This is a genomic window from Amycolatopsis thermophila (assembly GCF_030814215.1).
GTDB classification, from domain to species: domain Bacteria; phylum Actinomycetota; class Actinomycetes; order Mycobacteriales; family Pseudonocardiaceae; genus Amycolatopsis_E; species Amycolatopsis_E thermophila.
On sequence record NZ_JAUSUT010000001.1, the window covers coordinates 3,382,685 to 3,608,285 of the forward strand.

208 protein-coding genes, 3 tRNA genes and 2 pseudogenes (2 of these 213 cut by a window edge) are annotated in these 225,601 nt (G+C 71.8%); 102 read left to right on the forward strand and 111 right to left on the reverse strand.

Going from position 1 to position 225,601, the window contains the following annotated elements; all coding sequences use genetic code 11:
- The 3 genes in view from FB470_RS16710 to rdmE are tightly spaced (at most 16 nt apart) and all read right to left on the reverse strand, a layout consistent with a single transcriptional unit that may run on beyond the window.
- A protein-coding gene (locus FB470_RS16710; RefSeq protein WP_306992627.1) for an MOSC domain-containing protein crosses the window boundary here: on the reverse strand, window positions 1-15 show its start. 708 nt of this gene lie to the left of the window's left edge; the window shows 15 of its 723 coding nt (coding positions 1-15); its start codon is at window positions 13-15; the stop codon falls past the left edge of the window.
- Between the two features lie 8 nt (window positions 16-23).
- Window positions 24-1,535 (reverse strand): PucR family transcriptional regulator, encoded by a 1,512-nt coding sequence (locus tag FB470_RS16715; RefSeq protein ID WP_306992629.1) that lies wholly within the window; start codon window positions 1,533-1,535, stop codon window positions 24-26.
- A gap of 16 nt (window positions 1,536-1,551) precedes the next feature.
- Window positions 1,552-3,090 carry an aklavinone 12-hydroxylase RdmE gene (rdmE, locus tag FB470_RS16720; RefSeq protein WP_306992632.1) on the reverse strand — a complete coding sequence of 513 codons (1,539 nt, stop codon included), beginning with the start codon at window positions 3,088-3,090 and terminating at the stop codon, window positions 1,552-1,554.
- A gap of 176 nt (window positions 3,091-3,266) precedes the next feature.
- Between rdmE and FB470_RS16725 the strand changes: the two genes are divergently transcribed.
- Window positions 3,267-4,571: a bifunctional o-acetylhomoserine/o-acetylserine sulfhydrylase gene (locus FB470_RS16725; RefSeq protein ID WP_306992633.1), complete on the forward strand. Its 1,305-nt coding sequence runs from the start codon at window positions 3,267-3,269 to the stop codon at window positions 4,569-4,571.
- Between the two features lie 14 nt (window positions 4,572-4,585).
- Complete coding sequence (metX, locus tag FB470_RS16730; RefSeq protein ID WP_306999307.1) at window positions 4,586-5,707, forward strand: homoserine O-acetyltransferase MetX; 1,122 nt, start codon at window positions 4,586-4,588, stop codon at window positions 5,705-5,707.
- Window positions 5,708-5,975: 268 nt separating this feature from the next.
- Here metX and FB470_RS16735 read toward each other — a convergent pair whose 3' ends face one another.
- The 3 genes from FB470_RS16735 to FB470_RS16745 all read right to left on the reverse strand — a co-directional run bounded on the left by FB470_RS16735 (window position 5,976) and on the right by FB470_RS16745 (window position 7,672).
- Window positions 5,976-6,398: a hypothetical protein gene (locus FB470_RS16735; protein WP_306992635.1), complete on the reverse strand. Its 423-nt coding sequence runs from the start codon at window positions 6,396-6,398 to the stop codon at window positions 5,976-5,978.
- 156 nt (window positions 6,399-6,554) lie between these two features.
- Window positions 6,555-6,965: a hypothetical protein gene (locus FB470_RS16740; RefSeq protein ID WP_370876673.1), complete on the reverse strand. Its 411-nt coding sequence runs from the start codon at window positions 6,963-6,965 to the stop codon at window positions 6,555-6,557.
- A gap of 116 nt (window positions 6,966-7,081) precedes the next feature.
- On the reverse strand, window positions 7,082-7,672 hold the full coding sequence (locus FB470_RS16745; RefSeq protein WP_094008602.1) for an SACE_7040 family transcriptional regulator: 591 nt from the start codon (window positions 7,670-7,672) through the stop codon (window positions 7,082-7,084).
- Between the two features lie 153 nt (window positions 7,673-7,825).
- On the opposite strand from FB470_RS16745, the gene FB470_RS16750 reads away from it, so the two are divergent.
- Complete coding sequence (locus FB470_RS16750; RefSeq protein WP_306992638.1) at window positions 7,826-8,605, forward strand: SGNH/GDSL hydrolase family protein; 780 nt, start codon at window positions 7,826-7,828, stop codon at window positions 8,603-8,605.
- Window positions 8,606-8,651: 46 nt separating this feature from the next.
- On the opposite strand, the gene FB470_RS16755 is transcribed toward FB470_RS16750, so the two are convergent.
- Window positions 8,652-9,230, reverse strand: a complete 579-nt coding sequence (locus FB470_RS16755; RefSeq protein ID WP_306992640.1) for a dihydrofolate reductase family protein — start codon at window positions 9,228-9,230, stop codon at window positions 8,652-8,654.
- Window positions 9,231-9,401: 171 nt separating this feature from the next.
- On the opposite strand from FB470_RS16755, the gene FB470_RS16760 reads away from it, so the two are divergent.
- The 7 genes from FB470_RS16760 (at window position 9,402) to FB470_RS16790 (ending at window position 18,302) form a co-directional block, all read left to right on the forward strand.
- The gene (locus FB470_RS16760) at window positions 9,402-11,015 is read left to right on the forward strand and encodes a carboxyl transferase domain-containing protein (protein WP_306992641.1); all 1,614 of its coding nucleotides are present in this window, start codon (window positions 9,402-9,404) and stop codon (window positions 11,013-11,015) included.
- 5 nt (window positions 11,016-11,020) lie between these two features.
- Window positions 11,021-12,982 carry an acetyl-CoA carboxylase biotin carboxylase subunit gene (locus tag FB470_RS16765; RefSeq protein ID WP_306992644.1) on the forward strand — a complete coding sequence of 654 codons (1,962 nt, stop codon included), beginning with the start codon at window positions 11,021-11,023 and terminating at the stop codon, window positions 12,980-12,982.
- On the forward strand, window positions 12,979-14,133 hold the full coding sequence (locus tag FB470_RS16770) for an acyl-CoA dehydrogenase family protein (protein ID WP_306992645.1): 1,155 nt from the start codon (window positions 12,979-12,981) through the stop codon (window positions 14,131-14,133). The genes FB470_RS16765 and FB470_RS16770 overlap by 4 nt, the downstream gene beginning before the upstream one ends.
- A gap of 76 nt (window positions 14,134-14,209) precedes the next feature.
- Window positions 14,210-14,701, forward strand: coding sequence for a SigE family RNA polymerase sigma factor (locus tag FB470_RS16775; RefSeq protein WP_306992646.1), 492 nt, complete (start codon window positions 14,210-14,212; stop codon window positions 14,699-14,701).
- Window positions 14,698-15,522: a hypothetical protein gene (locus tag FB470_RS16780; RefSeq protein ID WP_306992647.1), complete on the forward strand. Its 825-nt coding sequence runs from the start codon at window positions 14,698-14,700 to the stop codon at window positions 15,520-15,522. The genes FB470_RS16775 and FB470_RS16780 overlap by 4 nt, the downstream gene beginning before the upstream one ends.
- 855 nt (window positions 15,523-16,377) lie before the next feature.
- The gene (locus FB470_RS16785; RefSeq protein ID WP_370876477.1) at window positions 16,378-17,211 is read left to right on the forward strand and encodes an SDR family oxidoreductase; all 834 of its coding nucleotides are present in this window, start codon (window positions 16,378-16,380) and stop codon (window positions 17,209-17,211) included.
- Window positions 17,212-17,264: 53 nt separating this feature from the next.
- The gene (locus FB470_RS16790; protein ID WP_306992649.1) at window positions 17,265-18,302 is read left to right on the forward strand and encodes an alpha/beta fold hydrolase; all 1,038 of its coding nucleotides are present in this window, start codon (window positions 17,265-17,267) and stop codon (window positions 18,300-18,302) included.
- Here the strand turns inward: FB470_RS16790 and FB470_RS16795 are convergent.
- The 5 genes from FB470_RS16795 to FB470_RS16815 form a co-directional block, all read right to left on the reverse strand.
- Window positions 18,299-19,678, reverse strand: coding sequence for an FAD-binding oxidoreductase (locus FB470_RS16795; RefSeq protein ID WP_306999310.1), 1,380 nt, complete (start codon window positions 19,676-19,678; stop codon window positions 18,299-18,301). The genes FB470_RS16790 and FB470_RS16795 overlap by 4 nt on opposite strands.
- A gap of 210 nt (window positions 19,679-19,888) precedes the next feature.
- Window positions 19,889-20,296, reverse strand: a complete 408-nt coding sequence (locus tag FB470_RS16800) for a YybH family protein (protein ID WP_306992650.1) — start codon at window positions 20,294-20,296, stop codon at window positions 19,889-19,891.
- Window positions 20,297-20,505: 209 nt separating this feature from the next.
- Window positions 20,506-21,714 (reverse strand): acyl-CoA dehydrogenase family protein, encoded by a 1,209-nt coding sequence (locus FB470_RS16805; protein ID WP_306992652.1) that lies wholly within the window; start codon window positions 21,712-21,714, stop codon window positions 20,506-20,508.
- Between the two features lie 18 nt (window positions 21,715-21,732).
- Window positions 21,733-23,031, reverse strand: coding sequence for an acyl-CoA dehydrogenase family protein (locus tag FB470_RS16810; RefSeq protein WP_306999312.1), 1,299 nt, complete (start codon window positions 23,029-23,031; stop codon window positions 21,733-21,735).
- Window positions 23,032-23,203: 172 nt separating this feature from the next.
- A complete protein-coding gene (locus tag FB470_RS16815) occupies window positions 23,204-24,385 on the reverse strand; it encodes a TetR/AcrR family transcriptional regulator (RefSeq protein ID WP_306992653.1) in 1,182 nt (393 codons plus the stop codon).
- A gap of 127 nt (window positions 24,386-24,512) precedes the next feature.
- On the opposite strand from FB470_RS16815, the gene FB470_RS16820 reads away from it, so the two are divergent.
- A complete protein-coding gene (locus FB470_RS16820; protein ID WP_306992654.1) occupies window positions 24,513-25,724 on the forward strand; it encodes an acetyl-CoA C-acetyltransferase in 1,212 nt (403 codons plus the stop codon).
- A gap of 2 nt (window positions 25,725-25,726) precedes the next feature.
- Complete coding sequence (locus FB470_RS16825; RefSeq protein ID WP_306992656.1) at window positions 25,727-27,886, forward strand: 3-hydroxyacyl-CoA dehydrogenase NAD-binding domain-containing protein; 2,160 nt, start codon at window positions 25,727-25,729, stop codon at window positions 27,884-27,886.
- Window positions 27,887-28,481: 595 nt separating this feature from the next.
- On the opposite strand, the gene FB470_RS16830 is transcribed toward FB470_RS16825, so the two are convergent.
- Together FB470_RS16830 and FB470_RS16835 are read right to left on the reverse strand one after the other, a co-directional pair.
- Window positions 28,482-30,035 (reverse strand): acetolactate synthase large subunit, encoded by a 1,554-nt coding sequence (locus tag FB470_RS16830; RefSeq protein ID WP_306992658.1) that lies wholly within the window; start codon window positions 30,033-30,035, stop codon window positions 28,482-28,484.
- An 8-nt stretch (window positions 30,036-30,043) separates the two neighbouring features.
- Window positions 30,044-31,417, reverse strand: coding sequence for an FAD-binding oxidoreductase (locus FB470_RS16835; RefSeq protein ID WP_306992659.1), 1,374 nt, complete (start codon window positions 31,415-31,417; stop codon window positions 30,044-30,046).
- Window positions 31,418-31,551: 134 nt separating this feature from the next.
- Here FB470_RS16835 and FB470_RS16840 point away from each other — a divergent pair, with 134 nt between their 5' ends.
- Window positions 31,552-32,070 (forward strand): GNAT family N-acetyltransferase, encoded by a 519-nt coding sequence (locus FB470_RS16840; protein WP_306992661.1) that lies wholly within the window; start codon window positions 31,552-31,554, stop codon window positions 32,068-32,070.
- A gap of 517 nt (window positions 32,071-32,587) precedes the next feature.
- On the opposite strand, the gene FB470_RS16845 is transcribed toward FB470_RS16840, so the two are convergent.
- Together FB470_RS16845 and FB470_RS16850 are read right to left on the reverse strand one after the other, a co-directional pair.
- Entirely contained in the window at window positions 32,588-33,088 is a 501-nt protein-coding gene (locus FB470_RS16845; protein ID WP_306992663.1) for a DUF3830 family protein, read from the reverse strand.
- A 12-nt stretch (window positions 33,089-33,100) separates the two neighbouring features.
- Window positions 33,101-34,360, reverse strand: a complete 1,260-nt coding sequence (locus FB470_RS16850) for an aspartate aminotransferase family protein (RefSeq protein ID WP_306992665.1) — start codon at window positions 34,358-34,360, stop codon at window positions 33,101-33,103.
- A gap of 116 nt (window positions 34,361-34,476) precedes the next feature.
- On the opposite strand from FB470_RS16850, the gene FB470_RS16855 reads away from it, so the two are divergent.
- From FB470_RS16855 to FB470_RS16865, 3 genes are all read left to right on the forward strand, one after another.
- Complete coding sequence (locus FB470_RS16855) at window positions 34,477-35,940, forward strand: NAD-dependent succinate-semialdehyde dehydrogenase (RefSeq protein ID WP_306992666.1); 1,464 nt, start codon at window positions 34,477-34,479, stop codon at window positions 35,938-35,940.
- A complete protein-coding gene (locus FB470_RS16860; RefSeq protein WP_306992668.1) occupies window positions 35,937-36,995 on the forward strand; it encodes a tartrate dehydrogenase in 1,059 nt (352 codons plus the stop codon). The genes FB470_RS16855 and FB470_RS16860 overlap by 4 nt, the downstream gene beginning before the upstream one ends.
- 129 nt (window positions 36,996-37,124) lie before the next feature.
- Window positions 37,125-41,426 (forward strand): cation-translocating P-type ATPase, encoded by a 4,302-nt coding sequence (locus FB470_RS16865; protein WP_306992670.1) that lies wholly within the window; start codon window positions 37,125-37,127, stop codon window positions 41,424-41,426.
- A 9-nt stretch (window positions 41,427-41,435) separates the two neighbouring features.
- On the opposite strand, the gene FB470_RS16870 is transcribed toward FB470_RS16865, so the two are convergent.
- The 4 genes from FB470_RS16870 to FB470_RS16885 all read right to left on the reverse strand — a co-directional run bounded on the left by FB470_RS16870 (window position 41,436) and on the right by FB470_RS16885 (window position 44,370).
- Window positions 41,436-42,110, reverse strand: a complete 675-nt coding sequence (locus FB470_RS16870; protein ID WP_306992673.1) for a hypothetical protein — start codon at window positions 42,108-42,110, stop codon at window positions 41,436-41,438.
- 90 nt (window positions 42,111-42,200) lie between these two features.
- Window positions 42,201-42,866 carry a GntR family transcriptional regulator gene (locus FB470_RS16875; protein WP_306992674.1) on the reverse strand — a complete coding sequence of 222 codons (666 nt, stop codon included), beginning with the start codon at window positions 42,864-42,866 and terminating at the stop codon, window positions 42,201-42,203.
- A gap of 3 nt (window positions 42,867-42,869) precedes the next feature.
- The gene (locus FB470_RS16880) at window positions 42,870-43,586 is read right to left on the reverse strand and encodes a maleate cis-trans isomerase family protein (RefSeq protein WP_306992676.1); all 717 of its coding nucleotides are present in this window, start codon (window positions 43,584-43,586) and stop codon (window positions 42,870-42,872) included.
- 43 nt (window positions 43,587-43,629) lie between these two features.
- Window positions 43,630-44,370, reverse strand: coding sequence for a maleate cis-trans isomerase family protein (locus FB470_RS16885; protein ID WP_306992678.1), 741 nt, complete (start codon window positions 44,368-44,370; stop codon window positions 43,630-43,632).
- A gap of 94 nt (window positions 44,371-44,464) precedes the next feature.
- Here FB470_RS16885 and FB470_RS16890 point away from each other — a divergent pair, with 94 nt between their 5' ends.
- The 3 genes from FB470_RS16890 (at window position 44,465) to FB470_RS16900 (ending at window position 48,310) form a co-directional block, all read left to right on the forward strand.
- Window positions 44,465-45,460 (forward strand): D-2-hydroxyacid dehydrogenase, encoded by a 996-nt coding sequence (locus FB470_RS16890; protein ID WP_306992679.1) that lies wholly within the window; start codon window positions 44,465-44,467, stop codon window positions 45,458-45,460.
- Window positions 45,461-45,469: 9 nt separating this feature from the next.
- Window positions 45,470-46,864 (forward strand): amidase, encoded by a 1,395-nt coding sequence (locus FB470_RS16895; RefSeq protein ID WP_306992680.1) that lies wholly within the window; start codon window positions 45,470-45,472, stop codon window positions 46,862-46,864.
- Window positions 46,865-47,335: 471 nt separating this feature from the next.
- On the forward strand, window positions 47,336-48,310 hold the full coding sequence (locus FB470_RS16900; RefSeq protein WP_306992682.1) for an aldo/keto reductase: 975 nt from the start codon (window positions 47,336-47,338) through the stop codon (window positions 48,308-48,310).
- Window positions 48,311-48,989: 679 nt separating this feature from the next.
- Here the strand turns inward: FB470_RS16900 and FB470_RS16905 are convergent.
- Window positions 48,990-50,354, reverse strand: a complete 1,365-nt coding sequence (locus FB470_RS16905; RefSeq protein WP_306992683.1) for a WS/DGAT/MGAT family O-acyltransferase — start codon at window positions 50,352-50,354, stop codon at window positions 48,990-48,992.
- Between the two features lie 96 nt (window positions 50,355-50,450).
- Here FB470_RS16905 and FB470_RS16910 point away from each other — a divergent pair, with 96 nt between their 5' ends.
- Both FB470_RS16910 and FB470_RS16915 read left to right on the forward strand, forming a co-directional pair.
- Window positions 50,451-51,452 carry a glutathione S-transferase family protein gene (locus tag FB470_RS16910; protein WP_306992685.1) on the forward strand — a complete coding sequence of 334 codons (1,002 nt, stop codon included), beginning with the start codon at window positions 50,451-50,453 and terminating at the stop codon, window positions 51,450-51,452.
- Between the two features lie 22 nt (window positions 51,453-51,474).
- Window positions 51,475-53,115, forward strand: coding sequence for a thiamine pyrophosphate-binding protein (locus FB470_RS16915; RefSeq protein WP_306992687.1), 1,641 nt, complete (start codon window positions 51,475-51,477; stop codon window positions 53,113-53,115).
- Window positions 53,116-54,330: 1,215 nt separating this feature from the next.
- Here the strand turns inward: FB470_RS16915 and FB470_RS16920 are convergent.
- Window positions 54,331-55,332 carry a zinc-binding dehydrogenase gene (locus FB470_RS16920; protein ID WP_306992689.1) on the reverse strand — a complete coding sequence of 334 codons (1,002 nt, stop codon included), beginning with the start codon at window positions 55,330-55,332 and terminating at the stop codon, window positions 54,331-54,333.
- A 470-nt stretch (window positions 55,333-55,802) separates the two neighbouring features.
- Here FB470_RS16920 and FB470_RS16925 point away from each other — a divergent pair, with 470 nt between their 5' ends.
- Window positions 55,803-55,994 (forward strand): DUF2795 domain-containing protein, encoded by a 192-nt coding sequence (locus FB470_RS16925; protein ID WP_306992691.1) that lies wholly within the window; start codon window positions 55,803-55,805, stop codon window positions 55,992-55,994.
- Window positions 55,995-57,187: 1,193 nt separating this feature from the next.
- On the opposite strand, the gene FB470_RS16930 is transcribed toward FB470_RS16925, so the two are convergent.
- The 3 genes from FB470_RS16930 to FB470_RS16940 form a co-directional block, all read right to left on the reverse strand.
- On the reverse strand, window positions 57,188-58,018 hold the full coding sequence (locus FB470_RS16930; protein WP_306992694.1) for an alpha/beta fold hydrolase: 831 nt from the start codon (window positions 58,016-58,018) through the stop codon (window positions 57,188-57,190).
- Window positions 58,019-58,330: 312 nt separating this feature from the next.
- The gene (locus FB470_RS16935) at window positions 58,331-59,224 is read right to left on the reverse strand and encodes a PaaX family transcriptional regulator (protein WP_306992696.1); all 894 of its coding nucleotides are present in this window, start codon (window positions 59,222-59,224) and stop codon (window positions 58,331-58,333) included.
- Window positions 59,225-59,467: 243 nt separating this feature from the next.
- Entirely contained in the window at window positions 59,468-59,893 is a 426-nt protein-coding gene (locus FB470_RS16940) for a winged helix-turn-helix domain-containing protein (RefSeq protein ID WP_306992698.1), read from the reverse strand.
- 46 nt (window positions 59,894-59,939) lie between these two features.
- On the opposite strand from FB470_RS16940, the gene def reads away from it, so the two are divergent.
- On the forward strand, window positions 59,940-60,587 hold the full coding sequence (def, locus tag FB470_RS16945) for a peptide deformylase (RefSeq protein ID WP_306992699.1): 648 nt from the start codon (window positions 59,940-59,942) through the stop codon (window positions 60,585-60,587).
- Here def and pepE read toward each other — a convergent pair.
- Window positions 60,556-61,266, reverse strand: a complete 711-nt coding sequence (gene pepE, locus FB470_RS16950; protein ID WP_306992701.1) for a dipeptidase PepE — start codon at window positions 61,264-61,266, stop codon at window positions 60,556-60,558. The genes def and pepE overlap by 32 nt on opposite strands.
- Window positions 61,267-61,363: 97 nt before the next feature.
- On the opposite strand from pepE, the gene FB470_RS16955 reads away from it, so the two are divergent.
- Window positions 61,364-61,795 carry a TIGR03667 family PPOX class F420-dependent oxidoreductase gene (locus FB470_RS16955; RefSeq protein ID WP_306992702.1) on the forward strand — a complete coding sequence of 144 codons (432 nt, stop codon included), beginning with the start codon at window positions 61,364-61,366 and terminating at the stop codon, window positions 61,793-61,795.
- 80 nt (window positions 61,796-61,875) lie between these two features.
- Here the strand turns inward: FB470_RS16955 and FB470_RS16960 are convergent, their stop codons facing one another.
- The gene (locus FB470_RS16960) at window positions 61,876-62,136 is read right to left on the reverse strand and encodes a helix-turn-helix domain-containing protein (protein ID WP_306992703.1); all 261 of its coding nucleotides are present in this window, start codon (window positions 62,134-62,136) and stop codon (window positions 61,876-61,878) included.
- A 66-nt stretch (window positions 62,137-62,202) separates the two neighbouring features.
- Here FB470_RS16960 and FB470_RS16965 point away from each other — a divergent pair, with 66 nt between their 5' ends.
- Window positions 62,203-62,490 (forward strand): GntR family transcriptional regulator, encoded by a 288-nt coding sequence (locus FB470_RS16965; protein ID WP_306992705.1) that lies wholly within the window; start codon window positions 62,203-62,205, stop codon window positions 62,488-62,490.
- 23 nt (window positions 62,491-62,513) lie between these two features.
- On the opposite strand, the gene FB470_RS16970 is transcribed toward FB470_RS16965, so the two are convergent.
- Entirely contained in the window at window positions 62,514-63,563 is a 1,050-nt protein-coding gene (locus FB470_RS16970) for a J domain-containing protein (RefSeq protein ID WP_306992707.1), read from the reverse strand.
- Between the two features lie 54 nt (window positions 63,564-63,617).
- Here FB470_RS16970 and FB470_RS16975 point away from each other — a divergent pair, with 54 nt between their 5' ends.
- Window positions 63,618-64,199 (forward strand): hypothetical protein, encoded by a 582-nt coding sequence (locus FB470_RS16975; RefSeq protein WP_306992708.1) that lies wholly within the window; start codon window positions 63,618-63,620, stop codon window positions 64,197-64,199.
- On the opposite strand, the gene FB470_RS16980 is transcribed toward FB470_RS16975, so the two are convergent.
- From FB470_RS16980 to FB470_RS16995, 4 genes are all read right to left on the reverse strand, one after another.
- Entirely contained in the window at window positions 64,183-64,575 is a 393-nt protein-coding gene (locus tag FB470_RS16980) for a DUF2237 family protein (protein ID WP_306992709.1), read from the reverse strand. The genes FB470_RS16975 and FB470_RS16980 overlap by 17 nt on opposite strands.
- Before the next feature lie 51 nt (window positions 64,576-64,626).
- Window positions 64,627-64,899: a hypothetical protein gene (locus tag FB470_RS16985; RefSeq protein ID WP_306992711.1), complete on the reverse strand. Its 273-nt coding sequence runs from the start codon at window positions 64,897-64,899 to the stop codon at window positions 64,627-64,629.
- An 80-nt stretch (window positions 64,900-64,979) separates the two neighbouring features.
- On the reverse strand, window positions 64,980-66,317 hold the full coding sequence (locus tag FB470_RS16990) for an MFS transporter (RefSeq protein ID WP_306992713.1): 1,338 nt from the start codon (window positions 66,315-66,317) through the stop codon (window positions 64,980-64,982).
- A 118-nt stretch (window positions 66,318-66,435) separates the two neighbouring features.
- The gene (locus FB470_RS16995; RefSeq protein ID WP_306992714.1) at window positions 66,436-67,074 is read right to left on the reverse strand and encodes a TetR/AcrR family transcriptional regulator; all 639 of its coding nucleotides are present in this window, start codon (window positions 67,072-67,074) and stop codon (window positions 66,436-66,438) included.
- A gap of 65 nt (window positions 67,075-67,139) precedes the next feature.
- Here FB470_RS16995 and FB470_RS17000 point away from each other — a divergent pair, with 65 nt between their 5' ends.
- The 5 genes from FB470_RS17000 to FB470_RS17020 all read left to right on the forward strand — a co-directional run bounded on the left by FB470_RS17000 (window position 67,140) and on the right by FB470_RS17020 (window position 72,013).
- Complete coding sequence (locus tag FB470_RS17000; RefSeq protein WP_306992716.1) at window positions 67,140-68,924, forward strand: bifunctional sugar phosphate isomerase/epimerase/4-hydroxyphenylpyruvate dioxygenase family protein; 1,785 nt, start codon at window positions 67,140-67,142, stop codon at window positions 68,922-68,924.
- A 70-nt stretch (window positions 68,925-68,994) separates the two neighbouring features.
- The gene (locus FB470_RS17005) at window positions 68,995-69,441 is read left to right on the forward strand and encodes an SRPBCC family protein (protein ID WP_306992717.1); all 447 of its coding nucleotides are present in this window, start codon (window positions 68,995-68,997) and stop codon (window positions 69,439-69,441) included.
- Window positions 69,441-69,653 (forward strand): KTSC domain-containing protein, encoded by a 213-nt coding sequence (locus FB470_RS17010; RefSeq protein ID WP_306992718.1) that lies wholly within the window; start codon window positions 69,441-69,443, stop codon window positions 69,651-69,653. The genes FB470_RS17005 and FB470_RS17010 overlap by 1 nt, the downstream gene beginning before the upstream one ends.
- A gap of 102 nt (window positions 69,654-69,755) precedes the next feature.
- On the forward strand, window positions 69,756-71,138 hold the full coding sequence (locus FB470_RS17015) for an alkaline phosphatase PhoX (RefSeq protein WP_306992720.1): 1,383 nt from the start codon (window positions 69,756-69,758) through the stop codon (window positions 71,136-71,138).
- A gap of 80 nt (window positions 71,139-71,218) precedes the next feature.
- Complete coding sequence (locus FB470_RS17020; RefSeq protein ID WP_306992722.1) at window positions 71,219-72,013, forward strand: aminotransferase class IV family protein; 795 nt, start codon at window positions 71,219-71,221, stop codon at window positions 72,011-72,013.
- Between the two features lie 88 nt (window positions 72,014-72,101).
- Here the strand turns inward: FB470_RS17020 and FB470_RS17025 are convergent.
- Window positions 72,102-72,175, reverse strand: a tRNA-Leu gene (locus FB470_RS17025).
- Between the two features lie 98 nt (window positions 72,176-72,273).
- Here FB470_RS17025 and FB470_RS17030 point away from each other — a divergent pair.
- Window positions 72,274-72,495: a DUF3618 domain-containing protein gene (locus tag FB470_RS17030; RefSeq protein WP_306992723.1), complete on the forward strand. Its 222-nt coding sequence runs from the start codon at window positions 72,274-72,276 to the stop codon at window positions 72,493-72,495.
- A gap of 5 nt (window positions 72,496-72,500) precedes the next feature.
- Here the strand turns inward: FB470_RS17030 and FB470_RS17035 are convergent, their stop codons facing one another.
- Both FB470_RS17035 and FB470_RS17040 read right to left on the reverse strand, forming a co-directional pair.
- A complete protein-coding gene (locus FB470_RS17035) occupies window positions 72,501-72,983 on the reverse strand; it encodes a hypothetical protein (RefSeq protein WP_306992725.1) in 483 nt (160 codons plus the stop codon).
- 231 nt (window positions 72,984-73,214) lie between these two features.
- Complete coding sequence (locus FB470_RS17040) at window positions 73,215-73,820, reverse strand: TetR/AcrR family transcriptional regulator (protein WP_370876478.1); 606 nt, start codon at window positions 73,818-73,820, stop codon at window positions 73,215-73,217.
- 82 nt (window positions 73,821-73,902) lie between these two features.
- On the opposite strand from FB470_RS17040, the gene FB470_RS17045 reads away from it, so the two are divergent.
- Window positions 73,903-75,378, forward strand: coding sequence for a flavin-containing monooxygenase (locus tag FB470_RS17045; RefSeq protein WP_306992727.1), 1,476 nt, complete (start codon window positions 73,903-73,905; stop codon window positions 75,376-75,378).
- Window positions 75,379-75,949: 571 nt separating this feature from the next.
- Here FB470_RS17045 and FB470_RS17050 read toward each other — a convergent pair.
- From FB470_RS17050 to FB470_RS17070, 5 genes are all read right to left on the reverse strand, one after another.
- The gene (locus FB470_RS17050) at window positions 75,950-76,423 is read right to left on the reverse strand and encodes a helix-turn-helix domain-containing protein (RefSeq protein ID WP_306992728.1); all 474 of its coding nucleotides are present in this window, start codon (window positions 76,421-76,423) and stop codon (window positions 75,950-75,952) included.
- Window positions 76,424-76,612: 189 nt separating this feature from the next.
- Window positions 76,613-78,349 (reverse strand): LCP family protein, encoded by a 1,737-nt coding sequence (locus tag FB470_RS17055; RefSeq protein WP_306992729.1) that lies wholly within the window; start codon window positions 78,347-78,349, stop codon window positions 76,613-76,615.
- Window positions 78,350-78,434: 85 nt separating this feature from the next.
- A complete protein-coding gene (locus tag FB470_RS17060; RefSeq protein WP_306992731.1) occupies window positions 78,435-80,597 on the reverse strand; it encodes a phospholipase A2 in 2,163 nt (720 codons plus the stop codon).
- Window positions 80,598-82,160: 1,563 nt separating this feature from the next.
- On the reverse strand, window positions 82,161-83,435 hold the full coding sequence (locus tag FB470_RS17065) for a GGDEF domain-containing protein (RefSeq protein WP_370876674.1): 1,275 nt from the start codon (window positions 83,433-83,435) through the stop codon (window positions 82,161-82,163).
- A 566-nt stretch (window positions 83,436-84,001) separates the two neighbouring features.
- Window positions 84,002-85,195, reverse strand: a complete 1,194-nt coding sequence (locus tag FB470_RS17070; protein ID WP_306992733.1) for an MFS transporter — start codon at window positions 85,193-85,195, stop codon at window positions 84,002-84,004.
- A 435-nt stretch (window positions 85,196-85,630) separates the two neighbouring features.
- Here FB470_RS17070 and FB470_RS17075 point away from each other — a divergent pair, with 435 nt between their 5' ends.
- The gene (locus tag FB470_RS17075; protein ID WP_306992735.1) at window positions 85,631-86,524 is read left to right on the forward strand and encodes an SDR family NAD(P)-dependent oxidoreductase; all 894 of its coding nucleotides are present in this window, start codon (window positions 85,631-85,633) and stop codon (window positions 86,522-86,524) included.
- 3 nt (window positions 86,525-86,527) lie between these two features.
- Here the strand turns inward: FB470_RS17075 and FB470_RS17080 are convergent, their stop codons facing one another.
- Window positions 86,528-88,315, reverse strand: coding sequence for an AMP-dependent synthetase/ligase (locus FB470_RS17080; protein ID WP_306999317.1), 1,788 nt, complete (start codon window positions 88,313-88,315; stop codon window positions 86,528-86,530).
- 132 nt (window positions 88,316-88,447) lie between these two features.
- On the opposite strand from FB470_RS17080, the gene kynU reads away from it, so the two are divergent.
- Window positions 88,448-89,614 carry a kynureninase gene (gene kynU / locus FB470_RS17085; RefSeq protein WP_306992737.1) on the forward strand — a complete coding sequence of 389 codons (1,167 nt, stop codon included), beginning with the start codon at window positions 88,448-88,450 and terminating at the stop codon, window positions 89,612-89,614.
- A 974-nt stretch (window positions 89,615-90,588) separates the two neighbouring features.
- On the opposite strand, the gene FB470_RS17090 is transcribed toward kynU, so the two are convergent.
- The 4 genes from FB470_RS17090 to FB470_RS17105 all read right to left on the reverse strand — a co-directional run bounded on the left by FB470_RS17090 (window position 90,589) and on the right by FB470_RS17105 (window position 94,969).
- The gene (locus FB470_RS17090) at window positions 90,589-91,236 is read right to left on the reverse strand and encodes a response regulator (RefSeq protein ID WP_306992739.1); all 648 of its coding nucleotides are present in this window, start codon (window positions 91,234-91,236) and stop codon (window positions 90,589-90,591) included.
- Window positions 91,233-92,735, reverse strand: coding sequence for a GAF domain-containing sensor histidine kinase (locus FB470_RS17095; protein WP_306992741.1), 1,503 nt, complete (start codon window positions 92,733-92,735; stop codon window positions 91,233-91,235). The genes FB470_RS17090 and FB470_RS17095 overlap by 4 nt, the downstream gene beginning before the upstream one ends.
- Before the next feature lie 50 nt (window positions 92,736-92,785).
- Window positions 92,786-93,202 (reverse strand): pyridoxamine 5'-phosphate oxidase family protein, encoded by a 417-nt coding sequence (locus FB470_RS17100; RefSeq protein WP_306992743.1) that lies wholly within the window; start codon window positions 93,200-93,202, stop codon window positions 92,786-92,788.
- A gap of 948 nt (window positions 93,203-94,150) precedes the next feature.
- The gene (locus FB470_RS17105; RefSeq protein WP_306992745.1) at window positions 94,151-94,969 is read right to left on the reverse strand and encodes an inositol monophosphatase family protein; all 819 of its coding nucleotides are present in this window, start codon (window positions 94,967-94,969) and stop codon (window positions 94,151-94,153) included.
- 57 nt (window positions 94,970-95,026) lie between these two features.
- Between FB470_RS17105 and FB470_RS17110 the strand changes: the two genes are divergently transcribed.
- Window positions 95,027-95,530 carry an FBP domain-containing protein gene (locus tag FB470_RS17110; RefSeq protein WP_306992747.1) on the forward strand — a complete coding sequence of 168 codons (504 nt, stop codon included), beginning with the start codon at window positions 95,027-95,029 and terminating at the stop codon, window positions 95,528-95,530.
- Here FB470_RS17110 and FB470_RS17115 read toward each other — a convergent pair.
- Window positions 95,523-98,114 carry a bifunctional FO biosynthesis protein CofGH gene (locus FB470_RS17115; RefSeq protein WP_306992748.1) on the reverse strand — a complete coding sequence of 864 codons (2,592 nt, stop codon included), beginning with the start codon at window positions 98,112-98,114 and terminating at the stop codon, window positions 95,523-95,525. The genes FB470_RS17110 and FB470_RS17115 overlap by 8 nt on opposite strands.
- A gap of 146 nt (window positions 98,115-98,260) precedes the next feature.
- Between FB470_RS17115 and FB470_RS17120 the strand changes: the two genes are divergently transcribed.
- Complete coding sequence (locus tag FB470_RS17120; RefSeq protein WP_306992750.1) at window positions 98,261-99,847, forward strand: IS1634 family transposase; 1,587 nt, start codon at window positions 98,261-98,263, stop codon at window positions 99,845-99,847.
- On the opposite strand, the gene FB470_RS17125 is transcribed toward FB470_RS17120, so the two are convergent.
- Window positions 99,835-101,052: an MFS transporter gene (locus tag FB470_RS17125; protein WP_306992752.1), complete on the reverse strand. Its 1,218-nt coding sequence runs from the start codon at window positions 101,050-101,052 to the stop codon at window positions 99,835-99,837. The two genes, FB470_RS17120 and FB470_RS17125, sit on opposite strands and share 13 nt — an antisense overlap.
- A 280-nt stretch (window positions 101,053-101,332) precedes the next feature.
- Between FB470_RS17125 and FB470_RS17130 the strand changes: the two genes are divergently transcribed.
- On the forward strand, window positions 101,333-101,476 hold the full coding sequence (locus FB470_RS17130) for a hypothetical protein (RefSeq protein WP_306992754.1): 144 nt from the start codon (window positions 101,333-101,335) through the stop codon (window positions 101,474-101,476).
- A 20-nt stretch (window positions 101,477-101,496) separates the two neighbouring features.
- On the opposite strand, the gene FB470_RS17135 is transcribed toward FB470_RS17130, so the two are convergent.
- The 3 genes and pseudogenes from FB470_RS17135 to FB470_RS17145 all read right to left on the reverse strand — a co-directional run bounded on the left by FB470_RS17135 (window position 101,497) and on the right by FB470_RS17145 (window position 103,450).
- The gene (locus FB470_RS17135; protein WP_370876479.1) at window positions 101,497-101,622 is read right to left on the reverse strand and encodes a transposase; all 126 of its coding nucleotides are present in this window, start codon (window positions 101,620-101,622) and stop codon (window positions 101,497-101,499) included.
- Window positions 101,623-101,649: 27 nt separating this feature from the next.
- A pseudogene (locus tag FB470_RS17140) lies at window positions 101,650-101,829 on the reverse strand (transposase); the annotation flags it as partial.
- Between the two features lie 19 nt (window positions 101,830-101,848).
- On the reverse strand, window positions 101,849-103,450 hold the full coding sequence (locus tag FB470_RS17145; protein WP_306992756.1) for a RecQ family ATP-dependent DNA helicase: 1,602 nt from the start codon (window positions 103,448-103,450) through the stop codon (window positions 101,849-101,851).
- 50 nt (window positions 103,451-103,500) lie between these two features.
- Between FB470_RS17145 and FB470_RS17150 the strand changes: the two genes are divergently transcribed.
- Entirely contained in the window at window positions 103,501-104,022 is a 522-nt protein-coding gene (locus FB470_RS17150; protein WP_306992757.1) for an NUDIX hydrolase, read from the forward strand.
- A 22-nt stretch (window positions 104,023-104,044) separates the two neighbouring features.
- Here the strand turns inward: FB470_RS17150 and FB470_RS17155 are convergent, their stop codons facing one another.
- From FB470_RS17155 to FB470_RS17170, 4 genes are read right to left on the reverse strand one after another with little or no spacing between them, the layout of a single operon-like run.
- The gene (locus tag FB470_RS17155; RefSeq protein WP_306992759.1) at window positions 104,045-104,368 is read right to left on the reverse strand and encodes a hypothetical protein; all 324 of its coding nucleotides are present in this window, start codon (window positions 104,366-104,368) and stop codon (window positions 104,045-104,047) included.
- An 18-nt stretch (window positions 104,369-104,386) separates the two neighbouring features.
- Window positions 104,387-105,919 (reverse strand): glycoside hydrolase family 13 protein, encoded by a 1,533-nt coding sequence (locus FB470_RS17160; RefSeq protein WP_306992761.1) that lies wholly within the window; start codon window positions 105,917-105,919, stop codon window positions 104,387-104,389.
- Window positions 105,916-106,356, reverse strand: a complete 441-nt coding sequence (locus tag FB470_RS17165) for a hypothetical protein (RefSeq protein ID WP_306992762.1) — start codon at window positions 106,354-106,356, stop codon at window positions 105,916-105,918. The genes FB470_RS17160 and FB470_RS17165 overlap by 4 nt, the downstream gene beginning before the upstream one ends.
- Window positions 106,357-106,393: 37 nt before the next feature.
- Entirely contained in the window at window positions 106,394-107,599 is a 1,206-nt protein-coding gene (locus FB470_RS17170) for a site-2 protease family protein (RefSeq protein WP_306992763.1), read from the reverse strand.
- Between the two features lie 143 nt (window positions 107,600-107,742).
- On the opposite strand from FB470_RS17170, the gene FB470_RS17175 reads away from it, so the two are divergent.
- Window positions 107,743-108,132 (forward strand): hypothetical protein, encoded by a 390-nt coding sequence (locus tag FB470_RS17175; RefSeq protein ID WP_306992765.1) that lies wholly within the window; start codon window positions 107,743-107,745, stop codon window positions 108,130-108,132.
- Between the two features lie 39 nt (window positions 108,133-108,171).
- Here FB470_RS17175 and FB470_RS17180 read toward each other — a convergent pair whose 3' ends face one another.
- The 3 genes from FB470_RS17180 to FB470_RS17190 all read right to left on the reverse strand — a co-directional run bounded on the left by FB470_RS17180 (window position 108,172) and on the right by FB470_RS17190 (window position 110,058).
- Complete coding sequence (locus tag FB470_RS17180; protein WP_306992766.1) at window positions 108,172-108,381, reverse strand: hypothetical protein; 210 nt, start codon at window positions 108,379-108,381, stop codon at window positions 108,172-108,174.
- Entirely contained in the window at window positions 108,378-109,283 is a 906-nt protein-coding gene (locus FB470_RS17185; RefSeq protein ID WP_306992768.1) for a PfkB family carbohydrate kinase, read from the reverse strand. The genes FB470_RS17180 and FB470_RS17185 overlap by 4 nt, the downstream gene beginning before the upstream one ends.
- Before the next feature lie 301 nt (window positions 109,284-109,584).
- The gene (locus FB470_RS17190) at window positions 109,585-110,058 is read right to left on the reverse strand and encodes a hypothetical protein (protein WP_306999320.1); all 474 of its coding nucleotides are present in this window, start codon (window positions 110,056-110,058) and stop codon (window positions 109,585-109,587) included.
- A 157-nt stretch (window positions 110,059-110,215) separates the two neighbouring features.
- Between FB470_RS17190 and FB470_RS17195 the strand changes: the two genes are divergently transcribed.
- Window positions 110,216-111,241, forward strand: a complete 1,026-nt coding sequence (locus tag FB470_RS17195; RefSeq protein WP_306992770.1) for a glycosyltransferase family 4 protein — start codon at window positions 110,216-110,218, stop codon at window positions 111,239-111,241.
- A 701-nt stretch (window positions 111,242-111,942) separates the two neighbouring features.
- On the opposite strand, the gene FB470_RS17200 is transcribed toward FB470_RS17195, so the two are convergent.
- Window positions 111,943-112,362, reverse strand: a complete 420-nt coding sequence (locus FB470_RS17200; protein WP_306992771.1) for a MarR family winged helix-turn-helix transcriptional regulator — start codon at window positions 112,360-112,362, stop codon at window positions 111,943-111,945.
- A 75-nt stretch (window positions 112,363-112,437) separates the two neighbouring features.
- Here FB470_RS17200 and FB470_RS17205 point away from each other — a divergent pair, with 75 nt between their 5' ends.
- A complete protein-coding gene (locus FB470_RS17205) occupies window positions 112,438-113,043 on the forward strand; it encodes a maleylpyruvate isomerase family mycothiol-dependent enzyme (RefSeq protein ID WP_306992773.1) in 606 nt (201 codons plus the stop codon).
- Here the strand turns inward: FB470_RS17205 and FB470_RS17210 are convergent.
- The 4 genes from FB470_RS17210 to rfaE2 all read right to left on the reverse strand — a co-directional run bounded on the left by FB470_RS17210 (window position 113,040) and on the right by rfaE2 (window position 116,709).
- A complete protein-coding gene (locus FB470_RS17210) occupies window positions 113,040-113,501 on the reverse strand; it encodes a DUF4383 domain-containing protein (RefSeq protein WP_306992775.1) in 462 nt (153 codons plus the stop codon). The two genes, FB470_RS17205 and FB470_RS17210, sit on opposite strands and share 4 nt — an antisense overlap.
- Before the next feature lie 187 nt (window positions 113,502-113,688).
- Window positions 113,689-114,402 carry a BON domain-containing class I SAM-dependent methyltransferase gene (locus FB470_RS17215; RefSeq protein WP_306992777.1) on the reverse strand — a complete coding sequence of 238 codons (714 nt, stop codon included), beginning with the start codon at window positions 114,400-114,402 and terminating at the stop codon, window positions 113,689-113,691.
- A complete protein-coding gene (locus tag FB470_RS17220) occupies window positions 114,395-115,207 on the reverse strand; it encodes a glycosyltransferase family 2 protein (RefSeq protein WP_306992779.1) in 813 nt (270 codons plus the stop codon). The genes FB470_RS17215 and FB470_RS17220 overlap by 8 nt, the downstream gene beginning before the upstream one ends.
- Entirely contained in the window at window positions 115,204-116,709 is a 1,506-nt protein-coding gene (rfaE2, locus tag FB470_RS17225; RefSeq protein ID WP_306992781.1) for a D-glycero-beta-D-manno-heptose 1-phosphate adenylyltransferase, read from the reverse strand. The genes FB470_RS17220 and rfaE2 overlap by 4 nt, the downstream gene beginning before the upstream one ends.
- Window positions 116,710-116,806: 97 nt before the next feature.
- Here rfaE2 and FB470_RS17230 point away from each other — a divergent pair, with 97 nt between their 5' ends.
- Window positions 116,807-117,898 carry a glycosyltransferase family 9 protein gene (locus FB470_RS17230; RefSeq protein ID WP_306992783.1) on the forward strand — a complete coding sequence of 364 codons (1,092 nt, stop codon included), beginning with the start codon at window positions 116,807-116,809 and terminating at the stop codon, window positions 117,896-117,898.
- Window positions 117,899-117,908: 10 nt separating this feature from the next.
- Here FB470_RS17230 and FB470_RS17235 read toward each other — a convergent pair whose 3' ends face one another.
- Entirely contained in the window at window positions 117,909-119,009 is a 1,101-nt protein-coding gene (locus FB470_RS17235) for an FUSC family protein (RefSeq protein ID WP_306992784.1), read from the reverse strand.
- Between the two features lie 32 nt (window positions 119,010-119,041).
- On the opposite strand from FB470_RS17235, the gene FB470_RS17240 reads away from it, so the two are divergent.
- Window positions 119,042-119,527: a GNAT family N-acetyltransferase gene (locus tag FB470_RS17240; protein WP_306992785.1), complete on the forward strand. Its 486-nt coding sequence runs from the start codon at window positions 119,042-119,044 to the stop codon at window positions 119,525-119,527.
- A gap of 64 nt (window positions 119,528-119,591) precedes the next feature.
- Here the strand turns inward: FB470_RS17240 and FB470_RS17245 are convergent, their stop codons facing one another.
- Together FB470_RS17245 and FB470_RS17250 are read right to left on the reverse strand one after the other, a co-directional pair.
- Window positions 119,592-120,335 (reverse strand): ANTAR domain-containing response regulator, encoded by a 744-nt coding sequence (locus tag FB470_RS17245; RefSeq protein WP_306992786.1) that lies wholly within the window; start codon window positions 120,333-120,335, stop codon window positions 119,592-119,594.
- A gap of 317 nt (window positions 120,336-120,652) precedes the next feature.
- Window positions 120,653-121,081: a cupin domain-containing protein gene (locus tag FB470_RS17250; RefSeq protein WP_306992787.1), complete on the reverse strand. Its 429-nt coding sequence runs from the start codon at window positions 121,079-121,081 to the stop codon at window positions 120,653-120,655.
- A gap of 76 nt (window positions 121,082-121,157) precedes the next feature.
- Between FB470_RS17250 and FB470_RS17255 the strand changes: the two genes are divergently transcribed.
- Window positions 121,158-121,955: an SDR family NAD(P)-dependent oxidoreductase gene (locus tag FB470_RS17255; RefSeq protein WP_306992789.1), complete on the forward strand. Its 798-nt coding sequence runs from the start codon at window positions 121,158-121,160 to the stop codon at window positions 121,953-121,955.
- On the opposite strand, the gene FB470_RS17260 is transcribed toward FB470_RS17255, so the two are convergent.
- Window positions 121,952-122,614, reverse strand: a complete 663-nt coding sequence (locus tag FB470_RS17260; RefSeq protein WP_306992791.1) for an alpha/beta fold hydrolase — start codon at window positions 122,612-122,614, stop codon at window positions 121,952-121,954. The genes FB470_RS17255 and FB470_RS17260 overlap by 4 nt on opposite strands.
- Before the next feature lie 96 nt (window positions 122,615-122,710).
- Here FB470_RS17260 and FB470_RS17265 point away from each other — a divergent pair, with 96 nt between their 5' ends.
- Together FB470_RS17265 and FB470_RS17270 are read left to right on the forward strand one after the other, a co-directional pair.
- The gene (locus tag FB470_RS17265; RefSeq protein WP_306992793.1) at window positions 122,711-123,787 is read left to right on the forward strand and encodes an NAD-dependent epimerase/dehydratase family protein; all 1,077 of its coding nucleotides are present in this window, start codon (window positions 122,711-122,713) and stop codon (window positions 123,785-123,787) included.
- Window positions 123,788-123,797: 10 nt separating this feature from the next.
- Window positions 123,798-125,387, forward strand: coding sequence for a phytoene desaturase family protein (locus tag FB470_RS17270; RefSeq protein ID WP_306992795.1), 1,590 nt, complete (start codon window positions 123,798-123,800; stop codon window positions 125,385-125,387).
- 1,012 nt (window positions 125,388-126,399) lie between these two features.
- Here FB470_RS17270 and FB470_RS17275 read toward each other — a convergent pair.
- Window positions 126,400-126,834 carry an SRPBCC family protein gene (locus FB470_RS17275; RefSeq protein ID WP_306992796.1) on the reverse strand — a complete coding sequence of 145 codons (435 nt, stop codon included), beginning with the start codon at window positions 126,832-126,834 and terminating at the stop codon, window positions 126,400-126,402.
- A gap of 56 nt (window positions 126,835-126,890) precedes the next feature.
- On the reverse strand, window positions 126,891-127,256 hold the full coding sequence (locus FB470_RS17280) for an STAS domain-containing protein (protein ID WP_306992798.1): 366 nt from the start codon (window positions 127,254-127,256) through the stop codon (window positions 126,891-126,893).
- Window positions 127,257-127,461: 205 nt separating this feature from the next.
- Between FB470_RS17280 and FB470_RS17285 the strand changes: the two genes are divergently transcribed.
- On the forward strand, window positions 127,462-127,932 hold the full coding sequence (locus tag FB470_RS17285; RefSeq protein ID WP_306992800.1) for an ATP-binding protein: 471 nt from the start codon (window positions 127,462-127,464) through the stop codon (window positions 127,930-127,932).
- Here the strand turns inward: FB470_RS17285 and FB470_RS17290 are convergent.
- From FB470_RS17290 to FB470_RS17310, 5 genes are read right to left on the reverse strand one after another with little or no spacing between them, the layout of a single operon-like run.
- A complete protein-coding gene (locus tag FB470_RS17290; RefSeq protein ID WP_306992802.1) occupies window positions 127,878-129,242 on the reverse strand; it encodes a PP2C family protein-serine/threonine phosphatase in 1,365 nt (454 codons plus the stop codon). The genes FB470_RS17285 and FB470_RS17290 overlap by 55 nt on opposite strands.
- On the reverse strand, window positions 129,239-130,237 hold the full coding sequence (locus FB470_RS17295) for a SpoIIE family protein phosphatase (RefSeq protein WP_306992803.1): 999 nt from the start codon (window positions 130,235-130,237) through the stop codon (window positions 129,239-129,241). Before FB470_RS17295 ends, FB470_RS17290 begins: the two co-directional genes overlap by 4 nt.
- The gene (locus FB470_RS17300) at window positions 130,234-130,659 is read right to left on the reverse strand and encodes an anti-sigma regulatory factor (protein ID WP_306992804.1); all 426 of its coding nucleotides are present in this window, start codon (window positions 130,657-130,659) and stop codon (window positions 130,234-130,236) included. The genes FB470_RS17295 and FB470_RS17300 overlap by 4 nt, the downstream gene beginning before the upstream one ends.
- Window positions 130,656-131,033: an STAS domain-containing protein gene (locus FB470_RS17305; RefSeq protein WP_306992805.1), complete on the reverse strand. Its 378-nt coding sequence runs from the start codon at window positions 131,031-131,033 to the stop codon at window positions 130,656-130,658. Before FB470_RS17305 ends, FB470_RS17300 begins: the two co-directional genes overlap by 4 nt.
- Window positions 131,033-131,905 (reverse strand): STAS domain-containing protein, encoded by an 873-nt coding sequence (locus tag FB470_RS17310; protein WP_306992806.1) that lies wholly within the window; start codon window positions 131,903-131,905, stop codon window positions 131,033-131,035. Before FB470_RS17310 ends, FB470_RS17305 begins: the two co-directional genes overlap by 1 nt.
- Before the next feature lie 149 nt (window positions 131,906-132,054).
- Here FB470_RS17310 and FB470_RS17315 point away from each other — a divergent pair, with 149 nt between their 5' ends.
- The 8 genes from FB470_RS17315 (at window position 132,055) to FB470_RS17350 (ending at window position 141,273) form a co-directional block, all read left to right on the forward strand.
- Entirely contained in the window at window positions 132,055-132,423 is a 369-nt protein-coding gene (locus FB470_RS17315; RefSeq protein ID WP_306992807.1) for an STAS domain-containing protein, read from the forward strand.
- A gap of 149 nt (window positions 132,424-132,572) precedes the next feature.
- The gene (locus tag FB470_RS17320; protein WP_306992808.1) at window positions 132,573-133,007 is read left to right on the forward strand and encodes a DUF6292 family protein; all 435 of its coding nucleotides are present in this window, start codon (window positions 132,573-132,575) and stop codon (window positions 133,005-133,007) included.
- An 86-nt stretch (window positions 133,008-133,093) separates the two neighbouring features.
- Complete coding sequence (locus FB470_RS17325; RefSeq protein ID WP_306992810.1) at window positions 133,094-133,453, forward strand: STAS domain-containing protein; 360 nt, start codon at window positions 133,094-133,096, stop codon at window positions 133,451-133,453.
- Between the two features lie 35 nt (window positions 133,454-133,488).
- Window positions 133,489-137,496, forward strand: coding sequence for a SpoIIE family protein phosphatase (locus FB470_RS17330; protein ID WP_306992813.1), 4,008 nt, complete (start codon window positions 133,489-133,491; stop codon window positions 137,494-137,496).
- A 600-nt stretch (window positions 137,497-138,096) separates the two neighbouring features.
- The gene (locus FB470_RS17335; protein WP_306992815.1) at window positions 138,097-138,900 is read left to right on the forward strand and encodes a helix-turn-helix domain-containing protein; all 804 of its coding nucleotides are present in this window, start codon (window positions 138,097-138,099) and stop codon (window positions 138,898-138,900) included.
- A 123-nt stretch (window positions 138,901-139,023) separates the two neighbouring features.
- Window positions 139,024-139,923, forward strand: coding sequence for a sugar kinase (locus FB470_RS17340; protein ID WP_306992817.1), 900 nt, complete (start codon window positions 139,024-139,026; stop codon window positions 139,921-139,923).
- Entirely contained in the window at window positions 139,923-140,678 is a 756-nt protein-coding gene (locus tag FB470_RS17345; protein ID WP_306992819.1) for an IclR family transcriptional regulator, read from the forward strand. The genes FB470_RS17340 and FB470_RS17345 overlap by 1 nt, the downstream gene beginning before the upstream one ends.
- Window positions 140,665-141,273: a bifunctional 4-hydroxy-2-oxoglutarate aldolase/2-dehydro-3-deoxy-phosphogluconate aldolase gene (locus FB470_RS17350; RefSeq protein WP_306992821.1), complete on the forward strand. Its 609-nt coding sequence runs from the start codon at window positions 140,665-140,667 to the stop codon at window positions 141,271-141,273. The genes FB470_RS17345 and FB470_RS17350 overlap by 14 nt, the downstream gene beginning before the upstream one ends.
- Here the strand turns inward: FB470_RS17350 and FB470_RS17355 are convergent.
- The gene (locus FB470_RS17355; RefSeq protein ID WP_306992823.1) at window positions 141,260-142,336 is read right to left on the reverse strand and encodes a carboxylate-amine ligase; all 1,077 of its coding nucleotides are present in this window, start codon (window positions 142,334-142,336) and stop codon (window positions 141,260-141,262) included. The two genes, FB470_RS17350 and FB470_RS17355, sit on opposite strands and share 14 nt — an antisense overlap.
- A gap of 156 nt (window positions 142,337-142,492) precedes the next feature.
- Here FB470_RS17355 and FB470_RS17360 point away from each other — a divergent pair, with 156 nt between their 5' ends.
- Both FB470_RS17360 and FB470_RS17365 read left to right on the forward strand, forming a co-directional pair.
- Complete coding sequence (locus FB470_RS17360) at window positions 142,493-143,506, forward strand: NAD(P)/FAD-dependent oxidoreductase (RefSeq protein WP_306992825.1); 1,014 nt, start codon at window positions 142,493-142,495, stop codon at window positions 143,504-143,506.
- Complete coding sequence (locus FB470_RS17365; protein ID WP_306992827.1) at window positions 143,496-144,107, forward strand: SAM-dependent methyltransferase; 612 nt, start codon at window positions 143,496-143,498, stop codon at window positions 144,105-144,107. The genes FB470_RS17360 and FB470_RS17365 overlap by 11 nt, the downstream gene beginning before the upstream one ends.
- A gap of 24 nt (window positions 144,108-144,131) precedes the next feature.
- Here the strand turns inward: FB470_RS17365 and FB470_RS17370 are convergent, their stop codons facing one another.
- Window positions 144,132-145,067, reverse strand: coding sequence for a dihydrodipicolinate synthase family protein (locus tag FB470_RS17370; RefSeq protein ID WP_306992829.1), 936 nt, complete (start codon window positions 145,065-145,067; stop codon window positions 144,132-144,134).
- Window positions 145,057-146,502 (reverse strand): sialate:H+ symport family MFS transporter, encoded by a 1,446-nt coding sequence (locus FB470_RS17375; RefSeq protein ID WP_306992831.1) that lies wholly within the window; start codon window positions 146,500-146,502, stop codon window positions 145,057-145,059. Before FB470_RS17375 ends, FB470_RS17370 begins: the two co-directional genes overlap by 11 nt.
- A gap of 71 nt (window positions 146,503-146,573) precedes the next feature.
- Between FB470_RS17375 and FB470_RS17380 the strand changes: the two genes are divergently transcribed.
- The 11 genes from FB470_RS17380 (at window position 146,574) to FB470_RS17430 (ending at window position 156,101) form a co-directional block, all read left to right on the forward strand.
- Window positions 146,574-147,476, forward strand: coding sequence for a dihydrodipicolinate synthase family protein (locus FB470_RS17380; RefSeq protein ID WP_306992832.1), 903 nt, complete (start codon window positions 146,574-146,576; stop codon window positions 147,474-147,476).
- An 81-nt stretch (window positions 147,477-147,557) separates the two neighbouring features.
- Window positions 147,558-148,259 (forward strand): haloacid dehalogenase type II, encoded by a 702-nt coding sequence (locus FB470_RS17385; protein ID WP_306992834.1) that lies wholly within the window; start codon window positions 147,558-147,560, stop codon window positions 148,257-148,259.
- A gap of 90 nt (window positions 148,260-148,349) precedes the next feature.
- On the forward strand, window positions 148,350-148,739 hold the full coding sequence (locus FB470_RS17390) for a VOC family protein (RefSeq protein ID WP_306992835.1): 390 nt from the start codon (window positions 148,350-148,352) through the stop codon (window positions 148,737-148,739).
- 485 nt (window positions 148,740-149,224) lie between these two features.
- The gene (locus FB470_RS17395; RefSeq protein WP_306992837.1) at window positions 149,225-149,962 is read left to right on the forward strand and encodes a FadR/GntR family transcriptional regulator; all 738 of its coding nucleotides are present in this window, start codon (window positions 149,225-149,227) and stop codon (window positions 149,960-149,962) included.
- A gap of 120 nt (window positions 149,963-150,082) precedes the next feature.
- Window positions 150,083-151,408 (forward strand): aromatic ring-hydroxylating oxygenase subunit alpha, encoded by a 1,326-nt coding sequence (locus tag FB470_RS17400; protein ID WP_306992838.1) that lies wholly within the window; start codon window positions 150,083-150,085, stop codon window positions 151,406-151,408.
- Window positions 151,405-152,004: an aromatic-ring-hydroxylating dioxygenase subunit beta gene (locus FB470_RS17405; protein WP_306992840.1), complete on the forward strand. Its 600-nt coding sequence runs from the start codon at window positions 151,405-151,407 to the stop codon at window positions 152,002-152,004. The genes FB470_RS17400 and FB470_RS17405 overlap by 4 nt, the downstream gene beginning before the upstream one ends.
- Window positions 152,005-152,316: a hypothetical protein gene (locus FB470_RS17410; RefSeq protein ID WP_306992842.1), complete on the forward strand. Its 312-nt coding sequence runs from the start codon at window positions 152,005-152,007 to the stop codon at window positions 152,314-152,316.
- Window positions 152,313-152,999 (forward strand): type 1 glutamine amidotransferase, encoded by a 687-nt coding sequence (locus FB470_RS17415; RefSeq protein ID WP_306992844.1) that lies wholly within the window; start codon window positions 152,313-152,315, stop codon window positions 152,997-152,999. Before FB470_RS17410 ends, FB470_RS17415 begins: the two co-directional genes overlap by 4 nt.
- 17 nt (window positions 153,000-153,016) lie before the next feature.
- Window positions 153,017-154,510 carry a glutamine synthetase family protein gene (locus FB470_RS17420; protein ID WP_306992846.1) on the forward strand — a complete coding sequence of 498 codons (1,494 nt, stop codon included), beginning with the start codon at window positions 153,017-153,019 and terminating at the stop codon, window positions 154,508-154,510.
- A 23-nt stretch (window positions 154,511-154,533) separates the two neighbouring features.
- On the forward strand, window positions 154,534-154,854 hold the full coding sequence (locus FB470_RS17425) for a 2Fe-2S iron-sulfur cluster-binding protein (protein WP_306992848.1): 321 nt from the start codon (window positions 154,534-154,536) through the stop codon (window positions 154,852-154,854).
- Window positions 154,854-156,101, forward strand: a complete 1,248-nt coding sequence (locus FB470_RS17430; RefSeq protein WP_306992850.1) for an NAD(P)/FAD-dependent oxidoreductase — start codon at window positions 154,854-154,856, stop codon at window positions 156,099-156,101. Before FB470_RS17425 ends, FB470_RS17430 begins: the two co-directional genes overlap by 1 nt.
- Before the next feature lie 30 nt (window positions 156,102-156,131).
- Here FB470_RS17430 and FB470_RS17435 read toward each other — a convergent pair whose 3' ends face one another.
- From FB470_RS17435 to FB470_RS17445, 3 genes are all read right to left on the reverse strand, one after another.
- Window positions 156,132-156,551 (reverse strand): YbaB/EbfC family nucleoid-associated protein, encoded by a 420-nt coding sequence (locus tag FB470_RS17435; protein WP_306992851.1) that lies wholly within the window; start codon window positions 156,549-156,551, stop codon window positions 156,132-156,134.
- Window positions 156,539-156,964, reverse strand: a complete 426-nt coding sequence (locus FB470_RS17440) for a hypothetical protein (RefSeq protein WP_306992852.1) — start codon at window positions 156,962-156,964, stop codon at window positions 156,539-156,541. The genes FB470_RS17435 and FB470_RS17440 overlap by 13 nt, the downstream gene beginning before the upstream one ends.
- A 120-nt stretch (window positions 156,965-157,084) precedes the next feature.
- Window positions 157,085-158,248, reverse strand: a complete 1,164-nt coding sequence (locus FB470_RS17445; RefSeq protein ID WP_306992854.1) for a PucR family transcriptional regulator — start codon at window positions 158,246-158,248, stop codon at window positions 157,085-157,087.
- 210 nt (window positions 158,249-158,458) lie between these two features.
- Between FB470_RS17445 and FB470_RS17450 the strand changes: the two genes are divergently transcribed.
- From FB470_RS17450 to FB470_RS17475, 6 genes are read left to right on the forward strand one after another with little or no spacing between them, the layout of a single operon-like run.
- Window positions 158,459-159,820, forward strand: a complete 1,362-nt coding sequence (locus tag FB470_RS17450; RefSeq protein WP_306992856.1) for an MFS transporter — start codon at window positions 158,459-158,461, stop codon at window positions 159,818-159,820.
- Window positions 159,817-161,001, forward strand: coding sequence for a CaiB/BaiF CoA transferase family protein (locus tag FB470_RS17455; RefSeq protein WP_306992858.1), 1,185 nt, complete (start codon window positions 159,817-159,819; stop codon window positions 160,999-161,001). Before FB470_RS17450 ends, FB470_RS17455 begins: the two co-directional genes overlap by 4 nt.
- Before the next feature lie 3 nt (window positions 161,002-161,004).
- Window positions 161,005-162,147, forward strand: a complete 1,143-nt coding sequence (locus FB470_RS17460; RefSeq protein ID WP_306992860.1) for an acyl-CoA dehydrogenase family protein — start codon at window positions 161,005-161,007, stop codon at window positions 162,145-162,147.
- Window positions 162,144-163,361, forward strand: a complete 1,218-nt coding sequence (locus FB470_RS17465) for a CaiB/BaiF CoA transferase family protein (RefSeq protein ID WP_306992862.1) — start codon at window positions 162,144-162,146, stop codon at window positions 163,359-163,361. Before FB470_RS17460 ends, FB470_RS17465 begins: the two co-directional genes overlap by 4 nt.
- Window positions 163,358-164,476 (forward strand): glycoside hydrolase family 88 protein, encoded by a 1,119-nt coding sequence (locus tag FB470_RS17470; protein ID WP_306992864.1) that lies wholly within the window; start codon window positions 163,358-163,360, stop codon window positions 164,474-164,476. Before FB470_RS17465 ends, FB470_RS17470 begins: the two co-directional genes overlap by 4 nt.
- Window positions 164,477-164,479: 3 nt before the next feature.
- Window positions 164,480-164,803, forward strand: a complete 324-nt coding sequence (locus FB470_RS17475) for a hypothetical protein (RefSeq protein ID WP_306992866.1) — start codon at window positions 164,480-164,482, stop codon at window positions 164,801-164,803.
- On the opposite strand, the gene FB470_RS17480 is transcribed toward FB470_RS17475, so the two are convergent.
- Complete coding sequence (locus tag FB470_RS17480) at window positions 164,734-165,657, reverse strand: AraC family transcriptional regulator (RefSeq protein ID WP_306992868.1); 924 nt, start codon at window positions 165,655-165,657, stop codon at window positions 164,734-164,736. The two genes, FB470_RS17475 and FB470_RS17480, sit on opposite strands and share 70 nt — an antisense overlap.
- Window positions 165,658-165,751: 94 nt before the next feature.
- On the opposite strand from FB470_RS17480, the gene FB470_RS17485 reads away from it, so the two are divergent.
- On the forward strand, window positions 165,752-166,660 hold the full coding sequence (locus tag FB470_RS17485; protein WP_306992870.1) for an MBL fold metallo-hydrolase: 909 nt from the start codon (window positions 165,752-165,754) through the stop codon (window positions 166,658-166,660).
- Window positions 166,661-166,958: 298 nt separating this feature from the next.
- On the opposite strand, the gene FB470_RS17490 is transcribed toward FB470_RS17485, so the two are convergent.
- A tRNA-Lys gene (locus tag FB470_RS17490) sits at window positions 166,959-167,031 on the reverse strand.
- Window positions 167,032-167,205: 174 nt separating this feature from the next.
- Here FB470_RS17490 and FB470_RS17495 point away from each other — a divergent pair.
- Window positions 167,206-168,387 (forward strand): L,D-transpeptidase, encoded by a 1,182-nt coding sequence (locus tag FB470_RS17495; RefSeq protein WP_306992872.1) that lies wholly within the window; start codon window positions 167,206-167,208, stop codon window positions 168,385-168,387.
- 451 nt (window positions 168,388-168,838) lie between these two features.
- Here the strand turns inward: FB470_RS17495 and FB470_RS17500 are convergent.
- The 4 genes from FB470_RS17500 to FB470_RS17515 form a co-directional block, all read right to left on the reverse strand.
- Window positions 168,839-168,914 (reverse strand) — tRNA-His (locus FB470_RS17500).
- Between the two features lie 72 nt (window positions 168,915-168,986).
- Window positions 168,987-169,595: an oligoribonuclease gene (gene orn, locus FB470_RS17505; protein ID WP_306992874.1), complete on the reverse strand. Its 609-nt coding sequence runs from the start codon at window positions 169,593-169,595 to the stop codon at window positions 168,987-168,989.
- 85 nt (window positions 169,596-169,680) lie between these two features.
- Complete coding sequence (locus FB470_RS17510) at window positions 169,681-170,604, reverse strand: S1C family serine protease (protein ID WP_306992876.1); 924 nt, start codon at window positions 170,602-170,604, stop codon at window positions 169,681-169,683.
- Between the two features lie 81 nt (window positions 170,605-170,685).
- On the reverse strand, window positions 170,686-171,465 hold the full coding sequence (locus tag FB470_RS17515; RefSeq protein ID WP_306992878.1) for a ribosomal RNA small subunit methyltransferase A: 780 nt from the start codon (window positions 171,463-171,465) through the stop codon (window positions 170,686-170,688).
- A gap of 247 nt (window positions 171,466-171,712) precedes the next feature.
- Here FB470_RS17515 and FB470_RS17520 point away from each other — a divergent pair, with 247 nt between their 5' ends.
- The 3 genes from FB470_RS17520 to FB470_RS17530 all read left to right on the forward strand — a co-directional run bounded on the left by FB470_RS17520 (window position 171,713) and on the right by FB470_RS17530 (window position 175,831).
- Window positions 171,713-172,714, forward strand: a complete 1,002-nt coding sequence (locus FB470_RS17520) for a DNA-3-methyladenine glycosylase family protein (protein ID WP_306992879.1) — start codon at window positions 171,713-171,715, stop codon at window positions 172,712-172,714.
- A gap of 1,093 nt (window positions 172,715-173,807) precedes the next feature.
- Window positions 173,808-174,536, forward strand: coding sequence for a M50 family metallopeptidase (locus tag FB470_RS17525; protein WP_370876482.1), 729 nt, complete (start codon window positions 173,808-173,810; stop codon window positions 174,534-174,536).
- A 53-nt stretch (window positions 174,537-174,589) separates the two neighbouring features.
- Window positions 174,590-175,831, forward strand: a complete 1,242-nt coding sequence (locus FB470_RS17530; protein WP_306992881.1) for an aldehyde dehydrogenase family protein — start codon at window positions 174,590-174,592, stop codon at window positions 175,829-175,831.
- A gap of 366 nt (window positions 175,832-176,197) precedes the next feature.
- On the opposite strand, the gene FB470_RS17535 is transcribed toward FB470_RS17530, so the two are convergent.
- The 3 genes from FB470_RS17535 to FB470_RS17545 all read right to left on the reverse strand — a co-directional run bounded on the left by FB470_RS17535 (window position 176,198) and on the right by FB470_RS17545 (window position 179,620).
- The gene (locus FB470_RS17535) at window positions 176,198-177,151 is read right to left on the reverse strand and encodes an adenylate/guanylate cyclase domain-containing protein (RefSeq protein ID WP_306992883.1); all 954 of its coding nucleotides are present in this window, start codon (window positions 177,149-177,151) and stop codon (window positions 176,198-176,200) included.
- A gap of 6 nt (window positions 177,152-177,157) precedes the next feature.
- Window positions 177,158-177,607 (reverse strand): universal stress protein, encoded by a 450-nt coding sequence (locus FB470_RS17540; RefSeq protein WP_306992884.1) that lies wholly within the window; start codon window positions 177,605-177,607, stop codon window positions 177,158-177,160.
- 951 nt (window positions 177,608-178,558) lie between these two features.
- A complete protein-coding gene (locus FB470_RS17545; RefSeq protein ID WP_306992886.1) occupies window positions 178,559-179,620 on the reverse strand; it encodes a coiled-coil domain-containing protein in 1,062 nt (353 codons plus the stop codon).
- A 226-nt stretch (window positions 179,621-179,846) separates the two neighbouring features.
- Here FB470_RS17545 and FB470_RS17550 point away from each other — a divergent pair, with 226 nt between their 5' ends.
- Together FB470_RS17550 and FB470_RS17555 are read left to right on the forward strand one after the other, a co-directional pair.
- Window positions 179,847-180,221 carry an SPW repeat protein gene (locus FB470_RS17550; RefSeq protein WP_306992888.1) on the forward strand — a complete coding sequence of 125 codons (375 nt, stop codon included), beginning with the start codon at window positions 179,847-179,849 and terminating at the stop codon, window positions 180,219-180,221.
- 82 nt (window positions 180,222-180,303) lie between these two features.
- Window positions 180,304-180,891, forward strand: a complete 588-nt coding sequence (locus tag FB470_RS17555; protein ID WP_306992889.1) for a TetR/AcrR family transcriptional regulator — start codon at window positions 180,304-180,306, stop codon at window positions 180,889-180,891.
- Here the strand turns inward: FB470_RS17555 and mce are convergent.
- Entirely contained in the window at window positions 180,888-181,331 is a 444-nt protein-coding gene (gene mce, locus FB470_RS17560) for a methylmalonyl-CoA epimerase (protein ID WP_306992890.1), read from the reverse strand. The two genes, FB470_RS17555 and mce, sit on opposite strands and share 4 nt — an antisense overlap.
- A 117-nt stretch (window positions 181,332-181,448) precedes the next feature.
- Here mce and FB470_RS17565 point away from each other — a divergent pair, with 117 nt between their 5' ends.
- Window positions 181,449-182,636 (forward strand): acetyl-CoA C-acetyltransferase, encoded by a 1,188-nt coding sequence (locus tag FB470_RS17565; protein ID WP_306992892.1) that lies wholly within the window; start codon window positions 181,449-181,451, stop codon window positions 182,634-182,636.
- A complete protein-coding gene (gene meaB, locus FB470_RS17570) occupies window positions 182,636-183,604 on the forward strand; it encodes a methylmalonyl Co-A mutase-associated GTPase MeaB (protein WP_306992894.1) in 969 nt (322 codons plus the stop codon). The genes FB470_RS17565 and meaB overlap by 1 nt, the downstream gene beginning before the upstream one ends.
- Here the strand turns inward: meaB and pdxR are convergent.
- Complete coding sequence (gene pdxR, locus FB470_RS17575; protein ID WP_306992896.1) at window positions 183,584-184,945, reverse strand: MocR-like pyridoxine biosynthesis transcription factor PdxR; 1,362 nt, start codon at window positions 184,943-184,945, stop codon at window positions 183,584-183,586. The genes meaB and pdxR overlap by 21 nt on opposite strands.
- A 46-nt stretch (window positions 184,946-184,991) precedes the next feature.
- Here pdxR and FB470_RS17580 point away from each other — a divergent pair, with 46 nt between their 5' ends.
- Both FB470_RS17580 and FB470_RS17585 read left to right on the forward strand, forming a co-directional pair.
- Window positions 184,992-185,456: a carboxymuconolactone decarboxylase family protein gene (locus tag FB470_RS17580; protein WP_306992898.1), complete on the forward strand. Its 465-nt coding sequence runs from the start codon at window positions 184,992-184,994 to the stop codon at window positions 185,454-185,456.
- Complete coding sequence (locus FB470_RS17585) at window positions 185,453-186,169, forward strand: isocitrate lyase/PEP mutase family protein (RefSeq protein WP_306992900.1); 717 nt, start codon at window positions 185,453-185,455, stop codon at window positions 186,167-186,169. Before FB470_RS17580 ends, FB470_RS17585 begins: the two co-directional genes overlap by 4 nt.
- A 50-nt stretch (window positions 186,170-186,219) precedes the next feature.
- Here the strand turns inward: FB470_RS17585 and FB470_RS17590 are convergent, their stop codons facing one another.
- The 5 genes from FB470_RS17590 to FB470_RS17610 are packed head-to-tail and all read right to left on the reverse strand — an operon-like array spanning window position 186,220 to window position 191,033.
- On the reverse strand, window positions 186,220-187,194 hold the full coding sequence (locus FB470_RS17590; protein ID WP_306992902.1) for an ABC transporter substrate-binding protein: 975 nt from the start codon (window positions 187,192-187,194) through the stop codon (window positions 186,220-186,222).
- 32 nt (window positions 187,195-187,226) lie between these two features.
- Entirely contained in the window at window positions 187,227-188,261 is a 1,035-nt protein-coding gene (locus FB470_RS17595; RefSeq protein ID WP_306992903.1) for an ABC transporter permease, read from the reverse strand.
- Window positions 188,258-189,028: an ATP-binding cassette domain-containing protein gene (locus tag FB470_RS17600; protein ID WP_306992904.1), complete on the reverse strand. Its 771-nt coding sequence runs from the start codon at window positions 189,026-189,028 to the stop codon at window positions 188,258-188,260. Before FB470_RS17600 ends, FB470_RS17595 begins: the two co-directional genes overlap by 4 nt.
- On the reverse strand, window positions 189,028-190,053 hold the full coding sequence (locus FB470_RS17605) for a class I mannose-6-phosphate isomerase (RefSeq protein WP_306992906.1): 1,026 nt from the start codon (window positions 190,051-190,053) through the stop codon (window positions 189,028-189,030). The genes FB470_RS17600 and FB470_RS17605 overlap by 1 nt, the downstream gene beginning before the upstream one ends.
- Window positions 190,050-191,033 carry a LacI family DNA-binding transcriptional regulator gene (locus FB470_RS17610; RefSeq protein WP_306992908.1) on the reverse strand — a complete coding sequence of 328 codons (984 nt, stop codon included), beginning with the start codon at window positions 191,031-191,033 and terminating at the stop codon, window positions 190,050-190,052. Before FB470_RS17610 ends, FB470_RS17605 begins: the two co-directional genes overlap by 4 nt.
- Before the next feature lie 394 nt (window positions 191,034-191,427).
- Between FB470_RS17610 and FB470_RS17615 the strand changes: the two genes are divergently transcribed.
- The gene (locus FB470_RS17615) at window positions 191,428-191,790 is read left to right on the forward strand and encodes a DUF3817 domain-containing protein (RefSeq protein WP_306992910.1); all 363 of its coding nucleotides are present in this window, start codon (window positions 191,428-191,430) and stop codon (window positions 191,788-191,790) included.
- A 54-nt stretch (window positions 191,791-191,844) separates the two neighbouring features.
- On the opposite strand, the gene FB470_RS17620 is transcribed toward FB470_RS17615, so the two are convergent.
- Window positions 191,845-192,345: a MarR family winged helix-turn-helix transcriptional regulator gene (locus tag FB470_RS17620; protein ID WP_306992912.1), complete on the reverse strand. Its 501-nt coding sequence runs from the start codon at window positions 192,343-192,345 to the stop codon at window positions 191,845-191,847.
- A 77-nt stretch (window positions 192,346-192,422) separates the two neighbouring features.
- On the opposite strand from FB470_RS17620, the gene FB470_RS17625 reads away from it, so the two are divergent.
- Both FB470_RS17625 and FB470_RS17630 read left to right on the forward strand, forming a co-directional pair.
- Window positions 192,423-192,722 carry a thiamine-binding protein gene (locus tag FB470_RS17625; protein ID WP_306992913.1) on the forward strand — a complete coding sequence of 100 codons (300 nt, stop codon included), beginning with the start codon at window positions 192,423-192,425 and terminating at the stop codon, window positions 192,720-192,722.
- Between the two features lie 70 nt (window positions 192,723-192,792).
- A complete protein-coding gene (locus FB470_RS17630) occupies window positions 192,793-193,710 on the forward strand; it encodes a tetratricopeptide repeat protein (protein WP_306992915.1) in 918 nt (305 codons plus the stop codon).
- A 91-nt stretch (window positions 193,711-193,801) separates the two neighbouring features.
- Here the strand turns inward: FB470_RS17630 and FB470_RS17635 are convergent, their stop codons facing one another.
- The gene (locus FB470_RS17635; protein WP_306992916.1) at window positions 193,802-195,244 is read right to left on the reverse strand and encodes a neutral zinc metallopeptidase; all 1,443 of its coding nucleotides are present in this window, start codon (window positions 195,242-195,244) and stop codon (window positions 193,802-193,804) included.
- A gap of 38 nt (window positions 195,245-195,282) precedes the next feature.
- Here FB470_RS17635 and glgP point away from each other — a divergent pair, with 38 nt between their 5' ends.
- Window positions 195,283-197,823 (forward strand): alpha-glucan family phosphorylase, encoded by a 2,541-nt coding sequence (gene glgP / locus FB470_RS17640; RefSeq protein ID WP_306992918.1) that lies wholly within the window; start codon window positions 195,283-195,285, stop codon window positions 197,821-197,823.
- 936 nt (window positions 197,824-198,759) lie between these two features.
- On the opposite strand, the gene FB470_RS17645 is transcribed toward glgP, so the two are convergent.
- Entirely contained in the window at window positions 198,760-199,152 is a 393-nt protein-coding gene (locus tag FB470_RS17645; protein ID WP_370876484.1) for a rhodanese-like domain-containing protein, read from the reverse strand.
- Window positions 199,152-199,703, reverse strand: coding sequence for a cysteine dioxygenase (locus tag FB470_RS17650; protein ID WP_370876676.1), 552 nt, complete (start codon window positions 199,701-199,703; stop codon window positions 199,152-199,154). The genes FB470_RS17645 and FB470_RS17650 overlap by 1 nt, the downstream gene beginning before the upstream one ends.
- 285 nt (window positions 199,704-199,988) lie before the next feature.
- On the opposite strand from FB470_RS17650, the gene FB470_RS17655 reads away from it, so the two are divergent.
- From FB470_RS17655 to FB470_RS17675, 5 genes are read left to right on the forward strand one after another with little or no spacing between them, the layout of a single operon-like run.
- A complete protein-coding gene (locus tag FB470_RS17655; RefSeq protein ID WP_370876677.1) occupies window positions 199,989-200,753 on the forward strand; it encodes an ABC transporter ATP-binding protein in 765 nt (254 codons plus the stop codon).
- Window positions 200,754-200,798: 45 nt separating this feature from the next.
- On the forward strand, window positions 200,799-201,578 hold the full coding sequence (locus tag FB470_RS17660) for an enoyl-CoA hydratase/isomerase family protein (RefSeq protein WP_306992923.1): 780 nt from the start codon (window positions 200,799-200,801) through the stop codon (window positions 201,576-201,578).
- 5 nt (window positions 201,579-201,583) lie between these two features.
- Window positions 201,584-202,546, forward strand: coding sequence for a class I SAM-dependent methyltransferase (locus FB470_RS17665; protein WP_306992925.1), 963 nt, complete (start codon window positions 201,584-201,586; stop codon window positions 202,544-202,546).
- The gene (locus tag FB470_RS17670; protein ID WP_306992926.1) at window positions 202,547-203,692 is read left to right on the forward strand and encodes a class I SAM-dependent methyltransferase; all 1,146 of its coding nucleotides are present in this window, start codon (window positions 202,547-202,549) and stop codon (window positions 203,690-203,692) included.
- A 50-nt stretch (window positions 203,693-203,742) separates the two neighbouring features.
- Window positions 203,743-204,483 (forward strand): HAD family acid phosphatase, encoded by a 741-nt coding sequence (locus FB470_RS17675; protein WP_306992928.1) that lies wholly within the window; start codon window positions 203,743-203,745, stop codon window positions 204,481-204,483.
- Window positions 204,484-204,489: 6 nt separating this feature from the next.
- On the opposite strand, the gene FB470_RS17680 is transcribed toward FB470_RS17675, so the two are convergent.
- Window positions 204,490-205,884, reverse strand: a complete 1,395-nt coding sequence (locus tag FB470_RS17680; RefSeq protein WP_306992930.1) for a serine/threonine-protein kinase — start codon at window positions 205,882-205,884, stop codon at window positions 204,490-204,492.
- A gap of 1,114 nt (window positions 205,885-206,998) precedes the next feature.
- Between FB470_RS17680 and FB470_RS17685 the strand changes: the two genes are divergently transcribed.
- Window positions 206,999-209,104, forward strand: a complete 2,106-nt coding sequence (locus tag FB470_RS17685; RefSeq protein WP_306992932.1) for a DivIVA domain-containing protein — start codon at window positions 206,999-207,001, stop codon at window positions 209,102-209,104.
- Window positions 209,105-209,640: 536 nt separating this feature from the next.
- Here FB470_RS17685 and FB470_RS17690 read toward each other — a convergent pair.
- Window positions 209,641-210,249, reverse strand: a complete 609-nt coding sequence (locus tag FB470_RS17690) for a hypothetical protein (protein ID WP_306992934.1) — start codon at window positions 210,247-210,249, stop codon at window positions 209,641-209,643.
- A 110-nt stretch (window positions 210,250-210,359) separates the two neighbouring features.
- On the opposite strand from FB470_RS17690, the gene FB470_RS17695 reads away from it, so the two are divergent.
- The 3 genes from FB470_RS17695 (at window position 210,360) to FB470_RS17705 (ending at window position 213,527) form a co-directional block, all read left to right on the forward strand.
- Entirely contained in the window at window positions 210,360-210,797 is a 438-nt protein-coding gene (locus FB470_RS17695) for an Hsp20/alpha crystallin family protein (RefSeq protein ID WP_306992935.1), read from the forward strand.
- A gap of 98 nt (window positions 210,798-210,895) precedes the next feature.
- Window positions 210,896-212,260, forward strand: coding sequence for an FAD-binding oxidoreductase (locus tag FB470_RS17700; protein ID WP_306992937.1), 1,365 nt, complete (start codon window positions 210,896-210,898; stop codon window positions 212,258-212,260).
- 4 nt (window positions 212,261-212,264) lie between these two features.
- Window positions 212,265-213,527: an aminotransferase family protein gene (locus FB470_RS17705; RefSeq protein WP_306992939.1), complete on the forward strand. Its 1,263-nt coding sequence runs from the start codon at window positions 212,265-212,267 to the stop codon at window positions 213,525-213,527.
- Between the two features lie 715 nt (window positions 213,528-214,242).
- On the opposite strand, the gene FB470_RS17710 is transcribed toward FB470_RS17705, so the two are convergent.
- From FB470_RS17710 to FB470_RS17720, 3 genes and pseudogenes are all read right to left on the reverse strand, one after another.
- Window positions 214,243-214,809, reverse strand: a complete 567-nt coding sequence (locus FB470_RS17710) for an NADPH-dependent FMN reductase (RefSeq protein WP_306992941.1) — start codon at window positions 214,807-214,809, stop codon at window positions 214,243-214,245.
- Window positions 214,810-214,843: 34 nt separating this feature from the next.
- A complete protein-coding gene (locus FB470_RS17715; protein ID WP_306992942.1) occupies window positions 214,844-215,335 on the reverse strand; it encodes an NAD(P)-dependent oxidoreductase in 492 nt (163 codons plus the stop codon).
- Window positions 215,336-215,907: 572 nt separating this feature from the next.
- A pseudogene (locus FB470_RS17720) lies at window positions 215,908-216,006 on the reverse strand (hypothetical protein); the annotation flags it as partial.
- A 36-nt stretch (window positions 216,007-216,042) separates the two neighbouring features.
- On the opposite strand from FB470_RS17720, the gene FB470_RS17725 reads away from it, so the two are divergent.
- Window positions 216,043-216,402 carry a winged helix-turn-helix transcriptional regulator gene (locus FB470_RS17725; RefSeq protein ID WP_306992944.1) on the forward strand — a complete coding sequence of 120 codons (360 nt, stop codon included), beginning with the start codon at window positions 216,043-216,045 and terminating at the stop codon, window positions 216,400-216,402.
- 43 nt (window positions 216,403-216,445) lie between these two features.
- Here the strand turns inward: FB470_RS17725 and FB470_RS17730 are convergent, their stop codons facing one another.
- Complete coding sequence (locus FB470_RS17730) at window positions 216,446-217,462, reverse strand: Glu/Leu/Phe/Val dehydrogenase family protein (RefSeq protein ID WP_306992945.1); 1,017 nt, start codon at window positions 217,460-217,462, stop codon at window positions 216,446-216,448.
- A 79-nt stretch (window positions 217,463-217,541) separates the two neighbouring features.
- On the opposite strand from FB470_RS17730, the gene FB470_RS17735 reads away from it, so the two are divergent.
- A complete protein-coding gene (locus FB470_RS17735; protein WP_306992946.1) occupies window positions 217,542-218,009 on the forward strand; it encodes an Lrp/AsnC family transcriptional regulator in 468 nt (155 codons plus the stop codon).
- A 350-nt stretch (window positions 218,010-218,359) separates the two neighbouring features.
- Here the strand turns inward: FB470_RS17735 and FB470_RS17740 are convergent, their stop codons facing one another.
- The 5 genes from FB470_RS17740 to FB470_RS17755 form a co-directional block, all read right to left on the reverse strand.
- A complete protein-coding gene (locus FB470_RS17740) occupies window positions 218,360-218,971 on the reverse strand; it encodes an SDR family oxidoreductase (RefSeq protein ID WP_306992947.1) in 612 nt (203 codons plus the stop codon).
- On the reverse strand, window positions 218,968-219,669 hold the full coding sequence (locus FB470_RS35980; RefSeq protein ID WP_442320553.1) for a tetratricopeptide repeat protein: 702 nt from the start codon (window positions 219,667-219,669) through the stop codon (window positions 218,968-218,970). Before FB470_RS35980 ends, FB470_RS17740 begins: the two co-directional genes overlap by 4 nt.
- Window positions 219,626-221,821 (reverse strand): AfsR/SARP family transcriptional regulator, encoded by a 2,196-nt coding sequence (locus FB470_RS17745; RefSeq protein WP_442320135.1) that lies wholly within the window; start codon window positions 221,819-221,821, stop codon window positions 219,626-219,628. The genes FB470_RS35980 and FB470_RS17745 overlap by 44 nt, the downstream gene beginning before the upstream one ends.
- Window positions 221,822-221,953: 132 nt before the next feature.
- A complete protein-coding gene (locus FB470_RS17750) occupies window positions 221,954-222,370 on the reverse strand; it encodes a DUF6401 family natural product biosynthesis protein (RefSeq protein WP_306992949.1) in 417 nt (138 codons plus the stop codon).
- Between the two features lie 28 nt (window positions 222,371-222,398).
- A complete protein-coding gene (locus FB470_RS17755) occupies window positions 222,399-224,750 on the reverse strand; it encodes a Tex family protein (RefSeq protein WP_306992951.1) in 2,352 nt (783 codons plus the stop codon).
- 157 nt (window positions 224,751-224,907) lie between these two features.
- Here FB470_RS17755 and FB470_RS17760 point away from each other — a divergent pair, with 157 nt between their 5' ends.
- A complete protein-coding gene (locus tag FB470_RS17760) occupies window positions 224,908-225,165 on the forward strand; it encodes a hypothetical protein (RefSeq protein WP_306992952.1) in 258 nt (85 codons plus the stop codon).
- A gap of 332 nt (window positions 225,166-225,497) precedes the next feature.
- On the opposite strand, the gene FB470_RS17765 is transcribed toward FB470_RS17760, so the two are convergent.
- Window positions 225,498-225,601 carry the 3' portion of a MarR family winged helix-turn-helix transcriptional regulator gene (locus FB470_RS17765; RefSeq protein ID WP_306992954.1) on the reverse strand. 307 nt of this gene lie beyond the right edge of the window, so the window shows 104 of its 411 coding nt (coding positions 308-411); its start codon lies off the right edge, out of view; the stop codon is at window positions 225,498-225,500.

The following is a 225,601-nucleotide window of genomic DNA, read 5'->3' on the forward strand; positions in this document are numbered from 1 at the left end:
CGAACCCTCGAACACGACCCCTCCTACGCCCAGCGCACGGCGACCAGCTGGACCAGCAATGCTAACCGGACGTCCGGGTCGTCCAGGTCGAGCGGCACGAGTTCGAGCACGCGCCGCATCCGGTACCGGAACGTGTTGGGGTGGATCCGCAACGCCTGCGCGGCCGACCGCGGATCGCCGGGGTGCCGCAGCCACTCGTAGAGCGTGCCGGCGTAGTCCGTGCGGTTGGCCCGGTCGTACTCGCGCAACTCCTCCAGCGGCCCGAGCGCGACCACACCCGCGGCCACGGCCGCCGTCGCCGTGCGGTGCAACGCCAGCGCCGTCCACAGCCCGTCGAAACTCCCGGACGGCCCGTCGATCACCCCGGCCCGCAGCAGGCTCAGCGTCTCCTCCGCCTCGGCGCGCGACCGCGGCAGTTCGCCGATCTTCACCGCACTCCCGGCCGCGACCCGGGACGCGCCACGCGAAGCCAGCGCCGGCCAGTCCGCGCCGTCGGGCACGACCGCGTACAGCAGCCCGCCCATCTCCGTCGCGATGGGACGCCGCCCGATGCCCTGCGACATCCGCTCCAGCAAGGCCAGCCGCAGACCCTCGTCGTCGCCGGGGGTGTCGATGACGACGACCCGGTGCGGTTCGTCGGTCAGCTCCAGCTCCGCGATCGCCGTGCGCGGCCCGGTCTTGCCCTCCAGCACCGCGCGCAGCAGCTCGGCCGACGCGCGCCGCTGGGCGTCCGCGTGCGCCCGCCGCCGCAACAGGTGCAGCGCCACGACCGGCGCGGTGTCGGCGAACGCGGCCGCCCGCTCGTCCGACACCGGCCCGCGCACCACCGCCCACATCGAGCCGAGCAGCTCGCCGCCCATGCGGATCGGCACGATGAGCCGCGGCAGCGTGCCATCCCGTTGCGCCGGCACGAAAATCGTCTGCCGTCCGCGGGACAGTTCGCGGAACACGCCGCGGGAGCGGAACTTCGCGAGCACGTCGTCCGGGATGCGCCTGCCCATGATCGTCGACACGCGAGCCGGGTCGGTGATGTCCTGCCGCGCCGAGTACGCCAGCACCCGCGAGTTGGTGTCCTCGATGGTCACCGGCGCGTCGACGACCGCGGCGACCGCGTCGGCGAGCCGGAACAGGTCGCCCGACCCGGGATCGCCCTCCAGCGACTCGGGTTCCTCCGCCGCCGCGTCGAGCACCGTGCGCAGCAGCCACACCAGCTGCGCCCACGCCGTCGCCGCGCGCACCTCGATCAACGCGATGCCCGCCGCTTTCGCCGCCCGCCGCACGGCGGGTTTGCGCGCGACCGGGGGCTTGAACAACACCGCCGCGGCCCCGGCCGCCGCGCTGTGCTTCACCAGGTCCACCGCCGTGTCCACGTCCGCGACGGCGACGCCGAGCACCAGGTCCCCCGCCGCCAGTTGCGCGGGCGTCCCGGGCTCGGCGATCACCACGTCCGCGACCACCGGACCGGGGTCCGGGAGCTGCACGGCGTGCAGCAGGGTCGGGCCCACCCGGTCGACCACACTGCGGACGGACACCATTTCCGCAGGATACGGTCTACCTGCTCAGCACACGGGCCAGGACGTCCCACAGCGTGCCGGCCGGATCCGCCACCTCCCCGGCGCGCCACGCGACGATCCCGTCCGGGCGGACCAGGCTCGCGCCGCCGTCGCCGAGGCCGAACACGTCGCCGGGGTCGTCGAAGTCGGTGCCGCGTTCCCGGTACGCCAGGGCGATCCCCGTCTCCGCGCGCACCGCCTCGGCCGGCTCCCGCCACCCGGCCGTGCCGAACAGCACCCAGCCGTGGCCCAGGAAGTCCCACGTGGAGCCGGTCGCGGTGGGCAGGTGCGGCGCGCGGAAGCCGGGACGCCCGGACGGCTCGACCGGGTTCTCCAGCCGGTCGTCGTCGTCCGCGAGCACCGCGCCCGAGCGGTAGCGGAACCCGAGCGTCAAGGCCACCTGGTCCACCGGCTCGGGCGCCCCGGACAGGTCGAGGTCGGGGAACATCCGCTCCTTCGCGTTGTGCAACGAGGTGCCGACCACCATCTCCGCGATCGGTTTGCGCTCGGCCTCGTAGCTGTCCAGCAGACCGGGGCCGGCGTCACCGCGGACGACGGCGGCGATCTTCCACGCGATGTCGTGCCCGTCGCCGACCGCCGTGTTGCCGCCCATGCCGCCCGTCGGCGGGGTGACCTTCGCCGCGTCGCCGACCAGGAACACGCGGCCCACCGAGAACCGCTCGGCGATGCGTGCCGCCATCTCCCACGCGCCGGTCCACCGGATCTCCGGCTGGAGACCGGGCAGGTCGGTGGCGATCCGGATCAGGCGGACCAGCCGCTCCTGCGGGAAGTCGTCGCGGCTCTCGCCGCGCTCGGGGTGCAGGTCGACCGCGAACACGTAGCGGCCGGGGGTGTCGGTGTTGGTGAGCGCACCGGTGAACTCCTGGTTCTGCAGGTAGTACAGGTCGGTGACGTCGCGCTCGAGGTGGTCGCCGAGGTCGGCGTCGAACACGACCCCGATGGAGTGCGCGATCGCCCCGGGCCCGGTGGTCGGCACGCCGAGCGCCTCCCGGATGCGGCTCCGCCCGCCGTCCGCGGCGACCAGGTAGGACGCCCGCACGGTGGTCTCCTCCCCGCCGCTGCGCACGACTGCCGTCACCCCGTCGTCGTCCTGCTCGAACGACACCAGTTCGGTGGAGAACCGCACGTCCGCGCCGGCCTTGCGGGCGCGCTCGAGCAGGATCGGCTCGACGACGTCCTGCCCGGCCATGCCCCACGGCGCCGCGGTAGCCGGGCTGAGGTCGAACTCACCGAGGTCTTCGACGATCCGGTGGAACACCGGACCCTGCAGGCTCGAACTGACGGTGATGCGCAGGCCCTGCGAGGCGCGCTTGCTGACGCCCAGCACCTCGTGGTCGATCCCGGCGAACCGGTACAGCTCCATCGTGCGCGGCGTCTGACCGGACGCGCGCGGGTGCAGGGCCGTGCCCGGGTGCCGCTCCACGGTCAGCACCCGCACGCCCTCGATGGCCAGGAACATGCTCGCGGACAGGCCGCCGAGACCGGCGCCCACGACCAGAACGTCGACTCTTTCCATGATCTTCTCCCTTGTGGTGGAAATCCCCGTGGCCATGAATCTTAGACACTAAGAGATTTAGTTGACAAGAGAGATTGCTCCCATTGGGTGGGAACTGTTGGGGGCGCTGCGCCGATCTCGCTAGCTTCGGTTGCGGCGCCCGCCGGAAGACCCGCCCAGTACCGAGGAGAACGACGATGACCGAGTCGCAGGCCTGGTCCTTCGAGACCAAGCAGATCCACGCCGGCGCGAGCCCCGACCCGGCCACGGGTGCCCGCGCCACCCCGATCTACCAGACCACGTCGTACGTCTTCCGCGACAGCCAGCACGGCGCCGACCTGTTCAGCCTCGCCGAGCCCGGCAACATCTACACGCGGATCATGAACCCGACGACGGACGTGCTCGAGCAGCGCGTCGCGGCGCTGGAGGGCGGCGTGGCCGCGCTGGCGTTCGCGTCCGGCACGGCCGCCACCAACGCGGCGATCCTGAACGTGGCCAACGCCGGCGACCACATCGTGTCCAGCCCCAAGCTCTACGGCGGAACCTACAACCTGTTCCACTACACCCTGCCGAAGCTGGGCGTGCAGGTGTCCTTCGTCGAGGACCAGAACGACCTGGACGAGTGGCGCGCGGCGATCCGCCCGAACACCAAGGCCTTCTTCGGGGAGTCCCTGGCCAACCCGGGCAGCGACGTGCTCGACATCCGCGCGGTCGCCGATGTCGCGCACGAGGCCGGCCTGCCGTTGATCGTGGACAACACGATCCCGACCCCGTACCTGCTGCGCCCGATCGAGCACGGCGCCGACGTCGTCGTGCACTCGGCGACCAAGTACCTCGGCGGCCACGGCACCACCATCGCCGGTGTGCTGGTCGACGCCGGCACCTTCGACTTCGGCGCGTACCCGCAGCGCTTCCCCGGCTTCACCGAGCCGGACCCGAGCTACCACGGTCTCAAGTACTGGGAGGCGCTCGGCCCCGGCGCGTACGCCGCGAAGGCCCGCGTCCAGCTGCTGCGCGACACCGGCGCGGCGATCGCGCCGCTGAACAGCTTCCTCATCCTGCAGGGCATCGAGACGCTGTCGCTGCGCGTCGAGCGGCACGTGAGCAACGCCAGGGCGCTGGCCGAGTGGCTGGAGCAGCGCGACGAGGTCGAGCGCGTGTACTACGCGAGCCTGCCCTCCAGCCCGCACCACGAGCTGGCGCGCAAGTACCTGCCGCAGGGTGCCGGCGCGGTGCTGTCGTTCGACCTGCGCGGCGGTGTCGAGGCGGGGCGGAAGTTCGTCGACGGCACCGAGCTGCACAGCCAGCTGGTTAACATCGGTGACGTGCGCAGTCTCATCGTCCACCCCGCCAGCACCACCCACAGCCAGCTCACCCCCGAGGAGCAGCTGGCCAGCGGCGTGACGCCGGGCCTCGTGCGGCTCGCCGTCGGGCTCGAGGGCCTGGAGGACCTCAAGGCCGACCTGGAGGCCGGGTTCCGGGCCGCCAAGGCGGACCTGTGACCGATGCGTCCACTGTGGATCCCCCTCCGGCGACCGGTGCGTGGCGGGAGGGTGATCCACCGGGACGGCGGCGGTGGGCCGCCGGCGGGCGGTTGCGGCTGGACGCCGGCGGGACGCTGCCGGAGTACCGGATCGCGTACGAGACGTGGGGGCGGTTGAACTCCGACGCCTCCAACGCGGTCCTGATCGAGCACGCCCTCACCGGTGACAGTCACGCCGCCGGGGAGGCCGGGCCCGGGCACCCCACGCCCGGCTGGTGGGACGGCCTGATCGGGCCGGGGCGCGCGCTGGACACCGACGAGCTGTTCGTCGTGGTGCCCAACGTGCTCGGCGGGTGCCAGGGTTCGACCGGGCCGTCGTCGGCCGACCCGGACGGGCGGACGTGGGGCGGCCGGTTCCCGCGGATCACGATCCGCGACCAGGTCCGGGCCGAGGCCGTGGTCGCCGACGAGCTGGGTGTGTCGCGGTGGGCCGCGGTGCTCGGCGGGTCGATGGGCGGCATGCGGGCACTGGAGTGGGCGGTGACGTTTCCCGCGCGGGTGGCGGGGTTGCTGGTGCTGGCCGCCCCGGCGGCGTCGTCGGCCGACCAGATCGCCTGGGCCGCGCCGCAGCTGCACGCGATCACGTCCGACCCGGGCTGGCGCGGCGGCGACTACCACGACGCTCCGCCGGGCGCGGGGCCGCATCGCGGGCTCGGGGTGGCCCGTCGGATCGCGCACGTGACTTACCGCAGCTCGCTGGAGCTGGACCAGCGGTTCGGCCGGCAGCCGCAGGGTGCGGAGAACCCGCTGGACGGCGGCCGGTACGCGATCGAGTCCTATCTCGACCACCACGCGGACAAGCTGGTGCGCCGCTTCGACGCGGCGTCCTACGTGCTGCTCACGGAGTCGATGAACACGCACGACGTGGGCCGCGACCGCGGCGGGGTCGGCGCGGCGCTGGCGGGCGTGACCGCCCGGAGCATCATCGCGGGCGTGGACAGCGACCGCCTCTACCCGATGCGGCAGGCGCACGAACTGGCGGCGGGGATCCCGGGAGCGGGCGAGGCGGCGGAGATCAGTTCGCCGTACGGGCACGACTCGTTCCTCATCGAGACGGCGCAGGTGGCGGCGCTGGTGAAGGCCCTGCTCCACTAGGCCGCGTCTGGCAAAGCGTTTGTCCAGGTGATGACGTCGTGGAGGAGGACGGCGGCGCGGTAGACGGTGGCGGGTTTGTCGAACCGGGTGGCGATTCCTCGCCGTTGTGGATGGCCGCCCGGACCCCGCCCGTGGAGGTGGGTGCGGCTGGCGCGGGAGGAGTCGGCCTTGTCCCCGCGCACCCGGTCGGGGCCAGTCCGTGCTCGCCCGCCGCCCAGGCGGGGCACCCGCAGGTGGGCCAGTGCGCGGCCGCGCGATGGTGGAGCAGTCAGTACCACTTCTCGGCGCAGGTACGGCCGTCGTTGCCGTTGAAGACGCAGGGCTGCGCGACGAGGTCGTGTGCGGAGACCTGGAACTGCGCGTCGAACTCCTTCACGTAGCCGGACGGCTTGCCCTTCGTGGTGGCGACGTCCTGCGTGTAGGTCTGCTCGTGGCTGGGGATGAAGTCGTCGGGCGTGACGTACTGGATGCGGAACACCGCCTCGTGCTCGTCGGCCGCCGTGTCCTTCACCCAGCCCTTGACGCTGAAGTTGCGCCCCTCGCACAGGGTGCCGCCGATCTCCGCACCGGGGAACGACGCGTGCACCTGGCGGCACTTCGTCACCGCCCACGCCGCGGGGGCGGTCGCCGGCGGGAGCAGCACCGCGGACAGCGACGTCAGCGCGGCGATGGTGAGGACTCGCCACTTCATGGAATCCCCTTCCGATCGCGACGGGGCGGCGTGCTTCTCACGAACAACGTGAGAATCGCGAAAAAGACTAACAGAGCGAGCGGGCGAGAAAACCACTCGAACGAGCGGCAAAACCGGCCCCCGTCGGCCCCCGTCGACCGGGGCCGGCGGCGACCCCTAGGTCAGCGCCTCGGAGATCCAGTCCGTCACAGGCAGGTCCCGTTCGAGGCATTCGGCCGACAGGCGCATCGTCCAGCGCAGCGCCTGCAGCGTCAGGCTGTCCACCTCGTCGCGGTTGGCGCTCGCCAGCGCGATCTCCACCTGCTCCGCCGCGGCCTCCGCGTTGCCGTGGACCTCCGCCAGCAGCGTGCGGACCGCGGTGCGCACCGGCGGGTCGGCCTGGTCGATGGAGACCTCCTCGCCGGTCTCGTCGAACACCTGCACCTTCACCGGGGCACTGCCGCCGTCGCCGAGCGTGGTCACCATCGTGCTGCACTCCTCGAACAGGAGCAGCATCAGCTCGCGCGTCTCGGCGCTGCTCGACGGCGCCACCTCCTCGAGCGCGTCGTCGTCGCGGCCGAGCTGCATCGCGACGAGGGCGCGCTGCGCCCGCGAGATCAGCCGCTCCCGGTCCTGGGTCACGGGATCTATCAAAGCCGGGGAAAGGCGTTCAACGGTAGTGGGAAAAACGAGTGACGTGATGATCACGCCGCGGCCTGCAGCGCCCCCAGCGCGAGACGCCGCAGCAGGACGGCCAGTTCGTCGTCGTCCAGATGGCGGTTGTACGGCGTGGAGTTGATCAACCCGAACACGGCGTGTGCCGCCGAGCGCGCCTGGCGTTCCCCCACTCCGGGGACGGCGTCCCGGATCACCTTGACCCAGATCTCCACGTAACGACGCTGGAGCGCCCGCACCTGCTTGCGGTCGGCGTCGGTGAGGTTGGCCAGGTTGCGCTCCTGCACCGTGATCAGCGACGGGTGGGTGAGGGCGAAGTCGACGTGGAACTCGACCAGCTCGGCCAGCGCCTGCTCCGGGTCCGCGGTGGCGTCGACGCGGGCGGTACCACCGTCGAGGAGGTAGTGGCTGATCGAGTTCAGCATCTCCCCGAGCATCGCGTCCTTGCTGCGGAAATGCCGGTACAGCGCGGGACCGGAGATGCCGACGGCCGCCCCGATGTCGTCGATGCCGACGCCGTGGAAGCCGTGCCGGGCGAACAGTTCCGCGGCCGCGCTCAGGATCTCTTCGCGGCGGGTGGCCTTCTCGCCGGTGACCAGCGGCGTGGGACTCGTCGACACGTGAACATCTTATCGAGTCAGGTTAGCGAGCGCTAACGTCAGCCGGCTGTCACCTGTTGGTAGCGCAAAAGCCTCCGAAAAGGGGCTCCCTCGTGAGCATTGCACCTGGTAATCGTTCAGTGAGTTGATTACTCACGGAAGGTGGTCCCCGCTGTGCTGAGAAGGCTTGCTACCACCGTCGTCGCCGCCCTGGCCACGATCGGCCTGTTCCCCGGGGTGGCGGGTGCCGCCACCCTCGACTACGTCGCGCTCGGTGACTCCTACTCATCCGGGGTGGGCGCCGGCAGCTACCTCGACTCGTCCAGCTGCAAGCGCAGCTCGAACGCCTACCCGGTGCTCTACTCCGGGCAGACCGCGGCTTCGCTGAACTTCCAGGCGTGTTCCGGCGCGAAGACCTCGGACGTGCGGAACAACCAGCTCAGCGCGCTGTCCAGGGAGACCGACCTGGTCACGATCAGCGTCGGCGGCAACGACGCGGGCTTCGCGGGCGTCATGCAGGACTGCATCCTCGGCGGGGACTCCGGCTGCAAGACCGCGATCGACAACGCGAAGGCCTTCGTCAACGGCACACTGCCCGGGCTGCTGGAGAACACCTACGACGAGATCCGGTCGCGCGCCCCGAAGGCCACCGTGATCGCGCTGGGGTACCCGCACTTCTACAAGATCGGCGGCTCGTGTTCGGTCGGGTTGTCCGATACGTCCCGCGGTTACATCAACGGCGGCGCGGACGCGCTGGACTCGGTCATCCAGAAGAAGGCCTCGGAGGCGGGCTTCGCGTTCGCCGACGTGCGCCCGGCCTTCACCGGCCACGAGATCTGCTCCGGCGACGCGTGGCTGCACAGCGTGACGTACCCGATCGACGAGTCCTACCACCCGACGGCGACCGGGCAGGCCCAGGGCTACTACCCGTCACTGGTGGCCGCGCTCGGCTGACGCCATCGAGGGGCGGCCGTCCGGTGCGGCCGCCCCTCGATGGCGCTCAGGTGTGCGGCGTGGGCCGGTAGATCAGCTCCTGCGTGCGGCCGTCGAGCGTCCGGCTCTCCAGAAGCTCCAGGTCGAAGTCGGCGCCGCCCCGGAAGATCGGATCCAGCCCGGTCCGGGCGGTGATCACCGGGAAGAGCGTCACCTGGACGCGGTCGACCAGGCCGGCGGCCATCAGCGTCCGGTTCAGCGACAGGCTGCCGTGTGAGCGCAACGGAACGTCGGACTCCTTCTTGAGCTGGGCGATGATGTCGACGGCGTCGCCGCGCACCACGGTCGCGTCCGGCCAGTCGAGCGGTCCCCGCAGCGTGGACGACACGACGGTCGCCGGCAGGTGCCGCATCCGGGTCACCCACGGGTCGCGGACCGAGTCGTCCTCGGTGCCCGAGGCCAGCATCTGCGTGAACGCCCGGTACGTGTTGGCCCCGAACACCATCCGCTGCTCCTCGTCGTACAAGGCGAGGCGGTGCTCGAGCAGCTCGGGGCCCTGCTTGCCCCAGTAGCCCTGCCAGTCGCCGCCGGCGGCGCCGAAGCCGTCGAGGCTGGTGAAGACGTCGAACGTGTAGGTGGCGGTCATGGTGCCCCTCCTCGGGTGCGGTTTTGCGTGGCTGTCACCTCCACGTCGAACGCGCCCGGCGCCATTCGACACCTTCCCGCCCCCGACCCTGGACAGGGACGTTAGTAGTGGTTAACATCGGTCCATACGTTAACGCCTACTAACCGTGTTCGGCGTCGGACGAGGAGGGGCATGGACTTCCCGGTGCTCGGCACCTCCGCGGACCCGCGAAGCGAGCAGTACGCCCGAAACGCGACTGCCCACGCGGAGCTCACCGAGGATCTGCGCAAGCGTCTGGCGGCCGCCCGCACGGGCGGCCCCGAGAAGGCGCGTGCCCGCCATGTGGAACGCGGCAAGCTCCTGCCGCGCGACCGGGTGGACGCCCTGCTCGACCCGGGCTCGCCGTTCCTGGAGCTCTCGCCGCTGGCCGCGAACGGGCTCTACGACGACGAGGCCCCGGCCGCGGGCATCATCACCGGCATCGGCCGCGTCTCCGGCCGGGAGTGCGTCATCGTCGCCAACGACGCGACCGTCAAGGGCGGCACGTACTACCCGATGACGGTCAAGAAGCACCTCCGCGCGCAGGAGGTCGCCCTGCACAACAACCTCCCGTGCCTCTACCTGGTCGACTCCGGCGGCGCGTTCCTGCCCAAACAGGACGACGTGTTCCCGGACCGCGAGCACTTCGGCCGCATCTTCTACAACCAGGCGACCATGTCCGCCCGCGGCATCCCGCAGATCGCGGCCGTCCTCGGCTCGTGCACGGCGGGCGGCGCGTACGTCCCGGCGATGAGCGACGAGGCGGTCATCGTCCGCAACCAGGGCACGATCTTCCTCGGCGGCCCGCCGCTGGTGAAGGCCGCCACGGGCGAGGTCGTCACGGCCGAGGAACTGGGCGGCGGCGACGTCCACGCCCGCCAGTCCGGCGTCACCGACCACCTGGCCAACGACGACGCGCACGCCCTGTCGATCGTCCGCAACATCGTCGCCACCCTCGGCCCGCGCAGCCCCCGCCCGTGGGAGGTGCGCCAGGCCGAGGCCCCCGTCGTCGACCCGGGCCAGCTCTACGGCGTCGTCCCCACCGACTCGCGCACCCCCTACGACGTGCGCGAGGTGATCGCGCGCATCGTCGACGGCAGCCGCTTCGCCGAGTTCAAGAAGGAGTACGGCGCCACCCTCGTCACCGGTTTCGCGCACATCCACGGGCACCCGGTCGGCATCATCGCCAACAACGGCGTGCTGTTCGCCGAGTCGGCCATGAAGGGTGCCCACTTCATCGAGCTGTGCGACAAGCGCTCCATCCCGCTGGTGTTCCTGCAGAACATCAGCGGGTTCATGGTCGGCCGCGACTACGAGGCGGGCGGCATCGCCAAGCACGGCGCCAAGATGGTGACCGCCGTGGCGTGCGCGCGCGTGCCGAAGCTGACGGTGATCATCGGCGGTTCGTTCGGGGCGGGCAACTACTCGATGTGCGGGCGGGCGTACTCGCCCCGCTTCCTGTGGATGTGGCCCAACGCGCGGATCTCCGTGATGGGCGGCGAGCAGGCCGCGTCGGTGCTGGCGACCGTCCGGCGCGACTCGATCGAGGGCCGCGGCGGCGAGTGGTCCGCCGAGGAGGAAGAGGCGTTCAAGGACCCCATCCGCCGTCAGTACGAGGAGCAGGGCAGCCCCTACTACTCGACCGCGCGGCTGTGGGACGACGGCGTGATCGACCCGGCGGACACCCGCATGGTGCTCGGTCTCGCGCTGTCGGTGGCGGCCAACGCGCCGCTGGAACCGGTCGGCTACGGCGTTTTCCGGATGTGAGGGGCATGTTCGACACCGTCCTCATCGCCAACCGCGGCGAGATCGCCGTCCGCGTCATCAGCACGCTGCGGCGCCTGGGCATCCGCTCGGTCGCCGTCTACAGCGACGCTGACGCGGACGCGCGGCACGTGCACGAGGCCGACACCGCGATCCGCATCGGCCCGGCGGAGGCGACGCGCAGCTATCTGTCCATTCCGGACGTCGTCCGCGCGGCCGTCGAGTCCGGCGCGCAGGCCGTCCACCCCGGATACGGCTTCCTCGCGGAGAACGCCGAGTTCGCGGCGGCGTGCGAGAAGGCCGGGCTGGTCTTCATCGGCCCGCCGGTGAGCGCGATCGACGCGATGGGCGACAAGATCCGCGCCAAGGCGACCGTGTCCGCGGCCGGCGTCCCGGTCGTCCCCGGACTGTCCGATGTGGACGACTTCGCGAAGGCCGCGGACGAGGTCGGCTACCCGTTGCTGCTCAAGCCGTCCGCGGGCGGTGGCGGCAAGGGCATGCGGCTCGTCACCGAACCCGGCGAGCTGGCGGCCGCCGTCGAATCCGCCCAGCGGGAGGCCCGCTCGGCCTTCGGCGACGACCGGCTGCTGCTGGAGCGGTTCGTCACCACGCCCCGGCACATCGAGATCCAGGTGCTCGCCGACGCCCACGGCACGGTGCTGCACCTCGGTGAACGCGAGTGCAGCCTGCAGCGGCGGCACCAGAAGATCGTCGAGGAGGCGCCGTCGGTGCTGCTCGACGAGGAGACCCGCGCACGCATGGGCGCCGCGGCCGCCGAAGCGGCCCGTTCGGTCGGCTACGTCGGCGCGGGTACCGTCGAGTTCATCGTCTCCGCGCGCAAGCCGGACGAGTTCTTCTTCATGGAGATGAACACCCGCCTGCAGGTGGAGCACCCGGTGACCGAGATGGTGACCGGCCTCGACCTGGTCGAGTGGCAGGTTCGGGTCGCGGCCGGTGAACGACTGTCCTTCACCCAGGACGACATCCGGCTCGACGGGCACGCGGTCGAGGCTCGCGTCTACGCGGAGGACCCGGCGCGCGGGTTCGTCCCCACCGGCGGCACCGTGCTGGCTCTCGACGAGCCGCGCGGCCAGGGCGTGCGCGTCGACTCCTCGCTGGCCGAGGGGCTCGTGGTCGGGTCGAACTACGATCCGATGCTGGCCAAGGTGATCGCGTGGGGCCCGGACCGCGCATCGGCCCTGCACCGGCTCGACCGGGCGCTGGCCGGCACGGCCGTGCTGGGTGTGCCCACCAACGTGACCTTCCTGCGCGCGCTGCTCAACGACGCCGACGTGCGGGCCGGGAACCTCGACACCGGCCTCGTCGAGCGGCGCCTCGACGACCTGGTCGAGTCGCAGGTGCCGGAGGAGTTCTTCGTCGCGGCCGCGATGGACCGGCTGCTCGGCCTGGTGCCCGCCGACGGGTCCGACCCGTGGGCGGTGCCCAGCGGCTGGAGGCTCGGCGGTCCGGGCGGCGTCACGTTCCGGCTGCGGGCCGGGGACGCCGAGGCGCTCGTCACCGTCGAGGGCTCGCCGGACGCCGCACGGGTGACTGTGGACGGTGGCGAAGCGATCCCGGTTTCCGCCCAGCGCAAGGGGAACCGGCTCGAGGTGCACTACGGCGGCGAGTTCCGCCGGTACCTGCGCGCCGACGCGCCGCAGGACCGGGTGTGGCTGGGCCGGGACGGGCACGGTGTCGTGGTCGGCGAGCGACCCAACCTGCTCGCCACGCACGGCGAGGCGAACGCGGCCGGTCCGGTGACCAGCCCGATGCCGGGCACGGTGCTGGTGGTCAAGGTCGCGCAGGGCGACGTGGTGAGCGCGGGAGCGCCGCTGCTGGTCGTCGAGGCGATGAAGATGGAACACACGCTGGTCGCCCCGGTAGACGGCGTGGTCGAGGAACTCCGCGTCCAGGTGGGCCAGCAGGTGGCCCTCGACGAGACGCTCGCGGTGGTCAAGGAGCAGAAATGATCGACTTCCGGCTCGGCGAAGAGTACGAGGCGCTGCGCAAGACCGTGCACGACTTCGCGCAGACCGAGGTCGCCCCCGTCATCGGCGGCTTCTACGAGCGCGAGGAGTTCCCGTACGAGATCGTGCGCGGCATGGCCCGGATGGGCCTGTTCGGGCTGCCGTTCCCCGAGGAGTACGGCGGCATGGGCGGCGACTACTTCGCGCTGTGCCTGGCGCTGGAGGAGCTGGCCAGGGTCGACTCGTCGGTGGCGATCACGCTCGAGGCGGGCGTGTCGCTGGGCGCGATGCCCGTCTACCGGTTCGGCTCGGCGGAGCAGAAGGAACGCTGGCTGCCGCAGCTGTGCTCGGGTGAGGCGCTGGGCGCGTTCGGCCTGACCGAACCCGGCGGCGGCTCGGACGCCGGCGCGACCCGCACCACGGCCAAGCTGGACGGTGACGAGTGGGTGATCAACGGCAGCAAGTCGTTCATCACCAACTCCGGCACCGACATCACCCGGCTGGTCACGGTCACCGCCGTGACGGGGGAGAAGCCCGGTGGCGGCAAGGAGATCTCGGCGATCATCGTGCCGTCCGGCACCCCCGGGTTCACGGTCGCGCCGAAGTACTCGAAGGTCGGCTGGAACGCCTCGGACACCCACGAACTGTCCTTCGCGGACTGCCGGGTGCCCGCGGAGAACCTGCTCGGCGAGCGCGGCCGCGGGTACGCCCAGTTCCTGTCCATCCTGGACGAGGGCCGGGTCGCGATCGCGGCGCTGAGCGTCGGGCTCGCGCAGGGGTGCGTCGACGAGTGCCTGCGCTACGCCCGTGAGCGGGAGGCGTTCGGGCACCGCATCGGCGAGTACCAGGCCATCCAGTTCAAGATCGCGGACATGGAGGTCCGCGCCCACACCGCACGCCTGGCCTACTACGCGGCCGCGTCGAAGATGCTGCGCGGCGAGCCGTTCAAGAAGGAGGCCTCGATCGCCAAGCTGGTCTCCTCGAACGCGGCGATGGACAACGCCCGCGACGCGACGCAGATCTTCGGCGGGTACGGGTTCATGAACGAGTTCCCCGTCGGCCGGTTCTACCGGGACGCGAAGATCCTCGAGGTGGGTGAGGGCACCAGCGAGGTGCAGCGCATGCTGATCGCCCGTGAGCTGGGGCTTCGGTGAACCCGGTGCGCTGAGGCAACCTGCCGCGCCTCCCGCGCGTGTACCCCCGGGACGAGCCGGGACGGCGGGGGGCGCGGTGGACGAGGATTTCGCGGAGTTCGTACGGGTGGCGCTACCCGGGCTGCTCCGTTACGGCCATCTCCTGACCGGCAATCCGCACGACGCGGCTGACCTGGTGCAGATCGTGCTGGAGAAGATCGGCGTCCGCTGGTCGTCGTTGCGCGCCGCCGAGAGCCCGCTGCCGTACGTGAAGCGGGCCATGGCGAACACGCACGTCAGCCGGTGGCGCAGCAGGCGGCGGGAGAACCTGGTCGCCGACATCCCGGAGCCTCCGCCGGTCGCCCCGGTCGATCGTCTCGAGAACGAGCCCCTGTGGCTGGCGCTCGCCGATTTGCCGCCGCGGCAACGGACCGTCATCGTGTTGCGTTACTACGAAGGACTGTCCGAGGCCGAGATCGCGGCGGCGATGCGGATCAGCCCGGGGACGGTGAAGAGCCAGGCCAGCAAGGCGCTGGCCGGTCTGCGGGGGAAGTTGGGGAGCCTGGTTTTGGCGGGGGACGAGTCGTGAACCTCGAAGACGAGCTGGACCGGCTGTTCCAGGACGAGCGGGTCGACGTGCCCGTGCGGCCCGGTGCCGAGCTGCTGATCGTGGCCGGCGCGCGCCGGCGGCGACAGCGGCGCCAGGCGGCGACGGTGGTCGGCGGCGCGATGGCGGTCGCCGTGGTGGCCGTGGCGGGCATCGCGCTCGGTGGCGTCGGCGGGGGCACCGACGACACGCTGCCCGCGACCAACCTGCCGCTCACGACGCTTCCGTCGAGCGCCGTGTCCGTGTCCGGCCCGCCCCCGGTGCCGACGGCGGATTCCAGCAGCGTGCCGCCCCCGTCGTCGGCGGTGTCCGCACCGGCGACCGTGCCCGGTTCGAACGTCGCCACCCGGAGCGCCCCGAGGACCACCGGCGCGGCGACGAGCTCCCAGCAGCGGCCGGCTTCGACGGACAAGACGCTCGGGCCGACCGGCTGGGGCCGGCTGGTTCTGGGGATGAGCGAATCGGCGGCCGTGGCCACGGACGAGTTCGACATGTCGGAGGGCGTGTCCGGCAGCCCGTGCCACCGCTACTGGCTGCGTGGCACCAACGATGCGCCGGTGGACATCTCGCCGACGTACGGGGTGGCCCGCATCCCGGCGAAGACGGGCGTGACGACCCCGGAGGGCCTGGGAGCCGGTTCGACGGACGCCGAGGTGATGGCCGCGTACCCGAACGCCACGACGGCCGACTACACCATCACGGCGCCAGTGCCGGGCAACCCCAAGGCGGTGTACGTGTTCCACACCAGTCCGGCGCAGAAGGTCTTCAGCCTGGACCTCGAACTGGCGACGCACAACTGCTGAGGGCCGAGGCGGGACACGCACGATCCGGCGACCGGCAACGCAAGGCGACGTGGGCCCCACGAGACCTCCCGACGCCCGGCAACGCCAGGCGACGCACGGCCTCCCCAGACCTCCCGGCGGCCTGCGACGCAGGCGAGGCGCGGCCTCCCTAGACCTCCCGGCGGCCTGCGACGCAGGCGAGGCGCGGACCCCACGAGACCTCCCGGCGCCCGGCAACGCCAGGCGAGGCAGGCCCCCACCAGCCGAACCGGAACCCGGCAACGCTAGGCGAGGTGTGCCCCTCACGAGGCCTCCCGCCGGCCGGCAACGCAAGCCGGCACACGGACTCCCCAGACCTCCCCCGCCCCCGATCCCCAGCCCGCCTTTGGTCGCCGATCAGGCGTGTCAAGGTACTCTTTCCCGCCTTGACACGCCTGCTCGGCGACCGAAAACACTCCACCCGGAGGGGGCGGGGGAGGTCGGCACCCAAGGCGACCGCTCAGCGCCGTGAGGCGCCCTGCCGCCGCGAAGCGGCGAAAAGAAAAAGATCAAAAGATGTCCTCGCCGGACGGGCAGGCTCCGGGATGGCCGGGGAATGCAGGCCGCGTCACCTCATGCAGTGGGTCGCTGGGTGGTCATCCCGTCGCCTGATTGAGGCCTATCACTGTGAGCCAGGCCCGCACGCTTTGTGTTCTTCGGCTCGCGACCCGGCGCAGGGTGCGGGCCTGGCTCACAGTGATGTGACGGCCTCAGGCGACGGGATGACCACCCAGCTCCTTTTAGGGCAGGGCGCTTCCGCGCGGACGCCTGTTCCTGGCCACTTCGGACGGTCGCCGAGTGTGACACCTCTGGCGCGAGTGTTAGTTACCCGGCAGTATGGTCGCCATGGCAACGTTGCATGGCAAGGTCATCGTGATCACCGGGGGCGCGCAGGGCATCGGCGCCACCACCGCTCGCGCCCTCGTCGGCCGGGGTGCGAAGGTTGCGATCGGCGACCTGGACCCGGTCCTGGCCGACAAGACCGCCGGTGAGCTGGGCGGCGACACGATCGCCCTGCCCCTGGACGTCACCGACCACCGCGGTTTCACCGAGTTCCTGGACGAGGTCGAGCGCCGTCTCGGCCCGATCGACGTGCTGATCAACAACGCCGGCGTGATGCTGCTGTCGCCGCTGGCCGACGAGGACGACGCCGCGACGGCCAAGCAGATCGACGTCAACCTGAGCGCGGTCATCCACGGCACCCGCGAGGCGGTGCGTCGCATGCGCCCGCGTGGCCGCGGCCACATCGTCAACGTGGCGTCGATGGCGGGCAAGGCCGGATTCCCCGGCGCGGCCACCTACTGCGCCACCAAGCACGCGGTGGTGGGGCTGTCCGAGGCGGTGCGGCAGGAGCTGCGCGGGTCGGGTGTGGACGTTTCGTGCGTGATGCCCGCCGTGGTGCGCACCCACCTGGCGGACGGGCTGCCGGAGACGAAGCTGTTCCCGTCGCTGCGGCCGGAGGACGTCGCCAAGGCGATCGTCGAGGCGCTGGAGAAGCCGCGGTTCGACGTGTTCGTCCCGAAGTCCCTGGACGTGACCGGCCGGGTCAGCCGGCTGCTGCCGCGCGCGGTCGCCGAGTGGTTCATGCGGGCGATCGGCGCGGACAAGGTGTTCACGCAAGCGCATGCGGGTGCTCGCGCGGAGTACGAGGCGAGGGTGAGGCGGCCGTGAAGTAGCGTCGATCCGGCGGACAGGATCCAGACGTGAACGGAGTTGCGAGGTAGATGCTGACACCTCCGGTGGCCGCGATGGCGGCGAACGCGCTCGGCGTGCTGCGCGGCGGCCTCGCCGACCTGCGACCGGTGCCGCGCGTCCTGGTCGACCAGGGCCCCAACCGGTCGCTGTACCGGATGACCCCGTCGCCGGACGGTGACCCGGTGCTGCTCGTGCCGCCGCTGGCCGCCCCGGCGTTGTGCTTCGACCTGCGGCGCGGCTGCAGCCTCGCCGAGCACCTCGTCGACCGGGGGCGCCGCACCTACCTCGTCGACTACGGCACGGTCGCGTTCTCCGACCGGCGGCTGGGCATCGAGCACTGGATCGACGAGGTGCTGCCGCGGGCGATCCGCAAGGTCAGCGAGGACTCCGGCGGGCGCGGCGTGCACCTGGTCGCGTGGTGCCTGGGCGGGCTGTTCGCCCTGCTGACCACCGCGGACCGCCCGGATCTGCCGGTGCGGTCGATCACCACGGTGGCCTCGCCGGTCGACTTCACCGCCATCCCGCTGGTCGCGCCGTTCCGTCCGCTGGTCGACCTCACCGGCGGCTACCTGCTGACACCGCTGTACCGGATGTTCGGCGGCGCACCGTCCTATGTGGTCGAGCGGGTGTTCTGGGCGACCGGGATCAACAAGCAGATCACCAAACCGCTGGCGATCCTGCAGAACCTCGGCGACCGCGACTACCTCGCCCAGATCGAGGCGGTCGACCACTTCATGGACAACATGATCGCCTACCCCGGCCGCACGTTCGGCCAGATGTACCACCGGTTCTTCCGGGCCAACGACCTCGTCGAGGGCGGGCTCGACCTGAACGGGCGGATCATCTCGCTGTCCGGTGTGCAGGTGCCGACGCTGGTGGTCGCCGGGCGCAACGACACCATCGCCCCGCGGCGCGCCGTGGAGCGGCTGGTGCCGTTGCTGGAGAACGCGCCGTCGGTGCGGTTCGAGACGGCCCCGGGCGGGCATCTCGGTGTCCTGACCGGACGCCGCGCCCGGGACACGACGTGGCGTTTCCTCGACGAGTTCCTGGACGAGCACCTGACCTAGGCGGGTTCGATGGCGTGCCAGCGGTTGAAGACGTTGTGCGGGTCGAATTCGGCCTTGACGCGTTGCAGGCGCCGGTAGTTCTCCTCGCCGTAGCCCGCCACGATGCGGTCGGTGCCTTCGTTGCCGATGAAGTTCAGGTAGACGTCACCGGTCGCCCACGGTTTCATGTCGGCCCGGAGGTTGCGGGCCCAGGCGATCGCGCGTTCGTCGTCGGCGGGGGCGGCCCACAGGCCGAGCGGGTGCACGGCCCACTGGGAGTCCCGGTTGAAGCCCGGCCATTCCCGGCCCCGCCCGACCGCGCCGCCCCAGGGCAGGAGCACTTGCTGCGACGGTGACGGCGTGACCATGTCGTAGGCGCGTTCGCAGAACCGGTCCAGCGCCTCGTCCGGGAGCTCGCGCAGGTTCTCGTCGGACCAGTAGTTGCGGAAACCGGGCGGGTCGTCGAGCATGCACTGCAGGTCGGCGTAGGGGACGTCGGCGATGACTTGGCCCTGGGGTGCGGTCGCCAGGAGCGGCCCGATGACGTCGTGCAGCGCGGTTTCCGGTCCGAGGTGGGTCACCAGGACGCCGCAGCAGAGCTGGCCGACCAGGTGTCCCGGCACGAACTCCTCGGGCGGGCCGGTCATGAAGAGCAGGGCGCCGCCGACGTCTTCGGGTGCGGTGCGGATGAGGTCGCGGTAGACGCCGGCAACGGCGCGGCCCTGGTCGGCGGGCCACAGCAACAGGGCGATCGAGAACTCGGGCACCTCGTGCAGGCGGAAGGTGAGTTCCGTGGCAACGCCGAAGTTGCCGCCGCCGCCGTGCAGGGCCCAGAACAGGTCGGGGTTCTCCTGCTCGCTGGCGGTGACTTCGCGACCGTCGGCGGTGACGAGGTCGACGGCGAGGAGGTTGTCGCAGGCGAGGCCGAACTTGCGCTCGATCCAGCCGGAGCCGCCGCCGAGTGTGAGGCCGGCGACGCCGGTGGTCGACACGCGGCCGCCGGTGGTGGCGAGGCCGTGCGGCTGGCAGGCCCGGTCGAATTCGCTCCACACCGCGCCGCCACCGACCTTGGCGGTCTGCGTTTCCGGGTCGACGACCACGGCGTTGAGGCGCCGCAGGTCGACGACGAGGCCGCCATCGACGAGGCACGCCCCGGCGACGCTGTGACCACCCCCGCGCACGGCGACCGGCAGGCCGTTTTCGGTGGCGTACCGGAGCGCCGCTTTGACGTCCGCGACTGTGGCGCACTGGGCGACCACGCGCGGACGGGCGGTGAGCATGGAGTTGAAGACGCCGCGGACGTCCTCGTAGTCGTCGTCGAGCTCCGTCACGATCCGGCCGTCGAAGTCCGAGCGCAACCTTTCCACCGCGGCGGGCTCGATCAGGTGATCAGTCATCGTGCCTCCCTTCGGGATCAGTGGGGAAAGTCGCATCCCGCGGGCGGTTGTTACAGATTTCGGCACGTGGACTGAGGATTCGACGAGGAGGAAGATCTTGTGTGGACGGTCGCCCGGTCGCTGGTGGATCTCCCGCGGCACGGCGAGCAGGGTGTCGATCCGGCCGGCGATCCCGTGCTGGACGGCCTGCTCGTCGAGAGCGGCGAGGTGTCAGGCGTTGTCCGCGGCCACTGTGTCGGCGTGGCGGTGGACGACCTTCCACTCCCCGTTCTCGCGGCGGTAGATCTGGGTCGCGCGCAGGGTGTAGTCGCGGGGTTCCCCGTTCACCGACGCGCTCGTGTGCTCGTAGCCGACCGTATACGCCAGGTCGCCCTGCACGTCGGCCGCGACGGGTTCGTAGCGGTAGGACGTGCAGTTCGAGAAGGAGTTTTCGAGCCGCCGGAACACCTTCTCGACCTCCTCCGGCCCGTTCGCGTTCAACCAGGCGCCGAGGATCGTCACCGGGGCCGTCCGGGACCAGATCGCACGCCGGGCCCCGGCGTCACCGTTGTGCAGCGCGATCTCCGCGTCGCGCCATCGGGAGTCCAACCACGCGAGGAAGTCGTCGCGATCGCTCATGGTCCACCTCCAGGGCCTGTGGACCCCTCATTGAACGCCCACGCGGGCCGCGACACCAGCCACGTCGACCGGACCTGGTCGATCAGCGGCAACGGCCGGCTCTCACCGGAGCGCGGCGATCGTCATCACCGTCGATGCGGGCGAGGCCGAGAGCGCACCGCCCGGCTCGCAACATCAGGCGAGCCGGGCGGTTTCCCGTGCCTCACAACCTACTTCAGTTCCGCCGAAGTCTTCCCCAGCAACCGGCGCGCCACGATGAGCTGCTGGATCTGCTGCGTGCCCTCGAAGATGTCCAGGATCTTGGAGTCCCGGGCCCACTTCTCGAGCAGCATCTCTTCCGTGTAGCCGAGCGTGCCGATCAGTTCGACGCACTTCAGGGTGATGTCGACGACCGACCGGCCCGCCTTCGCCTTCGCCATCGAGGCTTGCAACGAGTTCGGCTTGCGGTTGTCGGCCATCCAGGCCGATTCCAGGGTCAGCAGGTACGCCGCTTCGTAGTCGGCTTCCAGCTCCAGGTACGCGGCCGCCGCGGCGTGCTGCTGGTGCGCGGGCCGGTCGTAGTCCACCACGACACCCGCCTCGGCGAGGATGCGCGCCGTCTCCTCGAGCGCGGCCCGCGCCAGGCCGACCGCCATCGCCGCCACCAGGGGCCGCGTGTTGTCGAAGGTCTGCATGACCCCCGCGAAACCCTTGGAGGTGTTGATCTCCGGCGATCCGAGCAGGTTCTCCTTGGGCACTCGGCAGTTGTCGAACCGCAGCACCGCGGTGTCCGACGCGCGGATGCCGAGCTTGTGCTCCAGCCGCACCACCTCGAAACCCGGCGTGCCCTTCTCCACCACGAACGACTTGATCGCGGCCCGCCCGACTGACTTGTCCAAAGTGGCCCACACGACCACGGCGTCCGCGCGGTCGCCCGACGTCACGAAGATCTTCTCGCCGTTGAGTACGTAGCTGTCGCCGTCCTCGGTGGCGGTCGTGGTGATGTTCGCCGAGTCCGAACCGGTGCCGGGCTCGGTGATCGCCATCGCTGCCCACGTCTTCGCGAACCGGGCCAGCTGCTCGTCGTTCGCGACGGACGCGATCGCCGCGTTGCCCAGGCCCTGCCGCGGCATCGACAGCAGCAGGCCGACGTCACCCCAGCACATCTCGATCGTGCCGAGCACGGTCGCCAGGTTGCCGCCGTTGCGGTTCCCGGTCGCCTTCTCCTTCTCGTTGCGCCGCACGCCCGCCGCGCCCGCGCCGCCCTCGCCGGAGGAGTTCAGCCCGTCCAGCACCGCGGCGAACATGTCCAGCTCGACCGGGTACTCGTGCTCGGCGCGGTCGTACTTCCGCGAGATCGGCCGCAGCACTTCCGACGCCGCCTGGTACGCCTGGTTGATCAGCGCCCGGGCCTTCTTCGGGGTTTCCAGATTGATCATGATGACCTTCCCAGGCTGTCAGAGGAGGACGACGCCCTCGAGTACACCGATCGCACGCAGGTCGCGGTACCACCGCTCGACCGGGTGCTCCTTCACGAACCCGTGCCCGCCGAGCAGCTGCACCCCGGCGCTGCCGATGCGCATGCCCTTGTCGGCGGCGAGCCTGCGGGCCAGCGCGACCTCGCGCGCGTACGGCTTCCCCTGCTCGGCCCGCGCCGCGGCGCGCAGCATGACCAGGCGCATGCCCTCGAGTTCGATCGCGATGTCGGCGACCGAGAACGCGACGGCCTGCCGGTGGCTGATCGGCTCACCGAACGCCGTGCGCTCGTTCACGTAGGGGATCACGTAGTCCAGCACGGCCTTCGCGGTGCCGGTGGCCAGCGCGGCCCAGCCCAGGCGGGACAGGCGCACGGCCTCGGTGAAGACCTCCGGCGACCCGCCGCCGAGCAGTGCTCCCGCCGGCAACGACACCTTCTCCAGGTGCAGCTTTCCGGTCGCCGCGCCACGCAGGCCCATCGCGGGCTCGGCCTCGATCGACACTCCGGCGGTCGACGACTCGACGAGGAACAGCGCCGGCCCGCGCCCTTCGAGGTCGGCCGACACGATGAACAGTTCCGCCTGTGCCGCGCGCGGCACCAGCGACTTCACGCCGTCCAGCTGGTAGCCCTTCGGCGTGCGGCGGGCCTTGGTGGCGGGCTTGAAGGGGTCGAACAGCGGCTTGGACTCCAGCAGGGCCAGCGCGGCGGCCGGCACGTTCTCACCCACGAACTCGGGCAGGTAGTCGGCCTGCTGCTGCGCGTCGCCCCACAGGACGAGCGCGTTGCTGACCGCCGACGGCGCGAGCACCGCGACGGCGAGACCCAGGTCGCCGTGCGCGAGGGCCTGGGCGACCAGCGCGTTGGTGACGACGGACCGCTCGGCGCCGGCGCCGCCCAGCTCCTCCGGGATGCCGATGAGCGTCACGCCCAGCTCGGCGGCGCGGGTGAGCAGGCCCTCGGGCGGGGAGAGCTTCTCGTCCGCCTCGGCCGCCGCGGGACGCAGCTGCTCGGCGGCGAACTCGCCCACCGTCTCGACGATCATCTGCTGGTCTTCGGTCGGCGTGAGGTCGAACAGACCCTTGTCCTCGGCCGGGGCCGGGCGCGTCGCGTCACCGCTGCGCTTCCGTGGCCCGGCGAAGGTCCGGCTGGCCGCGCCGGCGACCTTGAAGCCGTTCCTCGTCGCGGCCGAGACCAGGTTCTGCACCGGCTGCCGCAGCCCGGCGCGTTCCAGGGTCCTGCTGCCCGCGAGCCGGGAGAGGGCGGCCAGGCCGAGGCCCATCACGTCCCGCTTCCGGGCACTGTTCTCCCTGAGCGCTGCCACTTCGCACTCCCATCGCCGTTACCTACTCGTGAGTAGGTTAGCGCACGGGGCAGGCGAGCGCCACCCGCCCCGGGGGGCGCTGGGCCACCGTGGGGTCGGCAAGCCGACGGCGGCGAGAGTGATTCCGTGGTCAGTCCAGGCCGAGCACGGCGGCCATCAGGACGCGCAGCTCGCCCGCCAGGCCGGGCCGCTGGTTGACCCGCCGGGTCCGCGACAGGTCGTTCGCGATGGTCAGCGCCGCGTGCACGGTGATCTTCGCTTCGCGCGGGTTCAGCGACGGCTGGGCCGCGCCGAGCAAGGCGACCCACTGTGACACGTAGTCACGCTGGATGCGCAGCAGTTCGGCGCCCTCCTCCTCCGCGTAGTTCACCGCGTCGGCGGAAAACGACACCGCCAGCTCGGCCGAGCCGGTCAGCACCCGGACGTAGGAGTCGATGAGCCCGCGCAGCGCCTCGGTCTCGTCGGCGCTGCTCAGGCGCACGCGCTCGGCGTCCAGCAGCAACCGGTCGGCCGCCCGGCGCGCGATCGCGCTCAGCAGGGCCGCCTTGCTGGCGAAGTGCCGGTACACGCTGGGGCCGGCGATCCCGGCCGCCGCGCCGATGTCCTCCATGCTCACCGCGTGGAAGCCCTTGCGCTGGAACAGCTCCGCGGCCGCCGACAGGATCTGCTCGCGCCGCGACGGCGCCCCGACCCCCGGTGAGACCGCGGGCGCCGGCTCCGGCGCCGGACCGGGCAGTCGCACGTGCAACACGCGCCGGGCCAGTGCGGCCAGCAGTTCGGCGAACCGTTTCCGCGCCACCGCCGTCCGGTGCACCGAAACGCTGCCGAACACGCTCATCGCGGCCCAGCACAGCAGCTCCGCGTCGTCCGGTTCCAGGTCGGGACGCAGGTTCATGAGCTCCTTGGCCCACGACGTGAGCAGCGCGGTCGACCGGCGACCGATCTCGCGCTGGTCCTCCGGCGTGAGGTGCTTGCCCTCCCACCGCCACAGCGCCGCCACGTCCCGACGCTCCACCGACGCCTCGGCGATGCCCCGCAGCAGCCGCTCCACCTGGGCGCCGTCCGGCCGGCGCAGGCTCGACAGCGCGGCCGCGGTCGCGTCCTCCATCTCCTGCACGCCGCCGAGCAGCACGTACGCCAGGATCGCCTGCTTGTCCGCGAAGTGCCGGTACACCGCGGGCCCGGTGATGCCCGCCGCCGCGGCGATGTCGTTGATGCCCACGCCGTGGTAGCCGCGGGCGCGGAACAGCTCGGCCGCAAGGGCGGCCAGCTGGTTCCTGCGGTCCGGACGACGGCTCGATGTGCTCGGCATGGTGATCCCACTCTAGCCGGAGTGAGAACCCACGCAAGCGGTTGACACCAGGGGATTCAGGGGCAGTATGTTAGTGACAATTAGCGTCAGACCCAGACGGATGCAGTAAGCAGGAAGGACCGTCGGTGTGAGCAACGAGGCATACATCTACGAGGCGATCCGGACGCCCCGTGGCAAGAACAAGGGTGGATCCCTGCACGGGGTCAAGCCGATCGATCTCGTGACCGGACTCATCCACGAGCTCCAGGCGCGGCACCCGGGCCTCGACCCGGCCGCGATCAACGACATCGTCCTCGGCGTGGTCTCGCCGGTCGGGGACCAGGGCGCGGACATCGCGCGCGCCGCCGCGATGGCCGCGGGCCTGCCCGACACCGTCGCCGGTGTCCAGCTCAACCGCTTCTGCTCCTCGGGTCTGGAGGCCGTCAACCAGGCCGCCGCCCGGGTGCGCTCCGGCTGGGAGAACCTGATCATCGCCGGTGGCGTCGAGTCGATGTCGCGCGTGCCGATGGGCTCCGACGGCGGTCCGATGTTCACCGACCCGGCCACCAACTACGACACGTACTTCGTGCCGCAGGGCATCGGCGCGGACCTGATCGCCACCGTCGAGGGCTTCAGCCGCGAGGACGTCGACGCCTTCGCGGTGCGCTCGCAGGAGAAGGCCGAGGCGGCCTGGTCCGGCGGCTACTTCGCCAAGTCGGTCGTGCCGGTCAAGGACATCAACGGCGTCACGATCCTCGACCACGACGAGCACCGCCGCCCCGGCACCACGCTGGAGAGCCTGGCCAAGCTCAAGCCGGCCTTCGAGACGATCGGCGAGTTCGGCGGCTTCGACGCGGTGGCGCTGCAGAAGTACCACTCGGTCGAGAAGATCAACCACGTCCACACCGGCGGCAACTCCTCCGGGATCGTCGACGGTGCCGCGCTGGTGCTGATCGGCAACGAGCAGGTCGGCAAGGATCTGGGCCTGACCCCGCGCGCCCGCATCGTGGCGGCCGCGATCACCGGCTCGGACCCGACGATCATGCTGACCGGCCCGACCCCGGCCACCAAGAAGGTCCTCGAGATCGCCGGCATGACCACCGACGACATCGACCTGTTCGAGCTGAACGAGGCGTTCGCGTCGGTCGTGCTCAAGTGGATGAAGGACCTCAAGCTGCCGGACGAGAAGGTCAACGTCAACGGCGGGGCGATCGCGATGGGCCACCCGCTCGGCGCGACCGGTGCCATGATCCTCGGCACCATGGTCGACGAGCTGGAGCGGCGCCAGGCGCGGCGCGCGCTGCTGTCGCTGTGCATCGGCGGCGGAATGGGTATCGCGACGATCATCGAGCGGGTGTGATCATGACCAACACTATTCGCTGGGACCAGGACTCCGACGGCATCGTCGTGCTCACCCTGGACGACCCCAACCAGTCGGCCAACACGATGAACGCCGACTTCCGCGAGTCCTTCAAGAACACGGTCGAGCGTCTGGAGTCCGAAAAGGACTCGATCACCGGAGTCGTGATCACCTCGGCGAAGAAGACGTTCTTCGCGGGTGGTGACCTGCGCGACCTGATCCAGGCCACGCCGGAGCACGCGGCCGAGATCACCGAGAGCACCAACGCCATGAAGGCCCAGCTGCGCAAGCTGGAGACCCTGGGCAAGCCGGTCGTCGCCGCCATCAACGGCGCCGCGCTCGGCGGTGGCCTGGAGATCGCGCTGGCCACGCACCACCGGATCGTGGCGGACGTGCCGGGCACCGTCGTCGGCCTGCCCGAGGCCACGCTGGGCCTGCTGCCCGGCGGTGGCGGCATCGTGCGCACCGTGCGGCTGCTCGGCATCCAGAGCGCCGTGCTGAACGTGCTCGTGCAGGGCCAGCGGCACAAGCCGGCCAAGGCGCTGGAGCTCGGCCTCGTGCACGAGGTCGTGTCCAGTGTGGACGAGCTGCTGCCCAGGGCCAAGGAGTGGATCAAGGCCAACCCCGAGGCCCAGCAGCCGTGGGACGTCAAGGGCTACAAGATGCCCGGCGGTTCCCCGTCGAACCCGAAGTTCGCGGCGAACCTGCCCGCGTTCCCGGCCAACCTGCGCAAGCAGATCAAGGGCGCCCCGATGCCCGCCCCGCGCGCCATCCTGGCCGCGGCGGTCGAGGGTGCGCAGGTCGACGTCGAGACCGCGGCGCAGATCGAGACCCGCTACTTCGTCAGCCTGGTCACCGGCCAGGTCGCGAAGAACATGACGAAGGCGTTCTTCTTCGACCTGCAGCACATCAACTCCGGCGGCTCCCGCCCGGACGGGTACGAGAAGTACCGGGCGCAGAAGGTCGGTGTGCTGGGCGCGGGCATGATGGGTGCCGCGATCGCGTACGTGTCGGCGAGGGCCGGCATCGAGGTCGTGCTCAAGGACGTCTCGCTGGAGGCGGCCGAGAAGGGCAAGGGCTACGCGGTCAAGCTCGAGGAGAAGGCCCTCTCGCGTGGCAAGACCACGAAGGAGAAGTCGGACGCGCTGCTGGCCCGCATCAAGCCGACGGCCGACCCGGCGGACTTCGCCGGTGTCGACTTCGTGATCGAGGCCGTGTTCGAAAGCCAGGAGCTCAAGCACAAGGTCTTCGGCGAGATCGAGAACGTCGTCAACCCGGACGCCGTGCTCGGGTCGAACACCTCCACGCTGCCCATCACCGGCCTCGCGCAGGGCGTGCAGCGGCAGGAGGACTTCATCGGCATCCACTTCTTCTCGCCGGTCGACAAGATGCCGCTGGTGGAGATCATCCGCGGCGAGAAGACCTCGGACGCCACCCTCGCGAAGGTCTTCGACTACACGCTGCAGATCAAGAAGACCCCGATCGTGGTCAACGACAGCCGCGGCTTCTTCACCAGCCGGGTGATCGGCACGTTCATCAACGAGGCCGTCGCGGCGGTCGGCGAGGGCGTCGAACCGGCGACGATCGAGCAGGCCGGTTCGCAGGCCGGGTACCCGGCCCCGCCGCTGCAGCTGATGGACGAGCTGACCCTGACGCTGCCGCGCAAGATCCGCGAAGAGACGAAGGCGGCGATCGAGGCGGCCGGCGGCACCTGGCAGGGGCACGCCTCCGAAGCGGTGATCGACCGGATGATCGACGAGTTCGACCGCAAGGGCCGTTCGTCCGGTGCCGGCTTCTACGAGTACGAGGACGGCAAGCGGGTCCGGATCTGGCCCGGCCTGCGGGAGGCGTTCAACTCCGGCAGCGCCCAGGTCCCGTTCAAGGACCTGCAGGAGCGGATGCTGTTCGCCGAGGCGCTGGAGACCGTCCGGTGCTTCGACGAGGGTGTCTTGACTTCGGTGCAGGACGCCAACATCGGCTCGATCTTCGGCATCGGGTTCCCGGCGTGGACCGGTGGTGTCATCCAGTACATCAACCAGTACGAAGGCGGGCTGCCCGGCTTCGTGGCGCGGGCGCGCGAGCTGGCGGAGAAGTACGGTGAGCACTTCCAGCCGCCGGAGTCGCTGGTGAAGAAGGCCGAGGCGGGCGAGAAGTTCGAGTAAGCCGTTCGACGGAAATGCGCCCTTCCCAGATGGGGGAGGGCGCATTTTCTTTTTTCACGCACCTCCAGGCGCCCGGCAACGCAAGCCGCACACACGGCCTCACGAGGCCTCCCGGCGGCCGGCAACGCGAGGCGAGGTGCGGCGTCACCAGACCTCCCCCGCCCCCGATCCCCAGCCCGCCTTTGGTCGCCGACCAGGCGTGTCAAGGTACTCTTTCCCGCCTTGACACGCCTGCTCGGCGACCGAAACCCTCCTCCCGGAGGGGGCGGGGGAGGTCGGCACCCAAGGCGACCACCCAGCGCCGCAGGCGCCCACCGCCGCGAAGCGGCGGGAAAAGATCAAAAGAATGTCCTCGCCGGACGGGCAGGCTCCGGGATGACCGGGGAGCGTTGTCGGCTCGGCTTGGGTGGGTGGTCGCTGGGTGGTCATCCCGTCGCCTGATTGAGGCCTATCACTGTGAGCCAGGCCCGCAAGCTTGGCATGTCATCTCGCGCGGGTGCCGGGGGTGCGGGCCTGGCTCACAGTGATCGAGACGGCCTCAGGCGACGGGATGACCACCCAGCTCCACTTTGGGAATCTACGGCGCTGAGCGCCGTCAAAGCAGTGGGGGCACCGCTGCATCGATCAGGTGCGGGCCGGGTTCGGTGATGGCCTTGCGGAACTGTTCGGCCAGCTCCTCGGCCGTCGTGGCCCTGGTTGCCGGCACGCCCATGCCCTCCGCGATCTTCACGAAATCGAGGTCCGGCCGGGCCAGGTCGAGCAGGTCCGTCGCCTTCGGGCCGGCCGCCTCGGCGCCGACCCGCTGCAACTCCATGCGCAGGATCGCGTACGCGTGGTTGTTGAGGATCACCGTCGTCACGTTCAGGTTCTCCCGCGCCATCGTCCACAGCGCCGAAATCGTGTACAGCGCGCTGCCGTCCGCCTGCAGCGCGATCACCGGGCGATCCGGCGCCGCGATCGCCGCACCGACCGCGGCCGGCAGTCCCTGTCCGATCGCGCCCCCGGTCAGCGTCAGCACGTCGTGCCGGGGAGCGCCGGCCGTGGCGCCCGGCAGCAACAGCCCCGAAGTGTTGGCCTCGTCGGAGATGATCGCGTTCTCCGGCAGCAGCGCCCCGATCACCTCGACCCAGTTCTGCACCGTCAACGGTCCACTCGGGACAGCGGGGCGGGACGGTTCCTGCAGGACGGGCTCGGTGCCCGGCGCGACCTCGGCGGCGAGCGCTTCCAACGCCGCCACCACGTCCTGATCCAGTTCGGCCAGCGTGTGCACCTGCGCACCTTCCGGGACCAGGTCGCTCGGCTTGCCCGGGTAGGCGAAGAACGACACCGGCGCCTTCGTCCCCGCCACCACGACGTGCCGGATTCCCTCCAGCTGCCACGAAACCTGTTCGGCGAGGTAGGCCAGGCGCTCGATGGTCGGCAGTCCGGCGCCGCGCTCGAGGCGCGCGGGGAAGGTCTCCACGAACGGCTTCGCCCCGGTCGCCGTCGCGATCCGGCTCGCCGCCCGCAGCCCGGCTTCCCGGCACGCGGCCCCGCCGATCAGCAACGCCACCGGCTCACCCGAGCGCAGCACCTCCGCCACCGCCTTCACGGTGGTGTCCGAGACGGTCTGCGGGACGCGCGGCGGCACCGGCTTCACCGCGACACCACCGTCGCCCCACGAGACGTCCGCCGGCAGGATCAGCGTCGCCACCCGGCCCGGCGCCTCCTGCGCCGCGGCCACCGCGAAAGCAGCGTCGGCGCCGACGTCCGCGCTGCTCGCCGACCGGCGCACCCAGCCCTCGAGCGAACCGGCGATCGCCTCGATGTCCGATTCCAGGGGTGCGTCGTACTTCTTGTGGTAGGTCGCGTGGTCGCCGATCACGTTCACCACCGGCACGTGGCCGCGCCGGGCGTTGTGCAGGTTCGCCAGGCCGTTGCCCAGGCCGGGCCCGAGGTGCAGCAGCGTCGCCGCCGGCTTGCCCGCGATCCGCGCGTAGCCGTCGGCGGCACCGGTCACCACCCCCTCGAAGAGGGCGAGCACACCACGCATCTCGGGCACCGAGTCGAGCGCGGCGACGAAGTGCATCTCCGACGTGCCGGGGTTGGAGAAGCACACGTCGACGCCCGCGTCGACGAGCGTGCGGATCAGGGACTGCGCGCCGTTCATCTCACTCCTCAGTCGAACAGGACATCCGGGTTCAGGATGCCCTTCGGGTCGAAGGCCTGCTTGATCCGGCGCAGCAACGCGACCTTGCCCGGGTCCTCGAGCGCGACGAAGTGGTCCTTCTTCGCCTGCCCGATGCCGTGCTCACCGGAAATGGCCCCACCCACCGCGATGCCCGCGGCGAAGATGTCGTGCAACAGCGCGTGCCGCTTCTCCGGATCCTTGCAGAAGATTCCCAAGTGGACGTTCCCGTCACCGGCGTGGCCGCAGCCGATCGCGCCCGCTTCGGCGGCCGCCGCGAGCTCCCGGACCTTCGCGAGGAAACCGGGCATCTCGGCGCGCGGTACGACGACGTCGATCACGTCGTCGGCGCCCGCGGCCTTGGCAGTCCAGAACGCCTTCTCACGCGCCTCGATCAGCTTGCGAGCCGACCCGCCGTCGAGCACGTACACGTCGCTCGCGCCCAGCTCGCCGAGCAGTTCGCCGGCGCGCTGCACGTCGCCGTCGAGCCGGTCGCCGTCCCGGTTCTCCAGGCCCACCACCAGATACGCCTGGGTCGCGTCGCGGACCTCGTCCGGGACGCCCAGCGACAGCTTCTCGTTGTAGCTGATCGCGGCCATCGTCAGGTTGTCGATGTACTCGAGGATGTTCGGGGTCAGGCCGCTCGCGATGATCTCCGGGACCGCGCGCATCACCTGGTCGAGGTCGCCGAACGGGGCGAGCAGTGTCGCCGCGTGGGCCAGGCGCGGGTGGAGCTTGACGCTCACCTCGGTGACCAGCGCGAGGGTGCCCTCGGAGCCGATGATCAGCTGGGTCAGGTCGTAGCCGCTGGAGATCTTGGACGTCTTGCCGCCGGTGCGGATGATCTCGCCGGTGGGCAGGACCGCCTGCAGTCCCACGATGTTGTGCCGGGCGACGCCGTACTTCACGGCGCGCATGCCGCCGGCGTTGGTGCCGACGTTGCCGCCGACGCTCGCGCTCAGCTCGCCCGGGTAGACGGTGTAGGCGAGGCCGGCTTCCGCGGTCGCCTCGTCCAGTTCGGCGAGGGTGACGCCGGGCTGGACGACGGCCACCTGGTTCGCCGTGTCGATCTCCAGCACCGCGTTCATCCGCTCGAACGAGATGAGCAGGCCGTTCTCGCGCGGGCGGGCCGCTCCGGACAGGCCGCTGCCCGAGCCGCGCGCGGTGACGGGGAGGTCGTTTTCGGCGGCGAGGGCCAGCAGCGCCGCGACCTCCTCCGCGGTGGCGGGTTTGGCCACGTGCGCGGGCTTCGCGGCGCCGACCGTCAGGGATTCGTCGTGCGCGTAGTCGTCGGGGACGGCGTCCCCGCTGAGGAGGTTGCGCTCGCCGACGATCTCGGCGAGCCGCCCGGTGACGTCGCCCATGACGTGCCCATCCTTTCCCGCGCCTGCCCGTAGACCCGCAGCGTAGTACGGCGCCGCGCCCGACTGGAAGTGAAATTGATTCACGTTCGGCGGCGCGGTTGATCCGTGGCGGTCGTGCGCGGGAAGATCCGGTCATGGAGATCCGGCCGGCCGCGGCCGGTGACGTTCCGGAGATCGCCGAGGTGCACGTACGCTCCTGGCAGGAGGGGTATCGCGGCCTGCTGCCACCGGATGTGCTCGACGTGCTGGACCCGGCGCAGCGGATCGAGCGGTGGAGCCGGATCGTCGCCGGGAACGCGCTGCCACGTGAGGGCACACTGGTCGCCGTGCGGGCGGGGGCGCTGCTCGGCTTCGTGAACCTGGGGCCGAGCCGGGACGAGGGCGGGGATGGGGATCGGACCGGGGAGATCCGGTCGCTCTACGTCCGGCCGACGGCCTGGCGGGGCGGTGTCGGGCGGCGATTGCTGGCGGAAGCGCTGCGCTCCCTCACCGCTGCGGGGTTTCGAACCGTGTCGTTGTCGGTTCTGGACGGGAATGTCCGCGCGATGCGGTTCTATTCCGCATGCGGTTTCACGCCGGACGGCACCGTCGAGGACGCCCGTCACGCGGGATTGGACGTGCGCACCGTGCGCTACCGGCGAGACCTTCCCTGACGACACGGGTGCGGGGCCGGTCCGCGCCAACGTACCGGCCCCGCTGCTCAGGCGATCAGGTCAGACCAGCCAGCCGAGGGCGTGCGCGAGGCCGGCCAGGATGTTGCTGACGATGTCGTGGCCGTGGTGAAAGTGCGCGGCGAACATTCGGAGGGGCTCCTTACGGAATCAAATCTCGTTGCGAATCCGACTGCTTTCGAAAGCAAGCGAAGATTTTCAGGTCCCCTCGGAACTGTCAAACCGCCCGGGAAAGGCGCGCGCCGGACGGAAAGCGCTTCCGAAAATCTCGACAGCCTAAACATGTAACACTTTCGGGTTTGCGACCGGGGGTGCCACGGCGCCGTCGGTAGCGCGATCGGGCGGGGTCACCTGGGTGAACGTCGATCTTGGTTCAACGCTCCCGGGTGAACGCCCGCCCGATCGGGTGATCATGCTGCCACGTAAGGTGATTCCCCTATTATCACGCTAATGAGTGACGGGGAACCGGGGTTCTGCCCCTAACGACCCCAGGTCGGGGTCACTCCGCGCGGGCGAAGGAGAGCGTTTCGCCCTCGACGCCGCGCAGCCACAGGTCCTGGGCGGCCGCCGCCATTTCGGGCAGGCCTTCCACGATCGTGGCGAACACGTTGCCCGGGACCCAGCCGGCGTCGCCGTTGATGAGCAGGTTGTTCCGGCCGTAGAAGATGGCCAGATCCGTGGCGCCCTGATCGCTGTGCGCCGCACTGCTGTCTTCGTACCCGTACGCGGGATTTCCGATTTCCCACGCCTCGAATCCGAAATAGACGACGTCACCGGGAATGGGCGTGATGGTCGGGTTCTCCCGGCCCGGTTTCGGGTCCGCGAACGGCGGCACCAGCGTGTAGACCTCGTTGCGGGCGTACTTCGCGTGGTAGGCCGAACCGCTCTGCGGCAACGCGTCCCACACCGCCTGGCAGGTCCGCGGCGCCTCCGCGTCCAGCAGCACGGCACGGCAGGACACGCCGCGCTTGTCGAGCGAAATGGTGATGTAGCGGGCCAAAGTGCCTTCTCCCTACTTGGAACCGGTGACGGTCGCGACGGTCTCGGCCCAGATGGCCAGCGCGTCGTCGATCTGGGAAGCGGTGACCACGAGCGGCGGGATCATCCGCACGACGTTGGAGTACGCGCCGCAGGTGAGCAGCAGCAGCCCGCGGCGCGCCGCCTCCTGCTGCGCGGCTGCGGCCGTCGCGGTGTCCGGCGTGCCGTCGGCCTTGGTGAACTCCGACCCGACCAGCAGGCCCAGCCCGCGCACCTCGCCGATCTCCGGCGTCTTGTCGCCGATCAGCCGCGCGCCCTCGAGCAGCTGCTTGCCGCGCGCCGCCGCGTTCTCGACCAGGTTCTCCTCCTCGATCACGTCGAGGGTGGCCAGTGCGGCCGCGCACGACACCGCGTTGCCGCCGTACGTGCCGCCCTGCGAACCCGGGAACGCCTTGGCCATCAGCTCCTGCGATGCGGCGATGCCGGACAGTGGGAACCCGGACGCCAGGCCCTTCGCGATCAGCACGACGTCCGGCCGCACGCCGAAGTGGTCGTGGCCCCAGAACCGGCCGGTGCGCCCGAACCCGGTCTGGATCTCGTCGATCACCAGCAGGATGCCGTGCTTGTCGGCGCGCTCGCGCAGTCCGGCCATGAACTCGGAATTGGCCGGCACGTAGCCGCCCTCGCCGAGCATCGGCTCGATGAAGAACGCGGCGGTCTCGTTCGGGGCGCTGACCGTCTGGAACAGGTAGTCCAGCTCGCGCAGCGCGAACTTCGTCGCGGTTTGCTCGTCCCACCCGTAGTGGTAGGCGTAGGGGAAGGGCGCGACGTGCACGCCGCCCATGAGCGGAGAGATGCCGGCGCTGAACCGCGTGCCGGAGGTGGTCATGGAGGCGGCGGCGACCGTGCGGCCGTGGAACCCGCCCTGGAAGACGATGACGTTCGGCCGGCCGGTGGCCTGCCGGGACAGCCGCAGCGCCGCCTCGACGGCCTCGCTTCCCGAGTTGGCGAAGAACAGCGAGTCCAGGCCGGTGGGCAGCACGTCGCCGAGCCGCTCGACCAGCTTGAGCAGCGGCTGGTGCATGACGGTCGTGTACTGCGCGTGGATGACCTTGCCGATCTGCTCCTGCGCGGCCTTGACCACCTTCGGGTGGCAGTGGCCGGTGCTGGTCACGCCGATGCCGGCGGTGAAGTCGAGGTGACGGTTGCCGTCGACGTCGTAGAGGTAGGCGCCTTCGCCGTGCTCGACGACGACCGGAGTGGCCTGCTTGAGCAGGGGGGAGAGCTGGGCCATGACGGCGGAACTCCTAACGGGGTAGAGGGAATCCGGTCGCGAGCGCGAACTTGTAGATTGTTGACAATCTGTCTAGCATGGCCCGTGGACAGGCGCAAGGTTGATCAGGAGGACGGATGGGCGAGCTGACCGAAACGGGTGTCGTGGACACCGTCGGCAAGGAGCTGTTCATCGGCGGGAAGTGGGTCCCGTCGAGCACCGGCAGGACCTTCGCCGTCGAGGACCCGGCCACCGGGCAGGTCCTCTGCGAGGTGGCCGACGCGTCACCGGAGGACGGGAAGGCGGCCCTCGACGCGGCGGTCGCCGCGCAGGCGGACTGGGCGAAGACGCCGCCGCGCGAGCGCAGCGAGATCCTGCGCCGCGCCTACGAGCTGCTCAACGCGCGGGCCGACGAGCTGGCGTTGTTGATGACCCTGGAGATGGGCAAGCCGCTCGCCGAGGCGAAGGGCGAGGTCGCCTACGCCGGCGAGTTCTTCCGCTGGTTCTCCGAGGAGGCCGTGCGCATCGACGGCGGGTACCAGGTCGCGCCCAACGGCGCGGGCCGGTTCCTGGTCACCAAGCAGCCGGTCGGGCCGTGCCTGCTGATCACGCCGTGGAACTTCCCGATGGCGATGGGCGGGCGCAAGATCGGCCCGGCGATCGCGGCCGGCTGCACGATGGTGATCAAGCCGGCCGAGCAGACGCCGCTGTCGATGCTCGCGCTGGCCGCGATCCTCACCGAGGCCGGGCTGCCGGCGGGTGTGCTCAACGTCGTCACCACGAGCGACCCCGGCGGTGTGATGGAGCCGATGATCAAGGACGGCCGCGCGCGCAAGTTGTCGTTCACCGGGTCCACCGCGGTGGGCCGCAAGCTGCTCGAGCAGTGCGCGGACAAGGTGCTGCGCACGTCCATGGAGCTGGGCGGCAACGCGCCGTTCCTGGTGTTCGACGACGCCGACCTGGACGCGGCGGTCGAGGGCGCGATGCAGGCCAAGATGCGCAACATCGGTGAGGCGTGCACCGCGGCCAACCGGTTCTACGTGCAGCGCGGGGTGGCCGACGAGTTCGCCCGCCGCCTGACCGAGCGGATGTCCGCGCTGCCGCTGGGCCGCGGCACCGAGCCGGGCGTGGTGGTCGGCCCGCTGATCGACAACGACGCCGTCGCGAAGGTGACCGAGCTGGTCGCCGACGCGACGCAGCGCGGTGCCAAGGTCCTCACCGGCGGGGCCACTGTGGACGGTCCGGGCAACTTCTACCAGGCCACGGTCCTCACCGACGTCCCGCGCGACGCGCGGATGGCGAGCGAGGAGATCTTCGGCCCGGTCGCGCCGATCAGCGTGTTCGACGACGAGGACGAGGCGGTCGCGGCCGCGAACGACACCGAGTACGGCCTGGTCAGCTACGTCTACACCAACGACCTCAAGCGCGCGCTGCGCGTGTCGGAGTCGCTGGAGGCCGGGATGATCGGCCTCAACCAGGGCATCGTGTCCAACCCGGCGGCGCCGTTCGGCGGGGTCAAGCAGTCCGGGCTCGGACGCGAGGGCGGCACGGTCGGCATCGACGAGTTCCTGGAGACCAAGTACATCGCGGTGAGCCTGTGAACGACTACCGCATCGCGAGCATCCCCGGTGACGGCATCGGTGTCGACGTCACCGCTGAGGCTCGCAAGGCCCTCGACCGGGCGGGCGAACTGCACGGCTTCGGTCTGGAGTGGACGGAGTTCGACTGGAGCTGCGAGCGCTACCTCGCCACCGGCAGCATGATGCCGGAGGACGGGATCGAGCGGCTGCGGCCGTTCGACGGGATCCTGCTCGGCGCGGTCGGGTTCCCCGGCGTGCCGGACCACGTGTCGCTGTGGGGTCTGCTGATCCCGATCCGGCGCGCGTTCCGGCAGTACGTGAACCTGCGGCCGGTGCGGCTGCTGCCCGGCACCAAGTCGGTGCTCGCCGGGCGCGAGGCCGACGAGCTGGAGATGGTGATCGTCCGGGAGAACACCGAGGGCGAGTACTCGCAGATCGGCGGGCGGCACAACCCGGGGCAGCCGGGCGAGTTCGCGCTGCAGGAGTCGATCTTCACGCGCGTCGGCGTCGAGCGGATCATCCGGTTCGCCTTCGAGCTGGCGAAGACCCGCACCGGACGGGTCACCTCGGCGACGAAGTCGAACGGCATCATCCACACGATGCCGTTCTGGGACGAGGTGTTCGCCGAGGTCGCCGCGGAGTACCCGGACGTCCACAGTGAACAGGCGCACATCGACGCTCTGGCCGCCCGCATGGTGCAGCACCCGGACCGGCTCGACGTCGTGGTCGGCTCGAACCTGTTCGGCGACATCCTCAGCGACCTGGCGGCGGCCGTGACCGGCGGGCTGGGCATGGCGCCCTCGGGCAACGTCAACCCGCCGGGCGAGTTCCCGTCGATGTTCGAGGCGGTGCACGGCAGCGCGCCGGACATCGCGGGGCAGGGCATCGCGAACCCGGTGGCGCAGATCCTGGCGGCGGCGATGATGCTCGACCACCTCGGCGAGAAGCAGGCCGCCGCGGCGGTGCACACCGCGGTCGAGCAGGTGCTGGCCGCGGGCGAGGTGGCCACACCCGATCTGGGCGGCAAGTCCACGACCGCCGAGCTGGGCGCCGCCATCACCGCCGCGCTCGCCTGACCCGCCGTCCCGCGGCCGCGTTTCGCGGCCGCGGGACGGAAATCCGGGTCCGACCTGCGACCGGACGCATATCTTCACCTGGAACGGGCAACCCCAGGCACCGGTGACGTCAAGGTGCGGGAGTGGTTCATGGAGTTGCTGGGTGTGCGCGTGCCCGGTCCGGGGTCGGTGGTCAAGGGGCTGGCGGGGGCCGTGCTGTCTCCGTTGAGCCGTCCCCGGCGTCGCGTCTGGTCGTGTCCCGGGCGGCTGCACATCGAGGCGCACGGGGTGCACGGACCGGGCGGTGAGGCCGTCGCGCAGCGCATCGAACAGGCCGTGCAGACGCACCCGGGGGTCGCCTGGGCGCGGGTGAACGCCCCTTCGTCACGGGTGATCATCGGCGTGTCCGATCCGGCTCCGGACAGCGACGAGCTGATCCGCGTCGTCGAGCGGGCCGAGACCGAACCGGACGGTGTCGGCGAGGAACTCACCGAGGACGAGCTGCACCACCCCGCCGACGGTCTGCGCGGCACGCGCCTGCTGCCCACCCTCGCGGCCGACACCCTGGGCCTGGGCCTGTCGCTGATCACCCGGGTCGCCCCGTGGGCGCCGATCCCGACCGAGATCGCGGCCCTGCCCAACGTCGTCGACCTGCATCCGAAGCTGCGCAGGCTCTTCGCCGAGCGGATCGGCGGCCGGGAGAAGGCCGACACCGCGACGTCGGCGGCCGGCGCGTTCGCGCAGGGACTGGCCTCCGGGGGCGAGGGCACGATCGTCGACATCCTGCAGCGCGCCGAGCAGTGGCGCGAGGCCCGCGCGCACGAGCGGCTGTGGTGCCAGGCCGAGAGCCGGCTGATCCACGGCCCGGAAGACGCCGCGGCCGGCCCGGTCGTCGTCGAACGGCCACGGGAAATCCCGGACGGCCCGGTGGAAAAGTACGAGCAGCGCATCCTGAACCTGGGCGCCGCCGCGGCCGCCGTCTCACTGCCGTTCGCGCGCCCGCGCCGGGCGATCGGCATCGGGCTGGCCGCCCTGCCGAAGGCCGCCGAGGCCGGGCGCACCGCGTTCGGCTCGCGCCTGGGCCGGGTGCTGGCCACCGAGGGCGTGCTGGTGATGGACCGCAGCGTGCTGCGCCGCCTGGACGCGATCGACACGCTGGTCCTCGACGAGCAGGCCTTCGACACCGGCCGGATGGTCCTGGGCGACCTCATCCCGCTCGGCGACGGCGACAACCGCGACCTGGTCGAACGCGCTTGGCAGCTGTTCGACGCGCACACCCCGTCCAAGGTGCACGAAGACGACGGGTGGCGGCTCGGCCCGCTCGACGAACTGGGCGTGGACGAGGGCGCGCACGAACGCGAGCAGCTGGAGAAGCGCGGCGCCGCCGCGGTCCTCGGCCTGGTGCACCACCAGCGGCTCGCCGCGGTCCTCGGACTGGGCAGGCAGGTGCCGCCGGGCGTGGCCGCGGTGATCGCCGCTGCCCGGCGGACCGGCGTCGAGGTCGTCAGCGCCAACGGCGGGCACGCCGCGTTCGAGGCCGACCGGGCGATGCCCGGCGGCGAGCGCCTCGTGTCGACCGTGCGGGAGCTGCAGGGCGAGGACCGCGTCGTGATGCTGGTGTCCGGCAACCGCCGCGCGCTCGGCGCCGCCGACTGCGGCATCGGCACGCAGCGCCCCGGCGACCTGCCGCCGTGGGGAGCGCACCTGCTGATCGGCGAGGAGGTCGGGGTGGCGGCACTGGTCGTCGACGCCATCTCCGCCTCGCGCGAGGTCAACCGCGACAGCATCTGGCTCGCCCAGGGCGCGAGCGGGGTCGGTGCCGTCAGCGCGCTGCAGCCCGGCCGGCGCAGCCCGGCGAACCGCAGCATGCGCGCGGTCAACCTGGGCGCCGCGGTCGCGCTGGCCAACGCGCACCGCCGCGCGAAGCGGCTCGCCGAGCGCGACACGACCCTCGCCGGGGACACCGCGCCCTGGCACCTGATGCCGGTGGACGTCGTGCTCGACCACCTCGACACCGACTCCGACGGCCTGTCCGACGACGCCGCGCAGCGCCGCGCCAAGGTCCGTGGCACCGGCAGCGGCGGCCGGACCAGCCTGATGCAGGCGTTCATCAACGAGCTGTCCAACCCGCTCACCCCGGTCCTGATCGGCGGTGCCGCGCTGTCCGCCTCGGTCGGGTCGCCGGTGGACGCCGCCCTGGTCGCCGGGATCACCGGCGTGTCCGCGCTGGTCGGCAGCTTCCAGCAGGTCCACACCGAGAAGCAGCTGGCCGACCTGCTGAGCCGGTCGGCGATCAGCACGACCGTGGTCCGCGACGGCCGGGAACGCGTGGTCAGCGCGGACGACCTGGTGCCGGGTGACGTCATCAGGGTGACCTCCGGTGACGTGGTGCCCGCCGACTGCCGGCTGCTCGAGGCCGACGGCGTCGAGGCGGACGAGTCGTCGCTGACCGGTGAGTCGCTGCCGGTGGCCAAGGACCCGGCGCCGGTGATCGCCGCCGACATCGCCGAGCGCGCGTCCATGCTCTACGAGGGCACGACGATCGCGGTGGGGGAGGCCCGCGCGATCGTGGTGGCGACCGGTGCGGACACCGAGGCCGGCCGCAGCATGGCGATGGCCAGGGAGAACGCGCCGGTCACCGGTGTCGAGACCCGGCTGGCGGAACTGACGTCGAAGTCGATGCCGCTCGCGATCGGCTCGGCCGCCGCGGTCGCCGGCGCCGGGCTGCTGCGCCGGGTGCCGATCCGGGAGAGCCTGTCCGCGGCGGTGAACCTGGCCGTCGCGTCGGTCCCGGAGGGGCTGCCGTTCCTGGTCAGCGCGGCGCAGCTGGCCGCGGCGCGCCGTCTGGCCGAGCACAACGCACTGGTCCGCAACCCGCGCAGCATCGAGGCGCTGGGCCGCGTCGACGTGCTGTGCTTCGACAAGACCGGGACGCTGACCGAGGGCACGCTGACTGTCCACGAGGTGGACAACGGGCGCACGCGCCGGAAGATCGAGGAACTCGACGACGGCACCGAGCCGGTGCTGCTCGCCGCGCTGCGGGCGACCCCGCAGGCCGACGACCCGTCCGACCTGCCGCACGCCACCGACCGCGCGATCGTCGAGGGTGCGCGCCGGGTCTCCGTCGACACCGACGGCTGGGAGCTGGTCGACGCGGTGCCGTTCGAGCCGTCGCGCGGCTACCACGCTTCGCTGATGCGGGGCGGCGACGGTCTGGTGCTCAGCGTCAAGGGCGCGCCGGAAGCGGTGCTGCCGCGGTGCGACCTGGACGAGGGCCGCCGCCGGAAGCTGGCCGGGCGGATGCACAAGCTGGCCAGGTCCGGGCAGCGCGTGCTCGCGGTCGCGGAGTCCACACCGGACAGTGCGACCCTCGACGAGGATTCCGTGCGGGGCCTGCGGTTCAAGGGTTTCGTCGCGATCGCCGACCCGGTGCGCGGCAGCGCGGCGGCCGCGGCGGCGGACCTGCGGGCGGCCGGCGTGCAGATCGTGATGATCACCGGCGACCACCCCGACACCGGTGAGGCGATCGCGGGCGAGGTCAGCGAGGACGGCGCCGAACTGCACGTCGTGACCGGCGCCGAGCTGGACGCGATGGACGACGAACAGCTCGCGTCGACGCTCGAGACGGTCGACGTGGTGGCCCGCTGCAGTCCGGCGCAGAAGGTGCGGATCATCAAGGCCTACCAGAAGCACGGCCACACGGTCGCGATGACCGGCGACGGTGCGAACGACGCGCCCGCGATCCGGCTCGCGGACGTCGGGATCGCGCTGGGCGGGCACGGCGCCCCGGCCGCGCGGGCCGCGGCCGACCTCGTGGTGACCGACGACCGGCTGGAGACGATCATCGCGGCGCTCGTCGAGGGCCGGGCGATGTGGGCGTCGGTGCGCGAGGCGCTGGCGATCCTGCTCGGCGGGAACCTCGGTGAGATCGGGTTCAGCGTGCTGGGCGCGACGCTGACGGGCCGCTCGCCGTTGGGTGCGCGTCAGTTCCTGCTGGTCAACCTGCTGACCGACCTGGCGCCGGCGCTGGCGATCGCGTTGCGGCGGCCCGAGGACGGGGCGGACCTGCTGCGTGAGGGCCCGGAGAGTTCGCTGGGCAAGCGGCTGCAGAAGGACATCGGTGTGCGGGCCGGGGTGACGACCCTCGGCGCGACCACCGCGTGGACGCTGGCGCGCGCGACGGGCCGCCGGCGCCGGGCGAGCACGGTCGCGCTGGCCGGGCTGGTCGGGACGCAGCTGGGGCAGACGCTCGTGACGGGCGGGCTGAACCGGTCGGTGCTGGCGACGTCGCTCGGGTCGGTGGCCCTGCTCGCGGCCGTGATCCAGACGCCGGGCGTGAGCCAGTTCTTCGGCTGCACACCGCTCGGCCCGGTCGGCTGGGGGATGGCGCTGGGCAGCGCGGGCGCGGCGACGGTGGCCGGCGTGCTGGTGGGGCGGGCCATCGAGGAGTGACAGCCCGGCTCACGACCCGCGCTGGAGGCCGCTCGCCAAGGAGAGTGCGACCAGCTGGACGAGCTGGCCGGTGCTTTCCCGGTCGGACTGGCGAGTGATGACGTGGTGCGTGATCTCCGCGGCCGCGGCCAGGTCGCCGCGGGATTCGAGCACGAAGCAGTGGTAGATGCCGTACTCGCCGACGATGCAGTACGCGGCCGAAGCGTCGACCCCGGGGGCGGGCGGCAGGTCGACCTGGTCGATCTTCCCGGTGCCCACGTCCGCGCGGCAGCCCTGGGCGGACTTCGCGTCGGTCACCGCATCGGCGCCGGTGACCCCGTGGTACTGGACGGTCAGCTCGTCCAGGCTGTAGTCCTCGCTCCGCCAGGTCGCCTGCTCGGCGCGCACGATGTCGGCGTCGGTGCCCAGCGGTTCCGTGCACTGGGTGATGAGGGCGTACTTCCGGTTCTCCGACTCGATGACCGAGATCGGCCCGGTGACGCGGTCGAGGCCGAAGGCGGTGCCCTCGTCCTCGGTCAGGATGGTGGCCGCGAGCCGCTCCTGGTCGGAGGGCTTCGGCAGGGCGGACGTCGCCGCCGGCGCGGGTGCCGGCTCCGGCTCCGGTGCGGCCGCTGTACAGGCCGACAGGGCGAGAACCCCCGCCGCGACGAGCACCAGCGAGCGGCGCGTGGAGTGGTCAGACACGGATGAGGGCCTCTTCCACGATCAGGGGTTCCCGCGCGACACGCGGACAACCCGAGATCGTCTCAACCCGATCTTCCGTTACCGGGCAGATCAGGTGTACAGGCTGGTCCCCGGCGCGAGGCGCTGCACCGCGTCCTCCATGTGCGCCTCCAGCAACGTCACCGCCAGCTCCTCGTCACCGGCGGCGATCGCCTCCGCGATGCGCTTGTGCTCGGTCACGCGCTCCTCGTTGGTCGCGTACGTCCGGTGCAGCGCGGACAGGCACATGCGCGTCTCGATCAGCAGCGTCCGCGCCATGCGGCCGAGCCGTTTGCTGCCGGAGGCGGCCACCAGCTCCTCGTGGAACCGGACGTCGGCCTCGGACACCGCGTCGTCGTCGGCCGCGGTGGCCATGTCCTCGACCGCGGTCATCAGCCGCAGCGCCACCGGCTCGCCCTCACCGCGCCGCAGCACCTGGACCACCGCGGCCCGTTCGACCGCGAACCGCGCCGAGTAGATGTCGTGCACGTCGTCCGGTTCGAGGTCGATGACGAACAGCCCGCGGTGTCGTTCGCTGCGCAGCAGGCCCTCCGACACCAGCCGCTGCATCGCCTCGCGCAGCGGGCCGCGGGACACCTGGAACCGGCCGGCCAGCTCGGTCTCACCGAGCTGCGTGCCCGGCGCGAACGTGCCGTTCATGATCGCCTCGCGGAGCTGCCGCGCGATGATCGACGCCGTCGACTCCCGGCTCACCGGTTCGAGGTCGGTCAGGGCCATGGTTCACCTGCTTTCGCCGAACAGCCTGCCCAGCCGTTCGCACCGGGGCACCTGGCCGGTCAGCCGGAGCCCTTCCCAGATCGTCACCTGGTTCGCGGTGAGCACGGGCTTGCCCAGCCGCTCTTCGATCGCGCCGAGCACGCCGAGCGTGCGCATCGCGGTGTCGGGGACCAGGACGGCGTCCGCCGCCGGGTGATCATGCGCCACGGCCAGCTCGACCACCGCCTCGGGGCTCAGCCTGCCGACCTCGGCGGCGGTGTCGATGTCCTCGCTCGACATGGCCACCACCTCGATGCCGCCCGCGTCGAGGAACTCCACGAACAGCTTCGCCACGTCGTCCGGGTAGCTCGCGGCCACCGACACGCGCTTGAGCCCGAGCGCCTGCGCGGCCCGGACGAACGCGAACGACGTGCTCGAGGCCGGCTTGCCGGCGGCCGCCGACAGCTTCTCCACCTGCTCGTGCGCGCCCTGCCAGCGGTAGACGAAGCTGCCGCTGGTGCAGGCCCACACCACCGCGTCGGGTTCGTGCTCGGCCAGCAGCCGGGCGCCCTCGGCCAGCCGCTGCTCACTGCCCAGGTCGAGCAGTTCGGGCACGGCGTGCAGGTCGGTGCCGTAGATGTGCTCGACCGGCAGCGCGATGCCGCCCCCCAGCAGCTCCTCGGCGAACGGGTAGTCGTCCTCCGCGGCGTGGTCCGGGTAGATGAAGCCGACGGTCGTCATGCACCAACCTCCTCAGATTGTCAACAATCCTACATTATCGGGTTCAGGACACTTCGCGCAGCCATTTGCCGGGTCCGACGATGGGCAGCTCCATGCGTCTCAGGCAAGCCCACATGGTGAGCTGGTTCGCGGTCAGCACGGGCTTGCCCAGGGCCACCTCCAACGGTTCGATCACGTCGTAGGTCGGCAGGTTCGTGCAGCTCACGAAGATCGCTTCGGCGTCCGGGTGGTCGGCGCCGAGGATGCGCTCCGCGATGGTCCGGTAGCTGACCTTCCAGATGCCGCCACCCAGTCCGAGGTGGTCGCTGGACACCGTCTCCACGCCGAGTTCGGCCAGGAACGCGTGCAGGCTCTGCGTCAGGTCCGCGTCGTAGGGGGTGATCACCGCGACCTTGCCGACGTCGAGCAGCTGCAGCACCTCGGCCAGCGCGCCCGACGTGGTGACCGCGTCCGGCGCACCGGCGTCGCAGATCGCCTTGCACAGCGAGCGTTCGTAGTCGAGGCCGTTGACGAAGCTGCCCGACGTGCACAGGTAGGCGACCACCTCCGGCTCGACGTGCAGCACGTCGCGCGTCGCCGCGGCCAGGTGCTGGTGGTTGCTCACCAGCTGGGCCATTTCCATGCTGACCGGCACGGGCTCGTACGGGGTGCGGGCGAGGTGCAGCGACACCTCCATCGGGATCCAGCGCCAGAGCTCGCGCTCCAGCGCGAGGTCGAAGGGGGCGATGACTCCGATGCCTCGCTGTGCCAGTGGCCCGTCGAAGACAGGGAAGTCGAAATCCAAGGCTCAGCCTCCGAAGGACGTACATGAAGGGAAGCCTCCGGGGTGGCTCCTCGGATTGTTGACAATCATACGACCGGCTCCTACCGTGTCAACGGTGATCGGCACGGAGAAACCGGTACTGGCGGTACTGTGCGGTGACGGCCAGGCCCGGGACCTCACCGCATCACCTGCCATGCAGGGCATCGAATCGACCGCGGTCGTGCGTTACACCGGCGAGGCCGGACTCGCGGACGCGCTGCGGGATGCGGATGTCCTTTTTGTCCACGACTTCCTTTCCCGCGCGGTCCCGGACGCCTGGCACGCCGCGAACCGCCTCCGCTGGCTGCACATCGCCAGCGCCGGGGTCGATCCCGTGATGTTCCCGGGCATGCGGGACAGCGACGTCGTGCTCACCAACTCGCGGGGCGTGTTCGACGACTCGATCGCCGAATACGTCCTGGGCGTGATCCTCACCTTCGCCAAGGACCTGCACGGATCACTCGACCTGCAGCGCGAACGCCGCTGGCAGCACCGGGAGAGCGAGCGGATCGCCGGCCGCTCGGTGCTCGTCGTGGGCACCGGGCCGATCGGCCGCGCCATCGCGCGGATGCTGCGTGCGGTCGGGATGACCGTGTCCGGCGCCGGCCGCCGCGCCCGCGAGGGCGACCCCGACTTCGGCACCGTCCACGCCTCGGCCGAGCTGGCCGGCCACCTGCCCGCCTACGACTACGTCGTCGCCGTCGCGCCCCTGACCGAGGAGACCAAGGGCATGTTCGACGCCGCCGCGTTCGCCGCGATGAAGCCGACCGCGCGGTTCGTCAACGTCGGCCGGGGCGAGCTGGTGGTCACCGGCGACCTCATCGAGGCGCTGCGGTCCGGCGCGCTCGCCGGTGCCGCGCTCGACGTGTTCGACACCGAACCGCTGCCGTCGGACAGTCCGTTGTGGACCATGAAGAACGTGCTCGTCTCGCCGCACATGTCGGGTGACTTCGTCGGGTGGCGGGACACGCTGGTCGAGGTGTTCGCGGACAACTTCGCCCGCTGGCAGACTGGCGCCCCGCTTCGTAATGTCGTGGACAAGCAGCTGGGGTACGTGCCGTCGGATCGGTGAGGAGTCACCATGAGCACCCTGTTGACGGCGAGTGAGCTGGTCGCCGCCTATTCCACCGGCGAGATCAGCCCGGTGGAGGCGACCGAGGCGGCGCTGCGCTCCATCGAGGAGCGCGACGGGGAGTGCAACGCGTTCTGCCTGGTCGATCCCGAGGTGGCCCGCGACGGCGCGAAGGCGTCGGAGACCCGGTGGCGCGAGGGCAACCCGATCGGCTCGCTGGACGGGGTGCCGACCTCGATCAAGGACATGTTCCTCACGCAGGGCTGGCCGACCCTGCGCGGGTCGACGTGCATCGACCGCGACCAGCCGTGGGACGTGGACAGCCCGGTCACCGCGCGGCTGCGGGAGAACGGCCTGGTCCTGCTCGGCAAGACCACCACGCCCGAGCTCGCGTGGAAGGGCGTCACGGACAACGCGCTGACCGGCGTCACCCGCAACCCGTGGAACCCGGCGAAGACGCCGGGCGGGTCGAGCGGCGGGAGCGCGGCGGCCGTCGCGGCCGGGATGGGCGAGCTGTCGGTGGGGACGGACGGTGGCGGGTCCGTGCGGATCCCCGCGTCGTTCTGCGGGATCGTCGGGCTGAAGCCGACGTACGGCCGGATTCCGCTGTACCCGGCGAGCCCGTTCGGTGCGCTGTCGCACGCCGGGCCGATGGCGCGGTCGGTGTCGGACGTCGCGTTGATGCTCGACGTGCTGGCCCTGCCCGACCACCGCGACCCGGCCGCGCTGGAGCCGCCGCTGGGCGCCTACCGCGAGGCGGTGCGCCGGGACGTGCGCGGCCTGTACGCGGCGTTCTCGCCGACCCTCGGGTGGGCCACCGTCGACCCGGAGGTGCGGCGGATCGTGACCGAGGCGGTCACGGCGCTGGACGAGGCCGGGCTGCGGGTCGAGGAGGCCGACCCCGGCTTCGGCGACCCGCGGGAGGCCTTCGACGTGCTCTGGTCGGCCGGCGCGGCGCAGTGGCTGAACACCTTTCCACCCGGAGCCGAGGCGAAGATCGACCCGGGGCTGCGGAAGGTGTGGGAGAAGGGCCGGACGTACTCGGCGGCGGACTACCTGGACGCCAACGCCGAGCGCGCGTCGCTGGGCATCCTCATGGGCGAGTTCCACACCCGCTTCGACGTGCTGATCACCCCGACGGTCGCCGTCCCGCCGTTCGAGGCCGGGTTCGACGTGCCACCGGGCAGCGGTATGACCGGCTGGCCGGACTGGACGCCCTTCACGTACCCGTTCAACATGACCCAGCAGCCCGCGATCAGCGTTCCGGCCGGGTTCACCGCCGACGGGCTGCCGGTCGGGTTGCAGATCGTCGGGCCGCGGCACTCGGACGACCTGGTGCTGGCCGTGGCGCGGCTGGTGGAAGAGGTCCGTCCCTGGCCGACCGACCGGCCCGCGGGGCGCTGACGTTCCTCCGGCTTGCGTTGGTGGGGGAGGTCGGTTGTTCGCTGACCGGCGGGTCCGCGGGGTGCTGAGGCTTCTCCGTCTTCCGCTCGCGGGGCCCTGAGGTGTCACCGGCTTGCCTTGGCGAAGGAGGCCGGTTGTTCCCTGACTGCCGGGTCCGCGGGGTGCTGAGGGTCCGGCGTCTTCGGCTCGCGCGGCGCTGAGGTGTCGCCGGCTTGCCTTGGCGGAGGAGGTCGGTTGTTCGCTGACCGGCGGGTCCGCGGGGTGCTGAGGGTTCGCCGTCTTCCGCTCGCGCGGCGATGAATGGTCCCTTCGCGGCCGCGCGAGTGGGATCCTCGCGCCGGTGTGGTCCCCAGGCTTTCGTGGATTCCCCCTGGTTGCGAGCGTTTTTGCTTGTCCACAGAGGACTGACGCGGGTTGTGCCGTCAGCTGTTCCGCGATGCACAGCCCGGTCGCGTGTGCTGTGCTGGAGGCATGCGTACAACGACTTTGGGCAAGAGCGGGCTCGACGTCTCCCGGATCGCGTTCGGCACCTGGCAGCTGGGCGGCGACTGGGGGTCCTTCGACGAGGACGCGGCGGTCCAGGCCATCCGGCACGCGCGCGAGTTGGGCGTCAACTTCTTCGACACCGCGCAGGCCTACGGGTTCGGCAAGTCCGAGGCGCTGCTCGGGCGCGCCCTGCGTGACGAGCTCAGACGTGACCGCGACAGCCTGGTGATCGCCACCAAGGGCGGCATCAACCCGGGCACCGGCCGCCCGCGCGACGCCCGCCGCGAGTGGCTGCGCAAGGGTGTCGAGGAGAGCCTGCGCCACCTGGATCTCGACCACATCGACCTGTACCAGGTGCACTGGCCCGATCCGGACACCCCGGCCGAGGAGACGGCCTCGGCACTGCAGGAGCTGGTCGACGAGGGCAAGATCCGCCACGTCGGGGTGTCCAACTACGACACCGCGCAGCTCGCCGAGTTCGACCGGACCCGCCCGGTGGAGACGCTGCAGCCGCCGTATCACCTGCTGCGCCGCGCCATCGAGGACGACCCGCTGCCGTACTGCCGGGAACACGACATCGGGGTGCTCGTCTACAGCCCGCTCGGCAGCGGCCTGCTCACCGGTTCGCTCACCCCGCGAAGCACGTTCGAGGAGGGCGACTGGCGGGCGCAGTCGAGCGCCTTCCAGGGCGCGAACCTGCAGAAGAACCTCGAGGTCGTGGAGCAGCTGAAGAACTTCGCGGCCGAGAAGGGCGCCACCGTCAGCCGGCTCGCGATCGCGTGGACGCTGCACCAGCCGGGCGTGCACGTCGCCATAGTCGGCGCCCGCCGGGCGAAGAACATCGAGGACAGTGTCGGCGCCGCGGAACTCGACCTCACCGACGATGACCTTGAGCGCATCGAGGAGATCACAGCGCACGGCGTGCAGGTCGAGGGCGCCAGCCCGGAAGGCGTCGCCTAGCCCCCCGCGGCGACGGGCCACGCGGAGTCCCGCGACCTGCCTCGCATCAGGCACGGGACCACACCGCGATTTGCCGGGCACCGTAGTGCGCGCCCGGCACCGTGGTTCAGCGGGCACGATGGCTCGCCCCGCACTGCGGCCTGCGCCGAGCCGTGATGCATCCGGCGCGTGGCCCGCCTCGGGCGGTGGCGACCCGGCGCGGTGGTGCGCCCGGCACCATGGCTCGCCCGGCACCATGGCTCGCTCCGCGCAGCGATCGGCCCCACCGCAGTTTCCCCCGGATCGTGGTTCACCCCGCACTTCGGGTCGCCCCGCACTGAGGTCGGCCCGGGACGGTGGTTCCCCAGCGCCGTGGGCCGCCGCCGTGGCCTACCCCGCGCCGTGGGACCCGCCCCGTGGTTCGCTCAGCACGGTGTATCGCTCCGCAGCCGCCCCGCCCGGTATGCCCCGGCACCGCGGCTGGCCCCGCACCGTGAGACGCCGCACGGTATGCCGCGCACCGCGACTTGCCTCGCACCGAGGGCCGCCCCCCGCCCAGCACCATGTGCCGCCTCGCACCACGGCCCGCCGCTCCCCGGCCGCGCTCCAGCCCTCGCCGGCCAGCTCGCTCCAGCCTTCGACGGCCGGCGCGCTCCTGCCCTCGACGGCTAGCGCGCACCGCCGCTCGCGGCGCGGCCACCTACCGGGCCGCGAACTCCAGCTCCTCGAGCGCGGTGTCCAGGTGCGTCAGGATGCGCTGGAGGTGCGGCACCGAGCGGCGGCAGCCGGTGATGCCGAAGTCGAGGTTGTCGCCGCTGTTGGTCAGCGTGATGTTGAGCGCCTGACCGTCCAGCAGCACCGACGCGGGGTAGATGCCGTCGAGTTTGGCGCCGTTCCAGTACATCTGCGTGCGCGGGCCGGGCACGTTGGAGATCACCAGGTTGAACGGCGGGCGCGTGTTGTTGACGACGCCCGGGATCGGCGACACGCCCAGCTGCGCCACGTTGATGCCGGACAGCAGCAGCGCCTGCAGCGGGGTCAGCTCCTTGAAGATCCGCTTCGCGTCGCGCATGGACTGGTGGATCGTCATCAGTCGCTTCGCCGGGTCGGACTGGTCGGTGCCCAGGTTGCACAGCACCGCGCCGATCTGGTTGCCCGACGTCTCGCCGATGTCGGCCGGCTTGCGCATCGACACCGGCACCATCGCGACCAGCGGCGCGTCGGGCAGGGCGCGCTGCTCGATGAGGTAGTCCCGCAGGGCGCCGGCGCACATCGCGAGCACCACGTCGTTGCGGGAGGTGCCGGTGGCGGTCGCGATCGCGCGCACCCGCTTGAGCGGCCAGGACTGCGCGGCGAACCGGCGTGCACCGCCGATCGGCACGTTGAAGATCGTCCTCGGGGCCTGCATCGGCAGCAGCAGGGTGTGCTCGCGGAACGCCTCGCGGGCCACCTTCGCCGCCGCCGGGGCCATCCCCGCGAGCTGCTTGACCGAGCTGGTGCCCAGACGCAGCAGCGACCGGGCGTTGCGCGGCGGCTTGCCACCCTGCATCTTGCGCGAGCCCCACGGCGGCGGGCAGCTGCGGTCGTCCGGGTCGTCGGACAGCGTGCCCTGCAGGTGCCGCAGCGCCGAGACGCCGTCCATCAGCGCGTGGTGCACCTTGCTATACATCCCGAAGCGGCCGTCCTGCAGCCCTTCGACCAGGTGGATCTCCCACAGCGGGCGGTGGCGGTCGAGCAGCGTGCTGTGCCAGCGGGAGGTGAGTTCCAGCAGTTCCCGGATGCGACCGGGGTAGGGCAGCGCGGAGTGCCGGAAGTGGTAGTCGAGGTCGAGGTCGTCGTCGTGGGCCCAGGCCGCGTAACCGAGCGTGTTCACCGGGCGCGCGACCCGCTGCCGGAACAGCGGGCGGACATCGGTGTTCTTGACCAGGTCTTCACGCAGGCTTCGGAGGTAGGTGTGGTCGGCGCCCTCGGGCGTCTGGAACAGTTGCAGGCCGCCCACGTGCATCGGGTGCTCGCGGCTTTCCACCAGCAGGAACATGGAGTCGGTAAAAGGCATCAACGGCATTCGGTGACCACCTCTCCGGTCCAGGGCGGATCTGCGCCCAGGGTCATTGAGTCTACGCGTACTGCTACCGCCCGGAAGACAATCTACGCTGAGGGAATGACCATTCCGACGGATCCGGAAACGGGCGAGTTCAAGCGATCGCCGAACCGCTTCACGGCGCGGATCACCGCCGACGGAGCGGACGGCTGGCCGGTGGAGGCGGGCCGGTACCGGCTCGTGGTCAGCCGCGCCTGCCCGTGGGCCAGCCGCGGGCTGATCGTGCGGCGGTTGATGGGACTGGAGGAAGCGCTGTCCGTCGCGATCGCCGATCCCATCCAGGACGAGCGCAGCTGGCGGTTCACGCTCGACCCGGACGGCCGCGATCCGGTGCTGGGCATCAGGTTCCTCGGCGAGGCCTACCACGCTGCCGACCCGGACTACGACGGCGGCATCAGCGTGCCGGCGATCGTCGACATCCCCAGCGGCAAGCTCGTCACCAACGACTACCCGCAGATCACGCTCGACCTGGATACCGAGTGGGGCGCGTACTACCGCGACGGCGCGCCGGACCTGTACCCGGAGAAGCTGCGCGACGAGATCGACGAGATCAACCGCGCGGTGTACCGCGACGTGAACGCGGCGGTGTACGAGGCGGGGTTCGCGACGAAGCAGTCCGCCTACGACGACGCGTACCGCCGGCTGTTCGCGCGGCTCGATGCGCTTTCGGATCGGTTGTCGGGGCAGCGTTATCTCGTCGGCGACACGATCACCGAGGCCGATATCCGGTTGTTCACGACGCTCGTCCGGTTCGACCCGGTCTACCACGGGCACTTCAAGTGCAACCGGAACAAGCTGACCGAGATGCCGGTGTTGTGGGCGTACGCGCGGGATCTGTTCCAGACGCCCGGTTTCGGTGACACGGTGGACTTCGACCACATCAAGCGGCACTACTACCAGGTGCACGAGCAGGTCAATCCGACGCGGATCGTGCCGAATGGTCCGGACCTGTCCGGCTGGGCGGAGCCGCACGGCCGCGAGGACCTGGGCGGACGACCCTTCGGGGACGGTTCGCCCCCGGGGCCGCCGCCGGCGAACGAGGTCGTGCCGCCGCAGTGGTGACGCGGTGCCCTACGCTGACGGCGTGACGAAGACCGGCGCCCAGCACCTCGCGGACGCGCTGCTCGAGCTCGGGGCCGAGGTCGTGTTCGGCCTGCCGGGCGTGCACAACCTGCCGATCTGGGAGGCGCTGGCGGACAGTCCGCTGCGGCTGATCGGCGTCCGGCACGAGCAGACCGCGGGGTACGCCGCGGACGGGTTCGCCAGGGCGACGGGGAAGCTCGGGGTCGCGATCGTGACGACCGGCCCCGGCGCGGCGAACACGATCGCCGCGGTCGGGGAGGCGATGGCGTCCGGGTCGCCGGTGCTGGTGATCGCGACGGACATCCCGGCGAGCCTGCGCCGGCCCGGCACCGTGCGCGGTGTGCTGCACGAGACCAGTGACCAGGCGGCGTTGTTCGCGCCCGTGACGAAGGCGACGTTCACGGTCGAGGCGCCGGAGGACCTGGCGCCGACGATCCTGCGCGCGGCGCGGCTCGCGCAGCGGCCGCAGAGCGGGCCGGTGTACGTCGGTGTGCCCACGGATTTCCTGCGGCACAACGGTTTCCGTGGTCCGGACCCGGAGCCGACGGAGACGTTCCCCGCGCTGGCGTTGTCGGATCTCGACGCGGCGCGGCGGATGCTGGCGATGGCGTCGAAGCCGTTGATCTGGGCGGGTGGCGGCGCGGTGCGGGCCGAGGCGGGGCCGGTGATCGGGCAGCTGGCGGAGAAGCTGGCGGCGCCGGTGATCACGACGTTCGCCGCGCGGGGGCTGTTGCCGCTAGCGCACCCGTGTGCCGCGCCGAACCCGGTGCACGCGCCGGAGGTGGGCGCGTTGTGGGACGAGGCCGATGTGGTGCTGGGCATCGGGACCGATTTCGACGGGTTGATGACGCAGAACTGGCTGATGCCGAAGCCGCCGAAGCTGATCGTGATCAACGTGGACCCGAAGGACGCGGCGAAGAACTACCCGCCGGACATCACGCTCGTCGGTGATGCGCGTGATGTGGTGCCGCAGTTGTTGCAGGGGTTGCCGGCGCGGCCGGGGTTGGGTGAGCTGAAAGAGCGGTTGCAGCGGATTTCGGAGCAGGTGCGCCGGCGGGTGCGCAGTGAGGAGCCGCAGGCCGCGGATTTCCTGCGCACGCTGGAGGAAACGCTGCCGGAGAGCGCGATGCTGGTGGCGGACATGTGCATCGCCGGGTATTGGGCGGGCGGGTTCCACCGGGTGCCGGCGCCGCACCGCTTCGCGTACCCGATGGGCTGGGGCACGCTGGGTTTCGGTTTCCCGGCCGCGCTGGGCGCGGCGGCCACCGGGGCCGGCCGGGTGGTCTGCATCAGCGGCGACGGCGGGTTCCTGTACGGCTGCGGTGATCTCGCGACGCTGGCGCAGGAGTCGCTGCCGGTGACGGTGATCATCGTCGACGACGGTGGGTACGGCATGCTGCGGTTCGATCAGGACCGGGAGGGGTTGCCGCACCGCGGGGTCAACCTGCACACGCCCGACTTCGTCGGCCTGGCCCGCTCCTTCGGTGTGGACGCGGGACGCGTGGAAGGCTTCGGCCGCGCCTTCCGGCGCCTCCTGGGCGAGTTCGTCCGCAGCGACGAGCCGAACGTGCTGGTGGTGAGGGCCTCCCTGAAGCCGCCGGTGAACACCTCGCCCCGCTGGTACCGCGCGAAGCGCCGCTGACCGCCGGTCGCCCGCTGGGGGGGTGGGCCGCGGGCGCCGACTGAGCCGGCTGCGGTGGGCACGTTTCGGACGGGGTGGGTCGGGCGTGCGACGGCCCGCTCGGCCGAGGTCGGGACCGTGCGCGGCGTCCGCACGCTTGCGCCCAGCGGGAACCTGCGCGCCGCGGGCGGCGGACCTGCGTATGCCCGCGAGCGGCGGCCACCGGCGAGTGACTGGCGCGCTCCTGGCCGGTGGCGTGCGGGGAGGTGAGTAGTGCAGGCCTGCTGGTGGGGCGACCAGCGGCGGAGCAGCGGGCCCGTAACCGGCGTACGCCCACCAGCGCGCGGCCAGCGGGCGAGTGATTGGCGCGCGCCCGGGCGGCGGCGACCAGTGGGAGGGCCCGTGTCGGGCGGGCAGGCGAGTAGAGCAGGCCTGCTAGTGGGTGACCAGTGGCGGAGCAGCGGGCCTGTGACCGCCGTGCGCCCGCCAGCGGCGGCCAGCGGGCGAGTGCTTGGCGTGCGCTCGCCGGCGGGCGGCCGGGGATGGCCTGCGGCCGCGCAGGCGGGAGGCGGGTAGGGCATTAGTGCGCGGCCGCAGGCGCGCGGCTGGCGGGAGGACTGCCGCCGCACGGATGGGCGGGTAGGGCACTAGTGGGCCCGCCGACGGGCGGCTGGCGGGAGGACTGCCACCGCACGGGCGGGAGGCGGGCAGGCGCCTTGCGCCGAGCGCACGCGGGCAGGCGAACGGCCGGTGCTGCCAGAGCAGTGTTGGTCGCCGCAGCGAGCCACTGCGCGTGGTGTGGTGTTCGCCGCCGGAGGGCGGGTGCTGCCTTGCTGGGGCGACCGTGTCTGCTGGCCTGGTGCTGGCAGAGCTGTGTTGATCGCCGCTGTCAGCCTCGCCCAGGCCGGGGCACTCCCCGCGCCGTGCCGGTGTGCACGGTCGTGCGGCGCCCTGTGTGCAGGCCGGGACGCTCCCCGCGCCGTCCTGGTGCGCACGGTCGCGCGGCGCCCGTGCACAGGCCGGGGCGCTCCCCGTGCCGGGCCGGTCTGCGCCGTCGCGTGCTCGCGGTCCGGGTCAGCCGGTACGTACGGGCGCTCGCCGCGCTGGGTCGGTGGTGGCATTCGGGGCGGGAAGCCGTCGCGTGCCGCCACGGCTGGGTCGGTCGTTGCCTTGTTGGTGGCCTGCGCTCGGCGGGGTTTGGCTCCTCCAGAACCCCGCCGGCGGGCACGCCGGGGGTCAGTCGTTGAGCACCACGACCTTTCCGGCGGCCTGGTTGGCCTCCATGTAGGTGTGCGCGGCGACGATGTCGTCCAGCCGGAAGACCCGGTCCACGTTCGGGTGGTAGACCCCGCGGGCCACGCCGTCGACGATCTGCTGCAGCGCCTCGCCCCCGGCGGTGCCGCGGATGTCGTTGCTCTGGAACGCCGTCAACTTCGTGCCCGAGGGGATCATCGCCACCGGTTCGAAATCGGGCACCACCCACTTCCCGCTCAGCATCCCGGTCATGCACACCGTGCCGCCGCGGGCGACGAGCTGCAGGGAATCCACCACCGTCGGCGCCCCGACCAGGTCCAGCACGTAGTCCGGCCCATCCGGCACCAGGGCCCGCACGTCCGCCGCGATGTCGCCGGAGTCCACCACGACGTGGTCGGCCCCGGCCTTCTCCAGCGACGCGACCTTCTCCCGCTTCCGCGTGGTCGCGATCGTCACCAGCCCGCGCTCCCGCGCCAGCGACAGCGCGGCCATCCCCACCGACGACGTCCCTCCCCGCACCAGCAGGGTCTGCCCTGGCGAGGTCGACCCGAGCACCTCGAGCGACCCCCACGCCGTCAGGTACGTCTCGGGCAGGGCGGCGAAGACGTCCCACGGCAGCTCGGTGCGCACCGGGATCAGCAGGTCGTCCGGCAGCAGCGCGTACTCCGCGTAGCCCCCGTCGAACTCCCGGCCCATCTCGCCCATCACCGCGGCGACCGTGGTGCCTGGCGCGAGCCGTGGGTCCCGCGACTCCACGACCTCACCAACGCACTCGATGCCCAGGACCCGCGGGAACCGGACGTTCGGCGAATGCCCCTGCCGCGTCATCAGCTCCGACCGGTTCAGCCCGAACCCCTTCACCCGGACGAGCGTCCAGCCGTCTCGCACCTCGGGCGTCGGCACCTCGCGGACCTGCAGTACCTCCGGCCCGCCCGGCGCGTCCATCACCACCGCGCGCATCAGTTGCCCCCTTGTTGCAGCCATGTCCGGAGATTAGCCGGGGGGTACGACAATTTTCGGTGGCTCAGTCATCGCCGCGGTCGACTTTGGCGGGGATCGGCCGCTCGCGGAGGGCGGCGGCCACCGAGTGGAGGTTTTAGACCCACGCCAGGCCCGGGATGGTGAAACCGATGTCGCCGAGGGCGCCGTTGATCTCGCTGATCACGTGGTGTGCGCCGTCGTCGGAGGGTCCCCACCCACGTCGGGGAGGCCATGATGAGGACCCCCGAGTTCACGATCTCCTCGCGGATTCAAGGCCAGTCGTCACCTTCGTCCCTGTCACTGCTGACGCCCGGGCTTGACGCGCAGTCCGGCCGCGACGACCTCGCAGTTCACGACCGTCGCGCGCATGGGACCGGCTTCCCGGCCGGTCTGTTCCCGAAACGGGACGAGTGAGGGACGCCGGGCTGGGTAGCCCCACGAACGTCAAGGACAGCAAGGGGAAAGGAGGGACCATGGCGGCCCCGAATCCGATTCAGATGCAGAAGTTCCTGTCGGGCGTGGACTACCCGTGCACGCGGGACAAGCTGGTGGACCACGCGCAGAGCCAGGGTGCCCCCGACGACGTCCTGGACCACCTGCGGAAGCTGCCGGACCGCGAGTACGACGGCCCGAACGCGGTGAGCGCCGAGTTCACGAACACCTGACCCGGCTTGACGTCGCCTCCCGCGGCGCCGTGGCTGCCACGGCGCCGCGAGTGCTGCCGGGCACCGGCATGGGTGAGTTGCCCCTCCGTGACCGGGCTGATGGCGGCGAGACGTGGACAGGGCGGGTGGTGAACGTGGGGCGAGGGGTGGCCCGCAGGGTGCCCGGCGTGGCGAGGACCGCGCCTCGCGGGGCGGACCGGGTCGCTGGCGTGGCGAATCATCTTCCTGGGGTGGCAGGCACGGTTCCTGGCGTGGCGAGGAGGGCGCCTGGAGTGGTGCATCGGCTGGCTGGGGTGGCGGGCCCGCTGCCCGGGGTGGCGAGCCGGATGCCAGGGGTGGTTAGGACAGTGCCACGGCGGCGAGACGGTGTCACGGGTAGCTAGCCCGCTGGTCGATGGCGTGGCGGATGGGGCGAGGACGGTGCCTTCGGTGGTGGACCGCGGGCCAGGGGTGGCGCACCGGCTGCGTGGGATGGCAGGCAGGGTGCCCCCGTGGCGAGGACGACGCCTGGAGTGGCGCACCGGCTGGCTGGGGTGGCGAGCCGGATGCCACGGCGAGGACGCGCCTTTCGTGATGGACCCGCCTGCCTGGGGTGGCGCATCGGCTGGCTGGGAGGCGAGCCGGATGCCTGGCACGGCAAGGACGATGCCTCGGGCGGTGAGCGGGATTTCTGGGGCGGCGAGGTTCGGCTGGGCCGATGCCCGGCCGTCGAGTCGGGAAGGTCGATGTGGCACCAAGCGTGCCGCGCGGAGGGTCGCGTAGGGCGGAACTTGGGCGGGCCGATAGCCGCATAGCGATGCGCACCGGCGAGTGACCCGGTTCGCGGGGGACTCCAAAACCAGTGTCGGGCCGAGTCGACGCCCGGAGACAAGTGTCGAGTGGCACGCACCCTGCGGGGACCGGCAGGGGAGGGGTTGTGAGCGCGTGTGGAACGGCGGAGCGATGTGATCGCGATCGGCTCTCGGCGCCTCGCCCGCCCAGCCCGGGCTCCCTGCGCCCCGCCGGGCGCCCGCCCAGCCGCGGCTTCCGGCGCCGAGCCACGACTCCCTGCACCGAGCCGCGGTTTCCAGCGCTCAGCTCCCGGCGCGCGGCCGCTTGACCCGGCAGTACGCGCACACTCAAAATACTGCCGACACTGCGCCTGCCGCCCGCCCGGCCGCGGCGCTGGGTTTGCTGCCGACCGCTCCGCCGGATCAGTGCGCGCTCAGGTGCTCCAGCAGCAGGGCGGTCAGGACCTCGGGCACCTCCTCGGGGATCCAGTGCGTCACGTCCTCCAGCATCTGGAACGAGTACGCTCCCGCGACCCAGTTCTCGGTGTCCAGGGCGGCCGTCGAGCCGAACGCGACGTCCTCCGTGCTCCACACGTACAGCGTCGGCACCGTGACCTTGCCGATCTCGGCCCGGGGGCGGTTCGCGCGGTACCAGTTCAGCGCGGCGGTCAGCGCGCCCGGCTCGGAGAGCCGCCGGACGTACTCGTCGACCCGGCTGGCGGGCACCTTCCACTCGAACATCCGCCGCAGCGCCTCGCCGTTGTTGGCCAGCATCTGCTTTTCCGTGCCGCTCGATCGCCAGTCCCGCATGTACTGCGACCGCATCTGCTGGTCCTCGTCCGTCCGCAACGCGTTGCCCAACGCGCCGGGATGCGGTGTCGACACCGCGGTCAGCGTGCGCAGCCGGCCGGGGTGCTCGGACGCCGTCCACCACGCGGCCGCCGCGCCCCAGTCGTGACCCACGAGGTCGAACCGGGACCACCCCAGCTCGTCGGCGATGGCCAGGACGTCACCGACGATCGAGTCCATCCCGTACTCCGCGGCGAGCTCCGGCCGCACCCCCGGCGAGTAGCCGCGCTGGTCGGGCGCCACCGCCCGGTACCCGCGATCGCCCAGCACGGCGACCTGGTGCTCCCACGAGACGGCGGCCTCGGGGAAACCGTGCAGCAGCAGGACGGGACGGCCGTCGGCGGGGCCGGCCGCGATCGCGTCGAACGAGCCGGCCGCGGTGGGGATGCTCAGGTACTCCATCACGCCCCGAACCCTACGGCCTGCCACCGACAGTTTTCCCACCATCCCGCGCCGCGCCGGGAACGTCGGCACCCGTTCGGGCGACGCGTGGCGGGAGGGTCGACGGTGCGCCCGAGTCGCGACGATGCCAGCGTCCGAACAGGACGGTGACCGCGTCTCGGGCCAGATGTCCCAACCTTTGGGACGAACGTCCTGAGACTCAGCCCATAGGGCGTGGCGCGGCGAGGCCGGGCGTCTGCGGGCGCGCGGCCCCAACGCGCGAGTCCACCGGCAGGGGCACGAAGGCATCGCCACGGTGGACTCTGCGCCGCACTGTCAAGCGGCTTCCTCCGCGCCGACCAGTTCGTCCCAGTGCCGCTGCGCCACCGGGCGCCATTCGACGTGCCTGCGGTGGAACAGCTCGGCCGCCTTGGCGCCGCTCCAGTTCGGCGGCAGCAACCGTCCGGGCAGGCGCGGGTCGAGGAACGGGAAGCGGCGCCATTCGTGCACCAGGCGGGTCTGGGCGTGCAGCACAGCTTCGCCGGAATCCGGTGCCAGCGCGGCGAATTCGTCGATGAAGTCCTCGTACCGCTCCTCGAGGGCGGTCAGGTCCCACGCGCGCGCGACCATCGCGTCCTCGTCGCCGATCTTGCCGTACGACGCGACGAACGACATCGCCTCGGCGTGCAGCCCGAGGTCGCGCACGATCGTGCACGCCTCGTCCTGGCGACCGGGGTGCGGGCTGATCCACACGCCGGGCGTCGGCGAACCGAAACCCGCCCACGTCAGCCGCGTGCGCAGGCTGTGCCGCAGGTCCCGCTTCGTCTCGGGCACCGACACCAGCAGCATGAGCCAGGTGCCGTCCCACGGCGTGTCCTCGCGGCCGAAGCCGTAGATCCGCTCCGCCCCCTCGGACAGCAGCCGCCGGCCCGGCGCGGTCAGCGACCACCGCACGCGGCGGCCGTGCCGCTCGGACACCAGCCAGCCCTCCGCCGCAGTGCGCGCGAGTGCCTGGCGGGCGGACTTCTCCTCGATGCCGAACGTGCCCAGCACGTCGACGAGCGTGGATGTCCACACCGGCCGGTCACGGGGCAGCACGAACTCGCCGAGCACGGTCATCAGCACCGACCGCGCGCTCGTATGGCTGACCTCGCGCCGCCTGCTCACGGTGGGGCGGGCCGTGGTGTCCGCGATCGCGCTCACCTCCCGCGAAGCTGACCAAGACGCCATTGGCGTTGCTCAGGCTAGCCCACGCGGACCGGATCGCGGAGCGCGGTCGGTCAATGGCGAAAATACGACAGGTCGTGCACCGAATTCATTCGGCCCGGTGCGCTTCCGCTGGTCCGGCCCGCGGTGGGTGAATGATCTGTTCGTCACGGGCGCATTTGCCCGCAGGGGTGCGGAACCAGGCGGCAACCGCAGCAGCTGCCAGCGGGGCGGTGAATGTGCAAACGCCGTCCCGGGTGGTGGAACTCAGTGCCGGGTGGGTGTCGAAAACACGTGGAAATCGACCGTGACGGCCCGGGTTCCCGCGCCTTCCGGGGCCCGTTCCGGATAACGCTCGATCAGTTCCCGCATCGACTCGGCGAGCTCGTTCAGCTCGTCCGGAGTCAGGTGCAGGACCGTGGTGAACCCGGGGTCGGCGAGATCCGGTTCCGGTGAATTCTCCGACGATTCCCAGCGCAGCTGCCAGGGCCTGATCCGCCCGCGGCCGCGCGGCGCTTCCTCGATGAGGCCCTGCCGGGCCAGTTGCCGCAGGTGGAACGAGCACAGGCCGGAGCTGTACCCGAGCCGCCTGCTCGCCTCGTTCGCGGTCACCGTGCCGACCTCGGCCAGCAGGTCCAGCAGGGCGATGCGCACCGGGTGGTCGGGCAACGTCGTCTCGGGTCGGATCTCCACTTTGCAAAGTGTGCTACTTTGCAAAGGACTTGGCAAGGGAGGCGAGATGGCCGTCTACGTGCAGGGCAAGCCGGCCGGGGACTGCCCGCGGGTGCTGCCGGAGGCCGAGCGGGGCACGCCGCGGCGGATCACCGAGATCGGCGAGGTGATCCTGGCGCGCCCGTGCCGTCCCGCCACCGAGTTCGGCACCCCGGAGCTGGCGGCGCTGATCGACGACATGTTCGCGACGCTGTACGTCGCGGAGGGCGCCGGGCTGGCCGCCAACCAGGTGGACGTCGACCTGCGCCTGTTCGTGTGGGACTGCTGGGACGAGTACGGCGACCGGCACATCGGGCACATCCTCAACCCGGTGCTCGACGAGGAGCCGGTGTCCGCGCGCCGGCTGCTCGAAGCGCCCGAGGGCTGCCTGTCCGTGCCCGGCCCGTACGCGAAGCTGCCGCGCGCCGACCACGCCGTGGTGCGCGGCGTCGACCAGGACGGCGAGCCGCTGGTGATCGAGGGGCGGGGTTACTTCGCGCGGTGCCTGCAACACGAGACCGACCACCTCGACGGCGGCCTCTACGTGGACCGCCTGCCGCAGCGCAAGCGCAAGTCGGTGTTGCGGGAGATGGATAAGTCGCGCGACGAGGTGATGGCCCGCCGCGCCGAACTGGCGGAGGAGCTCAGGCGATCTCGTTCGCCAGAAGGTCGCTGAGGTCCGCGCCGGGGGCCAGTTCCACCGGTTCGGTACCGCGCCGGAACAGCCGTGCGCCCGGCTCGCCGCCGCCGAGGGTGAGCGTCTGGCCTTCGCGGCGCAGCCAGGTGCCCTCGCGCAGGCCGAGCACCGGGACGTCGTTCTCCTCGAGGAACTGCTGGATCCGCTCCTCGCGGGTTTCGCCCATGTGGGTGGACGACGGGTCGGGGTCGAGGTAGTGCGGGTTGATCTGGAACGGCACGAACCCGGCGGCGTCGAACGCCGGCGGCTGCACGATCGGCATGTCGTTGGTGGTGCGGATGGTGGGGCAGGCGACGTTGGTGCCCGCGCTCGATCCGATGTAGACGGTTCCGTGCGCCACCCGGTCGCGGATCGGGGCGAGCAGTTCGCGGCGGTAGAGCTGGCGCAGGAGCCGGAAGGTGTTGCCGCCGCCGGTGAACACGGCCTGGGCGGAGTTCAGCAGCTTGATCGGGTCGTCCTGGTGGGCGCCGGCGACCTCGACCCCGAACGGGGCGAGCGCCTTGGCGACGGCCGCGGTGTAGGCGTCGTGGTCGGCGAGGGCGAACGGCACGAACACCAGGCGCCGCACGTCGGCGAGCACTTCGGCCAGCGCGTCGGTCGCGTGCTCCAGGTAGCCGCGCCCGGGCGCGGTCGAGTTCGACAGCAGCAGCAGACGCATCGACGTTCCCTTTCCGGCGCTCGCTTTCCGCATTGCCTATCACGCGGGGCGGCGCGAGTTGCGGCGGAAGTGAGCTCGACCACCTACGCTGGGTGGCATGGCAGGTGACGTGCTTCCCGACCCGTCGAGCCCGTTCGGACGACGCGTGCGCGAGCGGCTGGAGGCCGAACGGGTCATCTGGCTGACGACCACGGGCGCCGATGGCACGCCCCAGCCGAACCCGGTGTGGTTCCTGTGGGCCGACGGCGGGTTCCTGATCTACAACGCCGCCAAGGCGAAACGACTCGACCACATCCGCGACCGGCCGCAGGTCTCCCTCAACTTCGACAGCGACGGGCAGGGCGGGAACATCGTGGTGTTCCGCGGACTGGCCCGGCCCGCTGACACCCAGCCCGCGCCCCACGAGAACGAGGCCTACGTGGAGAAGTACGGCGAGGCGATGCGGCAGATCAGGGGCAGCCACGAGGCGTTCTCGGAGGCCTACCCCCACGCGCTGCGCATCGAGGTCAACGGAGTGCGCGGCTTCTAGCGGCGCCGGCGAGCCGCGCGCTGGGCACGACGAAGGTGACCAGCGCGGCGAAGGGGCCGGTCACCGGTGCCGTCCGTGGCTCACTCCCGGTCATCCAGCAGCTCAGCGGGATGAACCCCGAGCGCCTCCGCCATCCGGAAGAGCGTGTCGAGCGTGATGTTGCGCGCCGGGCGGGGGGCGCCTTGCGCCAGTCGCGACCGTTCCAGCTCCGCGATCACCGAGCGGGAGACCCCGGCGCGGTCGGCGAGGTCGGCTTGGCTCAGGTCGCGGTCCCTGCGCAGTTTGCGCACGCGGATTGCCAGTGCGCGCAGGCGCGCGTCCAAGACGTCCTCGACAGCCACGGTCGCGCAGCCTACCAATGGTCGTTCCTGCCCTACTTTTTGTCGTTTCTATGCTACTGTGAAGGGGTGAGCAGAGAACTCGTCACCTCCGGTCCCGCCTACCTCTACGACCTCGTGGCCGACGACCTCACCCGGCGCATCGAGTCGGGCGAGCTCGCGCCCAACACGCCGCTCCCGGCCGAGCTGGCACTGGCGCGCCAATACGGCGTGTCGCTCGGGACGTGCCGCCACGCGACGAAGATCCTGCGGGACCGCGGGCTGGTGCGCACCGTCCCCTCGAAAGGCACGTTCGTCGCGGAACGGCCGCGGCGCATGCCGGTCTACTGCCTCGAGGCGTTCCGCTCTGTGGCGTGACCAGGCGCCGCCACCGCCCGGCCTCACGCCACCTGGGCGCGCACCTTCCGCAACAGCTCCACGTCCACGTGAGCGGCCTCGGCCGCCAGCCAGTCGCCGATCACCTGCACGAACTGGTCCGGGGTCATCGGCGGGGCCGGGACGTCGAAGTCCTCGTCGGTGGTGATCTCGCCGGTGCGGCTGGGGTACACGATCAGCGCGCCGCGCACCTCGGCTCCGGGCAGGAGTGCGCGGAAGGCGTCGAGGGCTTCCGGGAGCTGCGTCGCGCCGCCCAGGAAACGGCGGTCGTCGCGCCAGAGTTCGCCGTCCTCGTCGGCCGCGTAGTGCCCCGGCAGCCACGTCTTCGACTCGATCAGCACCAGGCGCCGGCCGGCGAGCACGGCGTGGTCGATGTCGGCGAACACCGAGCCCGGGAAGGCGAGGCCGTGGAAGATCCGCGCACACGGCAGGCGGGTCAGATACCGCTCCAGCAGCTCCGCCGTGAGCCGCTCGCCCCACTGGTCCGGCTCGCTCCCGGGCGCGCCGAACACCACGGTGCCACCGAACTCGTCGTCGAACGCGCGCTCGGCCCGCGCCAACTCCAGATGCCGCCGCACCAACCAGATCGCCACGGCCGAGGCGAGAACCAACCACACGGCCACGGCGAGCGCGCCCGCCATGACCGGCAGGACGACCAGCAACAACCACGCCAGCAACAAGGCCGCCGGCGCGTGCCCGGGCGCGTCACCCGGCCGGGCACGTCCACGCGCCGCGTCCCACCACTCCAACGCGTCCGGGTCCAGCACGGGCAGTTCGGCGGTGAAGCTCGGGTCCTCGCCCAGGCGTCGCCCCGGCCGCCGGGCGCGCACCGGGCTCGCGGTCGCGGCCGCCCGGTTCAGCGCCCGGTCGTAGGCCGCGCGCTGCAACGGGTCGACCAGCACCTCGTAGGCCTGCCGCAGCGCCTGGAACTCGTCGGGCGAACCGCCCGCGTCGGGGTGCGCGGTCCGCGCCTTCTGGCGGTAGGCCGACTTGATCTCGGCCGTCGAGGCATGCCGGTCCACCCCGAGAAGGTCGTAGTAGCCCTCGCCGCGCACGCGGTCACTTTATGTGGTCTCCGAAACCGGGACACATGTGGCTAGAGTCAGCCGGTGGTTCTCGACATGGCGGGCAGGCTGGGCATCCGCACCGGCCGGTTCGTCGCGCCCGCGGGGATCGCGTGCGTCCTCGCCGGTGCCGCCCTCTTCGTCCTCCCACCACACAGCACGCTGGCCGCGATGGCGCTCGGCCTGGCCGGTATCGCGGCGTTCGGACTGGGCAGCGCCCGCCGGGCCGGGGGCCGGTGGTGGGCGTTCGTCGCCGGCGTGATCAGCGCGGGTCTGCTGTTCGCGGCACTGTCCGTGGCCGGTCGCGGCCTCGCCCTGCGCGCCTTCGGCCACACCGAGACGTGCACCGTCACCGGCCGCACCATGATCGAAACCGGGGCGCGCTACCACCACTACGGCTTCGTGCACACCCTCGCCTGCGCCGGCGGCACCTTGACCATCCGCACCGACCCGGGCGACCGGCACGAGGTCGGCACCGAGGTGCGGGTCCGCACGGCCCGCCTGCTCGAACCGGACTTCGCGTCCCGGCACCCGCTGCTCCTGGAAGTGCCGGCCGTGCTGGGCGCGATCGCGCTGACCGCGGGCACCACCGTGCTTGTGCGGCGCTCGGTCAGGTCAGCGAGCTAGGGTCCGCGGGCACGTCGACCGCGTGCCGCTGCAGGGCCTCCAACGGGACGATGTCCAGCGCCCGCTCGTGCGTCGACGCGAGGACCACCGGCGCGGCCACCCCCGCTTCGTACGCCTGGCGCCACCGCGCGGCGACCACGCACCACCGGTCGCCTGGCTGCAGCCCCGGGAAGCCGTACTCGGGGCGGGGCGTGGACAGGTCGTTGCCGACCCCGCGCTGGTAGTCGAGGAACTCCTTGGTCACCACGGTGCACACCGTGTGGCTGCCGAGGTCGTCGTCACCGGTGGTGCAGCACCCGTCCCGGTAGTAGCCGGTCACCGGGTCGGTGCCGCAGGGCTCGAGTTCGCCGCCCAGAACATTGCGATCGGTTGTCATGGCAGTCCGTGCTGTCGTATCCAATCGTCCTTGGACAGAGCGTACTCGACGTCACCGTGTTCGGCGCCCGGAAGCGGATCGGGCCATTGCCCGAAGAACGTGCGCACGAACCGCAGACCGGCTGCCCCAGAACTCCCGTCGCAGCCGGTAGCCCAGTTCCACGTCGCCGTTGGCCAGCGGCCGGAACTCGAACCAGCCGGTGAACGCGCCGCTCGCCTTCTCGATCGCGGCGAAGAACCCCGTCCGCTCGACGACGTCACGGGAGGCCGCGGCGTCGCCCAGGTACCGCAGGATCAGCCGCTCGGTCTCCAGGTGGACGCGCATGCCCCGATCATGCCCACGGAGCCCGCCGGAGCGGGAGGACGGGCTGTCCACACCGGACACCCCGTCCTCCCGCCGTGGTCCTAGGCGGTCGCGCCGCCCGCCGAGGTCACGGTCCGGTGGCCGCCGGCCGGGGCTTTGCGGCCCAGGTCGGGAGTCGGGACGCGGTAGTTGTCGCGGCCGGTGAGCACCGCGATCACGTTGAGCACGCACAGCCCGGCGGTGAAGAGGGCGACGCCGACCCAGTTCGCGCTCTTGTCGCCGGCGATCGCGGCGGCGATGGTCGGCGTGAAACCGGCGATCGCGAACCCGATCTGCGTGCCGATCGCCATGCCGGACAGCCGCACCCGCGCCGGGAACATCTCGCCGTAGAACGCCGGCCACACCGCGTTCGTCGCGCTGTAGACGACACCGAACATCAGGATGCCCGTCACGAACACCAGCACGTAGTTGCCCGCCGAGATCGAGCCCAGGTAGGCGAAGATCAGCACCGCGCAGCCCAGCGACCCGCCGATGAACACCGGCTTGCGCCCGACCCGGTCCGCCAGCGCCGCCCACAGCGGGATCGCGGCCAGCGCGACGACGTTGGCGAGCACGCCGACCCACAGCATGGGGGAGCGGGCCAGCCCGGCCGAGTTGACGGCGTAGGACAACGCGTAGACGGTGAAGATCGTGCTCACCGCGGCGATCAGGGCCGCGACGACGACCCGCAGCACGTCGGCCCAGTGGTCCCGGAACAACACCGCCACCGGCAGCTTCGCCTGTTCCCGGCCGGCGACCTCGCGCTCGAACACCGGCGTCTCCTCGAGCTTGCGCCGGATCACGAACGCGACGACGACGACCACCGCGCTGGCCCAGAACGGCAGCCGCCAGCCCCAGCTCTGCAGCGCGGCCGTCGGCATCGCGGCGACCGGCAGGAACACCGCGGTCGCCAGGATCTGCCCGGCCTGCGTGCCGGAGAGCGTGTAGCTCGTGTAGTAGGCGCGGCGGTTCTCGGGCGCGTGCTCGAGCGACATCGAGTTGGCCCCGGCCTGCTCACCGGCCGCGGACAGGCCCTGCAGCAGCCGCAGGACCACGAGCAGCACCGGGGCGAGCACGCCGACCCGCCCGTAGGTCGGCAGGCAGCCGACGAGGAAGGTCGACGCGCCCATCAGCAGCACCGTGAGGACCAGGACCTTCTTGCGGCCGAAGCGGTCACCGACGTGCCCGAGGATGAACGCCCCCACCGGGCGGGCCAGGTAGCCGACGCCGAACGTGGCCAGCGCCAGCAGCGTGCCCGCGGTCGGGTCCGAGCTGGGGAAGAAGATCTTGCCGAAGACCAGTGCCGCGGCGGTGCCGTAGATGAAGAAGTCGTAGTACTCCAGCGCACTGCCTATCCACGCCGCCACCGCGGCCTTGCGGGGCTTGCCGTGCTCGACCACGTCGATGCTCCTGTCGCGTCAGTGCTCCGTTGCGCGCGCGGTTAATGTACCGTTTGGTTACGTACCAAATGGTGAGTTAGCGTTCCGGGGGTTGTCAAGCCGGGGAAGGGCGAAACGGTCAGTGCGCGGTCAGGTAGTCGACCAGCAGGTCGCCGAGCATCGTGCGGTAGTGCTCGCGCCGGCCGGGGTCGAGCATGTCGCGTTCGAAGATCGCCTTGAACGTGTACCGGTTGGCCGTGCGGAACACGCAGAACGCGCTGATCATCATGTGCACGTCCAGTGCGTCGACGTCGTCGCGGAACACCCCGGCGGCGCGGCCGCGCTCGAGGATGCGGGTGAGTACGTCCAGCGCCGGGTTCGCGAGCCGGGACAGCACCTCGGAACGGCCGATGTGCTCGGCGTTGTGGATGTTCTCGATGCTGACCAGCCGGATGAAGTCCGGGTGCGACTCGTGGTGGTCGAAGGTCAGCTCGGCCAGCTGGCGCAGGGCCTGGACCGGGTCGAGGTGGTCGACGTCGAGCTCCTGCTCCCGCGCGCGGATGCCGGCGTAGGCGCGCTCCAGCACCGCGATGTAGAGGCCTTCCTTGCTGCCGAAGTAGTAGTAGAGCATCCGCTTGGTGGTGCGGGTCTTCGCGGCGATCTCGTTGACGCGCGCCCCGGCGTAGCCCTGGTCGGCGAACTCGCGGGTCGCCACGTCCAGGATCTCGGCGCGCGTCCGCTCGGCGTCGCGCAGTCGTTCGGCGCTTCCGGTCGGCATATGCGCACCGTAGAACTCACCGACCGGTTCACCCGACACCGGCCCGTGCGAGAGGAGTCCCGGCCATGAGGCGAGGAATCGCCACCGTGTGCCTGTCCGGCACGCTCGAGGACAAGCTGACCGCCGCGGCCGCCGCGGGGTTCGACGGCGTCGAGATCTTCGAGAACGACCTGATCGTCTCCACCTCGTCGCCCGCCGAGGTGCGGCGACGCTGTGACGACCTCGGCCTGTCGGTCGATCTGTACCAGCCGTTCCGGGACTTCGAAGCGGTCCCGCCGCCGGTGTTCGAGGCGAACCTGCGCCGCGCCGAGCGCAAGTTCGACGTGATGGAGCAGCTCGGCGCCGACACGGTGCTGGTGTGCTCGTCGGTGTCCCCGGACGCGGTCGATGACGACGATCTGGCGGCCGAACAGTTGCACGCACTCGGTGTGCGGGCCGCAGAGCGCGGGATGCGCGTCGCCTACGAGGCCCTGGCGTGGGGCCGGTTCGTCGACACCTACGACCACTCGTGGCGCATCGTCCGGCGCGCCGGCCACCCGGCGGTGGGCCTGTGCCTGGACAGCTTCCACGTCCTGTCGCGGGGGAGCGACCTCGCGCTGATCCGGACCATCCCCGGTGAGAAGATCTTCTTCCTGCAGCTCGCCGACGCGCCCCGGCTGCACATGGACGTCCTGCAGTGGAGCCGGCACCACCGGCTGTTCCCCGGGCAGGGCGCCTTCGACCTGACCGCGTTCGTCGGCCACGTGCTGGCCACCGGTTACGGCGGGCCGTTGTCGCTGGAGGTGTTCAACGACGTCTTCCGCCAGGCCGACCCGGGCCGCGCCGCGGTGGATGCGATGCGCTCGCTGCTCGGGCTGGAGGAGTCGCTGGGCGAGCCGGCGATCGCGGCGCCCGAGCTGACCGGCCACGCGTTCACCGAGCTGGCCGTCGACGGCGAGACCGGGCCGCAGCTGGCCGCCGCGCTGACCGCGATGGGGTTCGCGCACACCGGACAGCACCGCTCCAAGCCGGTGCAGTTGTGGACCCAGGGCGCCGCTCGGGTGCTGCTCAACGAGACCGGCGGGCGGGCCGAGATCAGCGCGCTGGCCGTGGAGAGCGCGGACCCGGCACGCTCGGCGCAGCGGGCCGAGTCGTTCCACGCGCCGGTGCTGCCGCGGGAGCACCGCGCGGACGAGGCGGACCTGTCCGCGGTGGCGGCCCCGGACGGCACCGCCGTGTTCTTCTGCCGCGACGGCTGGCTGGCGGACTTCACGCCGACCGGCGCGCCGGCGACGAGCGCGGGCTTGGCCGGGACCGACCACGTGTCGCTGACCCAGCCGTTCGACAACTTCGACGAGGCCGCGTTGTTCTACCGGACGGTGCTCGGGTTGCACCCGGAGATGCCGACCGAGTTCGCCGCACCGTTCGGGCTGATCCGCAGCCGGGCGGTGACCAACCCGTCCAACACGGTGCGGATCGCGCTGAACGTGGCGCTGCTGCGGCGTGGTGACTGGGCGCCCGGTGTGCCTGACCCGCAGCACATCGCCTTCACCAGCGACGACGTGCTGGCCAGCGCGAAGGCGATGCACGCAGCCGGTGCGCCGCTGCTGGAGATCCCGGCCAACTACTACGACGACCTGGACGCCCGGCTCGCCCCGCCGCCGGATCTGCTGGCCGCGCTGCGCGAGTACTCGGTGCTCTACGACCGCGACGAGGACGGCGAGTTCCTGCACTTCTACACCGAGGTGCTGGGTTCGCGGGTGTTCTTCGAGGTGGTCCAGCGCATCGGCGGCTACCGCGGCTACGGCGCGGCGAACGCCCCGGTGCGAATGGCCGCCCACCGGCGGCTCCGCCTGTCGCGGCAGAGGTAGCGCGGCCGGGGCGTCATCGTGCCGGGGTGAGTTTTTCCGGAATCGGCGGTTGTGCCCTACCCTCGTTCCCGTGCCCGTCGACGTGAGCACCGACATCGTCATCGCAGTGCCGCGGGACAAAGTCGCGGCCTATGCGGGTGATCCGTCGAACGCGCCCCGGTGGTACGTCAACATCCTGGACGTGGACTGGGAAACCCGGCCACCGCTGCGCGAGGGTTCCCGGATCGGTTTCGTGGCGCGTTTTCTCGGCCGGACCCTGCGGTACACCTACGAGGTGATCGAACTCGTGCCGGGGGAACGGCTCGTGATGCGCACCGCGCAGGGACCGTTCCCGATGGAAACCAGCTACACCTGGGAATCCCTGGACGCGTACAGCACCCGAATGGTCCTGCGCAACCGCGGTGAACCGCGCGGATTCGCGAATCTCGCGTCCCGCTTGCTGACCGCGGCGATGCGACGCGCGAACAGCAACGATCTGCGCCGGCTGAAGAACCTGCTCGAAACGGGCCGCCACTAGTGCGTCGCCGTCCGGTTTCCTCGACCGCGCTCGCGTCCGTCGGGTACGACGCGACGCGCCGGGTTCTCGAGGTGGAATTCCGGCACCACGGCATTTACCGGTATCTGGGCGTGGAAAGCGCTATCCACCGCGCGCTGCTCGACGCGGACAGCAAAGGCCAGTACTTCCAGGAGCGCATCCGCGACCGCTACCCGTGCGAGCGCGTCGGCTGAAGGTTTCGCCGGCCGTTCGCCTGCGCGTTGCCTCCGTGCCCCGTTCGGTACCGAATCGCCGGTTTGGCTTCGGACGCACGGTTCCCACCACAGGAGGTCGTCATGGCTTCACTTTCCCGGCGTGATCTGCTGCGCACCGGCGCGGCGAGCGGTCTGGGCATCGTCGTCGCGGGCAGCGTCGACGCGATCGCGGCTCCGTCCGCCGCCGCCCAGGTCAAGCGCCCCACCGGTTACGGCGCGCTCGTCGACGACCCGGCCGGCCTGCTCGCCCTGCCGAAGGGCTTCCGGTACCAGGTCGTCGCGCAGGCCGGCGTGACGAAGCTGGAGACCGGCGAGCCGACGCCGAGTGACGCCGACGGCACGGCCTGCTTCCGCAACGGGCGCGGCTTCGTCCTGGTCAACAACCACGAGATCGGCGGCGGCGAGGAATTCCGGGTGCCCGCGCTGCCCGGCCTCACCTACGACCCGGGCGCGGGCGGCGGCACCACGAACATCGTCGTCGACCGCGACGGCAACCGGCAGATCGAGTACGTCAGCCTGGCCGGCACCCACAACAACTGCGCCGGCGGCGTCACGCCCTGGGGCACGTGGCTGACCTGTGAGGAGACCGAGCAGCGGGCCGGCGGCGTCTACCAGAAGGACCACGGCTACGTGTTCGAAGTGGACGCGTTCGACCGCGACGCCAACCTCGAGCCGATCCCGCTGAAGTTCCTCGGCCGCTACTCGCACGAGGCGGTGGCCGTCGACCCGAGGACGAACGAGATCTACCTGACCGAGGACGCGAGCGGCCCGAACGGCCTGTACTTCCGCTGGGTGCCGCCGAAGGGCTTCCGCGGCGGCAAGGGCGCGCTGCGCAAGCTCGCGCTGTCCGAGGGCGGCGACACGGCGGGCACGCTGCAGGCGATGAGCTGCTTCAAGGGCAGCCGGCACATCGACGACCTCTCGGAGGCGACCACCCCGGGCACGAAGTACAAGGTCCGGTGGGTCGACGTGCCCGACCGCGACGCGAAGGCCGTGTCGGTGCGCAAGCAGTTCGCGGCCGGTCAGGTCACCCACAGCCGCAAGCTGGAGGGCGCGTACTGGGGTGACGGTGGCGCCTACTTCGTCGCCAGCTACGCCCGGATCTCCGACGGCAGCGTCAACGAGCACGACGGCCAGGTGTGGTTCTACGACCCGCACGCCGGGACGATCGAGCTGAAGACGATCTACGGCGTCAACCCCGACCCGGAGGCCGACACGAACTACGACGGCCCGGACAACATCACGGTGTCCCCGCACGGCGGCCTGATCCTCGCCGAGGACGGGGAGGGCCTGAGCCACCTGGTCGGCGTGACGGCGGACGGCCAGTCCTACCCGATGGCGCGCAACGAGCTCAACGACAGCGAGTTCACCGGCCCGACGTTCAGCCAGGACGGGCGGATCCTGTTCGCCAACATCCAGACCCCCGGTTACGTCTTCGCGATCACGGGCCCCTGGGGCCACTGACGCGCGTGGCCTCCCCGTCACGTGGGTCGGGGAGGCCACGTTTGGCATTGACACCGGTGTGAAGCTCTACCTTGGCCGGCATGAGCGTCTTCGTCGTGCAACGCAACGGTCGTCCGGCCACGGTGGAGGATCTGGCGCCGCTCGCGTTCGCCGGGTATGCCCACTTCACCGCGATGCAGGTGCGTGATCGCCGGATCCGCGGACTCGACCTCCACCTCGCGCGGCTGCGGACGGCGTCGGCCGGGATGTTCGGCCGGACGCTGCCGGACGAGACGGTGCTGGCCTACCTGAGGGCGGCGCTGGCGGACGGCCCGGCCGACGTGTCCCTCACCGCCACGGTGTACTCGCCGGCGGAGTTCTCGACGGCGGACCTCCCACCCGAGGTGCTGGTCCGCACCGGGCCGCCGGCGTCACCGCCCACCGGGCCGCTGTCCCTCGCGACGGTCGAGTACGAGCGGGTCCTGCCGGAGTTCAAGCACGTCGGCGAGGTGGCGAAGACCTACTACCCGCGCCAGGCCGCCACGAAGGGCTTCGACGACGCGGCCTTCGTCGACCGTCATGGCCGTCTCGGCGAGGCGTCCATCTGGAACCTGGCGTTCTGGGACGGCTCCGCCGTGGTGTGGCCGGAAGCCCCGATGCTGGGCGGCGTCACGATGGCCGTGGTGCGCCGCCGGCTCGACCGGCTCGGCGTCGCGCAGCGGTCGCGCGTGATCACCGCGGCCGACCTGCCGTCCCTGACCGGTGCGGTGGTGATGAACTCGTGGACGCCGGGCGTGCCGGTCGACCGGATCGACGACGTGGAGTTCGCCACGCCGTGGTCCTTTGTGGAGATCCTGCACCGGGCCCACGAGTCGGAACCGCTCGTCGCGCCGTGACGGCATCCGCTACGGCCGCACCGGACACGCTCATCGACCGCCGCGACCGCGCGTGACTCGCCGCCCCAAGGGGAGCGGCGCGGTGAAGTGCGCCCGGAGAGACTCGAACTCTCACTGGCATGGACCTAAACCATGTGCCTCTGCCAATTGGGCTACGGGCGCGCGGTTCAAGCCTAGCGCCGGGCCTCCTTCGGCGTGGCCGGTGCCGCCCGCCGGGAGCGGTGATCTACGGTTGTGCCCTGCGAAGGTGAGGAGGACCTGTGGCTCGCGACCCGGACACCATCGAGCGGGAGATCGTGAAGGCCCGCGAAGCGCTCGCGTCGACGCTGGATCAGCTCGGCGAGAAGGCCAGCCCCAAGAGGCTGGCCGACAACGCCAAGACGACCGTGCGCGCCAAGCTCGACGACCCCAAGGTCAAGTTTCCGCTGATCGGGGTCGGCGTGCTCGTGGCCGCACTGCTGGTGCGCAAGCTCTTCCGCTGACAGCCTCAGGCTCGTGCGGCCGGCGTGCTCGCGCCCGCGGTCACCGTCACCGACGTGACGGCCGACGGTGTGGGTGACGCCGGCTTCGCGGCCGTCAGCGCGTCCCCGATGTTCGCGGTCAGCTTCGCCTTCGGCTTGTTGTCCGGCTTCGGCGCCGGCTGCTCTGGCACAGCAGCCGGTTCCTTCGCCGCGACCTCGGACTTCTCCGCCGGTTTCGCCGGCTCCGGCACCTCGACCGGTGCGGGTTCCGGCCTGGTCAACCGCGCCGTCATGTAGGCCGCGGTGAACTCCAGCGCGCTCCCGTTGAGCAGGTGGACGACGGTGGCCCCCCGCGCCTCCGCCCCCAGCTCCTCCACGAACTGGTCGACCCGGTCGCGTGCCGCGATGATGCCGGGTGCGCGTGCCGTCAGGCTCCGCCCCTGCGCGGTCACGGTGACCGCCCAGTCGTCGTCCTCCGGCACGTAGATGGCCGTGATCGGTACCGCCATGAGTCTCACACCCCTGCTGCTCTCGGCTGCATACTCCGCAATGAGGGAGCAATCCGAAGCCTCTTCATGACGCCGATCGCGTTCATCCGATCGGGCGTGCTTCGGCGGCCACTTGCCTAACGCTCTGTCAACACCTATGCCTACATCAACAGAACTCTGTGTGACAAGCAATGGGCCGAAATGTGCTGTGCGTGACGACCGGATGGAGCAGCGGCCTGGGGAAACGCCCGGTCACGGAGCGCGAAGGGCGAGCCCGGACCAGAGGACCTCCATCGCCAGCGTGGTCGCCATGTCGGGGGTCACCTCTTCGTGCTGCTCGCACCAGATCGCGAGCCGCTCACACGCGCCCACGACGAGTTCGGCGGTGGCCTCGAGCAGGACGTGGCCGGCCTGGTCGTCGAAGTACTGCGCCATGAGCTTCGCGATGAGGTCGGTCTGCTGGCGCCGGGTGTCCTCCAGCGCCTCGGACGCCGACGTGCCGATGAGGGCCAGTTCGTGGCGCAACAGCGACCACCCTTGCCGCCGCTCGCGCGCGAACACGAAGAACGCCCGCAGCCCGCTCCGCAGCGCCTCCCGCGCGTCCGTCTGGCCCGCCACCGCCCGCTCGGTGACCTCGCGCAGCTCGGCGCGGGCGTGCGCGACGGTCGCGAGCAGCAACCCCTCCTTGGAGTTGAAGTACTCGTACAGCATCGGCTTCGACACGCCGACCCGCTCCGCGATCTCGTCCATCGACGCCGCGGCGAAACCGCGTTCGGCGAACACCGCCTCGGCGACCTCGAGCATCTGCTGTTCGCGCTGAGCTCGCGGCATGCGCTTGCGGCGGGTCGGGCCGGTCATGAAACTGACTCTACCGGAGGTAACCTACTCCGAGTAAGATGGACTCGTGGTAACACCTATTGCTCGGCGTGGAGGAAGGTACATGGCAGAGCACACTCGAACGGGCGTGATCATCGTCGGCACCGGGTTCTCCGGCCTGGGCATGGCGATCCAGCTGCGCAAGGAGGGCCGCGAGGACTTCGTGATCCTGGAGAAGGCCGACGACGTCGGCGGCACCTGGCGCGACAACACCTACCCGGGCTGCGCGTGCGACATCCAGTCGCACATGTACTCGTTCTCCTTCGAGCAGAACCCGAACTGGACCCGCTCGTTCTCGCCGCAGCCGGAGATCTGGGACTACCTGCGTGGCGTCGCCCGCAAGTACGACCTCTACTCCCGGACCCGGTTCGGCCAGGAGATGACCGGCGCCCGCTGGGACCCGGACGAGCACCACTGGCACGTCACCACCAAGAGCGGCGACACGTTCACCGCCCGGTTCCTGGTCAACGGCGTCGGTGCGCTGCACCTGCCGCAGATCCCCGATCTCAAGGGCATCGAGCGGTTCCGCGGGAAGACGTTCCACTCGGCGCAGTGGGACCACGACTACGACCTGCGCGGCAAGCGCGTCGCGGTCGTCGGAACCGGCGCCAGCGCGATCCAGTTCATCCCGGCCATCGCGCCCGAGGTCGAGCGGTTGCACGTCTTCCAGCGCACGCCGGCCTGGGTGATGCCGAAGCCGGACCACGCGATGCCGGACTGGGCCAAGGCGCTGTTCGCGAAGATCCCCGGCACGCAGCGCGCCTACCGCAACCTCCTGTACTGGATGCTGGAGGCTCGCGCGATCGGCTTCAACGGCCACCAGGGGCTGATGAAGGTCGCGCAGAAGCTCGCGAAGTCCAACATCGACAAGCACGTCGACGACCCGGCGCTGCGCGCGAAACTGACGCCCGACTACGTCATGGGCTGCAAGCGCGTGCTGATCTCCAACGACTACTACCCGGCGTTGAACCGGGACAACGTCGACGTCATCACCGACGGCGTCGCCGAGGTCACCGAGACCGGGGTCATCGACACCGCGGGCGTGGAACACGAGGTCGACGCGATCATCTTCGGCACCGGCTTCCACGTCACCGACGCCTTCGACAACCTCGACATCATCGGCCTGGAGGGCCGCAAGCTCAACAAGGAGTGGGCCGCCGAGGGCATGCGGACCCACCTGGGCATCACGGTCAACGGCTTCCCGAACATGTTCTTCCTGCTCGGGCCGAACACCGGGCTGGGGCACAACTCGGTCGTGTTCATGATCGAGTCCCAGATCCGCTACGTCGCCGAGGCGATCCGGCTGGTCGAACGGACCGGTGCGGGCGCGCTGGAGCCGCGCGCGGACGTGCAGGAACGCTTCAACGCCGAGATCCAGCGGAAGCTGGAGAAGGGCGTGTGGACGCAGGGTGGCTGCAAGAGCTGGTACCTCGACGCGAAGGGCGTGAACCGGACGATCTGGCCCGGCTTCACCTGGCGGTACTGGCTGAACACGCGCAAGCTGCGGCCGTCCGACTTCGAGCTGGTCGGCACTCGCTGAGGCCGCTTCCCGGGGAAAGGCGGCGCCGGTGCGGGCGGGGTGGGACGACGTCGCGCCGGGCCGTGCCCTACCGGCACTGCGGCGACGTCCGGCCGGGCGGCGCCGCGGCGCCGTGTCGTCCTCACCCCGGGGTTGAGCAACCGGATCAGCCGGTCGCACATTGCTTGCCCCGGGTGTGACTAGGTGCCTTGGTCCAGGTGATCAGGGCACGCGGGACGACCGCTGGTCGGTAGGCGATGGCGAACTTGTCGTGACCAGTAGCCGGCGCCCGTCAGTGTTTGGGCAGGGCGAACCGTCGTTGGACGATGGTGCGGCCTCGGTGGTCCGCCGCGTCGAAGGCAGGCGGTCGACCGCGGCGTTGGCGGTGCCTGGCCTGGTCAGCTGGCTCGGGGATCACCGCGGGGGTGCTGCGGGCGCGCCGGTGTCCCCGGGTCGCTGGTGATGAGTAGGCCTTGCCGCCGCGGACCCGGTCAGGTCCGACAACCAGCCGAAACTTTTGCCGGACACGCTAGGCCATGTGCGCGACTACCGCCTCCGGTCCGCATCGCGACCGCCCCGACCCGATACGACCTCAGTCGTCCTCCACGCCGGAGATCGCGTGCAGGCGCTCCAGCAGGTCGGGGACCGTCAGACCGCACAGTTGGGCCATCCAGCTCAGCGCCGCGCGGTCCAGGCGCACCTCGCGGGGCGCGGCCGGCTGCCGCAGGCGGTCTTCGGCCCACCGGCGCAGCGGCATCAGTTCGACCCGGTCGTCGGCGACGATGCGGGGCAGGTCGAGCCGGACCTTGCCGGGCTCGTCGGCGAACACGCGGCGGTGCACGCGGGCGAGCAGGTCCTGCGGTAGTTCGTCCATCGCCAGGCACAGCTCCACGAGCCGCACCACGGAGCACTGCCGCGTCCCCAGTTCGTAGGTCGCCAGCGTCTGCAGCGAGATGTCGCTCTGCAGGTGCTGGTTCAGTTCCTTGCGCGTCCAGCCCCGTCGCCGGCGCAGCTTGCGCAGTTCCTCCCCCAGAACTCGCTGGTAGAGGTCATTGTCGATGCGCACTCCTCGTCCCCTGCCCTGACCCTGTGTCGCGCCGCACCCCTGCTCCGGCACGTCCGGTCGAACTCCAGCGGTGTTCACGGGTATGTAAGTCGCTGAGTGGGGGTTCCTTACGCGACTTCGACAGAACCGTGCCGGATGACCGGGGTTATTACGCCGATCGGGCTAACCCGGCTGGGCTGGCCGGGCTGGTCAGTTGACGCAGGTGATGCCGTTGGCGGTGATCGGCTCGTCGCTGCCGGGGGGCGGGGCCTGCGTGGTGGTCGGGGCCGCGGCGGCCTGCTGGACGACCCGCGACGGCGTGGCGCCGTAGTCGCTGCCGACGAGCACGACGACGTGCCCGGAGGTCACCGTCGGGTCGGCCTCGACGGTCGCGCCGGAGCCCAGCGCGTCGGCGACCTGCTGTGCCGCGGCCTGGCCGCCGGCCGGGTAGCGGACGACGGTGGCCTTCCGCGACGTCGTGTTCGACGTCTCACCGCCGGTGAAGCCCTTGCTCGTCAGGCTCTGCAGGACGGTCGAGGCGAGGCCTTCGCGCCCGGTTCCGTTGCGGACGTCCACGGTGGTCGCCGATTTGGCGGGGCCGGCGTCGGCTTGCTGCGCGGCCTGCGCCGGCGCGGACGTGCTCTGCACGAACTGGCGGATCTGGTTCGGGTCGACCTGGATCGCCTGGCCGTCCTCCGGCGTGCTGTAGTCCATGTTGACCACTGGGATCGTGTGGAACTCGAGCTGGCCGCCGGTGAGGCCCTTGAGCTGCTGGGCGAAGGCCAGGATGTCCCAGCCCTGGTTGAGCACGACGGACTTCTTGATCGCGTCGGTCAGGCTGCTGAGCTTGCCGGGGTCGGCGAGGGTGCCGGCGGAGAGCACCTTGCGCGCCATGCCGGCCATGAACACCTGCTGGCGGACGACCCGGTCCAGGTCGCCGCGCGGCAGGCCGTGCCGCTGGCGGACGAACTCCAGCGCCTCGACGCCGGAGATGGTGTGCTGGCCCTTGGTGAACTTGGCGCCCGAGTACGGGTCGTTGACGTCGTCCTTGAGGCACACGTCGACGCCGCCGATGGCCTTGGTGATCTCGGAGAAGCCGAGCAGGTTGACCGACGCGTAGTTGTCGATGTTCGAGCCGGTCAGCTTCTCGACGGTCTGGATGAGGGTCTTGGCACCGGCCTGGTTGCTCTGCACCTCGATGGTCTTGGCGTCGGTTTCGCCCTCGTCCTGCAGTTTCTTGCGCTCGGCCGCCTTCGCCCTCGCGTACGCCGAGTTGATCTTGTGCTGGCCGAAGCCCGGGATGCTGACGTAGGAGTCGCGCGGGAGCGAGATCGCGACGGCTTTGCTGCCGTCGTTGGGGATGTGGACCATGATCAGCGTGTCGGTGTTCTCCTCACCGTCCGCGACACCGGCGCGGAGCTGGGCGAGGAGGTCTTCCGGCAGCGGGTTGCCCTGCGCGTCGGTGCGGCTGTCCATGCCGACCAGCAGGATGTCGCGGGCGCCGTCGGCAGGCTGGTTGGCGTCGATCACGTCGGTGGTGGTGAGCCCGTTGACCAGGCCCTGCATGGCGGCCCACGAGTAGCCGGTGAGGCTCATGACCAGCAGCGAGACCAGGCCGACGGCGATCTTCGCGCCGCGGTGGTTCCGGTGCGGCTTGCGCGGTGGCGGCGGGCGGCGACGGGCCTGGGGCGGCGGCCGGCGTTCGCGGGACGCGGGCGGACGGCCTGCCGAGGTGCGGTTGCCGGGGGTGCGAGCGGCGGCGGTCCGGCCGGCCGCGCGATCCGCGGGGGTGCGGCCCGCGGCGGTCCGGTCACCGGGTATGCGACGGGGGGCGGCGCGGTCGGCCGGTGCGCGGCGCACGGGGCCTTCGTGGCGAGCGTCGACCTGGCGCGGCTGCCGGGGCCGTGCGGGCCGGCCGCTCCCACGTTCGTACCGCGGGTCGTCCACGCCAGGCGCTCCTTTCGCCACCGTCGTTCACCTACTTGGCCGTAGCGTCGCACACGACCAGTGCGAAGTGGTTCACAACACTCGCTTACGTGTTCTGCACCACCGCCTTGGCGGATCCGAGTGTGCTGGCCACTGCCGCGAGCGCGATCAGGGCGGTCACGCCGTGCACCGCGACCGTGACCGGATGGGCCGCCGTCAGCAGCGCCGGAACGCAGGCCACCCCGGTCACGATCCAGGTGCTGCGTGCTCCGCTGAGCCCTGTCCGCACCGTGTGCAGGAGGAATACCCCGATCAGCAGCTGGATAAGGTTCTGGATCGGATCGATCGGCAGGCCGATGATGGTGCCCTTGTCGCCGCCGAACCGCGTCAGCGCGAACCCGAACAGCCCGACGGCCGCGAACCCGGTGCCCAGCACGGTGGCGGCGTGGGCGAGCCAGCCGCCGGAGCTCGGGTGCACGGCGACCGGGACGGCGGTGTCGCGCGGGTGGCGTTCGAACCACCAGAACACCATCAGCGCCGGGACCGCGAGCAGGGCCAGGGCGAACCAGGTGCGCGGGCCGGCGAGCCAGGTGAAGATCGCGGACGGGTGGTCGGGCAGGTAGACCAGGGCGACGACGAGCAGCATCGCGGCGAGGAAGCCCAGGTAGAGGCTCATCGGGGCGCGCATCGCGAGGCGGGCCACCCCGGCGAAACGGGTGGTGAGGCGGGCCAGCGGCTTCGCGGCGAGCCCCAGCAGGCCGATCTGCGCGGCGCCGAGCAGGAGCACCGGCAGGACGGGCGCGGACAGCGCGGGTGGCGCGCCCGGGGCGCCGAGCAGGTCGCGGCTGACTCCGCCGAGGGTGGTGAGCAGGACGAGCCCGGTGATGCCCGCCGCCGTGACCGCGGCCAGGAGCAGGCGGTGGGACGTGCTGATGCGCCTGAAGGCGACCTGCTGGGCGAGCAGGGCCAGGCCGAACGCGGCGAGGTAACGCGGGATCGATGAGCCCAGGATGTGGGCGGCCAGTTCGGCCAGGAGCACGAACGCGCACAGGCCGAGCGCGGACGCCGCGGCGGCGCGCCGGTGCAGGGCGAGCATGAGCGGCGTGGCGACCACCGTGAGCAGGTAGATGCCCAGCAGCCACAGCGGGTGCAGCGCGATGCGCATCATCGCCGCGTTGGTGCCCTCCGGGATGCCCAGCAGTTCGAGCGCGAGGGGGACGACCAGCACCACGACGACGAAGATCAGGGCCGGGCGCAGGAGCCAGCTCGCGCGGTGGGCGAGGTACTGGCGGTACCCGCCGCCGCTGTCCCTGGTCGCGCGCCAGCCCGCGGCGTTGGCCCGGCCACCGGCGAAGAAGAAGACCGGGGCGAGCTGGGCCACCCAGGTGAACGGCCACAGCCACTCGGCGCTCGCGCCGGCCCACCGGGCCAGCGCGATGGCCGATTCGCCCAGGATGAGCAGGACAAGGCTGGCGGCCCCGAGCGTGACCCACGGGGACAGCGGCGCGGGCTCGACGGGCGCGCGTTCCGGCGTCGGTGACGCGATGCGGGCGTGCCGGTGCTGGAGCCAGCCGCGGAGGCGGAAGATCAGGAGGCACCCGATCACGGCGACACCCGCGAGGAGCGGGCCGATCGGGTCGCCGACCGGTGGCCCCCACCGCTGGTGCCAGGAGTTCACGACGAGACCGGCGGAGTAGAGGTTCGCCATGACGCGGCACGTGCGCGGCGAGTCCATCGGGTTGATGTCGCACGTCGCGTGCATGTCGGTGGACAGCCGCTGGTCGAGGGCCTCGCGGATCTCCGGGCCGAGCGGGTGCCCGACGGCGGCCGCGTAGCGGAGGAGGTCGTAGCCGAGGTCGTGGGCCTTGCAGGGGACGCCGAAGTCCCATTTCGTGTTGTCGTCGCCCCAGGGGGTCGAGCAGCCGCCGTCGGTGTGGACGGCGCGCACCGTGCCGTCCCGCGCCTGCTGCCGCCCGGGGACGACGCCGGTGACCCGGGTGAAGTCGGCGGGCAGGAGCGCGAGGGCGGTCGGTTCCGGGCCCGGGTGGACAAGCGCCTCGATCGCCCGCTGGGCCGCGAGGGCGCCACCGGTCGGCGGGCCCTGGTCCGGCGGCGTGGCGGGCCGCGAGGCGACGAACCCGAAGGCGACGACGGCCAGCGACAGGAGGAGCAGCCAGGCGGACGTGGCCAGGCGGCGGCGCACCCGCGGCGGCGTCGGTGAGTCCGGCACGGGCGGCGGGTGTTCGGTGAGGGTCGCTGGACTGATCATCGTCTCCCAGAGTGGCAGGGGAGCGGCCTCGGCGGCCACCAGGGAATTCCCTGATCGTGGTTTCTCGGCGGCGACACTCTAGTGGGTGAGGGGGTCGCGGTTGCCGGGTTGGGGTTGGGGGTGGGGAGGAAGTGGCTGGTCAGGGGCGTGGTGGGCGCGGGTGGGTTGGTGGGGTGGCCCGGTGGCGGGTGTGTGAGTGGGCCGGCGGTGGTTGGTGAGTGGCCCGGTGGTGGTTGGTGAGTGGCCCGGTGGTGGGTTCGCGGGTGGTCGGCTGACGCGTACCGGGTGCGAGTGGGTCAGTGCTGGGCGTGGGTGGACCGGGGCCGTAAGTCGAGCTTTCGTGCCCCGTGGGTGCGCTCCTCGTGAGGACACGCGTGGGCCCTTGGTGGGCACACCGGCGGCCCGGTCGTGCAGGTGCGAATCGACCCGCGGGGGTTGGTACGAGCGGAACCTGGCTGGCCTCTGCGGGCGTGCCTGGCGCGGGGCCCGAGCGGAGCGTGGTTCCGGTTCGCGTGGCCCCTGCGTGGGGAGCGTGGCGCCGGCTCGGGTCGGTGGTGCGTGGGTCCGCGCGACTGGACCGCTCGTGGTCGACGATGGCAATCGTGGTGGGCGGTGGCCGGCGCTCGGCGGTGGTCCAACGGCACGCACTTGATCGGGCAGGTCGTGTGCGTGCGAAGTAAAGGGTGGGTGAGTGGGACGCGCGTGAATGTGCGAAAGGACCAGTGGACGCCATTCCGAGGCGAGTGAAGCTCGTCGTAACCGCACGAAGGGGCTTCGTCATAACCGCACGAAGGGGCTTGTCGTGACCGTGCGAAGGGCCATCTGGTAATCGGGCCGCGGGTATCTCGTGGCCGCGCGATGCGGCTTCTCGTAACCGCGATCGTGGGCATCTCGAAACTGCATCGGAGGGCATCTCGTGGCGCACGAAGGGATATCTCGTAACTGCGCCGGATGCCACCTCGGGGACTCGCGAAGGGGGATCTCGTGACCGCGGCGGTCGGCATCTCGGGACCGCACTGATGGGCGTCTGGCGGCCGCGGCGGTGGGCGTCTGGGGACTGCACTGGTGGGCGTCTGGCGGCCGCGGCGGTGGGCGTCTGGGGACTGCACTGGTGGGCATCTGGCGGCCGCGGCGGTGGGCGTCTGGGGACTGCACTGGTGGGCATCTGGCGGCCGCGGCGGTGGGCGTCTGGGGACTGCACTGGTGGGCATCTGGCGGCCGCGGCGGTGGGCGTCTGGGGACTGCACCGGTGGGCATCTGGCGGCCACGGCGGTGGGCGTCCGGGGACCGCACCAGTGGGCATCTGGGGGCGGCGCCGGTGGGCGTCTTGGGGATTGCGGCGGTGGGCATCTGGGGACCGCCCCAGTGGGCATCTCATGACCGTGCCGGTGGGATCTCCAGACCGCACCGATGGGCATGGCATCTCGTGGCCGCACGAGTGGGCACCTCAAACAGCCCGAAGTGGGCATCTCGGAACCGCACGAAGTGGCACCTCGAAACCGCGCCCTGGCCACCTCGCGACCGCCCACACGGACCACACACCCGCCCGACACGAGCCCGGCATCAGTGGCTGATGTGTTTTACCTCACGCACCGGCGGTGGAGTCTCCCGGCCGGAGCGGGCGATCCGCACCTGGTTGCGACCGCCCTCCTTCGCCTCGTAGACGGCCGCGTCGGCGGCTTGCATCAGCACCGGCAGGGTGTCCCCGTGGTCGGGGTACACCGCCACGCCGATCGACGCCGTCCGTTCGGACACCAGCGTCTGGTCGCCGCGCTTGTTGGTCGTCACGATGCGCAACCCGGCCACCGCCGAGCGGATTCGCTCTCCTGCGACCGTCGCGGCCGCCTGATCGGTGTCCGGCAGCAGCACGAGGAACTCCTCGCCCCCGAAGCGGCCCACCACATCGCTCGGGCGCGTCACCTCGTCCAGCAGCTGCGCCAGGTTCCGCAGCACATCGTCGCCCGCCGGATGGCCGAACGTGTCGTTGATCCACTTGAAGTGGTCCAGGTCGATCATCAGGATCGCCAGCGGATCGGCGGCCTTGGTCGCCCGGGTCAGCGCCCGCTCGGCCGACTCCGTCCACCCGCGCATGTTCGCGACCTGCGTCTTCGGGTCGGTACGCACGTCGGCCTGCAGCTGCTCGATCTCGGCGAGGCGGTTGAACACCACCGTCACCACAGCCATGATCGCGACGGCCGGCGGCATGATCACCAGCAGGATCGCCGTCACCGCACCGAGGCCGATCGTGATCGCCTCGAGCACGTTGTCCGCCGGGCTGCCCAGCACGCTCCGCGCGTTCGCGTTCTCCGGCGCGGACAACGCGATGACCGTCCCGATGTAGAGGATCTGCACCACCTCGTACACCAGCCCGGCCACCAGCATCCAGCCGAACTCCACCAGCGACGCGCCCAGGCCCAGCGAACCCCAGTCGTGCGGGCCGAGCGCCACGAACACCTGGTGGGCGAGCGTTGCGGCCAGCATGTGGGCCACCGTCGAGTACACGAAGTTGTGCGCGGGCCGCCGCGCGACGAACCAGCGCTGGGCCCGCACCAGGCCCACGACGAAGATCGTCAACGGCACCGGAAGAATAATCGCGGCCGGCACGATCCAGACCGCGGTCAGGTCGATCAGGACCCGGCCGCCCGCATTTCGCCTCCGTTCCTCCTGCCGGCGGGTGAGTTGAATGTGCGCCGTCGCACCGGCGGTGAGAATCGCGAACCGCAGCCAATCGAGACCGCTCGGCGCGCTCGCGTTCACGAATGCGACGACGAGCCACGCGAGCGCAATCAGCTCGGAGACGAGCAGGAATGCGATGAATCGTTTCGGCCGGCGCCACAATGTCCAATTGCGCGGCGACATGGCGCGGCGCGTACCCGACGCATCACGCTTTGTGTTCACCTCGGCCCTCTCGGGCGCGGCCTGGTGGGGTACGGAATTTCGCTCCTCGATGGACTCAACGCCCTCCCTGCGGCCCGGATCGCCGTGGAGTGTAGGCGATCGCCGACGCGTGTGCGGCAGAGGCACCGCCTCACCTTCCCTCGACATCGCGTACCGCCGCCGGGTAACTTTGCTGTGCCCGGAACGACGCCGGGTACTTTCCATCAACAGGTATCATCTCACCGCACGCGAAGCGCTGCGTACCTCCGCCACGAGCGGTAGTCCCGGCGTGCCGCGTACGGACCACAGGCACCGAATGGAGGTGTTCCTCGTGTCTGACCGCGACTTCTGATACTCCTGCCTGAATCGGGTTCGTTTTCCTTGCCGTGGGAGAGGTGTTCGCCGTGCGCGACCGTGACTTCTGAGCGTCCGAGATTCGTGTTTGTTTCCGTCCCAAAAACGGGAGGTGAATGGTTGTGCGCGACCGTGACTTCTGATCTTCTGAATGCCGCGACGGCCGCCGGCCGTCAGTCCGAGCCGGCCGCATCGCTGCCCGACCCCAGCACTCGTCCCCACGACACCGCGAGGGGCACGCCGAGGACCACCCCGGCCGCGCCCGCGATCATGATGGCGGTGGTCGCCGCGCCCGACCATTGCGCGACCACGCCGCCGATCGCCACGCCGACACCCTGCGCGACCCGCAGGCCGGTGCGGTACAGCCCGCCCGCCCCGCCACGAAGCTCGTTGGGCACCCACGTGATGAACGTGGCGCCGACGGTGACGATGTACGCGCCCGCCGCCCCGGCGAGCGCGAGGACGACCAGGGCCAGGACGAGGTCCGGCCGCAGCCCGAACGCGAGCAGCAGCGCCGTCGGGACGACCGCGAGCACGCCGACGGACCGCCGGCGGGCCGGGGCCGAGACGTAGCGGGACAGCAGGAACACGCCGAGGGCGAACCCCAGCGGGTCCGCTGCCAGCAGCCACCCCACGGCCTGATCGGGTGCCCCGATCTCCCGCGCCAGCGGGGCGGCCAGCCCCGCGGGGACCATCGCGAGGCCGACCAGCCAGGACAGGCCGAGCAGCACGCGCAGGCGGCGCTGCCGGGCGGCCCATGAGATCGCGCCGAACCACGAGCCGTCGCCGTCGCCCGCGGCCGGCCGCGCACGCACCCAGTGGTGCAGTGCGAGCGCGCTGATCGCGAACGTCAGCGCGTCCAGGGCCAGTGCCAGCGACGGGCCCGCGGCCGTGACGATGACGCCGCCCAGCGCCAGACCGAGCAGCATCGTGGTGTTGGTGGTGATGCCGCGGATGTCCTGGCTGCGCAGGTACAGCTCGTCGTCGGTGAAGATCTCCCTGGTCAGGGCGTTCTGCGCGGCGTTGGCCGGCGCACCGGCCAGCCGGGCGAGCATGACCAGGACGCACAGCCCGACCACCGGCATGCCCGGCAGGGCCATCACGCCGATGAAGAGCGCCTGCAGCAGGGCCGTCGCGACGAGGATCGTGCGGCGCGGGTAGCGGTCGGCCAGCTGGGCCAGACCCAGCCCGCCGGCCAGCGCCGGCAGGAAGGTGAGCCCGTAGGCGACGGCGGACCACAGCGCCGAGCCGGTGCGGTGGTAGACGGTGAGAGCCAGCGCCACCGTGGTGAGCTGGTCGCCGAGCACCGACTGGGCCTCGGCCAGCCACACGGTGCGGAACTCGCGGTTCGCGAGCGCCGCACGCATGGATGGGCGAGTCGTGGTCTTCACACCTCTCCCCACTTCCCCCTCGTCGGGTGGCCGCCTGCGCTCACTGACTCTGTCGCTGGACACCCGGTTCCTGTGACGGCGGTCACCGATGTGACACATTCCGCGACGTTCAGTATGACGCTCACTACACGCAGGCGAACAGTCACAGCGCGACGGTATCGCTTTATTGGGCCCGTACGGTCGTAGACCTTCTTACTTTCGGATTACGACGAACGGTGGAAAGTTTCTCCTTCCGTGATCGGCGGTGGGGTCAGCCCGGCCGATCAGACGTCACTCGTTCAGCGCAGTGAGCGGACCGTTCGTCGGCGGGCGGTCACCACGGGCGCCGCGAGCGCGAACACTGGACTCACAGGCCGGGAGACAGCCGAGGACGGGCTGGAGCTCGGGGACCGGCCGGTGGGGAGTGGAAGCATGAGCAGGTTGATGGAGGACCGGGCGGTCGTGGTGACCGGTGCCGGCCGGGGTCTGGGGGAGGCGTTCGCCGTGCACCTCGCGCAGGCCGGCGCGGCGGTCGTGGTCAACGACATCGATGCTGACCTGGCCGAACGCACCGCAGCGAACATCCGGCAGCACGGCGGGCGGGCGGTGGCCAGCGGGCACACCGTCACCGATCCGGCGCAGGCCCAGGCGATGGTCGACCTGTGCGTGTCCGAATTCGGCGCCATCGACGGGCTGGTGAACAACGCCGGGCTGAACTACGAGGCCCTGCCCTGGGAGGAGGACGTCGACGAGGTGCGCCAACTCGTCGAGGTCAACGTCCTGGGCGTGATGTACACCGGGATCGCCGCCGTGAAGGCCATGGTCGCCCGGGGCCGTGGCGGGTCGATCGTCAACATCTCTTCCGGCGCCTCGCTCGGCCAGCGCAAGCTCGGCGTGTACGCGGCGAGCAAAGGCGCTGTGGCGTCGCTCACCTACTCGTGGGCACTCGATTTGGAAGATTCGGGCATCCGGGTGAACGCTGTCTGCCCACTGGCCCACACCCGGATGGTCTGGACGTCGGAGCGGTCGCTGCGCAACTGTCCCCCTGATCGGACGCCGTCGCGGATCGCCCCCGTCGTGCTGTTCCTGCTCAGCGACGACGCCGAGGGCATCACAGGCCAGCTCGTCCGGTGCAACGGCCCGCAGCTGCACATCGTCGGCCAGCCGTACCTGAAGGCGCCGATCCTCGAGCGGCAGACGTGGGACACCGAGACCGTGCGGGAGGCGTTCGACGAGGTGTTCAGCGCCCACCTCGAGCCCTACGGCCTGGAGAAGCGTGTTCCACCGCGCCTGCGCAAGTGGACCACGCCCCTCCGGTCGGCCTGACGCTCACTGGTCGGCGGTGTAGAGCGCGGCGATGTCCGCCGCGTAGCGGTCGTTGATGATCCGGCGCTTGAGCTTGAGCGTCGGGGTGACCTCGCCGCTCTCCGGCGTCCACGCCTTGGGCAGGACCTGGTACTTCTTGATCTGCTCGACGCGGGCCAGGCGAGCGTTGGCCGACTCGACCGCGCGCTGGACCTCCGCGCGGACCGCCGGGTGCTCGGCGAGCACGACCGGGTCGGTGCCCTCGATGCCCTGCTGGGCCGCCCAGCCCGGCAGGAACTCGTCGTCGAGCACGATCAGCGCGGTGACGTAGGGCTTGTCGTTGCCGATCGCCACCGCCTGCCCGATCAGCGGGTGCTCCTTGAGCAGGCCCTCGATGCGGGTCGGCGCGATGTTCTTGCCGCCCGAGGTGATGATCAGTTCCTTCTTGCGGTCGGTGATCGTGACGAAGCCGTCGTCGTCGATCGTGCCGATGTCGCCGGTGTGGAACCAGCCGTCCTCGTCGAGCGCGGAGGCGATCGAGCCGTCCTCCTGCAGGTAGCCCATGAACACCAGCGGGCCGCGGACCAGCAGCTCACCGTCGGCGTCGACCTTGATCTCGGTGTCGGCCAGCGCCCGTCCGACGGTGCCGGCGCGGAAGGCCTTCGCCGAGTTCGACGTGACCGCGCCGGAGGTCTCCGACAGACCCCACACCTCGTGGATCTCCACGCCCAGCCCGGCAAGGAAGTACAGGACCTCGACCGGGAGCGCGGCCGCGCCGCTGGAGCAGAAGTGCAGCTTGTCGAAGCCGAGCAGCGCGCGCACCGGCGCGAGCACCGTCCGGTCGGCCTCGGCGATCTTCTCGGCCAGGTCCGGCGGCACCACCTCGCCCGCGTTGCGCAGCTTGTAGCCCTGCTGCAGCAGGTCGCTGGCCGCCAGCAGCGCGTTGCGCCGGTCCTCGGGCAGGCCGGGCAGCATCGCCTTGAGCCCGGCGGCGATCTTCTCCCACACGCGCGGCACGCCGAAGAAGCCCTGCGGGTGGACGCGGCCGAGCGCGCCGGCGATCTGCGTCGGGTCGGCGAGCGTGTGGACGTGCCCGGCGTAGACGATCGGCATGTAGATCGAGATCTCGCGCTCGGCGATGTGCGCGAGCGGCAGGTAGGCGATGTTCTCCAGGTGCTTGGGGGACTCGTGCAGCGAGTGCACGGCGTAGGCCTCGAAGATCACGTTGTGGTGGGACAGCACCACGCCCTTCGGGTCGCCCGTCGTGCCCGAGGTGTAGATCATCGCGATCGGGTCCTCGGGGCGGAGGTCCGCCCAGCCGTCCTCGAACACCCGCGGGTCGGCGGCGTGGAGTTCGGCGCCGCGGGTGCGCAGGTCGTCGAGGCTGACGAACCGCTCGTCCCCGGCGGGCACCGCGCCCGCGTCGATCATCACGATCCGGCGCAGCGCGGGCAGTTCGTGCAGGACCTGCTGCCACCGCTTGAGCTCGTCCATGCCCTGCAGTACGACGACCGGCGCCGCGCTGTGCCGCGCCACGTAGGAGATCTGGTCCGGGCTGAGCGTGGCGTACGCCGTGCAGGAGATCGCGCCGAGGTGGGTGGCGGCGAGGTCGGTGATGAGGTGGTCGGGCGAGCTCGGCGCCATGATCAGCATCCGCTCGCCGCGGCGTAGCCCCAGGTCGGCCAGGCCCCGCGAAACCGCGGCGATCTCGTCGCGGAACGCGGACCAGGTGAGCGTCGGGCGGTCCGGGTCGTCCAGCGACGTGAGCGCGGGCAGGTCGCCGTACTCCGCCGCGTTGCGACGGAGGAGCATGGGGATCGTCAAGCCCTCGGCCTGCTCAGCGACGGACGGTTGGCTGGTCAACTGCGACCTCCTCGTGATCAGCTGGCGGAGACACCACTCTATGTGACTGCCGACACAGGGTGATAGAGAGAAAGGGACACGATGTCACTGCGCGACGAAGCGGCGGAGCTGGACGCGCTGGACCCGCTCGCCGGGAAGCGCGCCGAGTTCGACCTCGACCCGGAACTGTCCTATCTGGACGGGAATTCACTGGGCGCGCCGCCGCGCGGGGTGGCGACGCGGATGGCCGCGGTGGTGTCCGAGCAGTGGGGCCGGCGGCTGATCCGGTCGTGGGACGAGGGCTGGTGGGACGCGCCGGAGCGGATCGGCGACCGGATCGCGCCGTTGGCCGGGGCCGGGCCGGGGCAGGTGGTGGTCGGCGACTCGACGACGGTGAACCTGTTCAAGGCGGTGGTCGCGGCGGCGCGGCTGAACCCGGGCCGGCCGGAGATCCTGCTCGACGCCGGCACGTTCCCCACGGACGGCTACATCGCCGAGAGCGCGGCGCGGCTGACCGGGCACACGGTGCGGCGGGTGCCGGTGGCGGAGATGGCTTCCGCGGCCGGTTCGCGGACGGCGCTGGCGCTGGTCAACCACGTCGACTACGTGACCGGGGCGCTGCACGACCTGCCCGGGATCACGGCCGCGCTGCACTCCGCCGGGGCGCTCGCGGTGTGGGACCTGTGCCATTCGGTGGGGGCGGTGCCGGTGCGGCTTGATGCGGCGGGGGTCGACCTCGCCGTCGGGTGCACGTACAAGTTCCTGAACGGAGGACCCGGTTCGCCGGCTTTCCTTTACGTGGCGCGGAAGTGGCTGCCGTCGTTCGACCAGCCGCTGACCGGGTGGGCCGGGCACGCCGATCCGTTCGGGATGACGCCGGAGTACTCGGGGCGGACGGGGATCAGCCGTGGCCGGACCGGCACGCCGGACATCCTGTCGATGCTGGCGCTGGACGCCGCGCTCGACGTGTGGGGCGACGTGACGATCGAACAGGTGCGCGCGAAGGGCCTGGCGCTGGGGGACTTCTTCCTGAAGTGCGTGGACGCGTTGGTGCCCGGTGCGCGAGTGGTCACGCCGCGCGATCACGGGCGGGGCAACCAGATCTCGCTGGCCTGGCCCGACGCGAAAACAGCGATGGCGACGTTGATCGAGCGGGGCGTCATCGGGGACTTCCGGCCGCCCGAGGTGCTGCGGTTCGGGTTGGCTGCGCTGTACGTGCGGTACGGGGATGTGCTTCGGGCGGTGGAGGAGCTGCGGGCGTTGCGGTGAGGTTGGGGTTCGGTGGTGTGGGTTGGGTGGTGCGGTTTGCGGCGGTTTTTTGGCCGTCGGTCGAGTGGGCCTGTCGTGCTGGGGTGAGTGGGCCTGTCGTGGTGGGGTGAGCGGGCGTGGCGAGGGGCGGTGAACGGGCCTGGCGAGGGGCGGTGAACGGTCCGTTCATGTGTTGGTGAGTGGGTGTTTGGTGGGGTGATGAACGGTCCGTTCATGGCTTGGGAGCGCTCGCAGCAGCTCGAGTGGACCGTTCGTGACGGGGTGGGCGGACCGCTCGCGGGGCGATGAGCGGACCCTTCGCGGGGGGGGGGGGGGGCGATGAGTGGCCCCTTCACGGGGGACCGTTCGTGATGAGTTGAGCGGACCGTTCATGGGGCGATGAGCGGACCGTTCGGGAGGGGACGCAAGGGCGCATTCGTGGGTGGCGACATGGTCGGTTGTGGGGACGAATGGGCTGGTTCGTGGGGTTGCGAAAGGGCCGGTTCCTGGGTTGCGGAAGACCGGCTCGCTGGGGGACGAACGGGCCGGCTCGTGGGGTTGCGAAAGGGATACTCGCTGGGGACGAAAGAGTCCGTCCTTGGGGGACGAAAGGACCACTCGCGGGGCAGCGAGCGGGCCGTTGGTGCCGCGGCGAGTGGTTCGCTCGTGAAGCGATGAACGGACCGTTCATCGAAGTGCGGCCGTTGGTGGCGGCATCGGTGGGCCGTTCGTGCGGCGACGAGTGCGCGCCGCGATATGTGGGCCGCGCGCGGGGTGACACGAGGAGATCTTCGTCCCGGTCGGACCCACCGGGTCACGCAACCGCCTCCGTCCACAACGGACAATAGTATGGCCGGAGCAGCGGGAGGGGTGGGAGGCCGCTGCTCCGGCCGGTTATCTCAGCTCGCGGCGACCGGCGCGGCCGAGAATCTTCTGTTGTGACCCCTTCACCTTCGTCGAGTGCGGACTTTCCCAACAGGGTCCAATGGCCCTGTTTACCGAGCGGAAGTGTCACGCCGCCGCGTCGCGTACACCGCGGCCTCCGTGCGCCGCTCGAAACCCAGCTTGTGCAGCACCGCCGAAACGTAGTTCTTCACCGTCTTCTCGGCCAGGTGCAGGTGCTGGGCGATCTGCCGGTTGGTCAGCCCGTCCGCCACCAGGTCCAGCACCCGCCGCTCCTGCGGGCTGAGCTGGTCGTATCCCGGATCGTTCGGCCCGCCGCCACGCAACCGGGTCAGCACCGTCGCCGTGAGTTCCGGGTCCAGCAGCGAAGCGCCGGCCGCGATCCGGCGCACCGAGCCGATCAGGTCGATGCCGGACACCTGTTTCAGCAGGTACCCGGCCGCACCCGCCATGATCGCGCCGAACAGGGCCTCGTCGTCGGAATAGGACGTCAGCATCAGGCACGCGGGCGCGGGCTGGACCGACGACCGGATCTCCCGGCACACGCTGATCCCCTCCCCGTCGGGCAGGCGCACGTCGAGGATCGCCACATCCGGCGTCAGCTCGGGAATCCGCCGCAGCGCCTCGGCGACGGTGCCGGCCTCGCCGACCACCCGGACGTCGCCTTCGGACTCCAGCACCGTCTTCAACCCGGTCCGCACCAGTTCGTGGTCGTCGAGCAGGAACACCGAGATCGTCATCGCACCCCTCCGGACCCGTTCAGCTCGGCCGTCCACACGAGCGTGGTGCCGTGATCACCCCGGCGCGACACCGAGCACCGGCCGCTCCAGCGTGCCGCGCGCTCACCCAGGTTCGCCAGCCCGCTGCGCCGCGCGGGTGAGTCCGGGATGCCGACACCGTCGTCGGACACTGTCAACGTCAACGACCGCCCCGACCGGTCCACCGCCACCTCGACGGACACGGCACCGGCGCGGGCGTGCCGGGCCACGTTCGACAAGGCCTCCCGCACGGTCGCCGTGACATCCGACCGCACGGCCGCCGGGACCGCGGTGTCGACCGGCCCGCTGAACGCCAGTCGCGGCGCGAAACCCAGCACCGGCGTGCAGTCCTGCGTCAGCCGCAGCACCTCCGACCGCAGGCTTCCCCCGGTCTCCTCGGCGGTGAGCGAGAAGATGCTGTTGCGGATCTCCCGGATCGTGCGGTCCAGCTCGTGCACGAACCCGCTCAACCGCTCCGCGACCTCAGCCTGCGTGACCAGCGGGCGCAGCCCCTCCAGCCCGAGACCGGTCGCGAACAACCGCTGGATGACCAGGTCGTGCAGGTCACGGGCGATGCGGTCGCGCTCGGTGAACACGGCCAGCCGCTGCCGGTCCTCCTCGGCGCGGGCGAACTCCATCGCGAGGGCGGCGTGCCCGGCGAACGTGCGGGCCAGCTGCACCTCGTCATCGGTGAACGCCACGGAGTCACCGAACCGCGCGACCAGCAGCACGCCCAGCGTCTCGCCACCGACGATCAGCGGCACGGCCACTGCCGAATCGAGCGCCGTCACCTGCTCGGGCACCTCGACGTTGACCTTGGCCTGCTCCTTCGCGGCGTAGGTGCCGTAGTTTCGTACCACCACCGGCTCCCGGCTGCGGAACGCCGCACCGCTGGCCGTGCCCTCGACCGGCACCGTCAGCCCGGTCAGCCCCGGTGGCGCGTCCTCACCCGCCGCGACGACCTCGAACACCAGCGTCGTGGGGTCGTCCTCGCGCGGCATGGCGACCGCGGCCGCGTCACCGCCCGAGACGACCCGCGCGTGCTCGGCGATCAGCTGCAAGGTCCGGTGCGGGTCTTCGCCGGTCAGCAGGGCGGCGGTGACCTCGTGCGAGGCTTCCAGCCAGCGCTGGCGGCTGCGCGTGCGCCCGTACCGGGTGGCGTTGTCGATGGCCATGCCGGCGGCAGCGACCAGCGTGACGACCGCCTGCCGGTCGTCACCGGTGAACCCGCCGTCCTTGCCCGTCAGCCGCAGCTCGCCGAACCGGCCGCCGCGCGCGTGCACCGGCATCGTCAACGACGGCCCGGCCTCCGGGGCGCCGGAGCTGACCGGCGCGGCGTCGCGAACTTCGATGCGCGCGTGACGGGCGCCGGTGAGGTCACGGGCGCCGGCGACGATCTTGGCCAGGATTTCGGGCAGGCTGAGATCAGCCGCAATCCCGACGACGGCTTCGAGAAGTCCGCGCGCGCTCGGTTCGATCACCCCTGCCCTCCGGCACTCCTGCGTAGAGGTCGCGCGGCAGGTCCGGTTCGTTACCCGGCGGCCAGCCGCCGTCCGGACACGACCTCCAGTGGGATCCGGATCCACCGGTCGTCCGCCGTGCTCACCGGCCACGCGCTCGCCGGCTCACGCGTCGCGCGCGCCCGGCCCAGGACCGTCACCCACCAGCCGGAACGCAGGTCCTCGTCGAAACCGTCGGCCTCGAACGCGACGACGCCGTCGCTGGCGGCGGTGAACAGCGGGCTCCCCGCGGTCGCGCCGAACGACACGGCCTCGGCGCACAGGGCGAACCGCACCGGCTGGACGGCGGGCAAGCCGCGGGCGGTGAACACGACACGACCGATCCCCGCGGTGGCCAGCAGCGCCAGGCACTGGTCGCGACCCAGGACTTCCAGACCGAAGGGATCGAACATCGACGTGACCGGTCTTTCGCGGGCGGGGAACGTCACGCGCACCACGATCACCCCGGTGCGGGCGGGCCGGTAGGGCCATTGGGCCCGGTGCCGCGCGGGGAGGCCGGTGGGTGCGTGTCGGGGTTCCCGGGCCGCGTGGGGTGGGTAGGCGGGTCAGCTGGTGGCGGGGGCGCGGTTGGGAGTGGGTGGGTCGTGGGCCGGGGTGGCGGCTGGGATGCGGGGCTAGTGGTGGTGTAGGCGCGGCCGGGTGCGGGGCCATTGGTGGTGCAAGGGCGGCGGGGCACGGGTCAGCGGTGGGGCAGCCGGGGTCGTGGGTGCTGTGCCCGCGCGGGTGGGTGGGCCGGTGGAGCTGGTGGTGGGGTGAGGTTGGTGGTCGTCCCGGCCACGCGGGGTGGGTGCGGGTGGTGGAGCTGGTGGCGCGCGGTTGGTGGGCCGTTCGTGGGCCGGCGGTGAGGTGGGTGTTTCCGCCCGCGTGGGGGTGGGGGCGGCTGGTGGTGGGCGATTCGCGGGCCAGGGTGCGGCCCGGGCGGTGGGGGATCGCGGGGTGAGTGCGGCTGGTGGTGCGTGGTTCGTGGGCCGGGGTGGGCGGGGCAGGGCGGGGGCGTGCCTGCCCCGCGTGGGGCCAGGTGCGGCTGGTGGGCAGGTGGTCCCGGCTGGGCGGCGGCAGCACGGTGAGCCGGGTGCGGCTGGGGGAGTTGGTGGTGGCGGTTGGCGGGTCTCCGGGCGCCGGCCGGTGGTGGGGCAGGCCGGGATGGGTGGGTGCCCTGCCCGTGTGGGGTGGGTGCGTGCGCGGGTCCCAGGACGGGCCGGCGGTGGGATGGCGTGGGCGTTCCGACCGCGTGGGGCCAGGTGCGGCTGGTGGGCAGGTGGCCCCGGCCGGGACGCGGTACCGCGGTGAGCCGGGTGCGGGTGGGGTGAGCCGGGTGCGGGTGGGGGAGATGAGCCCAGCCGCCGTGGCTCGCGCGGTCAGTCACCGGCCCAGCGTCAGCCGAGGATCGTGGCCGCCAGTTCGTCCGCCAGGGCGGGCGTTGCGGCGGCGATGCCGGACCAGCGGCGGGTCAGGTCGGGGTCGATCGCCAGCTCCCGGCCGTGCACGTCGATGACCGCGCCGCCCGCGGCGGGCACCGTCACCATCGCCGTGGCGAGGTCGACCAGCCGGTGCGTGTCGGAGCCGGGGTCGCAGAACGCGTCGACCGAACCTTCGGCCACCAGGGCGCACTCCAGCACCGTCGTGGACAGGATCCGCACGCGCCCGGCCCGCGAGGCGACCCGCATCCACGCCTCGGCGCTGCGCTCGTGCGGACGGAGCAGGTTCACCGTCGCGCCGGTCAGGCTCGCGCGGCCGGTCGTGCGGTAGGGCACCGGCTCGCCGGCGCGGGCGTGCCACGCGCGACCGGTGTCCAGCCACACCGTCAGTGCCTCGGTCGCCCGCCCGTCGACCGCGACCGTGCCGCCGAAACAGCACAGCGGCACCCCGGCGGCCGCGTTGTTGGACCCGTCGACCGGGTCGACGACGAGCGTCACCGCCGAGCCGTTGTCGACGAACCCGACCTCCTCGCTGAGCAGGTTCACCCGGTGCCGGTTCGCCTCCTCGGCGATCGCGTCCTCGACGATCTCGTCGACCCGCATCGTCGGGGTGCCGTCCGCGCCGTCGGCCACCTTTTCCGCCAGCTCGGCCCGGGTGTGCCGACGGCGGGCCTCGCCGTAGGCCGCACTCGCGGCGCGGGCCATCGCGGCCAGGGCCGGGTGGACGTGCTCGGGCAGGTCCGGTGCGGGCACCGGCCAGGCGATCTTCGTGCTCATCAGCGCCGATCGTAATCGAGTTGCCCGATCGCGGCGGTGCCCCGGATCATCAACCCCGTGCTACCGCTCGACGAAGACCGCATCCGCACATCGTTCATCAACTGCTCGAAGGGGGAGGCGCGCCGGCTGTCGCTACCGCCCGGCCTGGCCGGGCTTGACTGGTCCGAAGTGGACTTCCTCGGGTGGCGGGACCCCAAGGCGGGGCAGAACGCCTACCTCGTGGCGCCGTACGGGGACGACGTCGTCGGCATCGCGATGCGGGCGGCGGCCAAGCACCGCAGTTCGCTCAAATCGTCCCTGTGCGCGTTCTGCGGGACCATCCACGCCGCGACCGACGTGACGCTGTTCGCGGCTCGCCGGGTCGGTGCGGCGGGCAAGCAGGGCAACACCGTCGGCACCTACGCGTGCGCCGACCTGGCCTGCGGCCTGTACCTGCGCGGCAAGCGCCGCCCGGCGGTGCACAATCCGGTGGACCGCGCACCGCTCGAGCAGCGCGTCGAACGCACGCTGGCCAACATCGGCCGCTTCCTCGACGAGGTCGCCACCGACAACGTCAGCTGACGACCGGCAGCGACAGCGGGCGCCGGACGGCCTGGGCAACGCCGTCGGAGGCCAGTGCCGCGGCCACGCGGTCCGGCGACGGGCGGCCGTACGTCGTCGTGCGCTGGACCAGCGGACGGCCGATCGGGGCGACCATCTTCTCCAGCTCGCTGATCGTCTTGTACGAGCCGTTGTCCGCGCCCGCCATGCGGCTGATCGTCTCCTCCATCAGCGTGCCGCCGAGGTCGTTCACCCCGCCGTTCAGCACGTCGCGGCAGGTGTCCTCGCCCAGCTTCACCCACGAGCACTGGATGTTGTCGATCAGCCCGTGCAGCAGGATCCGCGCCAGCGCGTGCACCGCCCGGTTCTCGCGCCTCGTCGGACCGGGGCGGGACAGCCCCGCCAGGTAGATCGGTGCGTTCTGGTGGATGAACGGCAGCAGCACGAACTCGGTGAACCCGCGCCGCCCGGTCTTCTCCAGCGCCCGACGCTGCAGGTCGGCGATCAGCTTGATGTGCCCGACCCAGTGCGCGGGCGTGTCCACGTGCCCGTACATCATCGTCGACGTCGTCGGGATGCCCAGCTCGTGCGCGGTCGAGATCACCTCGATCCAGCTCGAGGCCGGCAGCTTGCCCTTGGTGAGCACCCACCGCACGTCATCGTCGAGGATCTCCGCCGCCGTGCCCGGCAGCGAGTCCACACCGGACTCGTGCGCGCGCGTCAGCCAGTCGCGAATGGACAGGTTGGTCCGGGACGCGCCGTTGACGACCTCCATCGGGCTGTAGGAGTGCAGGTGGATGTCCGGCTGCCGCCGCTTCACCTCGGCCGCCAGGTCGAAGTACGCCGTGCCGGGCATGTCCGGGTGGATGCCGCCCTGCATGCAGATCTCCGTCGCCCCGGCCTCCCAGGCCTGGTCGACCCGCTCGCCGACCTGCGACAGCGACAGCGTGTAGGCGTCGGCGTCCGTCCGCCGTTGCGCGAACGCGCAGAACCGGCACCCGGTGTAGCAGACGTTGGTGAAGTTGATGTTGCGCGTCACCACGAACGTGACGTCGTCGCCCGTGACGTCGCGGCGCAGCCCGTCGGCCAGTGACGCCAGGGCCTCCAGCTCGGCACCGTCCGCGTGCAACAGTGCGAGAGCGTCCTCATCGGACAGACCGGCCGGGTCGCGTTCGGCGCGCCGCAACGCTTCCGCGATGTCGGTGTCCATCCGCCGCGGTGCGCTCGGGACCTTCTCGGCGAGTTCGGCCCACTCGCCGTAGACCGAGTCGAAGTCGCTGCGCCGGTCGTCCGTGCGGCCGGTGGTGTCGACCTCGACGTGCAGGTCGGTCCGGCCGGTGCCGGCCTGGTCCTGCCAGCCGCCGTCCGGCTCCTGCCACGGCCGCCCCGCCGGCACGGCGTCCTCGCGCGCCAGCCCGGTCGCCGGGTCGGCCAGCGCGGCGACGTGACCTGCCACGCGCGGGTCCAGCCACGGTTCGCCCGCGGTCAGGTACTCGGGGTAGATCGTCAGCCGCTCGCGCAACGTGTAGCCGGACGCCGCGGTCTGCCGCGCCAGCTCGTCGATCTGCGGCCACGCCCGCTCGGGGTTGACGTGGTCGGGGGTCAGCGGCGACACGCCGCCCCAGTCGTCGATCCCCGCGCGCAGCATCAGGTCGTACTGGCTGCCGATCAGGTTCGGCGGCGCCTGGATGCGCATCTTCGGGCCGAGCACGAGCCGCGCGACGGCGATCGTCGCGGCCAGCTCCTGCAGGTCGGCGTCGGGGGTCGCGCGCATCTTGGTGTCCGGCTTGGCGCGGAAGTTCTGCACGATGACTTCCTGGATGCCGCCGTACTGGCGCGCCACCTTGCGGATCGCGAACAGCGCGTCCGCGCGCTCTTCGTAGTTCTCCCCGATCCCGATCAGGATGCCGGTGGTGAACGGCACCGACGACCGGCCGGCGTCCTCCAGCACACGCAGCCGCACGGCCGGATCCTTGTCCGGCGAGCCGTAGTGCGGGCCGCCGCGCTCGCTCCACAGGCGCGTCGCGGTGGTCTCCAGCATCATGCCCATCGACGGCGCGACCGGCTTGAGCCGCTGGAAGTCCTGCCAGGTCAGCACGCCGGGGTTGAGGTGCGGCAGCAGGCCGGTCTGCTCGAGCACCAGGATCGCCATCGCCCGCACGTACGACAGGGTGTCGTCGTAGCCGTGCGCGTCGAGCCACTCGCGGGCCTGCTTCCACCGGTCCTCGGGCCGGTCGCCGAGGGTGAACAGGGCTTCCTTGCAGCCCATCGCGGCGCCCTGCCGCGCGATCTCGAGCACTTCGTCCGGCGACAGGAACGGCGCGTCCAGTTTGCCCGGAACCGTCGCGAACGTGCAGTACCCGCACCGGTCCCGGCACAGCCGGGTGAGCGGGATGAACACCTTGCGGCTGTAGGTGATGATGCCGTCGCGGCCGGCTTCGGCCAGGCCGGCGTCGCGGATGCGGGAGGCGTGCTCGGACAGCGTTCCGAGGTCTTCGTCGCGCGCGTGCAGCAGCACGGTCGCCTCGGCGATGTCGAGGGTCTTGCCGTCGCGGGCACGGGCCAGCGCGCGACGCATCGCGGAGGCGGTGGGAGCGGATGCCATACCGGAAACGCTAGGACCGGCCCCGGTGGCGTGCCAGGACCCGGCCGCACAAGATCGGCCACACCGGGCCGTCACGACCCTGTTTCCGCTGCTCACCGTGCCCGTCGTCATTGCGCGGCGGGGGCTGCGAGCGTATTACCTAAAGTATGGCTTCGGTGATCGGCAAGCGGGTCGGCGGCAGGACCTACTACTACCTGGCGCACACCGGGCGGGTGAACGGCAAGCCGCGGATCACCTCGCAGCGTTACCTCGGGACGGCGGAGGACATCGCGGCGGCGCTCGACGGCGCGGCCGGTTCCCCGGACGGCACGCGGCACCTCGCGTTCGGTGACGTCGCCGCGGTCTGGTCCACCCTGGAGCGGCTCCAGGTGCGCGCGACGATCGACGAGGTTCTGGGCTCCCGCACGGCGAAAGTGTCCGTCGGGACGTACTTCGCGCTGTCCGTGCTGCACCGCGCGACCGCGCCGGGCACGGAGCTCGCGCAGTGGTGGGCGGACAGCGCCGCGAGCCGGTTCGTCCGCCCCCGGATCGCGGCGGCCGCGGTGCGGGACGAGGAGTTCTGGCGTGCGACGCGACGGCTGACGCGCGCGCAGCTGGAGCGGATCGAGGCGGCGGTGTCGGCGCGGGTGCGCGACCACCTCGACGACCCGACCCTGCTCGCGGTGGACGTGCCGAACTTCGCCACCTACGCCGAGTCGGAGACCGCCGTGGCGGCCCCGGCCGGCCTGAGCACGGTGGTCACGCGGGACGGCGCCATCCCGCTGGCGTCGACGGTCTACCGGCGCGAGGGCGCGGTGCCGTTCGGGGTGGCGGCCGAGCAGCTGGCCGCGCGAGCGGCGGGCCCGGTGACCCTCGTGTTCGAAACCGGGCAGCACGCGCAGCTGGACCTGGACGACGGCAGGCACTTCGTCGGTGCGCTGCCCCTGGGCGACTACCCCGAGCTCCTCGCGCGTCCGGCGTCGGCGCGGCGCCCGGTCGACCCGGACCGCTTCGCCGGGGTGACGGCACTCGACACGCAGGCCGTGGTGTCCGGCGCGAGCCGCCGGGTGGTCCTCACGCACTCGGCCAAGCTGCACGCCGCCCAGGCGCGCGGGTTCGCTCAGGCGCTGACCAGCGCGACGCGGCAGCTCGACGGTCTCGCGCTGGCGCTGGAGGCCGGCACCAACCGCAGGCCACGCGAACAGGTGATGACCGAGATCGCCCGCATCACCCGGGTGCGCTGGGTCGATCGCGTGGTGTCGACCCGGCTGACGGGTGTGCGCCCGGCCGAGCTCCGCCTGTCGTGGCGGGTCGACGAGAACGCCCGCGCACGGCTCGACGAGGAGTTCTTCGGCAAGCAGCTGCTGGTCACCGACCACGACTGGCCGGTCGCCGACGTCATCACCGCCTACCGCGCCCGCTACCACCTCGACTCGACGTTCCGGCAGCTCAACGGCCCGTTCGTGGCGGCGTCCGCGCCGCGGCGGTACTGGACCGAGCACCGGATCGCGGTGCACTCGCTGGTCAGCGTGCTCGCCACCGCGGTCACCCACGTCATGCGGCAGGACGCCGACCGGGCCGGGCTCGACCTGTCCGTGCGCGAGCTGCTGGACCTCCTGTCGCGGATCGGCGAGACGGTGCTGCGCTACCCCTCGACCGGCGGGCGGCCCCGCACCCGTCGGCTGCTGACGTGCCGGGACCCGGTGCAGCAGAAGCTGTTCGACCTGTTCGGCCTGGACGCCTACGCGCCCTGACCGGGCTTCCGCGGCAGCAGGAACGGGGTGCCGAGGAGCAGGACCCCGGCCAGGGCGAGCGCCGCCCGCGGGCCGGTGAGCTGCGCCAGCAGGCCCCACACCAGGGTGAGCACCGCGATGCTGGTGCTGGTGGTGATCGACCAGGCGGTGAGCATGCGGGCGTGCCGGCCGGGGTCGGTCGAGGTCAGCCGGTGCGCGGCGAAGACCGAGTTGAACAGGCTCGCGCAGGTGATCAGCCCGAGTTCGGTGACCATCACGATCAGCAGCCCGGCGGTGCCCGGCTGGACGAACGCGAGCCCGAGCGGCCAGCAGGCGCGGAGGGTGCCGAACACGCGCAGCGCGGTGGGCTCGCCCCAGCGCGCCGCGACCCGGCGGGCGAGCCGCGACCCGATCAGGCCGCCGACGCACGGCACGGCGAACGCCAGACCGTACTGCCAGGCCGGGAACCCGAGGTGACCGAGCATCAGCACCGCCAGCACCGGTTCCCCGGCCATGATCAGGCCGTTGACCAGCGCGGTGTTGACGAAGAACCGCCGCAGGGCCGGGTGGGTCAGGATGTAGCGCCAGCCCTCAGCGAGGTCGCGCCAGCGGGTCGTCTTCGCCAGGCCGGCGGGCCGCTCGGGGTGCCGGATGGCGGCGATGCCGAGCGCGGAGAGCAGGTAGCTCACCGCGTCGGCGAGGACGGTGGTCACCGGACCCATCAGGCCGATGGCGGCGCCGCCCACGGGCGGCCCGATGATCGTGGCCGACCAGGTGGTGGACTCGAACCGGCTGGTGGCGACCAGGAGCCTGCCCGCCGGGACGACCGTCTTGAGGTAGGCGCCGCTCGCGGCCGTGAACGCGATCTTCGCCGCGGCGGTGACGACGGCGACCACCAGGAGCTGCGCGAACGACAGCACACCCAGCCAGTAGGCCGGCGGGATGGAGCCCAGCGCGGCGAAGCGGAGGACGTCCACGGCGATCATGACCGGCCGCTTGGCGCGGAACTCCATCCACGCGCCGACCGGGACCGCCAGCAGCGCGCCGATCGCGAGCCCGGACGCCGACAGCGCGGCCACCTCGGCCGGCCCGGCCTGCAGCACCTGCACGGCGACGATCGAGAACGCGCCGAACCCGAGGCCGGTCCCGTAGGCGCTCACCGCGTAGGCGGCCCACAACCAGCCGAACGAGCGGCCCAGGCGCGCCTTGCGTTCTGTTTTCAGCACGGGCGAAGGAAACCCGATGGCGGCGGGCGACCACAAACAACGGATCGCGCGGGGTGTCACAACCAGCCGTTGTGGCTGCCGGGCGGAGGCGAGCGCGTGGTGTGGCCGGGCGTGCGGTGCCGGGTGGGCTGAACTGAACCCGCGGGTACGAGGGTGACTGGCGGGTGCGGTGTGCGCGCGTTGGGTGAACCGGGGTGTCCCCATGGGGTTGTCGAGCGGCAGTGGTCGTAGGAGCGGGGTGTTGAAGCCAGATGAGCAGGCTGGCCAGGTCGATCATGCCGTGGTAGGAGGAAGGATCCGCTCGCCCCCGGTGTGCGGACGGCTCGTCCGGCGATCAAGCTCGTCGATCGCGTCGGCGACCACCCGCACCGTCGGCACCAGCATGCTCAAGGTGCCGTTGCGTGACCAGCGCCAGGACCGGTGATAGACCGTCTTCCACGGCCCCTAACGCTCGGGCAGGTCCCGCCACGCCACCCCCGTTTTGGCCTTGAACAACATCCCGTTGATGACCCGGCGGTCATCAACCCGCGGACCGCCCCTCACACCCGACATCCGCAGCAACGGCTCCATCGCCGAACCCACTTCGAGGACAGGTCCTAGGCCGATGAGCGTGGCGTCGTGTTTCTTGCCTTCGTCGCGTTTGCGCTGGTAGTAGGCCCCGCTGGTGGGGTCGGACAGGGCGGCGATGCTGGCGTAGGCTTCCAGGTGGGCCGAGGATGTGAAGGCGGAGGCGTCGCCGATTTCCAGCAGGATCCGCGCGGCGGTCCTGCCTGAGCCAACGGGGTGCGCTGACCGGTCATTCCTCGGTGAGCAGGCCCCGTTCGCGCACCGCGGGCAGGGACAGCGAGCGGTATCCCGCCTCCTCGAACAGCACCGTGACGCGGTCCGCCTCCCGGCGGACCACCTGCCCCGGCCCCCACTCCGCGTGCCGGACGTTCGTGCCCGGCTGGAATTCCCCGTCGGACGGTGCCCGGTCCTGCGCCGTGCCCGCGTCGCACGTGTCGCAGAAGCCGCACGGCTCGTCCAGCGTTTCGCCGAAGTAGCCCAACAGGAACTGGCGCCGGCACGAGGTCGCCTCGGCGTACTCGCGCATGACCTCGACCCGGGACCGATCGAGCTTGGTGCGGTGTTCGGCCACCGCGGCGGCGCGTTCGGCGGCCTCCCCGGGATCGGTGCCGTCGTAGCCGAACCCGCCCTGCTCGGTCTCCTCGACCAGCCCGGACTGCTCCAGCAGGTTCAGGTTGTTCATCGCGCGGCGATGCGACTGGTCCACCTCGCCGTCGATCTCCTGTGGACTGGCCGGGCCGTCCTGCTCGCGCAGGGTCTCGGCGAGTTCCTGGATGCCCTCGGCGTCGAACCGCCGTGCGGTGAGGAACCTCTGCAGGCCCAGATCCTCGGGCCGGTAGAACAGGAGCGCGTCGGCGCGTTCGCCGTCCCGCCCGGCGCGGCCGATCTGCTGGTAGTACGAGTCGACCGATTCCGGTGTGGACGCGTGCACGACGAACCGCACGTTCGGCTTGTCGATGCCCATGCCGAACGCCGACGTGGCCACCACGACCTCGACCCGGTCCTCCAGGAAGTCGTCGTGCACGCGCTTGCGGTCGGCCGCCTTCATCCCGGCGTGGTAGGCGACCGCGCCCAGTTCCTCCGCGTAGCGTTCGCTGTCCTTGCGCGTCGCGGCGTAGACGAGGCCGGGCTTGGGCGCCTCGCGCACCCACCGCAGCACGGCGGCGCGCTTGTCCTTCTCGTCGGTGGCGCGGTGCACCGCGAGGTAGAGGTTCGGCCGGTCGAACCCGGACACCACGCGCAGCGGATCCCGCAACCCGAGGTGCTCGACGATGTCGTCGCGCACCGGGCCACCCGCGGTCGCGGTCAGCGCGAGCACGCGGGGGTGGCCGAGCCGCTCGATGGCGTGCCCGAGGCGGAGGTAGTCGGGGCGGAAGTCGTGGCCCCAGGCGGAGACGCAGTGCGCCTCGTCGACCACGAACAGGCTCGGGCGGATTTCGTCCAGCTGCTCCAGCACCTCGTCCTTGGCGAGCTGTTCCGGTGCCAGGAACAGGTACTCGGCGTCGCCCTCGGTGACCGCGTCCCACGCCCGGCCGGTGGTCCTGGCGCTCTGGGTGGAGTTCACCGCGACGGCGTCCGGCGCGTCGCTGTCCTCGATCTGGCCGACCTGGTCGCGTTGCAACGCGGTCAACGGCGACACGACGAGCGTCGGCCCGTCCAGCAGCAGCGCCGGAACCTGGTAGATCGCCGACTTGCCGGAACCGGTGGGCATCACGGCGAGCACGTCGCCGCCGTCGAGGAGGTGTGCCATCGCGGTCAGCTGGTCGTCGCGCAGGTCCGGCCAGCCGAAGGTGTCGCGCGCGGTCCGGCGGAGTTCGTCGTGTCTGGACACCGGCGGGGTGTTCCCGCCCGGGGTGGGCGGAAACGTCGTAGGCTGCGGGCATGCTGGAGGGATACCGGGCGCGGGACGAGGTCGAGAGCGCCGATCTGGCGCGGATCCGGGAGTTGCTGGCCACCGCCGAGGATCCGTTCGCGCGGGACACCCCGTTGCACGTCACTGGTTCCGCGGCGATCGTGCACCCGGACAGCGGGCGCGTGCTGTTGCGGTGGCACGCGCGTCAGCAGGCGTGGTTGCAGGTCGGCGGGCACGGCGATCCGGGCGAGACGGACCCGCTGGACATCGCGCTGCGCGAGGGCCGCGAGGAGACCGGGCTGACCGATCTGGTGCCGTGGCCGACGGCGGCGCCGTTGCACACCGTGATCGTGCCGGTACCGGCCAAGGGTGCCGAGCCCGCGCACGAGCACGCGGACCTGCGGTTCGTCCTGGCGACGCGGGAGCCGGACGCGGCGCGTCCCGAGAAGCCGGACGCCCCGCTCAAGTGGCTACCCCTCGACGAGGCGATCGACGCGGTGACGGAGGACAGCCTGCGCGAGACGCTCCGGCGGGTGCGGGAACTCCGCTAGGCTGCGGTGCTTCGGGCTCGCCCTAGCGGCCCCGGTGCGGGGTCTGGTCCGCGACGCCGTGACGCAGCGGCGTGTTCGGCTCGGCCGCGGTCTGCTCCTTCGCGGGGGAGCCGCCGCGGTGGCCGGTGACCTCGGGGATCTCGGTGTGCTCGCCGCCGGACGGTTCGGCGCCCTCGTCGAGCTGGCGTTTGCGGACGCGGAACAGTTCCAGCACCGGGAGCCGGTTGGCGTGCTTGAGCTCGTACGACATCAGCTGGTCGAGCTGCGCGGAGTCCAGCGAGCGGATGCGGTGCTGCAGCGAGGCCAGGGGCAGTTCGTCGTACTCGGGCAGTGGTAGCTCGGACATGTCGTAGGGCGTACCCGCTCAGACGGCCAGCCACACCGCCGAGTCGGGTGCCAGCACCTCGCCCGGGTCGCCGGGGTCGCTCGCGAGCAGGACCTTCCGGTGCGGTGGCAGCGCGACCGCCGCCTCGCCGAGGTTCACCACGCACACCACCCCGGGGTCGCGGCGGAAGGCCAGCACCTCCGGTTCACTGTCCAACCAGGACAGTTCGCCGTCGCCGAGCGCCGGGTTCTCCTTGCGGATCCGCAACGCCTCCCGGTAGAGGCTCAGCGTCGAGCCGGGGTCGTTCTCCTGCGCGGCCACGGTTTTCGCCGACCAGCGGGCCGGCTGGGGCAGCCACGGCGTCCCCGTGGTGAACCCGAACGGCGGTGACGCACCGGACCACGGCAGCGGCACCCGGCAGCCGTCGCGGCCGCGGCGCGTGCGGCCCGACCGTTCCCACGTCGGGTCCTGCAGCACCTCCTCCGGCAGGTCCTCGATCTCCTCGAGCCCGAGCTCCTCGCCCTGGTACAGGTAGGCGCCGCCGGGCAGGGCCAGCATCAGCAGCAACGCCGCCCGCGCCCGCGGCAGCCCGCCCCGGTAGCGCGTCACGTGCCGTGTCACGTCGTGGTTGGACAGCACCCAGGTGGCGGGTGCGCCGACCGCCGACAGCGCCTCGATGCTGGCGTCGATCACCGCCCGGAACCGGCCGGCCCGCCAGGGGCAGCGCAGGAAGTCGAAGTTGAACGCCGTGTGCAGCTCGTCGGGCCGCACGTACCGCGCCAGCCGCCGCGGGTTGTCCACCCAGGCTTCTGCGACGAAGATCCGGTCGTCACCGTAGTGCCGCGCCAGTTCCCGCCACGACCGGAAGATCTCGTGCACGCCCGGACGGTCCCAGTGCGGGTGGTCGCTGCGGTCCGGCGGCTCGACGAGGCCCTCGTGGTCCAGACCGAGGTCCGGCAGCGCGGGGTCCTTGACCATGCCGTGCGCCACGTCGATCCGGAACCCGTCCACGCCGCGGTCGAGCCAGAACCGCAGCACGTCCAGGAACTCGGTGCGCACCTGCGGGTGGTCCCAGTTCAGGTCGGGCTGCGCGGCGTCGAACAGGTGCAGGTACCACTGGCCGTCGTCCACCCGGGTCCACGCCGGGCCGCCGAACACGCTGCGCCAGTCGTTGGGCTCGTCGCGGAAGACGTACCGGTCCCGCTCCGGTGCGCCCGGCCCGGCGTCGAGCGCGGCCCGGAACCACGGGTGCCGGTCGCTGGTGTGGTTGGGCACGATGTCGACGATGATCCGCAACCCGTGGTCGTGCGCCTCGCGGATCAGCGCCTCGGCGTCGGACAGCGTGCCGAACACCGGGTCGATGTCGCGGTAGTCGGCGACGTCGTAGCCGCCGTCGGCCATCGGGGACGGGTACCAGGGCGTGATCCACAGCGCGTCCACGCCGAGCCCGGCCAGGTACGGCAGTTTCGCGCGGAGGCCGGCCAGGTCGCCGATCCCGTCGCCGGTGCCGTCGGCGAAGCTGCGGATGTAGACCTGGTAGATGACGGCGTCCCGCCACCACCCGCCGCTCACGCGTGCAACAGGTCGTGGGCCCAGGACACGAGGTGGACCAGCGCGTCGACCTGTCCGCACGGATCCGGGTCCCCGGTGATGAACTCCAGCTGCGCGTCCACCCCCGCCGCGTCGTGGTTGAGTTCGGCGAGGACGGCGCGCAGCACGGCCCGCAGCGGCGGCTGGAGCTCGTCGATCTGGACGTCCCCGGCGTCCTCGTCGGCCAGCGCCACCGTGAACAGGTCACCGGCGTCGGGTGCCGCCCGGTCCCGTACGAGCCGGGCGGTCACCGTGACCAGTTCCGCGCACAGCGGCCGCAGCAGGCCCGCCTCGGGTGCGTCGGCGCCGATCATCCTGGGCAGCAGCCGGGACACGGACTCGAAGTCCTCCCGGCCGAGGTCGTCCACGAGCTGATCCGCCAGGCGCCGGACGTCTCGCTGGGTGTTTTCGTGGCTCATCGGAGAGTGGGATTCCCGCGCTCGCGGGGACCGAAACTCACGGCCAGCGCTGCGCCGCCGGGCGGCCCAGCGGCGGGCTGGAGGGGGTGCGGGCGACGGCGACGTCGGCGCCGCCGTGCCAGTCCACGCCGAGGCCGCGCAAGGTGACCGCGCGGCTGATGTCGGACGGCGAGACGATGCCGACGAGGCGGTCGGCGTCGAACACGAGCGCCCGCCCGTCGGCGCACCCGGACATCCGGGGCAGCAGCGCGAGCAGCGGTTCGTCCGGTGTGGCCCGCGGGATTTCCGTTGGCGGGCAGGCGATTTCGCCGAGGAGCGTGTTCGGGCGGTACTCCGGCGGCACCGCCCGCATGCGGGTCAGCGTGACCAGCCCGGCGAACCGGCCGACCGGGTCGACGAGCGGATAGGCCGAGTGCTGCCGCTGCATGGCGTTGTCCCGCAGGAAGGTCGCGACCGTGGTGGCGGCCGGCGCGGTCACCGGCCGCGTGGTCATCACGTCCCGGACCCGCATCGCGGCCAGGCTGGTGCCCAGTTCGGCGTCGCGCTCCTCGGCCAGGGCCAGGTTCACGATGAACAGGCCGACCAGCAACGGCCACACCCCCAGCCCGACCGGCCCGCGCAGCAAGGTCAGCACGCCCAGCCCGATCACCGCGAACCCGAGGAACCGGGCGGCGCGGGCGCTGCCCAGGGTGGCGCGGTGCCGGTCGCCCCACGCCGCCCACAGGATCGACCGCAGCACGCGCCCGCCGTCCAGCGGGGCGACCGGGATCAGGTTGAACACCGCGAGGGTCAGGTTCAGCACCGCGAGGTAGCCGAGCACGGCGCCGGACAGCGAGGTGCCGATCGGCGAGGTCATCCACGTGGCGAACCCGAAGATCGCCGCGAGCAGCAGGCTCACCAGCGGTCCCGCGAACGCGACACGGAACTCCACGCCGGGTGAGCGTGGTTCGCCACGCAGCCGCGCCACCCCGCCGAGCAGCCACAAGGTCACCTCGCGGACCTCCAGCCCGGACCGCCGGGCCACCAGCGCGTGCGCGAGTTCGTGCGCGCACAGCGAAACCGCGAACAGCGCCGCGGTGATCAGCCCCGCCACGACGTAGGCGAAACCCCCCTGCCCCGGCGCGAGCTGCGGCCACTGGGTGAACGCCAGCGCGACGACCAGCACCCCGGCCATCCCGAGGACGCTCCAATGCAGACCCACCCGGATGCCTTCGAACCGGCCCAGCCACACCGTCGACGCCATGATCTCTCCCCTTCCCCTGGTGCCCCGCACCACCTACCCGCCACGGACCGTTACTGAACGTTTTCAGCGCCACGGTTTGGTTTCGGCCCGGAACGGGAAGGCTCAAGCACCGACGACCGGCGTGAGACAGGGGACCGGCGAACATGGACGTGTCACGGAACAGTGAGGTGGCGGCCAGCTGCGGGGGGCTGGCGGAACAGGCCCAGCAGGCGACGCGTGGGTTGTACCACCGCGCCTCGGGGGTGGGCGGTGTAACCGGCATCGACGGTGCCGACGAGATCTTCCAGGTGCTCGGATCACTCAAGCTGCTGTCGCAGAACGTGGCGCGCAGCCTGCCCGAACTCGGCACCTGGCTGGAACGGCAGTTGTGGCTCGGGAACCTGGACGTGCCCGGTGATCAGGGCGGGTTCGAAACCCTGGTCACCTCGGTCTTCGACGCGACCGCCGCGCTGGCGCGCGCGCAGGAGATCACGGTGCAGCTGTGCCAGGAACTCGCCACGGCGCAGGCGGCGGCCAAGGAGCTGTCGTACTGACCGGCCGGCCGTGGCGCCGACGCCTCCGGCGACCCACGCTCAAGAACGCGGCGCGGGGATCTCCGGGAACGGGGTGTGCGCCCGGCAGTTCGTGCAGACCAGCAGGGTCGCGAGCGCCTCGCCGGCTTCGTCGACGAGCTTGGCGATCCGCAGGGCGGGGTAACCGCATTCTTCGCACGGCACCGGGGGCGCCGCGCGGTCCGGGGCGATCAGTATCCGGGTTGCCGGTCGGGGCTGGCTGAGGGTCATGGTTGCTTCCGCGACTCGAGGATGCCGGGGTTGAGCCGGGGCCGTCCCCCGGCGTGTTCGGTTGTGCTCGCCGCTGCCGCGACCGCCGCCCGTGCGGCGGTGCGCAGCTCCTGACCGCGCGTGAGTGCGCAGGTCAGGGTCGCGACCAGGGCGTCTCCCGCGCCGGTGGTGTCGACGACGTCCGCGTCGTCGTGCGGGAGGAACTCGTAGCCGGCCCGGCTGACGAACACGTTGCCGTGCCCGGCCACTTCGAGTACTGCCAGATCGAGCCCGTGCGCGAGCAGCATAACGCCCGCTTTGACCCCTTCGGCCACATTGCCGACGGGCTGTCCGGTGAAAATCTCGGCTTCGTGCGCGTCCGCGCGCAGGATGTCGGCGCAGGCGAGCAGGTCCTCGTCGGCGGGGACGCCGTCGAGCACCACCCGCGCGCCGCCTTCCCGGGCGATCCGGGCGGCGGTCCGGACGGTCGCCGCGGGCTGCTGGAGCTGGAGGACGACCGAGGACGCGCCGCGCAGCAGACCGGCCGCGGCGAGCACGTCGTCTTCGGTGACGAGGACGTCGTCAGGGATGTCCTCGAGGTAACGCCACTGGCCGTGGTCGTCGACGACGTTCACGATGAGCGCGGAGCGTGCGTGCTCGCGCACCACGGAGCGGGAGACGTCGATGCCGTCGGCGGCGGCGTGCGCGAGGAGGTCGTGCCCGGCGCGGTCGTCGCCCACCACGGCGAGCAACGCGACCGGCACGCCGAGTTGCGCGACGCCGACCGCCTGGTTCGCACCCTTGCCGCCGAGCACCTCGTCCCGCGAGCGCACCGCGGCCGCGGTGCCCGCCGCCGGGGCGTCCGCCACGCGCAGGACGAGGTCACGGGCGATCTGCCCGACCACGACCACCTCTGGTGTCACGGCGGCAGCAGTACCCGATTCCGAATCGGACTAATCAACCCGAACGGGCTTATCTCTGTTAGAGGGCGGCGGCCTCGCCGCGGAGAGCGCTGTCAAGGGGCTGGGTGACCGGCTCGTCGTCCGGCCGAGCGTGCCGCGGGGGCGTATCGCGCCGGGCACCGGCGGTGAGGGCCGGACCGCCCCACTTCGGTTCCCGGCCGGCGTCGTCGAGGCGGTGCCTGCCCATGGTGTCCTCCCGGTTCGTACCTGGGCGCGGAATACCCCTCGGCGGTTCCGCTACACCTGCCCCCGGACGGGTGGGTCAGCGCCGGCGCTTCCGGACGGTCGCGGAGAAGGTCGCGGCGGTGACGAAGCCGTACGCGACGTGCGGCACCAGGTCGCTGAGCCAGTCGGCCAGGCTCCACTTCCGCGGGTCGGTGATGCGCAGGACGGTCATCGGCCCGTTGGCCGCGACCAGGGCGGCGCCGGTCGCGGCGAGCCCGCCGGTCAGGACGTCCGGCCGCCAGCCCGCGCCGTGCAGCGCGCCGTAGGCCGCGCCGACCGCGGTACCGGTGGCGAGCCCGAGGAGCGCGCCGAGACCGCTTTCCCGGGCCTGCCGGTGCTGCTCGTCGCCCGGGACCCGGGTGCCGAGGGCGTGTGCGATCTTGCGGACGGATTCCTCGGGAGTCGTGCTGGGCGGCCGTCCGCGCACCGCCATGTCGGCGTAGGTCGTGGCGTTGAGCGCGGTCGCCCCGGCCGCTCCGGCCGCGGCGCCCCGCAGGATCGCGTTCAGCATTTCCGGCGGATACCCGTGCGGATCGCGCGCAACCGCCTTGACCTCTCGCGTCATCGGCAGGAGCATCGTCGGGCGGCGTCACACTCCAGGGTGAAAACGTGTGAGTGATCAAGGAACGGGTAGCTGTTTCCCGGTATGCCGACTACGTGGAGTGGCGATGGAACGCCTGAACGTGGCAATGGTGGTGGACAACGCCTCATTCGGCAGCGCCGAGGTCTACATCCGGCGGCTGCTGCGTTTCCTGCCGCCCGAGGTCGCCCCGAGCCTGGTGGTGAGCGAGAACCTGGCCGGCGCGTTCCCGGAGCGGGTGCCGGTGCAGGTCGTGCCGTCCGCGCTGGGCAGCATGTGGGCGCCGCAGGTCGAGGCGGCGCTGCGGGCGCTGGCGCCGGACGTCGTGCACGTCAACCTGGTCGACGCGGGGGTGAACCTGGCCGCGGTGCAGGCGGCGGAGGCCGTGGCGCCGACCGTGGCGACCCTGCACCGGGCCGGTGGTGCGCCCGCGGCGAGCGTGGTGTGGGACTGCTACCGCCGGCTGGCGCGGGCGGTGGCGCCGTCGCGGGTCGTCGAGGCGAAGCTGCGCGAGCTGGGGACGCCGGCCGAACGCATCAGCCGCGTCCGGCCCGGCGTGGAGATCCCGGACGCGCCGGTGCGGGTCGCGGAGCGGACCCCCGTGGTCATCGGTGCGATCGGCGGGGTGACCGGGCCCGATCTGCTGCCCGCGGTGGCCGCCCTGCACCGCCGGGGCCGCGCGGTGCGGGTGCTGGTGGCCGGTGACGGGCGGGACCTGGCCGAGCGCGCACGGGGGCTGCCGGTGCGGTTCCTCGGGCGGTTGCGGGACGTAAGCGCTTTCTTGCGCGAGCTGGACGTGTTCTGCCTGCCGTCGCGGCGGGACACGCTGTCGCTGGCCGTGTTGGAGGCGATGGCGCACGGGCTGCCCTGCGTGACCACGGCGGTCGGCGACGCGGTCGAGGAGCTGGCCGGCGCCGCGATGATCGTGCCGCCCGGCTCGGCGGACGCCCTGACGGCGGCGCTGGACCTCGTCACCACCGACGGCGCGCTGCGCCGCAAGCTCGCCGAAGCCGCCCGGGCGCGCGCCCAGCGGGACTACGACGTGCGCCAGACGGCGGCCTCGATGGCGGCGACGCTGGTGGCCGCACACGCGGTGAGCAGCCCGGTGCGCTGAGGGCTGCTGGGGTGGCGCGGGGCGTGTCGGGGGGTGGGCGGCCGGTTCGGTGAGGAGCTGGCTGGGCGTGGGTTGCCTGGGGGTGCGCGGTGCCGTGGATGGTGGGCGGCGCGGGCTGGGCGGGAAGGTGGCTCGGCCGTGGGGGTGGTGCGATGCGTCGCGGGCGGCCGAGTTCGGTGAGGATTTGGCTGGGCGTGGGCGGCGTGGGTTGCGTGGGAGTGCGCGGTGCCGTGGATGGTGGGCGGCGCGGGCTGGGCGGGAAGGTGGCTCGGCCGTGGGGGTGGTGCGATGCGTCGTGGGCAGCCGGTTCGGTGAGGAGCTGGCGGGGCGCGGCCGCGTGGGGGGTGCGCTGTGCCGTGGACGGCCCGGCGGGAAGGTGCCTCGGCCGTGGGGGCGGTGCGCTTCGTCGTGGGCGGCCGGGCGCGGTGAGGAGCCGGCGCGAGCGCATGGGGCGGTGAACTGCGGGCAGCCGGGTCCGATGAGGAGCCGGCACGGTCCGAACGGGCGATCCGCCGTGTCGTGAACGCTGAGCAGCTGGCTGGGCCTGCCCACGCCTTGTGACGCCGGGGGCGCCGCGCACCCGTCCGAGGGCCGCCCGCGCTGCGTGGCGAGCGGTGGCGCAGGGTGGCAGTTGTGGGGCGCGCTGCACCGTGCCTCTCCGGCGTGCCGGGCCGCGCACCCTGCCGCCGCAGGGCGTCCGGTCAGCGGTAGGGGTCGGTGATCTCGCAGAGCTTCCCCAGCGCCTCGCGCAGCTGGGTCATCCGCCGCTTGCCCACGTGCTCCTCCCACTCCTTCTCGATGCGCGCGATCTCGTCCTCGGCGATCGGCGCCGCCGCGCGGGCCTTCGCCGTGGCCTGGATCAGCCGCGCCCGGCCGTCGGTCGGGTCCGGGACCCGCCGCACGTACCCGGCCCGCTCCAGCTGGTCGACCAGGAACCCGGCGGTCTGCTTGGTCACCTGCGCCGCCTCGGCCAGCTCGGTCAGCCGGCTCCCGCCCGGGTTGAGCCGCTGCAGCAGCCGCGCCTGCGCGAGCGTGACGTCGAACCCCGCGGCCCGGATCGCGGTCATCACCCGGTTCTCCAGGTGCCGGTACGGGATGTAGAGCAGCAGACCGGTGTTCACCGCGAACTCCTTGACGATGGTCAGAGACTCGGACTAATCTAGTCCGACTATCTTACCAGTTTCGGCGAGGTTCCCATGGACCACAACGACAAGTGGCTGGCGATCGACGCGGAACGCGCACGCCTTGCCGATCTCCTCGAGACCCTGACCGGCGCGGAGTGGACGCGCCCGTCGCTGTGCGCGGGCTGGACGGTGCACGACGTCGCCACCCACGTCGCGCTCGCGCCCCACACCTCGGTCGGCACCGTCCTCAAGGCGGCGGTCCGCGCCCGCGGCAGCTTCAACCGCATGGTCGACACGCTGACCAGGGCGGAGTCGGCGAAACGGTCACCGGCCGACGTCACCCGGATGCTGCGCGGCGGCGTCGGCGTGCGGCGGCTGGCGCCCGGGCAGACGCTGGACAACGCGTTGATGGACGTGCACGTCCACGCGCAGGACATCGCGATGCCGCTCGGCCGGCACCTGCCGATGCCGTCCGGTGCGGCGGTCGCGGCGGCCGAGCACCTGTGGGAGATCGGATTTCCCTTCCACGCCCGCAAACGGCTCACCGGTCACCGTCTCATCGCGACGGACGCCGAATGGAGCGCGGGCGAGGGTGCGGAGGTCCGCGGCCCGATCCAGGCGCTGGTCATGCTGCTGGCCGGGCGCACCGCGACGCTGCCCCAGCTGTCCGGGATCTAGGTGGCGCGGCTCTCCCGGCGGCGCTCGACGGCGGTGAGTCCCCAGCCGAGCGCGATCATGCCCACGCCCAGGGCCAGGTGCAGCCAGTTGTCGGCGTTGTTGAGGGGCACGAAGTTGGCGCCGCTGTGCTGGTCGATCGCGAGACCGTAGACCCACAGCACGAGGTACGCGAACCCGCCGATCACCAGGAACCCGCGGGACCCGCCCGGGCTGCGGGACAGCGCGAGCCCGATGATGCCGAACAGCAGGTGCACGATGTTGTGGAGGACCGACACGGCGAACACCCCCAGGAGCAGGGCGCCGGAGTGGTGCCCGGCGAAGGTGAGGTCGTCGTAGTGGCTCGTGATGCCCGGGATGAACCCGAGGACGCCGACGAGCAGGAACACCACGGCGACCAGGGCGGCCGCGGGCTGCACCGGCCGCCGTGTCGTCGCCGCGGTTGCGGAACGCCCGGTCATGGTCACTCCTTCAGGACGAAGTGAGCACCGGGTAACCCGGCCGTCCGCCGCGAAACGCGGTGAGCCACGCTGACGCGCCCTGACCCCGGTCGGGAGACTGCGCCTGGCGAGGCGGGTGGTCGCTGCGGCGGGCATGGCCGACCGGTCCAGCCGCCCGCCGCGTCCCCAACCGCTCAGGACAGAACAGCTAGTCGAAGAAGCGGGCCAGGTGCGCCGCCCCCGGCGGCTCCGCGGAGTCGTCCTTGACGGGGCGCAGTTCGGCGAAGATGCTGGCTCCGTCGCAGCCCGCGTGGAGCGGGAACCACGTCCGCGGCGAGCCGGGGCGGCGGCAGATGCCCTTGATCGTCTGCACGTCCAGCAACCGCACGTGCGTCGGGTCGGCGACGGCGTTCACGTAGCGCCACCACGGCGACAGGACGAAGGCCACCCCGTCCGGCCGCAGCACCCGGTGCACCTCGTCGACCAGCGGCAGGAAGTCGATCAGGTGCTCCAGGATGTGCACCAGGAACACCCGGTCGGCGCACGAATCCGCGAACGGCAGCGGCGCCGACACATCCGCCCGCACCGACACCTGGTCGGTCGCCAGCAGGTCCACGCCCACGTTCCCGGGGTACTGCTTCTGCCCGCCGCAGCCCAGGTCCAGGATCAGCGGCTCCCGGCCGCCGACCCGGACCCGGTCCCACACGCCGAACACCCCGTCCAGGCGCCCGATCAGCTCGCGGGCGGTGTCCAGCTGCGCGCGGTCGCCGACCTCGCCGGTCAGGTGCGCGACCCCGCCGTCGAAGCGGACCTCGAGGTCGAGGCCGCGCACTCGTTCGTCGTGTTTGAACAGTTCCGCCGCGGCCCGCTGCAGGAACTCGTCGCGGAGCCGGAGCCGGTGCTGGGAAACGGGTTCAGTCATGATCCTCACGGGGAACGACGTCATAGGCTTCGGTGTCCCGGTTCACCACGGTGGTCGGTGACTCCAGGTGCACGGCACCGGTGGGCAGGATGCCCGCGCCGCCGTACTTGGCCATCACCTTCATCTGCGCCAGCACGTCCTCGCCGCAGTGCTCGGCGGGAAGCTCCTGCCAGAATTCGAACCCGCCGACGCTCACCAGCGCCTCGCGGTCGAACATCACGCAGCCACCGATCCACGCGACCTTGTACGCGGTCCACTTCGGACGGTCGGCGACGCGTTCGGACAGGTGTGTCGGGTTCGCCGCGTTGTGCAGGGTCCACCGCTGCCATTCGCGGGTGCCGGGCATCAGCTGCTCCGGCTCCGGGGCGCCCGGCCACTCCTCGTACGGCGCCAGCTCGTGCGGCCGTCGGTCCTCCAGGAAGGACAGTCCGGTGACCGCGTTGCCGACCAGGCCGCAGCCCAGCTCGGTGATCGCCGAGTGCAGGCGCTCCAGCGCACCCGGCTCCAGCCACACGTCGTCGTCCAGGAACAGCACGTAGTCCGCGGTGGACCGGTCCAGCAGGTAGTTCCGTTGCTGGGCAAGGCCGCGCCGGGGCAGGTTGCGGCTGAGGTGGACGGGGTGCCCGCGGTAGCGCAGCGCCCGCACCATCGTCCGCGCCGGCGCGCTGTCGTACGACGCGTCGCCGTCGGACTGGTCCGCCACGTGCACGGCGAAGTCCGGGAAGTCCTGCGCCGCCAGTCCGGACAGCGTCACGGCGAGCTCGGCCGGGCGCTCGCACGTCGGGATGAGGACGTCGACGCTCACGCGCCCTCCCCGACCGGGGCCGAGGTCCGGATCTTCTCGATGACCGAGGTCGTCGAGTGGTCGGCGACGTAACCCAGCACCCGCACCTCGCCGCCGTAGGACCGCACGGTCGGCGCCTCGGGCAGCATGTTCTCGGTGTAGTCGCCGCCCTTGACGTACAGCTGCGGCCGCAGCAGTTCGAGCATCTTGACCGGGGTGTCCTCGTCGAACACCGCGACGTGGTCCACGCAGCTCAGCGCCGACAGCACCGCCGCCCGGTCCTGCGCCGTGTTGACCGGGCGGTCGGGTCCCTTGAGCCGCCGGACGCTCTCGTCGGAGTTGACCGCGACGATCAGCACGTCGCCGAGCCGCTTGGCCTCGTTGAGGTAGGTGATGTGCCCGCGGTGCAGCACGTCGAAGCAGCCGTTGGTGAACACGACCCGGCGCCCCGCCTCGCGGTGCGCGGCGACCGCGCGCGCCAGCTCGTGCGCCGGCACCTCGGCTTCGCGCTCGCGGCTCAGCGCCAGGGACAGTTCGGCCGGGGTGCAGACCGCGGTGCCGTCCTTGTGCACCACGACGTTCGCCGCCGCCTGCGCCAGTTCCATGCAGCTCGTGGTGGGCAGGCCGGCGGCCCGGGCCAGCACGAGCGCCGCCGCGAAGGTGTCCCCGGCACCGCTGGCCTGGCTCTCCGGCGCCGGGACGGCCCACGTGCGGTACCCGCGGCCCTCGCCGGTGAGCAGCATGGCGCCGTGCCGGTCCATGGTCACCACCGCGGCCGACGCGCCGGTCCGGTCGAGCAGCGTGCCGCGCTCGTCCTCGAACAGCCGCGCGCGTTCCTCGCCGTCTTCCGGCAGGTCCGCGCCGAGCAGGCTCGCGGCCTCCGCGGCGTTGGGCGTGACGAGGTCGGGCCGAGCCCGTCGCCACTGTTCGAAGTCGTGGGCGTCGACCACCAGCAACGGGATGTCCGCGCGCAGCCGGGCCACCGCGTCACGCAGGGGCCCGCCGAGCAGGCCGTTGCCGTAGTCGCACACCATGAGCGCGTCGGCGCCGGTCAGCGCCTTCTCCAGGGCCTTGGCGAGACGGTTCGTCTGGACCGCGGGGAGGTCGTCGCGGTCGCCCTCGTCGAAGCGCAGCAGGACCTGCTCGTCGGCCACGACCCGCTGCTTGCTGATGCTCCGCCGCGAGGTCGCGGTGAGCAGGTTCGCGGTGTCCACGCCGTGCTCGTCCAGCAGGCCGGCCAGCTCGCGGCCGGGCTCGTCGTCACCCACCACGCTGACGAACCGGACGTGCGCGCCCAGCGCGGCCAGGTTCGCGGCGGTGTTGGCCGCGCCGCCGGGTGAGGTGGCCCGCGCGCCCACGTCGACCACGGGCGCCGGGGCCTCCCGGCAGATGCGTTCGCAGTGGCCGGACAGCCACACGTCGAGGATCGCGTCGCCGAGCACCACGACCGTGGGCGCGGTCTCCGACACCAGCCGGACGAGGTCCGGTGTGATGGGAGCCACGTCCTTGGTCTCGCCTGCCATGTCCACCTCCTTCTCCTCCTGCTCCACCAGTAGCCGGATCACGGCCGGCGAAACATTTCCGTTTGCTGCCTGCGGAACCGGGCACTTCGATGCCGTGGTGAACACGGAGCGCGGGCCCGCGGTCGGCCCGATCGAAGCGAAATGGCCGGACGTGCGCCGGATCGCCGTGCTGCGCGGCGGGGGGCTGGGGGATCTGCTGTTCGCGGTGCCGGCGATGGCCGCACTGCACGACGCCTACCCGGACGCGGAGATCGTATTGCTGGGCACGGAACTGCACCGAGAACTCTTCGCCGGCCGCCCCTCGCCGGTCAGCGAGGTGCGGCCGCTCCCGCCCTACCTGAACGTGCACGAGCCCGCGGGCAAGCCGTTCGACGAGGCCGAACAGCAGGCGTGGTTCGACGCGGTGAAACCGGTCGACCTGGCCGTCCAGCTGCACGGCGGCGGGCGCAACTCGAACCCCTTTCTGCGCAGGCTGGAACCGAAGTACCTGGTCGGGGCGCGCACCCCGGACGCTGCGGAGGCGGACCGATGGCTGCCGTTCCGGTACTACCAGCACGAAGTCCTGCGCGCGCTGGAGGTCGCCGGGCTGGCCGGTGCGCCGCCGGTCGAGCTGGAACCGTCGATCACGGTGACCGGCGCCGACCGGGCCGCGGCGGACGAGGTGCTGGCCGGCCTGCCCGAACCGCTCGTCGTGATCCACCCCGGCGCCGGCGATCCGCGCCGCCGATGGCCCGCGGAGCGGTTCGCCGAGGTCGCGGCGAAACTCGCGTCCAGCGGGCGCGGCGTGGTCGTGATCGGGGCGCCCGACGAGCGTGAACTGGTGGAGCGAGTGGCCGGGACGGCCGGGGCGCCGGTGCGGCCGCTGACGTCGCTGAGCATGTCCGCGCTGGTGGGCGTGCTGGACCGGTGCCGGGCGTTCGCCGGCAACGACAGCGGGCCGCGGCACCTCGCGGCCGCGGTGGGCGCGCCGACGGTCAGCGTGTACTGGATGGGCAACGTCGTGAACGCGGGCCCGCTGGGCCGGTCGCGGCACCGCGTGCTGATCTCGTGGACCTCCCACTGCCCGGTGTGCGGGGTCGACTGCACCCGCGAGGACCTGCCGCGCTGCGAGCACGACGACTCGTTCGTGGCGAACGTGTCGACCGCCGACGTGCTGGGCGAGATGGAGGAGCTGCTCGCCGGGCGGTGACCCGGCGGGGTCACCGCGGGGCGGCCGCGTCCAGCGCCCGCATCGAGCGGGCGACGGCCAGCAACGCGGCGTCCTCCGCCTGACGCGTGATCGTCGTGACGGGCTCCGCGTGCACCCACCGGGTCAGGTCCCGGTGCCGTGCCGCGACCTCGTCGAGGTGACCGGGCAGCTCCGGCAGGCGGCCCTCGGACTGGTCCAGACAGGTGACGGCGGCGGCGAGTTCGTCCATCAGGCGGGCGAACTCGCCGGTGAACTCGCGGTCGGACTCCTCCTGCTGGGCGGCCGTGTTGAGGGCGTCAGCGATGCGTTTGACCTGCTCGGAGACGTCGCTGAGGATGTTCAGCGGCGATTCGAACGCCGAGGGCAGCGCGGTGCGGCCGCGGCGCCGGTCCAGCAGCCAGCGGATGTTGAACCTCACGCTCTCCCGGCCCCAGCTGACCGCGTCGTCAGCCCGGCGCACCGCCTCGTCCAGGCGGCGGGCGTTGCGCAGCCAGCGTGCCGCGGTATCGGTGTCCCAGGCGTCACGCAGGTCGGCGGCCATCGAATTGAGCAGGTCACGCACCTCACCGGCGAGAGCGGCCACCGCGTCGCGGGTGTGGCGCAGGTGCACCGGCGGCAGGACGATCGTGTTCACCGCCACGCCGATCGTCGCGCCGAGCAGGCTCTCGCCCAGCCGCTCCGCCAGGTAGACGAGGTTGCCGGCGGTGCCGTAGGAGATCATCAGCAGTGCGCTGACGCCGACCCAGATGCCGCTGGTGCCGAAGCGGTGCCACTGGCCCAGCAGCACGCCGACGAACACGGCGACCGCGAGTGCCAGTACCGCCGACGGGATGAGGTGCGCCGCGACGTACGCGATCGCCAGACCGAGCAGGATCGCGCCGGCCTGCTGCGCGGCGTTGGTCACGGACCGGTACACCGTCTCCGTCATCAGGAACACCGCGGTGTACGGCGCGATGAACGATTGCGGCGACGGGATGACCACGCGCGCCACCAGCCAGGCGAGCACGGCGGCGATCGCCATCTTGGCCGCCTGCAGGACAGCCTCGCGTTCCCGGCCGGGGAAGCGCCAGGCTCGTGCCAGCCAGTACCAGGGGTGCGAAAAGCGTGCCATCGTCCAGGCGGTACCCGGTCACACTGGTGGTCATGCGGATCCGCGCGGCCACAGCGGCCGATCTCACGGTGCTGCCGGACATCGAACGTTCGGCGGGTGAGTGCTTCCGGGACATCGGGATGCCGGAAATAGCCGACGACGACCTGCCCGCACCGGAGGACCTGGCGGGGTACCCGTTCGCGTGGGTGGCGGTCGAGCCGGAGCCGGTGGCGTACCTGGTCGCGGCGCCGGTGGACGGGTGCCTGCACATCGAGCAGGTGTCGGTGCACGCGGCCGCCGCGCGCCGCGGCATCGGGCGGGCCCTCATCGAGGTGGCCGGGCGCGCCGGGTTCCCGGCCCTGACGCTGACGACGTTCGCCGAGGTCCCGTGGAACGCGCCCTACTACGAGCGGTGCGGGTTCGTGCGGCTGGCGCCGGAGGAGTTGCCGCCCGGGTTGCGGCGCATCCGGGCGGCGGAGGCCGCGCGGGGGCTGGACCGCTGGCCGCGCGTGGCGATGCGCCGGCCGTGCGGCACCTGACCCGCCACCGGCGCCGGTTTCCGGCGGGCGCGGTTCCCCGTAGGGCCGCGCCCCGCCGCGACCGTCAGCGAGCGCGCACGGAGTCCAGCAGGTCGATCGCCACCTGGCGGAGCTTCGTGTTCTGCCGCTGCGACTGCTCCACCAGCCGGTCGAACGCCTCGTCCGCGCTGATGCCGTGCACGGCCATCAGGACGCCCTTGGCCTGGTCGATCTCGGCCCGCGAGGTGAGCGCGTTCTCCAGGTGCCGGATCTGCTGGCGCGCGTGGTACCAGCGGCGCGCGTTGCTGATCGCGGCCGAGGCGGCGCCGGTGAACAACCGCATCAGCTTCTGGTCGAACGGGTCGAACGCCCCGTCCACCCGGCTGTAGAGGTTCAGCGAGCCCACCAGTTCCTGACCGTCCCGCGCGCCGGTGCCCAGCAGCAGGGGAACGGCGAGGTAGGCCAGCACACCGCACTGCTCGGCGGCGGCGGCGAACGCGGGCCATCGACTGTCCGGTTTGGACACCGCACGGACCGGTTCGTGCGTGCGGATCGCGAGCAGGCACGGCCCGTCGCCCGCGGCGTACTGGGCTTCGTCGATCCCCCTCAGCTCGCCCTGGGTGATCGCGGCGGTGCGCGGCCCCCTCTCGTCGAGCACGGTGACGCTCACGCCGTCGGCGTCCGCGATCGCGTTGACCGCGGTCTCGGCCAGCCGCTGGAGGACCGCGTCCAGCGGCTCCTCTTCGTCGATGCCGCCGCGCAGGCTTTCCAGTGCGACGGTGACGTCATCGAGTCGGGCCAGCGGGGCGGGCCGCTCGGGTCTGGTCATGGATCGGTTCTCTCCGCGTGTGCGTCCTCGGGCACACCGCCGGACCGCCCGCGGCGACGGCGGGTGGTGAGCGGGTACCGCGATGTGGGGGTGGTCCGGGATCGGCAGGCGATCAGAACCGGAGCATGGGTAACGCGGATGAGCGCGGACGTCGTCGTGTCCGCCGGAGTTCACGCATCGTCAAGCCTCCGCCTCAGTCGTTCCGTCCGCCGTTCGGACGGCGATGGGCGCCGGCTGCTTGACGCTGGCGCGATCATACGTGGCCCCGGAGCGAGGACCAACAGAGCCCGCGCGAAGTGGGTTTGAGCCCCGACGGCTCAAGAGCCCTGCTCGTCCACCGGCGCCCACAGGCTGGGCAGGTTCACGACGATGCCCTCCTGGCTGCTGCGCGCGATGACGACCACCGCGTCCTCGTCGCCGGGGTTCTCCTCGCGGTGCGGGACGTAGGGAGGCACGAAGATGTAGTCGCCGGGCTCGGTCTCCAGCCGGATTTCCTCGTCGCCGTCGGCGAAGACGAACACCGGGTGCCCGGACTTCACGTAGATCGCCGTCTCGGCCTCACCGTGGTGGTGGTCACCGGAGTTGGTCCGGGGGCCGACGTGGGTCTCGCCCATCCAGACCTTCTCGGAACCGGCCGTCCGGCCCGAGATCGCCTCCAGCCGGCGCATCCCACTGGTCTGCGCCGTGTCCCCGGACAGCTCGCCGCCCTTGATGTGCCGCAGCGGGCGGTGCCAGGCCTCGGTCACGATGGTTCCTCTCGCCAGTGGAGCTCCGCTACCACCGTAGCCGGTTCCGGCGGCCCGAACGGGGTATCCGCCCACCATGACCACTCCAAGCACGAGACCGCTCGCGGTCGTCACCGGGGCGTCCACCGGGATCGGCCGGGAGCTGGCGAAGCAGTTCGCCCGGCACGGGTACGACCTCGTGATCGCGGCGGAGAACCCGGAACTGGACGACGCGCACCGCGAGCTGACCGCGCTCGGCGGGCAGGTCCTGGCCGTGCGCGGCGACCTCGCCTCCTACGACGGTGTGGAGAACCTCGTCGCCGCGGTGGCGTCGACGCGGCGGCCGGTGGCCGCGCTGGCGGTCAACGCCGGGGTGGGCGTCGGCGGCGCGTTCGTGGACGGTTCGCTGCGCGACGAGCTGAACGTGGTGCACCTCAACGTCACGTCGGCCGTGCACCTGACCCGGCGCCTGCTGCCGGTGATGGTCGAGCAGGCCGCCGGCCGGGTGCTGTTCACGTCCTCCGTCGCGGCGATGACCCCCGGCCCGTTCCAGGCCGTCTACAACGCGACGAAGGCGTTCCTGGCGTCGTTCGCCGAGGCGCTGCGCGACGAGCTGAAGGACAGCGGTGTGACCGTCACCGTGCTGATGCCGGGCCCGACCGACACCGAGTTCTTCGAGCGCGCCGGGATGACCGACACGAAGATCGCGCAGGGACCCAAGGACGACCCGGCGCAGGTCGCCGAGCAGGGCTTCGCCGCGATGATGGCGGGCAAGGACAAGGTGGTCGCCGGCTCGGTGCGCAACAAGGTGCAGGCCACCGCCGCGCGGGCCGTGCCGGACCCGGCGAAGGCGGCCCTGCACCGGAAGATGTCCGAGCCCGGGTCGGCCGACTAGTCCACTGTGGACTGAAGGATCCGGGCGAGTGCGTCCGGCGCGGTGATCATGCAGTCGTGACCGCTGCGCAGCCCGGTGACCGGCCAGCCCCGCTCCGCGGCCCATCCGGCGAAGGGCAGCCGCTCGCCGGGCAGGCACACCACGGCGCGGCAGGGGATGCGCTCGACCGCGCCGGACAGCGTCGTCGGCTCGGCGAACGACCGGCGCGGGTGCGGGACGAGGTTGGCTTCGAGCCACTTCACGTCGACGGGGTCGGTGACACCGACGGTCGCGGCGGGCGGCACGCCGATCAGGTGCCCGGTGGTCAGCGAGTCCACCCACTGCGTGAACCACTCGGGCGCGCGGCTGTCCATCGACTCGCCGTCACGGCCGAACCACGCGTCGACCAGCGCGATCCGCGCGACCCGCTCCGGGACCCGGTCCGCCGCCTCGCGCACGACGAAACCCGAGTAGCTGTGGCCGACGAGGACGACGTCGCGCAGGTCCTCGTCCACCAGCAGCGCGGCCACCTCGGCGGCGTGGGTGTGCAGGCCGGCGGCGGCGTCCATCGTGAGGTCCGGGGTGAACACGCGGTGGCCGTGCTCGCGCAGCGGCGCCGCCACGCGGTCCCAGCACCAGCCGCCGTGCCACGCGCCGTGCACGAGCAGGTAGGTCGTCATCGGCAGCACGGTAGGGACCGCCGCGCGCTGGCGGCAATTCCGCGAAAGGTATCGGCCGCGGGGTTAACCGGGACGAGCCGGTGGAACACGGCGGGTATGAGGGTGGTGGTGACGGGCGCGTCCGGGAACATCGGGACGGCCTTCCTGCGCGCGGCGGCGCACCGGCCGGAGTGGGACATCGTCGGGCTCGCGCGGCGGGTGCCTGCCCGGCGCCCGCCCTACGACGTGGCCGAGTGGGTGGAGTGCGACCTCGACTCCGACGAAGCCCCGGACGTGCTGCCGAAGGTCTTCACCGGTGCCGACGCCGTCGTGCACCTGGCCTGGGCGATCCACCCCGGCACGGACGAGCCGCCCCGCAACCGGACCAACATCGAGGGCTCCCAGGAGGTCCTCGCGGCCGTGGCCGACGCCGGGGTGCCGCACCTGGTCTGCGCCTCCTCGGTCGCCGCCTACACGCCGGGCCCGCGCTGGACGCGCGTCGACGAGGACTGGCCGCGCGCCGGCGTCCCGGGCAGCGCCTACAGCCGGGACAAGGCGCGCCTGGAACGCCTGGTCGAGCTGTTCGCGCGGCAGCACCCGGACATCGGGGTGGCGGTGTTCCGGCCGTGCGCCGTCGCGCAGCACGAGTCCGGGTCGCAGCTGGCGCGCTGGACGTTGAGCCCGTTGCTGCCCACCGGGATCCTCGGCAACCGCTGGCTGCCGGTGCCGCTGTGGGACGGGCTGCGCGGCCAGGTGGTGCACTCCGGCGACGTCGCCGACGCGATCTGCCGCATGCTGGACCGGCGCGCGGAGGGCGCGTTCAACCTCGCGGCCGAACCGGTCCTCGGCGTGCACGACCTCACCGAGCTGCTCGGCGGTTTCCGGGTGCCGGTGCCGCGACGGCTGATCACCGGGCTGGCCCTGCCGACGTGGCGCCTCGGGCTGCAGCCGATGCACCCCGGCTGGCTCACGCTCGCCGACCAGGTGCCGCTGATGGACACCACGCGCGCCCGCGCCCACCTGGGCTGGGAACCGCGCCACGACGCGAAGGAGACGCTCGCCGAGGTGATCGCCGGGATGCGCGACGGCAGCGGCGCCGCCAGCGGTCCGCTCGCGCCACGGGATGTGGGACGGTGGTCCGACCGCTTGGCCGGGATCAAGCTCGGGCGGCCGATCCGCCAGACCCAGGCCTGAGAGGAGCGTCGTGACCGAGACAGTCGACGCGGTCGTCGTGGGGGCGGGCCAGAACGGGCTCGTCGCGGCGAACGTGCTCGCCGACGCCGGGTGGAGCGTGCTGGTGCTCGAAGCCCAGCCGGAGCCCGGTGGTGCGGTGCGCACGGCCGAGATCACCGCACCCGGGTTCCGCAGCGACCTGTGCAGCGCGTTCTACCCGCTCGGCCGCGCGTCGCCGGTGCTGCAGGACCTGGGCCTCGACGCCTACGGCCTGGTCTGGAAGCACGCGCCGCTGGTGCTGGCGCACGTCCTGGCCGACGACCGGTGCGTGGCCCTGTCGCAGAACATCGACGAGACAGCCGCGTCGGTGGCATCGTTCGCGCCGAAGGACGCCGGCGCGTGGCGCGACGCGTTCGACCAGTGGCTGCGGATCAGGCACGACCTGCTGGACTCCGTGCTGCGCCCGTTCCCGCCGGTGCGGTCCGCGTCGAACCTGGTGCGCCGGATCGGGGTGGCCGAGGCGTACCGGCTGGTCCGGATGGTGACGCTGCCGGTGCGGCGCCTGGGCGAGGAACTGTTCGACGGCGAGGGCGCGAAGCTGCTGTTCGCCGGCAACGCCCTGCACACCGACCTCGGGCCGGACAACGCGGGTAGCGGCGTGTTCGGGTGGCTGCTCGCGATGGCCGGGCAGGACGTCGGGTTCCCGGTGCCGGAGGGCGGCGCGGAGCGGCTGATCACGGCCCTGGTCCGGCGCCTCGCCGACCGGGGCGGGCGGGTGGAGTGCAACCGGGCGGTGCGGGACGTGCTGATCGCGGGCAACCGCGCGATGGGCGTGCGCGACGAACACGGTGAGCTGGTGCGGGCCCGGCGCGCGGTGCTGGCCGACGTGCCGGCGCCGACGCTGTACCGGGAGCTGGTCGGCGAGGAGCACCTGCCGTCCAGGTTCGTCGCGGACCTGGAGCGGTTCCAGTGGGACAACGCGACGATCAAGGTCGACTGGGCGTTGTCGGGGAGGATCCCGTGGACGGCGCCCGAGGCGCGCCGGTCGGGCGTGGTGCACCTGGATGCGGACCTCGACGGCCTGACGGGGTACGCGGCGGACCTCGCGTGCGGGCGCGTGCCCGGGCGGCCGTTCCTGCTGCTGGGCCAGATGACCACGGCGGACCCGTCCCGCTCGCCTGCCGGGACGGAGTCGGTGTGGGCCTACACCCACGTCCCACGCGGCGAGCGGTGGGACCGCGGCCGTCTGGAGGCCTACGCCGACCGGATGCAGGACACCATCGAGCGGCGGGCGCCCGGGTTCACGGGGCTGGTCCGGGCGCGATGCGTACAGGGGCCGGGGGAGCTGCAGGAACACAACCAGAGCCTGGTGGAGGGCGCGATCAACGCCGGGACGGCGGCGATACACCAGCAGTTCGTGTTCCGGCCCGTGCCCGGCCTGTCACGCGCCGACACGCCCGTGGACCGGCTCTACCTGGCGGGCGCTTCAGCCCACCCGGGCGGCGCCGTGCACGGTGCGCCAGGAGCCAACGCAGCGCGAGCCGCACTGGCCCGGAACGGCATGGCGGGAGGCCTCTACAGGGCGACTATCCAGGCGGCGCACCGGGTGATCTACTCCTGACGGGTGGAGACGGACCACCCCCGCCCCAGGCAGCGACCGCCATCGGTGGCGCGGCCGGGTCGAGCCACCCCCACCCACCAGGCGGCCGGCCACGCTCGGCGAGGCGGGATCACCACGACCCGAACCGGACCCGGCAACGCCAGGCGAGGCAGGACCACCACCCGAACCGGAACCCGGCAACGCTCGGGGAAGCACGGACCTCACGAGACCTCCCGGCGGCCGGCAAGACCAGGCGAGGCGCGGGCCCACGAGACTTCCCGGCGCCCGGCGACGCGAGGCGGGCCCACGAGACTTCCCGGCGCCCGGCGACGCGAGGCGGGCCCACGAGACTTCCCGGCGCCCGGCGACGCGAGGCGGGCCCACGAGACTTCCCGGCGCCCGGCGACGCGAGGCGGGCCCACGAGACTTCCCGGCGCCCGGCGACGCGAGGCGGGCCCACGAGACTTCCCGGCGCCCGGCGACGCGAGGCGAGGCGCGGTGCGACCTCGCCAGACCTCACGAGCCTCCCGCCGGCCGGCAACGCAAGGCGACACACGGCGTCCCCAGACCTCCCCCGCCCCCGATCCCCAGCCGCCTTTGGTCGCCGACCAGGCGTGTCAAGGTACTCTTTCCCGCCTTGACACGCCTGCTCGGCGACCGAAAACACTCCACCCGGAGGGGGCGGGGGAGGTCGGCACCCAAAGCGACCACCCAGCGCCGTGAGGCGCCCCTGGCCGAAGGCCAGAGAAAAAGATCAAAAGATGTCCTCGCCGGACGGGCAGGCTCCGGGATGACCGGGGATGCTGGCCGGGTCACCTCATGCAGTGGGTCGCTGGGTGGTCATCCCGTCGCCTGCATTGAGGCGTATCACTGTGAGCCAGGCCCGCACGCTTGTGTTCTTCGGCCGCCGGACCCGGCGCAGGGTGCGGGCCTGGCTCACAGTGATCTGACGGCCTCAGGCGACGGGATGACCACCCAGCTCACTTTTGGGGCAGGGCGCTTCGCGCCGGGCACGCTGGCAGCTCAAGCGCGCCTATCGGTGCACGGCGATGTCCGCCAGGCGTCGCAGGGCTTCCGTGTTCCGCGGTGCCAGAACGGCACCTTGAACCGGAGCGGGCAGGAGGCTCAGCGGGCCGCGCATCAGCTTCTCGCCCATCTCGACGTCGGTCCCGCCGTCGGAGTCCGGTGTCAGGGTGAGCCGGATCTTCGCGACGCCCATCGGCCACATGCGGGCCTCCAGCTCGAGGAGCTTGTTCTCCTCGACCTCCACCACGGCGCTGACGTCTTTCACGCTCAGCGGCCACGGCCCGACACTGTGGTGGATCCGCGAACCGACCTGGGGCCAGTGGCTGTCCACCTGCCGGATGTGGGCCGCCCCGACCACCCAGCTCGCATAGAGCCAGCCGTCGGCCAGGACGGCGAACACCCGCTCCGGCGGGATGGGCACCCGCTGGCTCACCACGATCATGTCTCGCTCCCCGGCTCGGCTCACCGGCTGCGAGTACCCCGCCCGGGCGGGGGCAATCAGCTCACTTCGGTCGCGGGCGGTGCCACGGCCTCGTCCAGGGACGACGTGATCCGCAGCTGCTCGTCCAGCCGGGTCACCTCCAGCGGCCGCAGCACGGCCCGGCTGGTGGCCACGACCCGCAGCTCCAGCGAGTTGTCCTGGCACTTCTGGTGCGCGTTGACGAGCAGGCTCAAACCGATGGACCCGAGGAACGACACCCCGGACAGGTCGACCACCACGGGACCCGGTGGGCGGGCATCGGCGCAGGCGGCGGCCACCTGCTCCTCCAGGTCGGCAGCACTGGTCAGGTCCACGTCACCGTCCGCGGAGACCACGATGGCTCCGTCGATGAGGCGTCGCGTGACACGCAACTCGGTGGTCACCCGAGATACCTCCTACCGTCGTTTTACACCGCGTACTGCCGTGGCGGCCCAGAAGGAAGCTGCACCGGTTACCTGGACGAGCCGCCACGACACCTGGCTGGCGGCTCAACCGTCCGACGATCCTAACCGGAACTCACCGCGAGTGAGGACCGGGTCGGATCGTGTGTATCCGTCCCACGACGGGGAACCACACAGGCAGCGTTTCGTGAGCGGAAAGAACCGCTGGCTGCAGGACCGGGAGGACACAGTGAGGACCGACGGCTCGGGCCGCCCGACGAAGCAACGCAGCACGTCGTCCGCGTGGCGGCGGGCGGTCACCCGGCTGCCCGAGGAAGCACCGGCAGCCGGGCAGGCCCGCGAGTTCACGTCGTCCGCGCTCAGAGCTTGGCAGGTCCCCGACGACACCCGCGAGGACGTCGTCCTGGCGGCCTCCGAACTGGTGACCAACGCGGTCGAGCACGGGCACGGCGAGGTCACCGTGGTGCTGCGGCAGTGCGAGGACCGCCTGACGCTGCGCGTGTGGGACGACGACGTGCAGGTCCCGGTGCCGCGCGCGCGTGACCGCGACCCGATGCGCGGCAACGGCCTGGTGATCGTCGAGGCGGTCAGCGACGCCTGGGGCTACGAAACCGGCTCCGACGGCAAGTGGGTGTGGGCCGAGTTCGCGGTCGGCTGACCGCCTGCCGGCGGCCGGGACGAGCCGGCGCCGTGACGCGCCGCCGGCTCCGGCCGCACCGACCAGCGGCACAGCAGCAGGCACACGTCGTCGTCGTGCTCGTCCTCGCCCAGCATGTCGGTCAGGATCCGGTCGCCCGCCTCGTCCGTGGGCAGCCCGGTGACCCCGGTGAACGCGCCGGTCAACCGGTCCAGACCCTCGTCCAGCACCTCGGCGCGGCGCTCGACCAGCCCGTCGGTGTAGAGCAGCAGGTGACTGCCCGGCGCGATGATCTCCTCGTGCTCGGTGATGTCGAACGCGAACGGCACCCCGAGCATCGGCGCGTTCGGACGCTCCAGGTACCGCACGCCGTGCGCACCGGCGATCAGCATCGGCAGGTGCCCGGCACTCGCCCAGCGCATCCGGCCGGTCGCCAGCTCGAGGTCGGCGACCACGGCGGTGGCGAACAGCGAGCTGTCCAGGCCACGCAGCACGTGGTGGGCCAGCCGCAGCGCCTCCGCGGGGCCGTGCCCCTCGGCGGCGTAGGCGCGCAGCGCGTTCTGCAGCTTCCCCATCACGACGGCGGCGTCGAGTCCGTGGCCGGTGACGTCGCCCACGGTCAGCACGACCGTGCCGTCGGCGCGGGTGAACGCGTCGAACCAGTCGCCGCCGATGTTCACACCCCGCGCGGCGGGCCGGTACCGCGCGCACAGCTCCAGGTCGTCGGGCGCGGACAGCGTGGGCAGCATCGCGTGCTGCAGCCGCTCGGCCAGCTCCCGTTCGTGTTCGTACTCGTTCGCGTTGCGCAGCCCGACCGCGGAGCGGGCCGCGACCGCGGTGAGGAACGGGATCTCCTCGTCGCTGAACTCGACGTCCCGCAGCAGTTCGAGCACGCCCAGCAGGTGCGGGCCGACGGTCAGCGGTAACAGCAGCCGCTTCGGCTCGACGTGCGGCTGGTGACCCGTAGCGACCCGCTGCACCGCCGCGTCCGCCCGGCTCTCCGGGTTCGGCAGCCGCTGGAGACCACGGCTCTCCGGCACCGCCAGCCACACGCCCGCGCAGTCGGCCAGGTTCTCCCGTTCGATGAGCCCGACCAGGGCCTCCACGACCTCCCGGCCGCGCAGCGAGGCCGACACGCTGCGGCTCACCTCGTCCAGGAAGGCGGAGCGCTGCCGCTGCCGCTCGACCTCGGCGTGCAGGGCCAGCAGGCCGGCGTTGGTCTGCTCCAGCTCGGACTGGTGCAGCCGCAGCTCGCGTTCCTGCCGCGCGATGGTCTCGCGCAGCTCGCGCAGCACCTCTTCCACGGCCTCGTCGCGCCGGGTCCCGGTCATCGCCCGCCGCCCCCGGTGACGACGAGCACGCAGGCGTCGTCCCGGCCGCGACCGCGCTGCCCCAGGATCCAGCCGGCGACGGTGGCTGGGTCGTGGTTGAACAGGCCGGGCCAGTCGGTGTTGCTCCACTTGTCCGACACCCCGTCGGTGTGCAGGACCAGCCAGCTGCGGGGGGACCACTCGTAGGCCGAGTCGGACGGGCCGGACCGCGCGGCGACGCCGACGATGCCGTGCCGGGACACGATGCGCTGCACGGACCTGTCCGGGTCCGCGTAGAACCGGGTGGACACGTTGCCCACCCCGGAGAACCGCATGCGTCCCTCCGCCGGTGTCAGCTGGGCGACCGCCACGGTCGCGCCACGGGTGGAGGCGAGGGACGGCTGCATCAGCTCCAGGATACGAGCCGGGCGCAGGCCGGTGTGGGCGGCGACAGTGGAGATCGCCACGTCGCTGGCCCTGGCTGCTAACCCGCCGTGACCCAAGCCGTCACTCACCGCGACAGTCACGGTATCGTCCGCCGCCTCCGCGGTCCACCGGTCACCGCACTCCGTCTCACCCGGTGCGGTGAGGATCGCACTGCCGATCCGCATCCGTCCGGGCAGCCGGACGGGTGCGATATGCCAGCGCGCGAGCACGGCGGTGCCCTGGCCCCGGCGGCTGTAGAGGTCGAAGACGTCGGCGGCCCGGCGGACGGCACCCAGACCCCCGCCCATCGTCCCGACGGTGGAGAAGCCGTCGCGCATGCTGTCTTCGATCCGGCCGATCCCGGGGCCGCAGTCGACCGCGAGCACGTCGACCCGGCCCAGGGCCGCAACCACGCTGAACACCCCGCGCTTGGCGTGTTTGAGCAGGTTGGACGCCAGTTCGGTGGCGGCGAGCGACACCAGGTGCACCCGTTCCAGTGGCAGCCCGGCCCGGGCGGCGGCCGAGGCGGCGATGACGCGCGCGCGGCCGACGTGACTCGGCTCGGTCACGATCAGGTCGTCCCGGGTCACGAGCCCGAGCTTCGCCGCACGGACATGCTGATCTCCACCTTGGTGCCGCGGCCGGGCACGGATTCGATCCGGAACTGGTCGGCGAGCCGCTTGGCCCCGCCCAGCCCGAGGCCGAGGCCGGAGCCGGTGGTGAACCCGTCCGCCATCGCGGCCTCGATGTCCGGGATTCCCGGTCCCTTGTCGGTGAAGGTCATCCGCACCGTCGGGTTGCCGCCCAGGTCCTCGACCGCGATCTCCGCCTGCCCGCCGCCGCCGTAGACGAGGGCGTTGCGGGCGAGTTCGCTGGCCGCGGTGACCAGTTTCGTCTGCTGCACGAGGCTGAACCCCGCGGTGGACGCCGCCTCCCTGGCGGCGTGCCGCACATGCACGATGTCGTATTCGTCGTGGATGGCGACCGTGCTCGTGGAGGGCGCCCGTGTCACCGCAGCGCCGTCCGCCTGGGCCCCGGTGAAGGGGCGAGGAGTGACAGACCCTCCTCGACGGAGAGCGCGGTGAGCAGGCCGGGCAGGGTCAGGCCGAGTTCGACGAGGGTGATGGCCACGGCGGGGCGCATGCCCACCACGACCGTGCGCGCCGCCATCAGCGACGTGATGGCGGCGATGTCGTGCAGCGTGCGGGCCAGGAAGGAGTCGATGACGTCGAGCACCGAGACGTCGATGAGCACACCCCGCGCACGGGTCTCCACGACCTTCTCGGTGAGCTCGGACTCGAACTCCGACACCGACTGGTCGAGGAGCTCCTCCTGAATGGTGACCAGCAGGACGCCGTTCAGGTTGACGATGGGGACGCCCGCCATCAGACCACGCCCGGTCCCGCGGACGAGCCGACTTCCAGCCCGAGCCGGTTCAGGGCGTAGGCCAGCGCGTCGGCCAGCCGCGCGCGCGTGGCGACCTCACCCAGGTCGATGCCCAGCTGCACCATCGTGTTCGCGATCTGCGGGCGGATACCGCTGATGACGCACTCGGCACCCATCAGGCGCGCGGCCATCGCGGTCTTGAGCAGGTGCTGGGCGACCATCGTGTCGACCGTGGGCACCCCGGTGATGTCCAGGATCGCGACCTTGGCCTGGTGCGTCATGATCGACTGCAGCAGGCTCTCGGTGGCGACCTGGCTGCGCATGCTGTCCAGGGTGCCGATCAGCGGGATGGCCAGCACGCCGTCCCACAACTTGATGACCGGGGTGGACAGCTCGGTCAGCTGCTCGCGCTGGATCGCCAGGGTCTCCTTGGCGGAGGCGAGCGCGGACTCGACGAGCACCAGGCGGAGGGTGTCCACGGCGCCGGACAGCACGAGCGCGCCGTCGGTGAGCAGCTCCGGGTCCGGCGCCGACTCCCGCCACAGGCGCAGCAGCGGGTCCTTGAGCTGGCTCACCTGGACGGCGGTGCGCGGGCTCACGCCCTCGGTGCCGTCCAGCTGCGCGGCGAGCGCGGTCAGCAGCGAGCGCAGCTCGTCGAAGCCCTCGGTGCCCGGGTTGTCCACGTCCCCGGCCGCGATGGCCTTGCGGAGGCCGCGCAGGATCTCGGCGCTGTCGCCGGCGGCCTGGTCGGAATCCTGGGACACGGAACGGAAGAACGGTGAGTCGGCCCACAGCGCGACGATCGTTTCCCTTTGCTCGTCAAGGAAATCGCTGACCACCGAGGTGATCTTGCGGTCCGAGGTTGTCGTCATCGCTCCCTGGCTCCAGCATGGTGGAAGGGCCGCGAGCACGCGAGCACGATCCACGAAGTCCGTTGCTTTGCGGCAAACTTATTGCACACGGGCGCCGGGCGACAACCGGGGCCGAAGCCGAGGCCACGATTTTGGAGAGAGTTCGAACCATGACGACGGACGAAGGCGCCACCAGGTCGGCCACGGCTTCCGTGGTGCGCACGGAGAGCAGCGGGGACACCGGACGGGTGCTGCTGCTCGGCGAGATCGACCACGGAGCGGTGGACCAGCTGGACCAGGCCGTGGAGAAGTTGCTCGGATCCGGCGTGATCCACCTGGTGCTCGACTTCGAGGGCCTCAACTTCTTCGACTCCGCCTGCATCAGCGCCCTGATCAGGGCGAAGACGAGCGCCGAGGACCAGGGCGGCACCGTGAAGCTGGCCAACGTCGACCGCTACGCGCGGCGGATCCTGGACATCACCGGGCTGCTGGGCTCGTTCACCATCGAGGGGGAGGAGTCACCCAGCCCGAAGGCGTGACCATGCCCACGTGCACCCTCCGTGCAAATGGCAGGTTTGGCATTAGCGCACCCGGGGTAATACTGCCGTGCCAATGAGCGGTTTCGAACTCGTCAAGGGGCCGGTTTCCGGTTCCGGCGTCAAGCAGCGGCGCGGCATCGGATGACCAGGTGGGTGAAGTGCGAGGGCAGATGTACCTGGAATACGAGGACGCGCAGGCCCGGGGGCTGCGGCGGTACGTGCGGCTGGTGACCGAGGCGCTGGGCCTGGCGGGCAACGCCTACTTCGTGCAGATCGACCCGCCGCCGGCCAACGCCTACCTGGCGCTGGAACGGCGTCTGCCGGAGTTCCCGGACCGCGACGCCGCGCTCATCTGGAGCGAGGACACCGGGTGGTCCCTGGTGGTCGAATCCCATTGCGGTGAGGACCTGATCGTGTTGTCCTACCTCGGCACCGACATCCTGCCCGCGCCGCGGGTGGTGGCGCGGTTCGCCGAGGACCTGTGCGACGGCGTGACGACCGGTCTGCTCGATCCACCGGCGCCGGGTCCGGCGGACGTGCGGGAGAGGCTGGCCGCCTACGCCGCACCCGCGCTCGCGGGCTGACCGCCCGCCACGGACCGTGCCGACTTCCCGGTCCCGCATTAGGCTGACCGCAGCAGGTTGGCCCGTTGCGCGTCCGGGAGGTTCCGTTGCCCGAGGAAGTTTTCACGGTGCGTCACCGGGTGACCGGGGATGCGGTGGTGGTGACCGTGACCGGCGGCGTGGACCTGTGCTCCGCGCCCGCGATGATCAGCGAACTGGACCAGGCGCGGCGCGCCGCCCGCGCGCCGAGCCCGGTCGTCGTCGACCTGTCCCGGGTGGACTTCCTCGGCTCGGCCGGGCTGTCGCTGCTTGTTGAGGCCGAGCAGCGGTGCACGGAGGCGGGCACGCCCCTGCGGCTGGTGGCCTCCAGCCGGGTCGTGCTGCGCGCGCTGGAGGCAGCGGACCTGCGGCAGGTGTTCACGGTCTCGGACTCGGTCGAATGTGCCCTGGCCCAGGGTGAGGGCTGAAAAGGTCGATGGTTCAACCCACACGAGGATCCTCTTTGGACACCCTGGGGGAGATGGGCGCGATGATCGCCGGCCGGGACTGGTCGGCGAGCCCCCTCGGTCCGATCGGGACCTGGCCCGACGAACTGCACACCGCCTTGCGGCTGGCGCTGTCGTCCCGGTTCCCCATGCTGGTGTGGTGGGGCCCGGAACTGACGTCGTTCTACAACGACGCCTACCGGCCGGCGATGGGCGAGAAGCACCCGCGGTACCTCGGGCGCCCGGCGTCGGAGTGCTGGGCGGAGGCGTGGGCCGAACTCGGCCCCCTCGCGCGGCACGTGATGGCGGGCCGGGGCGCGACCTACTCCGAGAACCAGTTGCTCTTCCTGGACCGGCACAACTACCTGGAGGAGACCTACTGGACCTTCTCCTACAGCCCCATCAGCTCCGAGGCGGGCGACGTCCTGGGCATCCTGGTGGCGGTGCAGGACACGACGGTCCACGTGATCCGGCAGCGGCGGCTGGCGGTCCTCAGTGATCTCGGCGAGGTGTCCGCCGCCGCGTCGGTCGCGCACGCCGCGCGGTCCGCGGTCGCCGCGCTAAGCCGGCACGGTGCCGATCTGCCGTTCGCGCTGGCGTACCTGTTCGACGACCGGAAGGCGTCACTGGCCGCGTCCTACGGTGTCGGCCCGGGGGAACGCGCGGCGCCCGCCGTGCTCGAGCGCGGCGGGGATCCGGTGTGGCCGTTGTGGGACGGGGAAACCCGCGTCTGTTCCGGGCTGCGCTCGCGGTTCGGTCCGGACTTCGTGCAGCCGGTGGTGGTCGGGACAGCGGCGCCGGACGAAGCCGCGGTGCTGCCGTTGGTCGCGGCCGGGCGGCCCGAGCCGGCCGGCGCACTGGTGCTCGGCGTGTCGGCCTACCAGGCGCTCGACTCCGACTACCGGGCGTTCCTGGAACTCGTCGCCCGCCAGGTGTCCAGCGTCGTCACCGACGCGCTCGCCTACGAAAGCGAGCGGCGCCGGTCGGAGGCGCTGGCCGAACTGGACCGCGCCAAGAGCGAGTTCTTCGCCAACGTCAGCCACGAGTTCCGGACGCCGCTGACGCTGATCGCCGGCCCCGCCGAGGACGCGCTCGCCGACACCGAAGAGCCGCTCCCGCCCGGTCAGCGCGAACGGCTGGAACTGGTGCACCGCAACGCGGGACGGTTGCGGCGGCTGGTCAACGACCTGCTCGACTTCGCGAAGCTCGAGGCCGGGCGGCTGCAGCCGGACGCCGCGCCGCACGATCTCGCCGCGCTCACCACTGAGATCGCCGAGAGTTTCGCCCCGGCCGTGCGCCGCGCCGGCCTGCGGTTCGACGTCGACTGCCCGCCGCTGTCCCGCGCGGTGGCGGTGGATCCGGACATGTGGGAGAAGATCGTCCTCAACCTGCTGTCCAACGGGCTCAAGTACACGCGGGAAGGCGGCGTGGCGATCCGGCTGCGCGAGCGGGACGAACGGGCGGAACTGGTCGTCACCGACACCGGAGCCGGTATCGCGGCCGACGAGCTGCCGAAGCTGTTCCAGCGCTTCCACCGCGCGCGCGGCCGCGACGGCCGCTCGCACGAGGGCGCCGGGATCGGGCTCGCGCTGGTGCGGGAACTGGTGCGGCTGCACGACGGTTCCGTCGAGGTCGAATCCGTCGAGGGTGCCGGCAGCACGTTCACCGTGCGGCTGCCGTTGGCGTCGGTGCCCCCGCCCGGCACCAGCGGCTTCACGCTGTCCACCGCCGCGGTCTACCGCGACGAGGCGTTGCAGTGGCGCGTCGACGGCGTGACCGAGCCGGAGCCGGCGCCGGAGAACGGTCCCACCTTGCTGGTGGTCGAGGACAACACCGACCTGAGCCGGTTCATCGCGCGGCTGCTGCGCCCGATCGGGCGTGTCTTCACGGCGGCGGACGGCGTGGAGGGGCTGGAGCTGGCGCGACGGCACCGGCCGGATCTCGTGCTGTCCGACGTGATGATGCCGCGCCTGGACGGGATCGGCCTGCTGCGAGCGCTGCGCGCGGAACCGGCGACGAAGTCGGTCCCGGTCCTGTTCCTGTCGGCGCGGGCGGGCGTCGAGGCCGCGGTGTCGGGCCTGGAGGCGGGCGCCGACGACTACCTGCCGAAGCCGTTCTCCGGGGTCGAGTTGCTGGCGCGCGTGCGGGCGAACCTGGCGCTCGCCGCGTTGCGCCGCAGCGAGTCGGAGTTCCGCCGGGCGATGGTGGAATCGTTGCGGGAAGGCGTGTTCGTCGCCGACAGCGGCGGTGCGATCGTCGAGGTGAACGCGGCGTTCACGGCGATCACCGGGTACGGCGCGGACGACCTGCCGATGACCTGGCCGTACCCGTGGCTCGGGGCCGGGGCGGCCGGCGTCCCGGTCGAGGGCGTTGCGGCGCACCTCGGGGACGGCCAGGAGGCGTCGCTCGTCATCGAACGGCCGGACGGCGGCCAGGCCTGGGTCGCGCTCACCGTCACCCGCGTGGAAGACAGCTGGCTGGTGGGCACCCTCCGCGATGTGACGGTGGAGAAGAAGACGGCCGACCGGGAATCGGTGCTGGCCGCGTTCGCCGCCGACCTCGCCGCGGCGACCGACGTGTCCGAGGTGCTGCACGCGGGGGTCGCCGCGCTGCGGGCCATCCTCGATGCCACGCGCGTGGTGGCCGCGATCTGGCCGAGCGTGGAGACCGAAGGGCTCGTCGCCGGTGATCCGGCGACCGGTTCCTTCGACGAGCTGGACCCGCGGCTGTACGAACGGCTCGACGTGGCGCGGACGCAGCGGCCGGGGCAGATCTGGTCGTCCAGCACGGGTTTCGAGCTGGGTGCCACGCTGGGCGGTGACGACTCGGTGGTGTGGGCCGAACGTGAGAACCGGCCGCTGGGTGGTGAGGACCGGGCGCTGTTCGGCATGCTCGTGGCGCAGCTCGCGCAGGCGCTGGGCCGGGCGCGCAGCTACGACCAGGCCCGCGCGGTCGCGTTGACGCTGCAGCACGCCATCCTCGGTCCCACGGACCTGCCCAGCGGGTTCGCCGTCCGGTACGAGCCGGCGGTGCGGCCGCTGGAGGTGGGCGGCGATTGGTACGACGTGGCGCGGTTGCCGGACGGCCGGATCGCGGTGGTCGTCGGGGATTGCGTCGGGCGCGGGCTGGCCGCCGCGTCGGTCATGGGGCAGTTGCGCAGCGCCTGCAGCGCGTTGTTGTTGAGTTACGGTGATCCGGCGCGGGCGCTGGACCAGCTCGACGGGTTCGCACGGCAGATCCCCGGCGCTTTGTGCACGACCGTGTTCTGCGCGGTGGTCGATCCGGTCGCCGGTCTCGTGACGTATTCCAGCGCCGGGCATCCCTCGGCGGTGCTCAGCCACGCCGACGGGACCGACGAGTTGCTCGACCAGGCGTTGGCCGTGCCGCTGGCGGTGCGGCGGAAGCGGGACCGTCCGCGGGCGACGGTGCCGCTGCGGCCGGGGTCGGTGCTGCTCCTCTACACCGATGGTCTGGTGGAGCGTCACGGCCAGCCGATCGACGAGGCGATCGAGAACGCGCGGGTGACGCTGCGCGAGGTGGCGAGCCGTCGTCCCGGCGAGATCACCGAGCACCTGCTCGGCAAGCTGCTTCCGGCGGAGGGCCACAACGACGACGTGGCCGTGCTCGTGTACGTGCACCCGCCCGGCCCGTTGCGCCTGGAGCTGCCCGCGAAGCCGGGGAGCCTGGTCGAGATGCGGCGGGAGCTGCGGCGCTGGCTGGCGGAGACGAACGTGGACGACGACCCGGCGGCCGACGTGATCCTCGCGGTGGACGAGGCGTGCACGAACTCGATCGAGCACGCGTACCCCGACCGCGACGACGGCCGCCTGAAGCTCACCGCCACGGCCGACGACGAAGGCCTGGAAATCACCATCACCGACGACGGAAGCTGGCGGCCGCCACCCGCGGACCCCGGAATCCGCGGCCGGGGCCGCGACCTGATGCGAGCGTTGATGTCGGAGGTCGACATCAGCCCCGGGGAGACCGGCAGCACCGTCCGCCTGAGGCGAGCCTGGAAGTCCTGAGCCGCCAGCCCTGCCCAAAAGTGAGCTGGGTGGTCATCCCGTCGCCTGAGGCCGTCACATCACTGTGAGCCAGGCCCGCACCCTGCGCCGGGTCCGGCGGCCGAGAGACCAAAGCGTGCGGGCCTGGCTCACAGTGATAGGCCTCGATCAGGCGACGGGATGACCACCCAGCGACCACCCACCCAAGGCGAGCCGACAACGCTCCCCGGTCATCCCGGAGCCTGCCCGTCCGGCGAGGACATCTTTTGATCTTTTTCCTGACCTTCGGCCAGGGGCGCCTACGGCGCCGAACGGTCGCCTTGGGTGCCGACCTCCCCCGCCCCCTCCGGGTGGAGTGTTTTCGGTCGCCGAGCAGGCGTGTCAAGGCGGGAAAGAGTACCTTGACACGCCTGGTCGGCGACCAAAGGCGGGCTGGGGATCGGGGGCGGGGGAGGTCTGGTGACGTCGCACCTCGCCTCGCGTCGCCGGGTGTCTGGAGGGTGCGGGGAGGTCGCGCCTCGCCTGGCGTTGCCGGCTGGCGGTGGGCGGCACGCGCACCACGCTGATCGTCGACGACCTCGACAACCACTGACGCCGCGTCGTGTCTCTAAGCTCGGAGGTGTGGTGGAGCCGGTCGAGCGGGACAGTCGCGGGATCCTGCACCCGCGGGCCGGCCTGCGGCGGTTCGACCTGACCCGGTTCCCGCCGTCGCCCGCGGTGGGCCGGTTCGTGGACCGGTACTGGCTGGTGTCCTGGGACCTGGCGGAGCCGTACGAGCAGCACGTCCTCGTGCACCCGGTGGTGAACGTGGTATTCGAAGCGGCGGGCGGCCTGGTGCACGGCGTCCAGACGGAACGCTTCACGCGGCGGTTGTCCGGGCGGGGGCGGGCGCTGGGGGTGATGTTCCGCCCGGGCGGGTTCCGGCCGTTCCTGGGCCGGCCGGTCGCCACGATCACCGACCGAGTCACTCCGCTGGCCGAGTCGATCGCGGCGCTGGTCCCGGTGGAAACCGCCGTGATCTCGGCGCTCGCGGAGGGCGTCGAGGGCGCCGGGATCGCCGCGATGGTCGACGAGGCGCTCGCGGACGTGGTCCCGGCCGGTCGGGTGCCGTCGGAGGAGGCCACCGAGCTGGCGGAGCGCGCGGCGGCGGACCGCGACCTCCGGCGGGTCGAGGACCTGGCCGCCCGCGCCGGGATGAGTGTGCGCGGGTTGCAGCGGGCGTTCCACGAACACGTCGGCGTGAGCCCGAAGTGGGTGCTGAGGCGCTACCGGCTCTACGACGCGGCCGAACGCGCAGCGCGCGCGGAGTCGGTCGACTGGGCCGCGCTCGCGGCCGACCTGGGGTACGCCGACCAGGCGCACCTGACGCGCGAGTTCACCGCTGCGGTGGGCGAGCCGCCGGGGCGCTACGCGCGCCACTCCTGACCAGGCGAGGGCGGTTCGCCAGCCGATCCCTCCGGGGTGCGCGGCGGCCCAACGCCGGACACACAGCCCCTGCTATATTGCAATACAGGCAACATCATTGCAACATATGCAACGGAGGCGGGCGTGGACGTGCTGACCGTCGGGGAGACCATGGTGATGGTCACGCCGGAGGCCGGTGGCCGCCTCGGCACGGACGGCCGCTTCCTGCTCCGGCCGGGCGGGGCCGAGTCGAACGTCGCCGCGCTGCTCGCGCGGCTCGGGCACCACGCCGCGTGGGCGTCGGCGCTCGGGACGGATCCCCTGGGCGACCTCATCGTCCGCGACCTGGAACGCCACGGCGTCGACGTGTCCCTCGTCCGCCGCGACGAGCGCCGCCCGACCGCGGTCTACTTCAAGGATCCCACCCCGGACGGCACCCGCGTCTACTACTACCGCGCCGGCTCCGCCGCCTCCGCCATCACCACCACCGATGTCGGCGAGTGGACTGCCCACGCGCCGCGGCTCGTGCACGTTTCCGGTATCACCGCGGCCCTGTCCGCGCAGGCCCGCGAGGCCGCCCGCGCGCTCGTGCGCCGCCCGGGCCTGGTCAGCTTCGACGTCAACCACCGCGCCCAGCTCTGGTCCGGCGACGCCCCCGAGGTCCTCCTCGAGCTCGCCCAGGACGCCGACATCGTGTTCGTCGGCCGCGACGAGGCCGAAACCCTGTGGGGCACCGCGACCGCCGAGGACGTGCGCGGCCTGATCGACCGCCCGCAGTACCTCATCGTCAAGGACGCGGCCATCGAAGCCGTCGCCTTCACGCCCACCGGTGTCCACCGTGAACCGTCCACGAAGGTCACGGTCGTGGACGCCGTCGGCGCCGGGGACGCGTTCGCCGCGGGGTGGCTGAGCGGTTTCCTCGACGGCCGCGACGAACCGGCCCGCCTGCGCCTCGGCCACTACGCCGCCGCGCGCGTCCTCGAATCACCCTCGGACTTCGCCGAGCTCCCCCCGGCCGCCGAGATCGTCGCGGAGCTCGGCTGATGTCCCAGACCGTCGCCCGCGCCATCGACATCGTCGCGTTCGTGTCCCGGCGGCACCGCACTCTCGGCGAGATCGCCGACCACCTCGGCGTTCACAAGTCGACCGCGCTGCGGATCCTGCAGACCCTCGAGGACGGCGGGTTCGTGCGGCGCGTCCCGGACAACCGCTACGCGATGGGGTTCCAGCTGATCGCGTACGGGCAGCTCGCGCTGGACCAGGTCGAAGCCCGCGCGCTCGCCCGTCCGGTCCTGCAGGAGCTGAGCGAGCAGTCCGGGCACACCGTCCACTTCGCCGAGCTGGCCGGCGACCGGGTCGTCTACGTCGACAAGATCGACGGCCGGGGCAGCGTCGCGATGGGCTCGCGCATCGGCCTGCCCGCCATCACCCACACCGCCGGCGTCGCGAAAGCCATCCTCGCACACCGCCCCGACCGGTCGCGCTGGCTGTCCACATGCGACTTCCAACGGTTCACCCCCACCACGATCACCAGCCGCGACGCGCTGGAGGCCGAGCTGGACCGCGTGCGCGAACGCGGCTGGGCGGAGGACGACGGCGAGCACGAGGACTACCTGAACTGCGTGGCGCTGCCGGTGTTCGACGCCCGCGGCCAGGTGACGCACAGCCTGTCCGTCACCGCGCTGAAGACCGTCGCGCCGCTGGACGAGCTGCGCGCGCACCTCGACGAGTACCGGACCGCCGCCCACCGGGTCTCCCGGGCACTGGGCTGGGGAGGAGACGACCGTGGACGCCGCTGACTTCTTCGCCGCGCACCTCGACCGCAGCCCGGTCCTGGGCATCTTCCGCGGGCTCGATCCACAGGAGACCGTGGACATGTGCTCCCGCGCCTGGGAGTTCGGTGTGGAGCTGGTCGAGATCCCGGTGCAGACCCCGGACGCGATGCCGTCGCTGCGCGCCGCGGTCGAGGCGGCGGCCGAGCACGGCAAGAGCGTCGGCGCCGGAACGGTGACCACAGTGGACCAGCTCGTCGCGGTGCGGGAGATCGGCGCGGAGTTCACCGTCGCACCGGGACTGCACCCGGACGTGGTGGCGGAGTCGCGGCGCCTCGGCCTGCCGCACCTGCCCGGTGTGGCGACCGCGACCGAGATCGCCTCGGCGCTCGCGCAGGGATGCACCTGGCTGAAAGCGTTTCCCGCCAAGCAGCTCGGCGCGGGCTGGATCACCGCGCAGCTCGCGCCGTTCCCGTCCGTCCGCTTCGTCGCGACCGGTGGCGTCGACGCCACCAACGCCAGGGAATTCCTCGACGCGGGCTGCCGCGGGGTCGCGGTCGGTTCGGCGCTCGCGAACCCGGACACCCTCGCGCAGCTGAAGCAGGCGGTCAGCGCAGGCTGAGCAGGTCCACCACGTCGGTCAGCGACCCGGTCCGCGCGTAGGCGCGCCGCTGACGCTGGGCACCGTTGCCGTTCTCGCGCACCCAGGCCAGCGACTCCGTGACGAAGCCGAGGTCGCCGGTTTCGGCGAGTGCGTGGCGGACCCGTTCAACGAGTTGCGTGACCAGGGCCGGGGCCGGGGTCAGGCGGCCGGTCTCCGGGTGCAGCGCCGAACCGTCCAGTCCGTCGCGGGCGGCGCGCCACAGGTTGGCCCGCAGCACCTCACCCGGCACCGGTGGCGGCGGGTATTCCAGTTCGGACAGTCCGGTGAGGACCAGCCCGCGGGTCAGGACCGCCAGCAGGGCCGCCTCCCGCGCGGTCGCGGCGACGTCGCTGATCCGGAACTCCAGCGTCGGCCGCTTCTCCGAGAGCCGGATGTCCCAGTAGATCATGCCGCGGTCGAGCATCGCCCCCGATTCGAGCATCGCCGCCACGCGGGACTCGTACTCGTCGAGCGAGGCGAACAGCGGCGGCGGGCCCGCGGACGGCCACCGCGACCACAGGACGTGCCGCCAGCTGCTGTAGCGGGTGTCCTCCCCGCTGTCGATCGGCGAGTTCGCGGTCAGCGCGAGGAGCACCGGCAGCCACGGCCGGACGTGGTTGCTCACCCGCACGCCGGTGCTCCGGTCCGGGATCCGCACGTGGACGTGGCACCCGCAGGTCGTGCCGGTGCGCGCGATCAGGCCGAAGTGCTCGCCCATGCGCCGGTAGCGCGGAGTGGGGGTGATCGCCGGCGGGTGCTCCTCGGCCAGCAGCGGCGTGCCGGTGGCGACCAGCCGCAGACGCCGTTTCGCCGCTTCGCCGGCGAGCCGGCTGCGGAAGTGGGCGAGCTGGTCGGCGAGTTCCGCGGCGCCGTGGCACACCGACGTGGCGAGCTCGACCTGGCTGCGCGCGAGCTCGCGCTGCACGTCGCCCTCGGGCCGCTCGACCGCGTCGACGACCTCCGGCCCGCGGTCCGACAGCCGGCCACGCTCGTCGACGAGCAGGAACTCCTCCTCGACGCCGAACGTCGGTGTCTGGTCCAACCCGCACCCTCTCCTCGCTGGTGGCCGCTGTTTACCCCGCTGACGGGCGGTTCAAGCCGGCATGCGGCGGTTTTGCCATCTCCGCAAATCTTCTTGTCACTTTGTCCCGCACGCGCGGATAGTCGGCTGCGGGACTCCGAGCGGAGGGAAGACAGGGTGAACGAGACCTACGATGTCGTCGTGGTGGGTGGCGGTGCGGCCGGGCTCGCCGGCGCGCTGGCGCTGGCGCGGGCGCGCCGGTCGGTGCTGGTCGTCGACGCGGGGGAGCCGCGCAACGCGCGCGCCGGGCACGTGCACAACTACCTGGCCCGGGAGGGCACGCCGCCGGCCGAGCTGGTCGCGATCGGGCGCGACGAGGTGACCGCGTACGGGGGTGAGATCGTCCGGGGGACCGTGACGACGGCCGTCCGGACCGGCGACGGGTTCGCGCTGACGCTGGACGGCCGGCAGATCGTCCGCGCGCGCCGCCTGCTCGTCACGACCGGGCTGGCCGACGAGCTGCCCGACATCGAGGGCGTCGCCGAGCGGTTCGGGCGGGACGTGTTGCACTGCCCGTACTGCCACGGCTGGGAGGTGCGCGACCAGGCGATCGGCGTCGTCGGCGGGAACCCGATGGCCGTGCACGCCAGCCTGTTGTGGCGGCAGCTGAGCGAAGACGTGACGCTGTTCCGGCACCGCGCGCCCGAGTTGACCGGCGAGCAGCGCGAGGAGCTGGCCGCCCGCGGGATCCGCGTGGTCGAGGGCGAGGTCGCCGCCGTGGAGGTCACCGGTGACCGGCTGACCGGGGTGCGGATGCGCTCCGGCGAGGTCGTGCCGCGGCAGGCCGTCGTCGTCGCGCCGCGGTTCACCGCGCGGGCCGGGCTGCTCACCGGTCTCGGGCTGGAGGTGACCGAGCAGGTCCTGCAGGGGCACGTCATGGGCACGTTCGTCGCGGCGGACCCGGCCGGCGCCACCGCGGTGCCGGGCGTGTGGGTCGCCGGGAACGTCGCCAACGTCAGCGCACAGGTGATCGTGTCCGCGGCCGGCGGGATGACGGCCGGCGCGGCGATCAACGCCGACCTCGTCGCCGAGGACACCGGGCGGGCGGTGGCGGCCCACCGGGCCGGGCCGTTCGCGGGTGAACGTGCGGTCGGCGAGCTCGTGATGGGAGACCGGCGTCATGGGATCTGAGGAGTACGGCGCGGAGTTCTGGGAGGACCGGTACCGCTCGCAGACGTCCGTCTGGAGTGGACGTCCGAACGCGCAGCTCGTCGCGGAGGTGGCGGACCTCCGGCCGGGACACGCACTGGACGTCGGAGCCGGTGAGGGCGCCGACAGCTGCTGGCTCGCCGAGCAGGGCTGGCGGGTCACGGCCCTGGATCACGCCGGCACGGCTCTGCGACGCGGGGCCGAGCACGCGGCACAGGCCGGGGTGGCGGACCGGATCGACTGGGTGCGGGCCGACGTGCGGAACTGGGATCCGGGCGACCGGCGCTTCGACCTGATCTCGGCGCAGTTCCTGCACCTGCGCCACGCCGAACTGCGCGCGATGACCACGCGGCTCGCCGGGGCCGTCGAGCCGGGCGGCCGCCTGCTCCTCGTGCAGCACGATCTGCGCGACGGGACCCACCGCGAGCACCTGGCGGACCGGTTCGTCCCGGCGGCGGAGATCGCGACCTGGCTGCCCCCGGGGTGGACCGTCGAGGTCGACGAGGTCCGGCCTCGCACGGTCACCGGCCCCGACGGGAACCCCATGACCATCCACGACGCGGTGTTCCGCGCGCGGCGCTAGGCCGGCGAGCGCAGGACACCGGCGTCAGTGATCGCGTACCCGGCCCAGCCCCGCCTCGGTCAGGATCGTTTCGATCACGGACAGTTCCGCGTCGTCCAGCGGGTGCAGCGGCGCGTTCGTCGCCGGGTGGTCGATGACCCCGCGCCAGGCCAGCGCCGCCTTGAACGAGCCCAGCGCGCCCGCGGTGAAGCCGATCCGGCGCAGGTCCGCGACGGTGGTGATCCGGAACAGCGCGGCCAGCCGGTCCTGTTCCGCCTTCGCCGCGGCGAAATCGCCGTCGCGGGCCGCCCGGTACAGGCGCACGTACCCGTGCGGGTCCACGTTGCCGAGCCCGGGCACGAGACCGGCGGCACCCAGCGACATCGCGGTGTCCGCCAGCACCTCGGAGCCGGTCAGGGCGGGCAGATCGGTGCGCCGCAGCACTTCCCGGAACGTCGCGAGGTCGCCGCTGGAGTCCTTGAGCGCGACGATCGCCTTGGACTCGGCCAGTTCGGTGACGATGTCGGGCGTCAGCCGGGTCCGCACGGCGGACGGGATGTCGTAGGCGACCACCGGCACGTCGACCGCCGCGTGCACCCGCCGGAAGTGGGTGACCACCTCGGCGGGATGGGGTTCGACGTAGAACGGGGCGGTCACCACGACGGCGTCCGCGCCGAGTGCCGCGGCCTGCCGCGCGTGCTCGACGACCCGCCTGGTGCCGGTGTCGACGGCGCCCGCGAGCACCGGCACGGCCCCGGCGACGGTGCCGACCGTGACCTCCAGAACGGCCCGCCGCTGCTCGGTGTCCAGCAGCGCGATTTCACCGCTGGAGCCGCCGACGAACACGCCGTCCACACCGGCGTCGAGCTGGAACGCCAGCAGCCGTTCGAGCGAGCGGCGGTCCACTTCGCCGTGTTCGTCCAGCGGCGTGACGAGCGGGGGGACGACACCGTGCGGGTCGAAGGTGGTGTCAGAAACCACTGACGGCTTTCCTTTCGTGCGGCGCCAGCGCGGGCGCGTCGGAGTCGATCTTGAGGGCGCGGCCGATGCGCGCGGGCACGTCGAGGCCGATCACGAGCGCGACGACGACGGTGAGCGACCCGGCGAGGACCATGAGCGCGGTCCCGAGGCTGCCGATGTCCGCGGCGATCGCGGCGCCGGCCAACGGTGCGACCGCGCCGCCGAGCGCGCCGACGTTGTAGGTGAACCCGAGCCCGGCGGCGCGCAGCCGCGTCGGGAAGTGGTCGCCGACGTACTTCGGCAGCAGTCCGGAGATGCCCTGACTGGTGGCCTGCATGGCGAACAGCAGCACCCACAGCAGCACCACGTTGTCCGACGGCAGGGCGAACACGGGGAACACGAACGCCAGCGACACGAACAACCCGAGGACGTAGGTGGGCCGCGTGCCGAGCTTGTCGCCGATGACGCCGGCCAGGCACGTGCCCGCCGCGTAGCCGAGCCCGGCCCAGGTCAGCGCGTTCGACACCTGGCCCGGGCTGAAACCCAGCTCGGACTTGAGGTAGCTGGGCAGCAGCGACTGGATCGGCCAGGAGTAGAGGAAGGCGCAGAACACCGTCAGCATCACCGCGATCATCACCGGCCAGAGCCGCCCGGCGAGCTGCATCGCGAACCCGGCGAGGCCGAGCACGGTCACCGCGACGAGGTACGGCGCCGCGCCGTGCGCCAGGCCGGTGAAGATCAGCACGAGCGCGGCGGACACCACCGCGGCCAGCACCGCGTTCGGCAGGCGGCGCCGCGGCGCGAACAGCACCGACGAGGTGGTCACGTCGTCCTTGCCGGCGACCTCGGCCTCCCATTCGGCGGCCTCGGGCAGCGACCGGCGCAGGTACAGGGTGAGCGCGACCGGGACGATGCCCACGTAGAACAGCCAGCGCCAGCCGCCCGCGGGCACGATGACCTCGTAGGCGAGCGCGGCGACGACCGTGCCGATGGGGTAGGCCGACAGCAGGAAGCCGGTGGCGCGGTTGCGCATCGACTTCGGCCACGACTCCATGACGTAGGTGGCGCTCGACCCGTACTCGCCCGCCATGCCGATGCCCACCAGCGCGCGGAAGACGAACAGCGACCAGTAACCCCACGCGAAGCCGCACAGCCCGCTGCCGACCGAGAACGCCACGATCGCGACGATCATCGCCGGTTTGCGGCCGTACCGGTCGCCGACGGCGCCGAGCACGAGCCCGCCCAGCCAGCGGGACACGAAGGCCGCGGACACCAGCGTCGCGGCCTTGGTGAGGCTCAGGTCGAACTCGTCGGCGATCTCGGTGAGGATCAGCGTGATCAGGATGAAGTCGAAGCCGTCGAGCAGGTAGCCGAGCCAGGCGGCGAAGAACGCCCTGCGCTGGGCTCCGGACAGCTGCCGGAACGACCCCGGGGTGGTGGGCGGCGGCGTTGCCATGGACTGGACCTTCCGTGATGATGGACGTAGGATGTCCTACGTCAAGGCACGGTAGTCCCGGAAGGAGCCTCGTGCAACCTCTCCGCGCCGACACCCTCACCGGTGTGTGGGGCAGCGTCCTGCTGCCGGTGAACGACGACGACAGCATCGACTTCGCCCGCCTGGGGGAGGCGGTGGACGCGCTGCTGGGTTCGGGTGTGCACGGCGTGTACACCAACGGCACCGCCGGGGAGTTCTTCACGCTCACCGACGCGGAGTACGACCGGCTGCACGAGCTGGTCGCCGCGCGGGCGAGCGCGGCCGGGGTGCCGTTCCAGCTCGGCGCGAGTCACCCGAGCGGGCAGCTGTCGCGTGAGCGCGTGCGCCGCGCCGCCGCCCTGCGGCCCGGTGCGATCCAGGTCGTCCTGCCCGACTGGCTCCCGCTCGGGCCCGACGAGGCGGTGGCGGCCCTGCGCGGGCTGGCCGACGCGGCGGACGGAGTTCCGCTCGTGCTGTACCACCCGCCGTACGCGAAGACCCAGGTGGGGCCGGACCTGCTGGAGCGGCTGGCCGGCGAGGTGCCGGAGCTGATCGGCGTGAAGGTGCCCGGCATCGACGTCGCGCGGCGCGTCGCCGGACGGCTCGCGGTGTTCGTCGCCGGCCACACGCTCGCCTCGGCCCGCCCGGACGGCGCGGCGGGGTCCTACTCGAACGTCGCGTGCCTGAGCCCGGCGGGCGCCGTCCGCTGGTGGGAGCAGATGCGCACCGACCCGAGCGCGGCACTCGACCTCGAACGACGGCTGCGCGAGTTCATCGCCGGGCACATCGTCCCGCTCGGCGCCGCCGACCCCGCACTGGACAAGACGCTCGCCGCGATCGGCGGGTGGGCTCCGGTCGGCACGCGGGTGCGCTGGCCGCACCGCTCCGTCCCGGCCGGCGCGATCCCCGCGCTGAGGGCTGTCGCGCAACGGCTGGTGCCCGAACTGCTCGGCTGAGGTCCGGGCCGAGCGCGTCCACTATGGAGTCCGGATTCCGGCCCGTGCCGGGCCGGCCGGGACGCGGTACGGTCGGAGATCATGAACGGGATCCCCGAGATCGAGGTCGTCGTCTTCGATGTGCTCGGCACCCTGGTCGACGAACCCGGCGGGCTGCGGGCCGCGATCGACGAGGCGGTGCCCCGCGACGCACCGGCCGACGACCTGCTCACCCGGTGGCAGCAGCACGTCGAGCGGGAGCAGCAACGCATCGTGGACGGGCATCGCGCCTACGCCAACACCGAGGTCATCGACGCCGAGGCCGCGCACCAGGTGGCGGAGCGGGCGGGGCTCACGGACCCGGCGGCCATCGCCCGGCTCGCCACCGCGGGGCAGCGCCTGCCCCCGTGGAGCGACTCCGTCGCCGGTCTCGAGCGGCTTTCCCGGCGGTTTCCCGTGCTGGCGTTGTCCAACGCCGGCCGCACCGCGCTGCTGCGCCTCAACGCCCACGCGGGTCTGCGCTGGCACCAGGCCCTGTCCTGCGAAACCGTCCGGGCCTACAAGCCGGCGCCCGAGGTGTACCGGCACGCCATCGACACCGCCGGCTGCCCGCCCGAGCGTGTGCTCATGGTCGCCGCCCACGCGTGGGACCTGCGGGGCGCCCAGGCGGCCGGCATGCGCACCGCCTACGTCCACCGCCCGGTCGGCGACCCACCAGCCCCCGCCGACACGTTCGACGCGCGGTTCGACGGGCTGGCCGACCTGGTCACCGCGCTGACGGGAGATTCGTCCGGAACGCCCTAGCAGCGCCCGCCACGACGGGACCAAAGCCCTCTGTTCGTCGTCCGCGGGCGCGCCTACTGTCGCGGGATCGACCGACGGCAGGAGGCGGACATGACCGGCAGGATCGTGCACTTCGAAATCCCGTTCGACGACGGCGAGCGGGCCCGCGGCTTCTACCGCGAGGCGTTCGGCTGGGACGTCTCGGAAATGCCGGAGATGAACTACACCGTCGCGTCCACCGGCCCGGCCACCGAGCAGGGGATGCCGTCCGAGCCCGGCTTCATCAACGGCGGCATGTTCGCGCGCGCCGACGCCGCCCCGAAGAGCCCGGTGCTGACGATCGACGTGACGAGCATCGACGCGGCGCTGGACAAGATCGAACGCCTCGGCGGGTCCAAGCTGGTGGGCCGCACGGAAATCCCGAACATGGGGTTCTACGCGTACTTCACCGACACGGAGGGCAACGTCCTGGGCCTGTGGGAGAGCCTGCCGCGAAGCTAGGGCGACTCGGCTGCCGCCGGGGGAGCCGGGCCGACGCGGGAGCCGCACCCGGGCACGTCACGCCACCGGGAGCGCGGACCGACACGGGAGCCACCGGGTCGCCGGGGGTGCTGCCGGACAGGCCGCGCCGGTCGTAGGGGACGACCGTGAAGCGGTTGGCAGGTGACCGGCCAGGTCGACAGCGCGGTCCGCATCGCCCTCGCCGCTCTGCGAGATCAGCACGACGCTGACCTTCTGGGTCCGTTGTGGATGCTCACCAGCGGCGGAAGGTCGCGGCCGAGGAGTCGGCGACTGGGTTTGAACGGTAGTCAAGACCGGGCGCCCGGGCCGCGACGTGACCGGGGCCGGCCCGCTCACCCCGCGTACGTGGAGTCGCTGGCCGACCGCCTCCTGCGGCGGTGACCGTATACTGCCGACGGCGTGTGCACAGCGGTGAGCTGCCGTCGGTTCACCGGGCTTTCGGCACCCGCCGGTCGGGAGTGCTCATGGGCAAGGTGGACGCTCGGCTGTTCAAGAAGGTCCAAACGGCTCCGCAACAGGTCGCCACCGCGATCAAGGAAGCCATCCTGGACGGGACCCTCCTGCCGGGTGCCCGGCTTCCCTCGGAAGAGGAGATGGCCGAGAACTTCGGGGTGAGCCGGCCGACCGTGCGCGAGGCCCTGCGCTCGCTGAAGCAGGCCAGGGTGATCATCGCGACGCGCGGTCGCAACGGCGGTCACTGCGTGTCCGACCTGTCGATGGAGCACTTCGCGCTCGGGATGGGGCAGTACATGACCCTGGCGATCGGCACCGAGCGGATGGGTTACCGCGACATCGTCGAGGTCCGGTTCGAACTCGAGCTGCTGTCGGCGCGGATGGCGGCACAACGGCGTTCTCCGGAGGATCTCGACGCTCTGGCGGACCTCGAGCGACTGCGCCCCACCGGTGAGATGCGCTCGTGGACGCGGCAGGCCGCCCTCCGCTACGACCTCGCGTTCCACCGCAGGCTGGCCGAGTGTTCGCACAATCCCCTGATCGTGTCCTTTGTCAGTTCCACCATCATCGCGTTCCAGGATTGCGGTGTGGACATCGACGAATTCGATCCGACGGCGGTGCTCGCCCACATCGACGACGTCCGGCAGGCGGTCGTGGACGGCGACCCGGCCCTGGCCCACGAGGCCATGCAGCGTCACCTCGAGCTGGCCGGCGACCTGTGCGGAATCGAGCCGTCCGCTCGGAGTTGAGTCCGCGCAGCGGGGTCGCGAAATGTCAAAATCCTTGCCTTTACTCCGCAACGGCCGCAGCCGACGATAGTGCTCCGAGCGTGCGAACACGCTCTTCGCTGTCCCCGGCCGGAGGTATGCATGACCCTCCAACACGATGCGGTGGCCGTGCCCCGCGCGATCCGTTCCGACCTCCACGCCCTCGTCCGCGAGGACCGGGTCCACCGGACCCTCTACACCGATCCGGAGATCTTCGCCGAGGAGATGGTGAAGGTCTTCGGCGGACGGTCGTGGGTCTACCTGGCGCACGAGTCGCAACTACCCGAGCCGAACTCGTTCCTGTCCGTCCGAATGGGACTGCGGCCGGTGATCGTGACCCGGGACCGCGCGGGCGCGGTGCACGCGGTGTTCAACCGCTGCAGTCATCGCGGAGCGACGCTGTGCCGTGAACAGAGCGGCGTCGCCAAGAGCTTCCAGTGCCCCTACCACGGGTGGACGTTCCGCAACACCGGCGAGCTGGTCGGAACGCCGTGGCCGCAGGGCTACGGCGAGAACTTCGACCGCGGCGAGTTCGGCCTGCACAAGGTGTCCCGCGTCGAGTCCTACCGCGGGTTCGTCTTCGGCACGCTCAACGCGTCGGCGCCGAGCCTGACCGACTGGCTCGGGCCGGCGACCGGCTGGCTCGACTACTGGATCGACCGCGCCCCCGGCGGGGAGGTCTTCGTCCGCAGCGGTGTGCACCGCATGGGCTACCGGGGCAACTGGAAGCTCGCCTACGACAACGCGGGCGACGGCTACCACCCGGCGTTCTCGCACCGGTCGCTGCTGGAAATGGCCTCCCGCATGGGCGAGAGCAAGGACATGGCCTACTTCGGACGGTCCCCGGACGACGGTCCGATGCGGACCTACATGCTGGGCAACGGGCACAGCGTGATCGACCAGCGGCCCAACTACGACGGGCCGGGGAGCTTCTGGGCCAACCAGCGGCCGCAGCCGGGCCGCGAACGGGTCGAGGAACACATCCGGGCGACCTACGGCGACGACGCGGATCGCCTCCTGGATCTGTGCGTGGGATCCCAGATCAACCTCAGCATCTTCCCGAACCTGCTCATCATCGGGAACCAGATCCAGGTCGTGGAACCGCTCGCGGTCGACAGCACGCAGCTGAGCTGGCACGCCACCGCGATCGGCGGGGTACCGCCGGAGATCAACACCATCAGGATGCGCACCCAGGAGGACTTCCCCGCCTTCGGCGAGCCCGACGACCAGGCGAACTTCGAAGAGGTCCAGCGCGGACTGGCGGCGCCCGAAGTGGAATGGGTGTTCGCGAACCGCGGACTGGACGTGCCCGGGTGGCAGGAGGTCGGTCCCGACGGTGTGGTGTCCAGCAGGGCGACCGACGAGCTGCACATGCGGCAGTACTACGCCACCTGGCTGGACCTGATGACGGAGGGTGCACCGCGATGAGCCCGCACATCCCCCCGCAGTTCGCCGACACGTCGTCGTGGTCCTACCACATCGACAACGACTACTACCGGGAGCTGCGCCGCCAGTCGGACCTGCTCCGGGAGGACTGGCCGGAGTCGGACACGGACGAGCTCGTGCGGGCGAGCGCGTTTCTCACCGGCGAAGCGCGGCTGGTCGACGAAGGCCGCTTCAACGACTGGCTCGACCTGTTCACCGACGACTGCCTCTACTGGGTCCCGGTGACCCCCGGCGGCGGTGACCCGACCGTGGAGGTGTCGCACGCGTTCGACGACCGGCGGCGGCTCACCGACCGCGTGTACTGGTTGCGGACCGGGCTGGCCTTCTGCCAGATCCCGGCTTCCCGGACGAGGCGGGTGATCGGCAACGTGGAGACCACGGTCGATCCGTCGACCGGGGACCGGCTGGTGCGCTCCAACTTCGTCGTGCACGAGTTCCGCGCCGGTGTCACCAAGACCTACCCCGGGTGGTACGGGCACGTCCTGGTGCCGTCCGGCGATGGCTGGCGGATCAAGCTCAAGCAGGTGAACCTGCTCGACTCCGACCAGCTCCACGAGAACCTGACGCTGGTGTTCTGAATGACCGCCGACGACAACGCGGTGACGCGGCAGTCGCGAGAGGATGCGACCGAACTCGAGGCGCTTCGCCAGGAGAACGCCCTCCTCCGCCGTCGGGCCGCGCGGCTGGAGCGCGACCTGGCGAGCGTCGCGCCACTCGTCGAACAGGTCAAGCACCTGTCCTTCTGGGACTTCGCCCCGTACGGCGTCGCACCCGACGAGAGCTGGGTCGCGGTCGATCGCGGCAAGGCCACGGCCGTGATGGGCGCACTCGCCCGGATCGACCACTGGAACCCGTGGAGCACGACGATCGAACCGAGGCCACAACCATGAAACCGATCGCGGTGATCACCCACGTCGACCGCGCCGACGTGGGGCTGGTCGAGGAGATCGCCCGGGAACGCGACTACCCGCTCCACCTCGTCCGGCCCTACCGCGGCGACGAACTGCCCGACCTCGGACGGGTCGGGGCGGTGGTGGCCATGGGCGGTCCGCAGAGCGCCTACGACGATCATCCCTACCTGCGGGAGGAGCAGCGCTACCTCGCCGCCGCCGTCGGCGACGAGGTTCCCGTGCTCGCGATCTGCCTCGGCTCCCAGTTGCTCGCGCGCGCCCTGGGCGGTTCCGCCGAGCCCGGGAAAGCCGGTCTGGAAGCAGGCATGATCACGGTGAAGCCGGCTGAGGGAGCCACGACCGAGATCGCCGGCGAGTTCTTCTCGTTCCACTCCGACTCCGCGATCCCGCCCGCGGGCGCCGAAATCCTCGCCAGGTCCGACCGCTACCTGCAGGCCTGGTCGATCGGATCGGCGTTCGCGGTGCAGTTCCACCCCGAGATCACGATGCGTGGCGTCAACGGCCTCCTCGCCGTCGAAGGCCCCAAGCTCGAGAAGTTCGGTGTGGACGTGGCGCCCATGCGGCGCGACGCCGAACGGTACTTCGCCGAGGGTGCCACCGACTCACGAACCCTGCTGAACCGGTGGTTCGACCGGCTTCCCCACCTGTTGATCCGCGACTGATGCCAAAGGAGACATCAATGCCGAGCAGCGCCAAATTCATCGAACGACACGGGCTGTACACCCCCGAACAAGCCGAGGCGGCCGCGCGTTCCCGTTCCCTGGTCGAACAACACGGGATCGAGGTGATCCGCCTCGCGTGGCCGGATCAGCACGGTCTGCTGCGCGGGAAGGCCCTGACGGCTTCGGCCTACTTCGGCGCGCTCGAATCCGGCAACGAGATCACGATGGCGCCGTTCTTCTTCGACCCGGCGAACGCGATCGTGCTCAACCCCTTCAGCGCCGACGGCGGCTTCGAGATCGAGGGGCTGGGCGGCAGCCCGAACGTCGTCATGGTGCCCGACCCGGGAACCTTCACGATCCTGCCCTGGGCGCCCAAGACCGCGCTCGTGTTCACGGATCTGTACATGACCAACGGGAGGCCGTTCCCGCTCGCGCCCCGCACCATCCTGCGCGACGCACTGACCAGGCTGGCCGAGCACAACTACACCCTGGTGTCCGGGATCGAGATCGAGTGGTACCTGACCCGGATCGTGGACGACCGGCTCGGGAACTGCTCGCTCGGAGCGCCCGGCACCCCGGCGGACCCGCCGCACGTGGCGCCGGTCGCCCGCGGCTACAACTACCTGCTGCTCGACCACCTCGACGAGATCGACGACGCCCTGATCCCGATCCGCGAAGCGCTGGTGGCGATGGGACTTCCGCTGCGGTCGTTCGACGACGAGTGGGCCCCGAGCCAGGTCGAGACGACCTTCGACGTCCTCGAGGGGATGGCGGCCGCCGACGCGGCGTCCCTGTTCAAGATGGCGGTCAAGCAGATCTCGAAGCGCCGGGGATTCCTCGCCTCGTTCATGTGCACCCCGGCGATCGACGGGTTCTACGCCAGCGGATGGCACCTGCACACCTCGATCGCCGACTCCACGACCGGCGAGAACCTGATGGTGCCGGGCCCGAACGAGGCGCTGTCCCCGCTGGGCCGGCACTACGTGGGCGGTCAGCTGGCGCACGGGGCGCCCGCGTCGGTGTTCACCACCCCCACGGTCAACGGCTACCGCCGGCGTCGTCCGTACTCGCTGGCGCCGGACCGGCTCACGTGGGCCTACGACAACCGCGCCGCCATGATGCGCGTGATCAGTTCGCCCGGGGACAAGGCCTCCCACGTGGAGAACCGCGTCGGCGAGGCCGCCGCGAACCCGTACCTCTACATCGCGTCCCAGGCCGCGGCCGGGTTGGACGGCATCCTCAACGAGACCTCGCCGGGACCGCTGAGCGAGGACCCGTACGCGGCCGAGGTGCCGCACCTGCCGACCACGCTCGCCGAGGCGGTCGACGTCCTGCAGTCGGACGAGTTCTTCCGCAAGCAGTTCGGCGGCACCTTCATCGACTACCTGGTGACGATGAAGCGCTGCGAGATCTCCCGGTACGAAGCGTGGGTTGCCGACAACCCCGACACGGACACCTACGTCAACGGGGTGACCGACTGGGAGCACCGCGAGTACTTCGAAGTGTTCTGAGCCTCGACCGAGGAGAGCTGGTCATGCCCAAGATCGTCTTCAACTGTCCGGACGGTTCCCAGCGGGTCGTCGACGCGCGTCCCGGCGCGTCGATCATGGAGACGGCGACCCGTTCGGGAGTCCCCGGGATCGTGGCCGAATGCGGAGGCGCCATGGCCTGCGCGACCTGCCACGTCTACGTCGCCGACGACTACCTGCCCCTCGCCGGCGACGTGGGTGAGTTCGAGGACGAAATGCTCGACGAGGCGGTCGCCGAGCGCACGGCCAACAGCCGGCTGTCCTGCCAGATCGCGATGACCGACGAACTGGACGGTGTCGAAGTGACCGTGGCGCCGGAGCAGTGATGAGCGGGCGTGCTTCGCGAGCGGGTGTGCTCGTCGTCGGAACCGGGGAGGCCGGTGTCCGGGTCGCGACGACGTTGCGCGAGCTCGGTGACGACCGCCCGATCGTGCTCTGCGGTGACGAACCGCACCCGCCCTACCAGCGGCCGCCCCTGTCCAAGGCGTTCCTCGACGGGACGGCCGGCCACGCGGACCTGGTGCTGCGCACCCCGGAGTTCTTCCGGGACGCCGGCATCGAGGTGCGCACCGGCCGGCGGGTCACGGACGTCGAGGTCGACGGCTCGGGCGGCGGATCGGCGATGTGCGAGGGCGGGGACACCGTCGAGTTCGACCAGCTGGTCCTGGCGACCGGTGCGCGGTCACGCCCGCTCCCGGTCGACGGTCGTGACCTCGACGGGGTGTGCGCGCTGCGCGGGCTCGACGACGCGGAACGCCTGCGCGAGCGGCTGATCACGGCCCGCCGGGTCGTGATCGTCGGCGGCGGGTACATCGGCCTGGAAGCCGCCGCGCTCGCCAGCACGCGCGGTCTGGCCGTCACCATCGTCGAACGCGAGGACCGCGTGTTGAGCCGGGTGAGCGCGGACCCGCTGCCGGCGTTCCTGGCCGAGCGTCATCGCGAGTGGGGCGTGGAGTTCGAGTTCGGCGCCGACGTGCGCGAGATCGTCGGGGACGGGCAGCGCGTCCAGGGCGTTCGCCTCGCCGGCGGGCGGGAGCTGCCCGCCGATCTGGTGCTGGTGGGGATCGGGGCGGTGCCCGAGACCACGCTGGCCGAGAAGCTCGGGCTGGAGGTCCGGCGCGGCATCGTCGTCGACGCGGCCTGCCGGACCAGCCATCCCCGGGTGTGGGCGGTCGGGGACTGCACCGTGCAGCCCCACCCGCACCTGCCGGGCGAGCTGATCGGCGTCGAGTCGGTGCAGAACGCCAACGACCAGGCGAGGGCGGCGGCCGCCGCCCTCGCCGGGATCGAGCCGCCCCGGCCACCCGTGCCGTGGTTCTGGTCGGACCAGCGCGACCTGAAGGTGCAGATCGCCGGCATCTCGGACGGGTACGACCAGTACGTGGTGCGCGGCACGAGCGAGCCGACGGTGCTCTACTACCGCGACGGCGCACTGATCGCCGCCGAGGCGGTGAACCGGCCGAAGGACTTCCTGGCTGCCAAGCGTGCGCTGGCCAAGGGACAGACCATCGCCCCGGAGGCGGCAGCCGACCCGGCAACGCCGTTGAAGGAGCTGATCACCGACCGAGGGTGAGCGTGGGTTGCGCACCAGCGGCAGCTCCGCTCAAAGCGCCTTCGGCAGCACGCCTCCGCAGTGCGGGCAGCTCGCCGTCCGCTCGCGTTGAGCCCGTCGCCGGTGCTCGTCGGCCAGCCCGGTGAACAGTTCCTCGGGTTCGTCCGGGCCGGCGCGCGGGCGTCGCGGGCGAGCGGGTGACGTGGCGGCCGGCGGGGGCGCCACTTCACCGGCGGCGGTCCGCTCGGCCAGGCGGATCGCCTCGGTGACGGCCTGCGCCAGCCGGTCCTCCGGCACGGCGCGCAACCGGGCCGGGTCCAGCCGCACGTCCAGCAACACCCCGGTCCCGCTCACGAGCACATCGCCGAAGCCGCCCGCGATCGGCCGGCTGATCGCGGCCCGCGCCCGTTCCGCGTGGGCGCGGAACGCGTCCCGGACACGCGCGTCCGCCTCCGCGATCAGATCGTCCACGGTGCACCCCCGGGCAGCAGGCCGGCGAGGAGGCGCTGCTGGTGCTCCGCGGCGGCCGCGCGCGCCGCGGCGACAGCCTGCACGATCTCCCCGCCCAGCAGGTGCGGGTGGCGGGAGGTGCGCAACGTGCCCGGTGCCAGCCGCACGGCCACCAGCTCGCCGTGCCCGTCGATCTGCTTCAAGGTCAGCTCGGACTCGGCGAGCACGGTCGCGCTGTGGGCGAACGTGAGACGCGTATCGGCGACGGCCTCGTTGTAGGCCTGGACCGCGTCGGCCAGCAGTGGTCGCTGCTGGGCGAGCGCGCCGAAGGCGTCCGCGGTCAGGGTGCAGGCGGCGAGCACGTCGTGCGCGGCGCTCCACGCGTCGGACGCTTCGCCGAAGCCCGTCGCGGCTCGGGCCAAGGAGGCCGGCACGATTTCGAAGCCACCGTGCGGGAGGGGTTCGTAATCGGGTAAAGAAGGCATACCTCTCGGATGCGAGATCAACCCACACGGTTCCGGCGGAGTTCGGCAGTTGTTGACGGCCGCTCGTGACTACCCCTGCCGGATGCCCGCCTTGGTGCGCGATGACCACTCGTGCCGCCGGAGCGCCCACCACACCTCGCTGATCTCCTGGGCCGAATCCAGAGTCAGGCCCGACAGCTGCTTGACCTGGTTGATCCGGTACCGCAACGTGTTGGGGTGCACCACGAGCGCCTTCGCCGCCGTCGCGGTGTTCAGGCCGGCGGCGAGGAAGGCGTCGAGGGAGGCCACGAGTTCGTGCCCGAAGTCGCCCTGCGCCAGCACCGGCCCGAGGATCCGCTCGACGAGGTGGTCGCCGACGCTGTGCTCGGACGCGACCGCGACGTGCAGTGAGAGGTTTTCCAGGGTTTGCGGGCCCGTGCGGCCGAATTCGAGGCCGACCTCGATCATCTGGCCCGCCACGCGGTAGGACTCGTGGATCTGGTTCAGTTCCACCGCCGGCCCGATCCCGGCCGTCGGTCCCTCGCCGGGCAGGTCTTCCCCGGTGAAGATGCCGACCGCGTCGCCTTCCACGACCGCGCCGAACGGTGCGAGCCGGTGCGCGTTGCCCCAGTTCAAGATCTGCTGCAGCAGCTGCCCGGACGGTTCCCCCGCCGTCGGCCGGGCGCGGAACGCGCGATAGCGGGCCGTCGCGACGAGCCCGAACGAAGCGGCGTGCAGTCCCATGTCGGGCGTGTTCACGCCGTCCCGGAGCAGGCGGCGCACGAACTCGACGCGCCGGGTCTCGGCCGTGCGCGCCATGTCGAGGTCCTCGTCGCGGTGCGCCACCGCGTACTCGCGGCTGACGAGGTCGTTCACCTCCCACAGGATCCGGACGCCCTCCAGTTGTATCCCGGGTTCGATTCCCCGTTCTGTCGCCGCTCCGATCACGAATTCCCGCAGCGCCTGGAAGGACAACCGGATGGCGAGCAGGACGTGTTCGATCGGGATCCCGGAGCGGGCCCGTTCGGCGGCCACCGAGACGTCCTGCACGCGCTCGGGCACCTTCCCGGCGATCAACGAGCCCGCCGCGGTCTCGATGTGCTGCCCCAGCGACCGGCGCAGTGACGCCGGGGCGACCGCCGAGTAGGTCGGCACCTTCTCGACGATCTCGGCGACTGTTTCGTCCGCCAGCTTGTCCGCGTGGTCGCGCAGGAGCCGCGCGAGTTCATCGAAGGCGCCGGCCGACCTCCTCATCGCACACTCCTTCCCGGGTGATCCGTTGTGCAGCGACACAATCAACCGGCGCGCACCTCATCGCGTCAGACATGGATCGGGCTGGTCGCCGTCTCTAAAGTAGCAGCCAGACCGCACGGACGGCAGATTTCCGAGCGAAGCGGGCGCATTGGCCGGACCCGTGTCAACCGCCCAGTTGTGGCTGGGCACAACCAGCACTCATCAAAGGAGATGAGCCCATTGAGCGACGAATCAACGGGCGTGCCGCGCACGACGCTGAGCCGCGTGGCCGTGGCCAGCTGTGCCGGTACGACCATCGAGTTCTACGACTTCTTCATCTACGGGACCGCGGCCGCGCTGGTCTTCCCGAAGGTGTTCTTCCCCGCGCTCGGCGCGGCGGCCGGGACCGTCGCCTCGCTCGCCACCCTGGGCGTCGCCTTCGTGGCGCGTCCGGTCGGCGCGGTGGTGTGCGGCCACTTCGGTGACCGGCTCGGGCGGAAGAACACCCTGGTCGTGACCCTGCTGTTGATGGGCCTGGCGACCGTCGTCATCGGACTGCTGCCGCCGGCGAGCGTCATCGGCGCGGCCGGGCCGATCCTGCTGACGGTGCTGCGCTTCCTGCAGGGCTTCGCCGTCGGCGGCGAATGGGCCGGTGCCACGTTGCTCGCCGCCGAAAACGCCCCACCCGGCAAACGCGGCCTGTACGCGGTCTTCCCGCAGCTGGGACCGGCGTTCGGCTTCGCGCTCGCCAGCGGCACGTTCTTCGTCATCGACCTGGCCGTCGGGCCGGACAGCCCGGCCTTCCTCTCCTACGGCTGGCGAATCCCGTTCGTGGCCAGCGCCATCCTCGTCCTCATCGGACTGTACGTGCGCCTGGCCGTCACCGAGACGGCGGAGTTCCGGGAACACCAGGCGAAACTTCGCAGTGCGGGGCCGCAGGGCGCCGGCGGGCTTCCCCTCCGCGCGGTGTTGCGGGCCCAGTGGCGCGAAGTACTGCTCGGCGGCGGCGTGCTCACGATCCTGTTCGCCCTGTTCTACGTCGCCACCGCGTACCGCACCTCGTTCGGCACCTCGCGGTCCGGGGCCGGGCTGAGCCGGGCCGCCGTGCTGGGGCTCGGCATGGCCGCGAGCGCCGCGCTGGCGATCACGACCGTGGCGGCCGGCATCCTGTCCGACCGGTTCGGCCGCAGGCGCACGATCATCTTCGCCTACGCGGTGACCGTCCCGGCCGTGGTCCTGTTGTTCGCGTGGCTCACCGGCCGCTCCGGCGCGGCGTTCGGGGTGACGCTGGCGGCCATGATGGGGCTCTACGGAATCGCCTATGGCCCGGTGGGTGCCTTCCTGCCGGAGCTGTTCCGGACGGCCTACCGGTACACCGGTGCGGGGATCGCCTACAACCTCGGCGGGGTCCTCGGCGGCGCCATCGCGCCGCTGGTCGCTGCCGCGCTGGCCGCCTCGTACGGCGTACTCGCCGTCGGGGTCCTGCTCGGCGTGCTGGGCGTGGTGAGCCTGCTCAGCACCGTCGCGCTCCGGACACGCGCCGCCCGTGATCGCAGTCCTGCCGCCGCCCCGGAACTGGAGCACACACCATGACCGAGAACCGCCGTGCCCTGGCGGGCATCCGTGTCCTGGACCTGAGCCGGCTCGCCCCCGGCCCCTACTGCAGCATGCTGCTCGCCGACCTCGGCGCGGACGTCGTGATGGTCGGCGGCGGCCGGACCGGTGCCCCGATCCCGGTCCTGCGGCGCGGCAAGCACGCGATCGAGGTGGACCTGAAGACCCCGGAAGGGCGCGCGCTGCTGGACCGCATGGTCGAACACGCCGACGTCCTCATCGAGAGTTTCCGGCCGGGTGTCGCCGCCCGGCTCGGGGCGGACCACGAGCGGCTGAGCCGGATCAACCCGAGACTCGTCTCGTGCAGCCTGACCGGTTACGGCCAGGACGGCCCGCTGGCGCAGCGAGCGGGGCACGACATCAACTACCTCGCCGTGGCCGGGGCGCTGGGCACGTTCGGTGCCGCCGACGGCCCGCCGACCCCGCCGCTGAACCTCCTGGCCGATTTCGGCGGGGGCGGTCTGCTGGCCGCCTTCGGCATTCTCGCCGCACTGCACGAGCGGGAACGATCGGGCGCCGGTCAGCACGTCGACGTCGCGATGGTCGACGGCGTGCTGTCCATGATGGCCATGCCCTTCGCGGACTGGGGCACGCCGACCCTGCCCCGGCGGGGCACCGGCGCTCTCACCGGCACCATGCCCGCCTACCGCACCTACGAATGCGCCGACGGCCGGTACGTCGCCGTCGGGGCACTGGAGCCGCGGTTCTTCGCGGCGCTGTGGACCGGGCTCGGGCTCGGTGACGGCGCCGAGGTGCCGGACCACCTCGATCCCGCCCGATTCCCCGAGCTCACCCGCGAGCTGGAGGCGGTCTTCCGCAGCAAGGACCGCGATGCCTGGGCGGCGCACTTCGCCGACAGCGACGCGTGCGTCACCCCCGTGCTCGAGCCCGGCGAGCTCGCGGCGCACGCGCACGTGGCCGCGCGTCACCCGGACTTCGCGCTGGACCGCGTTCCGGCCGTACCAAGGCTTTCCCGCACCCCCGCCGCTCCCGGGGGCACCCCGCTGCCGGACGAGACGCTCGCGGCGCTCGCGCGTTTCGGGCTCACCCCCGGCGAAGCCGCGCGGGTCGTGGTCCCGCACGGCGCCGCGGCCGGTGACCTGAGCTGGCCCCCGATCACCCGGCCCCACCCCCGCACGCACGGAGAGAGGACTTCCTGAGCCATGACCACCATCGAGACGGACGTGCACGCCGACTTCCGGGCGACCGTGCGCAAGCTCGCCACCGAGCGGATCGCACCGCACGCCGCCGACGTCGACGAGAAGGAGCGGTTCCCCGACGAGGCGTGGCAGGCGATCGTGGAGGCCGACCTGGCCGGCCTCGCCCACCCCGAGCACCTCGGCGGCTCCGGCGCCGACCTGCTCTCGCAGGTCATCGCCGTCGAGGAGATCGCCACGGCCTGCATGACCACCTCGCACGTCCTGCTGGTGAACTGGGCGGGCACCTGCACGATCCTGTCCCACGGCTCCGAGGAACTGCAGAAGCTCGTCGTACCGCAGGTGGCGAGCGGACAGGCCGGCGCGGGCTGGTGCCTCACCGAGCCCACCGCGGGATCCGACGTCGCGGGCCTCACCACCACCGCCACGAAGGGCGACGGGGGGTGGCGGCTCAACGGCGTCAAGCGCTTCATCAGCAACGCACCCTGGGGTACCTGGTTCGCGGTGCTGGCTCGAACCGGCGAATCCAGCCACGGCGTGTTCATCGTGCACCGCGACGATCCCGGCCTGTCCTTCGGGCCGCACGAGCGCAAGATGGGCCTGCGCGGCAGCCCGACCGCCGACATCGTGCTCGACGACTGCCTCGTCCCGGACGCGCGGGTCGTCGGCGACCCCACCCAGGGATACCGCTACATCATGGCGGAACTGAACGGCAGCAGGGCGCTGATCGCGGCGCAAGCGCTGGGCGTCGCGCAGGGGGCGTACAACGCCGCCCTGGCCTACACCGCCGAGCGCTCGCAGTTCGGCAGGCCCGTCTCGCGTTTCCAGATGGTCCGCGGGATGGTGGCCGACATGGCGGTGCGGCTCGCCTCCGCCCGCGCTCTGCTCTACGAGGCCGTCGCGCTGATCGAGGCCGGCCACCCGGAGGCCCGGGCACGGGCGGCCATGGCGAAGTTGCTGTGCAGCGACAACGCCATGTCCGTCACCACCGACGCCGTGCAACTCTTCGGCGGCTACGGCTACATCCGCGACTACCCGGTGGAACGCATGATGCGGGACGCGAAGATCACCCAGATCTACGAGGGCACCAACCAGATCCAGCGGACGATCATCGCCAAGGCCGCCTACGCCGGGGTAGGTGCCGCATGAGCCGCGCACTCGAGGGCATCCGCGTCGTCGAGCTGTGCGAGATCATGCAGGGCCCCCTCGCCGGCCAGACCCTCGGCGACCTCGGCGCGGACGTGGTGAAGGTCGAGCGGGGCGAGCGGGGCGACGCGATGCGCACGCTCGACCGGGAGGCCGTGGACAACGGCCACGTGTCGTCGTACTTCGTGGCGCTCAACCGCAACAAGCGCAGCGTCGTCCTCGACCTGAAAACGGCCGGCGGCAGGGAAATCCTGCACCGGCTCCTCGCGGACGCCGACGTTCTGGTGCACAACTACCGGCCGCACGCGATCCGCCGTCTCGGTCTGTCCTATGCGGACCTCGCGCCGCGGTACCCCCGGCTGGTGTACGGCAGCGCGTCCGGCTTCGGCGCCACCGGGCCACTGGCGCACAAGCCGGGGCAGGACATGCTGGCGCAGACCGTGAGCGGGCTCGCCCGCGCGGTCGGCGACCCGCGGCTGGCGTCGTACCTCAATCCCACCGCCCAGGTGGACTACGCCTCGGGGATGGGTCTGGTGCAGGGGATTCTCGCCGCCCTGCTCGAGCGGGAGCGCAGCGGGCGCGGGCAGGAGGTGCACGTCAACCTGCTCGACACCGCCGTGGCCATGCAGATGCTCGAAGCCGCGGCGCACAGCATGTACGCCGAAGAGCTGAACTGGGTCACCCAGTGGTACGGCGGCACCTTCCGGACGACGGACGGGGTGGTCACCGTCCTCGGGCTGTTCCGGGACAACGCGGTCCGGCTGATCTGCGACGCGCTCGAGATCCCGGACCTGAGCCTGCGCCCCGAGCTCGCCACGACCGAACTCCAGGCGCGGAACAAGGACTTCGTCAACGAGGTCGTCGCCCCGGTCGTCGCCGGGCTGAGCACGGCGGAGGCGCTCGGCCGCTTCGAGGCGGCCGACCTGCTCTGCGCGCCCCAGCTCGCGCTCCCCGAAACCTTGCAACACCCGCAGATCGCCGCGAACGAACTCCTCGTTGACGTCGACGTCCCCGGCCAGGACCGGGCGCGCGTCGTCGGTTACCCCGTGCGTCTGTCCCGCAGCCGCGCCGACGTCCGCCGGGCGGTGCCCCGGCTGGGTCAGCACACGTGCGAAGTCCTCGCCGAACTCGGCTACTCGCCGTGGCAGATCGCGGAGTTCACCCGGCAGGGCGCCGTCCGAGCCGACCACATCGCGCAGGAGGAGATCCACCCATGACGCACACCGACCCCGCGACCATCGCGACCGCCCGCGCCCGCATGGCGGCCAGGGTGGACCAGACGGTGGCGGCGAACCTGCCCGGGCTGCCCCACTACGCGGACGTCCACACGGGTGAGTGGACGACCACGCCCGACGGGGACTGGACCGGCGGGCACTTCGTCGGCCAGCTCTGGCTGGGTGCCCGCCGGGAAGCCGCCCGCGAGTACTCGGCCCGTCTCGACGGGCGGGAGAACTCGCCGACCATCTTCCGCGGATTCCTCTTCCACTACGGTGCCGCGCTCGGCGGCCACCTGCTCGACGACCCGGCCGCGTGGGAGCGCGCCGAGCGAGGAGCGCGCGGCCTGCTCAGCTCGTTCAACCCGGCCGCCGGGATCATGCCCCTGGGCACGGCGGCGGAGGAGGCGCACAGCGTCGGGGACGCGGAGACCAGCATCGACGCGGTCGGCGCGGTGTCGGCCTTGCTCGCCGCGGTCGCGGATCGCACCGGCGACCGCGCGATGCGCGAGGCCGCGGTGGCGCACGCCCGCCGGCACATCGAGGTCTGCGTGCGGGCCGACGGTTCGGTGTGCCAGTCCGGCACGGTCGACCCGGCGACCGGTGAACTCGTGCGGCGGTACAGCCACAAGGGCCATTCGCCGTCGAGCACCTGGGCACGTGCCCAGGCGTGGGCCATGCTCGCCTTCACGATGTCGGCCCGCTGGTTGCCGGGACACCCCGAATTCCTGGACACCGCGACCACCGTCGCGGACTGGTGGGCGGTGCACGTGCCCGAGGACCTGATCGCCTTCTGGGACTTCGACGACCCGGCCATCCCGCACACCCTGAAGGACACGTCCGCGACCGCCATCGCGGCGGCCGCGCTGCTCAAACTCGCCGCACTGCTACCGGACGGCACGAAGTACCGGGAGCTGGCGCGGCGCACGGTCGACGCGCTGGTGACCGGTCACCTCCGCCCGGTGCCCGGGCTTCCCGGCGAGATCGCCGTGCTGACCACCGGCTGCTACAACAAACTTCTCGGACTCGCTACGGCGAACGAACTGGTCTGGGGCGACTACTACCTCACCGAAGCCCTCGCCGTGCTCGACGGTGACCTCGACCCCCTGGCGGTGTGAGCCATGGCTGAGGTTCTGGTGCTCGCCGAGCACTTCGACGGGCAGGTCGGGCGGCGCACGGTGGAACTCCTCAGCGCGTTGGTGCGCTTGGGGTGTCCGGTGACGCTGCTGAGCGGGGAGACGGCCGGCGCCCGGGACATCGCGGCCAGGGTGGCCAGGCAGACCGGCTCCGCCCAGACGGCCGACGTGGTCGCGGTGGTCGTCGATCGCGCCGCACGGCTGCCGGGGCGGGAAGGCCGTATCGCGTGCGCTGCGGGCTACCCGCTGCCCGGCGAGCTCGACGAGTCAGCGCCCGGCTCGTCCGGCTGGCGGCCTTCAGAGCGGTAGCGGCCGGGAGCGAGGCCGAAGTGACGTTTGAAGGTGTGCGAGAACGCGAAGGCCGAGGTGTAGCCGACCTGTCGGGCGACCGCGGGCAATGGCTGGTCGGTGCTGCGGAGCAGGCGAGCCGCGGTGGTCATCCGCCACCACGTCAGGTAGGCCATCGGCGGTTGCCCGGTGAGGGCGGTGAACCGCCGGGCCAGGGTCGCGCGGGACAGGCCGACCCGGTGGGCCAGGTCCTCGACGCGCCACGGCGCGGCGGGGTCGGCGTGCAGCACTTCCAGCGCGGCGGCGATCTCCCGGTCCCGCAGCGCCCGCGGCCATCCGGTCTCGGCGTTGTCGTCGAGCCAGGCGCGTACCAGGTACGTGAGCAGGAGATCGAGGAGGTCGCAGATCACGGCGTCCCGGCCGGGGCGCTCGTCGGTCACTTCGCCGGCGAGCAGGTCGATGGCCGCGCGCAGTTCGGCGTGGCGTCCGAGCTGGGCCGGGAGGTGGACGACATCGGGCAGTCCGGCCAGCACCGGGTGTGTCCGCATCTGGTCGAGCCGGTACTTGCCGCACAGGAAATCGGTCTGGCCATCCGGGTCGGCGACTGCTGTGTGGAACGGCACCGCGCCTCGCGCGTCACTGGAGTCGGACAGGATGTGCGCGCTGCCGTGCGGCACCAGCACGACGTCACCGGTGGACAGCCGTGTCGGCGCCCCGTGTTCCGGGATCAGCCAGCCGGTGCCGCGCAACAGCACGTGGAAACCGGCTCCCTCGTACTGGTCGAACCGGTAGCACCACGGCGAGTTCACGCGCAGCCGGTTCGAGGAGGGGCGCCCGGTGCGCATGGCGGTGATCGCATCGCTCAACACGTCCACGACGCTCATCTTAGTGGCCGAAGTGAGTTGATTGAGCAACATTCTGCGCTGGAGAAGCATTGGAACGCTCAGCTGTCCGTCTTAGGGTGGCGTCATGCAACGTTTCCAGCTCGGCGAGGTCGAGGTCACGAAAGTGGTCGAGTGGCAGGGTGAGATCGCTCCCGCGCGTGTCATCGTCCCGGACAGTCCGCCGGAGATCTGGCAGGACAACGCCTCCTGGCTCGCCCCCGATCATTGGCGCCCGGACACCGGCGCCTACCACGCCGCCGTCCAGACCTGGGTGCTGCGCAGCGAAGGCAGGACCATCCTCGTCGACACCGGCGTCGGCAACGACCGGAACCGGCCGCAGATCCCGCTGTTCGATCATCTGCGCACGGACTTCCTGGACCGGCTCGCCGAAGCCGGCGTCCGGGCGGAGGACGTGGACGTGGTCGTCAACACCCACATCCACTACGACCACGTCGGCTGGAACACCGAACTGCGCAACGGGAAGTGGACGCCGACGTTCCCCAACGCCACCTACCTGATCCCGCGCGTGGACCAGGTGTATTTCGACCCGCGCAACGCCCACCGCCGCCCCACTCCCCGCGACGCGCAGGAGCAGCGCCGCCGGGACGGCAGCCTCATCGTCTACGCGGACAGCATCGCGCCGGTGCTCGGCCGGGCCGTGTTGTGGGAGGGCACCTACCGCATCGACCGCAACCTCAGCCTGGAGCCCGCTCCCGGGCACACTCCCGGCTCGTCGATCGTCCGGCTGTCGTCGGGCACGGACCGGGCGGCGTTCGTCGGGGACCTGCTGCACAGCCCGGTGCAGATCCTGCGGCCGCAGTACAACAGTTGCTTCTGCGAGAACCCGCAGCAGGCCGCGGAGACGCGCCGCCGCGTGCTCGAACGCGCCGCCGACACCGGGGAGCTCGTGGTGCCCGCGCACTTCGCCGGCGCCGGCGCGGCGGAGATCCGGCGGGACGGCAGTCGCCTCACCATCAGCCGATGGGCAGCCTGACGAGCTGCACCGCGCCCACGACGCTCGCCCACGTTCCGACAATGCAGAAAACCCAGGTCGCACGACCTGGGGTGACTGTGCGCCAACAGCGCCTCACCCGTCGTTTCCGTGCAACTTCCGTGCGATCGGGTGGGCGCCACCGCGCGCGAGGACAGCGCCGCTGCGGTCCAGTGCCGCGGCCCTGTCGGCGATGTTCACCACCGCATGAGGAGGACTGAAAGTGTGCCGTTCCCGTGCTGTTGATCGACACGGGTCGGAAAACAAAGAAGCCCCAGGTCCTGTGGACCTGGGGTTACTGTGCGCCATCAGGGACTCGAACCCCGAACCCGCTGATTAAGAGTCAGCTGCTCTGCCAGTTGAGCTAATGGCGCTGGCTTGGGCCGCCTGGTCTCCCTGGCGACGTGGAAAAGATTAGCACGCGCGCAGGGGGTGGTTTACGCAGGGTCCCCCAACCCGTTTCGGCAGGTCGCGCCCCTGCGGGGGCCTTCTTCGGGCAGACTGGGAGGACGGGTACGAAGCGGGCACCTTCCGGTGATGGGGGCACGATGAGGCGTTCGGCGGTGGGTGGATGGGCGTCGCTGGCGGTGGTGGCGGCGTTGCTGGCCGGCTGCACCACGGGGCCGGGCAGCACGGGCGGTCAGGGGGCGCCGGTGTCGGCCGTGGTCGCCAAGCCGGCGTCGATCACCGTCGTTCCCTCGTCCGGGGCGGCCGACGTCGCGCCCGGTGAACCCGTTTCGGTGAAGGCGGCGGATGGCAGGTTGACGGAGGTCACGCTCCGCAACCCGGATGGGCAGGTCGTTCCGGGCACGCTCGCCGCCGACGGCAGCTCATGGGAGTTCGCCGACGGGCTGGGTTACGGCAAGCAGTACACGCTGAACGCGGTCGCGGTGGGGGCCGATGGCAAGCCGGTCACGTCGACGTCCACCTTCACCACTGTCGGGAAGCCGCGCAGGACGATCTCGGTGTCGCTGAACCTGCAGGAAGGGGAGACGGTCGGCGTCGGGATGCCGTTGATCTTCACGTTCTCCGCGAAGGTCGCCGACCGGCAGGCGGCCGAGCGGGCGCTGAAGGTGGTGACCGAGCCAGCCACGGAGGGTGCCTTCCGCTGGATGACCGACACCGAGCTGATCTGGCGCCCGAAGGAGTACTGGCGGCCGGGCACGAAGATCTCCGTCGACGCCGCGGTCTACGGCAAGCCGCTGGGTGGTGGCGCGTACGGGCTGGATGATCGTGCGGCGAGCGTCACGGTGGGGGACAAGGTCGTCGCGGTCGCCGATGGTCGCTCGCACCAGATGAAGGTGTCGGTGAACGACGCCGAGGTGCGGACGATGCCGATCTCGATGGGCAAGCCCGGCAACACCACGCCGTCCGGCACGTACACGGTGATGAGCGAGCACGTGAACTACACCATGGACTCCGGCACGTACGGGGTCCCGCCGGACACGCCCGGCGGTTACCGGACGCTGGTGAAGTACGCCGTGCGGTTGTCGAACAGCGGGATCTTCTACCACTCGGCGCCGTGGTCGGTGGGTTCGCAGGGTCGCCGGAACGTGAGCCACGGCTGCATCAACCTGTCGACGGAGAACGCCAAGTGGTTGATGGACCTGTCCAAGAAGGGTGACCTGGTGACGGTCGTCAACAGCGGCGGTCAACCCCTGGAACCGGCCGACGGCTGGTCGGTCTGGCAACTCCCCTGGCCCGACTGGACAGCCCCCACCCCGAACTAGCCGACTCCCCATCACGGGCCGGTAGGTCCACGGCAACCAGCCGCGCTCAACGCCACCGACGCGGTCGCCCCCATACGGTCTCCGACTCCGCACCAGCCGCGCTCGGCTCGCCGACATGGTCGCCTCGCGACCTCGTCCGGCGCAGGCTGGTCACCACTGTCGCGCCCAGCGCCCGCCAAGGCGAGAGCTCGCACCGTGGCGGCCTGGGGCTCCCGCGACGACATGACCAACCCCGACCCGGACTAGCCGCAGGTCATCACTGCCGGCCGTGCTCGGCTCGCCGACATGGTCGCCCCGCGACCTCGTCCGGCCCACGCTGGTCACCACTGCCGCGCCCAGCGCCCGCCAAGGCGAGGAGCTCGCACCGTGGGGGCCTGGGGGCTCGGCCCCCAGAAGACACGACGAACCCCACCCAGCAAGGTCGCACAGCGACCGAGCAGGGTGGGGCCAGTGGGGTGAGTGACGGGACTTGAACCCGCGACTTCCTGGACCACAACCAGGTGCTCTACCAGCTGAGCTACACCCACCACGTGGGGCGTCTTGCGATCGCCACCAGCCGGGATATCGTAGCGTGCCCGCGATCGGGGGCACGCGGGGGGTCACTTGCCGTGTTTGAGCTGCACTTCGGCGGCCGCGGCGCGGGCTTCGTCGGTGCTGGGGCCGGGCATGGGCACGAACGCGGTGCGGCGGTAGTAGTCGAGTTCGCTGATGGACTCCTTGATGTCCGCGAGCGCCCGGTGGGCCAGGCCCTTCTCGGGCTTGGCGTAGTAGATGCGCGGGTACCAGCGTCGGACGAGTTCCTTGACCGAGGAGACGTCGACCATGCGGTAGTGCAGGTGCGCGTCGAGGGCCGGCATGTCCCGGGCGATGAAGCCGCGGTCGGTGGCGATGGAGTTGCCCGCGAGGGGCGCGGCTTTGGGCTCGGGGACGTGTGTCCGGATGTAGTCGAGGACGCGCTGCTCGGCTTCTTCGAGTGTGGTGGCGGAGCGGCGGACCTCGTCGGTGAGCCCGGAGCGCGCGTGCATTTCGCGTACGACGTCGGGCATGCCGGCGAGTTTTTCGTCGTCGGCGTGGATGACGAGGTCGAGGCCGTCGCCGAGGATGTTGAGGTCGGCGTCGGTCACCAGCGCGGCGATTTCGATCAGGGCGTCCTTGGCCAGGTCGAGCCCTGTCATCTCGCAGTCGATCCAGACAAGACGGTCGGTCACCGGGAAACCCTAACGCGGGCCGTTCGCGGGGACCTCGCGGCACAGTGGAACGGGCCGTCGTGGTGACGGCCCGGCCCGCCTGGGTTCAGTTGTTCTCGATGTGCTGGATGATCGTCTTGGCGTCGTTGATCGGGATGGCGAAGCCGATGCCGACCGATCCGGCGGAGGTGGACGACGGGCTGTACAGAGCCGAGTTGATGCCGATGACCTCGCCGTTCATGTTGACCAGCGGCCCGCCGGAGTTGCCCTGGTTGATGGACGCGTCGGTCTGGATGGCGGTGTAGCTGGGGCTGTCACTGCTGGTGTTGGCGGTTTGTCCGAAGGGGTTGTTCTGTTCGCCGCTGGAGATGTCGGAGAGCTGCCGGTTGAGGGCGCTGACGATGCCCGAGGTGACCGTGTTCTGCAGGCCGCCGGGTGAGCCGATGGCGACGACCTGCTGGCCGACCTGCAGTGCGCTGGAGTCGCCGAGGGTGGCGGCGGTGAGGCCGCTGGCGTTCTTGGCCTGCAGGACCGCGATGTCGGCTTTGGTGTCGGCGCCGAGCACGCTCGCCTGGTATTTGGTGCCGTTGGACAGGGTGATGGTGACGTCGCCGACGGACCCGGACACGACGTGCGCGTTGGTGAGGATCTTGCCGTCGGAGCTGAGGATCACCCCGGAGCCGATGGCCTCACCCTGGCGGGTCGTGACGTTGACCTGGACGACGCTGGGCAGCACCTTGGCGGCGACGGCGCTGACGTCGGTGTTCGTCGTGTTGGACACGGTGGTCGCGGACGCCGTGGGGAGCGCGCCGGTCGAGGGGCCGGTGTCGAGGCCGACGATGGCGGCTCCGCTCGCGCCGCCGATCACCGCCGCGGCGAGGGTGCTCGCGGTGACGAGGACGGCGACGCGCTTCTTCTTGGGCCGCGGGGCCGTGAGAACCGGCGCGGCCGCGACCGGCTGCTGGTAGTAGGGGTGGCTGTAGGTCGGCTGTCCGCCGGCCTGGCTCGCCCGGAACTCGTTGTCGTTCATGTCGTCGAGATTCGTCCGCTTCCTTGTGAGAATGCTGTGGAGCAACCGGGAAATCCCCTGAGAAGAATTTCCTGAGAAACCTCAGCCGCGCAGGGGCCTGGGCAGGGCGGGCCAGGTCCGGGACGGCGCCAGGTCGAGAGCGAGCCGGGCCCACCGGTGGGGTGGGACGGTGCTGTTCGGGTCGGCGGCCCGGATGTCCGCGCGGCGCAGGGCGCGCCGGTCGAACAGCGCGTGGGCCGGCGCGCCGGGGTGCTGGTAGGCGGCTGACAGGACCGTCCACAGTGCTCGTTCGGCGGTTCTCGGGAACGGTCGCCTGCGGATCAGCAGGTGTGCGGAGCCGACCCGCGGTGGTGGCGAGAAGTGGTGCGCGCCGATGCGGGACACCAGGGTCATCTCGAAGCGCGCTGCCCACCATGCCTGTTCGACGTGCCGGGGGACGGCGGCGCAGATCCGTTTGGCGAAGCCCCATTCGACGAGCAGTGCGGCGCGGTTGAGCGCGGTGTGCGGGCTGAGCAGGCGGCGGAGGAACGCGGTCGACAACGCGTACGGGATGTTCGCGACCACGAGGAACCTGCGCCGCGGCAACGGGATCTCCCGGGCGTCGGCGTGCACGATGCGAAGGTTCGGCCGGTCACCGAATCGGGTGGTCAGGCGGCGCACGAAATGGTCATCTCGCTCGACCGCGAGAATGCGCGCGCCCGTGGCGATCAGGTGACCGGTGAGGGCGCCCTGCCCGGCGCCGATCTCCAGGACGAGATCGTCGACGCCGACGGCGCAGGACTGGACGAGCTGTGCGGCGATCGCCGGTGTGGCAAGGAAATGCACGCCGGCGGACCGCCCGGCACGGGGTGCCGAGGGCATGGGTACTCCACGTCATGAGTGGGGGGCAGGAGCTCATGACGCAGCGACTGGCGCGCGGGCGGCGCTCGGCGCCGGTGTGGAGGGACAGCCGCTGGGTTATGCGCGCCGCGGGCGGGCGCACATCACGCAGTGCCGGCACAACGTACCCATGGGCCTCACGGTAGCCGTGCGGGCAAGCGGTTTTCCGGAATTGTCGGTGGGTGCCGTTACCGTCGGACCATCATCGTCGAACCGAAGGAGAACAACGATGACGAGCACCGTTACCGGCACCGCTTGCGGCACCGTGGAGATCGCCGTGCCGGGGCCGTTCGACCTCGCGGCCGCCGCCGGTTTCCTCGAGGGGTTCGCCCCGGCGGCGCGGCCGGACGCGGCCGAGGAGCCCGGCACGCTGCGGCTGGCCTTCCCGCTGTCGGGGGAGTGGGTCCACACGGGAGTGAGAGTGCGACAGCGCGCGCCCGGGGTGGTGGAAGTGTCTGTCGTGGGCGGGGAAGGGGAGGTGGCGGAGGCGGCGCGGCAGGTCGCTCGGATCCTGTCACTGGACGTCGACGGCGCCGCGTTCCCGGCCGTGGGCGAGCGCGATCCGGTGGTGGGCGCGCTGCAGTCGCGGTACCCGGGGCTGCGGCCGGTGTTGTTCACCTCCCCGTACGAGGCCGCGTGCTGGGCGATCATCGGCCAGCGCGTCCGCTTCACGCAGGCGGCCGTGTTCAAACAGCGGATCGCGGAGCGGCACGGCCGGCGGCTCGAGGTGGACGGGCGTGCCCTGTGGTCGTTCCCGGCGCCCGCCGAGCTGCTGGCGATGCCCGCGCCGTCGTGGTTGCCGGAGATCAAAGTGGACCGGTTGCGGGTCGTCGCGCAGGCCGCGCTGGACGGGCTCCTCGACCCGGTGTCGCTGCGCGCCATGGAACCGGAGGACGCACTGGACGCTCTGCAAGCCCTGCCCGGCATCGGCGCGTTCTCGGCGCAGCTGGTGCTGATCCGCGGAGCCGGCCACCCGGACGTCTTCCCCGCCGACGAGCGACACCTCCTCGAAACCATGCGACGGGCCTACGACCGGCCGGCCGCGTCCACCGCCGAGCTGGCCGCCATCGCGGAGGAGTGGAGCCCCTACCGCAGCTGGGTGGCACTCCTGTTCCGAGTGGCCCGCGACCGCGGCCCCATCCCCCCACCGCCAGCCGACGGGCAGCCGAGCGACGTAGGCCCAATCTCCCCGCCGACAGCAGAAGGGCCGACGACCACCGAAGCAGCCTGATCACGCGCCCGCCCCCGAAGCCGACGCGTCACACCGAGACACGCCCGGACCGGCCCGCCGCTCGTGGCGGGGTCCTGCCTGCTGCCGGTGCCGAGGTCGTGCTCGCTGCCGGTGGCGAGGTCGTGCCCGCCGCTCGTGGCGGGGTCGTGCCTGCTGCCGGTGCCGAGGTCGTGCTTGCTGCCGGTGGCGAGGTCGTGCCCGCCTGCGGTGGTGGGGTGGTGCCCCCCGCCGTGGTGGGGTGATGCCCACCTGCGGTGGTGGCGTGATGCCCGCTGCGGTGGTGGGGTGATGCCCGCTGCGGTGGTGGGGTTTGGGACTGCCGGGCCGGGCGTGCGCTCGCTGCGGGTGCCGGGGTCGTGCCCGCTGCCGCTGGCGGGTGGCGCCTGCCGCGGTGGTGGGATTCGCGACTGCCGTGCCCGAATCGGCCCGCTGCCGGTGGCGGTATCGGGCCGCCGTGCTCGGAGCCGTGCCTGCCACGTTGGTGGGGTTCGGGACCGCCGTGCCGGAGTGGCCCCGCTGGCAGTGGTTGGGGTGTACCCGCCGCCGTGGTGGGGTGCGGGACAGGCGCGCCGGAACGGGGCCGCTGCTGGCGGTGGGTCTCGGGCTGCCACTGCGGTGTCGGCCACTACCGGTGGCCGGCACTTGAGGCCGCCGCGCCGGGATGGGCCGTTCCCCGTGGCGGGTTCTCGCGCTACTCCGTCCAGGATCGGCCCCTCCGACTCGCGGGCGCCCTCCGGAACCGGCACGCCGGGTCCGACCCGCGGCCCGTCCCTGACCCAAAGGCCGAGGCCAGGGATCCAGGGAACCCCACACCGGTCCAGCCGTACCCGAAGCGCCCGCCGCCCGCGGTCGCCGCCGCATCGTGAGTGCTCGCCACCCGCGGGTGCCGCCGCATCGGGAGCGCTGGCTGCCCGCTGGCCCCCGGCACCGGGGGCGCTCGCCGCCCCCGCGCGCCCGGCGTTCCGCCGCACCCGGCGTCGGCCCGAGCCGGCATCGGCCCTGCCGCGACCACCGATCAACTACCAGTGAAGGAGCTGTGCACGCGATGGGGGTGATAACAGGGAGTGCACTTCACATGTGGTGAGCTTCGCGCGTGAACGAGGCGACGTCAGAGCTCGACGTGCTGGCTGGTCTCTTCGGGGCGCAGCCGGATCCGTCCATCCCGGTGCCGCTGGTGACCGGCGGCGTGGCGCTCCTGCTCGTGCTGTCGGGCGCGCCCTGGCGGCTGGCCCGCAACGTGGTGACGATCGTGCACGAGGCGGGCCACGCGTTGATCGCGGTGCTGGCCGGGCGGCGCCTGCAGGGCATCAAGCTGCATTCCGACACCTCGGGCGTGACGGTGTCGCGCGGCAAGCCCGAGGGGCCGGGCATGGTGCTGACCGCTCTGGCGGGCTATCCGGCGCCGGGGATCCTCGGGCTGCTGTTCGCGAGCCTCCTCGCCGCCGGACGCATCACGGTGCTGCTCGCGCTGGCCGCGTTGCTGCTGCTCGGCGTGCTCGTCATGGTCCGCAACGCCTATGGGGTCCTCTCCGTGGTGCTGACCGCGGGCGGGCTCGCGGTGGTCGCGCTCATCGCCGGGACGCAGGTCCAGGCGTGGTTCGTGTACCTGATCACGTGGTTCCTGCTGCTCGGCGGGATCCGGCCGGTCATCGAGCTGCAGATCAAGCGGCGGCGCGGCGCGGCCCGCGACTCCGACGCGGATCAGCTGGCCCGCCTCACCGGGGTGCCGGCCTCGCTGTGGATGCTGATGCTCGTCGTGATCTCGGTCACCTGCCTCATCGTCGGCGGGGCCTGGCTGCTCGAACCCGCACTGCAGCCCTGACCTGCCCGTGCGGCACACTGGAGGCTCTCTGAGTTTCCGGCGTGGAGGTAGCGGTGTCCGACGAGGTGGCGAAGGCTGTTGAGGAGTGCGCGCGGGCGGCCAAGGCGGCGGCCCCGTCGTTGGCCACCGCGTCCGACGAGGCCATCGACGCCGCACTCACCGGGATGGCGAGCCGTCTCCTCGACGCGCGTGAAGCGGTCCTGGAAGCCAACCGGGCCGACGTGGCACGGGCCGAGCAGGACGGCATGAGCGCCGGGCTGCTCGACCGCCTCACCATCACCGAGGAGCGGCTCACCGGCATGGCCGAGCAGCTGCGTCTGCTCACCGGCGCGCCGCACCCGGACCGTGAGATCCCCTGCGACTCGCTGTCCGGCGGGCTGCGGCTGGTCGAGCGGCGCCGCCCGGTCGGCGTGATCGGCGCGAACTACGAGGCCCGGCCGAACGTGACGGTCGACGTCGCGTCGCAGCTGGTCAAGTCGCGCAACGGGGGTGTGCTGCGTACTGGCTCTGCCGCGCTCGGGTCCGCGCAGCGGCTGCTCGAGGCCGTGATCGCGCCGGCGCTGGCCGACGCGGGCATCGACCCGGGCGTGGTGCAGCTGGTGCCGCGCGTCGAGCGCGAGGCGGCGGCGGCGCTGGTTCGGTTCCCGGACCTGGTGCCCCTGGTGATCCTGCGCGGCAGCGGTGAGAGCACCCGCGCCCTGGCGCTCGAGGCGGCCCAGCACGGCGTCCGGACGCTGGCCCACGCCGACGGCGGCGGCGTCCTGTACGTCGACGAGGCCGCCGACCCGGCGAAGGTCCGCGAGCTGGTGTTCAACAGCCTCGACCGGCTCGGCGTGTGCAATCGGCTCAACCTGCTGCTGATCCACTCCGCGGTGCACGACCAGATGTGGCCGGTCGTGTCCGAAGCGCTGGCCGAGCGGAAGGTGACGCCGTCGCTGCCGCCGTACGACCACGCCATCGGCTACGAGTGGGCGCTGGACTCCGACCACGAGGCCACCGTCACGGTCGCCCAGGTCAGTGGGCTGCCGGAAGCGGTTTCGATCGCCAACGAGCAGACCTCCGGCCTCGCCGCGGGCATCGCCACGGAGAACGCCGACACCGCGGCGGCCTTCTTCGACGGCTACACCGGCACCGGCGTCTTCTGGAACGCCCCGACCCGCCTGCTGGACGGCTTCAAGCTGCTCGCAGTGCCCGAGACGGGCATCAACCTGGACCGCGTGCCCGGGCCTCGCGGGCCGGTGACCTACACCGACCTGTACGTGCGCCAGTACGCGGTGCTGCCCGCGGACCGCTGACCCGAGGACGGACAAGGCCGGTCGGCCCACCTCCGAGTGGTGCCGGCGCCGGCTCGGCCCGGTTGGCCACCCACGCCGCGGGACAGCGGGCTGCGCGCGCGGGGCGGCGCGCGAGAGGGTGCGGGCGCGGGGACTGAGCGGCGAGCGGGAAGCGGGACGTGCGGATACGGGTGCCGCGGTCGCGCGATGAGTGCAGCGCGGGGCGTAGGGATGCGGCCGGATGCGGGTGCCGTTCGCGCGGTGAGTGCAGCGCGGGGCGTAGGGATGTGGCCGGGGTGGTCGGCGGATGCGGGTGCCGTGGTCGCGCGGTGAGCGCAGCACGGTAGGCAGGGATGCAGCCGATGTAGCCGTGCGGGTTCGGCGTGGTCAGGCTCGGCGCAGGACGTACGGGTGCAGCCGGGTGTAGCCGCGCACCGTGACCGGGCGTCGGGACCGCACCGCGAATCCCGGCAGGTCGGCCACCTCGTTCGCCAGCTCGCGGTCGATCAGCACGGTCCCGGGGCGCGCGACCGACGTGAGCCGGGCGGCGACGTTCACCACCGACCCGTACACGTCCCCGAACCGGCTCAGGATCCGGCCCGCCGCCAGGCCCGCTCGCACCTCCGGCAGCTCCGCGTCGGCCGCGGTGCGTTCGGTCAGCGTCAGCGCGATCTCGGCCGCGTCGGCCGGGGTGTCGGCGACGAACAGCACCTCGTCGCCGATCATCTTCACCACCCGGCCGTGGTGCTCGGCGATCACCTCGGTCGCGACTAGCTCGAACGCTTCCAGCACGGTGGCGAGCGAACCCTCGTCGAGACGCCGGGTCAGCCGGGTGTAGCCGACCATGTCGACGAACCCGACGACCTCCGTCCGCGCCTCGAGGTCCTCCTCCGGCGACGCCAGCGCCCGCCCGGCGAACGCCGCCAGGTGCCGCCGCCACACGAAATCCTGCACGCGCTGCAGCTCCGGCAGCAGGCGTTCGACCAGCGTCGCGATCTGCGAGTCGTCCCGGCCGAGGTGCTCGTTCTCGGTGATCAGGGTCCACAGCATCCGCACCTGCCACTCCGCCAGCCGCGACAGGTGCAGGCCCAGCGTGCGCGCGACCGGCGCCTCCAGGCCCTGCTCCAGCAGCCCGGACGAGATCAGCTGGTCCGTGGTGCGCACGGCTTCGATGTCGGCGTCGGTGAAGACCACTTCGTCGTCGCCGACCGTGGCGAACCCCAGCGCACGCCAGAGGCGGGCGGCTCGTTCGATGGGGACACCCGCCTTCTCGGCCACCTCGAGCCGCGTGTAGCGGCGCTTCCCGCCGAGCAGGACCTCCTCGAGGTGTTCGGAGTCCACAGCGGCCTACGTGGTGTGCACGATCAGGACGTCGACCCCGGACTTGCGTGCGGCCTCGGACGGCACCGAGCCGAGCAGCCGCCCGGTGAGGGTGTTGAGGCCGCGGTTGCCGACGACCAGCAGGTCGGCCGACCGTTCGGAGACGACCTTGCGCAGGGCCTCGACAGGTTCCCCGACCACCGCGACCGTCTCGGTCGACCCCGCGCCGGCCTTGAGGGCCCGGTCGCGCGCCGAGCGGAGGGTGTCCTCGGCCGGTGCCGAACCGACCACCTGGTAGGCCTCCTCGCCCAACACGTCCTGGGCCTTCTCCACGTCCTGCCTGCTCGCCGGGTAGTAGGCGCACACGATGACGAGCGTGGCGCCGGAGTCCGCGGCCACGGCCGCCGCCCGGTCAACCGCTCGGAACGATGAATCAGACCCGTCCGTACCGACAACGACGGTCCGGTATGCAGCCATCCGAATACCTCCGGCAAGGGGGCGCACCTGTGCGCTTTCGCAAGTGGCGCCCAAGGTTACTCGCCAGTCGGTTTCTGCGCAGCCCCGCCACCGGGGATCGTTTCACGGTGCGGGCGAAGCGCCGACGGGAGCGCCCCAGCCTGCGACGATCATGCGGGAACGCGCGGGCCGACGGCCCCTGCCCAGGTGCGGAGGGCTGGGGGTGACCGGGGAATCGAGCGCCGGCGCCTTCGCCCGGGGAGCCGTGGGGTTCCGGGCGAGTGGGTTGATCCGCGACCGGGGCGGCTTCGGGGCGAGGCGGCCTCACGGAGCCTGGGGCGGGGTGACTACCCAGGACGAACCCACCGTGCCGGCCCACCACCTGCGCACAACAAGCCCACCAGTCGGCTCTGACCCGGCCCACGATCAGGGCACCCGCGCTGGCCGGCGGACCCAGTCCTGGCTCACCGCGGGCAGCAGCCACCAGCGCACCATGCCGGCTCGCCACTGCGCGCACAACGAGTTCACCAGCCGGAATTGACCCGGTCCACGGTCACCGCATCCGCACTGGCCGACGGACCAGTCCTCCCCGGCTCGCCGCCGGCACCGGCCACCAGTGCACCATCCTCGCCCACTGGCCCAACTCGCCTGAGTCAGAACCAGCCGACTGCCCGAGTCCGCAACCAGCACCTACCGCGGCCCTGGCGGGGCGCCGCTCTGGCCGGGCCGCCTCTCCCGCCCGGCTCATCACGTGCCGAGCCGGTGGGGTGACTGCCGCAACGAGGCGTGCCGGGCGTGGGCGCAGCGGCGGGCGGCCCAGCTTGGCGCAACGGGATTCCACAACGGGGACCCGCGCACGAAAGCCCCGGAGCCGGCTCAGCCGTCAGTCGGCGGGGACCCGGCTCAGTCGTCGGGGAGCCGGCTCAGTCGTCGGGGAGCCGGCTCAGTCGTCGGGGAGCCGGCGCCGCGGAGTCACTGCCGTCCGGAGGGCTTCCCCGCTGAGGCGGCTTCCCGTTCCTCCGGCAGGGGCTCGATGACCGGCTCGGCCTCGCCCAGGGTGGTGTTCGCTTCGATCAGCATCTCGCGCGCGGCCTTGACCTGCTCGGCGATCCCGGCGCGCAACTTGCGCAGCGACTCCACCCGGTCGGCCGCCGCGTTGATGCGGCGCGTCGACTCCTCCGTGGCCTCCCGCACGCGCCGGGCCGCCTCGTCGGACGCCTCCGCCAGGCGCGCGTTCGCCTCGGTGATCGACTCCGTCTTGCGCCGGTTGGCGTCCTCGATCGACTCGCGCCGGCGGCGCTCGATCTCGGCCTTCGCGGCGGCCTCCTCCTCGGCGACCTGCTTGCGGATCGCCGCGGCCTCGTCCGTCGCCTCGCGGACGCGGCGCTCGGCTTCGGCCTTGCTGGTCGCCTCCTGCTCGGCGAGCACGCGCATGGCCTCGGTGCGCCGCGCGGCCATCGCGATCTCGAAGTCCTCTTCGACCTGGGTGCGGCGCTGCTCGGCCTCGCGGTCGAGCCGGTCGCGCTCCTCCTTGGCCTTCGTCGTGATCGACTCGGCCTCGGCGCGCGCGGTCTCCAGCACCTTGCGGTGCTCGGCCTCCATCTCCTTGCGCCGCGCGTCCAGCTCGGACAACAGCTGCTCGTAGCGGGCGCGCATCGCGCTGGCGTCGGACTCGGCCTTGGCCCGGATGTGCCCGGCCTCGGCCTCCGCGCGCGCCCGCGTGTCGGCGGCCTCCTCCTGCGCCAGCCGCAGCATCCGCTGCAGCCGCTCGGACAGGCCCTCGACCGTCGTCGGCGGCTGGCCCAGCCGCTCGACCTGCCCGCGCAGGCTCTCGATCTCCCCGCGAGCCTGCTCGAGCTGCCGGGCGAGGTCGCCGGCCTGCGAGATGGCGGCATCCCGGTCGGCGGCGAGCATTTTCAGGTCGCTGTCCAGCCGTTCGAGGTGCTCGTCGACCTGGTGGCGGTCGTAGCCGCGCTTGGCCAGGTCGAAACCCGCGCCGAGCGGTACCAGCTCTCGTTCGTCGCCAAGGCTCATGACGCCAGACTACTTAGGCGCCGCGGAACAAATTGATCCGCATCAGATGCGTCTTCGACAACACCCCAGATCAGCACGACGTCGCCCGGTGGTGACCAGCTGCCGGCAGACGGTGGAGTCGACCAGGCGGGGCTGAGTTTGACCGGCCGGCCAATCAAGGCGCACCATGGAGGCGCGGAGACCGCAGCGGCGTGGTCTCCCGGATCGGGTTCGGAGGTGATCACGAATGGCTGATCGTTCGAAGCGGGCGTGGACCCGTCCGCACGACTGGGCCGAGGTCGTGCTCGGGGTGGTGGCGCTGCTGACGCCACTGTGGGCCGCCACCGACACCACCACCATGTGGACGATGATCGTCCTGGGTGCCCTCATCGCTCTCGACGGGCTGCTGTCGCTGTCGATGCCGGGCCTCGTCTACGGCGAGGGCGTGCAGGTCGTCCTGGGCGCTCTGCTGTTCATCGCCCCGTGGGTGATGACCTACACCGGGCTGACCGTGGCGTCCTGGTCCTCGTGGATCATCGGCGCCCTGACCGTGATCGCCGGGCTGGCGGCCCTGCCCGTGGCGAACTCGGTGCACCGTCGAGGGATGACGACCGCGCACTGAGGCGCGGTCGCCTCGCCGGCCCACGGCGCACCGGTTTCGGTTAGCGTGGTGGGCCGGCGGGCTGGTACGAGAGGCGGGCGGAGTGGCGCGAACCGATCACGGGGACGATCTCCCGGCCAAGGAGCGGATCCTCCGGGCGGCCGAGGAACTGTTCGCCGAGAGCGGGTTCGACGCCACTCCGACCTCCCGGATCGCCGAGCGGGCCGACGTCCCGAAGGGGCTCGTGCACTACTACTTCCGCCGCAAGTCCGACCTGCTGAGCGCGCTGATCAAGCGGCTGCCGGAGGAGCAGATCGATCCCGCGCAGGTCGTCGTGCCGGGCGACATCGCGGAGAGCCTGCGGCGGCTGGTGTCCGCGCTGGACACGCGCCTGGCGGGCTCGCGGATGCTGTCGCACCTGCTGTGGCGGGAGGCGGACACGCACCGCGCGGTGCGGGACGCGTTGCACGAGCGCTTCCAGCAGCTGGTCCGGCAGGTGCGATCGGTGATCATCGCCGCGGGTGAGGGCGGGCTCGCGGTCGCCGACGTGGACAGCGCGGCCGGGCTGCTGGCGCTCGCGGTCAGCTACCGGCACTCCGTGGCCCGGCACGCGGGCGACTCCCCGCCGGACCTGATGGAACGGGAGCTGAACTTCATCGCCGACGCGCTGATGGCGCGCCCGGCGCCCTAGTGGGACGCGGCGGGCTCGACGAGTTCGACGAGCACCCCGCCGGCGTCCTTCGGGTGCACGAAGTTGACCTTGCTGTTCGCGGTGCCCCGCTTGGCCTTCTCGTAGAGCAGGCGCAGGCCCTTGGCGCGCAACGCCTCCGCGGCGGCCTCGACGTCGGTGACGCGGTAGGCGAGCTGCTGCAGGCCGGGCCCCTTGGTGTCGAGGAACTTGCCGATCGTGGAGTCCGGGCGCAGCGGCGCGAGCAGCTGGATGGCCGGGCCGGACTCGTCGCCGGGCGCGTGCAGCATCGCCTCGCGCACGCCCTGCTCCTCGTTGACCTCGGTGTGCGTGGCGATCATGCCGAAGTTCGCCGCGTAGAAGTCGATCGCGGCGTCCAGATCGGCGACGGCGATGCCGACATGGTCGATGGTCGTCACGAACGGCTTCAGCGCGTCATCCATAGTGGTGAGGATAAGGCGTGGCACCCGGCCGCGTGGGTGCCACGGCTCACACCTGTACTGAGCGGTCCCGCCGGGTATCGTCGGATCGACCGCCGTTGTTCGTTTTGGGAGGCTGCCGTGTCCGGTTCCGTCATCCTGGGTGCCGCGCGTACCCCGATCGGGCGTCTGCTCGGGTCATTGAAGGACTTCTCGGGCGCCCAGCTCGGCGGTATCGCCATCAAGGCCGCACTCGAGCAGGCCGGGGTGTCCCCGGACGCCGTGCAGTACACGATCATGGGCCAGGTCCTCACCGCCGGCGCGGGCCAGATCCCGGCCCGGCAGGCCGCGGTCGCCGCGGGCATCCCGATGGACGTGCCCGCGCTGACGATCAACAAGGTGTGCCTGTCCGGCCTGGACGCGATCGCGCTGGCCGACCAGCTCATCCGCGCCGGCGAGTTCGACATCGTCGTCGCGGGCGGCCAGGAGTCGATGACCCAGGCGCCGCACCTGCTGCCCAAGTCGCGCTCCGGCTTCAAGTACGGCGACACCACCCTGCTCGACCACATGGCCTACGACGGCCTGTTCTGCGCCTTCGACCAGTGCGCGATGGGCGCCTCGACGGAGAAGTACAACTCCCGCTACGGCATCACGCGCGAGCAGCAGGACGAGTTCTCCGCGCGGTCGCACCGCCTCGCGGTCGCGGCGACCGAGGCCGGCCGGTTCAAGGCCGAGCTCGCGCCGGTGTCCATCCCGCAGCGCAAGGGCGACCCGGTGATCTTCGACGCCGACGAAGGCGTCCGCGCCGACACCACCGCGGAGAGCCTGGCCAAGCTGCGCCCGGCGTTCGCCTCCGACGGCACCATCACCGCGGGCTCGGCGTCGCAGATCTCCGACGGCGCGGCCGCGGTGGTCGTCGCCAGCCGGGCGAAGGCCGAGGAGCTGGGCCTGGAGCCGCTGGCCGAGATCGGCGCGCACGGTGTCGTCGCCGGGCCGGACGCGAGCCTGCACGAGCAGCCGGCGAACGCGATCAAGGCCGCGCTGGCGAAGGCGAAGCTCGACGCGAGCGCGCTGGACCTGGTGGAGATCAACGAGGCCTTCGCCGCGGTGGGCCTGGTGTCGACCGAGAAGCTGGGTATCGACCCGGAGATCGTGAACGTCGACGGCGGCGCGATCGCCCTCGGCCACCCGATCGGCGCGTCCGGCGCCCGGCTCGCCGTGCACCTGGTGCACGAGCTGCGCCGCCGCGGTGGCGGTCTCGGCGCGGCCGGGCTGTGCGGTGGCGGTGGCCAGGGTGACGCGCTGCTGATCAAGGTGCCCGCGCTGTAGTGCCGCTGGACGTCGGGGACCTCGTCGACCGCGCGCGGGACGGGCAGCCGCGCGCGGTCGCCAGGCTGATCTCGCTGGTCGAGGACGCCCACCCGAAGCTGCGCGAGGTGGCCGCGGCGCTCACGCCGCACACCGGCCGGGCGCGGGTGATCGGCCTCACCGGGCCGCCCGGGGTCGGCAAGTCGACCTCGACGTCCATGCTGCTGTCCGCGTTGCGCGCCGAAGGCAAGCGGGTCGGCGTGCTCGCCATCGACCCGTCGTCGCCGTTCTCCGGCGGGGCGCTGCTCGGCGACCGGATCCGGATGACCGAGCACGCCACCGACCCGGGCGTGTTCATCCGGTCGATGGCCACCCGCGGGCACCTCGGTGGCCTGTCCTGGGCCACGCCGCAGGCGGTGCGGGTGCTCGACGCCGCCGGGTTCGACGTCGTCCTCATCGAGACCGTCGGCGTTGGCCAGTCCGAAGTGGACGTCGTGAAGCTGGCCGACACCACGGTGGTGCTGCTGGCGCCCGGTCTCGGGGACGGCATCCAGGCGGCCAAGGCCGGCGTGCTGGAGATCGCGGACGTGTTCGTGGTGAACAAGGCCGACCGCGACGGCGCCGAAGCCGTGGTGCGCGACCTGAAGCAGGTGATCGCCTTCGCGCGCCGCGAGATCCGGGGCGAGAGCTGGCGGCAGCCGATCGTGCGGACGGTCGCCGTGCGCGGTGAGGGGGCGCCGGACCTGGTCAAGGCGCTGTCCGAGCACCACGACTGGCTGTCCTCGCACGGCGAGCTGGCCCGCCGCCGCGCCGAGCGCGCCGCCGGCGAGGTGGAGGCCATCGCGCTGCGCGAACTGCAGGCCCGGCTGACCGATCTGCGCGGCGGCGGGCACCTGCCGGCGGTGGCGAAGAAGGTCGTCGAGCGCGAGCTCGACCCGTACACGGCGGCGGACGAACTGCTCGCCGCCCTACGGGGCGACCGCTCGTAGCAGCCCGTCCACCAGCGCCTCCACCGCGGGCCCGAACGCGTGCTCGGCCGGCGTCGCGTACCCGATCACCAGCCCGCCCGGGCCGGACGTACTCCAGTAGCGGCTCAGGTGGTCCACGGCCACCGACCGCTGCCGCAGCGCGCGCAGCGCCGCGGTCTCGTCGGGCACCCGCAGCACCAGGTGCAGGCCCGCGGAAATGCCCTCCGGCGCGAACCCCGGCGGGAGAGCGGCGAGCAGACGGTCGCGGCGACGGCGGTAGGCGGTGCGGCGCTGCCGGACGTGCCGGTCGTACGCCCCGGACCGCAGCAGGTCGGCGAGGATCAGGTGGTCCAGCACGGGCGTGCGCCACCCCAGCGAAAACATGACCTCCCGCACCGGCCCGACCAGGCGCCGGGGCAGGACCAGCCAGCCGATCCGCAGCGCGGGCGAGAGGGTCTTGCTCACCCCGCCGGCGTAGACGATCCCGTCCGGCGCGAGCGACTGCACCGCGCCGACCGGCTGGCGGTCGAAGCGGAACTCGCCGTCGTAGTCGTCCTCGATCAGCAGCCCGCCGGCCGCGGTCCAGCCCGCGAGCGCGGACCGGCGTTCCGGTGCGAGCGTGACTCCGAGCGGGTACTGGTGCGCGGGCGTCGCGACCGCGACCGGACTGTCCAGTTCGGACACCACGATGCCGTCGTCGTCGACCGGGACCGGCACGATCTTCGCGCCGGCGCGGCCCGCCGCCTCGCGGAACTCCGGCAGCGACGGGTCCTCGAACGCGATCTCGTCGAACAGGTGCCCCAGCACCGTGATCGCCTGGGAGTACCCGCCGCACACCACGATCCGGTCCGGCTCGGCGAGCACACCGCGGCTGCGCGCGAGGTAGCGGGCCAGTGCCTCGCGCAGCACGGCGGGCCCGGCGGGGTCGCCGTAGTCGAACGCGCGGGCCGGCATCGAGTGCAGCGTCCGCCGGGCGGCGGACGCCCACGCCGCGCGCGGGAACGACGACAGGTCGGGGCGGCCGGGGAAGAGGTCCCAGCGCGCGTCGCGGAACCACGCCGACGTGGGCGGGCCGGGCATCTCGTGCGGTTCGGCCGGGGTGTGGGTGCGGGCGGCGACGCGGGTCGGCGCGCCCTGCCTGGAGCGCAGGTAGCCTTCGACGGCCAGGTCGTTGTAGACGCGGGTGACCGTGCCGCGGGCGATGCCGAGGTCGGCCGCGAGCGCGCGGGTGGACGGCAGCGGCGTCCCCGGCGCCAGGCGGCCCACCCGGATGGCGAGGCGCAGCGCCTCGGCGAGGCCGCGCCGGCCGCTGCCGGGGTCCCAGTCCAGGTGCAGATCGGAACTGGACCACGAACCCGTCATGAAACTGGACCATACCGGTGGGCCAGTCGGGTCTAGCGTGGACGTCATGACGAAGCGAATCCAGTTGTCCGCCGCGCTGCCCGAGGCCTACCAGTCCATCCTCACCCTGCACTCGGTGGTCGAGAAGGCGGCCGCGAACGCGGGGCTGGACCAGCGGCTGATCGAGCTGGTGAAGATCCGCGCGTCGATGCTGAACGGGTGCGCCTTCTGCCTCGACATGCACGCGCGGGACGCCCGCAAGCTCGGCGAGAGCGAGCGGCGCATCCTCATGCTCAGCACCTGGTGGGAGACCGAGCTGTACACCGAGCAGGAGCGGGCCGCGCTCGCGCTGACCGACGCGATGACCCGCCTGCCGCAGAACCAGGACGTGCCGGACGAGGTGTACGAGGAGGCCACGCGCGTGTTCACCGAGGAGCAGTACGTCGCGGTCGCCTGGGCGGCCACGGTGATCAACGCGTTCAACCGGCTGGGCGTCACCAGCCACAAGCCGCTCCCGGCGGAGGGGAAGTGAGCGCGGAGGCACTGCGCGCGCTGCACGTGCCGGGCGACCCGCTGATCCTGCCGAACGCGTGGGACGCCGACACCGCGCGGCTGGTCGAGGAGGCCGGATTCCCGGTGGTGGCGACGTCGTCGGTCGCCGTCGCCGCCGCGCTGGGGTACCCGGACGGTGAAGCCGCGCCGGCCGAGGAGATGTTCGCGGCGGCCGCCCGCATCGCGCGGGCGGTGTCGGTGCCGGTGACGGTCGACGCCGAGAGCGGGTACGGGCTGTCCGGGCGTGAGTTCGCCGACCGGCTGCTGGCGACCGGGGCGGTCGGGTGCAACTACGAGGACACCGACCACGCGGCCGGCGGGCTGCGGCCGGCCAGGGAGCAGGCCGCGCGGATCGCGGCGGTGCGCGAGGCCGCGGGGCGGGACCTGGTGATCAACGCGCGCATCGACGTGTTCCTGCGCGCACCGGACGCGCGGGCGGCGCTGCCCGAGGCGATCGAGCGGGCCAGGGCCTACCTCGACGCCGGGGCGGACTGCGTGTACCCGATCCTGTTGCGGGACGAGGCGGTGCTGGCCGAGTTCGTGCGGGCGGTGAGCCCGGCGGCGGTGAACGCGAACGGCCCGGACTTCGCGGCGCTGGCGCGGCTGGGCGTCGCGCGGATCTCGATGGGCGCCGGCCTGTGGCGCGCAGCTCGCGACCGGCTCACCGAGCACCTGAAGTCCCTGCGCGCCTGACGAACCCGGGAAGGTGCGTACCCCGCGGACGCACCTTCCCGGCCGGGCTGTCAGCAGGACTGCTTGTAGAAGTACTGCTGGTTGGCGTCCATGTTCGCCTTGGTGAGGGAGTGCAGTGGCGCGGTCAGCTTGCGCGTGACCGGCTTGCCCTCCAGCGCCGCGACCGCCTGCTGGACGCCCTGCTGTCCGATCATCTGCGGGTCCTGCGCGATCAGCGCCTGGTACTCCCCGCTGCGCAGACCATCCACTTCGGACGGGCTGGCGTCGAAGCCGATCAGGTTGACCTGACCCACCTTGCCCGCGTTGCGCAGACCCGTCGCGGCGCCCTCGCCGGTGTTGAGGTTCGTCGCGAAGATCCCGACCAGGTCCGGCGTGGAGGCCAGCGCCGCGGTCACCTTCGCCGCCGCCTGTTCCGGCTCGTTCTGCGTGAACTGGACGCCCACCGACTTCAGGTTCGGGTACTTCTTCAGCTGCTCCTCGAACCCGGCCGCGCGCGCGTTCGTCGTCGAGGTGCCCGCGATCGTGTCCAGCACCAGCACCGAACCGGACTTCCCGGCCGCCAGCTGGGCCAGCGTGTCCGCCGCCATCTGGCCGCCCTGCGTGCTGTCCGACGAGATCGACGACTGCGCCACGCTGGTGTCCTTCAGCGCGGTGTCCACCTCGATGATCTTCACCCCGCGCGAGGCGACCTGCTGGATCGGCGCGAGCATCGCCGTGTCGTCGGTCGGGGCGATCAGCAGCGCGTCGGGCGGGTTCGAGCCGAGCGCGTTCACCTTCTCGGTCTGCAGCGCCGCGTCGAACTTCTGCGGTGCGGACACCTCCAGCGCGTACCCGAGCTTCTGCGCCTCGGCCTGCGCGCCGCACTGCATCGAGATGTAGAACGGCTCGGCCTGCACACCCGGGATCAGTGTGAGCCGCTTGGTGTTCTCGTCCGGGCCACCCCCGGAACCGCCGACCTGACCGGACCCGCACGCCGCCAGCAACACCGCGGCCGCCGCCAGCCCGGCGATCCTCGTCACCTTCATCGATCCCTCTCCCTACGTCGTTGTCCGAGATGTCAGCGGGAACTGCGCGCCCGGCGGCGCCGCTGGTCGAACCACACCGCGGCGACCAGCACCGCACCGACCGCGATCATCTGCCAGAAGTCCGGCACGTGCGTGATGTTGAAACCCTTCTTCAGCACGGCGGGGATGAACACCCCGATCACCGTGCCGAGCACCGATCCGACACCGCCGAACAGGCTCGTCCCGCCCATCACGGTCGCGGCGATGGCGTTGAGGTTGTCATTGGTGTGCGCGGTGATCGTGGTCGACGCGTAGTAGGCCAGCGACAGGAACCCGGCCACCCCGGCGAGGAACCCGGTCAGCAGGTACACCTTGAGCAGGTGCGCGGTCACCGCGATCCCGGCGCGCCGCGCGGCCTCGGCGTTGGAGCCCACGGCGTAGGTGTACCGGCCGAACCGCGTGGTGTGCAGCAGCCACGCCCCGATCAGCGTGATCACCACGGCCACCAGCACCAGGTTCGGGACGCCGCCGAACGACGTGCCGTAGCCGAGCGTGCGGTTGAGCACCGTCGGCACGCTGCGCACGTCCGAACCGCCGTTGAGCAGGTACGCCGCCCCCAGCGCGGCCCCCATCGAGCCGAGCGTCACGATCAGCGGCGGGATCTTCGCGACCGCGATGAGCAACCCGTTGATCAGGCCCCACGCCGTGCCGGCGAGCACCGCCGCGACCAGCCCGGCCGTGATCACGCCCCACCCGGCCGCGCTCGCGTTGCCGCCGGAGAGCCACTCCATCGTCTTGCCGCACACCATGCCGGCGAAGATCAGCACCGACCCGACGGACAGGTCGATGCCGGAGGTGATGATCACGAACGTCATCCCGACCGACAGCACGAGCAGCACCGAGGTCTCGATCAGCAGCGTCTGGAACGTGAACAAGGTGGCGAACTCGTTCGGCGCGAGCACGGTGAACACGGCGATCAGCGCGAGCAGCACCAGCGCGATCCAGAACGTGTTGGCGCCGGCCAGGCGCTGCCCCAGGGACCGCTTGCCGATCCCGCCCTCGACCTCGGTCTGGATCGCGGTGCTCACCGGGCCGCCTCCTCGTGCGTCAGTGCCCCGGTCATCGCGGCCACCAGGTCCTCCAGCTTGGTCTCCGACGCCACGAACCGGGCCACGCGCGTGCCCAGCCGCAACACCTCGACGCGGTCGGCGACGGACAGCACCTCGGGCATGTTGTGGCTGATCAGGACCACCGCGATGCCCTCGTCGCGGACCCGCCGGATCACGTCCAGCACCCGCTCGCGCTGCACCACGCCGAGCGCGGCGGTCGGCTCGTCCATGAACACGACCTTCGACGCCCACACCACCGACCGCGCCACCGCCACGCTCTGCCGCTGCCCGCCGGACAGCGATCCGATCGGCACGTCCGCGCTCTGCAGCGTCACACCCAGGCGGTCGAACTCCTCGACCGCGCGCCGGCGCATCTCGGCCTTGTCGAGCATCCCCAGCCTGCCGAGGATGCCGCGGCGCTTGATCTCCCGGCCGAGGAACAGGTTGGCCGCCGGATCGAGCTCCGGGGCGACCGCGAGGTCCTGGTACACCGTCTCGATGCCCATCCGCCGCGCGGTCGTCGGCGAGTCGAGCGACACCGTCCTGCCATCCAGCACGATCTCGCCGGACGTCGGCTGCTCCGCTCCGGACAGGCACTTGACGAGGGTGGACTTGCCCGCGCCGTTGTCCCCGATCAGTGCGGTCACCTCGCCGGCCCTGGCCTGGAAGGACGCCCCGCGCAGGGCCTCCACCGAGCCGTAGCGCTTGACCAGGTTCCGTGCGTCGAGCAGGACGGTGTCGTTCATCAGCGCGCTCCGGGGGCCGGGGGACGGCAGCGGATGACGGTCAGGTCGCCGGCCAGTTCGAGCTGCCCGGCGGCGTGCGGGACGACCAGCGTCTCGCCCTTGGCGACGTCGATCTCGCCGCCGTGTTCGGTGCGCAGCGTGCCCTGGCCGTCCAGCGCGACGAGCACGGCGAACGACGGGTCGAGCGCGAGCGACGGCGACGGGCGCAGCTGGTCGGCGCGGAAGAACTCCGCCGACCCGGGGGCCAGCAGGTCCACAGTGGACCCTTCCGCGTCCGCGGTGTGCCTGACGATCGTGGTCAGCCGCTCCTCGTCCCAGCCGGAGGTGTCCAGCGCCGTCAGCGCGGTGTCGAAGCCGAGCCCCAGGTGCCCCTGCTCGGGGTCGTCCAGGAAGTCGCGCCACTCGATGGTCAGCGAGAAGTCGGTCGGCTGCTGCAACTCGACGACGAACACGCCGGCGCCGATCGCGTGCGGCAGCCCGGCCGGGATGTAGACCGTGTCACCGGCGCGCACCGGGACGCTGTTCAGCGCGCCCAGCATCGCGTCGGTGTCCTGCTCCCGCACCCATTCGCCAACCGTGGCCGGGTTGACGGTCTCGCGGAAGCCGGGGTAGACGCGCGGGTCGTCGCCGCTGGTGCCGACGACGATCCACGCCTCGGTTTTGCCGAAGTGCGAATCGAAGTGCCGGCGCGCGAAGCCGTCGGTGGGGTGGAAGTGCACCGGCAGCCGCTGACCGGCGTCGAGCAGCTTGACCAGCAGCGCGGTGGAGTCGTGGAACGCTGACACGTGCTCGGCGCCGAGCCAGGACTCCGGGTCGTCGCGGACCGCGTCGCGCAGCCACCGGCCGTCGGGCAGGCGGGTCAGGCCGGCCTCCTCCTGGCCGAAGCGGGTCGTGGTGGACGCGACCCAGTCTTCGGGGCCGAACGCCGAGTCCGAACCGGACACTCCGCGGAGCGCGGCGATGGCCGCGCCGCCGCGGTAGAACTGGGCCGGCTGGTTCGCCGGCAGCTTGATCGGGGCGGTCACGGGGCCACCTCGCCGGAGCCGCGGGGGACGAGAGTCACGGGCAGGACAACCTTTCTCGGAGCGGAGGCATCGCCGTTGATGCGGGCGAACAACAGCTCGGCCGCCGCCGACCCGAGACGGCTGACGTCGTGCGCGACGACGGTGACCGGCGGGTCGAGCAGGTCGGCGAGTTCGAAGTCGTCGAAACCGACGATGGCGGGTCGCGAAGTGACGTGCGCCAGCGCGCGCAGCAGGTGGACCGTGACGCGGTTGTTGCCGGCGATGATCGCGGTGGCCGGGTCCGGGCCGGCGAGCAGGCGGGCCACGGCGTCGGCGACGCTCCGCGCGGTCGGCGGGCGCAGGATCGCCAGGCGCTCGTCGACGGGGAGGCCGGCGCGGGCGCACCCTTCGCGGAAGCCGCGCAGGCGCTCGGCCGCGGTGTAGATGTCCGGCCGGTCGCCGAGGAACGCGATGCGGCGGTGCCCGTGCCGGGCCAGGTGGGCGACCGCCGCGACGGTGCCGCCCACGTTGTCGACCAGCACGGTGTCGGCGGCGACGTCGCCGGCCGGGCGGTCGACGAACACCACGGGCGTGCCGGCCCGCATCTCGGGGACCAGGTAGCCGTGGTGGGTCCCGGCCGGGACGACCAGCAGCCCGTCGACGCGGCGGGAGCAGAACTCCAGGGCCAGCTCGCGCTCGCGGTCGGAGTCCTCCTCCGAGGAGCCGGACAGCACGTGCCTGCCGAACGCGGTGGCCACCTTCTCCACGGCGCGGGTGAGCTCGGAGTAGAAGGGGTTGCCCACGTCCTCGACGACCAGGCCGACCGTGCCGGTGGTCGAGCCGCGGCGCAGGTTGCGGGCGCCGAGGTTGCGCCGGAACCCCAGCTGGTCGATGGCCGCCAGGACGCGCTCGGCGGTCTCCGGGTGCACCGCCGGCTCGTCGTTGACCACGCGGGACACCGTCTTGATGCTCACGCCGGCCAGGCGCGCCACGTCGTTCATCGTGGCACGGCGGGACGCTTTACGCGGACCTGACGACAACGTTGTCATAGCGGTGTGGATTTCACACCACCGGGCCGCAGGGTGTCAACCACACGCCACGTCCGGCGGCCCGTCGAGCTGCCTTCGCTCCGCCGCGGGAGGGCCGGCGGACCGCGATGCCGGAGCCGCCGGCGGGATCCCGCGATCTGGGACGTGCGATCCTCTGTGGACCGCCGATGTGTCCTGTGCCACGCGGATTTCCGTTACGCGGGTGGGCTCGTGAGGATGATCACGACCCCCGGAGTTCCGGTGAGGACCATCACGCCTCACACTGGGTACCGAAACGTCCGACAGCGTGGTTGAACGTAACCGGGGTCGGACGTTTTCTCATGTGCTTCTCACGAGGAGGAAAGCAGTGACCAGCAAGGCCGCTCTCGTGTTCCGCGTGGCCGCCGTCGCCGAGGCGCTGTCCTGGGCGGGTTTGCTGATCGGGATGTTTCTGAAGTACGTCGTCGACGCTCCGAACGAGGGGGGCGTGCCGGTGCTCGGCATGGTCCACGGCGTCGTCTTCGTCGTCTACCTGGTCGTCTCGCTGTCCGTGTTCAAGCCGCTGGGCTGGCGCCCGCGCGTGCTCGTCATGGCGCTGCTGGCCAGCATCCCGCCGCTGTTCACCTGGTGGTTCGAGACCTGGGCCCTGCGCACCGGCAAGCTGGACGGCCCGCAGCGGCTGACCCACGGTGGCACCGGTCTGATCGTCCGCGACACCGTCTCCGCCTGATCGCTTTCGCCGGCGCCGCCTCCGCGACCGCGGAGGCGGCGTTTCGCGTGTCCGCTACCCGTCGAAGTCGCCGGTGGCCTTGCGCACCTTCGTGAGCAGGTCCGACAGCTGCTCGGTCTGCTTCGGCGTGAGGCCCACCAGGCCGAAGTCGATGTCGGTGACCGCCTTCGTGGCGTCCTCGAGCCGCGCGTGGCCGTCGTCGGTGATCTCCACCAGCGTGGTGCGCCGGTCGGTCGGGTGCGGTACCCGCTTGACCAGCCCGTCCTTCTCCAGCCGGTCCACGATGTTGGTGACGCTGGTCGGATGCAGCTGCAGCCGTTCGCCCATGACCCGCATCGGCAGCGCCCCGCGTCGCGCGAACGACAGCAGCACCAGCGCCTCGTAGCGCGCGAACGTCAGGCCGTGCGGTTTGAGCGCGCCGTCGACCGCCGACTGGACGATCTGCTGCACGCGCATCACGCCGGTGACCGCCGCCATCGTCGCGGACGGCCCGATCCGGTCCTCCCACAGCTGCGCGGCGCGGGCGATCGGGTCGAAAGGCAGCGGGCGGTTCATGGCAGGGAAGCTACCAGCGGGTTCTTGACCGAGGGGGCAGGGTAGTGCGCAAAGTGTCGCAAGTGTGAGGAGAGCCGATGATCGTCGCGTTCAGCGTGAGCCCGTCCGGCGGTGACCCGGACGGCGGGGTCAGCGAAGCGGTCGCCAGGGCCGTGCGGGTCGTCCGGGAGTCGGGTCTGCCGAATTCCACCAACGCGATGTTCACCAACGTCGAGGGCTCGTGGGACGAGGTCATGGACGTCGTGAAACGGGCCGTGGAGGCGGCGGGCGAGGGCGCCGCCCGGGTGTCGCTGGTCTTGAAGGCGGACATCCGGCCCGGCTACGACAGCGGTCAGCTGGAGGCGAAGGTCGCCCGGCTCGAGGAGCACCTGCGGTGAAACGCCGGACAGTACATGCCAGGATGGAAGCGTGACAAATCCACGCGCATCAGCAGCGAAGTCAGCCGCCATGTCCGCCGCGCTGTCCGGCGCGGTGGATCTGTCCGCGCTCAAGGCCCGTGCCGAGGCCCAGCGCAGCGCCCCGCCGCAGGCGAGCGGCGGCGCGCCGGCCGGCGGGGGAGCGGCCGGGGGTGCCGTCGTCGACGTCACCGAGGCCACCTTCCAGGCCGAGGTCGTCGACCGGTCCCTGCAGCAGCTCGTCGTGGTGGACCTGTGGGCCGAGTGGTGCGGCCCGTGCAAGCAGCTCAGCCCCGTGCTGGAGCGGCTGGCCGAGCAGTCCGGCGGCGCGTGGCGGCTGGCGAAGGTCGACGTGGACGCCAACCCGCGCATCGCGCAGGTCTTCGGGGTCCAGTCGATCCCGACGGTCGTCGCCATCGCGGGCGGGCAGCCGGTCGACGCGTTCTCCGGTGCGCTGCCCGAGCCGGAGATCCGCAACTGGCTGGACCGGTTGCTCGAGGCGCTGAAGGGCAAGCTGCCGGGCGTGCCGCCGTCGGACGGCGGCGAGGTCGAGGAGCCCGAGGACCCGCGCTTCACCGAGGCCGAGGCCGCGTTCGAGCGCGGCGACTTCGCCGAGGCCGAAGCCGCCTACCAGCGGATCCTGGACGTCGAGCCGGCCAACGAGCTGGCCAAGGCCGGCCAGGCGCAGGTCCGGTTCGCCGCCAGGGCCGCCGCGGCCGACCCGGCGGCCGTCCCGAGGGCCGACGCCGCTCCGGACGACCTGGAAGCCCAGTTCGCGGCCGCCGACTACGAGGTGGCGACCGGCAAGGTCGAGGACGGGTTCTCCCGGTTGATCGAGGCCGTGCGGCGGACCGCCGGCCAGGACCGGAACCGGGTGCGGGAGCACCTGGTGGGGCTGTTCGAGCTGTTCGACCCCGCGGATGAGCGGGTCGCGGTGGCTCGGCGGAACCTGGCTTCTGCGTTGTTCTGACGCCGGTAGCCGCTACGCGGGTGGGTGCGCCGGGGTCCGGAGCCCCGGCACCCGCGTAGCGCGCGAACCCGCGCACCGACCGGCGACGGCATCACCCGTACTGGGTGGAGCAGGGCTGCGACCCCTCCAGGTACCCGGTCCGCATCGCCTCGACGCGGTTGAACCCGCTCGCCGCCGATGTGCCGTTCACGTCGGCCGCCACGAGCGAATCGGGTCGCAGCAGGTCCGAGATCGCCTCGTCCAGGTCGCCCGCGGAGATCCGCAACTGGTCGCCGCCCTGCAGGTGGGTCGTCGCCGCCGCCCAGGCGCCCACCAGGCACGCCGTCCGGAGCCCGGCGTTGGCGTTGTCGAGCGACGCCCCGACACCCTTCTGGATGCCGATCGCGTACCGGGACGCGACCTCGGAGAACGCTGCGAAGTCGCCGTGCCCGCCGCGGCTGGATCCGCTGAACTCGCCCTCCTGGTCCACCGGCTGCCCCAGTTCGGACAGCGCCGCGAGGTCGATGCTCACCGTGTTGTCGCTCGCGCAGTACGTCGCAGGCGGGGTGGCCGGACCGCTCGCGCACGACCCGCCGTTGTCGACGATCTCCGGGGCCTTGACCCCGGCCCGCTGGAAGGCCTGGTCCAGGCTCGCCTGGAGGGCGGTGATCGCCTCCCGGTCGATCGTGATGTCGCCGTCCCGGTCGCCCGCGTCGAAGGGCCGCTCGGTCAGGCGCGGCTGGATGTTGTCCATCGTCATCCCCGCGCACTCCTTCGGCCCCCGCTCGAAGCCGATCTGGAAGGCGTAGATGCGGTCGAACCCGGTGCCGTGCGCGGACCGGTCGGTCGCCGACGTGCCCGCGCTGTCGCGCACCAGGAACAGCGACGACAGCGCCGAGTTCAGCCCGTCGGAGGTGGACACGGCGAAGTACTTGCTCTTGCCCTCGGCGACCCACCGGTAGTAGCCGCCGGCGAAGCAGTCGGCCTGCTGCTCCTTGACGATCGTGGGGGTGTTGCGGGTGATGCCCGCCTTGTCGCCGAGCCGGTACTGCACCGCGTGGCCGAACTCGTGCGCCAGCACCGTGACCACCGACAGCGGCCCGAACTTGTCCATCATCGTCGGCAGCAGGACCCCGCGGTCCCAGGCGACGGAGTCGTCGACGCTGCAGTAGAAGGCGTTGGCGTTCTTCTCGGTGTCGCCGCAGCCGTTCTCCTGGTTCGGGCCCTCGGAGTCGTAGGACAGCAACGATTTCACCGGCTCGAACGGCATGTCGAACCCGGACGGGAGGGCATCGGACCAGTAGTCCTCGACGTCGGCGATGGTGGCGATGGCGATGCGGTCCGCCTCGTCGTCGCCGGCGTTGGTCACGTCCAGGTCCGGTTCGGGCGCGTTCGGCTTCAGGCCGCTCTCGAAGTGCGTGACCGGCAGCCCGGCGACGTCACCCTCGCCGAACGAGGCGGGCTTGCCGCTGCTGCAGCCGGCCAGCCCCAGCGCCACCACCCCGGTCAGCGCCACCAGCGATCGCCGCACCCCGGCCCCCTCGATGTTCGTCACGCTTGTCGCAGCGCACCTTACCGATATCGTCGATCCTCATGAGAGCAATCCGCCGGTTCACCGTCCGCGCGAGCCTCCCCGAGCCGCTGGCCGGGTTGCGCGCGCTGGCCACCAACCTGCGCTGGACGTGGCATCCGCCGACCCGTGACCTGTTCGCGTCGATGGACGACGAGCTGTTCCGTCGCGTGCGGGACCCGCTCCGGATGCTCACCGCCGTCTCACCGGCGCGGCTCGAGGAACTGGCCGCCGACCAGGACTTCCTCGACCGCGCCCGCGCCATGACCGAGGACCTCGACCGCTACCTCACCGAGCAGCGCTGGTACCAGCAGCACCCGCAGGGCGAGCAGGCGCCGAACGCGATCGCGTACTTCTCGATGGAGTTCGGCGTCCACGAGGCGCTGCCGAACTACTCGGGCGGGCTCGGGGTGCTCGCCGGCGACCACCTCAAGGCGGCCTCCGATCTGGGCGTGCCGCTGATCGGGGTCGGCCCGCTGTACCGGTCGGGGTACTTCCGGCAGGCGCTGTCGCTGGACGGCTGGCAGGTCGAGCACTACCCGGTGATCGAGCCGAGCGCGTTGCCGCTGGAACTGCTCACCGGCGAGGACTCCGAGCCGGTGCTGGTGCACGTCGCGATGCCCGGCGGCCGCGATCTGTACGCCCAGGTGTGGCAGGCGCAGGTCGGCCGGGTGCCGCTGCTGCTGCTCGACACCGACATCGACGCCAACGACGAGGACCTCCGCCGCGTCACCGACCGGCTCTACGGCGGCGACGCCGACCACCGCATCCGCCAGGAGATCCTGGCCGGCATCGGCGGCATGCGCGCGGTGCGGCGCTACTGCGAGCTGACCGGCCACCCGCAGCCGGAGGTGTTCCACACCAACGAGGGGCACGCCGGGTTCCTCGGGCTGGAGCGGGCCAGGGAGATCATCGGCGAGCACGGTCTGGCGTTCGACGAGGCGCTGTCGGCGGTGCGGGCCGGCACGGTGTTCACCACGCACACCCCGGTACCGGCCGGCATCGACCGGTTCCCGGTGGACCTGGTGCAGCACTACTTCGGTGACGGCCGCCTGCTGCCGGGCCTGGAGCTGCAGCGCATCCTCGCGCTCGGCGCCGAGGACAACCCGGGCATGTTCAACATGGCGCACATGGGCCTGCGGCTGGCGCAGCGGTCCAACGGCGTGTCCCAGCTGCACGGGCGGGTGTCTCGGCACATGTTCGGGCGGCTGTGGCCCGGGTTCGACGACGCCGAGGTGCCGATCTCGTCGGTCACCAACGGCGTGCACGGCCCGACATGGGTGGCGCGCGAGCTGACCGCGCTGCTCGGCGGCAAGCACAAAGCGTGGGGGCACGACGGGAAGCTGCCCAGCGAGATGGGTGTCTCCGACGAGGAGCTGTGGGCGCTGCGCCGCGACCTGCGGCAGAAGCTGGTGCACGAGGTGCGCCGCCGGGTGCGCAACGCGTGGCTGCAGCGCGGCGCGTCGGCGCTGGAGCTGGGCTGGATCAACCAGGTCTTCGACCCGGACGTGCTGACCGTCGGGTTCGCCCGCCGCGTGCCGACGTACAAGCGGCTGACGCTGATGCTGCGCGATCCGGAACGGCTGCGGGCGCTGCTGCTCGACGAGGAGCGGCCGATGCAGATCGTCGTCGCCGGCAAGTCGCACCCGGCCGACGAGGGCGGCAAGGCGCTGATCCAGCAGGTCGTGCGGTTCACCGACGACCCGGCGATCCGGCGGCGCATGGTGTTCCTGCCCGACTACGACATGTCGATGGCGCGGTACCTCTACCGCGGTTGCGACGTGTGGCTGAACAACCCGACGCGGCCGCTGGAGGCGTGCGGGACGTCGGGCATGAAGTCGGCGCTCAACGGCGGTCTCAACCTGTCCATCAAGGACGGCTGGTGGGACGAGTGCTACGACGGCAGCAACGGCTGGGCCATCCCGACCGCGGACGGGGTGACCGACCCGCTGCGCCGGGACGAGCTGGAGTCGGCCGCGCTGTACGACCTGCTGGGCCAGCAGGTGGCGCCGCTGTTCTACGAGCGGGACGAGGCGGGCGTGCCGCGCGGCTGGATGTCGATGGTGTGGCACACGCTGGACGTGCTGGGGCCGCGCGTTCAGGCGTCGCGGATGGTGCGCGAGTACGTGGAGACGGCGTACCGCCCGGCGGCGGTGACCAGCGCCAAGGCGGCCGCGGACGGCTACGCGGGGGCCCGGTCGCTGGCGCAGTACCGGCGGCGCGTGGACGCGGTGTGGCGGCAGGTGCGGGTGCTGGACACCGAGCTCACGGTGGAGCCGCCGGAGCTGCTGGTGGTCGGCGACGAGGTGCGGGTCCGGGCGAAGGTCGACCTCGCCGGGCTGACCCCGTCCGAAGTGGACGTCCAGACGGTGGTCGGACGGGTGGGCGACACGGACGAGCTGGCCGAGCCGATGGTGGTCTCGATGGCGCCGTCGGCGGGCGGGGAGTACGTCGCCACGCTGCGGCTGCCGCGGGCCGGGTCGCTCGGGTACACCGTGCGGATCCTGCCGCGCCACGACCTGCTGGCCACGCCCGCCGAGCTGGGGAAGGTGGCCCTGGCCTGAGGCGGGACTCGCGGGCGTCCCACCGCCGCCGAACACCGAGCCGGTGACCGACGCGAAGGGGACGCCGTCGCTTGGTGGGCTCCTTCTGTGGAGCCGCTGGCTGCGTGCGGGCTTTGCCCCGACGGGGATCGCCTTCCCGCTGCGGCATCCCGGCATCGAGGACCACGATTCCGGGTCCCCGCGGGCGATCGGGTCCTGCGCGTCGGCGAACCCAGCCGCGGTCCTGCGCGCCGGGATCGCGGTCTCCGGCTGGGAGAGCCACCTGCTCGCCGCGGCGGGACGGCCGATGGATCCGGATCGCCGACCGACTCGTTCCGGGACGTGGCACCCGGCGAGCAGGGCGACATGCCGGTCCGCGGCGGCTCGTCGACCGGGCCCCCGCCGAGCAGGTCGTCCCAGCGCAGGTCGCCGCCACCGTCGAGGCCGACGACCGTCCGCACCGCGGGGCCTGCCGCAGCTCGGCGGCCGTGTCCGGTTGTCCCGGAGCGGCGCGCGTCCCGCCGGTGACCGCGGGGGAGGCGCTCGCCCGGCCGGGATGAGCCCGCTCCCTCTCGCAACCTCGAGCCCGACCTGCCACGCCGCTCCCGCCGAGCCGACCCGCCGCGCCCGTCAAGTCCAGGCCCGGCGCTAGGGCATCGCGGGCGTGCCGCCCGCCGGGCCGGGTGGCACGCCCGGAACCGCTGCGTGGAACCGCCGCGCCCCCGCCGCGCGCATCCGGCCCGGCCTGCTCGAACTGGCGCAGGCGAGCAGCGCCCGTCGGCCGGCCCGCCGCACCGACCGCCGCGAAACCGCGGAAGCGACCAGGAGCGCGGGCCGGCCGGCCCGCGCGCGGGACCCGCCGCACCAGGGCGCGCACCCGCCCCCATCGCGCCGGGCGCGCACCCGCACCCATCGCGCCCGGCCGCGCCCCCGCGCCCATCAGCTCGAGGCCCGGAGTCAAGGCACCGCGGGCGTGCCACCCGGCCGGACCGGCAGCCCGGCCGCCCGCCAGGCCCGGAACCCGCCCACCAGGTCGGTCGCCCGCGTCAACCCGAGCCGGCGCAGGTCGGCGGCCGCCAGGCTGGACGCGTACCCCTCGTTGCAGACCACGATCACCGGCAGGTCCGCGTGCACCTGGGGCAGCCGGTGGTCGCTCGCCGGGTCGAGCCGCCACTCCAGGTGGATCCGCTCGACCGGCACGGCTCCGGGGATCTCGCCCTCGGCGGTCCGGTTCGCGATCGGCCGGATGTCCACGACCAGCGCGCCCTCGGCCTGCAGCCGCCACGCCTCGGCCGGCTCCGCGCGGTCCAGTGTGGACCGCGCGGCGGCCAGCATCTCGTCGATCCCCATCAGCGCAGTATGCCGGGCAGCGGCGGGATCTCGGCCGGAACGTCGTCCAGGCTGGCGTACTCACGGGTCGGCACCAGCGGCGGCGAGTAGGCGTGGATGCTGGCCGCCGGGGAGGTACCGGCGCCGGTCACCCGGTGCGCCCGTCCGGCGCCGAAGCCGATGCCGTCGCCGGCGAGGTGCGTGCGCTGCCGGATCGGGCCGCCCGGGTAGCGGTACTCCTCGGTCAGCTCACCCCGCAGGACGGTGAACGAACCGGCCGCGCCACCGTGGTCGTGCGGCGCCGTGCCCTGCCCGGGCAGCCAGCTCAGCACCCACAGCTCGATCCCGTCGGTGAGGGCGAGCCGGGCCCACCACCGCTGGTCGGCGTCGAAGTGCAGGAGCTCGGAGATCGCGTCACCCAACTCGAGCGCGACGGTGCGGGTCAGGCCGGCGAGCTGGGTGGGCGTCCACAGCAGCCGCTCGGGGTGCAGCAGCTCCCCGAGCGGCGAGTCGATCAGGCGCGGGTGGATCTCGGACGAACGCAGGACGGACTGGGTCACGGAAGTCTCCAGGGAGGGGTCGCGTACAACGGCACGGCGAGACGCGGCAGGTCAGCGACCGTGCCGCGTCGGGCTACACCCGCACGACGCGACCAGCACCAGATCCACGGCACGGTTGCGCCAGAAGCGGCGGCGCGGGTACCGGGAGGTGCTCACGAAGCGCATCGTGCCACGGCATCCGGCTACCCGGTGTGACGTCCCACGAAGTGGTACGGGGGCGCCGGGACTCCGGTGGTGCTCGGCGGCCACAATGGGGCCGTGAGCGAGCCGAACGACCTTGACGATCTCGTGGTGCGGATGGCCGGGGTGGGGGTCCGCCGCGGCAAGAACGACCTGCTGGCCGGCCTCGACTGGTCCGTCGAGCTGGACGAACGCTGGGTGGTGCTGGGCCCCAACGGTGCGGGCAAGACCACCCTGCTGCGGCTGGCGGCCGCCGAGCTGCACCCGACCACCGGGTCGCTGCACCTGCTGGGCGAGCAGATCGGCCGCACCAATATCTTCGACCTGCGCCCGCGCATCGGGTTCACCTCCGCCGCGATCGCCTCGCGCGTCCCGGGTGACGAGAAGGTCAGCGACGTCGTGGTCAGCGCCGGTTACGCGGTGATCGGCCGCTGGCGTGAGCAGTACGACACGATGGACACCGGCCGCGCGGAGGAACTGCTGGGCGCGATGGGCATCCGGCACCTGGCCGGCCGCGACTACGGCACCCTCTCCGAGGGCGAACGCAAGCGCACCCTCATCGCCCGCGCGCTGATGACCGACCCCGAGCTGCTGCTCCTCGACGAGCCGGCCGCGGGCCTCGACCTCGGCGGCCGTGAGGACCTGGTGGCCCGGCTGTCCGAGCTGGCGCTGGACCCGGACGCCCCGGCCATGGTCCTCGTCACACACCACGTCGAGGAGATCCCGCCCGGCTTCACCCACGTGCTGCTGTTGCGCGAGGGTCGCGCCGTGGTCGCGGGCCTGATCGAGGACGTCCTGACGGCGGAGAACCTGTCCAAGACGTTCGACCAGGACCTGATCCTCGAACGCTCGGGTGACCGCTACTTCGCGCGTCGCCGGTAAGGTCAGCCCTACCAGCCGGTAGGCACGATCAAGGAGGATGCCAGCGTGGGCGAGTTCGTACGGCTCGAGGTGGACGGCGGGATCGGCACGATCCGGCTGGAGCGGCCCCCGGTCAACGCGATCAACGGCCAGGTCACGGCCGAGCTGGCGGTGGCCGCGCAGGAGGCCACCGAGCGGGCCGACGTCCGCGCGGTGATCCTCTACGGCGGCGAGAAGACGTTCTGCGGCGGCGCCGACGTCAAGGAGATGGTGACGCGCTCCTACGTGGAGATGCGGGCCTTCGGCGCGAAGCTGCAGAGCACGGTGGCGGCGGTGGCCGCGATCCCGAAGCCGGTCGTCGCCGCGATCACCGGGTACGCCCTGGGCGGCGGGCTCGAGCTGGCGATGGGCGCCGACTACCGGATCGCGGGAGACAACGTCAAGGTCGGCCAGCCGGAGATCCTGCTCGGCATCATCCCCGGAGCGGGCGGCACGCAGCGTCTCGCGCGCCTGATCGGACCCAGCAAGGCCAAGGACCTGGTGTTCACCGGCCGGTTCGCCAAGGCGGAGGAGGCGCTGTCGCTGGGTCTGGTCGACCAGCTGGTCGCGCCGGACGACGTCTACTCGGCCGCGCAGAAGTGGGCCGGCCAGTTCGCCAACGGCCCGGCCGTCGCGCTGGCGCAGGCGAAGGCGGCCATCGACGGCGGGCTCGACATGGACCTCGCGAGCGGCCTGAAGCTGGAGACCCAGCTGTTCACGGCCCTGTGGGCGACCGAGGACCAGACCACGGGCATGACCTCGTTCGTGGAGAACGGCCCCGGCAAGGCCACCTTCGAAGGGAAGTAGCAGCGGTGACCGACACTGCGCACGATCCGAAGCCCAACCCGCACGCGACCGAGGAAGAGGTCCAGGCGGCGTATTCGGACCCGAAGCTGGCCAACATCCTCTACCACGACTGGGAGGCCGGCACCTACGACGAGAAGTGGTCGATCTCCTACGACGAGCGCTGCATCTCCTACGCGACCGACGTGTTCAACGCGGTCGCCGGCGAGGAGGGCCAGCCCTACCCGACCGCGATGGAGCTGGGCAGCGGCACCGGGTTCTTCCTGCTCAACCTGATGCAGGGCGGCGTGATCAAGAAGGGTTCGGTCACCGACCTCTCGCCGGGCATGGTGCAGGTCGCGCTGCGCAACGCGCGCAACCTCGGGCTCGACGTGGACGGCCGGGTCGCCGACGCGGAGCGCATCCCGTACCCGGACGCGAGCTTCGACCTGGTGGTGGGGCACGCGGTGCTGCACCACATCCCGGACGTGCCCGGCGCGCTGCGCGAGGTGCTGCGGGTGCTCAAGCCGGGCGGCCGGTTCGTCTTCGCGGGTGAACCGACCAGGATCGGCAACTTCTACGCCCGCAAGCTGGGCCAGCTGACCTGGTGGCTCACCACGAACATCACCAAGGTGCCCGCGCTCAACGACTGGCGGCGCCCGCAGGAGGAGCTGGACGAGTCCTCGCGCGCGGCGGCGCTGGAGGCCGTGGTCGACCTCCACACGTTCGACCCGTCGGAGCTGGAGCGCATGGCGCTGGGCGCCGGGGCGGTGGACGTCCGCGCGGTCACCGAGGAGTTCAGCGCGGCGCTGGCCGGGTGGCCGATCCGCACGTTCGAGGCAGCCGTGCCGCAGGAGAAGCTGACCGTGCGGTGGCGGATGTTCGCCTACCACCTGTGGCTGCGGTTGTCGGCGCTGGACAAGAAGGTGCTGGCCAAGGTCCTGCCGCGCGAGCTGTTCTACAACGTCATGATCACCGGCATCAAGCCGTAAGTGCCGTACGCGTTCACCCTCGATGACGTCGCCTTCCTCCGATCGGAGGAAGGCGCGCGTGCGCTGGCCGCCTGTGCGGCGCTGCCGCTGACCGACCGGATCGCCGACGTGGCGGCCGTGCGCAAGCTGGTGGGCGAGCGGTTCGCGGCGGTGCTGGAGACCGTGCTGCTGCGGCGCAAGGGCAAGCTCGACCCGTCCTGGCTGTACACCGGCGACGCGCTCCAGCAGGCCAGTGCGCCGCTGGTCGCCCGGCACCGCGCCGCGCGGCTGGACGGCCGCGACGTGCACGACGTGACCTGTTCGATCGGCGCCGACCTGGCCGAGCTGGCGCGGGTGGCGCGGCGCTGCGTCGGCTCCGACCTCGACCCGGTGCGACTGGCGATGGCGCGGCACAACTGCCCCGGCGTGCCGTTGGTCCAGGCGGACGCGCTGAAGCCGGTCAGCCGGGGCGCCGTCGTCGTGGCCGATCCGGCCCGCCGGGATTCCAGTGGCCGCCGCACCTGGCGTCCCGCCGACTTCGCACCGCCGTTGGACGAGCTGGCCGAGGTCTACGCGGGCCGGGACCTCGCGGTGAAGTGCGCGCCCGGCCTCGACCCTGCCGTGGTGCCGTGGGCGGCGGAGATCGAGCTGGTGTCGCTGGACGGCCAGGTGCGCGAGGCCTGCCTGTGGAGCGCCGGCCTGGCGACCGCGCACCGCCGGGCGACCGTCCTGCGCTCGGACGGTACACAGTGGACGCTGAGCGACCGGCACCCCTCCGACGTGGGCGCGGGCGAGCCCGGCGAGTGGATCGTCGACCCGGACGGCGCGGTCGTGCGCGCCGGGCTGGTCAAGCACTACGCCGCCCGGCACGGGCTGTGGCAGCTCGACGAGCGGATCGCCTACCTGACCGGCGACGAACCGCCGCCCGGGGTGCGGGCGTTCCGCGTCCTCGAGCACGGGCCGTACCAGGAGAAATCCCTGCGCGCGCTGTTGCGGGCGAGGGACGTGGGCCGGCTGGAGATCCTCGTGCGTGGTCTGGACGTCGACCCGGACGCGCTGCGCAAGCGGCTCAAGCTCAAGGGTGCGGGGGAGGCCAGCGTGGTGCTCACCCGGATCGGACGGACACCGCACTTCTTCCTCTGTCGCGCGGAGCGGGTTCCGCGGTAAGTTCACCTGCCGTTCACCGTCCACGGGGAGGGATCAGAGTGCGTGGGAAAATGTCCGGTTTGGTGAAGTTGGCCGCCGCGGCCGCGATCGGGGCGACGATCGCCGGGGGCACCACCGCGGTGGCGACGTCGGGCGGCAGTCACGAGCCGGCCAACCTGGGCCAGGTCAAGCTGGACGTCCAGGCCTACTACGGCAACTGGGTCGACGAGAGCGGCAAGCACCACGAGTCCGACGACAGCCGCTGGGCCGCGGACGTGCGCCGGCAGGTCGACGGGGCCCAGCGCTACCTCGCCACGCGCCTCCAGCAGGGCGTCCGCAACCCGGCGATCGTGCTGGACATCGACGACACCTCCGAGGTCACCTACGGCTGGGAGGCCGACAACGACTTCGGGTTCGACCCGGTCAAGCAGGAGAAGGCCATCGACGACGGCGCGTTCCCGGCGATCAAGCCGACGCTGGCGCTGGCGAACTGGGCCGCGCAGCACGGTGTCCGGGTGTACTTCCTGACCGGCCGCAAGGAGCACCAGGGCCCGGCGTCCCTGAAGAACCTGGCCAACGAGGGCTACCCGGCGCCCGCCGCGGCGTTCTTCAAGCCCGAAACCACCCCGCCGGACTACCTGCCGTGCGGCTTGACCTGCACCACCGTGCAGTACAAGTCCGGGACGCGGGCCCACATCGAAGCGGGCGGCGCGACGATCGTGCTCAACCTGGGCGACCAGTTCAGCGACCTCTCCGGGGGCCACGCCGAGCGGCCGGTCAAACTGCCGAACCCGATGTACTACCTGCCCTGACGGGGATCAGAGCGGGCCGCTGTCGCGGTTGATCAGCATCTTCCCGTCGCTTTCGATCATGTCGAGGTGGTGCCGCTCGCGGGAGTGCTTGCCGTCGAAGGCGAAGTCGAGCGTGACCTCGACGGTGTCGGCGTCTACCAGCCGCGGGCCGCCGACGATGGTCACCGAGGTGATGCCGGACCAGAACCGGACGTAGGCGGCCTTGCCCTGGGCGCGCAGGACGGGGCCGAGGCGTTCCCAGCCGGCGTCGGTGTCGCGCGGCATCAGGGCGTAGTAGTCGCTGACCGCCTGCACGGCCGAGGCCGGGCTGCTGGTAGCGCTGCTCGGGTTCGCGCTGGGGGTGCTGCTGTGCGACGCCGTCTCGGTGACGGTCGTCGTGGTGGGGGACGGCGGCGGTGCCGCCGAGGAGGTCGGGTTGGGTGCGGCGCCGCTCCCGGCCCAGTCGGGCAGGAGGATCACCAGGGCCACGGCCAGGGCGGCGACCCCGGCCAGCACGGCGCCGGCGAACGCGAATCTTCGTCTGGACGTCTTCTTCGGCGGCGCCGTGTCGGCCTTCGTCGGCGCAGCGAGCAGGGCCAGTTTGCCCAGCTCGGAGGCCAGTTCCGCCATCGTGGGGCGGGCCGCGGGGTCGACCTGGAGGATGCGGTCGAGGACGCCGGTGAGCGGTCCCGCGTGCTCGGGCGGGGCGACCCGGCCGGCGGCGGCCGCGTAGAGCAGGGCCATCTGGTTGTCGGTGTCGCCGTAGGGCATGCGGCCCTCGACCGCGGCGTACAGCGTGGCGCCGAGCGAGTACACGTCGGACTCGGGGCCGGGCTGTTCGCCGCGGGCGGTCTCGGGGGCGAGGAAGGCGGGGGTGCCGGCGAAGCGGCCGCTGCCGGTGAGGGTGCCGTCGTCGGCGGCCTTGGAGATGCCGAAGTCGGTGATCTTGGCGATGCCGTCGGCGCCGAGGAGGATGTTGCCGGGCTTGACGTCGCGGTGCACGATCCCGGCGGCGTGGGCGGCGGCCAGGGCGGATGCGGCGTGGGCGCCGATGCGGGCGACCTCGGCCGGCGGGAGGCTGCCGCGCTCGGCGAGGACCTCGGCCAGGCTGTGCGAGGGCAGGTATTCCATCACCAGCACGGGTTTGCCGTCGTCGTCGGCCACGTCGAACACGGTGATGGCGTGCGGGTGCTGCAGCCGCGCGGCGAGGCGGGCTTCGCGGAACGAGCGTTTGCGGGCCTGCTCGGCCTCAGCCGGTGTGAGCTGGGGCGGGATGAGAAGTTGTTTCACGGCAACGGTTCGGTCCAGTAGCTCGTCGGTCGCCTCCCAGACGACCCCCATCGCGCCACCGCCGATGTGACGTCGCAGCCGGTAGCGACCGGCGATGACGCGCGCGTTGTCCTGCCCATCGGTCTCCGTCACCCGGCAAGGCTACGGTGTCGGCCCGGCGGGGGCGCGGCAAACACCGCCAAACGACCGCCCCCGCAGCTCGAAGGTCGCCAAGGGGCGCCCGACCTGCCGGAAAAGGGTCAAGTAGGCGTTGAGACGCGGTTCCCCAGGTTTCCCGCGGCCGGGTCGTGGAGTGTCGTCCACTGCGCTGGGGCTCGGAGCGTTGCCCCGCGGGGTTCTCGGAGTGTCGTCCCAGTGCCGGTGCGGTGAGCCAGATCAGCCCGCCTCGACGCCTAGTCCGCTGCTCCCGGGCCACGATCGCCTGATCACAGCCACGCGCCGCGAGGGCCGCACGCGCCGGCCGTTCGACCTGGTCGTCAGCAGGCGAGCCCGCCCCCGCCTGCCACGGCTGATGTCCGCGCCACCAGCGCCTTTACCCCACCCCGCCCCGGCGGTCGTGAGCGCCGGGTCCCGCACGAGCGCGCGTCTCTCGTGGCGCATGCACCCTGGCCAGGCGTGCGCCGTGCTGAGTGCACTCTGGCCGCGTCGACCGGCCCGCCGACGCTCTGACTGCGCGCACTGCCCGCCTCCACTGTGGCCGTGCGGGCACCGGCTGCCTGCACGGTGACCGCGCGCCCACCGGCTGCCTGCCCAGTGGCCGCCTGCGCACTGGTCGCGTGACACACCCGCCGCGTGCGCATTGGCGCTTTGCCCTGGCCGTGTGTGCACGGACCGCCTGCTCATCGGCCGTCTGCTCGCTCGCTGCCTGCATTGGCCGCCCGCATACGGGCCGCGGTGGGTGTGCTCGCTGGCGGCCTGCTCACTGGCCGCGTCCAAACCCACCTCGACTGGCGCCTCGATCCCCGGCCATCGGCAAATCCCGCTCCAGCCGGGAGTTCCGTGGTCTGGTCCGTACCGCGCCTGCCTTTACCTCGACTGGACGTTGAAGGTTGTCGCGGCATCCGCGGCCACCTGGGAAGCCGAGATTGCACACGGTGATCACCGGCGCGCCTCTGGGGTACGCGAAAGTCGGCCGCGTCACCACGCACCGGTGAATCGGAAATTGGCGCCTGGTGGCGGGAAGTCGTTCCTCCGCAAGCCGCGTGCCGCCATCCGGCTGGGGATCGCGGGCACGGAGGTGATGCTCGTGAGGGCCGTTCTGCCGGTGTCACAGCGGGAAATTCCCCCGCTCGGCCCCGGCGGGTGGACGACGGGCGCGGATGAGAGGATGCTGGGCAGTGGCAGGCTTTCAGCAGCTTTTGTCCACTCAGGACAGTCTCTTCGGGAGGTGCGGATGACGGCCGTGGACGCTCGCGAGGATCTGGTGCCACTGCGGACGGATTTCGACCGCTCGTGGCGGGGCTACGATGCGAGGCAGGTGCAGGCGTACGTCCGTGCTGTCGAGGCTGACCTGCGGACGGTGATCGCGGATCGCGATGCGGCGGTGGCTGCCATCGAGCGTCTGGCGGCGGGGCTGGAGGATCTGCGCAGCGAGAACGATGCCCTGCGTGCGAAGATCGACCGGATCAGCCGGACGCCGATCGAGGCGGAGGGGCTGACCGAGCGGTTGCTGCGCATGGTCGAGCTGGCCGAGGACGAGGCTGCCGAGGTGACCGAGCGGGCGCGGCTCGCGGCCGAGCGGAGCTGGGCGGCGGCCGAACAGGCGGCCGGCCGCCTGCGGGAACGGCACGAGCGCCTGGTCGCCGAGCTGGATGCCCGGCGCCGGGAGATGGCCGAGGAGCAGGCCGAGATCATGCGGCGGACCCAGGCGGAGGTCGACCTGATGACCCGCCAGGCGACGCAGAGCAGGCACAAGCTGGACGAGCAGGCCGCGCGCCGCCGCGCCGAGATCGAGAAGGACTTCGAAGAGGCGATGGCGGTCCGTCGCGCCACCGCGATGCGGACGATCGCCGAACGCGAGGCCGAAGCCCGCGCCAAGGCGGAAAAGCTGGTGACCGACGCGCAGAACAAGGCTGACGAGCTGCTGTCTTCGGCCCGCGCCGAGGCCGACGAGCTGCTGAGCTCCGCCCGCGCCGAAGCCTCGGCAACAACGACTTCCGCGCGCACCGAAGCGGACGAGCTGCTGACTTCCGCCCGAACCGAAGCCGACGAGCTGCTGACCTCGGCCCGCGCCGAAGCGGCCGCAACAACAACCTCCGCGCGTCGGGAGGCTGACGAGCTGCTGTCGTCGGCCCGCGCCGAAGCCGAGCAGACGGTGTCCTCCGCCCGTGGCGAGGCCGAGACGACACTGGCCGCCGCCCGTGCCGAGGCGGACGAGCTGCTGACTTCGGCTCTGAACGAGGCATCCGAGAGGGAGTCGTCTGCCCTCGCCAAGGCCGAGGAGCTGCTGACCTCCGCTCGCGCCGAAGCCGAGGCGCTGCAGGCCAAGGCCACCAAGCAGGAAGCCGATGCCCGGGCGCAGGCGGACAAACTGGTCACCGAAGCGACGGACCGAGCTCGTTCCCTGGTCGCCGAGGCAACCGTCCGCGCCGAGGACAAGGTCACCAGGGCCAGCGCCCAGGCCGAAAAACTGCTGGCCGAAGCCACCGCCCTCGCGAACCGCCGCACCACCGAGGCGCAGGCCAAGGTCGACCAGCTGAACAAGATCCGCGACGACGCGGTTCGCCGCCTCCGCGCGGTGAACGAACTCCTCACCAAGGCAACCCCGCTCCTGAGCGAGGCGGCGACCACTCGGAACTCACGGGACACCACGCCCCAGGACACCCCAGCCGACGCCGATCCCGAGCTGCCGAAGACAGCCGCCACCCCAGCCCGAGCCGAGTCTGCGCAACCAGGGTCACCGCGATCCGACTCGCCCCGACCCGAGTCGACAGAGGCAAAGTCAACCCGGCCTGAACCAGCCGGTTCCGAGGCGCCCCGCCCCGACTCAACAACTCGACCGCAGCCAGCCGGTTCCGAGTCGGCGCGGCCCCAGTCAACTCCGTTGGAGTCAGCCGGTTCCGAGGCGCCGCGACCTCAGTCAACTCCGCCGGAGTCAGCCGGTTCCGAGGCGCCGCGGCCCCAGTCAACTCCGCCGGAGCCAGCCGGGTCCCAGGCGGCGCGATCCGAGTCGGCCCGACCGGGGGCATCTCGCTCCGAGCTGGCCGGCTCCGAGTCGACCCGGTCTGAGCCGGCCCAGCCGGAACCGGTGGCTGCACTCGCCGCACGCCCGTCCCCGGTGCCGCGCGTGGAGATCTCAGTCCCCGAACAAGCCAGCGCGCCCGAAATCTCCCCGGTGGAGATCACTCCCTGAGGGCGACATCCCCAAGCGTCCACCCCATTCGTGCCTACAGCCCGGCTCCCCCACATGCGGGCGACAAGCTTGCCCCCGCGGTGGGTACGCGACGGACCACCCGTCTGGGTGGCGCGCCCGGCGAGCCGCGCCAGCTCCTCGCTGGTCAGGAGCGCGCTGACGGCAGGTCCGCCTCAGTCCAGCGCGTCACCTGAACGGGCGAAACAACCTGCGCCCCGCCGAGCGAGCCTGTGCCCGTGACCCGCCATGCCGTGAGGGCCCTGCCTGACCGCCTCCGACGTTTCCCGGGCGGTGTCCGGTCACCGCTCTGCCGCAGCCCGTCGCCGCTCAAGGACGCCCTTGCCGGTGGCCGCGCCGCTCGATGGTTCTCCCTCCGGAGACCCAGCGAAAGCCCTACACGGGACCGAACACCTCGCTCACACCTGCCAAAAACCACGCCCGCCCCAGCAGGGACATCAGACGCAGCGCCGGTTCACGCGCCGCTGGTTCGTCTCCTGGCAACCCACTGCGTACCGTTTGTCCGGCTCGGCGACACGTCAGGACCCGTTGCCTGACCGGGATGACTGCCTCCTTTCCTGGGTCTCCCTGCGGACCCGTTCCGTATGTGTGGCGATCTCCGAGATCTCCACAGCCAGTGCGGGATACGCGTGGTCGAGGTGCTGGCCCACCCCGGCCAGGGGTGACAGCAACGCCGCGGCGTCGTCCTCGGCGAGCGCTCGCCGGACCTTGCCCACTCCCGGCACTCCCTTCAGTGCGCTGACCTGGCCCGCCAGCCGGCGCAGCGAGGCGGAGTTCTCGCGGGCCCACTGGACGATCGCCCTGTCCTCCGCCCGTCGGTCCCGTGTCTCCTGCACTCGCTCATCCGCGGTGTTGTCGCTTCCCGCGGCATCCCGGAGCCGCAGGTAACGGCGCTCAGCCGCCTGTCTGCTCGCCACGCCGAGCGCCGGCGCCAGCTCCGCCCAGCTGACTCCGAGTTCGCGTGCCGCCCTGATGAGCTGCGGTTCCCAGGTCATCAGCTCCTCGCGAAGCTCCCGCAACACCCGCAGCGCGGCGAGGACCTTCCTCGGTTCGTGCTCGGCGGTGGCTCCGCCGAGCACTTCCTCCAGTAGTTCCAGTGCGTCATGCATCTTTTCGTTGGGCGGCACCCTGTCATCATGCCGATGACGACGACACTTGTCAACGGAACGACGACGCGCTATAACTGTGGTGTGCGACGTCAACTCCGACAGTGAAACGAGACCGAGGAGGTGTCCTGATGTTGATGCGCACCGATCCTTTCCGTGAGCTGGACCGCCTGACCCAGCAGGTGTTCGGCCAGGGGGCCGGAACGTGGTCGCGCCCCGCCGCGATGCCGATGGACGCGTATCGCGCGGGCGATGAGTTCGTGGTTGTGTTCGACCTGCCCGGCGTGAGCCCGGACGCGATCGAGCTGGACATCGAACGCAACGTCCTGACTGTGAAGGCGGAGCGGCGCCCCTCCGCCACTGGTGACAACGTCGAGATGCAGGTGGCCGAGCGGCCGCTCGGGGTGTTCTCCCGCCAGCTCTTCCTGAGCGACACGCTCGACACCGACAACGTGAAGGCGAGCTACGAGGGGGGTGTTCTCACGCTGCGGATCCCGGTATCGGAGGCCGCGAAGCCGCGCAAGATCGCGATCGAGAGTGGTGAGAGCCGAAAGGAGATCTCCGCCTGAGACCACACCGAGAAGGGGGGTGATGCCCGGATGTCCGCGGGCGAGCGCCCGGGCATCACCCGGTTCTCTCGCCGCCCAGGGGCCGATACGGTGAGCCGGTGGGACTCATCGCCGAGCTCGAAGCTGATTTCGTCACCGCAGATCCGGACGTCTTGGCCGGATACCGCTTCGACCAAGCCGGCTTCGGCACCGCTGGTGTGCCGATAGCTCTGGCGCGGCCGACCGAGACCGCTGAGGTCGTCCAGATCCTGCGCGTCGCCTCCCGGCATCGGATCCCTGTGGTGCCGCAGGGGGCCAGGACCGGACTGTCGGGTGGAGCAAACGCGATCGACGGGGCGATTCTGCTCTCGCTCGAGCGAATGACCCGGATCCTGGACATTGACGAGGTCAACCACACGGCCACCGTGCAGCCAGGGGTCGTGAACGCGGTCCTGTCCCAGGCGGTCGAGGGGAAGGGCCTGTTCTACCCGCCAGACCCCGGCTCGTGGGAGTCGTCGACCATCGGCGGGAATGTGGCCACCAACGCTGGTGGACTGTGCTGTGTGAAGTACGGCGTGACCAGTGATTTCGTGCGTGAACTGGAGGTGGTGCTCGCTGACGGCCGCGTGCTGCGTACCGGCCGGAGGACGGCGAAGGGAGTGGCCGGGTACGACTTGGTGCGGTTGTTCACCGGTTCGGAGGGGACCCTCGGTGTGATCACGGAGGTCACCGTGGCGTTGCGGGCCGTCGCGGAGGCGCCGTTGACGGCCGTGGCGTTCTTCGCGTCGCCGCCGGCCGCGTGCCGGACCGTGACCGAATACCTCAGCGCCGGCCAGCGGCCGTCGGTCCTGGAGTTGATGGACAAGCCGACGATCGACGCGGTCGCGGCCTACCGTGACCTGGGATTCCCGGCCGACGTCGAAGCTGTGCTGATCGCCCAGTCCGATCGCGGCCCAGCGGCGCCACAGGATCTCGAGGCCTTCGCGAAGGTCGCGCGGACCTGCGGAGCGACCGAAGTGCTCGTGGCGAGCGACCGCGCCGAGGCGGACATGCTCATCGCGGCGAGGCGGCTCGCCGGTGTGGCGATGGAGCGGCTCGGTGACCGGCTCGTGGACGACGTGTGCGTGCCTCGTTCCCGGCTGGCCGAGTTCTTCGAGGGGGTCACCGCCATCTCGCGGAAGCACGACGTCCTGATCCCGACGTGCGGCCACGCCGGGGACGGCAACATGCACCCGAACGTCGTATTCGACGGCTCCGATCCGGACTCGGTGCGTCGCGGGCGTGCCGCGTTCGACGCGATCATGGCGCTCGGCCTCGAGCTGGGCGGCACGATCACCGGGGAACACGGCGTCGGCACGTTGAAGCGGGACTGGCTGGAAACGGAGCTGGGCGAGGTCGGCGTTTCCGTGCACCAGGCGGTCAAGCAGGCGTTCGACCCGCTGGGGATTCTCAACCCCGGCAAGGTCGTCCGCCAGCTAACGTGAGGTCATGGATACAGCACTGTGGCATCCGTTCTCGGACATGGCCGTCGTGCGGGACGACGAGTTCGTCCTCGAACGCGGTGATGACGTGTGGGTGTATGACGCTGCCGGCAACCGCTACCTGGATGCCACGGCCAGCCTCTGGTACGCCAACGTCGGCCATGGCCGGGCGGAGATCGCCGACGCGGCTGCCGAGCAGATGCGGAAGCTCGCCGGTTACTCCATCTTCGGCGACTTCGCGAACGAACCGGCCCGCGCGCTCGCGGCACGGCTCGCCGGGCTCGCGCCGATGCCCGACGCCAAGGTCTTCCTCACTACCGGTGGCGGCGAGGCGATCGACAGCGCCGTCAAGATCGCGCGCCGGTACCACGCCGCGCAGGGGCAGCCGGAGCGCGTGCACGTCATCAGCCGTACGAACTCCTACCACGGCACCAACGGCATCGGCACCGGCGTCGCCGGCATCGAGGCCAACCGGACGGGCTTCGGCGAGATTCTGCCTTCGTCGTCGCGCGTCGCCTACGACTCGGTCGAGGCACTGCGGGAGGAGATCCGGCGCGTCGGCCCGGAGCGGGTGGCGGCGTTCCTGTTCGAGCCGGTCATCGGTGCGGGCGGCGTGCTCGCTCCGCCGGAGGGCTACGTGCAGGGTGTTGCGGACGTGTGCCGGGAGTTCGGCGTCCTGGTGATCGCCGACGCGGTGATCTGCGGGTTCGGTCGTCTCGGGAGCTGGTTCGGGGTCGAGCGATGGGGCATCGAACCGGACCTGATCACCTTCGCCAAGGGCGTCACCAGTGGATACCTGCCGCTGGGTGGCGTGATCGCGCACGGTCGCGTCGCGGAGCCGTTCTGGGACCGGCCTGGCACGACGCTGCGGCACGGCGCCACCTACTCCGGTCACCCTGCCTGTTGCGCCGCGGCGCTGGCAAACATCGACATCCTTGAGCGCGACAACCTGGTTGAGCGCGGCCGGCTCCTGGAGAGCGAACTCGCAACCGCGCTCGAGCCGTTGACCACACACCCTCTCGTTCGCGAGGTGCGGGCAGGCACTGGGCTGCTGGCTGCCGTCGAACTGGAGCCGGACCTGTTCGACCGCCTGCCCTCGGCGGTGCCCGACCTCAGTCTGCTCATCCGCCAGCAGGGCGTGCTGCCCCGGACGCTGGCGAAGGCGCTGGCCGTGTCGCCGCCGTTGACCATCCAGAGCGCGGAGATCCAGGAGATCGCGCGGGCGTTCGCCGCGGGGCTCGACGAGCTGGCGCTGAAGGCGGGAGCTTGACCCGGCGGACCTGACGGCAGGCTGGACTTGGGCCCGCCCGCCCGCAGGCTTGGCGCCGGTGCGTTGCTTAGGCCCTTCGCGGTGCACAAACTTGCCGGAGGGCCGGGGTCATTGGTCGACGTATGTCGCCACGGGCGGGGACGACCCCCAGTCGTCCCCGCCCGCGAGACACGATGCCGCAGGACGGCGCTCGCTGCCACCCACCTACCGGGGGAATAGCCGCAACCGCAGCCTCAGGGGAGAGGCGGCGTGCCCTGTGCGGCCGGCCGGGCCACCGTCCCACCCGGCCATGCCGGGTGGGTGGTGGAGTGGCTGAGCCACTGGCCCGCCGTGACTCCCGGCTGGAGTTCCGCCGGGGTGGTTGGTGGAGTGGGTGAGCCACTGGCCCGCCGTGACTCCCGGCTGGAGTTCCGCCGGGGTGGTTGGTGGAGTGGGTGCGCCAGAGATCCACCGTGACCCGCGGCTGGAGTTCCGCCCGGGCGGGCGGGTGGTGAAGTGGCTGAGCCACTGGCCCGCCGAGCGGCCGGTCGCATGGGTCGCGTCATGGACGCGGGGTGGCGGAGTGGCTCAGCCACGGACCTGCCGAGTATCCGGCCGCCGCCCGGGCTGGGCTGCATAGGCGGTGGAGTGGCTGAGCCACCCGCCCAGCTGCTCCCGACCACCCGAACGTGGCCAGCCGCGCGCGAACTGCAAACGATCGCCGCATCGGGCGGGATCAGCTGCCGTAGGGGCGGGTGCGCCGAGCGGTGCGGAGGGCTTCGGCCCACCAGGCGAGCTGGTCGAGGAGCGCTTTGGCCGCCGCGGTGGGGCCCGCCGGGTCCACCAGCGCACCGGAGTCGTCGAAGAGGCTCCAGGCTCCGTGGAAGCTCACCGTCTCGCGGATGGTCACCGCGTGCAGCTCGGCGAAGACCGGGCGCAGGTGCTCGACCGCGCGCAATCCGCCGGACAACCCGCCGTACGACACGAACGCCACCGGCTTCGCCTGCCACTGCGTGCCGTGCCAGTCCAGCAGTGTCTTCAACGAGGCCGGGTAGCTGTGGTTGTACTCCGGCGTCACCACCACGAACGCGTCGGCCCGCTCCAGCCGCTCGCCGACCGCCGCCACCTCGGGTGTCGTCCGGCCGGAGAGGGTCGCGGGCAGGTTCGCGTCCGCCAGGTCGATCACGTCGGTCCGGAAGTCGCCATGCGCGTCCGCCTGCTCGGCGAACCACTTCGCCACGACCGGGCCGAACCGGCCCTCGCGGGTGCTTCCGATGATCACCGCAACATCAAGTTGTTCCATGCCGCCCAGGATTGAACCTCGACAATACTTGAGGTCAAGAGCCGGTGATCAGCAAATGTTCGCGGTGAAAGCGCGGGCTCACCGCTTCGTCGACCAGGGCGACGGCGAAGTCCGCGCTGGTAATCCGGTCCGCGAGGTCCCCGTGCGGCGCGACGCGATACCCACCGGCCGGCGCTCCGCTGTGATCGAAGTCTCCGGCCGGGCTCACGTACAGCCAATCCACGTCGCTTGCGCGCAGCACGTCGAGCCCCGCCGCGTGCGCTGCGCCGAACGGGCGGAACTCGTCGGGGAAGCCGGGCGCGTCCATGAGCAGCCCGCCGGACGGACCGGGGGCGAGCGAGGCGAGTCCGACGACGATCAGGCGCGCCGGGCTTGCGTCGACCAGTGCGCGCGACGAGGCGGTGAAGAACGAGTGCGGGTCGGTGCCCGCGCCATACACCACCGCGGCGGAGATGACCGCGTCCTGGTCCTTGGTGAGAGCGGCGACTGAGGCGGGGTCGGTGATGTCGCCCGCGACGAGCCGCACGGGTGCGGCGGGGATGGTGGGGTTCGGTTCGGGGATGGGGGCACCGGCCGGGGGTGGGGCGGCGAGGTTGTCGGCTGCCGGGTTGCGGCGGGGACGTGGGGTTTGGTCGGGAGGTGGGGGCTTCCGGTGAGGTGGGAGACGGTGGGGTCGGCGGTTGCCGGTTGCGGGGTTGTGGTGGGGGCGTGGGGTTTGGTCGGGAGGTGGGGGCTTCCGGTGAGGTGGGAGACGGTGGGGTTGGCGGTTGCCGGTTGTGGGGTTGTGGTGGGGGCGTGGGGTTTGGTCTGGAGGTGGGGGCTTTCGGTGTGTTGGGAGACGGTGGGGTTGGCGGTTGCCGGTTGTGGGGTTGTGGCGGGGAGTGCGAGGTTCGGTTCGGCGGTGGAGGCTCCGGCTGGGGCGGGGACGGCGCGGTGGGTCGTCGGCGGCTGTGGGGGCGGCGCGGTGGGGATGACTGGGGTCTCGTCCTGGGTGGGGGTTGCGGCGTCCTGCTCTGCGGGGAGCCCTGGGCTTGCCGCCAGCCAGGAGTTCTCCAGGGCTGCGTACTTCGCGGGGTCGCGCACGACCGCGGTCACCTCGTGGCCGCGGCGTAGTGCTTCCGCGACGGCTGCTCGGCCCACGCGCCCGCCGGCGCCGAAGATCACGATTCTGCTCACCCGGCCGAACCTAGCCGCCACCCCGGTTTCCTCCCGGATACCGGCTACCGTGGCACCATGCGCGAACCCCTCGCCCCGGACATGTTCGACGAGCTCTGCCCGTCCGGCCTGGCGCCGATCCGGTTCGGCGACAAGTGGGCGCCCCTCGTGATCGCCTGCCTCGAAGGCGGCCCCCGGCGCTTTTCCGAACTCCGCGTGCCCCTGCGTCGCGTCACGCCGAAAATGCTCACGAAATCACTGCGCGGCCTCGAACGCCACGGCCTCGTCCAGCGCACCGGCCAAACGCACCTCGAGTACGCACTCACCCCGCTCGGGCGCAGCATGCTCGAACCGATGAAAGTCGTGTGCGCCTGGGCCGGTGAGCACTGGGAGGAACTCCTCGACGCCCGTGAAGCCTACGACAACCGACTCGGATAATCCTTTTAGGACAAAATTGGCCGAGTGCGGAGCGGCTCGATCCTCAGCGTGAACCGGCCAAACGAGCGTCCACGAGGGACAGTGCCTCGCGCAGCGGCGTGCTTCCGTTGGCCCGCGCGGCATCCAGCACCGACGACACCGTGTCGCCGATCGCGTGGACTCGCGACATCGCCTCGGCGTGGCTCAGCCCCTCGATCTCGCGCAGCAGGATGTAGACCGCCCCACCGGCGCTCGCCACGAAGTCCGGCACCCACACGATTCCCCGTGCGGCCAGCGCGTCGGCGACCGACTCGTCGGTGAGCTGGTTGTTCGCCGGGCCCACGATCATCGGCGCGGACAGCTCGGGCACCAGCTCCGCGGACAGCACTCCGCCCACCGCGGCCGGTACGAGGATGTCCGCGGGCGTCCGCAACGCCTTCTCCGGCAGCACCCACTCGTAGCCCGACGACCGTTTCGAATCGTCCACATCGGACACGAGTACCCGTGCGCCCGCCTCCGCCACGTGCCGGGCCAGCAGCCCGCCCACCGAACCCAGGCCGCTGATCACCACCGTCCGCCCGCTCAGCGAGGCGCTGCCGAACACTCGCGTCGCCCCCGCGCGCAACGCCTCGAACACCCCCACCGCGGTCGGCGCGCTCGACGATCCCGTCCCGCCCTGCGACTCCGGCAGGCAGAACACCCGGGACGTCGTGCGCCGCACCACCACCATGTCGTCCGGACCGGTCCCGACGTCCGGCCCGCCGAAGTACGCGCCGCCGAACGACTCGATCACCTCGCCCAGGTCGAGCAGCGCCGCCTCCCGCAACTCCGGCGTCAGGTCCACATCCGGTCCGAGCGCGATCACGCTCTTGCCGCCGCCGAAGTCCAGCCCGGCCGCGGCGTTCTTGGACGTCATCGCCTCGGACAGGCGCAACGCGTCGGCCAGTCCGTCCCGCCAGTCCGGGTACCGGCGCACGCGGATGCCGCCCGCGGCCGGGCCGAGCGCGGTCGAGTGGATCGCGACGATCAGGGGAAGTCCGGAGCGCCGGCCGTGCCGGATCCTCACCTCTTCATGCTTCATGCGCGGAAAGCTAGGCTGATGCCCAACGGGGAAGCGTCGCCGCCGAACGATATTCGGCAGGAGAGCGGGGGCTACGAACATGGACGAACTTGATTCGGCGATCGTGCGGCTCCTGCAGGAGGATGCGCGGCAATCGAACCGGGATATCGCGCGCAAGGTCGGGATCGCGCCGTCGACGTGCCTGGAACGGATCCGCCTGCTCCGCCAGCGCGGCGTGATCCGCGGGTACCACGCGGACATCGACCTGGGCGCGCTCAACCGCGGCGTGCAGGCGATCGTCGCGGTGCAGATCCGACCGCTGAACCGCGCGGTGGTGGATTCGTTCGAAAGCTCGGTGGCGCACCTGCCCGAGGTGATCTCGGTGTTCACGCTGGCCGGCAGCGACGACTTCCTCGTGCACGTCGCCGCGCAGGACATCGACCACCTGCACGCGTTCCTGCTCGAACGCTTCACCAGCCGCCGCGAGGTCGTCGGCTTCCGGACGTCGATCATCTACCAGCACCTCGCCAAGCAGGTGCTGGAGCTGCTGCCCGAAGCGCAGCACTAGGGCGCGTCTGACAAAGATCGTGGCTGGTTCTGGTGACGGCACGGGACACCGTGCCACGGCGACCCCAGGCCGCCGCAGACGCGGCGGGGTTGATCGCAGGGGGCTGGATCGCACTACACGAAACCCGGAATCGAGCCGCCTGATCACGCCATCGGCCGTTGCCGCGGTGGGCCGACCACCAAGACCCACCGTGTGGTCGAGGGGAACGGCCGCGCACCGGTCACCCTGCTGAACACCACCGCGGCCGCAAGGGGAATCGCCACCCGGTTCGACAACCTCGCCACCGTCTACCGAGCAGCCGTCCTCCTCCACGACGTCATCACCTGGACACAGGCTTTGTCAGACACGCACTAGTCGGCGTGCAGGGCGGCGAACACCGACGGCCAGTCCGGCGACGTCGACTCCTCGTCGTCGTACAGCTCGAACGTCTTGCCCGACGCCGAGGGGTCGAACAGCGCCGCGACGACGGCGTCGGCCACCGCGTCGCGGCCGATCCGGCCTTCGCCCGTGTCGCCCTGCTCGATGCGCACCCCCGCGGAGGGCAGGTCGTGCAGCCAGCTCGGCCGGACGATCGTGTACTGCGCGCCGCTCTCGCGCAGCGCCTGCTCGCCCCGCGCCCTCGCCTCGATCACGCCCCGCAACTCGGGGTGCTCGGCCGCGCGCGTCAGGTAGATCTGCGACACCAGCACCACCGGGATGTCCTCGCGCGCCGCGATTTCCGCGACCGCGGCCACACCGCCGTGCATCGCCGCCTCGGCCGCGTCGCGATCGCGCGGCGGCTCCACGACGATCACGACACCGTCGGCGCCCGCGAAGATCGCCGGGTCGGGCTTGCCCGTGAGGTCCAGCTGGGGCGTCGAGCTGCGGCTCGCCACCACGACCCGGTGCCCGCCCCCGGTGAGCCGCTCGCAGATCCGGCGCCCGGTCCGGCCGGCGCCCCCGATCACGACGAAGGTGCTCATCGACCCCTCCCGACTTCCCTCGAGGTCACTGAGGGGACCAGGATGGACCCGCCGCCGATCATGGTCAATGGCTGGTGACGCAACCGTTCCCGCAACGCCGCCGCCGGTTCGCCGGCGCCGAGCTCCTCCCAGATCTCCAGTGATCGCCGGAAGTGGTCGCGGGCCTCGCGGATCTGCCCGAGCCGCTCGTGCAGTTCGCCCAGCAGTTCGCCCGCCTCGGCCTCGGAACGCCGGTCGCCGTCGCGCCGGTGGACCGACAGCGAGTTCACCAGGAGCAACTTCGCGTGCGCCAGGTCGCCGCCGCGCAGGCACAGCTCGCCGAGGCTCTGGTGCGCGTAGCCGACGCAGTGGTCGTCGCCCAGTTCGCGGAAGATCGCGATCGCCCGGTCCAGCTCCTCCCGGGCGTGCCCCAGGTTGCCGCGGTGCTGGTGCAGCAAGGCCATCCGGTGCCGGGCGTGCGCCTCCCGGTGCCGGTCGCCGATCTCGACACACGCCGCGCGCGCGTCGGTGAACCAGCGCTCCGCGGTCGCGTGGCAGCCACGGGCCAGCCACACCGATCCGATCGCGATCCGCACCACCGCTTCACCGTGCCGGTCGCCGCTGCGCGTGAACAACTCCAGCGCGTCGTGGCAGTGCGAAAGTGCCGTTTCGTGGTCACCCGACACGCGCCGGATCGTGCTCAGGCCGGCCAGCGCCACGGCCGCGCCCTGATCGTCGCCGATGCGGCGGAACAGCGCCAGCGAACGCTCGGACGCGGCTTGCGCGTCGGCGTAGGCGTCCTGGTAGACGCCGAGCTGCCCGAGGTTGCGCAGCACGATCGCCTGCCCGCGCAGGTCGCCAGCGCGCTCCGCCGCGCCCAGCGCCAGTTCGTGCGTGCGGCGCCAGTCGTCGTGGTGGCCGCGCAGGTCGAAGAACGGGGTGAACGCCGTCGCGAGCCGACAGGCCAGGGAATCGAGGCGCCAGCGGACGGCGAGTTCCACGAGCGCCACCGGCCGTTCCCCGGCGAACCAGGCGACCGGTTCGCCGGGCACGGTGTCCGGGCACCGCAGGTCCGGCGGCAGCGGTGGCGGTGCCGCGCCGAAGAAGCGCACCGGCATCCGCCGCGCGGCCCTCGTCGGCGAGCGCCAGGTACCCCTCGAGCACGCGGCGCACGCGGGCGCGGCGCTCGTCGTAGGGGTCCGAGTCCGCCAGTTCGCGGGCGTAGCAGCGGACCAGGTCGTGCAACCGGTACCGGGGCTGCCCGTCCACCACGTCGACCAGGTGCGCGCCGGCCAGTACCTCGAGCACGTCGTCGGCGCCGGACCGGCCGAGCAGCGCCCCGGCCACCCAGCCGGGGAACGGCAGCGGCCCCAGCGTGCCCAGTGCCCGGAACGCGCGGGCACAGCTGACCGGGAGCTGCTCGTAGCTCAACGCCAGACCGGCCCGCACGGCGAGATCGCCGACGCGCAGTTCGTCGAGACGCCGGCGCTCGTCCGCCAGCCGATCGGCGAGCGTGCGAAGTGTCCACTCGCGACGGTGCGAAAGCCGCGCCCCGGCAACGCGGATGGCCAGCGGCAGCCGGCCACACGCGCGCACGATCGCCGCCGCCGCATCCGGTTCCGCCGCCGCACGTGCGGCGCCGACGATGCGCGCGAGCAGTTCGGTGGCCTCCGCCTCCGGCAGCATGCCGACGTCGACGTGCCGGGCGGCGATCAGATCGGGTAGCCGGCCGCGGCTGGTGACGAGCACCGCGCAGGCCCCCGCGCCGGGCAGCAGGGGACGGACCTGGGCCGCGCTGCCCGCGTCGTCGAGCACCAGGCACACCCGCCGTCCGGCCAGCCGCGACCGCAGCAGGGCGGAGCGCTCGTCGAGCCCGCGCGGGATCCCGGCGTCCGGCACGCCGAGCGCGTGCAGCAGCTCGGGCAACACCTCCAGTGGGCGGCGCGGGGATTCCGACGTGCCGCGCAGGTCGACGTAGAGCTGGCCGTCGGGGTAGCGGTCGCGCGCCGCGTGGGCCGCACGCAGCGCGAGGGCGGACTTCCCGGCGCCCGCCGGCCCGGACAGCGCCACGACCGCGGTCCGCGAGCCGTCGAGCACGCCGGCCAGGTCCGTCAGCTGGTCCTGACGTCCGGTGAAGTCGGGCAGGTCCAGCGGCAGCTGGCACACCGGGGCGGCCGGAGCGGTCTCGACGAGGGCCTGACGCAGCCGCTCACCGGGATCGGTGTCCAGCTCGGTTCGCAGCGCCCGCTCGGCCTCGGCGTAGGCGGCCAGCGCCTCGCCCGGCCGCCCGCTCGCCCCGAGCGCGACGACGAGCAGCCGCCACAGCTCCTCGCGCAGCGGGTGTTCGGCCAGCAGGCCCCGCAACTCCACGATCGCATCGGCGTGCCGCCCGGCCTCGACGCGGCTCCGCAGGCGCTCCTCCTGCACCGACAGCCGCAGCTCGGTCAGCCGGGCCACCGCGGGCGACCACGAGTGGTGGTGCGGCAGGTCCTCCAGCACCTCGCCGCGCCACAACGCGGCGGCCTCGTCCAGTAGTGCCGGTGCGTGCTCCTCGTGCGCCCGTGCCACGAGCTGTCCGGCCAGCGTCGCGTCCAGCTCGTCCGGTGCGACGTGCAGCAGGTACCCGCCCGGGCGACCCTCGATGCGGCCGCCGAGCAGACGGCGCAGGCCGTGCACGTAGGTGCGCAGGTTCGCGCCGGCCGAGCGCGGCACCTGACCCGGCCACAGCACGTCGGTCAGCGCGTCGGCGGACACCACGCTGTTCGGCTCGAGCAGCAGGGCGGCCAGCAGCAGGCGCGGTTTCGGACCGCCGAGCGTCGCGGGCCGCCCGCGCACTTCCGCTTCGAGCGGTCCCAGGACACGGAAGAACACCAACGGCATCGCCTCCGGACGCAACCGGACCGGAAAAAAGGAAATCCGATCGTAGGCAAGTCCGTCAACGATTCACCAGTGCCGTTCGGCGGCTTTTCCGGGACATTCAGCCGAAGTATTCGCGCCGATTGTTCACTTGTTCACTTGTTCACCGGTTCCCACCGGACGCTTCGGCGCCTGCTCGGCGACGCGCGGCAGCTTCGGCCCGCCGCGTTCGTCGGCCGCGAGCCGCAGGCAGGCCAGCAGCCGCAGACCGGTCCACTCCTGGTCGGTCCAGCGTTCCGGCGGCTGCCAGCCGGTGCCCTCGGCCTGCGTCCACACGTCGTGCGCGTGGCCCGCGAGCAGGACGAGCCTGCTGACCGGCTCGTCGCGGGAGACCATGTCCTCTTCGCACCGCACCGCGTCGTCGACCGCGGTCAGGTGACGGGAGAAGGCCCGCCACAGCGAAGGGTCCCCGGCCAGCGCCTGCCAGCCGGGGTCGAGCCGCCCGGCGATGCCGCGCAGCCAGCGCCGGGCGGATCGATCAGCCAGGTAGTCGGCCCACTGCACCCTTCGATGATGGACCCTGAACTGCGTTTTAGCGACCGTATCCAGCCTTTCGGAGGGCATCGGCCAGCGCACCGCCGCCGCCCGCGGGCTCGCGGCGCTTGGGCTGACCGCCCTTGCGCGGCTGGCCGCCGCGGCGCTCGCCGCCGCCTCCACCAGCCGGTTTGGCGCGGCCGCCGCCGACCTCGTCGTCCAGGCGCAACGTCAGCGAGATCCGCTTGCGCGGGATGTCGACCTCGAGCACCTTCACCTTGACGATGTCACCCGGTTTGACTACCTCACGCGGGTCCTTGACGAAGTTCTTCGACATCGCCGACACGTGGACCAGACCGTCCTGGTGCACCCCGATGTCGACGAACGCCCCGAACGCGGCGACGTTGGTGACCACGCCCTCCAGCCGCATGCCCGGCTTGAGGTCGCCGATCTTCTCCACACCCTCGGCGAAGGTGGCGGTCTTGAACGCCGGACGCGGGTCCCGGCCGGGTTTCTCCAGCTCGGCGAGGATGTCGGTGACGGTCGGCAGGCCGAACGTGTCGTCGACGAAGTCCTCCGGCCGCAGCTTGCGCAGCACCCGCTCGTTGCCGATCAGCTCACGCAGCTCGACACCGGTCTTGGACAGGATCCGCCGCACGACCGGGTAGGCCTCGGGGTGCACGCTGGAGGAGTCGAGCGGGTCGTCGCCGCCGCGGATGCGCAGGAAGCCGGCGCACTGCTCGAACGCCTTCGGACCCAGCCGCGGCACCTCCTTCAGCGCCGAGCGCGACCGGAACGGGCCGTGCGCGTCACGGTGGCCGACGATGTTCTCGGCCAGGCCCGCGGTGATGCCGGAAACCCTGGTCAGCAGGGGCGCCGAGGCGGTGTTGACGTCCACGCCGACGGCGTTCACGCAGTCCTCGACGACCGCGTCCAGCGACCGCGACAGCGACACCTCGGACACGTCGTGCTGGTACTGGCCCACGCCGATCGACTTCGGGTCGATCTTCACCAGCTCGGCCAGCGGGTCCTGCAGCCGCCGCGCGATCGAGACCGCGCCGCGCAGCGACACGTCCAGCTCGGGCAGCTCCTGCGAGGCGAACGCCGACGCCGAGTAGACCGACGCGCCGGCCTCGGACACGACCGCCTTGGTCAGGTTCAGCTCGGGATGCCGCTTGATCAGCTCGGCGGCGAGTTTGTCGGTCTCCCGTGACGCGGTGCCGTTGCCGATCGCGATCAGGTCCACCGAATGGGCGGCGCAGAGCTTCGCCAGCTCGTCGATCGCCTGGTCCCAGCGGTTCTGCGGCTGGTGCGGGTAGATCGTGTGGGTGTTGACGACCTTGCCGGTCGCGTCCACCACGGCGACCTTCACACCGGTGCGGAAACCGGGGTCCAGACCCATCGTCGCGCGGGTGCCCGCCGGGGCGGCCAGCAGCAGGTCGCGCAGGTTGGCGGCGAACACGTTCACCGCGTCCTCCTCGGCCTTCTGCCGCAGCCGCATCCGCAGGTCGATACCCAGGTGCAGGAGGATCTTGGTGCGCCACGCCCAGCGCACGGTGTCCTGCAGCCACTTGTCGGCCGGGCGGCCCTCGTTGGTGATGCCGAAGCGCTGCGCGATGCGGCGCTCGTAGTCCGACGGCCCGGTCTTCGGCTCGTCGGACGGTTCTTCGGGTTCGACGGTGAGGTCGAGGACGTCTTCCTTCTCCCCGCGCAGCATGGCGAGCACGCGGTGGGAGGGCATCTTCGTGAACGGCTCGGCGAAGTCGAAGTAGTCGGCGAACTTCGCGCCCTCGGTCTCCTTGCCCTGGCGGACCTTCGACGAGAAGTAGCCTTCGGTCCACATCTTCTCGCGCAGTTCGCCGATCAGGTCGGCGTCCTCACCGAAACGCTCGACCAGGATCGCGCGCGCACCGTCCAGGGCGGCCTGCGCGTCCGCGACGCCCTTCTCCGGGTCGACGAACACCGCGGCGGCGGCCTGCGGGTCGGTGTTCGGGTCGTTGAGGAGGCCGTCGGCCAGCGGTTCCAGGCCGGCCTCGCGGGCGATCTGGGCCTTGGTGCGCCGCTTCGGCTTGTAGGGGAGGTAGATGTCCTCCAGGCGCGCCTTGGTGTCCGCGGCGCGGATCTGCTCGGCGAGCTCCTCGGTCAGTTTGCCCTGGCTGTCGATCGACTCCAGGATCGCGGCCCGCCGCTCGTCGAGCTCCCGCAGGTACCGCAGCCGGTCCTCCAGCGTGCGCAGCTGTGCGTCGTCGAGGGCGCCGGTCACCTCCTTGCGGTACCGCGCGATGAACGGCACGGTCGCCCCGCCGTCGAGCAGGTCCACGGCGGCTTTGACCTGCCCTTCGCGGACGCCGAGCTCCTCGGCGATCTTCTGCTCGATCGACTGCACGGCCACTGTCACGATGCTGATCACTCCCTGCTCGCGGTTGCGGGGGCCAATTCTGCCTGCGCCGGGTCGGGGCGGGCACGGAAGGGGGGCCCGCCGTTGCCGAACCGGAAGCAACGACGCGGTAACCAACCGGGGGCCGGCCGCGACCTCGGGGTGTCGGGTCGACGTGGGGCGGGTGTGGATGGACGGGTCACGCGGGGTGCGCCGGGTGCGGGTGGGGATGCAGCTCCGGCGGGTGCGGGTCGACCGGCCCGGCGGCGAGACCGTCGCGCTCTGCTACCCGGGGATGCTGCTGACCTGCTACGAGGACGCGCGCAAGGTCTGCGAACGGTGGGTTCCGCTGGGCGCGGAGCCCACCGAGGAGGACGACGAGCGGCTCATCGACGCGTTGCACGCCGCGATGGTGTGGCGGAACCGCCTGGACGAGGACCGCCCCTGACCGCCACGGCGCTCGCTTCTTGGCGCGGGTACCGGCGGTGCTGCCGGCAATCCCTCCTCGCCGAAAGCCTGTCGAGGCGTGACCGGCGCGCGGCCGCCCTAGGTGTACTTGGCCAGGACGTTGGTGGCGGCGGGTTGCTGTTGACGTGGGGAGGGGCCTCCGGCTGGGGTGTGGCTTGTCCAGGACCCACGCCAGGCCGGAGGCTCTCGTGTGCCGCGGTGATGCCCGCACGACGTTCTTGGGCAGGTTGCTGATTGTTCAGCGGGGCGCTGGTCGCAGGCGTTCATCAAGCCCCACTGCCCGCCTGCCACCAACTTGATCGCCACGTACACCTAGGACGGCGGGCTCAGCTTCAGCAGGAGGCGGTGCAGTTCCGCGCGTTCCGCCGCGCTCAGCCGGCCGAGCATCGACTCGTCCACCTTGCGCGCCAGGGGAT

What these genes read in the sequence shown, in the direction of transcription:
- FB470_RS16715 (WP_306992629.1), bottom strand. Translation starts at nt 1,535, where the DNA reads ATGGTGTCCGTCCGCAGTGTGGTCGACCGGGTGGGCCCGACCCTGCTG.
- rdmE (WP_306992632.1), bottom strand. Translation starts at nt 3,090, where the DNA reads ATGGAAAGAGTCGACGTTCTGGTCGTGGGCGCCGGTCTCGGCGGCCTG.
- FB470_RS16725 (WP_306992633.1), top strand. Translation starts at nt 3,267, where the DNA reads ATGACCGAGTCGCAGGCCTGGTCCTTCGAGACCAAGCAGATCCACGCC.
- FB470_RS16735 (WP_306992635.1), bottom strand. Translation starts at nt 6,398, where the DNA reads ATGAAGTGGCGAGTCCTCACCATCGCCGCGCTGACGTCGCTGTCCGCG.
- FB470_RS16740 (WP_370876673.1), bottom strand. Translation starts at nt 6,965, where the DNA reads ATGCAGCTCGGCCGCGACGACGACGCGCTCGAGGAGGTGGCGCCGTCG.
- FB470_RS16755 (WP_306992640.1), bottom strand. Translation starts at nt 9,230, where the DNA reads ATGACCGCCACCTACACGTTCGACGTCTTCACCAGCCTCGACGGCTTC.
- FB470_RS16760 (WP_306992641.1), top strand. Translation starts at nt 9,402, where the DNA reads ATGGACTTCCCGGTGCTCGGCACCTCCGCGGACCCGCGAAGCGAGCAG.
- FB470_RS16765 (WP_306992644.1), top strand. Translation starts at nt 11,021, where the DNA reads ATGTTCGACACCGTCCTCATCGCCAACCGCGGCGAGATCGCCGTCCGC.
- FB470_RS16770 (WP_306992645.1), top strand. Translation starts at nt 12,979, where the DNA reads ATGATCGACTTCCGGCTCGGCGAAGAGTACGAGGCGCTGCGCAAGACC.
- FB470_RS16785 (WP_370876477.1), top strand. Translation starts at nt 16,378, where the DNA reads ATGGTCGCCATGGCAACGTTGCATGGCAAGGTCATCGTGATCACCGGG.
- FB470_RS16790 (WP_306992649.1), top strand. Translation starts at nt 17,265, where the DNA reads ATGCTGACACCTCCGGTGGCCGCGATGGCGGCGAACGCGCTCGGCGTG.
- FB470_RS16795 (WP_306999310.1), bottom strand. Translation starts at nt 19,678, where the DNA reads ATGACTGATCACCTGATCGAGCCCGCCGCGGTGGAAAGGTTGCGCTCG.
- FB470_RS16800 (WP_306992650.1), bottom strand. Translation starts at nt 20,296, where the DNA reads ATGAGCGATCGCGACGACTTCCTCGCGTGGTTGGACTCCCGATGGCGC.
- FB470_RS16805 (WP_306992652.1), bottom strand. Translation starts at nt 21,714, where the DNA reads ATGATCAATCTGGAAACCCCGAAGAAGGCCCGGGCGCTGATCAACCAG.
- FB470_RS16810 (WP_306999312.1), bottom strand. Translation starts at nt 23,031, where the DNA reads ATGGGCCTCGGCCTGGCCGCCCTCTCCCGGCTCGCGGGCAGCAGGACC.
- FB470_RS16815 (WP_306992653.1), bottom strand. Translation starts at nt 24,385, where the DNA reads ATGCCGAGCACATCGAGCCGTCGTCCGGACCGCAGGAACCAGCTGGCC.
- FB470_RS16825 (WP_306992656.1), top strand. Translation starts at nt 25,727, where the DNA reads ATGACCAACACTATTCGCTGGGACCAGGACTCCGACGGCATCGTCGTG.
- FB470_RS16830 (WP_306992658.1), bottom strand. Translation starts at nt 30,035, where the DNA reads ATGAACGGCGCGCAGTCCCTGATCCGCACGCTCGTCGACGCGGGCGTC.
- FB470_RS16835 (WP_306992659.1), bottom strand. Translation starts at nt 31,417, where the DNA reads ATGGGCGACGTCACCGGGCGGCTCGCCGAGATCGTCGGCGAGCGCAAC.
- FB470_RS16840 (WP_306992661.1), top strand. Translation starts at nt 31,552, where the DNA reads ATGGAGATCCGGCCGGCCGCGGCCGGTGACGTTCCGGAGATCGCCGAG.
- FB470_RS16850 (WP_306992665.1), bottom strand. Translation starts at nt 34,360, where the DNA reads ATGGCCCAGCTCTCCCCCCTGCTCAAGCAGGCCACTCCGGTCGTCGTC.
- FB470_RS16855 (WP_306992666.1), top strand. Translation starts at nt 34,477, where the DNA reads ATGGGCGAGCTGACCGAAACGGGTGTCGTGGACACCGTCGGCAAGGAG.
- FB470_RS16865 (WP_306992670.1), top strand. Translation starts at nt 37,125, where the DNA reads ATGGAGTTGCTGGGTGTGCGCGTGCCCGGTCCGGGGTCGGTGGTCAAG.
- FB470_RS16875 (WP_306992674.1), bottom strand. Translation starts at nt 42,866, where the DNA reads ATGGCCCTGACCGACCTCGAACCGGTGAGCCGGGAGTCGACGGCGTCG.
- FB470_RS16880 (WP_306992676.1), bottom strand. Translation starts at nt 43,586, where the DNA reads ATGACGACCGTCGGCTTCATCTACCCGGACCACGCCGCGGAGGACGAC.
- FB470_RS16895 (WP_306992680.1), top strand. Translation starts at nt 45,470, where the DNA reads ATGAGCACCCTGTTGACGGCGAGTGAGCTGGTCGCCGCCTATTCCACC.
- FB470_RS16900 (WP_306992682.1), top strand. Translation starts at nt 47,336, where the DNA reads ATGCGTACAACGACTTTGGGCAAGAGCGGGCTCGACGTCTCCCGGATC.
- FB470_RS16905 (WP_306992683.1), bottom strand. Translation starts at nt 50,354, where the DNA reads ATGCCGTTGATGCCTTTTACCGACTCCATGTTCCTGCTGGTGGAAAGC.
- FB470_RS16910 (WP_306992685.1), top strand. Translation starts at nt 50,451, where the DNA reads ATGACCATTCCGACGGATCCGGAAACGGGCGAGTTCAAGCGATCGCCG.
- FB470_RS16920 (WP_306992689.1), bottom strand. Translation starts at nt 55,332, where the DNA reads ATGGCTGCAACAAGGGGGCAACTGATGCGCGCGGTGGTGATGGACGCG.
- FB470_RS16925 (WP_306992691.1), top strand. Translation starts at nt 55,803, where the DNA reads ATGGCGGCCCCGAATCCGATTCAGATGCAGAAGTTCCTGTCGGGCGTG.
- FB470_RS16935 (WP_306992696.1), bottom strand. Translation starts at nt 59,224, where the DNA reads ATGGCGTCTTGGTCAGCTTCGCGGGAGGTGAGCGCGATCGCGGACACC.
- def (WP_306992699.1), top strand. Translation starts at nt 59,940, where the DNA reads ATGGCCGTCTACGTGCAGGGCAAGCCGGCCGGGGACTGCCCGCGGGTG.
- pepE (WP_306992701.1), bottom strand. Translation starts at nt 61,266, where the DNA reads ATGCGTCTGCTGCTGCTGTCGAACTCGACCGCGCCCGGGCGCGGCTAC.
- FB470_RS16955 (WP_306992702.1), top strand. Translation starts at nt 61,364, where the DNA reads ATGGCAGGTGACGTGCTTCCCGACCCGTCGAGCCCGTTCGGACGACGC.
- FB470_RS16980 (WP_306992709.1), bottom strand. Translation starts at nt 64,575, where the DNA reads ATGACAACCGATCGCAATGTTCTGGGCGGCGAACTCGAGCCCTGCGGC.
- FB470_RS16985 (WP_306992711.1), bottom strand. Translation starts at nt 64,899, where the DNA reads ATGCGCGTCCACCTGGAGACCGAGCGGCTGATCCTGCGGTACCTGGGC.
- FB470_RS16995 (WP_306992714.1), bottom strand. Translation starts at nt 67,074, where the DNA reads ATGCCGACCGGAAGCGCCGAACGACTGCGCGACGCCGAGCGGACGCGC.
- FB470_RS17000 (WP_306992716.1), top strand. Translation starts at nt 67,140, where the DNA reads ATGAGGCGAGGAATCGCCACCGTGTGCCTGTCCGGCACGCTCGAGGAC.
- FB470_RS17015 (WP_306992720.1), top strand. Translation starts at nt 69,756, where the DNA reads ATGGCTTCACTTTCCCGGCGTGATCTGCTGCGCACCGGCGCGGCGAGC.
- FB470_RS17020 (WP_306992722.1), top strand. Translation starts at nt 71,219, where the DNA reads ATGAGCGTCTTCGTCGTGCAACGCAACGGTCGTCCGGCCACGGTGGAG.
- FB470_RS17035 (WP_306992725.1), bottom strand. Translation starts at nt 72,983, where the DNA reads ATGGCGGTACCGATCACGGCCATCTACGTGCCGGAGGACGACGACTGG.
- FB470_RS17040 (WP_370876478.1), bottom strand. Translation starts at nt 73,820, where the DNA reads ATGACCGGCCCGACCCGCCGCAAGCGCATGCCGCGAGCTCAGCGCGAA.
- FB470_RS17045 (WP_306992727.1), top strand. Translation starts at nt 73,903, where the DNA reads ATGGCAGAGCACACTCGAACGGGCGTGATCATCGTCGGCACCGGGTTC.
- FB470_RS17060 (WP_306992731.1), bottom strand. Translation starts at nt 80,597, where the DNA reads ATGATCAGTCCAGCGACCCTCACCGAACACCCGCCGCCCGTGCCGGAC.
- FB470_RS17070 (WP_306992733.1), bottom strand. Translation starts at nt 85,195, where the DNA reads ATGCGTGCGGCGCTCGCGAACCGCGAGTTCCGCACCGTGTGGCTGGCC.
- FB470_RS17075 (WP_306992735.1), top strand. Translation starts at nt 85,631, where the DNA reads ATGAGCAGGTTGATGGAGGACCGGGCGGTCGTGGTGACCGGTGCCGGC.
- FB470_RS17080 (WP_306999317.1), bottom strand. Translation starts at nt 88,315, where the DNA reads ATGCTCCTCCGTCGCAACGCGGCGGAGTACGGCGACCTGCCCGCGCTC.
- kynU (WP_306992737.1), top strand. Translation starts at nt 88,448, where the DNA reads ATGTCACTGCGCGACGAAGCGGCGGAGCTGGACGCGCTGGACCCGCTC.
- FB470_RS17090 (WP_306992739.1), bottom strand. Translation starts at nt 91,236, where the DNA reads ATGACGATCTCGGTGTTCCTGCTCGACGACCACGAACTGGTGCGGACC.
- FB470_RS17105 (WP_306992745.1), bottom strand. Translation starts at nt 94,969, where the DNA reads ATGAGCACGAAGATCGCCTGGCCGGTGCCCGCACCGGACCTGCCCGAG.
- FB470_RS17115 (WP_306992748.1), bottom strand. Translation starts at nt 98,114, where the DNA reads ATGGCATCCGCTCCCACCGCCTCCGCGATGCGTCGCGCGCTGGCCCGT.
- FB470_RS17120 (WP_306992750.1), top strand. Translation starts at nt 98,261, where the DNA reads ATGGCTTCGGTGATCGGCAAGCGGGTCGGCGGCAGGACCTACTACTAC.
- FB470_RS17135 (WP_370876479.1), bottom strand. Translation starts at nt 101,622, where the DNA reads ATGGAGCCGTTGCTGCGGATGTCGGGTGTGAGGGGCGGTCCGCGGGTT.
- FB470_RS17150 (WP_306992757.1), top strand. Translation starts at nt 103,501, where the DNA reads ATGCTGGAGGGATACCGGGCGCGGGACGAGGTCGAGAGCGCCGATCTG.
- FB470_RS17155 (WP_306992759.1), bottom strand. Translation starts at nt 104,368, where the DNA reads ATGTCCGAGCTACCACTGCCCGAGTACGACGAACTGCCCCTGGCCTCG.
- FB470_RS17165 (WP_306992762.1), bottom strand. Translation starts at nt 106,356, where the DNA reads ATGAGCCACGAAAACACCCAGCGAGACGTCCGGCGCCTGGCGGATCAG.
- FB470_RS17170 (WP_306992763.1), bottom strand. Translation starts at nt 107,599, where the DNA reads ATGGCGTCGACGGTGTGGCTGGGCCGGTTCGAAGGCATCCGGGTGGGT.
- FB470_RS17175 (WP_306992765.1), top strand. Translation starts at nt 107,743, where the DNA reads ATGGACGTGTCACGGAACAGTGAGGTGGCGGCCAGCTGCGGGGGGCTG.
- FB470_RS17180 (WP_306992766.1), bottom strand. Translation starts at nt 108,381, where the DNA reads ATGACCCTCAGCCAGCCCCGACCGGCAACCCGGATACTGATCGCCCCG.
- FB470_RS17190 (WP_306999320.1), bottom strand. Translation starts at nt 110,058, where the DNA reads ATGCTGAACGCGATCCTGCGGGGCGCCGCGGCCGGAGCGGCCGGGGCG.
- FB470_RS17195 (WP_306992770.1), top strand. Translation starts at nt 110,216, where the DNA reads ATGGAACGCCTGAACGTGGCAATGGTGGTGGACAACGCCTCATTCGGC.
- FB470_RS17205 (WP_306992773.1), top strand. Translation starts at nt 112,438, where the DNA reads ATGGACCACAACGACAAGTGGCTGGCGATCGACGCGGAACGCGCACGC.
- FB470_RS17210 (WP_306992775.1), bottom strand. Translation starts at nt 113,501, where the DNA reads ATGACCGGGCGTTCCGCAACCGCGGCGACGACACGGCGGCCGGTGCAG.
- FB470_RS17215 (WP_306992777.1), bottom strand. Translation starts at nt 114,402, where the DNA reads ATGACTGAACCCGTTTCCCAGCACCGGCTCCGGCTCCGCGACGAGTTC.
- rfaE2 (WP_306992781.1), bottom strand. Translation starts at nt 116,709, where the DNA reads ATGGCAGGCGAGACCAAGGACGTGGCTCCCATCACACCGGACCTCGTC.
- FB470_RS17235 (WP_306992784.1), bottom strand. Translation starts at nt 119,009, where the DNA reads ATGGCACGCTTTTCGCACCCCTGGTACTGGCTGGCACGAGCCTGGCGC.
- FB470_RS17240 (WP_306992785.1), top strand. Translation starts at nt 119,042, where the DNA reads ATGCGGATCCGCGCGGCCACAGCGGCCGATCTCACGGTGCTGCCGGAC.
- FB470_RS17245 (WP_306992786.1), bottom strand. Translation starts at nt 120,335, where the DNA reads ATGACCAGACCCGAGCGGCCCGCCCCGCTGGCCCGACTCGATGACGTC.
- FB470_RS17255 (WP_306992789.1), top strand. Translation starts at nt 121,158, where the DNA reads ATGACCACTCCAAGCACGAGACCGCTCGCGGTCGTCACCGGGGCGTCC.
- FB470_RS17260 (WP_306992791.1), bottom strand. Translation starts at nt 122,614, where the DNA reads ATGACGACCTACCTGCTCGTGCACGGCGCGTGGCACGGCGGCTGGTGC.
- FB470_RS17265 (WP_306992793.1), top strand. Translation starts at nt 122,711, where the DNA reads ATGAGGGTGGTGGTGACGGGCGCGTCCGGGAACATCGGGACGGCCTTC.
- FB470_RS17275 (WP_306992796.1), bottom strand. Translation starts at nt 126,834, where the DNA reads ATGATCGTGGTGAGCCAGCGGGTGCCCATCCCGCCGGAGCGGGTGTTC.
- FB470_RS17290 (WP_306992802.1), bottom strand. Translation starts at nt 129,242, where the DNA reads ATGACCGGGACCCGGCGCGACGAGGCCGTGGAAGAGGTGCTGCGCGAG.
- FB470_RS17305 (WP_306992805.1), bottom strand. Translation starts at nt 131,033, where the DNA reads ATGGCGGGCGTCCCCATCGTCAACCTGAACGGCGTCCTGCTGGTCACC.
- FB470_RS17310 (WP_306992806.1), bottom strand. Translation starts at nt 131,905, where the DNA reads ATGACGACAACCTCGGACCGCAAGATCACCTCGGTGGTCAGCGATTTC.
- FB470_RS17315 (WP_306992807.1), top strand. Translation starts at nt 132,055, where the DNA reads ATGACGACGGACGAAGGCGCCACCAGGTCGGCCACGGCTTCCGTGGTG.
- FB470_RS17345 (WP_306992819.1), top strand. Translation starts at nt 139,923, where the DNA reads ATGTCCCAGACCGTCGCCCGCGCCATCGACATCGTCGCGTTCGTGTCC.
- FB470_RS17365 (WP_306992827.1), top strand. Translation starts at nt 143,496, where the DNA reads ATGGGATCTGAGGAGTACGGCGCGGAGTTCTGGGAGGACCGGTACCGC.
- FB470_RS17375 (WP_306992831.1), bottom strand. Translation starts at nt 146,502, where the DNA reads ATGGCAACGCCGCCGCCCACCACCCCGGGGTCGTTCCGGCAGCTGTCC.
- FB470_RS17385 (WP_306992834.1), top strand. Translation starts at nt 147,558, where the DNA reads ATGAACGGGATCCCCGAGATCGAGGTCGTCGTCTTCGATGTGCTCGGC.
- FB470_RS17390 (WP_306992835.1), top strand. Translation starts at nt 148,350, where the DNA reads ATGACCGGCAGGATCGTGCACTTCGAAATCCCGTTCGACGACGGCGAG.
- FB470_RS17395 (WP_306992837.1), top strand. Translation starts at nt 149,225, where the DNA reads ATGGGCAAGGTGGACGCTCGGCTGTTCAAGAAGGTCCAAACGGCTCCG.
- FB470_RS17400 (WP_306992838.1), top strand. Translation starts at nt 150,083, where the DNA reads ATGACCCTCCAACACGATGCGGTGGCCGTGCCCCGCGCGATCCGTTCC.
- FB470_RS17405 (WP_306992840.1), top strand. Translation starts at nt 151,405, where the DNA reads ATGAGCCCGCACATCCCCCCGCAGTTCGCCGACACGTCGTCGTGGTCC.
- FB470_RS17410 (WP_306992842.1), top strand. Translation starts at nt 152,005, where the DNA reads ATGACCGCCGACGACAACGCGGTGACGCGGCAGTCGCGAGAGGATGCG.
- FB470_RS17415 (WP_306992844.1), top strand. Translation starts at nt 152,313, where the DNA reads ATGAAACCGATCGCGGTGATCACCCACGTCGACCGCGCCGACGTGGGG.
- FB470_RS17420 (WP_306992846.1), top strand. Translation starts at nt 153,017, where the DNA reads ATGCCGAGCAGCGCCAAATTCATCGAACGACACGGGCTGTACACCCCC.
- FB470_RS17425 (WP_306992848.1), top strand. Translation starts at nt 154,534, where the DNA reads ATGCCCAAGATCGTCTTCAACTGTCCGGACGGTTCCCAGCGGGTCGTC.
- FB470_RS17430 (WP_306992850.1), top strand. Translation starts at nt 154,854, where the DNA reads ATGAGCGGGCGTGCTTCGCGAGCGGGTGTGCTCGTCGTCGGAACCGGG.
- FB470_RS17445 (WP_306992854.1), bottom strand. Translation starts at nt 158,248, where the DNA reads ATGAGGAGGTCGGCCGGCGCCTTCGATGAACTCGCGCGGCTCCTGCGC.
- FB470_RS17450 (WP_306992856.1), top strand. Translation starts at nt 158,459, where the DNA reads ATGAGCCCATTGAGCGACGAATCAACGGGCGTGCCGCGCACGACGCTG.
- FB470_RS17455 (WP_306992858.1), top strand. Translation starts at nt 159,817, where the DNA reads ATGACCGAGAACCGCCGTGCCCTGGCGGGCATCCGTGTCCTGGACCTG.
- FB470_RS17460 (WP_306992860.1), top strand. Translation starts at nt 161,005, where the DNA reads ATGACCACCATCGAGACGGACGTGCACGCCGACTTCCGGGCGACCGTG.
- FB470_RS17465 (WP_306992862.1), top strand. Translation starts at nt 162,144, where the DNA reads ATGAGCCGCGCACTCGAGGGCATCCGCGTCGTCGAGCTGTGCGAGATC.
- FB470_RS17470 (WP_306992864.1), top strand. Translation starts at nt 163,358, where the DNA reads ATGACGCACACCGACCCCGCGACCATCGCGACCGCCCGCGCCCGCATG.
- FB470_RS17475 (WP_306992866.1), top strand. Translation starts at nt 164,480, where the DNA reads ATGGCTGAGGTTCTGGTGCTCGCCGAGCACTTCGACGGGCAGGTCGGG.
- FB470_RS17485 (WP_306992870.1), top strand. Translation starts at nt 165,752, where the DNA reads ATGCAACGTTTCCAGCTCGGCGAGGTCGAGGTCACGAAAGTGGTCGAG.
- FB470_RS17495 (WP_306992872.1), top strand. Translation starts at nt 167,206, where the DNA reads ATGAGGCGTTCGGCGGTGGGTGGATGGGCGTCGCTGGCGGTGGTGGCG.
- FB470_RS17510 (WP_306992876.1), bottom strand. Translation starts at nt 170,604, where the DNA reads ATGAACGACAACGAGTTCCGGGCGAGCCAGGCCGGCGGACAGCCGACC.
- FB470_RS17515 (WP_306992878.1), bottom strand. Translation starts at nt 171,465, where the DNA reads ATGCCCTCGGCACCCCGTGCCGGGCGGTCCGCCGGCGTGCATTTCCTT.
- FB470_RS17520 (WP_306992879.1), top strand. Translation starts at nt 171,713, where the DNA reads ATGACGAGCACCGTTACCGGCACCGCTTGCGGCACCGTGGAGATCGCC.
- FB470_RS17540 (WP_306992884.1), bottom strand. Translation starts at nt 177,607, where the DNA reads ATGGCTGCATACCGGACCGTCGTTGTCGGTACGGACGGGTCTGATTCA.
- FB470_RS17545 (WP_306992886.1), bottom strand. Translation starts at nt 179,620, where the DNA reads ATGAGCCTTGGCGACGAACGAGAGCTGGTACCGCTCGGCGCGGGTTTC.
- FB470_RS17550 (WP_306992888.1), top strand. Translation starts at nt 179,847, where the DNA reads ATGGCTGATCGTTCGAAGCGGGCGTGGACCCGTCCGCACGACTGGGCC.
- mce (WP_306992890.1), bottom strand. Translation starts at nt 181,331, where the DNA reads ATGGATGACGCGCTGAAGCCGTTCGTGACGACCATCGACCATGTCGGC.
- pdxR (WP_306992896.1), bottom strand. Translation starts at nt 184,945, where the DNA reads ATGACGGGTTCGTGGTCCAGTTCCGATCTGCACCTGGACTGGGACCCC.
- FB470_RS17580 (WP_306992898.1), top strand. Translation starts at nt 184,992, where the DNA reads ATGACGAAGCGAATCCAGTTGTCCGCCGCGCTGCCCGAGGCCTACCAG.
- FB470_RS17590 (WP_306992902.1), bottom strand. Translation starts at nt 187,194, where the DNA reads ATGAAGGTGACGAGGATCGCCGGGCTGGCGGCGGCCGCGGTGTTGCTG.
- FB470_RS17600 (WP_306992904.1), bottom strand. Translation starts at nt 189,028, where the DNA reads ATGAACGACACCGTCCTGCTCGACGCACGGAACCTGGTCAAGCGCTAC.
- FB470_RS17610 (WP_306992908.1), bottom strand. Translation starts at nt 191,033, where the DNA reads ATGAACGACGTGGCGCGCCTGGCCGGCGTGAGCATCAAGACGGTGTCC.
- FB470_RS17620 (WP_306992912.1), bottom strand. Translation starts at nt 192,345, where the DNA reads ATGAACCGCCCGCTGCCTTTCGACCCGATCGCCCGCGCCGCGCAGCTG.
- FB470_RS17625 (WP_306992913.1), top strand. Translation starts at nt 192,423, where the DNA reads ATGATCGTCGCGTTCAGCGTGAGCCCGTCCGGCGGTGACCCGGACGGC.
- FB470_RS17630 (WP_306992915.1), top strand. Translation starts at nt 192,793, where the DNA reads ATGTCCGCCGCGCTGTCCGGCGCGGTGGATCTGTCCGCGCTCAAGGCC.
- glgP (WP_306992918.1), top strand. Translation starts at nt 195,283, where the DNA reads ATGAGAGCAATCCGCCGGTTCACCGTCCGCGCGAGCCTCCCCGAGCCG.
- FB470_RS17645 (WP_370876484.1), bottom strand. Translation starts at nt 199,152, where the DNA reads ATGGGGATCGACGAGATGCTGGCCGCCGCGCGGTCCACACTGGACCGC.
- FB470_RS17655 (WP_370876677.1), top strand. Translation starts at nt 199,989, where the DNA reads ATGGCCGGGGTGGGGGTCCGCCGCGGCAAGAACGACCTGCTGGCCGGC.
- FB470_RS17675 (WP_306992928.1), top strand. Translation starts at nt 203,743, where the DNA reads ATGTCCGGTTTGGTGAAGTTGGCCGCCGCGGCCGCGATCGGGGCGACG.
- FB470_RS17695 (WP_306992935.1), top strand. Translation starts at nt 210,360, where the DNA reads ATGTTGATGCGCACCGATCCTTTCCGTGAGCTGGACCGCCTGACCCAG.
- FB470_RS17705 (WP_306992939.1), top strand. Translation starts at nt 212,265, where the DNA reads ATGGATACAGCACTGTGGCATCCGTTCTCGGACATGGCCGTCGTGCGG.
- FB470_RS17710 (WP_306992941.1), bottom strand. Translation starts at nt 214,809, where the DNA reads ATGGAACAACTTGATGTTGCGGTGATCATCGGAAGCACCCGCGAGGGC.
- FB470_RS17725 (WP_306992944.1), top strand. Translation starts at nt 216,043, where the DNA reads ATGCGCGAACCCCTCGCCCCGGACATGTTCGACGAGCTCTGCCCGTCC.
- FB470_RS17730 (WP_306992945.1), bottom strand. Translation starts at nt 217,462, where the DNA reads ATGAAGCATGAAGAGGTGAGGATCCGGCACGGCCGGCGCTCCGGACTT.
- FB470_RS17735 (WP_306992946.1), top strand. Translation starts at nt 217,542, where the DNA reads ATGGACGAACTTGATTCGGCGATCGTGCGGCTCCTGCAGGAGGATGCG.
- FB470_RS17740 (WP_306992947.1), bottom strand. Translation starts at nt 218,971, where the DNA reads ATGAGCACCTTCGTCGTGATCGGGGGCGCCGGCCGGACCGGGCGCCGG.
- FB470_RS17760 (WP_306992952.1), top strand. Translation starts at nt 224,908, where the DNA reads ATGGACGGGTCACGCGGGGTGCGCCGGGTGCGGGTGGGGATGCAGCTC.